The 230,686-nt window shown below is 40.0% G+C and carries 182 protein-coding genes, 11 tRNA genes and 8 pseudogenes (1 of these 201 running past the window's edge); 117 read left to right on the top strand and 84 right to left on the bottom strand.

The annotated features are described in order from the left end of the window. The 4 genes from ACRWP9_RS10690 to ACRWP9_RS10705 all read left to right on the top strand — a co-directional run. Positions 1 to 213: the 3' portion of an efflux RND transporter permease subunit gene (locus ACRWP9_RS10690; RefSeq protein ID WP_434926001.1), read on the top strand. The gene continues 2,097 nt to the left of window position 1, outside the view; 213 of the gene's 2,310 nt are visible here — the last part of the coding sequence; the start codon falls outside the window, past its left edge; it ends in the stop codon at positions 211 to 213. A 270-nt stretch (positions 214 to 483) separates the two neighbouring features. Further along, the gene (locus tag ACRWP9_RS10695) at positions 484 to 5,328 is read left to right on the top strand and encodes an NAD-glutamate dehydrogenase (protein WP_434926002.1); all 4,845 of its coding nucleotides are present in this window, start codon (positions 484 to 486) and stop codon (positions 5,326 to 5,328) included. A 62-nt stretch (positions 5,329 to 5,390) separates the two neighbouring features. Continuing rightward, positions 5,391 to 6,410, top strand: coding sequence for a quinone-dependent dihydroorotate dehydrogenase (gene pyrD / locus ACRWP9_RS10700; protein WP_434926003.1), 1,020 nt, complete (start codon positions 5,391 to 5,393; stop codon positions 6,408 to 6,410). A 170-nt stretch (positions 6,411 to 6,580) separates the two neighbouring features. Next, entirely contained in the window at positions 6,581 to 7,114 is a 534-nt protein-coding gene (locus ACRWP9_RS10705; protein WP_226410030.1) for a cell division protein ZapC, read from the top strand. Positions 7,115 to 7,224: 110 nt separating this feature from the next. Here ACRWP9_RS10705 and ACRWP9_RS10710 read toward each other — a convergent pair whose 3' ends face one another. Then, a complete protein-coding gene (locus ACRWP9_RS10710) occupies positions 7,225 to 7,974 on the bottom strand; it encodes an SDR family oxidoreductase (protein ID WP_434926004.1) in 750 nt (249 codons plus the stop codon). Positions 7,975 to 8,260: 286 nt separating this feature from the next. Here ACRWP9_RS10710 and ACRWP9_RS10715 point away from each other — a divergent pair, with 286 nt between their 5' ends. Then, positions 8,261 to 9,907, top strand: a complete 1,647-nt coding sequence (locus ACRWP9_RS10715) for a methyl-accepting chemotaxis protein (RefSeq protein WP_434926005.1) — start codon at positions 8,261 to 8,263, stop codon at positions 9,905 to 9,907. Between the two features lie 164 nt (positions 9,908 to 10,071). Here ACRWP9_RS10715 and ACRWP9_RS10720 read toward each other — a convergent pair. Continuing rightward, positions 10,072 to 10,817: pseudogene (locus ACRWP9_RS10720) on the bottom strand ((Fe-S)-binding protein). A gap of 279 nt (positions 10,818 to 11,096) precedes the next feature. Between ACRWP9_RS10720 and ACRWP9_RS10725 the strand changes: the two are divergent. From ACRWP9_RS10725 to ACRWP9_RS10750, 6 genes are all read left to right on the top strand, one after another. Then, positions 11,097 to 11,753, top strand: a complete 657-nt coding sequence (locus tag ACRWP9_RS10725; protein ID WP_434926006.1) for a GntR family transcriptional regulator — start codon at positions 11,097 to 11,099, stop codon at positions 11,751 to 11,753. A 62-nt stretch (positions 11,754 to 11,815) separates the two neighbouring features. Further along, positions 11,816 to 12,694 carry a methylisocitrate lyase gene (prpB, locus tag ACRWP9_RS10730; RefSeq protein ID WP_434926007.1) on the top strand — a complete coding sequence of 293 codons (879 nt, stop codon included), beginning with the start codon at positions 11,816 to 11,818 and terminating at the stop codon, positions 12,692 to 12,694. A gap of 107 nt (positions 12,695 to 12,801) precedes the next feature. Further along, a complete protein-coding gene (gene prpC, locus ACRWP9_RS10735) occupies positions 12,802 to 13,926 on the top strand; it encodes a bifunctional 2-methylcitrate synthase/citrate synthase (protein ID WP_434926008.1) in 1,125 nt (374 codons plus the stop codon). A 90-nt stretch (positions 13,927 to 14,016) separates the two neighbouring features. Continuing rightward, positions 14,017 to 16,611 (top strand): Fe/S-dependent 2-methylisocitrate dehydratase AcnD, encoded by a 2,595-nt coding sequence (gene acnD / locus ACRWP9_RS10740; RefSeq protein ID WP_434926009.1) that lies wholly within the window; start codon positions 14,017 to 14,019, stop codon positions 16,609 to 16,611. 80 nt (positions 16,612 to 16,691) lie between these two features. Beyond that, entirely contained in the window at positions 16,692 to 17,864 is a 1,173-nt protein-coding gene (gene prpF, locus ACRWP9_RS10745; RefSeq protein WP_434926010.1) for a 2-methylaconitate cis-trans isomerase PrpF, read from the top strand. Positions 17,865 to 18,307: 443 nt separating this feature from the next. Beyond that, positions 18,308 to 20,455 (top strand): cation:proton antiporter domain-containing protein, encoded by a 2,148-nt coding sequence (locus tag ACRWP9_RS10750; protein WP_434926011.1) that lies wholly within the window; start codon positions 18,308 to 18,310, stop codon positions 20,453 to 20,455. Positions 20,456 to 20,560: 105 nt separating this feature from the next. Here ACRWP9_RS10750 and bcp read toward each other — a convergent pair whose 3' ends face one another. Beyond that, positions 20,561 to 21,025: a thioredoxin-dependent thiol peroxidase gene (bcp, locus tag ACRWP9_RS10755; protein WP_434926012.1), complete on the bottom strand. Its 465-nt coding sequence runs from the start codon at positions 21,023 to 21,025 to the stop codon at positions 20,561 to 20,563. 92 nt (positions 21,026 to 21,117) lie between these two features. Next, the gene (locus ACRWP9_RS10760) at positions 21,118 to 21,657 is read right to left on the bottom strand and encodes a glycine cleavage system protein R (RefSeq protein ID WP_434926013.1); all 540 of its coding nucleotides are present in this window, start codon (positions 21,655 to 21,657) and stop codon (positions 21,118 to 21,120) included. 349 nt (positions 21,658 to 22,006) lie between these two features. Here ACRWP9_RS10760 and dapA point away from each other — a divergent pair, with 349 nt between their 5' ends. The 4 genes from dapA to ACRWP9_RS10780 all read left to right on the top strand — a co-directional run bounded on the left by dapA (position 22,007) and on the right by ACRWP9_RS10780 (position 28,538). Further along, entirely contained in the window at positions 22,007 to 22,891 is an 885-nt protein-coding gene (gene dapA / locus ACRWP9_RS10765) for a 4-hydroxy-tetrahydrodipicolinate synthase (protein ID WP_434926014.1), read from the top strand. 3 nt (positions 22,892 to 22,894) lie between these two features. Next, entirely contained in the window at positions 22,895 to 23,995 is a 1,101-nt protein-coding gene (bamC, locus tag ACRWP9_RS10770) for an outer membrane protein assembly factor BamC (protein WP_434926015.1), read from the top strand. Between the two features lie 371 nt (positions 23,996 to 24,366). Beyond that, entirely contained in the window at positions 24,367 to 25,449 is a 1,083-nt protein-coding gene (locus ACRWP9_RS10775; protein WP_434926016.1) for an efflux RND transporter periplasmic adaptor subunit, read from the top strand. Beyond that, on the top strand, positions 25,446 to 28,538 hold the full coding sequence (locus ACRWP9_RS10780) for an efflux RND transporter permease subunit (RefSeq protein WP_434926017.1): 3,093 nt from the start codon (positions 25,446 to 25,448) through the stop codon (positions 28,536 to 28,538). Before ACRWP9_RS10775 ends, ACRWP9_RS10780 begins: the two co-directional genes overlap by 4 nt. A gap of 100 nt (positions 28,539 to 28,638) precedes the next feature. On the opposite strand, the gene ACRWP9_RS10785 is transcribed toward ACRWP9_RS10780, so the two are convergent. Together ACRWP9_RS10785 and fadE are read right to left on the bottom strand one after the other, a co-directional pair. After that, the gene (locus ACRWP9_RS10785) at positions 28,639 to 29,070 is read right to left on the bottom strand and encodes a PaaI family thioesterase (RefSeq protein WP_434926018.1); all 432 of its coding nucleotides are present in this window, start codon (positions 29,068 to 29,070) and stop codon (positions 28,639 to 28,641) included. 69 nt (positions 29,071 to 29,139) lie between these two features. After that, a complete protein-coding gene (gene fadE / locus ACRWP9_RS10790; RefSeq protein WP_434926019.1) occupies positions 29,140 to 31,587 on the bottom strand; it encodes an acyl-CoA dehydrogenase FadE in 2,448 nt (815 codons plus the stop codon). A gap of 249 nt (positions 31,588 to 31,836) precedes the next feature. Here fadE and ACRWP9_RS10795 point away from each other — a divergent pair, with 249 nt between their 5' ends. Further along, a complete protein-coding gene (locus ACRWP9_RS10795) occupies positions 31,837 to 32,625 on the top strand; it encodes a class II glutamine amidotransferase (RefSeq protein WP_434926020.1) in 789 nt (262 codons plus the stop codon). A gap of 82 nt (positions 32,626 to 32,707) precedes the next feature. Here the strand turns inward: ACRWP9_RS10795 and ACRWP9_RS10800 are convergent, their stop codons facing one another. The 3 genes from ACRWP9_RS10800 to trhA form a co-directional block, all read right to left on the bottom strand. Next, positions 32,708 to 33,730, bottom strand: coding sequence for a DUF3108 domain-containing protein (locus ACRWP9_RS10800; protein ID WP_434926021.1), 1,023 nt, complete (start codon positions 33,728 to 33,730; stop codon positions 32,708 to 32,710). A gap of 26 nt (positions 33,731 to 33,756) precedes the next feature. Next, positions 33,757 to 34,128 (bottom strand): MGMT family protein, encoded by a 372-nt coding sequence (locus ACRWP9_RS10805; RefSeq protein WP_434926022.1) that lies wholly within the window; start codon positions 34,126 to 34,128, stop codon positions 33,757 to 33,759. Positions 34,129 to 34,227: 99 nt separating this feature from the next. Then, complete coding sequence (gene trhA / locus ACRWP9_RS10810; RefSeq protein WP_434926023.1) at positions 34,228 to 34,908, bottom strand: PAQR family membrane homeostasis protein TrhA; 681 nt, start codon at positions 34,906 to 34,908, stop codon at positions 34,228 to 34,230. Positions 34,909 to 35,133: 225 nt separating this feature from the next. Here trhA and ACRWP9_RS10815 point away from each other — a divergent pair, with 225 nt between their 5' ends. After that, positions 35,134 to 36,117, top strand: a complete 984-nt coding sequence (locus ACRWP9_RS10815; protein WP_434926024.1) for a hypothetical protein — start codon at positions 35,134 to 35,136, stop codon at positions 36,115 to 36,117. 39 nt (positions 36,118 to 36,156) lie between these two features. On the opposite strand, the gene rrtA is transcribed toward ACRWP9_RS10815, so the two are convergent. After that, positions 36,157 to 36,780: a rhombosortase gene (gene rrtA / locus ACRWP9_RS10820; protein WP_434926025.1), complete on the bottom strand. Its 624-nt coding sequence runs from the start codon at positions 36,778 to 36,780 to the stop codon at positions 36,157 to 36,159. Positions 36,781 to 36,788: 8 nt separating this feature from the next. After that, positions 36,789 to 37,502, bottom strand: coding sequence for a 7-cyano-7-deazaguanine synthase QueC (queC, locus tag ACRWP9_RS10825; protein ID WP_434926026.1), 714 nt, complete (start codon positions 37,500 to 37,502; stop codon positions 36,789 to 36,791). Between the two features lie 185 nt (positions 37,503 to 37,687). On the opposite strand from queC, the gene queE reads away from it, so the two are divergent. Beyond that, on the top strand, positions 37,688 to 38,356 hold the full coding sequence (gene queE, locus ACRWP9_RS10830) for a 7-carboxy-7-deazaguanine synthase QueE (protein ID WP_434926027.1): 669 nt from the start codon (positions 37,688 to 37,690) through the stop codon (positions 38,354 to 38,356). 42 nt (positions 38,357 to 38,398) lie between these two features. On the opposite strand, the gene ACRWP9_RS10835 is transcribed toward queE, so the two are convergent. The 4 genes from ACRWP9_RS10835 to ACRWP9_RS10850 form a co-directional block, all read right to left on the bottom strand. Further along, the gene (locus tag ACRWP9_RS10835; RefSeq protein ID WP_434926028.1) at positions 38,399 to 39,472 is read right to left on the bottom strand and encodes a PLP-dependent cysteine synthase family protein; all 1,074 of its coding nucleotides are present in this window, start codon (positions 39,470 to 39,472) and stop codon (positions 38,399 to 38,401) included. A 171-nt stretch (positions 39,473 to 39,643) separates the two neighbouring features. Further along, positions 39,644 to 39,728 (bottom strand) — tRNA-Tyr (locus ACRWP9_RS10840). 29 nt (positions 39,729 to 39,757) lie between these two features. Further along, a tRNA-Tyr gene (locus ACRWP9_RS10845) sits at positions 39,758 to 39,842 on the bottom strand. 38 nt (positions 39,843 to 39,880) lie between these two features. Continuing rightward, positions 39,881 to 39,965 (bottom strand) — tRNA-Tyr (locus ACRWP9_RS10850). Between the two features lie 125 nt (positions 39,966 to 40,090). Between ACRWP9_RS10850 and ACRWP9_RS10855 the strand changes: the two genes are divergently transcribed. From ACRWP9_RS10855 to ACRWP9_RS10865, 3 genes are all read left to right on the top strand, one after another. Continuing rightward, complete coding sequence (locus ACRWP9_RS10855; RefSeq protein WP_434926029.1) at positions 40,091 to 40,588, top strand: VC2046/SO_2500 family protein; 498 nt, start codon at positions 40,091 to 40,093, stop codon at positions 40,586 to 40,588. A 144-nt stretch (positions 40,589 to 40,732) separates the two neighbouring features. Continuing rightward, positions 40,733 to 41,020: a DUF406 family protein gene (locus ACRWP9_RS10860; protein WP_434926030.1), complete on the top strand. Its 288-nt coding sequence runs from the start codon at positions 40,733 to 40,735 to the stop codon at positions 41,018 to 41,020. Positions 41,021 to 41,215: 195 nt separating this feature from the next. Next, on the top strand, positions 41,216 to 43,432 hold the full coding sequence (locus ACRWP9_RS10865; protein WP_434926031.1) for a sensor domain-containing phosphodiesterase: 2,217 nt from the start codon (positions 41,216 to 41,218) through the stop codon (positions 43,430 to 43,432). A 43-nt stretch (positions 43,433 to 43,475) separates the two neighbouring features. On the opposite strand, the gene ACRWP9_RS10870 is transcribed toward ACRWP9_RS10865, so the two are convergent. Continuing rightward, complete coding sequence (locus ACRWP9_RS10870) at positions 43,476 to 43,991, bottom strand: YchJ family protein (protein WP_434926032.1); 516 nt, start codon at positions 43,989 to 43,991, stop codon at positions 43,476 to 43,478. Beyond that, positions 43,991 to 44,569 (bottom strand): YybH family protein, encoded by a 579-nt coding sequence (locus tag ACRWP9_RS10875; protein ID WP_434926033.1) that lies wholly within the window; start codon positions 44,567 to 44,569, stop codon positions 43,991 to 43,993. Before ACRWP9_RS10875 ends, ACRWP9_RS10870 begins: the two co-directional genes overlap by 1 nt. A 111-nt stretch (positions 44,570 to 44,680) precedes the next feature. On the opposite strand from ACRWP9_RS10875, the gene smrA reads away from it, so the two are divergent. The 3 genes from smrA (at position 44,681) to ACRWP9_RS10890 (ending at position 48,640) form a co-directional block, all read left to right on the top strand. Beyond that, a complete protein-coding gene (gene smrA / locus ACRWP9_RS10880; protein ID WP_434926034.1) occupies positions 44,681 to 45,280 on the top strand; it encodes a DNA endonuclease SmrA in 600 nt (199 codons plus the stop codon). 418 nt (positions 45,281 to 45,698) lie between these two features. Continuing rightward, positions 45,699 to 46,340, top strand: coding sequence for a TetR/AcrR family transcriptional regulator (locus tag ACRWP9_RS10885; RefSeq protein WP_226409998.1), 642 nt, complete (start codon positions 45,699 to 45,701; stop codon positions 46,338 to 46,340). Between the two features lie 23 nt (positions 46,341 to 46,363). Then, positions 46,364 to 48,640, top strand: a complete 2,277-nt coding sequence (locus ACRWP9_RS10890; RefSeq protein WP_434926035.1) for an acyl-CoA dehydrogenase — start codon at positions 46,364 to 46,366, stop codon at positions 48,638 to 48,640. A 282-nt stretch (positions 48,641 to 48,922) separates the two neighbouring features. On the opposite strand, the gene pyk is transcribed toward ACRWP9_RS10890, so the two are convergent. Both pyk and ACRWP9_RS10900 read right to left on the bottom strand, forming a co-directional pair. After that, positions 48,923 to 50,362, bottom strand: coding sequence for a pyruvate kinase (gene pyk, locus ACRWP9_RS10895; protein ID WP_434926036.1), 1,440 nt, complete (start codon positions 50,360 to 50,362; stop codon positions 48,923 to 48,925). Positions 50,363 to 50,682: 320 nt separating this feature from the next. Continuing rightward, the gene (locus tag ACRWP9_RS10900; RefSeq protein WP_226415929.1) at positions 50,683 to 51,537 is read right to left on the bottom strand and encodes a MurR/RpiR family transcriptional regulator; all 855 of its coding nucleotides are present in this window, start codon (positions 51,535 to 51,537) and stop codon (positions 50,683 to 50,685) included. A gap of 323 nt (positions 51,538 to 51,860) precedes the next feature. On the opposite strand from ACRWP9_RS10900, the gene zwf reads away from it, so the two are divergent. Genes zwf through ACRWP9_RS10920 form a run of 4 tightly spaced genes read left to right on the top strand, consistent with a single transcriptional unit; the run spans position 51,861 to position 56,537 of the window. Further along, entirely contained in the window at positions 51,861 to 53,330 is a 1,470-nt protein-coding gene (gene zwf / locus ACRWP9_RS10905) for a glucose-6-phosphate dehydrogenase (RefSeq protein WP_434926037.1), read from the top strand. A 10-nt stretch (positions 53,331 to 53,340) separates the two neighbouring features. After that, positions 53,341 to 54,039, top strand: a complete 699-nt coding sequence (pgl, locus tag ACRWP9_RS10910) for a 6-phosphogluconolactonase (RefSeq protein WP_434926038.1) — start codon at positions 53,341 to 53,343, stop codon at positions 54,037 to 54,039. Between the two features lie 12 nt (positions 54,040 to 54,051). Continuing rightward, complete coding sequence (gene edd, locus ACRWP9_RS10915; protein ID WP_434926039.1) at positions 54,052 to 55,878, top strand: phosphogluconate dehydratase; 1,827 nt, start codon at positions 54,052 to 54,054, stop codon at positions 55,876 to 55,878. Positions 55,879 to 55,895: 17 nt separating this feature from the next. Further along, complete coding sequence (locus ACRWP9_RS10920; RefSeq protein WP_226409992.1) at positions 55,896 to 56,537, top strand: bifunctional 4-hydroxy-2-oxoglutarate aldolase/2-dehydro-3-deoxy-phosphogluconate aldolase; 642 nt, start codon at positions 55,896 to 55,898, stop codon at positions 56,535 to 56,537. An 84-nt stretch (positions 56,538 to 56,621) separates the two neighbouring features. Here the strand turns inward: ACRWP9_RS10920 and pabB are convergent, their stop codons facing one another. Next, positions 56,622 to 58,061, bottom strand: coding sequence for an aminodeoxychorismate synthase component I (pabB, locus tag ACRWP9_RS10925; protein ID WP_434926040.1), 1,440 nt, complete (start codon positions 58,059 to 58,061; stop codon positions 56,622 to 56,624). A 168-nt stretch (positions 58,062 to 58,229) separates the two neighbouring features. On the opposite strand from pabB, the gene ACRWP9_RS10930 reads away from it, so the two are divergent. Together ACRWP9_RS10930 and ACRWP9_RS10935 are read left to right on the top strand one after the other, a co-directional pair. After that, entirely contained in the window at positions 58,230 to 59,771 is a 1,542-nt protein-coding gene (locus ACRWP9_RS10930) for a fumarate hydratase (protein WP_434929034.1), read from the top strand. Positions 59,772 to 59,898: 127 nt separating this feature from the next. After that, a complete protein-coding gene (locus ACRWP9_RS10935; protein WP_434926041.1) occupies positions 59,899 to 61,944 on the top strand; it encodes a prolyl oligopeptidase family serine peptidase in 2,046 nt (681 codons plus the stop codon). Positions 61,945 to 61,995: 51 nt separating this feature from the next. Here the strand turns inward: ACRWP9_RS10935 and ACRWP9_RS10940 are convergent, their stop codons facing one another. Beyond that, positions 61,996 to 62,166 (bottom strand): hypothetical protein, encoded by a 171-nt coding sequence (locus tag ACRWP9_RS10940; RefSeq protein ID WP_434926042.1) that lies wholly within the window; start codon positions 62,164 to 62,166, stop codon positions 61,996 to 61,998. 370 nt (positions 62,167 to 62,536) lie between these two features. Between ACRWP9_RS10940 and ACRWP9_RS10945 the strand changes: the two genes are divergently transcribed. From ACRWP9_RS10945 to ACRWP9_RS10955, 3 genes are all read left to right on the top strand, one after another. Then, positions 62,537 to 63,160 (top strand): YchE family NAAT transporter, encoded by a 624-nt coding sequence (locus tag ACRWP9_RS10945; protein WP_434926043.1) that lies wholly within the window; start codon positions 62,537 to 62,539, stop codon positions 63,158 to 63,160. A gap of 121 nt (positions 63,161 to 63,281) precedes the next feature. After that, a tRNA-Ser gene (locus ACRWP9_RS10950) sits at positions 63,282 to 63,369 on the top strand. A gap of 87 nt (positions 63,370 to 63,456) precedes the next feature. After that, positions 63,457 to 64,848: a DEAD/DEAH box helicase gene (locus ACRWP9_RS10955; RefSeq protein ID WP_434926044.1), complete on the top strand. Its 1,392-nt coding sequence runs from the start codon at positions 63,457 to 63,459 to the stop codon at positions 64,846 to 64,848. A gap of 74 nt (positions 64,849 to 64,922) precedes the next feature. Here ACRWP9_RS10955 and ACRWP9_RS10960 read toward each other — a convergent pair whose 3' ends face one another. Then, positions 64,923 to 65,153 (bottom strand): hypothetical protein, encoded by a 231-nt coding sequence (locus tag ACRWP9_RS10960; RefSeq protein ID WP_434926045.1) that lies wholly within the window; start codon positions 65,151 to 65,153, stop codon positions 64,923 to 64,925. Between the two features lie 414 nt (positions 65,154 to 65,567). Between ACRWP9_RS10960 and ACRWP9_RS10965 the strand changes: the two genes are divergently transcribed. The 5 genes from ACRWP9_RS10965 to ACRWP9_RS10985 all read left to right on the top strand — a co-directional run bounded on the left by ACRWP9_RS10965 (position 65,568) and on the right by ACRWP9_RS10985 (position 70,052). Continuing rightward, entirely contained in the window at positions 65,568 to 67,358 is a 1,791-nt protein-coding gene (locus ACRWP9_RS10965; protein ID WP_434926046.1) for a DUF885 domain-containing protein, read from the top strand. A 168-nt stretch (positions 67,359 to 67,526) separates the two neighbouring features. Then, positions 67,527 to 68,189 carry a response regulator transcription factor gene (locus ACRWP9_RS10970; protein WP_434926047.1) on the top strand — a complete coding sequence of 221 codons (663 nt, stop codon included), beginning with the start codon at positions 67,527 to 67,529 and terminating at the stop codon, positions 68,187 to 68,189. A 118-nt stretch (positions 68,190 to 68,307) separates the two neighbouring features. Beyond that, positions 68,308 to 69,432: a M14 family metallopeptidase gene (locus ACRWP9_RS10975; RefSeq protein WP_434926048.1), complete on the top strand. Its 1,125-nt coding sequence runs from the start codon at positions 68,308 to 68,310 to the stop codon at positions 69,430 to 69,432. A 24-nt stretch (positions 69,433 to 69,456) separates the two neighbouring features. Continuing rightward, positions 69,457 to 69,774, top strand: a complete 318-nt coding sequence (locus tag ACRWP9_RS10980; RefSeq protein WP_434926049.1) for a zinc ribbon domain-containing protein — start codon at positions 69,457 to 69,459, stop codon at positions 69,772 to 69,774. Next, positions 69,771 to 70,052, top strand: coding sequence for a YeaC family protein (locus ACRWP9_RS10985; protein ID WP_226409982.1), 282 nt, complete (start codon positions 69,771 to 69,773; stop codon positions 70,050 to 70,052). Before ACRWP9_RS10980 ends, ACRWP9_RS10985 begins: the two co-directional genes overlap by 4 nt. A gap of 77 nt (positions 70,053 to 70,129) precedes the next feature. On the opposite strand, the gene ACRWP9_RS10990 is transcribed toward ACRWP9_RS10985, so the two are convergent. From ACRWP9_RS10990 to ACRWP9_RS11000, 3 genes are all read right to left on the bottom strand, one after another. Next, on the bottom strand, positions 70,130 to 70,651 hold the full coding sequence (locus tag ACRWP9_RS10990) for a DUF1993 domain-containing protein (RefSeq protein ID WP_434926050.1): 522 nt from the start codon (positions 70,649 to 70,651) through the stop codon (positions 70,130 to 70,132). A gap of 111 nt (positions 70,652 to 70,762) precedes the next feature. Further along, the gene (locus ACRWP9_RS10995; protein WP_434926051.1) at positions 70,763 to 71,362 is read right to left on the bottom strand and encodes a pentapeptide repeat-containing protein; all 600 of its coding nucleotides are present in this window, start codon (positions 71,360 to 71,362) and stop codon (positions 70,763 to 70,765) included. Next, the gene (locus tag ACRWP9_RS11000) at positions 71,355 to 74,069 is read right to left on the bottom strand and encodes a bifunctional acetate--CoA ligase family protein/GNAT family N-acetyltransferase (RefSeq protein ID WP_434926052.1); all 2,715 of its coding nucleotides are present in this window, start codon (positions 74,067 to 74,069) and stop codon (positions 71,355 to 71,357) included. The genes ACRWP9_RS10995 and ACRWP9_RS11000 overlap by 8 nt, the downstream gene beginning before the upstream one ends. Positions 74,070 to 74,446: 377 nt before the next feature. On the opposite strand from ACRWP9_RS11000, the pseudogene ACRWP9_RS11005 reads away from it, so the two are divergent. Beyond that, positions 74,447 to 75,772: pseudogene (locus ACRWP9_RS11005) on the top strand (IS4 family transposase). Positions 75,773 to 75,832: 60 nt separating this feature from the next. On the opposite strand, the gene ACRWP9_RS11010 reads toward ACRWP9_RS11005, so the two are convergent. Further along, entirely contained in the window at positions 75,833 to 79,009 is a 3,177-nt protein-coding gene (locus ACRWP9_RS11010) for an efflux RND transporter permease subunit (protein WP_434926053.1), read from the bottom strand. Between the two features lie 2 nt (positions 79,010 to 79,011). After that, complete coding sequence (locus ACRWP9_RS11015) at positions 79,012 to 80,208, bottom strand: efflux RND transporter periplasmic adaptor subunit (protein ID WP_434926054.1); 1,197 nt, start codon at positions 80,206 to 80,208, stop codon at positions 79,012 to 79,014. A 179-nt stretch (positions 80,209 to 80,387) separates the two neighbouring features. Here ACRWP9_RS11015 and ACRWP9_RS11020 point away from each other — a divergent pair, with 179 nt between their 5' ends. Further along, positions 80,388 to 81,017 carry a GNAT family N-acetyltransferase gene (locus tag ACRWP9_RS11020; protein WP_434926055.1) on the top strand — a complete coding sequence of 210 codons (630 nt, stop codon included), beginning with the start codon at positions 80,388 to 80,390 and terminating at the stop codon, positions 81,015 to 81,017. A 133-nt stretch (positions 81,018 to 81,150) separates the two neighbouring features. On the opposite strand, the gene trxB is transcribed toward ACRWP9_RS11020, so the two are convergent. Beyond that, positions 81,151 to 82,104, bottom strand: a complete 954-nt coding sequence (gene trxB / locus ACRWP9_RS11025) for a thioredoxin-disulfide reductase (protein ID WP_235084919.1) — start codon at positions 82,102 to 82,104, stop codon at positions 81,151 to 81,153. A 202-nt stretch (positions 82,105 to 82,306) separates the two neighbouring features. Continuing rightward, a complete protein-coding gene (gene msrA, locus ACRWP9_RS11030; protein ID WP_226409975.1) occupies positions 82,307 to 82,786 on the bottom strand; it encodes a peptide-methionine (S)-S-oxide reductase MsrA in 480 nt (159 codons plus the stop codon). 203 nt (positions 82,787 to 82,989) lie between these two features. Between msrA and astE the strand changes: the two genes are divergently transcribed. From astE to dauA, 7 genes are all read left to right on the top strand, one after another. Continuing rightward, complete coding sequence (gene astE / locus ACRWP9_RS11035; protein WP_434926056.1) at positions 82,990 to 84,033, top strand: succinylglutamate desuccinylase; 1,044 nt, start codon at positions 82,990 to 82,992, stop codon at positions 84,031 to 84,033. 166 nt (positions 84,034 to 84,199) lie between these two features. Then, positions 84,200 to 85,378, top strand: coding sequence for a thiamine pyrophosphate-dependent dehydrogenase E1 component subunit alpha (locus tag ACRWP9_RS11040; protein WP_434926057.1), 1,179 nt, complete (start codon positions 84,200 to 84,202; stop codon positions 85,376 to 85,378). 3 nt (positions 85,379 to 85,381) lie between these two features. Then, positions 85,382 to 86,359: an alpha-ketoacid dehydrogenase subunit beta gene (locus tag ACRWP9_RS11045; RefSeq protein WP_226409972.1), complete on the top strand. Its 978-nt coding sequence runs from the start codon at positions 85,382 to 85,384 to the stop codon at positions 86,357 to 86,359. Between the two features lie 8 nt (positions 86,360 to 86,367). Then, complete coding sequence (locus ACRWP9_RS11050; RefSeq protein WP_434926058.1) at positions 86,368 to 87,966, top strand: dihydrolipoyllysine-residue acetyltransferase; 1,599 nt, start codon at positions 86,368 to 86,370, stop codon at positions 87,964 to 87,966. Between the two features lie 110 nt (positions 87,967 to 88,076). Beyond that, positions 88,077 to 89,144: a quinolinate synthase NadA gene (nadA, locus tag ACRWP9_RS11055; RefSeq protein WP_434926059.1), complete on the top strand. Its 1,068-nt coding sequence runs from the start codon at positions 88,077 to 88,079 to the stop codon at positions 89,142 to 89,144. Between the two features lie 133 nt (positions 89,145 to 89,277). After that, complete coding sequence (locus ACRWP9_RS11060; RefSeq protein WP_434926060.1) at positions 89,278 to 90,603, top strand: IS4 family transposase; 1,326 nt, start codon at positions 89,278 to 89,280, stop codon at positions 90,601 to 90,603. A gap of 287 nt (positions 90,604 to 90,890) precedes the next feature. Beyond that, on the top strand, positions 90,891 to 92,618 hold the full coding sequence (gene dauA / locus ACRWP9_RS11065; protein WP_434926061.1) for a C4-dicarboxylic acid transporter DauA: 1,728 nt from the start codon (positions 90,891 to 90,893) through the stop codon (positions 92,616 to 92,618). Between the two features lie 68 nt (positions 92,619 to 92,686). On the opposite strand, the gene ACRWP9_RS11070 is transcribed toward dauA, so the two are convergent. From ACRWP9_RS11070 to ACRWP9_RS11085, 4 genes are all read right to left on the bottom strand, one after another. Continuing rightward, positions 92,687 to 93,202: a DUF6702 family protein gene (locus ACRWP9_RS11070; protein WP_434926062.1), complete on the bottom strand. Its 516-nt coding sequence runs from the start codon at positions 93,200 to 93,202 to the stop codon at positions 92,687 to 92,689. After that, a complete protein-coding gene (locus tag ACRWP9_RS11075) occupies positions 93,202 to 95,658 on the bottom strand; it encodes a M1 family metallopeptidase (RefSeq protein ID WP_434926063.1) in 2,457 nt (818 codons plus the stop codon). The genes ACRWP9_RS11070 and ACRWP9_RS11075 overlap by 1 nt, the downstream gene beginning before the upstream one ends. Before the next feature lie 433 nt (positions 95,659 to 96,091). Further along, positions 96,092 to 97,102, bottom strand: a complete 1,011-nt coding sequence (gap, locus tag ACRWP9_RS11080; RefSeq protein ID WP_226415926.1) for a type I glyceraldehyde-3-phosphate dehydrogenase — start codon at positions 97,100 to 97,102, stop codon at positions 96,092 to 96,094. Positions 97,103 to 97,294: 192 nt separating this feature from the next. Then, on the bottom strand, positions 97,295 to 98,131 hold the full coding sequence (locus ACRWP9_RS11085) for a DUF2989 domain-containing protein (RefSeq protein WP_434926064.1): 837 nt from the start codon (positions 98,129 to 98,131) through the stop codon (positions 97,295 to 97,297). A gap of 203 nt (positions 98,132 to 98,334) precedes the next feature. On the opposite strand from ACRWP9_RS11085, the gene ACRWP9_RS11090 reads away from it, so the two are divergent. The 3 genes from ACRWP9_RS11090 to ACRWP9_RS11100 all read left to right on the top strand — a co-directional run bounded on the left by ACRWP9_RS11090 (position 98,335) and on the right by ACRWP9_RS11100 (position 100,234). After that, on the top strand, positions 98,335 to 99,774 hold the full coding sequence (locus ACRWP9_RS11090) for a glyceraldehyde-3-phosphate dehydrogenase (RefSeq protein ID WP_434926065.1): 1,440 nt from the start codon (positions 98,335 to 98,337) through the stop codon (positions 99,772 to 99,774). A 257-nt stretch (positions 99,775 to 100,031) separates the two neighbouring features. Then, a tRNA-Gly gene (locus ACRWP9_RS11095) sits at positions 100,032 to 100,107 on the top strand. Between the two features lie 41 nt (positions 100,108 to 100,148). Beyond that, positions 100,149 to 100,234 (top strand) — tRNA-Leu (locus ACRWP9_RS11100). 392 nt (positions 100,235 to 100,626) lie between these two features. On the opposite strand, the gene ACRWP9_RS11105 is transcribed toward ACRWP9_RS11100, so the two are convergent. Then, a complete protein-coding gene (locus ACRWP9_RS11105; RefSeq protein ID WP_434926066.1) occupies positions 100,627 to 101,952 on the bottom strand; it encodes a hypothetical protein in 1,326 nt (441 codons plus the stop codon). Here ACRWP9_RS11105 and ACRWP9_RS11110 point away from each other — a divergent pair. Continuing rightward, on the top strand, positions 101,936 to 102,139 hold the full coding sequence (locus tag ACRWP9_RS11110) for a hypothetical protein (protein ID WP_434926067.1): 204 nt from the start codon (positions 101,936 to 101,938) through the stop codon (positions 102,137 to 102,139). The genes ACRWP9_RS11105 and ACRWP9_RS11110 overlap by 17 nt on opposite strands. Positions 102,140 to 103,175: 1,036 nt before the next feature. Here ACRWP9_RS11110 and ACRWP9_RS11115 read toward each other — a convergent pair. After that, entirely contained in the window at positions 103,176 to 103,391 is a 216-nt protein-coding gene (locus ACRWP9_RS11115; RefSeq protein WP_434926068.1) for a phage integrase N-terminal SAM-like domain-containing protein, read from the bottom strand. 330 nt (positions 103,392 to 103,721) lie between these two features. Here ACRWP9_RS11115 and ACRWP9_RS11120 point away from each other — a divergent pair, with 330 nt between their 5' ends. Then, entirely contained in the window at positions 103,722 to 104,021 is a 300-nt protein-coding gene (locus ACRWP9_RS11120) for a hypothetical protein (protein WP_434926069.1), read from the top strand. A 91-nt stretch (positions 104,022 to 104,112) separates the two neighbouring features. Next, on the top strand, positions 104,113 to 104,733 hold the full coding sequence (locus tag ACRWP9_RS11125; RefSeq protein WP_434926070.1) for a hypothetical protein: 621 nt from the start codon (positions 104,113 to 104,115) through the stop codon (positions 104,731 to 104,733). Positions 104,734 to 104,768: 35 nt separating this feature from the next. On the opposite strand, the pseudogene ACRWP9_RS11130 reads toward ACRWP9_RS11125, so the two are convergent. From ACRWP9_RS11130 to sodB, 10 genes and pseudogenes are all read right to left on the bottom strand, one after another. Then, positions 104,769 to 104,945: pseudogene (locus ACRWP9_RS11130) on the bottom strand (IS110 family transposase); the annotation flags it as partial. 448 nt (positions 104,946 to 105,393) lie between these two features. Next, the gene (locus ACRWP9_RS11135) at positions 105,394 to 106,257 is read right to left on the bottom strand and encodes a delta-class carbonic anhydrase (protein WP_434926071.1); all 864 of its coding nucleotides are present in this window, start codon (positions 106,255 to 106,257) and stop codon (positions 105,394 to 105,396) included. 395 nt (positions 106,258 to 106,652) lie between these two features. After that, on the bottom strand, positions 106,653 to 107,549 hold the full coding sequence (locus ACRWP9_RS11140; RefSeq protein ID WP_434926072.1) for an MBL fold metallo-hydrolase: 897 nt from the start codon (positions 107,547 to 107,549) through the stop codon (positions 106,653 to 106,655). Between the two features lie 47 nt (positions 107,550 to 107,596). Further along, positions 107,597 to 110,662 carry an efflux RND transporter permease subunit gene (locus ACRWP9_RS11145; RefSeq protein ID WP_434926073.1) on the bottom strand — a complete coding sequence of 1,022 codons (3,066 nt, stop codon included), beginning with the start codon at positions 110,660 to 110,662 and terminating at the stop codon, positions 107,597 to 107,599. Continuing rightward, on the bottom strand, positions 110,659 to 113,910 hold the full coding sequence (locus ACRWP9_RS11150) for an efflux RND transporter permease subunit (protein WP_434926074.1): 3,252 nt from the start codon (positions 113,908 to 113,910) through the stop codon (positions 110,659 to 110,661). Before ACRWP9_RS11150 ends, ACRWP9_RS11145 begins: the two co-directional genes overlap by 4 nt. Before the next feature lie 12 nt (positions 113,911 to 113,922). Continuing rightward, the gene (locus ACRWP9_RS11155) at positions 113,923 to 114,990 is read right to left on the bottom strand and encodes an efflux RND transporter periplasmic adaptor subunit (protein WP_434926075.1); all 1,068 of its coding nucleotides are present in this window, start codon (positions 114,988 to 114,990) and stop codon (positions 113,923 to 113,925) included. A 524-nt stretch (positions 114,991 to 115,514) separates the two neighbouring features. After that, on the bottom strand, positions 115,515 to 117,062 hold the full coding sequence (locus ACRWP9_RS11160) for a SpoVR family protein (RefSeq protein WP_434926076.1): 1,548 nt from the start codon (positions 117,060 to 117,062) through the stop codon (positions 115,515 to 115,517). 8 nt (positions 117,063 to 117,070) lie between these two features. Continuing rightward, positions 117,071 to 118,339 (bottom strand): YeaH/YhbH family protein, encoded by a 1,269-nt coding sequence (locus ACRWP9_RS11165; protein ID WP_434926077.1) that lies wholly within the window; start codon positions 118,337 to 118,339, stop codon positions 117,071 to 117,073. Positions 118,340 to 118,407: 68 nt separating this feature from the next. Next, the gene (locus ACRWP9_RS11170) at positions 118,408 to 120,342 is read right to left on the bottom strand and encodes a PrkA family serine protein kinase (RefSeq protein ID WP_434926078.1); all 1,935 of its coding nucleotides are present in this window, start codon (positions 120,340 to 120,342) and stop codon (positions 118,408 to 118,410) included. A 296-nt stretch (positions 120,343 to 120,638) separates the two neighbouring features. Then, positions 120,639 to 121,220 carry a superoxide dismutase [Fe] gene (sodB, locus tag ACRWP9_RS11175; protein ID WP_434926079.1) on the bottom strand — a complete coding sequence of 194 codons (582 nt, stop codon included), beginning with the start codon at positions 121,218 to 121,220 and terminating at the stop codon, positions 120,639 to 120,641. Positions 121,221 to 121,464: 244 nt separating this feature from the next. Between sodB and grxD the strand changes: the two genes are divergently transcribed. Continuing rightward, a complete protein-coding gene (gene grxD, locus ACRWP9_RS11180) occupies positions 121,465 to 121,806 on the top strand; it encodes a Grx4 family monothiol glutaredoxin (protein WP_434926080.1) in 342 nt (113 codons plus the stop codon). A 92-nt stretch (positions 121,807 to 121,898) separates the two neighbouring features. Here the strand turns inward: grxD and ACRWP9_RS11185 are convergent, their stop codons facing one another. Genes ACRWP9_RS11185 through cmoA form a run of 7 tightly spaced genes read right to left on the bottom strand, consistent with a single transcriptional unit; the run spans position 121,899 to position 129,755 of the window. After that, positions 121,899 to 123,029: a DUF3541 domain-containing protein gene (locus ACRWP9_RS11185; RefSeq protein WP_434926081.1), complete on the bottom strand. Its 1,131-nt coding sequence runs from the start codon at positions 123,027 to 123,029 to the stop codon at positions 121,899 to 121,901. Next, on the bottom strand, positions 123,007 to 124,800 hold the full coding sequence (locus ACRWP9_RS11190; protein ID WP_434926082.1) for a hypothetical protein: 1,794 nt from the start codon (positions 124,798 to 124,800) through the stop codon (positions 123,007 to 123,009). Before ACRWP9_RS11190 ends, ACRWP9_RS11185 begins: the two co-directional genes overlap by 23 nt. After that, on the bottom strand, positions 124,763 to 125,719 hold the full coding sequence (locus tag ACRWP9_RS11195; protein WP_434926083.1) for an alpha-L-glutamate ligase-like protein: 957 nt from the start codon (positions 125,717 to 125,719) through the stop codon (positions 124,763 to 124,765). The genes ACRWP9_RS11190 and ACRWP9_RS11195 overlap by 38 nt, the downstream gene beginning before the upstream one ends. Beyond that, positions 125,719 to 127,224: an inactive transglutaminase family protein gene (locus ACRWP9_RS11200; RefSeq protein WP_434926084.1), complete on the bottom strand. Its 1,506-nt coding sequence runs from the start codon at positions 127,222 to 127,224 to the stop codon at positions 125,719 to 125,721. Before ACRWP9_RS11200 ends, ACRWP9_RS11195 begins: the two co-directional genes overlap by 1 nt. Before the next feature lie 8 nt (positions 127,225 to 127,232). Continuing rightward, a complete protein-coding gene (locus ACRWP9_RS11205) occupies positions 127,233 to 128,009 on the bottom strand; it encodes an ATP-dependent zinc protease family protein (RefSeq protein ID WP_434926085.1) in 777 nt (258 codons plus the stop codon). Positions 128,010 to 128,034: 25 nt separating this feature from the next. Continuing rightward, on the bottom strand, positions 128,035 to 129,027 hold the full coding sequence (cmoB, locus tag ACRWP9_RS11210) for a tRNA 5-methoxyuridine(34)/uridine 5-oxyacetic acid(34) synthase CmoB (RefSeq protein WP_434926086.1): 993 nt from the start codon (positions 129,025 to 129,027) through the stop codon (positions 128,035 to 128,037). Beyond that, entirely contained in the window at positions 129,024 to 129,755 is a 732-nt protein-coding gene (gene cmoA / locus ACRWP9_RS11215; protein WP_434926087.1) for a carboxy-S-adenosyl-L-methionine synthase CmoA, read from the bottom strand. The genes cmoB and cmoA overlap by 4 nt, the downstream gene beginning before the upstream one ends. A gap of 304 nt (positions 129,756 to 130,059) precedes the next feature. Between cmoA and ACRWP9_RS11220 the strand changes: the two genes are divergently transcribed. The 18 genes and pseudogenes from ACRWP9_RS11220 to ACRWP9_RS11305 form a co-directional block, all read left to right on the top strand. Continuing rightward, on the top strand, positions 130,060 to 132,882 hold the full coding sequence (locus ACRWP9_RS11220; protein ID WP_434926088.1) for a transporter substrate-binding domain-containing protein: 2,823 nt from the start codon (positions 130,060 to 130,062) through the stop codon (positions 132,880 to 132,882). Between the two features lie 398 nt (positions 132,883 to 133,280). Continuing rightward, positions 133,281 to 135,059 carry an aspartate--tRNA ligase gene (gene aspS, locus ACRWP9_RS11225; RefSeq protein WP_434926089.1) on the top strand — a complete coding sequence of 593 codons (1,779 nt, stop codon included), beginning with the start codon at positions 133,281 to 133,283 and terminating at the stop codon, positions 135,057 to 135,059. Positions 135,060 to 135,212: 153 nt separating this feature from the next. Next, positions 135,213 to 135,959: a YebC/PmpR family DNA-binding transcriptional regulator gene (locus tag ACRWP9_RS11230; protein WP_434926090.1), complete on the top strand. Its 747-nt coding sequence runs from the start codon at positions 135,213 to 135,215 to the stop codon at positions 135,957 to 135,959. An 8-nt stretch (positions 135,960 to 135,967) separates the two neighbouring features. Next, positions 135,968 to 136,489 (top strand): crossover junction endodeoxyribonuclease RuvC, encoded by a 522-nt coding sequence (ruvC, locus tag ACRWP9_RS11235; RefSeq protein ID WP_434926091.1) that lies wholly within the window; start codon positions 135,968 to 135,970, stop codon positions 136,487 to 136,489. Continuing rightward, positions 136,486 to 137,103 (top strand): Holliday junction branch migration protein RuvA, encoded by a 618-nt coding sequence (gene ruvA / locus ACRWP9_RS11240; protein WP_434926092.1) that lies wholly within the window; start codon positions 136,486 to 136,488, stop codon positions 137,101 to 137,103. Before ruvC ends, ruvA begins: the two co-directional genes overlap by 4 nt. 20 nt (positions 137,104 to 137,123) lie before the next feature. Continuing rightward, a complete protein-coding gene (ruvB, locus tag ACRWP9_RS11245) occupies positions 137,124 to 138,128 on the top strand; it encodes a Holliday junction branch migration DNA helicase RuvB (RefSeq protein ID WP_434926093.1) in 1,005 nt (334 codons plus the stop codon). Between the two features lie 844 nt (positions 138,129 to 138,972). Beyond that, positions 138,973 to 140,139, top strand: coding sequence for a methyl-accepting chemotaxis protein (locus ACRWP9_RS11250; RefSeq protein ID WP_434926094.1), 1,167 nt, complete (start codon positions 138,973 to 138,975; stop codon positions 140,137 to 140,139). Positions 140,140 to 140,195: 56 nt separating this feature from the next. Continuing rightward, entirely contained in the window at positions 140,196 to 140,558 is a 363-nt protein-coding gene (locus ACRWP9_RS11255; protein ID WP_434926095.1) for a response regulator, read from the top strand. Between the two features lie 42 nt (positions 140,559 to 140,600). Continuing rightward, positions 140,601 to 140,915 carry an STAS domain-containing protein gene (locus tag ACRWP9_RS11260; RefSeq protein WP_434926096.1) on the top strand — a complete coding sequence of 105 codons (315 nt, stop codon included), beginning with the start codon at positions 140,601 to 140,603 and terminating at the stop codon, positions 140,913 to 140,915. Between the two features lie 42 nt (positions 140,916 to 140,957). Continuing rightward, positions 140,958 to 141,398 carry an Hpt domain-containing protein gene (locus ACRWP9_RS11265; protein WP_434926097.1) on the top strand — a complete coding sequence of 147 codons (441 nt, stop codon included), beginning with the start codon at positions 140,958 to 140,960 and terminating at the stop codon, positions 141,396 to 141,398. 191 nt (positions 141,399 to 141,589) lie between these two features. Then, the gene (locus ACRWP9_RS11270) at positions 141,590 to 143,158 is read left to right on the top strand and encodes a chemotaxis protein CheA (RefSeq protein ID WP_434926098.1); all 1,569 of its coding nucleotides are present in this window, start codon (positions 141,590 to 141,592) and stop codon (positions 143,156 to 143,158) included. A 43-nt stretch (positions 143,159 to 143,201) separates the two neighbouring features. Next, positions 143,202 to 144,818 carry a methyl-accepting chemotaxis protein gene (locus ACRWP9_RS11275; RefSeq protein WP_434926099.1) on the top strand — a complete coding sequence of 539 codons (1,617 nt, stop codon included), beginning with the start codon at positions 143,202 to 143,204 and terminating at the stop codon, positions 144,816 to 144,818. A gap of 9 nt (positions 144,819 to 144,827) precedes the next feature. Beyond that, a complete protein-coding gene (locus ACRWP9_RS11280) occupies positions 144,828 to 145,364 on the top strand; it encodes a chemotaxis protein CheW (protein WP_434926100.1) in 537 nt (178 codons plus the stop codon). A gap of 97 nt (positions 145,365 to 145,461) precedes the next feature. After that, complete coding sequence (locus tag ACRWP9_RS11285; RefSeq protein WP_434926101.1) at positions 145,462 to 145,821, top strand: hypothetical protein; 360 nt, start codon at positions 145,462 to 145,464, stop codon at positions 145,819 to 145,821. Next, positions 145,740 to 146,261, top strand: coding sequence for a CheR family methyltransferase (locus ACRWP9_RS11290; RefSeq protein WP_434929036.1), 522 nt, complete (start codon positions 145,740 to 145,742; stop codon positions 146,259 to 146,261). The genes ACRWP9_RS11285 and ACRWP9_RS11290 overlap by 82 nt, the downstream gene beginning before the upstream one ends. Next, positions 146,258 to 146,770: a chemoreceptor glutamine deamidase CheD gene (cheD, locus tag ACRWP9_RS11295; protein WP_434926102.1), complete on the top strand. Its 513-nt coding sequence runs from the start codon at positions 146,258 to 146,260 to the stop codon at positions 146,768 to 146,770. Before ACRWP9_RS11290 ends, cheD begins: the two co-directional genes overlap by 4 nt. Before the next feature lie 14 nt (positions 146,771 to 146,784). Next, positions 146,785 to 147,845, top strand: a pseudogene (locus tag ACRWP9_RS11300) (protein-glutamate methylesterase/protein-glutamine glutaminase). A gap of 108 nt (positions 147,846 to 147,953) precedes the next feature. Continuing rightward, positions 147,954 to 148,915, top strand: a pseudogene (locus ACRWP9_RS11305) (TonB-dependent receptor domain-containing protein); the annotation flags it as partial. Positions 148,916 to 149,044: 129 nt separating this feature from the next. On the opposite strand, the gene gloA reads toward ACRWP9_RS11305, so the two are convergent. Next, the gene (gene gloA, locus ACRWP9_RS11310) at positions 149,045 to 149,455 is read right to left on the bottom strand and encodes a lactoylglutathione lyase (protein ID WP_434926103.1); all 411 of its coding nucleotides are present in this window, start codon (positions 149,453 to 149,455) and stop codon (positions 149,045 to 149,047) included. A 403-nt stretch (positions 149,456 to 149,858) separates the two neighbouring features. Further along, positions 149,859 to 150,113 (bottom strand): annotated as a pseudogene (locus ACRWP9_RS11315) (endonuclease III); the annotation flags it as partial. A 118-nt stretch (positions 150,114 to 150,231) separates the two neighbouring features. On the opposite strand from ACRWP9_RS11315, the gene ACRWP9_RS11320 reads away from it, so the two are divergent. Further along, positions 150,232 to 151,623, top strand: coding sequence for an alpha-amylase family glycosyl hydrolase (locus ACRWP9_RS11320; RefSeq protein WP_124014715.1), 1,392 nt, complete (start codon positions 150,232 to 150,234; stop codon positions 151,621 to 151,623). A gap of 110 nt (positions 151,624 to 151,733) precedes the next feature. Here the strand turns inward: ACRWP9_RS11320 and nth are convergent, their stop codons facing one another. The 13 genes from nth to ACRWP9_RS11385 all read right to left on the bottom strand — a co-directional run bounded on the left by nth (position 151,734) and on the right by ACRWP9_RS11385 (position 161,051). Continuing rightward, positions 151,734 to 152,366, bottom strand: a complete 633-nt coding sequence (nth, locus tag ACRWP9_RS11325) for an endonuclease III (protein WP_434926104.1) — start codon at positions 152,364 to 152,366, stop codon at positions 151,734 to 151,736. An 8-nt stretch (positions 152,367 to 152,374) separates the two neighbouring features. Beyond that, on the bottom strand, positions 152,375 to 153,070 hold the full coding sequence (locus ACRWP9_RS11330) for an electron transport complex subunit E (protein WP_434926105.1): 696 nt from the start codon (positions 153,068 to 153,070) through the stop codon (positions 152,375 to 152,377). Further along, positions 153,063 to 153,692, bottom strand: a complete 630-nt coding sequence (gene rsxG, locus ACRWP9_RS11335; RefSeq protein ID WP_434929037.1) for an electron transport complex subunit RsxG — start codon at positions 153,690 to 153,692, stop codon at positions 153,063 to 153,065. The genes ACRWP9_RS11330 and rsxG overlap by 8 nt, the downstream gene beginning before the upstream one ends. A 24-nt stretch (positions 153,693 to 153,716) precedes the next feature. Next, the gene (gene rsxD / locus ACRWP9_RS11340) at positions 153,717 to 154,769 is read right to left on the bottom strand and encodes an electron transport complex subunit RsxD (RefSeq protein WP_434926106.1); all 1,053 of its coding nucleotides are present in this window, start codon (positions 154,767 to 154,769) and stop codon (positions 153,717 to 153,719) included. 2 nt (positions 154,770 to 154,771) lie between these two features. Continuing rightward, positions 154,772 to 157,117, bottom strand: coding sequence for an electron transport complex subunit RsxC (gene rsxC / locus ACRWP9_RS11345; protein ID WP_434926107.1), 2,346 nt, complete (start codon positions 157,115 to 157,117; stop codon positions 154,772 to 154,774). Continuing rightward, on the bottom strand, positions 157,117 to 157,689 hold the full coding sequence (rsxB, locus tag ACRWP9_RS11350; RefSeq protein ID WP_434929039.1) for an electron transport complex subunit RsxB: 573 nt from the start codon (positions 157,687 to 157,689) through the stop codon (positions 157,117 to 157,119). Before rsxB ends, rsxC begins: the two co-directional genes overlap by 1 nt. A 2-nt stretch (positions 157,690 to 157,691) precedes the next feature. Next, positions 157,692 to 158,270: an electron transport complex subunit RsxA gene (gene rsxA, locus ACRWP9_RS11355; protein ID WP_235084718.1), complete on the bottom strand. Its 579-nt coding sequence runs from the start codon at positions 158,268 to 158,270 to the stop codon at positions 157,692 to 157,694. Between the two features lie 146 nt (positions 158,271 to 158,416). Beyond that, positions 158,417 to 160,315: an EAL domain-containing protein gene (locus ACRWP9_RS11360; RefSeq protein WP_434926108.1), complete on the bottom strand. Its 1,899-nt coding sequence runs from the start codon at positions 160,313 to 160,315 to the stop codon at positions 158,417 to 158,419. A gap of 247 nt (positions 160,316 to 160,562) precedes the next feature. After that, positions 160,563 to 160,638 (bottom strand) — tRNA-Asn (locus tag ACRWP9_RS11365). Positions 160,639 to 160,674: 36 nt separating this feature from the next. After that, positions 160,675 to 160,750, bottom strand: a tRNA-Asn gene (locus tag ACRWP9_RS11370). 20 nt (positions 160,751 to 160,770) lie between these two features. Further along, positions 160,771 to 160,846 (bottom strand) — tRNA-Asn (locus ACRWP9_RS11375). 21 nt (positions 160,847 to 160,867) lie between these two features. Continuing rightward, positions 160,868 to 160,943 (bottom strand) — tRNA-Asn (locus tag ACRWP9_RS11380). A gap of 32 nt (positions 160,944 to 160,975) precedes the next feature. Then, a tRNA-Asn gene (locus tag ACRWP9_RS11385) sits at positions 160,976 to 161,051 on the bottom strand. 1,020 nt (positions 161,052 to 162,071) lie between these two features. Between ACRWP9_RS11385 and uvrB the strand changes: the two genes are divergently transcribed. Then, the gene (gene uvrB / locus ACRWP9_RS11390) at positions 162,072 to 164,090 is read left to right on the top strand and encodes an excinuclease ABC subunit UvrB (RefSeq protein WP_434926109.1); all 2,019 of its coding nucleotides are present in this window, start codon (positions 162,072 to 162,074) and stop codon (positions 164,088 to 164,090) included. A gap of 78 nt (positions 164,091 to 164,168) precedes the next feature. Here the strand turns inward: uvrB and asnS are convergent, their stop codons facing one another. After that, a complete protein-coding gene (gene asnS, locus ACRWP9_RS11395) occupies positions 164,169 to 165,569 on the bottom strand; it encodes an asparagine--tRNA ligase (protein WP_434926110.1) in 1,401 nt (466 codons plus the stop codon). Between the two features lie 237 nt (positions 165,570 to 165,806). Between asnS and ACRWP9_RS11400 the strand changes: the two genes are divergently transcribed. Further along, positions 165,807 to 166,142 (top strand): hypothetical protein, encoded by a 336-nt coding sequence (locus ACRWP9_RS11400; RefSeq protein WP_226409919.1) that lies wholly within the window; start codon positions 165,807 to 165,809, stop codon positions 166,140 to 166,142. Here ACRWP9_RS11400 and ACRWP9_RS11405 read toward each other — a convergent pair. Next, positions 166,135 to 166,725 carry a CoA pyrophosphatase gene (locus ACRWP9_RS11405; protein WP_434926111.1) on the bottom strand — a complete coding sequence of 197 codons (591 nt, stop codon included), beginning with the start codon at positions 166,723 to 166,725 and terminating at the stop codon, positions 166,135 to 166,137. The genes ACRWP9_RS11400 and ACRWP9_RS11405 overlap by 8 nt on opposite strands. Before the next feature lie 154 nt (positions 166,726 to 166,879). Between ACRWP9_RS11405 and ACRWP9_RS11410 the strand changes: the two genes are divergently transcribed. Next, on the top strand, positions 166,880 to 167,815 hold the full coding sequence (locus tag ACRWP9_RS11410) for a DMT family transporter (RefSeq protein ID WP_434926112.1): 936 nt from the start codon (positions 166,880 to 166,882) through the stop codon (positions 167,813 to 167,815). Positions 167,816 to 168,180: 365 nt separating this feature from the next. Here ACRWP9_RS11410 and ACRWP9_RS11415 read toward each other — a convergent pair whose 3' ends face one another. Then, a complete protein-coding gene (locus ACRWP9_RS11415; RefSeq protein WP_434926113.1) occupies positions 168,181 to 169,590 on the bottom strand; it encodes an anti-phage deoxyguanosine triphosphatase in 1,410 nt (469 codons plus the stop codon). A gap of 254 nt (positions 169,591 to 169,844) precedes the next feature. Here ACRWP9_RS11415 and ACRWP9_RS11420 point away from each other — a divergent pair, with 254 nt between their 5' ends. Continuing rightward, complete coding sequence (locus tag ACRWP9_RS11420; RefSeq protein WP_434926114.1) at positions 169,845 to 170,510, top strand: SDR family oxidoreductase; 666 nt, start codon at positions 169,845 to 169,847, stop codon at positions 170,508 to 170,510. A gap of 238 nt (positions 170,511 to 170,748) precedes the next feature. Here ACRWP9_RS11420 and yfaE read toward each other — a convergent pair whose 3' ends face one another. The 5 genes from yfaE to ubiG form a co-directional block, all read right to left on the bottom strand. After that, on the bottom strand, positions 170,749 to 171,150 hold the full coding sequence (gene yfaE, locus ACRWP9_RS11425) for a class I ribonucleotide reductase maintenance protein YfaE (protein ID WP_434926115.1): 402 nt from the start codon (positions 171,148 to 171,150) through the stop codon (positions 170,749 to 170,751). Further along, on the bottom strand, positions 171,140 to 172,270 hold the full coding sequence (gene nrdB, locus ACRWP9_RS11430) for a class Ia ribonucleoside-diphosphate reductase subunit beta (protein ID WP_226409913.1): 1,131 nt from the start codon (positions 172,268 to 172,270) through the stop codon (positions 171,140 to 171,142). Before nrdB ends, yfaE begins: the two co-directional genes overlap by 11 nt. Before the next feature lie 76 nt (positions 172,271 to 172,346). Next, complete coding sequence (gene nrdA, locus ACRWP9_RS11435; RefSeq protein ID WP_434926116.1) at positions 172,347 to 174,635, bottom strand: class 1a ribonucleoside-diphosphate reductase subunit alpha; 2,289 nt, start codon at positions 174,633 to 174,635, stop codon at positions 172,347 to 172,349. A 524-nt stretch (positions 174,636 to 175,159) separates the two neighbouring features. Beyond that, complete coding sequence (locus ACRWP9_RS11440; RefSeq protein WP_434926117.1) at positions 175,160 to 175,837, bottom strand: HAD family hydrolase; 678 nt, start codon at positions 175,835 to 175,837, stop codon at positions 175,160 to 175,162. Between the two features lie 28 nt (positions 175,838 to 175,865). After that, positions 175,866 to 176,588 (bottom strand): bifunctional 2-polyprenyl-6-hydroxyphenol methylase/3-demethylubiquinol 3-O-methyltransferase UbiG, encoded by a 723-nt coding sequence (gene ubiG / locus ACRWP9_RS11445; protein WP_434926118.1) that lies wholly within the window; start codon positions 176,586 to 176,588, stop codon positions 175,866 to 175,868. 379 nt (positions 176,589 to 176,967) lie between these two features. Here ubiG and gyrA point away from each other — a divergent pair, with 379 nt between their 5' ends. Both gyrA and serC read left to right on the top strand, forming a co-directional pair. Continuing rightward, positions 176,968 to 179,694: a DNA gyrase subunit A gene (gene gyrA / locus ACRWP9_RS11450; RefSeq protein WP_434926119.1), complete on the top strand. Its 2,727-nt coding sequence runs from the start codon at positions 176,968 to 176,970 to the stop codon at positions 179,692 to 179,694. A 176-nt stretch (positions 179,695 to 179,870) separates the two neighbouring features. Next, a pseudogene (gene serC, locus ACRWP9_RS11455) lies at positions 179,871 to 180,963 on the top strand (3-phosphoserine/phosphohydroxythreonine transaminase). A 153-nt stretch (positions 180,964 to 181,116) separates the two neighbouring features. On the opposite strand, the gene ACRWP9_RS11460 reads toward serC, so the two are convergent. After that, positions 181,117 to 182,307, bottom strand: coding sequence for an amino acid aminotransferase (locus ACRWP9_RS11460; RefSeq protein WP_434926120.1), 1,191 nt, complete (start codon positions 182,305 to 182,307; stop codon positions 181,117 to 181,119). A 453-nt stretch (positions 182,308 to 182,760) separates the two neighbouring features. On the opposite strand from ACRWP9_RS11460, the gene aroA reads away from it, so the two are divergent. The 9 genes from aroA (at position 182,761) to ACRWP9_RS11505 (ending at position 190,886) form a co-directional block, all read left to right on the top strand. Continuing rightward, positions 182,761 to 184,044 (top strand): 3-phosphoshikimate 1-carboxyvinyltransferase, encoded by a 1,284-nt coding sequence (gene aroA, locus ACRWP9_RS11465; protein WP_434926121.1) that lies wholly within the window; start codon positions 182,761 to 182,763, stop codon positions 184,042 to 184,044. A 191-nt stretch (positions 184,045 to 184,235) separates the two neighbouring features. After that, on the top strand, positions 184,236 to 184,922 hold the full coding sequence (cmk, locus tag ACRWP9_RS11470) for a (d)CMP kinase (RefSeq protein WP_434926122.1): 687 nt from the start codon (positions 184,236 to 184,238) through the stop codon (positions 184,920 to 184,922). A 137-nt stretch (positions 184,923 to 185,059) separates the two neighbouring features. Next, positions 185,060 to 186,727 carry a 30S ribosomal protein S1 gene (rpsA, locus tag ACRWP9_RS11475; RefSeq protein WP_226409904.1) on the top strand — a complete coding sequence of 556 codons (1,668 nt, stop codon included), beginning with the start codon at positions 185,060 to 185,062 and terminating at the stop codon, positions 186,725 to 186,727. A gap of 79 nt (positions 186,728 to 186,806) precedes the next feature. Further along, positions 186,807 to 187,094: an integration host factor subunit beta gene (gene ihfB, locus ACRWP9_RS11480; RefSeq protein WP_235084747.1), complete on the top strand. Its 288-nt coding sequence runs from the start codon at positions 186,807 to 186,809 to the stop codon at positions 187,092 to 187,094. Between the two features lie 123 nt (positions 187,095 to 187,217). After that, entirely contained in the window at positions 187,218 to 187,526 is a 309-nt protein-coding gene (locus ACRWP9_RS11485; RefSeq protein WP_434926123.1) for a LapA family protein, read from the top strand. 2 nt (positions 187,527 to 187,528) lie between these two features. Further along, positions 187,529 to 188,689, top strand: coding sequence for a lipopolysaccharide assembly protein LapB (lapB, locus tag ACRWP9_RS11490; protein WP_434926124.1), 1,161 nt, complete (start codon positions 187,529 to 187,531; stop codon positions 188,687 to 188,689). Between the two features lie 69 nt (positions 188,690 to 188,758). Beyond that, positions 188,759 to 189,457 (top strand): orotidine-5'-phosphate decarboxylase, encoded by a 699-nt coding sequence (gene pyrF, locus ACRWP9_RS11495; RefSeq protein WP_434926125.1) that lies wholly within the window; start codon positions 188,759 to 188,761, stop codon positions 189,455 to 189,457. A 50-nt stretch (positions 189,458 to 189,507) separates the two neighbouring features. After that, positions 189,508 to 190,320, top strand: coding sequence for an SDR family oxidoreductase (locus tag ACRWP9_RS11500; protein WP_434926126.1), 813 nt, complete (start codon positions 189,508 to 189,510; stop codon positions 190,318 to 190,320). Positions 190,321 to 190,334: 14 nt separating this feature from the next. Next, positions 190,335 to 190,886: a DUF2058 domain-containing protein gene (locus tag ACRWP9_RS11505; RefSeq protein ID WP_434926127.1), complete on the top strand. Its 552-nt coding sequence runs from the start codon at positions 190,335 to 190,337 to the stop codon at positions 190,884 to 190,886. A 46-nt stretch (positions 190,887 to 190,932) separates the two neighbouring features. Here the strand turns inward: ACRWP9_RS11505 and ACRWP9_RS11510 are convergent, their stop codons facing one another. Further along, the gene (locus tag ACRWP9_RS11510; RefSeq protein ID WP_434926128.1) at positions 190,933 to 191,772 is read right to left on the bottom strand and encodes a hypothetical protein; all 840 of its coding nucleotides are present in this window, start codon (positions 191,770 to 191,772) and stop codon (positions 190,933 to 190,935) included. A 189-nt stretch (positions 191,773 to 191,961) separates the two neighbouring features. Here ACRWP9_RS11510 and ACRWP9_RS11515 point away from each other — a divergent pair, with 189 nt between their 5' ends. Continuing rightward, the gene (locus ACRWP9_RS11515; RefSeq protein ID WP_434926129.1) at positions 191,962 to 193,716 is read left to right on the top strand and encodes an acyl-CoA dehydrogenase C-terminal domain-containing protein; all 1,755 of its coding nucleotides are present in this window, start codon (positions 191,962 to 191,964) and stop codon (positions 193,714 to 193,716) included. A gap of 103 nt (positions 193,717 to 193,819) precedes the next feature. Here the strand turns inward: ACRWP9_RS11515 and dacB are convergent, their stop codons facing one another. After that, positions 193,820 to 195,319 (bottom strand): D-alanyl-D-alanine carboxypeptidase/D-alanyl-D-alanine endopeptidase, encoded by a 1,500-nt coding sequence (gene dacB / locus ACRWP9_RS11520; protein ID WP_434926130.1) that lies wholly within the window; start codon positions 195,317 to 195,319, stop codon positions 193,820 to 193,822. A gap of 229 nt (positions 195,320 to 195,548) precedes the next feature. On the opposite strand from dacB, the gene ACRWP9_RS11525 reads away from it, so the two are divergent. The 6 genes from ACRWP9_RS11525 (at position 195,549) to ACRWP9_RS11550 (ending at position 200,749) form a co-directional block, all read left to right on the top strand. Next, positions 195,549 to 195,881 (top strand): DUF1904 family protein, encoded by a 333-nt coding sequence (locus ACRWP9_RS11525; RefSeq protein WP_434926131.1) that lies wholly within the window; start codon positions 195,549 to 195,551, stop codon positions 195,879 to 195,881. 10 nt (positions 195,882 to 195,891) lie between these two features. Beyond that, the gene (gene pssA, locus ACRWP9_RS11530) at positions 195,892 to 197,205 is read left to right on the top strand and encodes a CDP-diacylglycerol--serine O-phosphatidyltransferase (protein ID WP_434926132.1); all 1,314 of its coding nucleotides are present in this window, start codon (positions 195,892 to 195,894) and stop codon (positions 197,203 to 197,205) included. A gap of 69 nt (positions 197,206 to 197,274) precedes the next feature. After that, positions 197,275 to 198,036, top strand: a complete 762-nt coding sequence (locus ACRWP9_RS11535) for a tRNA-uridine aminocarboxypropyltransferase (RefSeq protein WP_434926133.1) — start codon at positions 197,275 to 197,277, stop codon at positions 198,034 to 198,036. Positions 198,037 to 198,125: 89 nt separating this feature from the next. Continuing rightward, positions 198,126 to 198,494 (top strand): hypothetical protein, encoded by a 369-nt coding sequence (locus tag ACRWP9_RS11540; RefSeq protein WP_434926134.1) that lies wholly within the window; start codon positions 198,126 to 198,128, stop codon positions 198,492 to 198,494. 24 nt (positions 198,495 to 198,518) lie between these two features. Then, the gene (locus tag ACRWP9_RS11545; RefSeq protein ID WP_434926135.1) at positions 198,519 to 200,477 is read left to right on the top strand and encodes a RecQ family ATP-dependent DNA helicase; all 1,959 of its coding nucleotides are present in this window, start codon (positions 198,519 to 198,521) and stop codon (positions 200,475 to 200,477) included. Beyond that, complete coding sequence (locus tag ACRWP9_RS11550; protein WP_434926136.1) at positions 200,474 to 200,749, top strand: hypothetical protein; 276 nt, start codon at positions 200,474 to 200,476, stop codon at positions 200,747 to 200,749. Before ACRWP9_RS11545 ends, ACRWP9_RS11550 begins: the two co-directional genes overlap by 4 nt. A 169-nt stretch (positions 200,750 to 200,918) precedes the next feature. Here the strand turns inward: ACRWP9_RS11550 and eco are convergent, their stop codons facing one another. Continuing rightward, complete coding sequence (gene eco, locus ACRWP9_RS11555; protein ID WP_434926137.1) at positions 200,919 to 201,467, bottom strand: serine protease inhibitor ecotin; 549 nt, start codon at positions 201,465 to 201,467, stop codon at positions 200,919 to 200,921. Positions 201,468 to 201,707: 240 nt separating this feature from the next. Between eco and ACRWP9_RS11560 the strand changes: the two genes are divergently transcribed. Then, complete coding sequence (locus ACRWP9_RS11560) at positions 201,708 to 202,739, top strand: GGDEF domain-containing protein (RefSeq protein ID WP_434929040.1); 1,032 nt, start codon at positions 201,708 to 201,710, stop codon at positions 202,737 to 202,739. A 6-nt stretch (positions 202,740 to 202,745) separates the two neighbouring features. Here the strand turns inward: ACRWP9_RS11560 and ACRWP9_RS11565 are convergent, their stop codons facing one another. Then, complete coding sequence (locus ACRWP9_RS11565; RefSeq protein ID WP_434926138.1) at positions 202,746 to 203,765, bottom strand: GGDEF domain-containing protein; 1,020 nt, start codon at positions 203,763 to 203,765, stop codon at positions 202,746 to 202,748. A gap of 401 nt (positions 203,766 to 204,166) precedes the next feature. On the opposite strand from ACRWP9_RS11565, the pseudogene ACRWP9_RS11570 reads away from it, so the two are divergent. From ACRWP9_RS11570 to ACRWP9_RS11580, 3 genes and pseudogenes are all read left to right on the top strand, one after another. Then, positions 204,167 to 204,364 (top strand): annotated as a pseudogene (locus ACRWP9_RS11570) (IS3 family transposase); the annotation flags it as partial. Positions 204,365 to 204,659: 295 nt separating this feature from the next. Beyond that, a complete protein-coding gene (locus tag ACRWP9_RS11575) occupies positions 204,660 to 205,316 on the top strand; it encodes a glutathione S-transferase (RefSeq protein WP_434926139.1) in 657 nt (218 codons plus the stop codon). Positions 205,317 to 205,554: 238 nt separating this feature from the next. Continuing rightward, positions 205,555 to 206,967 carry a LysM peptidoglycan-binding domain-containing protein gene (locus ACRWP9_RS11580; protein WP_434926140.1) on the top strand — a complete coding sequence of 471 codons (1,413 nt, stop codon included), beginning with the start codon at positions 205,555 to 205,557 and terminating at the stop codon, positions 206,965 to 206,967. A gap of 135 nt (positions 206,968 to 207,102) precedes the next feature. On the opposite strand, the gene ACRWP9_RS11585 is transcribed toward ACRWP9_RS11580, so the two are convergent. Then, entirely contained in the window at positions 207,103 to 207,546 is a 444-nt protein-coding gene (locus ACRWP9_RS11585; protein WP_434926141.1) for a SirB2 family protein, read from the bottom strand. Positions 207,547 to 208,082: 536 nt separating this feature from the next. On the opposite strand from ACRWP9_RS11585, the gene ACRWP9_RS11590 reads away from it, so the two are divergent. After that, a complete protein-coding gene (locus ACRWP9_RS11590; RefSeq protein ID WP_434926142.1) occupies positions 208,083 to 209,822 on the top strand; it encodes a DUF885 domain-containing protein in 1,740 nt (579 codons plus the stop codon). 182 nt (positions 209,823 to 210,004) lie between these two features. Here the strand turns inward: ACRWP9_RS11590 and ACRWP9_RS11595 are convergent, their stop codons facing one another. Beyond that, entirely contained in the window at positions 210,005 to 210,751 is a 747-nt protein-coding gene (locus tag ACRWP9_RS11595; protein WP_434929042.1) for a phosphatase, read from the bottom strand. Positions 210,752 to 210,992: 241 nt separating this feature from the next. Between ACRWP9_RS11595 and ACRWP9_RS11600 the strand changes: the two genes are divergently transcribed. From ACRWP9_RS11600 to ACRWP9_RS11625, 6 genes are all read left to right on the top strand, one after another. Beyond that, positions 210,993 to 211,412, top strand: coding sequence for a LexA family protein (locus ACRWP9_RS11600; protein ID WP_226409880.1), 420 nt, complete (start codon positions 210,993 to 210,995; stop codon positions 211,410 to 211,412). 2 nt (positions 211,413 to 211,414) lie between these two features. Further along, positions 211,415 to 212,671: a Y-family DNA polymerase gene (locus ACRWP9_RS11605; RefSeq protein WP_434926143.1), complete on the top strand. Its 1,257-nt coding sequence runs from the start codon at positions 211,415 to 211,417 to the stop codon at positions 212,669 to 212,671. A 266-nt stretch (positions 212,672 to 212,937) separates the two neighbouring features. Further along, positions 212,938 to 213,207, top strand: coding sequence for a hypothetical protein (locus ACRWP9_RS11610; RefSeq protein ID WP_434926144.1), 270 nt, complete (start codon positions 212,938 to 212,940; stop codon positions 213,205 to 213,207). Positions 213,208 to 213,959: 752 nt separating this feature from the next. Then, positions 213,960 to 216,167 carry a nuclease-related domain-containing protein gene (locus ACRWP9_RS11615; RefSeq protein WP_434926145.1) on the top strand — a complete coding sequence of 736 codons (2,208 nt, stop codon included), beginning with the start codon at positions 213,960 to 213,962 and terminating at the stop codon, positions 216,165 to 216,167. Between the two features lie 313 nt (positions 216,168 to 216,480). Further along, positions 216,481 to 217,251, top strand: coding sequence for a DUF4011 domain-containing protein (locus tag ACRWP9_RS11620; RefSeq protein ID WP_434926146.1), 771 nt, complete (start codon positions 216,481 to 216,483; stop codon positions 217,249 to 217,251). A 37-nt stretch (positions 217,252 to 217,288) separates the two neighbouring features. Then, positions 217,289 to 218,448, top strand: a protein-coding gene (locus tag ACRWP9_RS11625) for an IS3 family transposase (protein ID WP_434925975.1) whose coding sequence is annotated in 2 segments (ribosomal slippage) — positions 217,289 to 217,538 and positions 217,538 to 218,448 — 1,161 coding nt in all. Because the reading frame shifts where the segments join, the coding sequence is not laid out codon by codon here. Positions 218,449 to 219,009: 561 nt separating this feature from the next. On the opposite strand, the gene ACRWP9_RS11630 is transcribed toward ACRWP9_RS11625, so the two are convergent. Continuing rightward, positions 219,010 to 219,228, bottom strand: coding sequence for a hypothetical protein (locus ACRWP9_RS11630; protein ID WP_434926147.1), 219 nt, complete (start codon positions 219,226 to 219,228; stop codon positions 219,010 to 219,012). A 187-nt stretch (positions 219,229 to 219,415) separates the two neighbouring features. On the opposite strand from ACRWP9_RS11630, the gene ACRWP9_RS11635 reads away from it, so the two are divergent. Continuing rightward, entirely contained in the window at positions 219,416 to 220,987 is a 1,572-nt protein-coding gene (locus tag ACRWP9_RS11635; protein WP_434926148.1) for a DUF3369 domain-containing protein, read from the top strand. Here the strand turns inward: ACRWP9_RS11635 and ACRWP9_RS11640 are convergent. Further along, the gene (locus tag ACRWP9_RS11640) at positions 220,984 to 221,445 is read right to left on the bottom strand and encodes a hypothetical protein (protein WP_226415780.1); all 462 of its coding nucleotides are present in this window, start codon (positions 221,443 to 221,445) and stop codon (positions 220,984 to 220,986) included. The genes ACRWP9_RS11635 and ACRWP9_RS11640 overlap by 4 nt on opposite strands. Positions 221,446 to 221,702: 257 nt before the next feature. Between ACRWP9_RS11640 and ccoN the strand changes: the two genes are divergently transcribed. The 10 genes from ccoN to uspE all read left to right on the top strand — a co-directional run bounded on the left by ccoN (position 221,703) and on the right by uspE (position 230,667). Then, entirely contained in the window at positions 221,703 to 223,136 is a 1,434-nt protein-coding gene (gene ccoN, locus ACRWP9_RS11645) for a cytochrome-c oxidase, cbb3-type subunit I (RefSeq protein ID WP_434926149.1), read from the top strand. Between the two features lie 12 nt (positions 223,137 to 223,148). After that, positions 223,149 to 223,763, top strand: a complete 615-nt coding sequence (gene ccoO / locus ACRWP9_RS11650; RefSeq protein WP_226415776.1) for a cytochrome-c oxidase, cbb3-type subunit II — start codon at positions 223,149 to 223,151, stop codon at positions 223,761 to 223,763. Between the two features lie 9 nt (positions 223,764 to 223,772). Further along, on the top strand, positions 223,773 to 223,949 hold the full coding sequence (locus tag ACRWP9_RS11655) for a cbb3-type cytochrome oxidase subunit 3 (protein ID WP_226415775.1): 177 nt from the start codon (positions 223,773 to 223,775) through the stop codon (positions 223,947 to 223,949). 5 nt (positions 223,950 to 223,954) lie between these two features. Continuing rightward, positions 223,955 to 224,923, top strand: coding sequence for a cytochrome-c oxidase, cbb3-type subunit III (gene ccoP / locus ACRWP9_RS11660; protein WP_434926150.1), 969 nt, complete (start codon positions 223,955 to 223,957; stop codon positions 224,921 to 224,923). Between the two features lie 116 nt (positions 224,924 to 225,039). Beyond that, complete coding sequence (locus ACRWP9_RS11665) at positions 225,040 to 225,519, top strand: FixH family protein (RefSeq protein ID WP_434926151.1); 480 nt, start codon at positions 225,040 to 225,042, stop codon at positions 225,517 to 225,519. Positions 225,520 to 225,534: 15 nt separating this feature from the next. After that, positions 225,535 to 227,931 (top strand): heavy metal translocating P-type ATPase, encoded by a 2,397-nt coding sequence (locus ACRWP9_RS11670; RefSeq protein ID WP_434926152.1) that lies wholly within the window; start codon positions 225,535 to 225,537, stop codon positions 227,929 to 227,931. Beyond that, a complete protein-coding gene (ccoS, locus tag ACRWP9_RS11675) occupies positions 227,928 to 228,149 on the top strand; it encodes a cbb3-type cytochrome oxidase assembly protein CcoS (protein WP_434926153.1) in 222 nt (73 codons plus the stop codon). The genes ACRWP9_RS11670 and ccoS overlap by 4 nt, the downstream gene beginning before the upstream one ends. Continuing rightward, a complete protein-coding gene (locus tag ACRWP9_RS11680; protein ID WP_434926154.1) occupies positions 228,146 to 228,832 on the top strand; it encodes a sulfite exporter TauE/SafE family protein in 687 nt (228 codons plus the stop codon). Before ccoS ends, ACRWP9_RS11680 begins: the two co-directional genes overlap by 4 nt. 58 nt (positions 228,833 to 228,890) lie before the next feature. Beyond that, a complete protein-coding gene (gene etrA, locus ACRWP9_RS11685) occupies positions 228,891 to 229,643 on the top strand; it encodes an electron transport transcriptional regulator EtrA (protein ID WP_434926155.1) in 753 nt (250 codons plus the stop codon). A 97-nt stretch (positions 229,644 to 229,740) separates the two neighbouring features. Further along, positions 229,741 to 230,667: a universal stress protein UspE gene (uspE, locus tag ACRWP9_RS11690; protein ID WP_434926156.1), complete on the top strand. Its 927-nt coding sequence runs from the start codon at positions 229,741 to 229,743 to the stop codon at positions 230,665 to 230,667. The last annotated feature ends 19 nt before the right edge of the window (positions 230,668 to 230,686 follow it).

Consider the following 230,686-nt stretch of genomic DNA (forward strand, 5'->3'; position numbering starts at 1 on the left):
CAGGCTTATTTTGAAGCATTGGTTGAGCGTGGCAGTGCGGTTATCTTTACTGGCTTAACTTTAGCCATAGGTGTAAGCACTTGGTTCTTTTCTGCACTTAAATTCCAGATGGACATGGGTATTTTGTTAACCTTTATGTTTTTAGTAAATATGTTAGGTGCAATTATTATTCTGCCAGCACTTTCAGCACTATTTTGGCCTAAAAAGAAATAAAAACAATAACTTGAATTAAATGGAGGGCTTAGCCCTCCATTTTTTTTTGCATAGTTAATCTAAAACATCGAGTTTAATTGCATATTAAACAACAAAAGACTTACGAAACTGTATATCGAGAGGATGTACCACTAAAATTTTCCTCGATATAGCAGCAATTTAGTACTAAGCTCTGCATCAGATCTCAGAAATTTTGTTTCTGAGTTAAATAAGCTGAAGCATCCATAAAATGATAAAAGCGCTGCCATAGACGCTTAAGGAATCTGCAACATGGCCTTTAAAGATGTAATGCCTTCTGTACTATTAGAGAATGTAGTTAATTTGATTCATTCAAAAATTCCTAATTCACAAGCAAAACAAGTTGAGCAATTTGCCCAATGCCTCTACGCCCATATGTCAAGAGACGACCTCAATGTCCGAAATGACAGTGATTTATATGGTGCTGTAGTGAGTCTTTGGAATGCGCTTAATAAAACTGCGACAGGGGATACCCATATTCGCGTGTTCAATCCGACTCAATCAAAACATGGCTGGCAGTCAACCCATAGTGTGATTGAAGTCATTCAACCCGATATGCCATTCTTAGTTGATTCATTATCTATGGCGCTTAACCGCATGGGAATTACCGCTCATGTAATGTTACATACCCCATTAGCTGTGGTGCGTGACAGTAAAGCCGTTACCCAAGTAACTTTTGTTAATAATGCGCCTAAAGCCAGTGATAATATCGCGGTATTCTTAATCGAGATTGATAAGCAAAATAGCGATGCAGACATCAAAGCAATAGAAAAAGAAATTCAATCCGTACTTGCTGATGTTGTCGCCTCTGTTGTTGATTGGGAAGAAATGTCTGCAAAGCTTTCTGACACAATTAAACAATTACCACAGCGCCCTTTTCCTGGAGATAAATCTGAGTTAGAAGAGGCCGTTAATTACCTTACTTATTTAAATAACCATCATTTTACACTTTTAGGCTATCGTTATTACGATCTAAAGCGTGTTGAAGGTGATGTTGAATTAGTCCCTGACTTAGAAAGTAGTTTGGGTTTAATGAGCCGCTCAAAAACAGCGACCAGTGATCGAGGTTTATTGTTGTCGACCTTGTCTGAAAGTGCGCGCCGTGAAGCGTTAGATTCAAGTTTACTTGTGTTGACTAAAAGCTCTGCTAAAAGTCGTGTTCACCGTCCAGCTTATGTCGATTATGTCGGTGTAAAAAGATTCGATAAGAAAGGCAATGTGATTGGTGAAGATCGTTACATCGGCCTATATGCCTCTAATCTCTATAACCGTAGTCCGCGTGAAATTCCATTATTGGCTGAAAAAGTCCAACGTATATTAGATCAATCAGGTCTAGCACCACGTTCACATGACTATAAAGCGTTAATGAATATTCTTGAGAACTTGCCTCGCGATGAGCTTATTCAAGCGAAAGTGGAAGAGCTTTCACATATGGCACACGGTGTATTGCAAATGCAAGACCGTGACAAGTTGAAGCTATTTGTGCGCAAAGATGGTTTTGGTCGATTTTTATCGTGTTTAGTGTATGTGTCTAAAGACCGTTATAACACTAAATTCCGCCAAGATACCCAACGCATTCTTGCTCAACACTTTAATAGTAATGAAGATGTTGAATTTACGACTTACTTCTCTGAGTCAACGTTAGCGCGTACTCATTACATTATTAAAGTCGATAACAATAATATGGATGTGGATGTGGCAGCGATTGAACACAATCTTATTGAAGCTGCGCGCTCATGGGATGATAAATTACACTCAGCACTTAATAATGCTTTAGGTGAACAAGCGGGTACTGGATTAACTAAACGTTACATCAATGCTTTCCCACAAAGTTATAAAGATGATGTATTACCGAGTTCTGCGGTTGTTGATCTTCAACACCTTGAAGCCTTGGATGATGAACATAAGTTAGGCATGTTATTCTATCAGCCACAAGAAACAGCATTGAATGACAACAAAGTGCGTTTAAAGCTGTTCCATAAAGATGAACCTATCCATTTATCAGATGTGCTACCAATGCTTGAAAACTTTGGTTTACGTGTGATTAATGAGCGCCCTTACGAAGTTAAAACCAATGATGGTAATACATTCTGGATCCTTGACTTCTTAATGACAGTTCAAGGTGCTGCAATTGATAACCTTGCCGATAGCCAGGAACGTTTCCAAAATGCTTTGTCATTTGTATGGCAGAAAAAACTAGAAGATGACGGTTTTAACCGTATGGTACTGTCGACTGGTTTGAACGGTCGTGAAGTGTCTATTTTACGTGCATATGCGAAATATATGCGCCAGATTGATGCCACTTTCAGCCAGTCTTACATTGAAGAAACCTTCAGCCGTTATCCAAAACTTGCTGACTTGCTTGTTAAAATGTTTATTCGTAAGTTTAACCCTAAGCTTAAAACGCGCACATTAAGTAAATTCCTAGAGCAAATAGATAAGCAATTAGATGATGTATCAAGCTTAGATGATGACCGTATCATTCGCCGTTACTTAGATTTAATTAACGCGACTTTACGGACTAACTTCTATCAAACGGATGCTAATGGCGATAATAAAGCCTATACCTCGTTTAAATTTGCACCTAACTTAATTCCGGAAATGCCAAAGCCACTACCTAAATTCGAAATCTTTGTTTATTCACCAAGAATCGAAGGCGTACATTTACGTGGCGGTAAAGTAGCCCGTGGTGGTTTGCGTTGGTCTGATAGACGTGAAGATTTCCGTACAGAAGTATTGGGCCTTGTAAAAGCACAGCAAGTCAAAAACACCGTCATTGTACCCGTTGGTGCAAAAGGTGGTTTTGTGTGTAAACAACTTCCTACTGAAGGTGGACGTGAAGCATTCTTTACCGAAGGGCAAGAGTGTTACCGTTTATTTATTCGCGGTTTGTTGGACATTACCGACAATATCAAAAATGGTGAGGTTATTCCGCCAGTTGATGTAGTACGTCACGATGAAGATGATTCATATTTGGTTGTTGCTGCTGATAAAGGTACAGCGACATTCTCAGATATTGCCAACTCAATCGCAATTGAATACGATTTTTGGTTAGGCGATGCATTTGCCTCTGGTGGCAGCAATGGTTATGATCATAAAAAAATGGGTATTACTGCAAAAGGTGGCTGGGAATCTGTTAAACGTCACTTCCGTGAAATAGGCATTGATTGCCAAACCACAGATTTTACCTGTTTAGGTATAGGTGATATGGCTGGTGACGTGTTTGGCAACGGTATGTTGTTATCTGAGCACACCAAGTTAGTTGCAGCATTTAACCATATGCATATCTTTATTGATCCAAATCCAAATGTGGCTGAAAGTTATATTGAACGTCAGCGTTTATTCGCACTACCGCGTTCAAGTTGGGAAGACTACAACGCTAAGTTAATTTCTAAGGGCGGCGGTATTTTCTTACGTTCTGCCAAGTCATTAAAATTGACCCCAGAAATGAAAACCATGTTGTCCACCGATAAAGACAGCATGAATCCAGTCGAATTATTAAAAGAACTGCTTAAAATGCCAGTTGATTTGATGTGGAACGGTGGTATTGGGACTTACGTTAAATCAAGCAAAGAAACCCATGTTGAAGTCGGTGACCGCGCAAACGATGCATTGCGTGTTAATGGTAATGAAATGCGGGTTAAAATCGTCGGTGAGGGTGGCAACTTAGGTTGTACTCAACTTGGGCGAATCGAATACGCGGCGAATGGCGGTCGTATTAATACCGATTTCGTCGATAACGTAGGCGGTGTTGATTGTTCTGATAACGAAGTCAACATTAAAATTTTCTTGAATACTTTAGTTGCCGAAGGTGAGTTAACCGTTAAACAACGTAACCGTATCCTTGAAGAAATGACCGATGAGGTCGGTGAAATTGTACTTCAGGATTGTAAAGATCAAACACGTACCATTTCTGTGACTCAAGTTCATGGTGTTTCTCAGCTTAAAGAACAAATTCGTTTCATTCAGTATTTAGAAAAAGAAGGCAAGTTAGATCGTGCCCTTGAATTCTTACCAACTGATGATGATTTGGCCGAGCGTTTAGCTAATGGCCGTGCTTTAACCCGTCCAGAACTATCTGTTTTAGTCGCTTACGCAAAAATGGTGCTTAAAGAGCAGTTAGTGACTCCTGAAATTACTGAAGACAGTTTCTTAAGTAAATTGCTAGTGGCTTACTTTCCGAAAAAACTTCAAGCTAAATACGCCCATAAGATGGTACAGCATCCTCTACGCGGTGAAATTATTGCCACATCATTAGCAAATGAGCTAGTTAATGATATGGGCTTCAATTTTGTACAACGTATGCAAGATGAGACTGGCGCCACAGTCGCTGAAGCGGCCATTTGTTACACTATGGCCCGTGAAGTGTTCGGTTTAGATGAATTAACTAAATCAATTACTGATTTAAACGGTGTAATTCCAGCGGTTGTACAGGGTGAGATGTTGCACCAGTTACGTCGTAATATGCGTCGTGCTTGTCGCTGGTTTATCCGTCATCGTAATCGTAGTCATAATATTGAACAAACAGTTGAGTTCTTTAAGCCAGTATTTGAAAAGCTTAAAGACAATGTAGATCAATATATGATAGCTGCCGAAGTTAAAGCGATATCTGCAGAGATTAATTCGCTTACCAAAGAAAATGTGCCAATGTCAGTTGCAACAGTTGTTGCTAAAATGAGCACATTATTCTCGGCGCTTGATATCGCACAAATTGCTGAAATTGAAAATAAATCACTCGACTTAGTGTCTGCAACCTACTTTAAACTAGGTGCAAAAGTTGAGCTGCATTGGTTCTTAGAGCAAATTAGTGCGCAACCAGTGGCAAACCATTGGCAAGCATTAGCTCGTGCAGCTTTCCGTGAAGAATTGGACTGGCAGCAACGTGCATTAAGCTCAGCGGTACTCCGTACTTGTAGTGATACTTGTGATGCAGATATTGTGATTAATCAATGGATCAAGAGTAATAAAACCTTGCTTCAACGTTGGTATCACATGTTAGCTGACTTTAAAGTATCGCAAACACATGAGTTTGCTAAGTTCTCAGTCGCCCTACGTGAACTTAACTTGCTTATTTTGCATTGTGAAGGTCAGAAGTAATTCTTTATAATGTGAACTAGCCCTGGCTATTGCCGGGGCTTTTTTTAGGCCTAGGAGAAAACATGTTTTATAAACTCGCACAAAAAGTAATGTTTCAGATAGACCCTGAGTTGGCTCATAATGTTGCCATAGGCAGTTTGAAAATAACCGGTAACACACCGCTTAATTGCTTTTATCGTCAAAATATCGCAAAAACACCCGTTGAATGTATGGGGATTACTTTTCCAAATCCTGTGGGATTAGCGGCTGGATTAGATAAAGACGGCGAGTCGATTGATGCATTTTATGCAATGGGTTTTGGCCATGTAGAAGTCGGTACAGTAACACCTCGCCCACAATCGGGTAATGATAAACCACGTTTGTTTCGCCTTAAACCGGCAAAGGGGATTATTAACCGTATGGGCTTCAACAATAAAGGTGTTGATAACCTTGTCCGCAACCTCATGGCCAAAAAATCTGATGTTTTAGTCGGTGTAAATATTGGTAAAAATAAAGACACTCCGGTAGAGCAGGGTAAAGATGATTACCTGATTTGTATGGATAAGGTTTATCAGTATAGTGCTTATATCACTGTCAACATTTCATCCCCCAATACCCCTGGTTTACGCACATTACAATATGGTGAGCTGCTGGATGATTTATTAAGTTCGATTAAAGCCAAACAAACTGAATTAACCCAAAAACACGGTAAATATGTCCCGGTTGCATTAAAAATAGCACCAGATTTAACCGATGATGAAATTAAATCTATTGCTGATTCCTTGATTAAAAATAAATTTGATGGCGTTATTGCCACTAATACCACTTTAGGGCGAGATACTGTAGCCGGTCTAGAGCACGCAGAGGAAATGGGTGGCTTAAGTGGAAAGCCGTTAACCGATCTTTCTACTCAAGTAATTAAGACTCTTGCTGGTTATTTAAACGGCCAGATCCCGATCATTGGTGTCGGCGGGATAAATTCTGCAAAGGATGCAAATGACAAATTCGCAGCAGGTGCTACGTTAGTTCAGATATACAGTGGTTTTATCTATCAAGGCCCTCAGCTAGTATCAGAAATCTGTTCTGCTTATCGCACAAAATAACCACAAACGATCAATTAATAAGATCAAAAATCATGCCGCGATCGCATCTATGCGATCGCACTTTGTTCTAAGATAATGAAATATCAGTAATATTTTTTAAATAAATTTTGATATTGTTTGAAAAATAATCTATTATCGACCAGTATTCAATTTTTAGGTGAAATTGCATCATGTTATTAATGCCAAATAAGGACTGGCATTGGGAATTTAACACAAGATATCAGCAACTAAGCGTATCTTTAGGTTCCGAGATGGAGTTCTTAACCCCATATAAGTCAAAACTACTTATTCCTGATGCGCTAGGAATGACAGAATTTAGTGTTGAACACGCTAAGTATTACATTCGCTTGCTTGAAATTTTACCTAAGGTTTTACATATTTCCGATGCTGGGATAGTTCAAACAGCACTCAACGCAACTGCAGCACATTTCTTACTTAAACCTCAAATGCCAAAATCCTGGTTTTTCATGGCAAGTGATGAATGTGTTTTTTGCGGCGCAGGTAAGTTGTTTCAACTTAATTGTAATGGTGTCATGGTGTTAGTTTTAGTAGTTGAAGACAGTCTTCAGGCTGCTACAGTGATGCTTTTGTCTAACTCTTGTGCTTTATCTGACACTAAGTCACTTAATCAATTTGATACCATTAAAGTAATGCACAATCGCTTGCATCCATTGCGCAAAGCTAAGCAAGTGGTTGCAGCTTAGGATAAATCATTCAATAAGAAATGGATATTGCCTTAAAATCCGCTCAGTTACTACAAAAAAGCCAAACAATGATGTTTGGCTTTTTGCTATTGTAGACTCTAAGAATAATGTTAACTCATTTTTCTAATAAGGCTTAAAGGCGCAACACGAAGTAGCCAGTGTAAAAAAGCCCAAGGGTAGCTTGGTACATAAACGTTATCCTTTTCTTTCTCTATAGCCTTAACCATCGCTTTACAACCAGTTTCTAAATCTACTCTGAAGGGCACTGTTTTTACTTTTTCGTTTATTTCAGTACGAATAAAACCAGGATGAACACAGGTCACTTTAATTGGTGTGTGCATCACATCAATTCGGATCCCTTCCGATAAAGAGGTTAATCCAGCTTTGGTTGCTGCATAAACAGTCATTGCTCGTCTGAATCCCCTAACGGCACTGATTGAAGAGATTGTCACTAAATGACCATTATTTTGTTGTCTAAATATTTCCATCGCTGCTTCGCATTGGGCAATGGCTGCAATAAAATTAGTTTGTGCGGTTTCTAGGTTGGCTTTGAAAAAACCTGTTCCAATCGAAGCCCCTTTACCCATTCCAGCGTTGACGATGATCCTGTCAATTGCCCCCATATCTTTTTGGCATTGTTTGAATACAGTAAAAACTGCTTCATGATCGTTCACATCTAGCGCGTAAATAAACACTGTGATATTTGGATTAATTGTTAATAGCTCTTCTTTTAGTCGGGTTAACAGCTCAATTCGACGTGCACATAAAGCCAGGTTATGGTTTTTCTTGGCAAATTGTTTCGCCATTCCAAGGCCAAGACCTGAGCTTGCGCCTGTAATGAGGATGTTGCTTCTATGCATGAATATTCCTTTGTTATTTTTATTTTTAATGTAAGAGCAAATACATCTTGTAGACGGTTTTACTTGAACACTAACCATACCACTTTAGATATAACTAACTTACTGATTTATTGTGTCTTAAATTTGACAAACTGCAGTTATTGATCCAAGTTTAGATTGACAATAATGATTATAAAAACATCACATCATACTAAAGGAGAGTATTGTTTTGACGATATAGTCTCTAGAGTGTCACAACTTTTTAAGATTTTAAAATACTTTATTTTTAATATTCTCAGGTGGTTATATGAACGCTATCAACCTTCTATTAAGAAAAATGAGCATTTCGAAACGATTACTCGGAATGTTAGTGTTAAGCATTGTCGCCACCATTTTAATGTTTTTATTTGCGCTTAACCGTATTGATAATGTACTCATTGCCGAAAAAGAAGCCAAATTACATGCTTTAGTTGATGCTGCTGTTGCTGTTGTCGATCAATACTATCAACGCAGTGAGCAAGGAGAGTTAACTGCGGAGCAGGCACAAACGTCGGCTATCGCTGCACTTGATCATTTGCGCTACGCAGGGCAAGAATACTATTTCAGTATCAATACCCAAGGCGTGATGATTCAGCATGCTTTTGCCAAAAAACTTGTTGATACCAGTGTGATAGGAATGAAAGATCCTGACGGGATTAAATTGTTCCAATTGATGATTGATAGAACGCAAACTCAAGAGTCTGCTAGAGTCGATTACATGTGGAATAAGCCCAATCAAGAAGACCCAAGCCCAAAAATGTCGGTGGTGAAAAAATTTACTCCGTGGAACTGGATTATTGGAACAGGTATTTATGTTGACGACATTGATGCCCAAAATCATGAATTTATTTACAATTACATCTTTTTGCTTACTTTAGTTTGGCTACCGGTACTTATTTTTCTTTATATTATTATTCAGAGTGTATCAGTACCAATGCGCTCTACCATTACTGCTTTTGAAAATGTGGCTAAAGGAGAGGGCGATTTAACCTTGCGACTATCAGAAGAAGGGGCTGATGAGTTAAAAGAGATTGCGACTCACTTTAATATGTTTACCTCTAAAATTCAGAATGTTATTACTTCTGTGGGAGAGTCGATTCAACACAGCAGTGAATTAGCAGGCGGCATGTCAGCGATTGCAGCAAAAGCGAATCAAGTTTCAACTAACGTGCAGATGGAAACCGAAAACGTAGCAACTGCTATCAACCAGATGTCGATGACTGCTTCAGAAGTGGCTTCTAATGCACAACTGGCCGCACAAAGCGCGCATTCTGCAGATGAAGAAGCGGATAAAACCGCTAAAGTAGTTGATAACGCCATGGGCAAAATTAATGAGCTTTCAACTGAGCTTATTCATACCGAGGAAGTGGCTAAAGGACTACAAATTAGTTCGAGTAAAATCGGTCAAATATTAGATGTGATTGTTGGTATTGCAGAGCAAACCAATTTGTTAGCATTAAATGCAGCTATTGAGGCAGCCCGTGCCGGTGAGGCTGGACGGGGATTTGCGGTTGTGGCAGATGAAGTGCGCACTCTAGCAAGCAGAACGCAAGATTCAACCCGAGAAATTAACGGCATCATTGATGCCATTCGTGACGCTATCGACAGTGTTAATGCTTCAGTTGAAAGAGCGAAAATTAAATCAAATGAAACGGTTTCAGAAACTGGTCAAGTGGTTGGCGCGCTTGATGTGATAAAAAACTCAATTGAACAGATTTCACAAATGAATATTCAAATTGCTGCGGCAACAGAAGAGCAAAGTGCGGTTATTGCAGAGTTAAATATGAATATTACTCGCATAAACGACATGTCCCTCGAGAATAGAGAATATAATCAGGACATTAATCAAAATAGTAGCCAAATTGAGCAAGGATCTGAAAAACTCGCTGAATTAGTCGCTCATTTTAAAGTGTAATACTTCGGCCTGTTTATTTTTAAGGTTGTTTTTACTGCTTTATGTTGACCATTTATATCTGACAAAGATTTGTGGTGAAATGAATCAACAGCCCCTAGTTAACATGTTCGGTTAACTGTGTTTTGTCAATTTGGGCAGTGCTGTCTGCTTTTCGCAGGTTATAGTCAGTTACAAAATATTCCAGTGTCAACGGTTAGCCGTAAAATTGCCAAACTAGAAACCCGTCTGAATACCCGATTGATCATGCCATCAAGATGCAGTAAACAAAAAGGGGCGAACCCAATAACATATTGTGCACGGATGGCAGCATGGGCTTTATCTTTCCATTTTGGCTGACACAGCGCCTTCATCAACCGCAAAGGTACCGCCGAAACCGCAACATTCATCGCGTGGTGCGGGATAAACAATATTGATACCTGGGATGTTTTGCAGTACAGCTTCGACTTTATTCAATAGTGGTCCCATTGATTCACTTGGCGTCGCTAAGTTAAGCATACGCAGTCCATGACAACTCATCTGTAAGCTAATTGTATGATCAAATTTATGTTTAAATGACGCTATTGGTTTATATCGTGTAAGAATTCCGTAAGTTCATACAGTTTATCGATCATATCTTGTGCCGCTTGGCTTTTATCTAACTCATGCAAGTTTTCTTTAGCGGCGACTAAACAAGATGCCGCTAGGCAGACAATGGCATCGCATTCCTCGCCTTTAAACGCATTTAGTCATTTGGGTGAGGTGTTGCGTGCTTCGTTAAAACAGCCTGAGTTTGTTATAGGTTGGCCACAACAGGTCTGGCCTTCAGGGAATATCACTTGATGCCCAATTTTTCAAATAATGACAAAGTGGCAATCGCTACATCTGGCATCATTTGATTAACCAAACAGGGAATAAACAGTGCAATTTTCATATTCATTGACTTCAATAATCACGGATACTATTAATCTACTTTGCCAATACTATTGAGTGATTCAGACAAAATAGTAATGAACCGTCAGGATATTTTCATTTTTGAAACTTAACCTTAGGATTGTCGACTAAATATTAAAAGATGGGTTTATAACCTCATCAATTAGTCGTAATTAACAATAAAAATACCATTATGTCGACAATGTATGGTTTTTGGGGTTGTTTATCACTCATTTGCTGCTATATTGTCGACATACGAATTGTTAATTGAGTTAAAAGCATGCTCCTCGCTAATGAAAAGCCAGTAACAGCAGCAGATAAAACCTTTATTTTGCTTAGAGACGATATTGTTGAAGGCAGAATTGCGGCGGGTTCAAAGCTCAGTGAGACAGAATTGTCGACAAAATATGCGGTTAGTCGTGCGATTATCCGTGAAGCAATCAATCGCCTTGAGGCTTGTCACATAGTGGAGCGCAAGGCAAATATCGGGGCTAGAGTGGTCGCACTGAGTCCTCAAGGGTTGATAGAGCTTTATCAAGTGCGCGAGTCATTAGAAGGCATGGCCGCAAGGTTAGCGGCTGTGAATATGACCCATGAAGAAATTGATGATTTGATGGGACTACTGCAATGCCATTTTGATGAAGTCAAAGACGGGCAGTCTTATTATCAGGAAGCGGGCGATGTCGATTTTCATTATCGAATCATACTGGGTAGCAAAAATAAGCATTTAATCAGTATGTTATTTGATGGTATTTATCATTTAGTGCGCATGTATCGTGTGCAGCTTGGTATGGCGGGACCTAGAGTAACCACCGCCTATGATGAGCATAAACATATTGTAAAAGCCATTGCTAATCGTGATGCAGAACTCGCTGAGATGTTAATGCGTCGCCATATCATGTATTCAAAAAATAGTATTGAAGCCAAGTTAAGTTAGTCATCGATAATTATGATGACCGATAATCGAATCAAGATTGTTAATACACACAAGGAAAGAATATGAGCGCAGGTAAAAAATTTCGCCAGGCACTAATGGCCAATAAACCATTGCAAATAGTCGGTACGATCAATGCCTATTCAGCCATGATGGCAAAACAAATTGGCCATCAAGCCATTTATTTGTCAGGTGGTGGCGTGGCAAACGCCTCATATGGTTTGCCTGATCTTGGCATGACTTCTTTGAATGATGTGTTAGTGGATGTGCAACGTATTACATCAGCGTGTGATTTACCTTTATTGGTGGATATCGACACGGGTTGGGGCGGTGCATTTAATATTGCCAAAACCATTCGCGATATGGAAAAAGCGGGTGCAGCCGCTGTGCACATGGAAGATCAAGTAGCGCAAAAACGTTGTGGTCATCGCCCAAATAAAGAAATTGTGCCTGTAGAAGAAATGGTCGACCGCATTAAAGCGGCGGTTGATGCCCGCACAGATCCTGATTTTTTCATTATGGCGCGCACAGACTCGTTTGCTCAAGAAGGGTTAGAAGCCGCTATCGAACGTGCTAAAGCCTATGTAGCAGCAGGTGCAGACGGTATTTTTGCTGAAGCGATTAAAACCGAAGCACATTATCGCGCCTTTGCTGACGCATTAGATGTGCCAATTTTGGCTAACATTACTGAGTTTGGCCAAACTGAATTATGGAATAAACAGCAATTAGGCGAGTGGGGTGCATCTATGGTGCTATACCCATTAAGTGCATTCCGTGCGATGAACAAAGCGGCTGAAAATGTCTACAGTGCTATTTTAACCGATGGTGACCAAAAAGCGGTGGTGGACACCATGCAAACGCGGATGGATTTATATGATTACTTGGGCTATCACGATTATGAGCAAAAGCTAGATAGTCTATTTGCCGAAGGCAAAAATAAATAATCACCCGGTAATAAAAGTGTGAACCATTTTTACGACTAGAATAAAAAATACCCTACAATCGCGATTAAGCTTGGCTTAATCGCGACAAGCATAAGAAGGAAGATATCATGGTAGACAAGAAATTATCGGGCGCAGGATTACGTGGTCAAAGTGCTGGCGAAACAAAATTATGTACAGTCGGTAAATCAGGTTCTGGACTGACTTATTGTGGTTATGATGTCGCGGATTTAGCCGACAACGCCACCTTTGAAGAAGTGGCTTATTTACTGTTTAACGGTGAGTTACCAACTCAAGCACAATTAAGTGCTTACAAAACAGAGTTAACCGCGCAACGTGATTTACCTGACGCCCTTAAAGCGGTATTGAAGCTTATTCCTGCTGATGCTCATCCAATGGATGTTATGCGTACGGGCTGCTCGTTTTTAGGAAACCTTGAGCCAGAAGTTGATTTTACTCAGCAACATAAAGCATCTAATCGCTTACTTGCCGCGTTCCCTGCGATTATGTGTTACTGGTATCGCTACAGCCATGAAGGTGTAGAAATTGACTGTACTAGTGATGAAGAATCACTTGGCGGTCATTTCCTTAAATTATTACGTGGTGAAACGCCATCAGCACAATATCGTAAGGTAATGGATGTGTCTTTGATCCTTTATGCTGAGCATGAGTTTAACGCATCGACCTTTACCGCGCGCGTATGTGCTTCAACCTTATCTGATATGTATTCGTGTGTGACTGGTGCGATTGGTTCATTACGTGGTCCACTTCACGGTGGCGCTAACGAAGCTGCAATGGATATGATCCAAAAGTTTAGCTCACCTGCCGATGCCAAAGTGCAAATGGCGGGTATGCTAGATCGTAAAGAAAAAATCATGGGCTTTGGCCATGCTATTTATAGTGTGTCTGATCCACGTAATGTGATCATTAAAGCCTGGTCTGAAAAGTTGGCTCAAGAAAATGGTGACACCTCATTATATGACATTTCTGTCGCCTGTGAAGAGTTTATGTGGGACAGCAAAAAGCTATTTTGTAATGCAGACTTCTTCCATGCCTCTGCTTATCATTTTATGGGCATTCCAACTAAGTTATTCACACCGATCTTTGTGTGTTCACGTTTAACAGGCTGGGCTGCACATGTGATGGAGCAACGCTCTAACAACCGCATTATTCGTCCAAGTGCAGATTATGTAGGCAGTGAGCCACGTAAAGTGGTACCAATTAGTCAACGCTAATTAACTTGCCGAGTCTGATAATGATAATGACTCGGCTTTTTTCGTTGTAGATTAGCGCTTATTAGTTTGATGTTTATTGTGGATGAAGTTATGAATACTCAATACCGTAAAGCCTTACCGGGCACCCAATTAGATTATTTTGACACCCAAGAGGCTGTCGACGCAATTGAACCTGGTGCCTATGCCAAACTGCCTTATTGTTCTCGCGTATTTGCCGAGAACTTAGTACGTCGTTGTGCGCCAGATATGCTCACTGATTCGTTAAAGCAGTTGATTGAACGTAAAAGTGATCTCGACTTTCCGTGGTATCCCGCTCGTGTGGTATGTCATGATATTTTAGGTCAAACCGCTTTAGTTGATTTAGCGGGTCTGCGTGATGCGATTGCTGAAAAAGGGGGCGATCCATCTAAAGTAAACCCAGTAGTACCGACTCAATTGATTGTCGATCACTCACTGGCTGTTGAGCATGCCGGTTTTGATAAGGACGCGTTTGATAAAAACCGCGCTATTGAAGACCGTCGTAATGAAGACCGTTTTCACTTTATCAATTGGACTAAAACGGCGTTTAAAAATGTTGATGTTATCCAGCCTGGTAACGGCATCATGCATCAAATTAACTTAGAACGTATGTCGCCAGTGGTACATGCTCAAAATGGTGTGGCGTTTCCTGATACCTTAGTGGGCACCGATAGCCATACACCACATGTAGATGCGTTAGGTGTTATTGCCATTGGGGTAGGTGGTTTAGAAGCAGAAAGCGTGATGCTGGGCCGCGCATCTTACATGCGTTTACCGGAAATTGTGGGTGTTGAAGTAACGGGTAAGCCACAACCTGGCATTACCGCTACCGATATTGTATTAGCATTAACCGAATACTTACGTGCGCAAAAAGTAGTGTCATCGTATCTTGAGTTTTATGGTGAAGGTACCACCCATTTAACCCTTGGCGATCGCGCCACCATTACCAACATGACGCCTGAATACGGCGCCACAGCAGCGATGTTTTATATCGATAAGCAAACTATTGATTATTTAACATTAACTGGTCGTGAAGACGCCCAAGTTAAATTAGTTGAAACCTATGCCAAACAAGCCGGTTTATGGGCTGATACGTTAACGAATGCTGTATATGAGCGTGTTCTGCATTTTGACCTATCGTCGGTTGGCCGTAATATTGCCGGTCCTTCAAATCCGCATTCTCGGGTTCCAACCTCTGAGCTTGCTGCTCGCGGTATTAGTGGTGTAGTTGAAAACGAGCCTGGTAAAATGCCCGATGGTGCCGTGATTATTGCCGCCATTACTAGCTGTACTAACACCAGCAACCCTCGCAACATGATTGCAGCGGGACTATTAGCACGAAATGCCAATGCACGTGGTTTATTACGTAAACCTTGGGTTAAATCATCACTTGCGCCAGGCTCTAAAGCAGTGCAATTGTATTTAGAAGAAGCAGGCTTGTTACCTGAGCTTGAAAATTTAGGTTTTGGTATTGTTGGGTTTGCCTGTACCACCTGTAACGGCATGAGCGGCGCGCTTGATCCGGTTATTCAACAAGAAGTGATTGATCGCGATTTGTACGCAACGGCTGTGCTATCGGGTAATCGCAACTTCGATGGACGTATTCACCCTTACGCTAAACAAGCGTTTTTAGCCTCGCCGCCATTAGTGATAGCTTACGCCATTGCCGGTACCATTCGGTTTGATATTGAAAAAGATATCTTAGGCATCGATAACCAAGGTCAAGCGGTGACGTTGAAAGACATTTGGCCAACCGATGAAGAAATCGATGCAGTTGTTAAAGCTAGCGTTAAGCCCGAGCAGTTCCGCAAAGTTTACGAGCCGATGTTTGACATTAAAGTTGAATATGGCACACATGTAAACCCACAGTATGATTGGCGCCCGCAGAGCACTTATATTCGTCGTCCACCTTATTGGGACGGAGCCTTAGCGGGTGAGCGCACCATGAAAGGTATGCGTGCATTAGCGGTACTCGGTGACAATATCACTACGGATCATTTATCGCCATCCAATGCGATTATGCTAGACAGTGCAGCAGGCGCCTATTTACACAAAATGGGATTGCCAGAAGAAGACTTTAACTCTTATGCCACTCACAGAGGCGATCACTTAACTGCCCAGCGAGCCACATTTGCTAACCCTAAACTGTTTAACGAAATGGTGCAGGAAAACGGCAAGGTGAAGCAAGGTTCACTTGCGCGCCTTGAGCCAGAAGGCCAAGTCACTCGCATGTGGGAAGCGATAGAAACCTACATGGAACGCAAGCAGCCACTGATTATTATCGCTGGTGCGGATTATGGTCAAGGCTCGTCACGTGACTGGGCGGCAAAAGGCGTGCGACTTGCTGGCGTTGAAGTGATTGTTGCCGAAGGCTTTGAGCGTATTCACCGTACCAACTTAGTCGGTATGGGCGTGTTACCGCTTGAATTCACAGCAGGTCATAATCGTCATACTTATCAGATTGATGGCACAGAAACCTATGATGTGGTTGGCGAGCGTAAGCCGGGAGCGATGTTAGATGTGATCATGACGCGTAAAAACGGTGAGCAAGTGACGATTGCGGTGAAGTGTCGTGTCGACACGGCTGAAGAGCTGTCTATTTATGAAGCTGGCGGTGTATTACAACGTTTTGCGCAAGACTTTCTAGAGTCAAGCGCTGCGCAGTAATTTTTGCATGAAGAAATAATCAATCATCAGAAAGAGGCGGTGTATGGGCTTACCATCACCGCTTTTTTTAAGGATAAAATATGACGTTTAAACCACAGATAAAAATACCCGCTACCTATATGCGTGGCGGAACCAGTAAAGGAGTCTTTTTTAATATTTCTGATTTACCGGTAGCAGCTCAAGTGGCTGGCGCTGAACGTGATGAGATATTACTCAGAGTCATTGGCAGTCCTGATCCCTATGGTAAGCATACTGACGGTATGGGCGGTGCGACCTCAAGTACCAGTAAAGTGGTTCTTTTATCAAAAAGCACCCAGCCTGATCATGATGTGGATTACTTATTTGGCCAAGTAGCGATAGATAAACCCTTTATAGACTGGAGTGGTAATTGCGGCAACTTAACCGCTGCTGTAGGCTCATTTGCGATTAGTAATGGATTAATTGATCCAAGCCGAGTACCTCAAAATGGCACCGTAATCGTGCGTATATGGCAGGCAAATATTAACAAAACCATTATTGCTCATGTACCGATAACAAACGGCGAAGTACAAGAAACGGGTGATTTTGAACTTGATGGCGTGACGTTTAAAGCCTCTGAAGTACAAGTTGAGTTTTTAGACCCTGCCGATGGTGAAGGGGCGATGTTTCCTACAGGTAATATCGTAGATGAGTTAGTTGTGCCAAATATAGGTACATTTAACGTAACTATGATTAATGCTGGTATTCCAACTATTTTTTTGAATGCGGCTGATATTGGTTATACTGGAACAGAATTGCAAGACGCGATTAATAACGATAATGCCGCACTAACAAAATTTGAAACTATTCGAGCCTATGGTGCACTAAAAATGGGACTAATCACTCATTTAGAAGAAGCCAAAGTTCGCCAACATACACCTAAAGTAGCCTTTGTTGCACCTGCAGCCGATTACATTAGTTCAAGTGGTAAAGCGATTAGTGCTACAGAAATTGATTTATCGGTGAGAGCACTATCAATGGGTAAATTGCACCATGCCATGATGGGCACTGCAGCGGTTGCTATTGGCACTGCAGCAGCTATACCGGGGACATTAGTTAATCTTGCGGCTGGCGGCATCGAGCGCCAATCTGTTACCTTTGGTCATCCCTCAGGCACTTTACGTGTAGGTGCAGAAGCTAAGTTGATTGATGGTCACTGGCAGGTAACTAAAGCTATAATGAGTCGCAGTGCTAGAGTATTAATGGAAGGTAGTGTGCGTATACCTCAAGACTAACGTATCCAGTTTTGATCATTGTATAATAACAAAGCCTAAGCACTGTCTTAGGCTTTGTTATTTTAAAACAATTAATAATCAAAATGTTATTTTGTTTTTATTACGTAAAAAGAAAATATAGTTTAGATCTAAAAATGACTTGAACACAGATAGAAATTAGTATTTTATATGCATAATTTCACATGGCGACATTTTTTCAGAATAGTAATTTTTATTAGTTTAATATCATTGACTTAGTGATTTAATTTGATAGTAACCTCACTTGTAAGTGATGGTTTTTTATGCCTCTTAATTACTGTCATGTTACTTTAGCAACAGATTGATTGGGTTAAACCAGACTTTTATTGCCACTATAAGTGAATCCTTAGCGGATTAGCTGTTATGCAAATAAAAATTAGTCAGTACTTGAAAACTTGTATTGAGAATAAGAAAAGGAAAATATTATGGTTGAACACATCACGGGTATGCTGGCATTAATCGGTGTATTGTCGCTTTTGTGTCAATGGGCAGGCTGGAAATTAAGATTACCTGCCATTTTACCACTACTGTTATGTGGATTGTTACTGGGACCTGGATTGAATATTCTTAATCCAGATGAAATTTTTGGTGATTTATTGTTCCCTATCATTTCATTGGGTGTAGCTGTGATTCTTTTTGAGGGAGCATTAACGCTCAATTTCAAAGAGATTAAAGATCACAGCCGCATGGTGACTAATCTTGTGACCATAGGCGCAGTAATTACTTGGGCATGTATTACCCCTGCCGCGCACTATTTTATGGGATTTGATTGGCCTGTCGCATTTCTATTTGGCGCGTTAGTTGTTGTCACAGGGCCAACGGTAATTGTACCCATGTTGCGTACGGTTCAACCTAAAGCTAAATTAGCCAGTATATTACGTTGGGAAGGTATTGTTATTGATCCCATCGGTGCATTATTCGCGGTGTTAGTTTACGAATATGTTGCCGTTACCGCAGATCCTACAACACACGTATTGTATGCATTGGGCCTCACTTTAGTGATTGGTTTTGGCATAGGGGCAGCCGCGGGTTACTTCATTGGTGTAGCACTAAGAAATAACGTCTTCCCACATTATCTGCGTAATACAGCGGTGTTAACGATAATGTTGGGTGTATTCGTCGGCTCTAACTTATTACAACATGAATCAGGACTCTTAACTGTTACTGTAATGGGTATCTGGCTTGCCAACATGCGTGGTGTAGACATAGCCGATATTCTAGAATTTAAAGAAACCTTAACAGTACTGCTTATTTCAGCATTGTTTATTTTGCTTGCCGCACGTTTAGATTCTAACGCTATGTTAGGGCTTGGTATTGGTGCTTTCGGAGTGCTGTTTGTGGTTATGCTTATTGCTCGTCCATTAAGTATTTGGACCTCAGCATTGGGTACTAATTTAACCTCAAAAGATAAGTGGTTTTTGAGTTGGGTTGCACCACGGGGTATTGTTGCTGCGGCAATTTCATCACTGTTTGCGATTAAATTAGAAGAGCTTGGTGTTCACGGTGCAAGCTCTATCGTGCCATTAGTATTTTTTATCATTATTGGTACCGTAGTTATTCAAAGTTTAACCGCAGGCCCCTGGGCAAAATTTTTAGGGGTTAAAGAAGGTTCAAACCAAGGTTTACTTATTTTCGGAGCCTCAAAGTTTGCTCGAGAATTAGCCACCCAGCTATTAGCTAAAAACATTAAAGTTGTGCTAGCAGACAGTAACTGGGACAGTATTCGTCAAGCCCGTATGGAAAATATTCCTGTTTACTTCGGTAACCCAGCATCTGAACATGCAACTAACTACATGGACTTAAGCGGTATAGGCAGAGTGTTAGTTATGTCTCCTTATCGTCAATTGAATCCTTTGGTCAGTTTCCATTTCCAAGATTTATTTGGCTCGGAAAAAGTGTATGGTCTAAATAATAGTGAAACAAATGTTGGCAGTGGCCGTCATCAACTGTCTGAGTCTTATTTACAGCGGTTATGCTTATTTGGTGAAGGGATAAGCTATGCCAAAATAGCCAGTTTAATGGCTAAAGGTGCTGTTCTTAAAGTCACTAATATTACCGAAAACTTCAGTTATGAAAAGTTCCGTGAGCGTTATGGTGATACAGCTATGCCTTTGGTTTATATAACCAAAGAGGCTAAGTTAAAAGTCATTACCGCGGAAACTCAAAAGTTACCCGTAGGGATTGAGTTAATTAGTTTGTTACCTCAAGAAGCACAGGAACAAGCAATTATTCAACGCGCGTTAGATGAAGAAGCTGCTCGTTTAGCTAAGATTAAAGCAGAAGAAGAAGCAAAAGCGGCTGCTGAAGCTCGTGCTATCCGTGAAGCAGAGGAAGCTGAGCAACGTGCAATTGAGAAAGCTCGCCGTAAAGAGGAAGAGCTAGCTCTGTTCGAGGCACAAGAAAAAGCTAAGTTACTCGAGGAAGAGCAGGCAGCTTTGATTGAAGAGGCTAGACTTGAGAAAGAGTCTGAGACTTTAGATATTCAATTATCGAATGATGAAGTGCTTAATGATTCGCTTGTTAAAGATGAGACTGAGTCTTTAGATAAAAAAGAACCACCGTTAAAATCCTAATATTAACGATACAATAGTTGTTAAAAAAGGCTTAGTTAATACTAAGCCTTTTTTATTCGTATCATTTTTGGAATTTAAAGTAGTTAAATAGATCTAGTAGCCATGCTATTTAAAGAGTTCAAGTATCACTTCATGATGATCTTTAGTTTTGAATTTATTGATGAACTGAGTGACTTTACCTTCAGTTCCCACAATAAAACTTAATCGATGTATCCCGTCAAAAGTTTTACCCATAAATTTCTTTTCACCCCAAACGCCAAATGCATCAGCAACAGCATGATCTTCATCACTGAGTAAGTGAAAATTTAATGCTTGTTTATCTGAGAATTTTTGTAGCTTAGCAACTGGATCTGGGCTTATGCCTAGAACAGTAATGTTTAGGTTATCCAGTTGTTGCTTAATATCACGTAAGCCTTGCGCTTGCACAGTACAACCAGGGGTCGATGCCTTTGGGTAAAAGTAAACTAACACAGGGCCTTTATCCAGGCAGCCTTGTAATGAAATAGTTTCATTAAATTGGTTTTGTAATGTAAATAGTGGGGCGGTATCACCCGTTTTTAAGGTGTTCATATTTATTCCTTTGTCAGATATCAGAAGGGGTATGTCTAGGCCCTGATTTACACCAAAATACGATAGGTAATGGAATAAAGTTCAGCTAATAGTTACTGCGGTGACGTAGTGCCTTGCATTAATTTAATACTGCACTCTAAATTCATTTCTTCAGCCAATTGATGAATTGATGTTTCTAGCTTGGCTAAATCGACTTTATCAGGAATATTAATCGCTAAGAATATCGACTGCGTTTGTAGACCTTCATTATCATCGGCATGGGAACGTACTGCGGCCAAATCAAGTGAGCGCTCAGCTAGGAATTGGGTAATTGTTTTCATCGTGCCACGTTGGTCTTCACCACTAATGGTCACTTCAACGCGTGATACATAATTTTTCGGCACATGTTTTGATGTCCGTTTCATCACGGTCATCAGCTCTAATTCAACACTGAGACTGGGTAGCATGGTTTCAATTTTTGTAATTGCTGGCCATGAGCCCGAAATCATCATTATTAGAGTAAATTCATTACCAAATAGCGCCATACGGCTATCAACGATATCACAATCACAATCACTGGCTAAGCGTGCTAAGCGACTGACTAAACCAGGGCGATCGGCACCCATTGCGGTAACGACCAGGTAGTTGGTCATGGATTTTCCTCATTTGTTCGAATGAAATATCGATTGACGTCTGTAAACATACTATACGCCTATGCAACCAGTAATATTATCATATCATCGTAACAAACCTCCTTAAAACGATAGAATAAAAATAATACTTGGCGTAATTGGTGTAATTTTAATCAGCTGAAAGAGGGATGTCTAAAAAAACAATTAAGAATGTGTAATCTCTTCGCTATAAAGCATAAAATACTACTACTTTATGCCGAATCAAGGTGAAATGGCTTTTTCGGGTAATTTTGATTTGAGCACTGCTAATGCTTGTCATTAGTGGGTAGCATCAGTAACATAGCAAATCCTGAAAACTTGGGGAATATAGATGAAAAACGGAAGCATCGTAGCCTTAATCACACCAATGAATAGTGATGGCACAATAGATTATGCAAGTCTTGAAAGACTGGTAGATTTTCATATCAATCAAGGCACCGATGCCATTGTTGCAGTGGGTACAACTGGCGAATCTGCCACGTTACCGATGAAAGAACATATCGCGGTAGTTAATCAAACCGTAAAATTTGCCGCCGGACGAGTCCCCATTATTGGTGGCAATGGCGCAAATGCTACAGCTGAAGCAATAGAGCTGACTAAAGGCATGCAACATTCAGGCATCAGTGCCATGTTAGGTGTCACACCTTATTATAACAAGCCAACACCTAAAGGCCTTATCGCACATTATAAAGCTATTGCAGCGAGTACAGATATTCCACAAATTTTGTATAACGTACCAGGCCGCACAGCAGTAGATATGAAGCCGGAAACCGTTGCTGAGTTATGCTCTGTTAGCAATATTATTGGCGTGAAAGAAGCCACTGGTGATGTCAGCCGTGTTGCTTTACTACGTCAGTTATGTGGTGATGACTTTATTTTATACAGCGGTGATGATGCTACTGCTCGCGAGTTTTTACTTGCTGGTGGTAATGGCGTTATTTCAGTTGCGAATAACATCGTTCCTCATGCGTTCAAAGCTATGTGTGATGCCGCGCTTGCGGGAAATGCACAACTGGCTGCTGAAATTGATGAACCACTGCGTGGTTTATACAGTTCATTATTTTGTGAAGCAAACCCTATTCCAGTTAAATGGGCTGTTCATCGTATGGGACTAATTACCCATGGGCATATTCGTTTGCCATTAACTGAACTTTCTGAGCAGTTTCATGGTCTGTTACTAGAGTCTATGAAAAAAGCGCAAATTAAGGTGCAATAATACATGTTTAAAAAAGTCACCCCTCTATTACTGATAACCACGCTTGCAGCCTGTAGTACGCCTATAGATCGTCGCCAGGCTAATGGTAATGAAGAGTATGTTCAAACTCAGTCGGTCGCTTTATTGAAGATTCCATCTGGATTAAAACAACCTAACTACAGCAAAGAGTTCGATATTCCAAATGTCAGTAACAAAGTTGATACGACTATTGTTGGCAAGCGATTAGATATTCGTCCACCATTGCAAATTATTGCAATGGCAGAGGGTACTCATGTTGAAGAAAGTAGCAATAATATAAAAATTATTATTGAATCCGTTGATAATTCAACCGACTTAAAGCAAGAAATATTTAATGTTATCAATAGCTATTTAGCTAAGAATAACATTGCTAAACGTACGGATAATTTTGAAACTGGTGTTGTTGAGACAGACTGGATAGAAAGCCAGGACGTGTTAGAAACAAGTTGGTTTGGTAATGATAAAGTGTATTTACTGCGCCAACGTTATCAGTTTGATATCAATGTTAAACCACATGGTAGAACGGGTGATGTTGCTATTAGCCTAGTCGAGCATGAAGAGTATTACGATGAAGACCTGCAAGATATATTCTTGACCGGTGATGATAAACGTCGTTATACCATTGATATGCTTAATAACACAGTATCGTATATGGCTGTTGAGCGTGAGCGTGCGCTTAAAGCTGCACGTATTGAGCAAAGCTTAGGGATAGATATTGATCTTGTTGAACCAGGAGCAGATGCTGAATCATATTGGCTTGCAAAAGCTAGCTTTAGCAAAACATGGGATCGCCTACGTATCGTATTACCTGAATTAGGCTTAGATGTTATCGATATGGATACCAGTAAAGGTCTATTTTATCTTAACTTAGAAGAAAGTGGTGGTTTTTGGAGCTCATTATGGGGCGAGGAGAAATTAACACTTGAGAAAGGTAGTTATCGACTGTTGCTGCGTACTACTGATAACAAAGATGAAACTAAAATTCTATTCCATGATATAACTGATGAACCGCTTAAAAACGAAGCTATTGCAGAAGTTTATAAACGTCTTTATCAAGCGATGAAAGAACAGCGTAAAGTGCTCTAATAACTATTATTTAATTACTTTCATTTGAAAAAGAGATGCCTACGGGCATCTCTTTTTTTGGATTCAAACTTTTAACGTTAGCCAGAAAACTAATTTACTAAATGTTTCTAATGTGTCTAATTTGTAAGGAAAGGTAAAACGCCTTGCAGCTAATAACTGACTGAGTAGAATCAACATCAAGTAATTTACCTCATTGAGTTTTTGTAAAAACTTATATCTGAAAAATTAATTAAATAATTGCAATGATGAGTGATCTATTTTTACTAGTTTGCACTATTACTTCACTAAACACTTATCTGACACAGTATAAAATATTATCCAGTGTTAGTTCGTTGCATGATTACAATATCCCGATAAAGAATGGTTAACTGATGAAAAAAATAATATTAATAATCGCAGTTGTTGGCATTGCAGCATATGGCTACCAAGACATGCAGCCTAAACAAAATAAAGTTCAGCACGAAAAACCTATTCCCAATGTGGTATTTGCTACTACTAAAATGATGGCGATTCGCGATGAAGTGGAGGCAATAGGAACTGGTAAAGCATTTGAATCGATAATTGTGACCTCAAAAATTACTGAAGTGGTCACAAGTGTAAATTTTGAAGATGGAGATTTAGTCAAGAAAAACGACTTATTGATCCAGCTTCAAGATGCTGAGCAACAAGCTAAAGTTAACGTCGCTAAGGTCAAGCTAACTGAGCACCTTAGAGAGTTTGACCGGATAAGTACTTTGGTTACCAGTAAAACTATTGCAGAGCTCGAGCGTGATAGATTACAAAGTTTAATTGATTTATCTCGTGCAGACATTGAGCTGGCGACATCCGCATTAATTGATAGAAAAATTACCGCTCCATTTTCAGGCCGCTTAGGATTACGTCAGGTTAGCCTTGGTAGTTTAGTGTCAACCGGCGAGCAAATTACAACGCTGGATGATGTCAGTAAAATTAAACTCGATTTTTCTATTCCAGAGCGATTTATTCAAGAATTAAAGCCTGGAAAGCAAGTAGAAGCACAAGCGGTTGCTTTCCCAGACCGTATCTTTTTAGGGACAGTGACATCTATTGATAGCCGAGTTAACCCAGATACCCGTGCTGTTGTGGTGAGGGCTGTATTATCCAATGATGATTATGCTCTACTGCCGGGGATGTTAATGAAGGTGAAATTGATTAAACAAAGCCGTCAAGGACTGTTACTGCCTGAATCAGCAATTATCCCTATCCAAGACAAGCATTATGTCTATAGCACCAATGAGCAAGATGAAGTGATTCAAATTCAGGTGAAATTAGGCGTCAGGATGCGGGGTTGGGTTGAAATTACTGAAGGATTAGCTGAAAACCAACATGTTATTATACGGGGTATTTTAAAAGTACGTCCAGGTGACAAAGTTACATTACAGGAAGCTGAAAACTTTAATTTCGTCAATGTTAATTCGACGGAGACAGCAGCATGATCTTAACGGATTTATCGGTCAAACGTCCTGTTTTCGCCTCTGTAATCAGTATTCTATTGATTGTTTTGGGCTTAGTGTCATTTGATAAATTACCTTTGCGCGAATATCCTAACATCGACCCCCCGATTGTATCTGTTGAAACCAGCTATCGCGGGGCAAGCAGTTCAGTTGTTGAAAGCCGTATAACTCAGTTGATAGAGGACAGAATAAGTGGTGTAGAAGGCATTCGCAACATCAATTCATCCAGCTCTGATGGTCGCTCGAGTGTCACAATCGAGTTTGATATTGACCGAGATATCGAAGCAGCAACTAATGATGTACGAGATAGAATATCTGGTCTACTAGATCAATTACCTGAAGAAGCTGACGCACCATCCATTTATAAGGCCAACGGCAGCGATGAAGTGATAATGTGGCTTAATTTGGTCTCAGATCAAATGGACATATTGCAGCTGACAGATTATGCCAATCGGTACCTAGTTGATCGGTTTTCAGTGATTGATGGTGTGTCAACCCTGCGTTTAGGCGGCGGAAAAGTGTATGCAATGCGCATATGGATAGACCGCCAAGCTTTAGCGGCACGTAACTTGACCGTTACTGATATAGAAAACGCATTGAGAACGGAAAACGTGGAGTTTCCTGCAGGATCTATAGAATCGGAAGATCGTCATTTTACTGTTCGATTAGAGCGTGCTTATCGTACCCCAGAAGACTTTTCTAATTTAGTGCTTACCCAAGGCGAAGATGGCTATTTAGTTAAGTTAGGTGATGTTGCTAGAGTTGAGATTGGCAGTGAAGAAGAGCGGATTGTGTTCCGTGGTAACACAGAGGCAATGATTGGTCTTGGAGTCAGTAAACAATCAACGGCAAATACCCTAGAAGTAGCTCGAGCTGCAAATGCACTGGTTGATCAACTCAATCCTACTCTACCCGCGGGTATGGAAATTAAGCGGTCCTATGACAGCTCAGTATTTATTGAACGCTCAATTGATGAGGTCTACCAAACTTTATTTATCGCGATGATATTAGTCATCATTGTGATTTATTTGTTTTTGGGTAGTGTCAGAGCGATGTTGATCCCTGCTATTACCGTTCCGGTATCATTACTCGCCACATTCACAGTGTTATATGCACTTGATTACACAATTAACTTATTGACTTTGTTAGCGATGATTCTAGCTATTGGTATGGTGGTTGATGACGCCATTGTGATGTTAGAAAATATTCACCGAAGAATTGAGGAGGGTGATTCACCGCTAAAAGCGGCATATTTAGGCAGCCGAGAAGTGGCTTTTGCTGTTGTAGCGACCACCCTTGTATTGGTTGCGGTATTTATGCCAATCACTTTCCTTGAAGGGGACTTAGGTAAGTTATTTAAAGAGTTTGCCGTGACAATGAGCGCCGCGGTTATTTTCTCAAGTATCGTTGCATTAACCCTTAGCCCCATGATGTGTTCTAAGCTGCTAAAACCTTCCAGCGAAGGTTCATGGCTAGTGCGTCAGATTGATAAATTGATGGATCGCTTATCATCAATGTATAAATCTAGCCTTGCTAAGGCATTTAAAAAGCCATTAATAGTCAGTGCCTTAGTAATTATCTCCTTTGTTATCAGTGGTTATTTATTGCAAAAAGTGCCTCAGGAATTTGCCCCACAAGAAGATCGTGGTTCTATGTTCTTAATGGTTAATGGGCCTCAAGGTGCTAGCTTCGAATATATTGAAGAATATATGGATGAAGTTGAAGGGCGTTTAATGCCATTAGTCGAAAGTGGTGATATTAAGCGTTTGCTTATCCGTGCACCGCGGGGATTTGGCACCGCAACAGATTTTTCTAATGGTATGGCGATTATCGTACTTGAGGATTGGGGACAACGTAGAAGTGCTAATGCTATTATTGGCGATATTCGTAGCCGATTATCAGATTTAGCGGGCATTCGTGCGTTCCCAATTATGCGACAGGCATTTGGTCGCGGAGTCGGTAAACCAGTTCAATTTGTACTGGGCGGCCCTAGCTATGAAGAGTTAGCAGAATGGCGTGATATTATTCTTGAAAAAGCCAAAGATAATCCAAAATTAATTGGTTTAGATCATGACTACCAAGAGACAAAACCTCAGTTACGGGTGATCATTGATCGGGTTAGAGCAGCCGATTTAGGAGTGTCTGTTTCGCATATTGGCCGCACACTTGAAGCCATGTTAGGTTCAAAACTTGTGACCACCTTTATGCGTGATGGTGAAGAGTATGATGTCATCATTGAAGGTAATCGAGAAAGTCAAAGCACAGCCAGTGATATGGAAAACCTTTATGTGCGTTCTGCGCGCACCAATGAATTAATTCCACTATCTAACCTGGTCACTATTGAAGAGTTTGCTGATGCTAGCTCACTTAATCGTTATAATCGTATGAGGTCAATTACTCTTGAGGCTAACCTAGCCGAAGATTACAGTCTGGGAGAAGCACTTGCTTATCTAAACGATTTAACCTCAACTTATTTACCTGCTGAGGCGGTGGTAAGTTACAAAGGGCCTTCATTAGATTATCAAGAGTCAGGCAGTTCGATGAATTTTGTCTTCTTGCTAGCTTTAGGAATTGTATTCTTAGTGTTAGCGGCTCAGTTTGAAAGCTTTATTCATCCAATGATTATCATGTTAACTGTGCCATTAGCCACCTTAGGTGCTTTACTGGGATTATGGTTTACCGGACAGAGTATCAATATTTATAGTCAAATTGGTATTATCATGCTGGTAGGTTTAGCTGCTAAAAACGGCATACTTATTGTTGAGTTCGCTAATCAGTTGCGAGATAGAGGAGTGGAATTTAACGAAGCAATATTACAAGCTTCTACCCAACGTTTAAGGCCTATTTTGATGACAGGTATTACAACCGCTGCTGGAGCATTACCTTTAGTGATGGCGGTTGGTGCTGGTTCAGAAACCCGCTATGTAATTGGTGTTGTGGTCTTATCTGGTATTACTTTGGCAACATTTTTTACCTTGGTTGTTGTGCCTGTGGCTTATAATTTGTTTGCTAAAAATAGTCACTCTCCAGATACGGTTGCCAAACAATTAGAACAAGAGTTACGAGAGTAAACTGATAATTGGATAATACAGGGTTGTTAATCCACTATTATCCTGTTTAAGATAAAAAAAGAGCCCGTCATTTGACGGGCTCTTTTTTTATATGCAGATCCTAGCGGCTTACCATACAACTTGCGGTTGCAGTTGCAAGTAATCGACCCTGTTTGTCGGTTAGCCTTGCTTCGGATATTGCTAAACTGGTGCTTAAGTTAACTAGCTTGCCTATCGCAAATACCGGTTGATTTTTCGGTACAGGCCGAACCATTTTTACATTCAAGTCGATAGTGGCGTAGCTAGCGCCAGCTGGTAATGCGGAATGAACTGCACAGGCAGTGGCTGAATCAAGTACTGTAGCTGCAAAGCCGCCATGCACTCCACCCATAGGGTTTAGGTGTCTTTCATCTGCGGCTGCTTCAAAGGTAATTTCTCCTTCGCTAACTGAGACAGCCTTCATTGGCATCGTTTGTGTGATTGAAGGGGCAGGGAGTTCACCTGCTAACATAGCCTGCATAATTTGCAGACCTGTCATTTGACGTATATTCATTGACATTTCCTCAATAAAAAAGGGTAAAGCATGGCTTTACCCTTAATATTACTTTTACTAATTTATCTGTTAAGCAGCTTTTTCTTGCTTAGCGGGTAACTTGATATTGGCACGTAGCTCTTCAGTATCAAAATCATCAACGTTGATAGATTTCAAGCGACCAATCTCTGCACGTTCTAATAATGCAATTTCAGCTTCACTTAGAACACCCAGTGCTTTACCTTCAGCAGCAATCTTATCAAGCCACATGAAAGGGAGTCGTTTGCCAGCGGCTTTACACACTTTATCGTATAAAGGCTCACAAGCTAGAATATCGATAAAGGTTTGTTCTTGAATACCTACGGGATTGTTCTCGCAGTTAGTAAAGAACTGACCTTTACCTAAACGGTCACGGCTTGCACATGGTGTTTGCATTATCTTAGCGACTTTATGATCCATTACATCTGTAGGACGCTTAACTGGACGACCGAATGGGAAAATAACCCAACGTAATACATGACCTAATCCCATAGGGAAGTTGTTAAGTAAGTCATCTAAAGAATCTTGTAATTTATACAATGAATCTTCAACAGCCCACTGAACTAAAGGTAAATCGTCAGTTAAACGGCCTTCATCTTGATAACGTTTCAATGTTGCTGACACAAGATATAGCTGGCTTAATAAGTCACCTAGACGAGCTGAAATACGCTCTTTACGCTTAAGATTACCACCTAAGGTCGCCATTGCTAAATCAGACAATAACGCTAAGTTAGCACTGAAACGGTTCATCTGTTGGTAGTAACGTTTAGTCTTATCTGAGTAAGGTGCGTTAGAGAAACGAGCACCCGTTAATCCCATCCAGAAACTGCGAATAAAGTTAGAGGTAGCAAAACCAATATGACCAAATATCGCATCATCAAAGGTGGCTAACCCACGGGCTGCATCAGTATCAAACGCCGATTCCATTTCTGTTAATACATAAGGATGGCAGCGAATTGCACCTTGACCATAAATGATCATAGTACGAGTTAAAATATTTGCGCCTTCAACAGTAATAGCGATAGGAGCGGCTTGGTAGCCACGGCCTAAGTAGTTGTTTGGACCTAAACATACACCTTTACCGCCGTGAATATCCATGGCATCGATAATACATTTCTGCATTCTGTCGGTTAGGTGAAATTTAACAATCGCTGATATAACAGATGGTTTTTCACCTAGATCAATTGCAGTGGTTGTTAAGCTAGTGACTGCATCCATTAAGTATGCATTACCGCCTATACGTGCCATTGGTTCTTCAATCCCTTCTAACTTACCAATCGGTAGTTTGAACTGACGACGAATGCGTGCGTAGGCACCAGTAGCTATTGCAGCCGTTTTTACACCACCAGCAGAGTTAGATGGCAGGGTAATACCACGGCCAACCGATAAACACTCAACCAGCATACGCCAGCCTTGGCCAGCCATTTCTGGTCCACCAATAATAAAGCTTAATGGTACAAATACTTCTTCACCACGGGTAGGACCGTTTTGGAACATACAGTTAAGTGGGAAGTGGCGGCGACCAGTTTCTACACCTGGGATATTAGTTGGGATTAAAGCACAGGTAATACCTAGCTCTTCTTTGTCGCCTAGTAATCCATCAGGGTCGCGTAGCTTAAAAGCTAAACCAAGTACGGTCGCGACAGGTGCAAGCGTAATATAACGCTTGTTCCATGTTAGCTTCATACCTAATACTTCTTCACCTTCAAATTCGCCTTTACAGACAATACCAAAATCTGGAATTGAGCCTGCATCACTGCCAGCTTCTGGGCTGGTTAATGCGAAACAAGGGACTTCTAATCCTTTGGCTAAGCGAGGTAGGTAATGATCTTGCTGCGCAGCAGTGCCATAGTGCTGTAACAATTCACCAGGGCCTAAAGAGTTTGGTACACCGACAGTTGATGCAAGTTCACTGCTAACACCAGCAAGCTTTTGTAAAACCTGTGATTGAGCATAAGCAGAATATTCTAAACCGCCATATTTCTTTTTGATGATCATCGCAAAGAAACCATGGTCTTTTAGGTATTGCCACACATCTTGAGGTAAATCACCCAGTTCATGCGACACCATGTGGTGATTAACCATTTTACACACTTCTTCAACAGGGCCGTCTAGGAAGGCTTGTTCGTCAGCGGTAAGGCGAGATTGTGGGTAGTTGTGTAGTTTACTCCAGTTAGGATTACCAGCGAACAAATCCGCTTCCCACCAGGTCGTACCTGCTTCAATTGCTTCTTTTTCAGTAGAAGACATTTCAGGCATGATACCACGGTACACTTTAAGCAGCGGACGGCTGATAAAATTTTGTCTAAATGATTTAATGTTAAAAGGTAATGCTATTACAAGGAATACAGCCCATGTAATAGTACCTACGATGTCCATTGCGCTACCAACACCTAAAACAACAGCTGCTGCTATCGTGGTGGTGACAAGCGATACCCTTAGGTAAGACATTGTGCCGAGCACACAGATCATCGCGATGATCAAAAATAGGGTGGTCACTTTACTCTCTCCTTAAAGCCAGTTTCATAGGGTGAATGGCTAATTCTTTATTGATCTTAATCACAAGTATAGACCGTGGTCAGACCTGTGCCACATAAAATTTAACCTTATGTAGCAATGAATACAAGCATTATTCAAACAATTGTTTAAATTTTTATGTGTCAATCTTGTTTCACTGATTTACCACAAAAGATACAATATGCTCAACTGCTGAAAATTGATCAATAAGTAACGAAAAAGGCTTAATAAATGTGCGAATTACTTGCTATGAGTGCCAATGTCCCCACTGATATTGTATTCAGTTTCACTGGGTTAGCAGAACGTGGTGGGGTAACTGGACCGCATGTAGATGGTTGGGGTATTACCTTTTATGAAGGTAAAGGCAGTCGAACATTTAAAGATGCATCTCCAAGCAGTCAATCTCATATTGCTCAACTTATAAAGTCATACCCAATAAAAAGTGAAATTGTTGTGAGTCATATTCGACAAGCTAATAGAGGGTGCGTGTCACTGGAAAACACACATCCTTTTACTCGAGAATTATGGGGCCGTTATTGGACCTATGCCCATAATGGTCAGCTAAGTGACTATGAGCAAAAATTTATTTCAAGTCGTTTTCAACCCGTTGGCGATACGGATAGTGAAATGGCATTTTGTTGGATACTTGAGCAAGTGGTACAGCAGTTTGGCGACACTGCACCAGAAAATATGAATGTGGTGTTTGAGTACATAGCTAAACTTGCAGATGAGATCCGCACTCTAGGTATATTTAATATGATCTTAAGCGATAGCATTGATTTAATGGCATATTGTACCAATAATTTGTGTCACATCACTCGTAGAGCACCCTTTGGTAAAGCTACCCTTATTGATACCGATGTGGTGATTGATTTTCAAAAAGAAACCAGCCCTAATGATGTGGTTACCGTGATTGCGACTAGACCGTTAACTAACAATGAACAATGGCAGGTGCTTTCAGCCGGTGACTGGAGAGTATTTAGACTGGGTGATATTCGGATCGAGCATAGTGCTGTTTAACGTACTGTCGTAAAAATATTAAATTAAGTTAGTAGAGGATAAAAAAATGCCAGCAGTGCTGGCATTATTAAAATCAATAGTGCTAATCAACCACCATTTTTTTAATATCTAACATTTCTTTTTCGCTGATTTCATCATGGCTGACTTCAGGTAAATCTTCATCATCTGATATATCTTTTTCTACTGTACTAGCTTGTTTTATTAATGACTTTTCTGCCATGTAAGCATCGAATATTCGCTTTTCATGATCGATATCAAGACTCGGAATATCAGTTAATGGCTTATCGAAATGATATTGAGCAAGTTGAATATCAAGTTGTTTACTGCCTTTAGAAAAATGACTTAGCCTAATCGGTAAATAAGCAAGTTTAGGTGCCATCCAAAAAAATGTTCGTCTTTTTGTGCTCTCGCGAACAACTTCAAACTTTACGGTTTCAAAAGTACCGCCTGCCACTGTAATGGTTTCATTACCAATAATTTTAAAGTCGTACTCATCCACTTCTTTTTCTTTGACCATCTTATAATTAAGGGGTCTTTTATTACTTATCACGTCCATCCTAAATTGTAATTGCACCATCAGTGGGTCAAATATTAACTCTTGATAATCTAATTTTAGGGCTTCTTGTTTGTAGATGGTATGGATAAAATTTTGTGATTTAGCAAAAGCGGTTTGCTCGGTGTAATCACTACCTGTTCCTGTTCTGTAATGCACATACCTAAAAGGCACTAATTTACCGTTTTCAAGGGTGAAATCACTTTGTAGTTTACGTTCATCAGACAACATTAATAGTCCGACTTCACTTTCGAATAGATAATTATAATAGCCACTATCAGTAGCTGGCAGAGTATATTTAGCATCACCTAACTCAATACTGCCATAATAAGCCTTATACTGCGCTGTATGTGGAGTTAGTGGTAATAAAATGGTACTTTTTATAACAGCCTGTTTAACAGAAGTGTCATCTTGTATTGAATTTTGTGGTGTTGAAACTAAATCAGCGCTAAGCGTACTACTGGTCGCACTAAAAGATACCATCATAAAATAGGCTATTAATGGTGACAGAAGTAGATGAGTTGACTGTGATTTTAAAAGAGTAGTTTGCAAGTTTTTAATCCTAAAAGAGATGCCGACTAAAACGGAAGTGTCATGACTAATGTTACTAGATCAGGTTGCCATAAATGTTTGGACAATGGAATCTTGCCATTGTTCACTTCAATATTCTCTAATCGCAATAATTCCGTTTGCTGTTGAAATAAAAGGGTGCTTTTCGGAAACGAAATTCGTCCCGCAGCGTTAATTACCCTATGCCAAGGTAGGTTAGCTGTTGACGGAGCAAGCTTTAGTGCGCGTGATACATATCTAGCTCGCCCTGGTAAGCCTGCAAGATCAGCCACTTTGCCATAAGGAAGGACTTTACCTTCAGGTATTAGCTTAACGACAAAAGCAATTTTATCCTTTGCTTGCCATTTTTGCTCATCAGAATGTTCATAATCAGGATGCATATAACTAACTATGGATTAGTTTACCGATAATTCTGCATGAAAAAATGACTATTGAACAGCATGCAAAGTGCCTCTATTGATCTTTAGGTGATGAATATATTAAATAGTGACCATAAAATAAACACATAAGAAATGCGAACAAGCGCCACCAAGGACGAACATATGCCAAATGGCATGATTATAGGGTATTTTCTTATTGGCATAGAATATCACTCCCAGGCTGTAAAATAATCCACCCATTATCAATAAATTAAATGTTAACTCTGTCATATTAGCAATAAGGTCTGCCATGACAGTAACACAGAGCCAACCCATTAATAGATATAGAAATAGACTGAGTGCTTTGAAACGACCAATAAACAAGGTTTTAAAAATAATGCCACCGAATGCAATACTCCAGATAATCGTTAAGATGATTAATGCGTTATCATCCTGCAAAGCGATCAACATAAGCGGTGTGTAGGTGCCTGCAATGAGTGTATATATAGTGCAGTGATCTGCCATTTTAAATCGTTTTCGCCATACAGGTGTACGGCTAGTGTGATATAAGGTAGAAGATAAAAATAAGGCTATGATACTAACACCATAAATAATAACACCCGCTAGCTGAGTTGAAGACAAGCCTTCTTTGGCATTACTTAACATTAATACCAAACCCACTAAACCCGCAATAACACCGAATCCGTGAGATAACCCGTTAGCTAACTCCTCTTTAGTGCTATAATCGGCGGTACTATTAAGTATTTGTTCTGCGGTAAGAATGTCTGATTTTTCGGGCATGGTGTTTGTTACTCAATATAAGAGTCAAATGATGATGCTCAGTCTAACAGGGCTAGTCAGTAAAAACTATAAATAGTGTACACGTGTACTCTCAGTTTTTAATCTGAGTTTACCTCAGTATCCAGGGAAAAATTTTTTAGATGACTAGTGAACTTTATCAAGGATTTACATTCAAATCAGCAGAGTTAATGATATATGGATATGTTTTTAAAGACAGTAACTAAAATGGATAGAAAAAATAAGTCATCAAATAGAGATAGTTTTAACATTAATATTGGCCATGACCAAGAACCAGATCCTGAACTTGAAAGCGAGCCAGTGGTCATCAAAGATAGGCGAGGGCTAGTTAAGTCGGTTTCTCTTGCACTTGGTATACATTTTGTTTTTTTCTTTGTTATCACCTGGTTTTGGCAGCAAGCGAGCGATCAACATCAGTCGAGCTTAACCATAACTCCTGAAGCGGTCAAAATTAACAGCTATATTATTACCACAGAACAATATGAAGCTATGGTTAAAGCAAGTGAATTAGAAAAACCATTAGAAAGTGAATCAAAACTAGATACTGATAAAAAAGAAGTTAATGAAGAAAAAATTAATCAACAAGAGGTTGATAAACAGGATACAAATATGGAGGTTAAATCATCGGCACAACCCATTACACTCGTGGTAGAACCCCAATCAGCATCTAATTTTCAACAACAGATTCCAGCAGATCCCCCTGATATAATTACACCAAGGGAACCAGATCGCAGCAGTAATAATAGTACCTCAGCGATTAACGATGAAACTGTAAATGAAGCAGGTAATGAAGCTGTTAGTGATAGCGTGGGAGTACTTTCAACCCATGCCATTACTCAGGCATCAAACCAGTATTTACAACACATGAATATGAACGAACTTGAAACATTAATAGGTAATCAGTCTGCGTTAACAAACAAGCCTGGGGGGACGATGAGTGAAATGGACCCTGACTTAGTCTTTATTGAATTAATCCCCCAAATTGATACCAGTCAACCCCATACATACAATCATCGTCTTGGCCCTAATAGAATTGTGAAGCAAGGTGACTATTGTTATCGTGTGGTCAATCTAGCCACTCAGGTTAACCCCTATGGTGAAGGTTTAGGGTATGCAGAGTTTTGTGGTGTTGATGATCAAAAGACCGCTTTAACAAACGCTATTAGTAATCGACTGAGCAAAATTAAATAACCTTTTTTAGTCACTGTTTTTAACAACGACTTTTAATCGCTACTTTTTATGACGAAATTTGTTCGCAACAGTCAGCCAGAATATCGCGCATATTAACCCTGCAACTAAGCCGACTAAATGAGACTCTGTCGCTACCCTGGCATTGATTAATTCAGAGATACCCGCACTTGCACCAAAATACTGCTCATAACCTACCTTTACAATGACACCTATTAGTAGTAAATACCCCGACCGTAAACCTTTGCGAATATCCATTACCGCGCCAAAAGTAAATAAACCATGTAGCAACCCACTTAATCCTACATAGGCTCTGAGTTCAGGATAGAAAAAATATAAACCCACACCTTCCAAGACACAAAGGCACAAAAAAAGCAGCGTCAATTTACCTGTATGTCTTTGGTAATGTAATTCATGTAAAAAAACAATGACCCAAAATCCAGCCAAATTCATCACTAAATGCCAGATGTTGGTGTGTAACAAATTACCGGTAAGTAGGCGCCAAATTTGTCCATTAGCAATAGCATCATGTTGAAATTTGAATAAGCTGTTGGTATCGACAATGATGGGGTTAGTGATACTTAGGGCAAATAAAACAATACAAATGACACTGATAACCAAGGTAAATTGATATGGCTTGATTAATGATGAAGTTGTTTTACCCATATTCACCTCTATGTCGATGGCTGTATTTTAGCGTGCAATGACGACATGACTTGTTGTTGATTTTGCAGATAATCATCTAAGCCGCGTTGACGTAATAAACACGACGGGCAATCACCACAACCGTCGCCAATTATACCGTTATAGCAGGTCAGCGTTTGTTGTTTAACCAGTTCTAATTGCTGATATTTGTCTGCTAAAGCCCATGTTTCTGCTTTGTTAAGCCACATCAGAGGAGTAATGATTTTTAATGGCTTATCCATGCCGAGGGCTAAAGTGTGCTCCATTGATTTAACAAACTCATTTCTACAATCTGGATAGCCTGAAAAGTCAGTTTCACACACACCGGTGATAATGGCATCACAACCGAGTTGGTAAGCGTATACGCCCGCAAGAGTCAGAAATAAGATATTTCGTCCAGGGACAAAAGTATTGGGTAAACCATTATTCATTAATTCGTGGGAAACAGGAATAGAATCACGGGTCAATGCTGAAATGGCCAATTCGTTTAGCAGTGTAGTGTCTAATACTTTATGACTGATTAAATTCAGTTGCTTAGCCAGAGCTTTTGCAACATCAATTTCCTGTCTGTGGCGCTGGCCATAATCGAAAGTAATACCGTGTACTTCATCATATTCAGTTAACGCTTGAATAAGACAGGTGGTTGAGTCTTGACCACCACTGAATACGACTAATGCTTTGCTTGGCAATGAAGTTTGAGACATGAATAATGACCTAATGCTAAATAGTATAAGAGGGTGATAATGTGTTAATTGATAGCATTTTATCTTACAGTTTCCTGCAATAGCAAAGTTAATGGCTCATTTATGCCAATTGTCATGCTGCTAACCTTGATACTGAGGTAGAAATAAACTATAAATGCCGCCCAAACGAATAAAGCAGGTGACAAATGAGCTATCCAGTTAACGAAGTGTTTGAAACTATCCAAGGTGAAGGGACTTTTACCGGTGTGCCAGCACTCTTTGTCCGTTTACAAGGTTGCCCTGTGGGCTGCTCTTGGTGTGACACCAAACAAACTTGGGATGTACTGGTTGAAAACAAAGTGTCGCCTGAACAAGTGATTGCGGTTGATGGCACCATTGGTCGCTGGGCTAACCATGATGGTACCAGTCTTATCGCCGCATTTAATCGTAAAGGCTTTAGTGCAAAACATGTAGTGATTACAGGCGGTGAACCTTGCTTGTATGATTTAACTCAGTTGACCAACCAATTAATCGACTCTGGCTATAGTGTCCAAATTGAGACTTCGGGCACTTTTGAGGTGCTATGTCATCAAGATGCCTGGGTAACAGTATCACCTAAAATCAATATGAAGGGTGGATATAAGGTGTTAAGCCAAGCTTTAACGCGTGCAAATGAAATTAAACACCCAATAGCCACAGATAAACATATTGAAGAGCTGGATGATTTACTCAAGGATATTGATATTGAAGGTAAAACTATCTGCTTACAACCTATTAGCCAGAAGCCTCGCGCTACAGCATTGGCGATGAAAGTCTGTATTGAGCGTAACTGGCGTCTCTCGATTCAAATGCATAAGTATTTGGATATTGATTAAGCGATAAAGGCTGCCCCAAAATGTGTGTTGGGGCAACTCGATTTAGTAGTCCAATGGACTGAGTAATCCACTTTGGTTAAAATCACTTAGTTGCTGTTCAAATTGTTTAAAGCAACCAATATTGTCCTCAATCCATTGGGGATTATAATAAGTATCTAAGTATCTTTCCCCCGCATCACAAATCAATGTCACAATCGAACCTGCTTGTCCTTGTTGTTGCATTCGCGTGGCTAACAGTAATGCACCATACAAGTTGGTTCCTGTCGATGCGCCCGTTTTTCGGCCTATCAAGGTTTCTAACCATTGCATGGTAGCAATGGATGCTCCATCAGGAATTTTATGCATTTCATCAACAACACCAGCAATAAAGGAGGGTTCGACTCTAGGCCGTCCAATGCCCTCAATTTTACTGCCTTTTTGACCTGTTAATGTTTTATCACCACTGTGGAAATAATCATAAAAAACCGAGTTTTCAGGGTCTACCACACACAGTTGGGTCGATAACTGCTGATAGCGAATATAACGCCCAATGGTAGCAGAGGTGCCACCTGTGCCGGGGCTCATTACAATCCAGTGGGGAATAGGGTGTGGCTCACGTTGCATTTGAATGAATATTGAGTCAGCAATATTGTTATTGCCCCGCCAATCTGTGGCGCGCTCTGCAAAAGTGAACTGATCCATGTAATGGCCATTTAACTCTATAGCAAGGCGTTCAGACTCAGCATACATCTGATTACTATTATCAACGAAGTGACATTGCCCGCCGTAGAACTCGATTTGTTGAATTTTCTTTTTAGCCGTAGTCGAAGGCATTACTGCGATAAAAGGCAAACCAATTAAACGTGCAAAATACGCTTCAGACACCGCAGTGCTACCAGACGATGATTCAATAATGGTGGTAGTTTGTGTAATCCAACCATTGCATAAAGAATATAAAAATAACGAGCGGGCTAAACGATGCTTTAGGCTGCCCGTAGGATGAGTACTTTCATCTTTAAGATAAATATCAACACCATTAAGTTGTGGTAAATCGAGTTTTATAAGGTGAGTATCAGCAGAACGTTGATAGTCTGCATCAATCTTAGCAATGGCCTGGTTTACCCAATTCGATGGCATAGTATTTTCTCATCGTGATTATTAATGACTTAATCTTAAAGAAAAAAAGGTCTTAAACCTAGCAAAAATAAGCTGGTTGAGATAATAGAGAGAATTAATACGAATGTGGTTAACTAATGAAGGATATATTACAGATTTTGAGGGATATTGTATGAAGATTAAGATGTAAAATGGTGGAGGGAGAAGGATTCGAACCTTCGAAGGCTGAGCCGTCAGATTTACAGTCTGATCCCTTTGGCCACTCGGGAACCCCTCCACTGAATAGAGATAAATGAGCAAGAAAGATGGTGGAGGGAGAAGGATTCGAACCTTCGAAGGCTGAGCCGTCAGATTTACAGTCTGATCCCTTTGGCCACTCGGGAACCCCTCCACATATTTCTTTTTCGTCTATCTAAATTACATCGCAAATGGTGGAGGGAGAAGGATTCGAACCTTCGAAGGCTGAGCCGTCAGATTTACAGTCTGATCCCTTTGGCCACTCGGGAACCCCTCCTCAATTGCGGCCGCCATAGTAGTCATAAACCCAAAATATGTAAAGGCTAAAAATGAATATTTTTCTAAAGTTTAGGTGTGTTTGGTCGATAAAATAGCATCGAGTCATAATAGTGTTGTTTTTATATGCAAATTGAATCACAACTGGTCAATGAATTACAATTAGGCGGTCGTTTAAATGCGGCTGTCGAAAACCAGCGTCGTGGTGAATTTGGTTTACTGTTAGCCATGTTATCAGCAGACAGTAATGATATGGCTCAATTTCAATTTGATAAACACCTAACGATTGACCAGAAACTGTATAAACAGTTTCAACTGCAACAACCACAAAAATTAATTGATGATTTATCTGCTACTGCTGAGCATACAAATAATGGTGCTGTTTTTCACTCCCAAGGGTTATGTCAATTTCATTTACAACAAAGCTTATGTCCTGAAGCCATTGTAATACGGGGTAAACATGATGATGCAATGACCCAAGCATTAAGCAATAGCAGCCATTTAGTGCGATCAAAATATGAAGGGTTAGAAACCCATTATGAGCCTACTGAAGACATGCATTTTGTTGAGCAGTTAGAGCGTCAACGACAGATTAGTCAAACGATGATCCAACTCACCGCATAAAGTCCTCCGCTTGAGGCTATATCATTTGCATAAAAACATGGTGCCAACTCGATATGTGAGCCATGTAAGGGAAATTGTTATTCAGTTATTTTATGATAATCACATATAAACAGATCTTCATTCTTCAGCTTTGGGTGGTTCACGATGGTTAACACAATTAAACAACAACAGCAGAACGTAAACGACTCATGCAGTGATTGCGGTAGTTTTGTTGATATCGGCGCCGTAATTGATGAGCACGATACCGAGTTAGTGTTAGTTTTTAAGGGGGAGGCAGCTGAAATCGAAGCACATAAGCTTGCCAGTACAGCGCAGACTCGTTTCGACAAGGTCGATGTTAAAATTGTTCATGTAGGCGATGATGTTAAGCTTATATTGTATTTTTCAGTGACGGTGGAGAAAATGCTATTTCAATTAGAAAATGGCGTGTAAATAGGGTTGCTGTTTGTTAATTGCGGGTGTATCGTCAGCGATTAAATTTTATAACAGCCTTTGATTATCAAGAGTTAACTAACAGCTTATTATTAAGCTCCCAATGGTATGTATTGAGTTTCTGCACATTGCTCACAGAGCGAACTAATTATAATTCAGCAGAATGAGAATACATGATGTCTTTTCGGGAAACTAATGACACAAGAACAAAATCAGCACCTTTTAGAGTTAATTGTAAACTCTAGTGCGAAACAGCAGGGGAACTTTACAAAAACCTCTGAGTTAGTTATTAAGCTGTTGCAGCAACATTTTGTTGATTCTACGGTATCTGTTTGGCTATTTGACGAAAAGTTGGATAGTGCAGAACCATCATATGATGGGCAACAAAACCCTTCTTTATCCTGCTCGAAAAGACTGATTTCTCATTATTCAGGCTGCGATAACAATAGGCCGATATCCACCTTAGCCACTGTGCAGTCGGGCATAAACATTTGTTATTTTGATGAATTAAAAAACCACCGTTATATAGCCACTAATAACATCTCCCATGATAACCAACTAATCCATTCTTTTGATTATTATAGTGTTAACCATATTGTCAGCACACTTAATGTTGCTATAAGGATTAATGGTCATATTGAGGGGGTGTTAGCGATTGACTTTAAATCATCATTTGAATGGCAACTTGAACAAATTCAAATTGCGATTCAGTGTGCGGATCAGCTTGCATTAACCTTGGCAACTCGATACTCCTACGATAAATCAGAACAAATCCATTTGTTACGCAATGCCGCAGAACATTCAGAACATGTGGTTATGATTGTCAATACTGATACTTTAGTTGTCGATTATGTCAATTTTGCCCATCAAAGAATGACAGGCTTATTACGCAGTGATATTGAACATCAAAGTGTGATGAATTTAGATATTTTTCGAAATAAACCCGATGTACTTCAACATATATTGGCAAAGCTTGCGAATAATGAAAGTGTAATAGGAGACATTAAACTTAAACGAGTCGATGGTAAACAATATTGGCTACACTATCACATTACCGGTTTTATGACCGAGCAAGGTCATCACTATGCCTTGGTTTCAAGTTATGACATCTCTTCTGAATTTGAACACCAAGCAGATTTGGAACATTTAGCATGGCACTGTAGTTTAACTGGCCTACATAATCGATCTTTTTTTACTCCACTGCTGGATAAAGCCCAAGATGGCATATTATTATTGGTTGATCTATTAGGCTTTAAACGATTTAACGATACCCACGGCCATGAACAGGGTGACTCGTTATTAATTGAGGTTGCTAGACGTTTAAAGCACTTTGCCGCGAACTACAAAGCAATAGATGTGGCTCGAATTGGCAGTGATGAGTTTTGTATTTTGTTGCCCCACATGATGTCAGCACAAGACTTAGACGAGTTGGTCAGTAAACTCATAACCAATTTATCCGCTTCTATGATTATTAATAGAGAAAAAGTTGAACCCAAACCGGCTATTGCTATCGTTGACATTGGTTCAGTAATTGATTTATTCGCACCTTTATCCTGTGCAGATATTGCGTTGCAATACGCAAAAAAACAGTCAAATGGTTATTACCAATTCTTTAATGAAGAATTACTTCAACAATTTAAAAATAATGCCGAAATCGAAAAAGACTTACAGTCTGCTATTAAAGGTCGTCAATTTGAGTTGTACTATCAACCGTTAATGGATTATCAGAGTCATCAGTACGTCGGAGCTGAAGCGTTAATTAGATGGAATCACCCTCGAAAAGGGGTGCTATATCCTGGTGCATTTATTGAAATAGCTGAACAGTCGGGCATGATTAATGCCGTAGGATCTTGGGTATTAGAAACAGCATGTAAACAATTAAATTTGTGGCAGCATAAAAATGTGGACATTACCATGCATGTCAATGTCGCTGCTAGACAGTTTTTTAGTGGTGATTTATTTGAACAGGTGTGGGATCTGTTAACGCGTTATCGCATTAAACCAAGAAGCCTTATTCTTGAAATTACTGAAACCGAACTAATGGGCGATATTCGTTATGCCATTAACCTTTGCCATGAACTTGCCGATTTAGGTGTGGGAATTGCTATTGATGATTTTGGCACAGGCTACAGTTCAATGAAGTACCTTAAGCAGTTTCCTATCACTAAGCTTAAAATAGATCGTTCATTTATTATGGATATATCATCTAGTAAACAGAGCCGTGAAATTGTGAGTGCAATCATAGCGATGGCTAAAGCGCTGAATATGTCGATTACCGCCGAAGGGGTTGAGACCATTGAGCAAGCTGCTTTTTTAGAAAAGATGATGTGTGATCAAGCGCAAGGTTACTTATATAGCCCAGCTATTCGAGTGAATGATTTTAATGATTTAGTCCTAAACTCACTATATTAGCCCGTATGAACGCTTTTATTAATATTGTGTCATAATAATTTGTTTAGCTGATACAGCATTGTTTGAACTTCTTACCACTTTGGCATACGCACTGATCATTCCTGCGCGGTAAATCTGCTTCCATTTGCACACCTCGGGTATAAAACCATTGACCATCCAGTCGAACAAAATGTGATTCTTCAAAAATAGCATCAACGCCTTTATCAAGCTTATACCAAGCTTTAAATGTCACAATCGCTTGTTCTGTATCGATAAATGTCAGTTCGAAAGCCGGATGACTTTTATCTATCAATTGATGTGCTAATAACTGCAAGCCTAACCATTGTGTATTACCTTGAGATAATTGTTCAGCTGTTAAGCCATCCAAATATTGCTGGTGATGGGTATCGATTAAATAATTAAACTCACCAACGACAAATGCACAATAACGAGAGCGCATTAATATGTCGGCACTGTCAGCAACTATTTTATGTGTGTGATAAACAGAGCAACAGGCTTGGTAGGCTATACCGCTATGACATGGGCAAGGTTGATTTTGGTCAAAGGTAGCAAATTGCATTATTTAGGTTGTTCTGTAGATTGTTTAATAAATTGCTTACCGTAATACCAATTTGGCATAGGTTTGGCGCGGTAATAAAACTCAGGTTTTGAGCGAGTATTAGAATCGACACTTATTTTCCATTTACCTTCCGCTGTACGTCTGGAGACAGTAACAAATTTTCCGGCAAATTCACTTACAGGTTCGCCTGATTCTTTACCAGGGTGAAATCTTACCAGGTAATAACCAATGTCGGTCGATTGGTCAGCTGATGACTGACGAATTGCTACGCGAAAATCGATTTCAATTTTAGCGTTTTTCCGTTTAATTTTAGCAAAAAACTTATGATATAAATCAATGATATTTTTTTTGCCGTAAACAATATCTTTATCTTGTGTTTCAGAAATATACACAGCATCGTCAATGTATATATCATTTATAACCTCCATGTTAAGGTTATAAAATCCCTTTGTTAGATGACTATAATTTTCATTTAGCATGTCATTATCTGATTTTGTATTACTGTAACAAGGCATTGAAGCCATAGTGGCAAGCAGACTGACTAGCATCATTATTATTACGGGTTTCAAAAGCTTCATTAAACCGAGTTTCTCATCAAATTGATCTATTTTACAATATGGTAGGTACTATAAATTATTCTTTACCGTCGCCATAGAACATAATCATTACAAAGTGTGTAGGGAGGTAATGTGCTTAAAGATGATAAAGTACTGTTTTTTGAAGAGATGGCTGATGTCATACCGCTCAAGGATATTAATAAAACACAATCTGTAAACTTGGCTAGCTCGTCTTCACCTACTGCGGGGCAATTAGCTAAACAAAGCGCTTTAAATGAGCATGAGCTACTTACTGTTTTACCGCTCATGCCCCATCAATTTTCGAGGATCAGCCCAGACGAAATAGTCAGTCATCAGCATGATGGTATGCAGGATGCTGTCTTCAAACAATTACGTTTGGGTAAATATGATATTAAAACGATTTTAGATGTGCACGAATACAGCTTGGTCCAAGCTAGACTAAGTTTAATAAATTGTATTTTTAGTGCGTTTGAACGCGGAGAACGCAATATTCTGGTTATTCATGGTAAAGGCTATAACAGTAAGCCTTACCCAGGTTTAATGAAAAGTGCTATATGTGATTGGCTTTTCAGAATTGACCATGTTGCAGCGTTTCATAGTGCAACCCGAGACCAAGGTAGTACCGGTGCTATGTTTGTGATGCTTAAAAAGTCGCAACAAAAAAAGATTGAAAACAGTGAATTAAATCGCAAAGGCAGTGGTTTTAGATAAAGTCTGACTAAAAAATATGCCCAGATTACCATGGCGAATCGTTCATTGTGGTAGGCGAGCATATCAATGAGTGCTTTTTGCTAAGATTAACAAAGACCCATTTCAGCCATATGCATCCTTTGTTACCTGCAGTTTAAGCCCTGAGTTAACCCACTTAACATGAAGTTGTTTAAAAATAACAGCGATTACTTCCACATAAATATACACTCGTTTAAAAATCATGCTCATCAACTATTTTTATACAAAAGTTTATCTGTAGAGAACCTAGACTATTTTAAAAAATTTGTGCTTGTTACATTTGTGACTGTTTATGCTTAGTGTGAGCTATTTTGCTGCGAAAATAAGCCAAATTTAAATTGACATCTGTGCGCTCAATGATTAATTTAAACGGGTGTTTAAATTGAGAGTGGGTTAGAGGATGGCAAGTCGTACTGATACGAAAACAAGAATTCTAGATTCAGCAGAAAAACTGTTTGCTGAGAGAGGATTTTCAGAAACGTCATTGCGTTTAATCACCAGCAAAGCTGAGGTTAACTTAGCCTCAGTTAATTATCATTTTGGTTCAAAAAAAGAGTTAATTAGAGCGGTATTGGCGCGTTACCTTGATGTGTTTATGCCTGCAGCGGCAAATGAAATAAAGCGTTTACATTTAGCTCCGGAACATGCGCCACTTAATGACATTTTTTCATGTTTGATCAAACCATTATTAGAACTTAACAAGGTTAGAAATGGTGGCACAATAATATTCCTGCAATTACTCGGTCGGGGGTATATTGAAAGTCAAGGACATTTACGCTGGTTTATCACTACGCATTATGGCCAATATTTGACTACTTTTGTACAAGCTGTCACAGCAAGCGTACCGCACATTCCTCCGGTTGAAATGTTTTGGCGTTTGCACTTTACGCTTGGCACTATGGTATTCACTATGGCATCTGCCGATGCACTAAATGAAATTGCCGCATCAGATTACGGCGAACATAACAATATTGAAGCAATTATAAGAAAAGTTATTCCCTACATGGCTGCGGGTGTTGCCGTACCAGTAATGTCCAACTAGTTAAAACTTAAGAAGGTTAAAAAATGAGTATCATCATATTGCTTGTTATCGCAATCATAGTGCTCTTCGGAGTACGAAATATCAGGATGCAATTTATTACGCGTCCAGCATTTGCGTTTTTCAAAAAAGTACTTCCTCCGTTATCTAGCACTGAGAAAGAAGCTATGGAAGCGGGTGATGTATGGTGGGAAGGTGAGCTATTTCGCGGTAAACCTGATTGGAATAAATTACATGGGTACGCTAAACCGACCTTAACTGCTGATGAACAGAGCTTTTTAGATAACCAAGTTCAAACAGCACTAACTATGATTGACGACTATGACATTGTTCATAATCGTAAAGATTTGCCTCCTGAATTATGGCAGTACTTTAAAGAAGAAGGCTTTTTCGCGCTAATTATTCCTAAAAAATATGGCGGTCGTGAATTTTCTGCTTTTGCTAACTCCACCATAGTAGCGAAAATTGCCACACGCAGTGTTAGCGCCGCGGTGACTGTTATGGTGCCTAACTCATTAGGTCCTGGTGAGCTATTAACCCATTATGGTACTCAAGAACAGAAAGACCGTTGGTTACCGTCTTTAGCTGTAGGTAAAGATATTCCGTGTTTTGCTTTAACGGGTCCAGAGGCAGGCAGTGATGCAGGTGCTATTCCCGATATCGGTGTGGTGTGTCGTCAAGAGTTTGAAGGCGAAGAAACTTTAGGTCTTAGTTTAACCTGGAACAAGCGTTATATTACCTTAGCTCCTGTTGCGACTGTGTTAGGTTTAGCATTCCAAATGCACGATCCTGATAAATTATTGGGCGACAAGAAAAACCTTGGTATTACCTGTGCCCTTATTCCAACTAACCATCCAGGTGTTGAAATTGGACGTCGTCATAATCCATTAATGATGGCCTTTATGAACGGTACCACAAGTGGTAAAGATGTATTTATCCCATTAGATTGGATTATTGGTGGTCCACAATATGCGGGTAAAGGTTGGAGAATGTTAGTTGAATGCCTGTCTGCGGGGCGTGGTATTTCTTTACCTGCACTGGCAACAGCCTCTGGTCACATCGCCACAAAAACTACCACTGCTTATAGTTATGTTCGTCAGCAATTTGGTATGCCAATTGGTAACTTTGAAGGTGTTCAAGAAGCTTTAGCGCGAATTATTGCCAATACTTATCAATTAGAGGCAGCTCGTCAATTAACTACCACAGGTATTGATGCTAACGTTAAGCCGTCCGTCGTTACCGCAATTGCTAAATATCACATGACTGAGTTAGGTCGTGATGTATTAGAAGATGCAATGGACATTCAATCTGGTAAAGGTATCCAGCTAGGGCCTAAAAACTATTTAGGTCATGCGTTTATGGCAAATCCTATCTCAATTACCGTTGAGGGTGCTAATATTTTAACTCGCTCATTGATGATTTTTGGACAAGGGGCGACCCGATGTCATCCTTATGTGCTTGCAGAAATGGAAGCGGCAGGAATGGAAGATGAAACCGCAGCAGTAGATCGTTTCGATCAACTACTTTTAGGCCACATTGGTTATGCCACTCGTAATGCACTGAGTTCATTTGCTAATGCACTCACGGGCAGCAGATTCTCATCTTCACCTGTGAGTGGACCAACCCAGAAGTATTATCGTGATATGAATCGTATATCGTCTTCTTTAGCAATTATGACTGATTTATCTATGTTAATAATGGGCGGTGATCTTAAGCGTAAAGAAATGATATCTGCCCGTATGGGGGATGTGTTAAGTCAGCTTTATTTAGCTTCTGCAACATTAAAGTTCTATGAGGACAATGGCCGTCAACAAGACGATTTACCAAGTGTTCATTATGTAATGACAGAGCGTTTACAACTTGCAGCAAAAGCATTAGAAGATGCTATCCGTAACTTCCCTAGCAAAATTGCTGGTGTGCTATTACGGGTTCTTATCTTCCCATTAGGCAACCACTTCAATGCTCCAAGTGATAAAGCCGCTGTTGAACTGGTAAAAGCTATGCTTAAACCTAGTCCTGCGCGTGACAGGATTACATTCCTATGTGGCGAGTTTGAAGGTGATACCAGCGGAGTGGCTGAAGTTGAAGATGCGTTTCTTGCCAAATATGCAGCAAGAGATCTTTACAAGAAACTTAAAAAAGCCCAACGCAGTGGTCATATTAAATCTAAGCTACCTATGCTTGAGTTATTCGATGTAGCGTTAGAGAAAGATATTATTACTGAAGCTGAGTTCGAGCAGTTACGTGAAGCGGATAAAAAACGTCTAGCTGCCATCAATGTAAATGACTTTGAAAAGCTATAATGACTTAACCTAGCTTAAAATGAAAACGCTGACATTGCTCAGCGTTTTTTTTTGGAATCTTTTGATGGTAGATGAGGGCGGCTATAAGTGTGACTTTAGCCAAGAAGGCTCAAAGTAAGATATGACTAAAACTGGATAGAGTCTAGCAATGACCAGGTTCATTATATTGATTAAACGCGTTTTGAGTATGCAAATGCTGTTCAATAAACCACAGATGCAAAAACGCCAATCATAAGATTGGCGTTTTCAATAACCTTGCTAACTTTTACTTAAGTTTAGCTATTAAGCTACGACTAACACTTTACACGTGTTAGTGCCGCCTATTGTTTCCATAGCATCGCCTTTAGTCATTAATACCATGTCGCCGCTATTTAAATAACCCGCTGCAACCATAGTGTTTAATGCTTCACGGGCTAATTCATCAGCGCTGTAAGCCGTTGAATCAAAATACATAGGTTGTACACCACGGTATAATGCCATTGTTGCTAAGGTTTTCTGATGACGAGAAAGGGCAAATATTGGCAATGCAGAGCTAATGCGAGACATTAATTTTGCAGTTGCACCAGACTCTGTTAATGAAATAATTGCTTTTACACCTTCAAGGTGGTTCGCTGCATACATAGTAGACAGTGCAATTGTTTCTTCAATAGAGGTAAAGTTTTGCTCTAAGCGATGCTTAGACACCATCACACTTGGGTGTGATTCTGCACCAATACATACATTGGCCATGGCTCTAACGGTTTCTTCTGGGAAGTCACCTGCAGCAGTTTCAGCTGACAACATCACAGCATCAGTACCATCAAGCACAGCGTTTGCTACGTCCATCACTTCTGCACGGGTAGGCATTGGGCTAGAAATCATTGATTCCATCATTTGAGTTGCAGTAATAACCGCTTTATTCAATTGACGTGAACGCTGAATTAAGCGTTTTTGAACCGCAACTAGTGCAGCATCACCAATTTCCACACCTAAGTCACCACGGGCAACCATGACAACATCTGATGCTCTAATTACATCATCCATTGCTTCGTCAGTTGCAACAGCTTCTGCACGCTCAACTTTAGCAACAATAAGCGCATGACTACCGGCTTCAACAGCCAGTTTACGGGCTAGATCTAAATCTGCACCAGTACGTGGGAAGGACACAGCCAAATAGTCAACATTGATTAAAGCAGCTGTTTTAATGTCAGCCATATCCTTTTCTGTCAATGCTGGCGCAGTTAACCCACCGCCTTTTTTGTTGATACCTTTATTGTTTGATAAAGGACCCGCTACGGTAACAGTGGTGAAAACTTTATTGCCTTCAACGCTGTCTACACGTAACTGAACACGACCATCGTCCAGCATTAAGATATCGCCAATCACCACATCTCTTGGTAACTCTTTATAGTCGATACCTACTTGGTTATGATCGCCTTCACCTTTGCCTAAATCAGCATCAAGAATAAACTTGTCGCCTAAGTTCAGCTTAATCTTCATGTTGTCTTTAAAGGTAGAAACACGAATTTTTGGGCCTTGTAAGTCGCCTAAAATTGCCACGTGTAAACCTAACTCTTTGGCAATTGCGCGAACATCATTGGCGCGTTTTAGGTGGTCTTCAGCTGAACCGTGTGAAAAGTTCATCCGAACCACATTGGCACCCGCTATAATAATTTTACGTAAATTATCATCGCGATCAGTTGCTGGGCCTAAAGTTGTAACGATTTTTGTTCTGCGGAACATGACATACTCCGTTATATAAAAGGAAAGTTTTAAAATTTTAAAGTTGTTGTAAAAAATTTGGTTATTAAAAGTACGCTAAAACTGGGTACTAAAAATGATGTATATATAGTAACAGACATTCTTTTAAAATGTAGTAAAGTTACCAACAAATAGTTAGTGTTTAATGCGTGTTTTTTGTGACAGATAAATCATTTTTAGCAAAAAAAAGGCTAAAAGACACCAGTCTTTAGCCTTTTAATCAATATCATCACAGCTAAAGTTAGATATTGTTAATCAATGATTTTGTCGTAAGTCACATTCACAATAAGCGTAAACACGGCTTAAATGGTCATATCTCGGTTCACACGAGACTCTTTTAGAACTTCTTTTACACGTTTTAAGTTATCGCGAAAACGAGGGCCACGGCGCAATGTAAAGCCTGTGGCAAGTACGTCTATAGTGACCAACTGAGCTAAACGAGAAGCCATCGGTAAGTATAAATCAGTGTCTTCTGGTACTTCCATGGTTACAGGAAGCGTGCATTCCAGAGAAAGAGGCGAGTTACGGGCAGTAATACCAATAACTGCAGCGCCATTTTCTCGGGCAATACGGGCTATTTCTATTAGTGATTTGGTGCGTCCAGTATGTGAAATAAGTACCACAACATCGCCTTCATTGCAGTTGATGCAGCTCATGCGTTGCATAAGCACATCATCAAAGCAGATAACAGGCACATTAAAACGGAAGAACTTATTTTGGGCGTCATGCGCTACTGATGCTGATGCGCCTAAGCCAAAAAATGAGATTGTTTTTGCTTGAGTTAAGATATCAACGGCTTTATTTATTGCTGCTATGTCTAAGCTTTGACGGGCGGTATCAAGCGATGCCATTGAAGATTCGAATATTTTTGTTGTATAAGATTCAGGCGTATCATCTTCTTCAACATGGCGGCTAACATAAGGTGTGCCATTAGCAAGACTTTGAGCCAAATGTAACTTAAAATCAGGGAAGCCTTTAGTGTCTAAACGGCGGCAGAAGCGATTAACCGTAGGTTCGCTGACATCGGCCATCTTTGCTAAAGTAGCAATGCTGGAATGGATAGCGGTTTGCGGCGAAGCCAAAATGACTTCGGCGACCTTGCGCTCTGACTTACTAAATTTCGCAAGGTTGTTTTGAACCTTTTCAAGTGTATTCATAATCATGCATCCGCCGATATTGGGTAATGTAATTTTAAATCAGAAGTTCTTTTTATAGAGGAAATTAAGTTATTTTTTTACCTCTGAAAGTCAATTGTAGTAAATTTTCAATTGTTCAGGAATTGACAAAACTTCTGTTACTGTCTGTGAGTGAAGAAAATCATAGCAGATAACGTATCAAAATGACTATATAGCTATCAAGAGATTAATTGCAAAATATAGATGCATAAATCAAATTCTGTTGTTATATTACAACAAAAGTGTGTTTTTATTCATCGTTTAGAACGATTCAAACACAAAATAATAAAGGAGAGCTGTCAGCAATGGGCAAATCATCAAGTGCGAAGGCGTGTGATTTTGTATTGTTTGGAACCAAAGGGGACCTAGCAAGACGTAAACTATTACCTTCTCTGTACCAATTAGATAAAGCTGAGTTATTAGACAAGGACACCAAAGTTATCGGTGTTGCTAAAGATGCCTTTACTCAGGAACAATTCGTCGAGCTTGTCACCAAGGCGTTAAATACTTTTGTAAAGGATGAGATTTGTCCTGAGACACTTGAGCGTTTCTTAGCCCGTTGTCATTACATTGGCACTAACTTTACCGAGCCTGAAGGTTATGCGGCATTTCATGACTTATTAGAGCCGACAAAACGAGTGATGGTAAATTACTTTGCCACACCGCCTTCCATATTCGGTGCTATTTGTCGTTGCCTTAATGAGCAAAAATTGATCCATTCAGACACCCGAGTGGTGTTAGAGAAACCGATTGGCACTGACTTAGAATCATCTCATGTTATTAATGATCAAGTTGCCGAGTTTTTTAATGAAAACCAGGTTTACCGTATAGACCATTATTTAGGCAAAGAGACGGTGCAAAATTTGATTGCGCTGCGTTTTGCGAATTCATTATTTTCGTCTAAGTGGGACAACCGTACCATTGATCATGTACAGATCACCGTGGCTGAAGAAGTGGGTATTGAGGGGCGTTGGGGATATTTTGATGGCGCAGGGCAAATGCGCGATATGATCCAAAACCATTTATTGCAGGTGTTAACGCTTGTGGCAATGGACCCTCCAGTAAACTTAGATGCTGACAGCATTCGCGATGAAAAAGTGAAAGTGCTTAAATCTCTGCGACCAATTAATCAAGACAACGTTTATGAAAATACCGTACGTGGTCAATACAGTGCAGGCTTTTTGAAAGGATCTCCAGTTCCGGGTTATTTGGAAGAAGAAGATGCTAATCAGAAATCTAACACAGAAACATTTGTGGCATTACGTGTTGATATTGATAACTGGCGTTGGGCTGGCGTGCCGTTCTATTTACGTAGTGGTAAGCGTATGCCGTTCAAAAGCAGTGAAATTGTAGTTTATTTCAAAAACCCGCCGCATAACCTGTACCGTGCAAGCTACCGCAACTTACCACCTAACAAACTGACTATTCGTTTACAACCCCATGAAGGGGTTGAGATTCAAATGATGAATAAAGTCCCAGGTCTAGAACAAAAGCAACGTTTGCAAACGACTAAGTTAGATTTGAGTTTCTCAGACACCTTTAAAAATGACCGTATTGCCGATGCTTATGAGCGTTTATTACTTGAAGCAATGTTAGGCAATCAAGCGCTATTTGTGCGCCGTGATGAGGTTGAGCAAGCTTGGAAGTGGGTAGACGGTATTATTCAATCTTGGGAACAAAGCGGCGAGCGTCCTAAATCCTATCCAGCTGGCACATGGGGGCCGGTTGCATCGGTTGCCTTGATCACTAAAGACGGTCGTTCTTGGGATGAATAAGGAAACTAACATGATTAAAGAAAGCGTATTTAAATCATTCGATACACCTGCCAGCCTTGAATCGGCCTTAGCAGATAAAATTGCCAATCAATTGCAAGATGCGATTGATAATCGCGGTAAAGCTAGCTTGGTTGTATCCGGTGGCTCTACGCCATTAAAATTATTTCAACTGCTTAGCCATAAAACCTTAGAGTGGAGTGAAGTTTATATCACTCTTGCTGATGAGCGTTGGGTAGAAGCTGATGAAAAAGATTCAAATGAGCGTTTAGTGCGTGAGCATTTACTGCAAAATCGCGCCGCTAGCGCTAAATTTCGTGGCTTAAAGAATATGTTTGCTAGTCCTGAAGCTGGTGCGGCAATGGCGGGGGAGTCATTAGCGAATTTCCCGCGTCCATTTGACGTCGTCATTTTAGGTATGGGCACTGATGGACATACCTGTTCATGGTTCCCGTGTAGTAAAGAATTAGATAACGCATTAACTACCAAAGAGGTGTGCGCCGCGGTTAATCCGACTACGGCGCCTCATGCCAGAATTACCTTATCTAAAGATGCCATTTTAAACAGCCGTCAGATTTATTTACATCTGGTTGGTGAAGCAAAATTAACCGTTTATCATCAGGCTCTTGAGAATGATGATGTAACAAAAATGCCCATTAGAGCCGTTTTAGCGCAGCATAAAACGCCCGTTGACGTGTTCTACAGCGCATAAAGGAGTTGTCACATGCACTCAGTTGTCCAGTCGGTTACTGACAGAATTATTGAACGTAGTAAAAATTCACGCAAAGGCTATTTAGCAGCCCTTGAAGATGCTAAAGCCAAAGGGGTTCACCGGAGCGCGCTAAGCTGTGGCAACTTAGCCCATGGTTTTGCGGCTTGTAAGCCTGCAGATAAAGATGCATTACGTCAATTAACGAAGGCTAACATTGGTATTGTTACCTCGTTTAACGACATGCTTTCCGCACATCAGCCCTATGAAGATTACCCAAAGCTGTTAAAGCAAGCGTGTGAAGAGGTTGGCAGTGTTGCGCAGGTTGCTGCGGGCGTTCCAGCAATGTGTGATGGCGTGACCCAAGGTCAGCCTGGCATGGAATTAAGTTTGTTGAGTCGTGAAGTGATAGCTATGGCAACAGCGGTAGGCTTGTCACACAACATGTTTGATGGTGCTTTATTACTGGGTATTTGTGACAAAATTGTCCCAGGCTTACTTATTGGTGCACTAAGTTTTGGTCACTTGCCGATGATGTTTGTGCCAGCAGGCCCAATGAAGTCTGGTATTCCGAACAAAGAGAAAGCTCGAATTCGCCAAAAGTTCGCCCAAGGTCTGATTGGCCGTGAAGAGTTATTAGCCGCTGAATCAGCATCGTACCATAGTGCGGGCACCTGTACTTTTTATGGTACGGCTAACTCTAACCAGTTAATGCTTGAAATTATGGGCTTACAGTTACCTGGTTCGTCGTTTGTTAACCCAGATGATCCGCTTCGCGAAGCACTAAACAAAATGGCGGCTAAGCAAGTATGTCGTTTAACAGAAATGGGTACCCAGTACACCCCAATTGGTGAAGTGGTTTGTGAAAAATCTGTAGTGAACGGTATCGTTGGCATTCTTGCAACTGGTGGTTCAACTAACTTGACCATGCACATTGTTGCCGCGGCTCGCGCTGCCGGCATTATTGTTAACTGGGATGACTTCTCAGATTTATCTGATGCAGTTCCTCTATTGGCACGTGTTTATCCAAATGGTCATGCTGATATCAACCACTTCCATGCTGCAGGCGGAATGGCCCTACTAGTTAAAGAATTACTGGATGGTGGATTATTGCATGAAGATGTCAATACTGTTGCCGGTTTCGGCTTGCGTAAATATACCCAAGAGCCAAAACTTATTGACGGTCAATTGCTTTGGGTTGATGGTATTTCTGAATCATTAGATAAAGAAGTATTAACTCACTTAGCAACACCTTTCCAGCCAAATGGTGGTCTTAAATTACTAAAAGGTAATTTGGGCCGTGCAGTGATCAAAGTCTCTGCTGTACCAGACAAAAATCGTATTATTGAAGGTCCTGCGATTGTGATTAACGATCAAAATGACATAGATGCCTTATTCAAAGCCGGTGCGTTAGACCGAGATTGTGTAGTGGTAGTCAAAGGTCAAGGCCCTAAAGCAAATGGTATGCCAGAACTACATAAGCTAACTCCATTTTTAGGTAGCTTGCAAGATAAAGGCTTTAAAGTGGCATTAGTCACTGACGGTCGTATGTCTGGAGCATCAGGCAAAGTGCCTGCCGCGATTCATTTAACACCAGAAGCCCTTGATGGCGGCATGATTGCCAAAGTTCAAGATGGTGATTTGATCCGTGTTAATGCCAATACTGGTGAGCTGACATTATTGGTTGATGAAGCAGTGCTTAATGCACGTGAATCAAGCGTGGTTGATTTACACCATTCAAGTTATGGCATGGGTCGCGAATTGTTTGGCGCGTTACGCCGCACATTAAGCAGCCCTGAAACCGGTGCAAGAAGCACCAGTGCGATTGACGAAATTTACTAATTAAGGAAAAGTAACGAATGTCTGATAATAACTGGTCACTTCAACCACAAGATGTTTTTAAGCGTAGCCCTATTGTACCTGTGATGGTTATCAATAAAATTGAACATGCTGTGCCTTTAGCAAGAGCGCTTGTAGCAGGTGGTATTAGTGTTTTAGAAGTGACTTTACGCACCCCTTGTGCACTTGAAGCGATAGCTAAAATTGCTAAAGAAGTCCCTGAAGCCTTAATCGGTGCTGGCACTATTTTAAATGAAGCCCAATTAAAGCAAGCGGTTGATGCTGGGTCTCAGTTTATTATTACCCCTGGTGCAACAGTTGATTTACTTAAAGCGGCTAAAAAAGGCAACGTGCCATTAATTCCTGGTGTGGCGAGTATTTCTGAGGTGATGGTGGGGATGGAATTGGGATACACTCATTTTAAATTCTTTCCAGCTGAAGCTTCAGGCGGGGTGAATGCACTTAAGTCATTCTCTGGCCCTTTAGCCAATATTCGTTTTTGTCCTACGGGCGGAATTAGTCTTGCCACTTATAAAGATTACTTAGCATTAAGTAATGTTGACTGTATTGGTGGCAGTTGGATAGCACCAACAGATGCGGTTGACTCTGAAGATTGGGCGCGTATTACCCAGCTTTGTAAAGAAGCACTAAACGGTCTATAAACGGTTTAGTAAATTAAAAGCCAGCAATCATTTGCTGGCTTTTTTGTGTTCAACGTTAAGCGTAGAACCCTGTTTTAGTTATTTTCAAACTTTAAGCAAGGGCAATATTTTGCTGACTTTGTCAAAACACTCTTGATATTCTGCTTCGGCATTTGAGTCTGCCACCACGCCGCCGCCAGCCCAACAGTAAATACGATTATTTTCAGTGACTAATGTTCTAATGGTAATGCTGGTGTCCATAGTGCCGTCTTGACTAATATAACCAATACTGCCGCAATACATACTGCGTCTTGAGGGCTCTAATTCCTCAATAATTTCCATTGCACGTATTTTGGGTGCACCGGTAATCGACCCACCAGGGAAACATGCCTTTAATAAATCTGTTGCGCTGTAAGCTGATGATAACGTTGCTGTAACCGTGCTGACTAAATGATGCACTGCTGGAAAGCTTTCAATAGCAAATAGCTGCGGTACAGCAACACTGCCAGGTGCTGCCACTTTGCCAATATCATTACGCAGTAAATCGACTATCATGACATTTTCGGCGCGATCTTTTTCAGATAACTGTAATTTAATCGCTTGCTGTTTATCTAAAGCAGCATCATTGATTCTGGGTAATGTGCCTTTAATGGGCTTGGTTTGAATGCTATTACCGTGCAATTGTATGAATCGCTCTGGTGAAATAGACAATATGGTATGGTTAGGTAAACGTATAAATGCCGAGAAGGGCGCTTTATTCGCCTGAGTTAACAGGCAATATGCTTGCCATTCATTACCTTTATAGTCAGCTTCAAATCTTTGGGTCAAATTAATTTGATAGCAATCACCACTTAATAAATACTCCTGTACTCGATTAAAGTGGCTCAAATAGGTTTGTTTACTCGTTTGATTATGCCAATCAGAGGTTAGTGAAAATGTTGGTGCTGATGAGGTTGATGATTTAGCCAGCATCAGATTTTCAATGATATTAACAATTGAGTTTAATTGGGTTGTGCCATCATAGCTTATATGCAGCCAAGATTTTTTGGCGTAATCATAAATTAAACACTGATCATAAAAGCCAATACTGAGCTCATTAAAATCGATATCTTTAGCGGCTTTTTTAATGATGTGTTCCACTGAGCGGCCAAGATCATAGCTCAATGCTCCCATAGCGCCACCACTGAATGGATAAATACTAGGGTGTTTTATCGGATATAAATGCGCTAAGCAATATTTTAAGGCGTCAAATGGGCTGAGGGTAGGTGACAACAAATACTCTTGTATATCGTCAAATAGAGTCGATGAAGAGTGTTCATTATCAACTGTTAATTTGGGCTCAAAACAAAGTACGTTATTATGACTGGTAAGCGTTGCAATCGGGTTGAATACGATAATATCGAAACGGGCGTCCTGATGCGTAGCATTTGCAGAATCGAGAAACATTGACCAAGGAAGATGACTGACTAATTCAAATAAAGACTGGCTAGAATAAGTCCAAGTTAATGGCATAATCGTTAATGCATTGTCACCACGCGGTTTCATCAATTACCCTTAAATAAAATGTGCTGTAGCTCAAAAAGGATGGAAAGAGTATCATATTGGCCATCAAAGAATTATACCAAACCCTAAAATAACGTTGATTTAATCAACTTTACATAAAAACGATAAATAAGTTAGGCCGCATGGCTGCTGGAGCGCCCCATTATGTCTATGAACACCCACACTTCCTCTTCACCTGTTACTATTAAACAGGCTGATTTTATTGAAAGTATTGAAGATTCTCTACAGTATATTTCTTACTACCATCCTAAAGATTTTGTTGATGCTATGTATGCTGCCTATCAGCGCGAACAAAGTGTTGCGGCAAAAGATGCTATCGCACAAATCTTAATTAACTCACGTATGTCAGCAGAGGGTAAACGTCCACTTTGTCAAGATACCGGCATTGTGACTACATTTGTTAAAATTGGTATGAATGTTAGTTGGGATAAAACTGACATGACAGTACAGGAAATGGTCGATGAAGGTGTACGCCGTGCCTACACCAATCCTGACAATCCATTACGTGCCTCAATTGTGGCAGACCCAGCAGGTGCGCGTAAAAATACCAAAGACAACACGCCATCCGTTGTGCATATTGATATGGTTGCGGGCAATCATGTAGAAGTAATGATTGCGGCTAAAGGCGGCGGATCAGAAAATAAATCTAAAATGGCGATGTTAAACCCATCTGATGATATAGCAGCTTGGGTAGAGAAAACCTTGCCTACAATGGGCGCGGGTTGGTGTCCGCCGGGTATGTTAGGAATAGGTATTGGCGGCACCGCTGAAAAAGCTGCGGTAATGGCAAAAGAGTCATTAATGGATCCGGTTGATATTCATGAGTTGATCGCTAAAGGCGCTGAAACAACTGAAGAAAAACTGCGTTTAGATATTTTTGAACGTGCTAACAACCTAGGTATAGGCGCGCAAGGTTTAGGCGGACTCACTACCGTTTTAGACATCAAAATTAAATCAGCACCAACCCATGCAGCGTCTAAGCCTGTTGTGATGATCCCCAATTGTGCGGCAACGCGCCATGTGCATTTTCATTTAGATGGTACTGGTCCTGCTGATTTAGTGCCTCCATCACTTGCAGATTGGCCAGAAATTACCCGTGAAGCGGGTGAGAATACCCATAGAGTTAATCTAGACAATATCACTCAAGCTGAAATTGAAACCTGGAAGAGCGGTGACACTTTATTACTTAACGGTAAAATGCTCACAGGTCGTGATGCGGCGCACAAGCGCATTCAAACCCTATTAGATTCAGGCGAAGGCTTACCGGCTGGAGTCGACTTTAAAGGTAAATTTATATACTACGTTGGCCCAGTTGACCCTGTTGGTAATGAAGTGGTTGGCCCAGCAGGACCAACAACCGCAACGCGTATGGATAAATTCACCGACATGATGCTTGAAAAAACCGGATTAATGGGCATGATTGGTAAATCTGAACGTGGACCAGAAACCGTTGCCTCGATTAAGAAGCATAAAGCCGTTTATTTGATGGCTGTGGGCGGTGCAGCTTACTTAGTGTCAAAAGCGATTAAAAAATCTCGAGTGGTTGCCTTTGAAGAACTGGGCATGGAAGCAATATACGAGTTTGAAGTGCAAGATATGCCTGTAACGGTAGCAGTTGATTCTAATGGGGTTAATGCCCATGAAACCGGCCCTGCTATTTGGAAAATTAATATTGCCAATAGTAAAGCTTAATTTAAGCTTGTCACTGTAAAGTAATGTGACTTAAACGCTCAAGAGTCTTTATTGTTTAAGGCTTGCTTGAGCGTTTTGCTTTCGGTAATCTGCCAATAAATAACCATAACAAGAGATAATCAATAACATGAAAACTTCTTCAGTGCTTTTGGCATTGGTTGCCGCAGGAATGGCAACATCAGTGTATTCAGCGGAACCTTTTACAGTTCAGCACTTAGTTAATATGAATAAACTTCATTCATATGCGGTATCAAATGACGGTAACACCTTAGTTTATGGCGTTAAAGTGATTGATGATCAAGGTGAAGCAAGTTCAGATCTTTATTCATTGGATTTAAGCAATAAAACCGCCACACCAAAGCAACTCACGTCTGCGTCAGGTACTGAACATGACGTGAGTTTTTCTGCTGACAGTAAAAGTATTTATTTTTTAGCCGACCGAAATGGCACTAGTCAGCTATATCATTTACCGCTTAATGGCGGCGAAGCTTTGCAGGTGAGTGATCTACCCCTTGATGTAAACGGCTATAAATTGTCTCAAGACGGCCAGCAAGTCGTCATGACCCTGCGTGTTTTTCCAGACTGTAAAGACCTAGTGTGCTCGAAAGAAAAATTTGCCGCTGAGAAAGAACGAAAAACTACCGGTCGTGAATACAAGCAGCTTATGGTGCGTCATTGGGATACATGGGAAGATCATGCGCGCAATCACTTATTTGTAGCCAACCTTAACGGCACTAAAATTACTGATGCCATTAACGTGACCCAAGGACGTGACACTGAAACACCACCAAAGCCATTTTCAGGTATGGAAGAAGTGACATTTACACCTGATGGCAAATTTATCGTATACAGTGCCAAGGCGCCGAGTAAGGATCAATCTTGGACAACTAACTACGATTTATGGCAAGTCCCTGTAGCTGGCGGTGAAACAGTTAATTTAACTGAAGCCAATAAGGCTTGGGATGCTCAACCGACTTATTCCGCTGATGGTCGTTATATGGCGTATCTAGCGATGACCAAACCTGGCTTTGAAGCTGACCGCTATCGCTTAATGTTACTGGATACGGTAACAGGGCAAGAAAAAGAAGTCGCCCCGTTATGGGATAGAAGTCCAAGTTCAATCAACTTCAGTCAAGATGGTCGTACGCTTTATGTCACTGCCCAAGATGTTGGTCAGGTCTCAATATTTGAGGTTAATCCGCAGTTTGGCGATGTACGTCCAATATATAACGATGGCAGCAACAGTATTGTTGCGGTAACAAATAACAAGATTATTTTTAAAAATGCATCATTAGTTGAACCAGGCGATTTGTACACCATCAGTTTAGAAGGTGAGAATTTAAAGCGTTTAACTCAAATTAACAAAGATAAGCTGGCTAATATTAAGTTTGGTGAGTTTGAACAGTTTAAGTTTAAAGGCTGGAATGATGAAACCGTTCATGGTTACTGGATAAAACCTTCAAATTATAAAGAAGGTGAAAAATATCCAATAGCATATTTAGTCCACGGCGGCCCACAGGGATCATTTGGCAATTCATTCAGTGGTCGTTGGAATGCTCAGTTATGGGCTGGCGCTGGTTATGGTGTTGTTATGGTTGATTTCCATGGTTCTACTGGTTATGGCCAAGCTTTTACCGACTCAATTAGTCAAGATTGGGGCGGAAAGCCGTTAGAAGATTTGAAAAAAGGTATGGCTGCAGTAACTGAGCAACAACCCTGGTTAGATGCCAACAATGCCTGTGCGTTAGGTGGTTCATATGGTGGTTATATGATGAACTGGTTCCAAGGACATTGGAATGACGGCTTTAAGTGTTTGATAAACCACGCTGGTTTATTTGATATGCGCTCTATGTATTATGTGACAGAAGAGCTTTGGTTCCCAGAATATGAATTTGGTGGAACCTATCACGATAACAAAGATCTGTATGAGAAGTTTAACCCAGTTAACTACGTTGAAAACTGGAAAACACCTATGTTAGTTATTCACGGTGAAAAAGACTTCCGTGTGCCTTATGGCCAAGGTTTAGCTGCATTTAGCTTTATGCAACGTAAAGGCATTCCATCTGAATTGTTAATGTTCCCAGATGAAAATCATTGGATCTTAAATCAAGATAATTTACAGCAATGGTATAAGAATGTTTTCAGCTGGATGGATCGCTGGACAGCAAAATAAATTGAGATGATTTGAAATAAGATGTGGTGTCAGCAGTGGCACCACATTTTTTTATGCTTTAAAAAATGATGCAGATTTTTTCTGAGCATTCGCCAACTCAGCGGCGTCAGACTCTCTGTCTTGGTGTGGCTTTATTATCCATAAAAAATAGGTCATTCTTCTTCGCGAACTACTGAATTTACGACTATTATTCTTTTGGCAAACTTTATTGCGCAGCGCCATAAAAATCCTTATGAATATTGCAATTAAGCAGAAATCTTTTTAATGTAAAACATTGTACATTAATGTCGATTTCAAAGCACATTACTAGTGAGGTATTTAGGGTAAATTACATTAAAGTGTTATTTTATGACTAAATAAGCCTAAGAAATAACATGGCTAGTGTTTAATTGGTGATGATTGTCCATATGTGGTTGCTTAGTTACAATAACGTGCCTAATTAAGGATTATTAAGTGATATCAATAAAACTAATGAAAAACTTGTTATTTTATAGAAATATCACTTCTATAAACTGACAACTTACATTAGAGTAGCGCTCCTTTTTTATGTGCTTTAAAAACAATCTATTTAGAGGGTATCTCATTGGATTACATGCTTTACATAAAGTTCTTTTTAGGGCTTTTAGCGATTATTAACCCTGTTGGTTTACTGCCAGTTTTTGTCAGTTTAACCAGCCATCAGACAGACCTAGAGCGAAGACACACTAACAGAGTGGCTAACTTTGCCGTAGTGGTTATCTTATTTGTCACTATTATCGCAGGTCAGCATATTTTGAACATGTTCAGTATTTCACTGTCAGCGTTTAGGATTGCTGGCGGTAGTTTGATCTGTATTATCGCGATGTCGATGCTGCAAGGTAAAATCAGTGAAGTTAAACGAAACCAGGAGGAAGATCGTGAGTCTTCGGGTATGGAGTCGGTTGCGGTTGTGCCATTAGCACTGCCTTTAATGGCCGGTCCAGGTGCGATTAGTTCGGTTATCGTATTTGCTGCAGAACATAACACCTTAATCGATTTTGTCGGTATGTTTAGTACCGTGTTGTTATTTGGCCTACTCAGTTGGTCTTTGTTTAACATGGCTCCGGCCATTTTTAAACTATTGGGCAAAACCGGTATTAACGTGATCACGCGTTTGATGGGTTTATTAATGTTATCTTTAGGTATCGAAGTCATCGCTGCGGGTGTTAAAGGTTTGTTCCCTCAACTTATGGGCTAAATGCTTAATGTTGCACAGCAATTGTGCAAACGCTAACCGGGTCGGCTTTTTAGCTTGACCCACCATCCCCATTTGCGTAAAGTAGCGGCCGCAGAGTGATTGACTCTTTAAACAATCTTAAGGTGACGTGTCCGAGTGGCTGAAGGAGCACGCCTGGAAAGTGTGTAAAGGGCAACCTTTCGAGAGTTCGAATCTCTCCGTCACCGCCATATTCTAAAAGAAAGACGTCTTCGGACGTCTTTTTTGTTTATAATGACTTCTAATCCTTGCCAATCACCTTGTTTGAGCACCTTTCTATGACATTTTTATCCCTTGGGTTACATCCCACTATTATCGATAACCTAGCTACATTAGGTTATGAGACACCGACCGCGATTCAACAAAAAGCGATCCCTGAAATCCTAAATGGAAAAAATGTTATTGCGGCGGCACAAACCGGTACGGGTAAAACCGCCAGTTTCGTATTGCCAATTTTAGATAAATTGGCCAAAGGCGAAACAGGGCGCAAAAAAAGAATGCGTGCGCTGATATTAGCGCCAACCCGTGAGCTAGTATCCCAAGTGCATCAAAATATTGAACGTTATGCGCAAGGTTTGTCGCTACGTTCTATGGCAATGTATGGTGGCATTGACAGTAAAGAGCAGAAAGCAGCATTGTTAGACGGTGTTGACATTGTGGTGGCTACACCTGGCCGATTATTAGACTTGTATACTCAACGCGCATTACACTTTGATGAAATCGAAGTGTTAGTGCTTGATGAAGCTGATCGTATGCTCGATATGGGCTTTATTGAAGACATTAATAAGATTCTGGCGAAGCTGCCAGAGGACAGACAAAACTTATTATTTTCAGCCACACTGTCAAATCAAGTCAGAGTACTAGCAAAAACTGCGGTACGTAATGCCGTTGAAATAACCTTGAATAAACAAGTGGCAACTAAGCCTAAAATTGAGCAATGGTTGACCACGGTTGATAAAGATAAAAAGTCGGCATTATTAAGTTACTTGATACAACAACAGCAATGGCCACAAGCGCTGATCTTTATTGAAACTAAACAAGGTGCAGCAAAGCTTGTAAGTCAACTTGCTAAGCGTGACATAATTGCTGAATGTATTCACGGCGGACGCAGTCAAGTTGTGCGCGAACAACTGCTTGCTGACTTTAAACAAGGCAATATTCAATATCTTGTCGCTACGGGAGTCGCTGCGCGCGGTATTGATATTGATGATTTACCGGTTGTAGTGAACTATGATTTACCTTTTCCTGCTGACGATTATATTCATCGTATTGGGCGAACAGGCCGAGCCGGCGCAAGTGGCTTAGCGATTTCGTTAGTATCGAACGATGACTTTAAAAATCTGTGTATGATTGAAAGCCGAATGGGTGAGCTAATTGAACGTAGAGTAATAGAAGGTTTTGAGCCGAAAAGGCCTATACCTATTTCAGTCTTAAACTTTGTTCCCCAAGCTCGACATCAAGCAAACAAAGATAAAGCACCTCAAGTGAGCTTATCTTTAAATAAAGGTAAGGAGACTGCAAGAGGCCGCTCTGCACCTAATTTTAGTGGCGAGACTCGAAGCGGTGAGCAAACGGCTAAACATCAACATTCATCGTCATCAAGAACTGACACTTCAAGTCGCGCTGATAAGCCGTTACCGTTAAATCCATGGGGTTTACCAAAAGGTTAAGCTTAACAACGAAAACGTTTAAATATTCAAGACCGCGCAATAACAGATATGGGTTGTTATTGCGTGAGCCTTAGTTAAGCGTTATTGATCTTTTGTTTTAAGTCATATGAATCGTCTGTGACAAGCCGCTCTAGAATTTCAACACGATCCCGCAGTGCACTCACTTCCTTCTGTAACGACTTATTATGGCTGTCATTTTCACTGGCAGCACGTATTTGTTGCTCTCTGAGTTTCATTATACTGACAATAAAGCTGCCTAGAATTGCGAGGATCGGAATAAGTAACGCTAAAGTAGCTGGGTTCATAATGCTTCCTAACTGATGTTGTTTGTATTCTTATATTGATTCTATTCAACCGTTTAAACCAGTGACATTTGTCACCAAAATGCGACTCATAAGCCTATCACAGTGATAAAATGGCTAAATCTCAGCTTACGGCTTTTGTTTAGGCACTATAGCCTCAAATCGGTCCGCGGTTAATGTTAAATGAATAAGTCACATGTAAGTCTATTGGCTTTGTAATTCAATCAATAATTGTGTGACAAGAAGTGTCAAAAGTACAAATTGTACTGCAAATAACATTGAAAAATGGTTAACTATTTGCAAAATATTCTAACCTTAAACGAGCACAAAAATGCACCTGAGTACTAATGAGTACAAACTAGTGGCATTAATCGTATTTAGGTTAATTAAACAATAATTACACAATAAAGGCATTATATGAAAAAGGCGTTAATTTCACTTTCAGTAGCGGCAGTGCTTACCGGACTTGTTGGCTGCCAAGACCCAGTCACTTCCAGTAATGCGTCAGCTGAGGCAGCGCAGAATTCAGTATCATCTCAACAAGCTACTCAATTATCGTTTGCTGATTTTTCACAGAGCTTTATTGACGATTTATGGCTTTTAGCACCAACCTGGGCAATGTACAACGGTAAGCATATTAACGATGGCTATCTTGATGTGCCTAACCAAGCAAGTCGTGACAAAACCCTCGCATTTGTAGCAAAACAAAAAGGTTTATTAAATACCTTTAATCAAGACACTTTATCTGCCAATGAACTGATTGATTATAAATTACTTGAAAATCTAGTGAATAAGTTTGAGTGGGAAGTAAACACATTCAAATCATGGCAATGGGATCCATCCAGTTATAATGTTGCTGGTGGCTTTGCACAAATCATTAATGAAGATTTTGCCCCATTAGATGAGCGCCTGATATCTGTTATTGCGCGTTTAGAAAGTGTGCCGGCTTATTATCAAGCTGCTAAAGATAATATCAACAACCCCACATTGGCACACACTCAATTAGCGATTCAACAAAACCGTGGCGCTTTTTCAGTACTTAATGACGATTTAGCTAACAAGGTTGCCCAGTCAGGCTTAAATGCTGAACAAAAAGCCATGTTTACCAGTCGCTTCAATAGCGCAAAACAAGCTATAAATACTTACATCGATTGGTTAACCGTTCTAGAAACAGACTTACAAGCCAATGGCAGCCGTGACTTTAGAATTGGTGAAGACTTGTATGAACAAAAGTTTGCCTTAGATATTCAAGCCGGTATGACAGCGAAACAACTGTATGATAAAGCCGTTGAAGATAAGAATCGTGTTCAAGCAGAAATGGCCAAAATCACTACTGATATTTGGGCAAAACATATTGATACAGCAAAGCCTGCGGATGACAAATTGGCCATCAGACAACTTATTGATGTGTTGTCATCAAAGCATGTGAAACGTGAAGACTTTGTCGATGATGTACGCAAACAAATTCCAGAGTTAGTTAAGTTTGTTAATGATAAGCAACTCATTACCCTTGATCCTAAAAAGCCATTAGTCGTGCGTGAAACGCCTGAATATATGCGTGGCTTTGCTGGCGCGTCAATTAGTGCGCCTGGGCCATATGAAAAGGGCAGTAATACTTATTATAACGTGACCCCCCTTGATGATATGACTGATGAGTCTGCCGAAAGCTATTTACGTGAATATAATCACTGGATTTTACAGGTGCTTAATATCCACGAAGCGATCCCTGGTCATTACACCCAGCTTGTATATTCAAATCAATCACCTAGTTTAGTTAAAAGCTTATTTGGTAATGGTGCAATGGTTGAAGGCTGGGCGGTTTATACAGAACGTATGATGCTTGAAGAGGGTTATGGTAATTTTGAGCCTGAAATGTGGTTAATGTACTACAAGTGGAATTTACGCGTTATTGCTAACACTATTTTAGATTACAGCATTCAAGTTAAAGGCATGGGCGAGCAAGATGCTATTGCTCTAATGGAGAATGAAGCTTTCCAGCAGCGCGCTGAAGCGGAAGGGAAGTGGCGTCGTGCGACATTAAGCCAGGTGCAGTTAACCAGTTATTATTCAGGTTACCGTGAAATTTATGACTTCAGAGAAGAGTTAAAAGCTGAAAAAGGGGCTGATTTTGATTTAAAACAGTTTCATGAACAGTTTTTAAGCTACGGTAGCGCACCGGTGAAGTACATACGCCAGTTGATGAAATAACTGATAACCAAACCAGCAACCAACGACAAAAGCCTGAGTGTTCAGGCTTTTTTGTTTTTCAAAAAAGTAATAAAGATCTCATTATCAATCCATTTTAACGTAAAAAGTAGATTAACGATACTCGGCATGTTAATCTTAATGCAAATAATTATCATTTGTGGTGTGTTTGTGAAAAGAATATTATTGATCGATCAACAACTCGAAATAGGTTTTGATCTAGGCGCGCAATTAACTGAAATTGGTTATCAGGTCATTGTGGTTAATAATGCATTCCAAGCGCTAGTTAATATAGAAACTCAGCTATTTGATGTTGTATTAGTTGATTTGTCAGTGCCTAAAATGGAATCATTTTGGCTACTTATGGCCAGAAAATGTTCTACACCTATCATTACACTTGCAAGTGATAATGATGATTTTGAAAGAATTAACGCACTAGAGCTGGGTGCAGATGATTACTTATCAAAACCTTTTAATCTGCGTGAGTTACAATTAAGACTCAACGTTATAAAACGGCGAAGTAATCTAGTCAGTAATGCTGAAAAGCAAACAATGATCCATTTTGATGATCCAAGTTACTCATTAAACTGTAATGGTAATAAAATCACCTTAACCAATACCGAATATCGGCTATTTAAATATCTTTATGAGCGCCAAGGTGAGGTGGTAACCAAACAAGAGTTGCAGTTACGTGTGTTGCATAAACCATTAGGTAAATTTGATCGTAATTTAGATATGCATATTAGTAATACCCGCAGAAAACTAGCGAGTCGCAATTTACCCCGTGATTTGATCAATACAGTCAGAGGTCAAGGCTATAGCTTTAGCTTTTAACGGTTCCCACTAATAGCGGTATTTGGTAAACTGTGACAATAAAAATGAGTCTACTTACATCAATAATATCTTTTACTTGTAGACAAAATGAGACAGCAACTTACTAAAGGATACCCTAATGCGGATCAGTGCAAATTTTGATGGCGGTAATATTGAAGTGATTAACATCGATAATCACAATGATATTCAGCTTGCTATAAGACCAGATTTCGGTGGTGAGTTTTACCAGTGGTTTAACTTTCGTTTAGAAGGTTCTGTGGGTCAAACTTACACCATGCACATCAATAATGCCGGCACAGCATCTTACCCTAAAGGCTGGGAAGATTACCAAGCAGTGGCAAGTTATGATCGTCAACATTGGTTCCGCCTACCCACATCGTACCAAGATGGTAAATTAACTATTACAGTCGATTTAGATTGTGAGGCTATTCAAATTGCTTACTTTGCACCCTATAGCTATGAACGTCATTTAGACTTCATTAGTGAAGTACAGTTACACCCATCAGTGAGTCTAGAACACTTAGGGCTGACCCTTGATGGTCGTGATATGACCTTGTTAAAAATTGGTGATGATGACGAAGATAAGAAAAGCATTTGGATTACCGCAAGACAACATCCCGGCGAAACTATGGCAGAATGGCTCGTTGAAGGTTTGGTGAGTCAGTTATTAGATGGCGACAATCCTAATTCCAAGTCTCTGCTAGATAAAGCTAATTTCTATATTGTACCCAATATGAATCCAGATGGCAGCGTACGTGGTCATTTACGCACCAACGCCGTTGGCGCTAACCTTAACCGTGAATGGCAAACACCAAGTTTAGAAAAAAGCCCTGAAGTGTTTTATGTCGTCAATAAGATGAAAGAAACCGGTGTTGATCTATTTTATGATGTCCATGGTGACGAAGGTCTACCTTATGTGTTTGTCGCGGGCTGTGAAGGTGTGCCTCACTACACAGATAAAATGGCGCAACTTCAAAGTAAGTTTGTGTCTTCGCTGCAACTTGCTAGCGCTGATTTCCAAACACAATATGGTTATGCAAAAGATGAACCCGGTAAAGCGAATTTAACCGTAGGTTCAAATTGGGTTGCGAATACGTTTAAGTGTTTATCCAACACCTTAGAAATGCCATTTAAAGACAATGCTAACTTATCTGATCCATTTGTGGGTTGGTCGCCAGAGCGTAGTATTTATCTAGGTGAAGCGTCACTATTAGCAATGTTAGCAGTAGTAGATGAACTGTAAATAGTAACATAAGGGTTTTTATTTATGGCCTTAATTGAATGTCCTAAATGTCAAAAACGCATTTCTAGCAAGGCTAAGGAATGTCAGCACTGTAAAGTGAGCTTGGCAGGAAGTACTGAGTCATTAACTAAAATCAGTCATATTCAGCAATCGAATAAATTGATGAATCACAGTTTGATTTTTTTATCACTGTTCATTGCTGGGGCAGTAGCTTGGTTTTGGGGAGGGGAGCAAGCACAAGGTTTACAAGCTATTGTGGCTGTTTCTTGTTTTGTTGTTGGTTTTGTAGGTTATTTTATTACCCGAGTAAGACTCGTGTTACACAAACGGAAATCAGTATGAATGATATCAATAAAGTCATTGATGAAATGCCAGAAGAAGTTTACCACAGATTAGTGTCAGCCACTGAACTAGGTAAGTGGGAAGATGGTACGGTTTTGTCTGAAGCTCAACGTGAGTCAACACTACAAGTCGTTATGCTTTATCAAGCGCGCAAGCTGAAGCAGACTGACCACTTCACTATTGGTGCTGGTGGGGCGATTAATGAATTGTCTAAAACTGAATTGAAAAAGCAGTTTAAAGGCGAAGCCATCGCTGAGTTTAAAGAACCAGAAATGTAGTCGTGTTTGCGATTTATCTGTGATAAAAAATGCGAGCAATAAGCTCGCATTTTTTATCGATTGAGATAACTACCGACTTAAAGTATTGGTGCTTTGTAAGGCATGGCGCCCAAATAGTCTTTCTTACCCACTTCTACACCATTATGACGTAATATGGCGTAAGCCGTGGTGATGTGAAAGTACAGGTTAGGAATAGCGTGTTCAATGGCAAATTCATAACCGGTAAGATATTTACCTTCCCAGCGCGGTTGAGAGATATGAATGGTAGCAGCGTGTGCAAAATCAGCCTCACTAAAACCATCCAGATATTCAAGTACTGAAGTAATGCGTAAACGGAGTTCTGCTAGCGTCGTTTCGCTGTCGTCATGTTTTGGCGCAGAGTCTAATTTACCTGTTAATCTAGCGACGCCAATTTTAGCTGTGTCGCAGGCGATTTGTACTTGGCGGATCAAGTTAAACTGATCAGCAGCTAAGCGAGAGTTCAATAACACTGCGATATCAACACGTTTAAGTGCGGCGAATGCTTCACCTTTATCAAGAACATGGTTTAAGTTGTTAAGCATTTTACTAAATTGTACTACGGTTAAATCGTATAGCATGGAGGCATCCTCAATGAAAGCTGCAAACTGGCAGCATATAGGTTGTTAGTGATAACACAAAAGCAGGTAAAGCCGTTAAAGTTTTTCATTTAAAATCAATATTTCAAATCATTAGTCGACTAATTCAATTCCCAAACTGTCTAATAAATTTAAGGCCTCATATCGTGAGAACTTGGCCTGTTTAAGGGTATTTTCAAGTACATTAATATTGAAGTTAGTAGACTCAGCAAAGTCAGCTTTTTGTAGATTGGTACGCATAAATAAACTGTGGCTAAAATCACAATAGGTCATGCATGAGTGGGTAAAGTCGCCCCCCCTAAAGTCAACGTCATGGACTTTACATTCTTCTAAGATAAGGCCATGCAAGGTTAATCCAAAAAAGGAGCTGTCATTGATAATACAGCGAATAAAAGATAATTCAGGGTTAACAGTAAATTTGGGCCAATTGGCTTTTGTCCAATTAATGCCGATCATTTTACATTCTATAAAACTCACTTCTAGAAACTGCGAGTAATCGACTTTTGCCAAACTGAAGTTACAGTGATTAAAATGACAGTTAATAAATTTACAATGGGCAAAGGTGGTAGAAGCAAAATCGCAAGCGCTAAACTCACATTGTTCAAACTCTGCCCCAGAGATAAGTCGGGATCCGATAACTAACTCATTAAAAGCTTGATTATAGTATTGTTGATTATCCTGTATTTTAATCACTTTTATCTCTACTTTTTGGCTCGAAAGGCATATGCATTTTTATTAAATGTTCCTCCATATCAAACGAGACTTGAAAGCCGAGAGATTTGGCTAAATTGGCCATGTTACGGTTTTCAAACATGGTAAACCCGGTCAATACCGGAGTGTTATTATTGCGATAATAGTGGATTAATTTTTCCAATAACCGCTTACCTAAACCAATACCTTGGTAGTCACTGCGAACGGCCATAGCAAATTCTGCTTCTGTGTTGTCGGGGTCGGTAGAGGCTCTTACCGCGCCTAAGGTTAACTCTTGGCCATCGGCCAATATTGTGGTGGCAATAAAGGCCATTTCACGGGAGTAGTCTATTTGAGTGAGTACTGCCATTTCTTCATGGGTCATTTTAGAGCGCACACCAAAGTAGCGTTTATAGCGATCTTCTTCAGATAATGAATTATCAAAGTCCATATGTTTAGGTTCATCCTCAGGCAGAATAGGTCTTAACATGACTTTCAAACCATTTTTTAGGATCAGGGTTTCTTCTAATTCTTTAGGGTAGGGCAAAATAGCCAGTCGATTACTTGTATCATACCCCAGCGGATGTAATCGCATATCAACATCGAGTAACGTAATATTGTCACCCGCGGCTAGCACAGGGTTGAGATCCAATTCGGCAATTTCAGGGCAGTCGATAATTAAGTGTGATATTTGGGTTAGCATCACACATAGCGCATTCATATTCAGCCCAAGCGGTAGGTGTCTATCGCGTAGTTTGTTGGCTTTTAACGCTTGGATCACCATATAGCGGGCTAACGCCATATTTAACGGTGGTAATGCTACCGCAGCATCTTGGGTTGGGTCCCACAGTGTGCCACTCTCTCCTAAGCAAATTGCTGGCCCAAATACAGGGTCGTTGATCACTGATACGCGAATTTCCTGTGCCCCTGAGGTTAAGGCCATTTTCTGGATGACTAATCCTTCAATATGTGCACTAGGATTAATTTGATGAACCCGATCTATTATTGAATGAGCAGCCTGACTCACTTCCTCTGCGCTGGTTAAATTAAGCATGACCCCGTGAACATCTGACTTATATTGTAAATCAGGTGATTGCACTTTTAAGGCAACCGGGTAACCAGCAGCATCTGCCGTAGCAACTGCATCTTCAATATCACTGACAAACCAGGTATCAATAGTATTCAGGCCATAGGCTTTTAATATATTACTGACTTGATAGGTACCGAGCACTAACTGGTTACGTTGCTGTGCTGCTTGTAACAGCTTTCTGGCTGTTACGCTGTCTGTCGGAATATTGTCTGGAATAGATTGTGGCACTTCTTGCAGTAATTTTTGATTACGACGATATTCCACCATATGCATAAAGGCGCGCACAGCCCCTTCAGGTGTGCGATAAGTTGGAATGCTGGCTTTGTTGAATTTTTTCCTCGCAAGATATGCTGAGTCTTCACCGCTCCAGTTGGTTAAAATGTTGACTCTATTTTTACGTGGATGCTGCTGATAAGTATCAATAACATTTTGTGCAATTAATTCACTTTGTTGTAACACTGACGGTGAGTGTAGGATTAAAATAGCATCAATATTATCTTCACCCATTAGCCGTTTAAGGGTATCACCATAACGATTTGCATTAGCGTCACCGACCATATCAATAGGGTTTTGTTTCGACCAGGTGCTAGGCAGTTGCTGATGCAAATCGTTAATCAACTCTGGTGACAGTTGTGCTAATTTACCGCCTTTAATAATCAGTTCATCAGCGGCAAGTACCGCAGGGCCGCCGCCATTACTCATAATTGCAAGGCGTTCGCCTTTTAACACACTGGCATGTGCTAAACTTTCCACTGCGGCAAACAGTTCTATAAGGTCATTAACACGCAACATACCTGCACGCTTAAACGCGGCTTCAAATACCGCATCATTGCCCTGTACACCACCTGTGTGGATCATGGCGGCTTTTGAACCTTCATGGGTCCTGCCTGATTTAATCACGAATATAGGTTTATTACGTGATGCTGCCCGAGCGGCAGATAAGAATCGGCGTTTATCATTAATTGAATCGATATAAAGCATGATAGCTGAGGTTTTACTGTCTCGGCCGAGGTAATCCAGTAATTCATCAAAATCAATATCTGAGCCATCACCGAGTGAAATAAACGATGAAAATCCAATGTCTTTGTTGTTTGCCCAGTCTAAAACTGTGGTACAAATTGCCGATGATTGCGATACAAAAGCCACTTTACCTTGTTTGGCACTGGCGTGGGCTAAACTGGCATTTAGGCCAATAGTGGGTAGGATCATGCCTAGACTATTGGGGCCAAGAATACGCATGCCGTAACGTTTTGCATGTTGCAGGGTAAGATGTAATAAATTTTGGCCTTGTTCATCAAAGGTATCTGCCATGCCACTGGCCATAATGATGGCCGCTTGACAGCCAAATTGGGCTAAACGTTCAACTATTGCTGGTACTCGGTGAGCGGCGGTGCAGATAATTGCCAAGTCTGGTTTTACCGGCAAGGCTTCAATACTTGGATAGGCCAATACGCCCATTACCGCAGTATATTTTGGGGTGACAGGCATTATTGGGCCAGAAAAGCCCCCGGATAATAAATTGCGCATCACGGCGCGGCCAGCCCGGGTAGGAGAGTCAGAAGCGCCAATTACAGCCACTGATGTCGGCTTGAACAATGCAAGAATACTTCGTTGACTCATTTAATGCTCCCTTTAAAATCCAACGCGTTAGCTTTGTAAGCATATATCGTGATGAGATAAGCTGTTAACTAGTGATGTATGTCCACCTATCTACCATATTAAGACAGGCTGGGACATTAATTACTCTTTGTTGTTTTGTCGTATAAAACCCACAACCTAGAATAACACTTCAATCGCAGTCATTATGTTTGTTAATCTTATAACAGGCACAAATCATATTCTATTTGTAGTTATTTTTATGCTAATCATTATAGGCGTAACATTGAACGATAAAAAAGCCAGCATCTGCTTAACACCGATCAGTTAAGAAACTGATCGGTTGACAGCAAAAATGATCCTACGAAAATGGCTCCTTCTTTTGAACGGAGTCATTTTTTATGTTGTCTAACTGGCTTATTGATACTGAATTACTTGTCGCCCCCGAAGAACTATCTATCTTTCAAAAAGAATTGCCGTTGGAATGGATTGAACAAGCTTTGGAGCTAACCAACAAAGCAAGTATTAGGCGCAGAAAACTTCCAGCAGAATTAGTCGTTTGGCTCATCGTTGGAATTGGCCTCTACCGAAATCGTTCCATCGCTGAAGTCGTCTCCAAGCTCGACTTAACGTTAGTTGATAAGTTGGGAGAAACCGTTGCACCAAGTGCTATCCCGCAAGCCAGACAGCGACTGACAGCCGCTCCCCTTAAAGCCCTTTTTGATATCACTTCTAAACACTGGTGTCATAGGGAAGACAGCCAAGATACATGGCATGGTCTTCAGTTATTTTCTGTTGATGGAACGACATTTCGATGTGCAGAAAATACCGAGAATTCAGAGCATTTTGGCTATATCAGTAATCAGCATAGGAAGCAGTCCGTATACCCAGTAGCCCGCTTATGCGCACTCATGTCATTACGAAGTCGTATGATAAGAAATGTAAAATTTGGTCCGTGTAGTAAAGGGGAAATTAGTTATGCTCGAGAGCTAATTGAATCAGTTCCAGCTAATTCTCTCACTATTTTTGATAGTTGTTACTTTAGTGCAGATCTTATGACAAGTTGGTGGGGAGCCAACTAGAATAGCCATTGGCTTACACCACTCAAAAGTAATACACGCTTTGAAGTCATCGAGCAATACGCTGACAACGATTATCTAGTTGAGATGCCAGTATCACCACAAGCGAGAAAAAAGAACCCAGAGCTACCTGAAAAGTGGCATGCGAGACTAGTGACCTATCAAGAAAAATCCCAGGGCAATCATATTACAGGTGTGCTGAGTTCATTAACCAATAGAAGCAAATACTCCTCTCAAGATATATTAGAAGTCTATTTCGAACGCTGGGAGATAGAAAATGGCTATGGAGAAATCAAGCAATATCAACTTGATGAGAGTATTTTATTAAGAAGTCAGACAGTTGAAGGCATTTATCAGGAGATTTGGGGATTACTGATAGCGTACAACTTGATCCGAGTTGAAATAAGCCAAATCGCTAAAGAGGCAGAAGTGTCACCATTACGGATTAGCTTTGTAATGGCGATGCGCTATATACAGGATGAGTTGATGTGGTGTGCAATTGCTTCGCCAGGAACAATCCCTAAAAAGCTCAAAGCAATGAGGGAAAACGTTAAGCAATTTATCTTGCCCAAAAAACGAAAACGGCCCAAAAGTAGGACCGTTCGAATTAACAAAACCCGCTATCCAGTTAAGAGAAGAAACTCTTAACTGAATGGTGTTAAGCATCTGCTGGCATTTTTATTTTAATAAACCACTCAAACCTACACGTTATGTGGATGCCTGATGAGTATTTTTCTCCGGTACATAAATACCAATTAGTTTGCGCATCATGCTTTTACTGTCTTCAATCGCAATATACAAACAAGGTATTAAACATAAAGTGACCACGGTCGCAAACAAGACACCAAATGCCAGTGACACCGCCATTGGTATTACCATTTGAGCCTGCATACTGGTTTCAGCCATAATAGGCACCAAGCCAATAAAAGTGGTTAATGATGTCAACATAATGGCTCTAAAGCGTCTACAGCCCGCATTTAATACTGCCAACTTCATTGGCACCCCTTGTATTCGCGATTTATTGACATAATCCACCATCACCAGACTGTCGTTAACTACAACCCCTGCTGCGGCAATAATACCAAATACTGACAGGGCACTTAAGTCTATATCTAAGATGATATGTCCTAAAACCGAGCCAATCACACCAAATGGGATCACCGACATGATCATGATAGGTTGTAAATACGAGCGCAGTGGAATAGCAAGTAAGCTGTAAATCACCAGCAAAGAGATAATAAAGTCACGGGTTTGCGTGTCTGCACTGTCTAATTGTTCTTGAATACTGCCAGAGACTTCACTTTTTACTCGTGGATATTTAGCCAATAGTTCAGGGATAAAATTATCCCGTATATCTTTGGCTAACTTGAATGGCTCAGCTTGCTCTGCGTCCACAGAAGCCCAAACGTTAATAGTCCGGTTACCGTTTTCACGTCGAATACTGTTCACACCTTGTACCACTGAAATTTCAGCGACTTCCGATAGTGGAAGCTCTGCACCTTGGCTGGTTTTAATTAATACATCCTGCACTAACGCAATAGAGTTACGTTGCTCTTCAGGGTAACGAAGCATGACTTTAATTTCTTCGCCGTTGCGAATAATACGTTGTGCTTCTAATCCATAAAAACTGTTACCGACCTGACCCGCAATATTGGCTAAGCTCAGTCCTAAACTGTGGGCCAATGGCTTTAGTTCAAATTGCACTTCTTTAGCACTTGATTGTCGGCTGTCATTGATGTCGCTCACACCTTTTAGTGAGGCAAGCTTGTCTCTTAGTGCAAGGGAGGCTGCCACTAGTTGTGATTCATCTTTACCTTCTAGGCGGAAACTAATATCGCCATCTTCTCGGCCACCACCAAATAAACTGTCTTGTATAGTGAAGGATTTGACCCCAGGAATAAGCGGCATGGCTTGACGCCATAGCTCAGCCACTTCAAAGGTATTGATAGGACGTATACTTGGGTCGACTAATTTAGTCATAATTTCTGCGCTAGTACGACCGCGAAGATCTATCTGCATTTCTGCAATCATGCCTTGACCATAGGTTTTAACCAGTTCTTTATCGACATTATACAAGGTAGATTCAATGGCTAATGCGGCTTCAAGAGTGGCTTTTTCGGATGCATCGACATTCATTTCCACTTTAACACGTGGAAAATCGTGAGGAATTTTAGGTTGACCGATAAAGCGGACTAAGCCACCAGCATATAAGCCAACACAGATCAGGATTAAGCTAATAAACACCATTATCACGGTATAGCGGTACTTAACCGCCACTTCTAAGCTCGGGCGGTAAACGGTTTCAATAAACCAGCTTAGGCCAGTATCAACGTGCGATTGCACATAGTTAACCCCATTGCGTAACCAATCCAATGGATTTTTAGACCCTGGCTGAACCACTTTAGGCTTTTTCATATGGGCTAAATGCGAAGGTAAAATCAGTTTTGATTCAACTAGAGAGAAAAACAAACATAAAATAACAACATAACCAATAGCTTGACCAAAGGCACTTGAAGGACCATTGTCTAAGGTTATCGGTAAAAATGCGGCAATTGTGGTTAATACACCAAATGTGGCAGGCATAGCTACGCGCTGTACACCGCGAATAACGTTCTCTACATTTTGACCATTTTCTTGACACTCTGTGTGGGCACTTTCACCCATTACAATGGCATCGTCGACTACTATCCCTAGCACTAAAATAAAGGCAAATAAGCTGATCACGTTAATGGTGACGTCGATAAACGACAGCGGCATAAAGAGCAGCGTACCTAAGAAACAAACAGGTAAACCCATCATGACCCAAAAGGCGAGACGCACACGTAAAAATAACGCTAACATTAAAAACACCAGCACTGCACCGGTTTTCATGCTGTCTAGCATCAAGTCTAAACGACCTTCTAAGTAATAGGTCATATCTACCCAAGGCTCAAAATTGACACCGGCGGGAAGAGATTTCTGTTTCTTTTCTACATAGGTACGGATAGTTTCAGCGACATCGGTAATACTTTGATTACGCGCAGCACCAATAAAGAAAGTGACTGAGTTTTTACCATTAAACTTAGAGTACTGAATACCATCTTCAAAACCATCGGTGACGGTTGCGACATCACCGACTAATACGGTAGTGCCATCCTCTAGTGTGAGCAGTGGTAAATCTTCAAACTCATAACCGACATACGCCTGGTTTTCTACTCGTAGATTAATATAGCCGTTTTCCGCTTTGATTTGTCCCGCTGACATATTGCGAGAATAGCCGCGTACCGCTTCTGCTACATCATTAAAGCTTAGGCCGAATTCACGCAAACGATCTTTACTGACTTCGATACTAATTTCATACGCCAAACCACCATAGTATTCGGTGATATTAACCCCTGGCAGTTGCATCATCTCTTGATGAATACGCTCACCTAAATCTTTTAACTGACGTTGCTCTAAATCGCCATATAAACTGAGGTACATGACTTCTTGACGTATTTTAATTTGTTCTACTTTTGGCGGTTCCATGCCAGCAGGGAAGGTAGAGATTGAGTCAATTTCAGACTTAACTTCTTCCAACACTACCTGTGGATCATACTCATCTTCAATTTGAAAATAGCCATTTGCCATGTTTCTATTTGAATAAGTGATAATTCTTTTAAGGCCTTGAACCCGCTCAAGTGCTTGTTCAATTTTAACCGTAATGCCTTCCTCAACTTCCTGTGGTGCCGTGCCTGAATAAACTGCGCTGAATTCAATCCAGTTAATTTCTACCGCAGGGAAAAACTGTTTACGGATAGAGTTGGCGGTGAGTAAACCACCGATGATGATAATGATCATTAACAGGTTAGCTGCAACAGAGTTACGCGCAAACCAGGCAATTAGCCCCTTATTGGTGTCCTCCATCATTAATCCTCACTATCCATTGCTAATTCAGTGCTTTGTGCTGCTTCATCTTGGGTCTCTTTTTGCAGTATCCTGTCTTCTGGCAGTGCTAGCTTCATGCCTTCAATAGGATAATCTAATGCTGAGGTAATCAGTTTCATGCCATTTTCAAGACCATCAGAAATAACTACTTTAGAGCCTTCTTGACGCAGCATAGTGACATCTATGTAACGTAATAATTTTTCATCGTCCATAATAGCAACTTGACCGTTAACAATCAGGTGACGAGGAACAATGGTAACTTCTCCAGCGCTTGCACCGCTAATATTGGCGGTAACATAAGTGCCATATCGTAATTCGCGCTTGTCGGCTTTTAATCCATAGGGATCAACAATTTCAGCGACTAAGTAGGTCATACGGCTTTTACTGTCTACAACGCCTTCGCTGCGAACGATTTTACCGATCCATTCTTGTTTACTGCCGGCAAAGTTACCAACTAGTTCAACAGTGGCATTAACGCCTTTGGCTTCAAGGTATTGAATTTCTTTATCTGCTAGCGGTAAGCGGACTTCTGCAATGTCAGTACTTAATAGTGCCCCGACAGGTGTGCCCTTGCTAACATAAGAGCCTAAACCCACTTCTCGGCTAGAGACTAATGAATCATATGGAGCGCGGATAACCGTTCGTTCAAGATTTCGTTGTGCGCGATGTAAGCCCGCTTCTGCACTTTTTAATTTTGCTATTTCTTGTGCTAATTGCGGTTTACGTAGACTTAAATCAGTAGGCGTTCCGTTACTAATTTGAGCCCATTCTGTTTCAGCCACTTTTACGTTAGCGCGTTCTTGTACCAAGGCTGCTTTTGCCGAAGCAATACTGGCCTGAGCATCTAATAAATCGGCTTCATAGTCACTGGCATCAATTTTAGCTAAAATATCGCCAGCTTTAACAAATCCACCTTTGACAAATGAATCAGATAAATAGGTTATTTCACCCATTACCTGTGACACTAAATTGGTATTATATTTCGGATTAACTACACCATATGACGATACGTTAAACATCATTGGCTGAAATTGGATCTCTTCGACTGAAACCAAAGGAGTGGTATCCAGTGCAGGTTTTTCTTCAGGCGGCTTTTTTAAAGCTGAAATCCCTGCTAATGCGCCAATACCCAGTCCTAAGACAACTATGGGTAATATAATCTGTTTTTTTGTCGCCACGACTCTTCCTCAATTTATCTGATTATTTTTATGTAATGATTGTTGTCAGTTTTATCTTTTTAGCCTGGTTGCAGTTTCGTTTCCAAGCATATTTAAGGTTATATTAATCTATATGTTGTTTGTGTGTTATTTCAATGTGTAAACTTGTGTGTCAATAAGCGAATAAATACGAGATATTAATGGAAAATGATCACGCTTGTCAGCCTATCACCGCCGAATCGGTACCTACTGTTATTGAAACTGCGCGTCTGAGCTTGATACAAATGTCTTTAAATGAACAAGACTTACTGTTTGAGCTTGATCAAGATGAAGCCGTGATGCGTTACATTAATGGTGGGCGTAAAACAACCATGGAAGACATTGAACAACGCTTTATGCCCAGACTACGCCGCTATCATAATCCCCTAAAAGGATATGGTTTATGGAAGGTTATTGCTAAAGCCGCATTTGTTACTACTGAGAGCAACAGAGTTACAGAAGAGCGGGCTGGGCAGTTTTTAGGTTGGATTTTAGTGAGGCCGATGTTCTTTTTTACTGATAATCCTCATTTACATGACATTGAGCTCGGCTGGCGTTTTAAGCAATCTACCTGGGGAAAGGGCATCGCCACTGAGGCGGCCAAGGCCGTTTCCGATCTTGTTTCGAATCATACCGAAGTCACTTCATTGAGTGCGATAGCCGATGAAGATAATACTGGCTCAATTAATATTATGAAAAAGTTGGGCATGACCTTTGTTAAAAAACAAGCTCATCCTGATGTTCCTGACAATCAGCAAGTGGTTTTTTATCGTCTTTCGCTTAACAAATAGCCGTGATGTAGTACCTCAGCGAACGTAAGATTATTATCCTCACTGACAAAGATCTACATACAAAAATGCCAATCTTGCGATTGGCATTTTTAATTGTGCCCTTCAATCCAAGGATCAAAGCGAACAGAAATGATTACTTAAGTGCGTCTAGGTAGCGTTCTGCATCTAATGCAGCCATACAGCCTGTACCAGCAGAAGTAATAGCTTGACGATAATGTTGGTCCATCACATCACCACAGGCATAAATACCTTCAATACTGGTTTGGGTCGCATTACCCTGTAAACCACTGTTCACTTGTAAGTAACCGTGATTCATTTCTAATTGACCGGCAAAAATACCAGTATTAGGACTATGGCCAATGGCAATAAATACGCCAGCGACTTCTAAGTCAGTGATTGAACCGTCTTTGGTACTTTTCTTCTTCAGGCCGGTTACACCCATGTTGTCACCAACCACTTCTTCTAGAGTTTCATCTAAGTGGAGAATGATATTGCCGTTAGCCACTTTATCCATTAAACGATTAATTAAGATTTTTTCAGAGCGGAAGCTGTCACGACGGTGAATAAGATGAACTTCTGAGGCGATATTACTTAAATACAGCGCTTCTTCAACCGCAGTATTACCACCACCTACTACAGCAACTTTCTGGTTGCGATAGAAAAAACCGTCACAGGTAGCACAAGCTGATACGCCACGGCCCATAAAGGCTTCTTCTGATGGTAAGCCTAGATATTTAGCTGATGCACCGGTGGCAATAATTAATGCGTCACAGGTGTATTCGCCATTGTCGCCTTTCAAGCGAAATGGACGTTCAGTTAAAGTCACTTCGTTGATGTGATCGAAAAGAATTTCAGTATCAAACTTTTCAGCATGCTTTTGCATACGTTCCATTAGTGCAGGACCGGTTAAGTCTTCAGCATCGCCAGGCCAGTTTTCAACTTCAGTTGTCGTGGTTAATTGACCACCTTGTTGCATACCTGTGATCATGACAGGTTTTAGGTTGGCACGCGCTGCATATACTGCAGCGGTATAACCCGCTGGGCCTGAACCTAAAATCAATAGGTTACTATGACGAGCTTCACTCATGTTAATTCTCCGATTAGATACGATACATTGCGTAATAAAAAAAGTGCAATCAATAAAAATGCAATTAGGCAGGATTGTAGGGAATTTAGCAAAGCGGGTAAAGGGTGCGGTTATGATTGATAATCGATTGAGGCAATCTAATCTGTCAATAAATGGTGTCAGTGATGTATTAATCAACAGACACCTTGATATTGTCAGGTCATTAATATGCGATATGACACGAAGGCAGATTATTTTTTTCTAAATAATTTTGATGATAATCTTCAGCGATATGAAATGTTTGTAAAGGCACTATTTCAGTTACTATATGGCGTTGTCCCCAACGGCCACTACGTGCAAAGGCCAACTTAGACGCTTCAGCCTCAGCTTTTTGCTGCTTATCATGGAAGAAAATAGTACTGCGATATTGGTTACCGATATCGCCACCTTGCATATTCAGTTGTGTCGGGTTGTGATTTTGCCAAAAAACAGTTAACAAATCATCATAGCTCACCACAGCAGGATCGAATTCAACTTGAACGACTTCAGCATGACCGGTTGAGCCAGTTTTAACTTCTTTATAGGTTGTTGCAGTATCTTTTCCGCCCATATACCCACAGGTAGCATTACTTACGCCGTTAATTTCACGAAAAAAGTATTCAACACCCCAAAAACAACCCGCACCAAAAGTTGCTAACGCCATGACACACCCTTACAAAAGTTTTAATAGAAGTCTAGATGGCTATAATTGTGTTCAAGTTTAACCATTATTGCAAGCATTGATTCGTCTTTAACTGCAGTTTAGTGGCGATCAATTTCATTTTGTTTGGCTTGTGGTAGAATTAGACGTAGGAAATACAAGCAAACTGTCCAGATTTGCATAATAAAAACAACAAGGAGCTTAAATTGACTTTACCGCTTATGGACACCAGAGATTTTCTAGCTTTTACTTTAGCAAGCCCGCTATCTCTGCCACAGCAATACCATTTTCATTTAGGGGACCAAACCCAAGTTGATATTCTTGATACTGGTGTGATTGTATTTACCCCGTTAAATTCATCAGCCACGGTTAAAAAAGATATTGTACTGTCGTGTGCTGTGCATGGTAATGAAACCGCCCCGATTGAGATTTGTAATCAACTGATAAAGTCGTTATTGAGTGAAACTATTATTACTCAACATCGACTATTGTTTTTAATTGGCAATCCTTCGGCAATACTCAATAAAACCCGTTTTCTTGAAGAGAATATGAACCGTTTATTTAGCGGTGCCCATTCAAAAGGACAGGGTTTAGTTAATGCTGAGCGTATTCGTGCCAAAGCTTTAGAAGAGTATGTGGCCGACTTTTTCAATAATGGCGCATCAGGCAGTCAACGTATTCATTACGATTTGCATACTGCGATACGCCCATCAAAACATGAAAAATTTGCTATTTATCCTTACCGCCCAGGTCGAGCGTTTAGTGGTGAGCAAATGATGTTTTTAGCTGCATGTGGCGTTGACACCATATTGTTTCACCATGAACCCACAACCACATTCAGCTATTACTCTTCTGAGCACTTCAAGGCCGATGCATTTACAGTCGAGCTGGGTAAAGTGATGCCTTTTGGTGAAAACGATATGAGTCGTTTTGAAGATACCCACAAAATGTTAACGGCGTTAATTACCCAAGATGTAGTCAAATTGCCAGACTATAATTCAGCATCATTGAATTTATACAAAGTATCGCGTTCAATTAATAAAAGTGCTGACGATTTTGCTTTCAGCTTTGCTAATGATGCACCCAATTTTAGCCAATTTAACCAAGGTGAAATCCTTGCAACAGAGGCAGGCACTGAGATAAAAGTGCAACAAGAAGTCGAGGCGATAGTGTTTCCTAATGCTAAAGTACCTATAGGTCAACGAACCGTATTGTGCCTAGTACCTGCACCAAATGAAGATGTACAGTAGGCTACTGAGTTAGCGTAAAGCAAATTATACAATTTAACAGACTAAGAATTCATTAATGGCCTGGCTAAACTATTGTATGGAAGTTTACGTTAACGTAATGTTTGTCGGCAAACTATAATTAGACTGCTACTCTTGAGGTAGCATCTCACAAGAACAAGAGCACATTATGAGCAACGCACCACTGAGCAACGAAACAGTGCATCGTGTCAGCTTTCTCGACAAGGCGTCATTGCACATTCCCATTTTGCGTGTTTTACAGGCAGATGGCACCACTTACGAAAACGCAGTGTTACCCGTTATCGATCAAGATTTAGCGGCGAAAATCTATGACACTTGCATATTTACCCGAGTTTTAGATGAACGTATGTTAGGTGCACAGCGCCAGGGGCGTATTAGCTTTTATATGACCTGTACCGGTGAAGAGGCGGCCATTATTGGTAGTGTTGCTGCGTTAGACCAAGGTGATGTGATTTTAGCTCAGTACCGTGAGCATGCTGCACTGCGTTATCGTGGTTTTACCACTGAACAATTTATGAATCAGATGTTCAGTAATGAAAAAGATTTGGGTAAAGGCCGTCAAATGCCAATCCACTATGGTAGTAAAGCGCTTAATTACCATACTATTTCATCTCCTTTAGCCACTCAAATACCGCAAGCTACTGGCGTTGCATATGCGCAAAAGCTAAAAGGCGAGCGTAATGTCACTATTTGTTATTTTGGCGAAGGTGCAGCATCAGAAGGTGACTTCCATGCAGGCTTAAATATGGCGGCGGTGTTAAAAGCCCCAGTCATCTTTTTCTGCCGTAACAATGGCTATGCTATTTCAACCCCAACAGAAGAGCAATTCGCGGGTAACGGTATTGCCAGTCGCGGTGTAGGTTATGGCATGCATACTATTCGTGTTGATGGTAACGATATGTTGGCTGTACTGGCTGCAACACAGCAAGCGCGTGCTTATGCATTAGAGCACAATGCACCAGTATTAATTGAAGCCATGACGTATCGTCTTGGTGCGCATTCATCATCAGATGATCCATCGGGATATCGCTCTAAAGATGAAGAAGCAAAATGGCAACAACATGACCCGGTAAAACGCTTCAAGCTATGGTTAATCAATAAAGGTTGGATTAACGAAGCTGATGACAGTAAAGCCCACGAGAAATATCGTGAAGAAGTGCTTGCTGCGGTGAAAGTCGCCGAGAAGATACCTGTACCTCGATTAGATGAAATTATTGAAGATGTGTTAGATCAACCAACAGCAGTGCTGAAAAAGCAGCTTAAAGAGTTGAAAGAACACATCAACAAATATCCTAAAGCCTATCCAAAAAGTGCAGGGAGACTATAAGCCGTGGCTCAAATGAATATGTTACACGCCATCAATGAGGCGTTATCAATTGCCATGAAAGCCGATGAGCGCATGGTAGTTTTTGGAGAAGATGTTGGCCACTTCGGTGGTGTTTTTCGAGCAACTTCTGGATTACAAGAGCAGTTTGGTCGTGATCGCTGCTTTAATACACCACTAACCGAACAAGGTATTGCGGGTTTTGCTAACGGTTTAGCTGCACACGGCATGACCGCGGTAGCTGAGATCCAGTTTGCAGATTATATTTTTCCAGCGTTCGATCAAATCGTCAATGAAACGGCTAAATTCCGTTATCGCAGTGGTAATGAGTTTAATGTGGGTGGATTAACCTTCCGTACACCTTATGGTGGTGGTATTGCTGGTGGTCATTATCACTCCCAGTCTCCAGAAGCGTACTTTACCCAAACTCCGGGATTAAAAGTGGTTATACCGCGTAATCCTGAGCAAGCTAAAGGATTATTGTTAGCCTCAATCCGCGATCCCAATCCAGTGATTTTCTTCGAGCCAAAGCGTTTATATCGCGCATCGGTCGGCGAAGTGCCTGAAGGCGATTACATTATCGAACTTGGTAAAGCTGACGTGGTTAAACAGGGCACAGATGTGACTGTTTTAGCCTGGGGCGCTCAGGTTGAAATCGTTGAGAAAGCCTGCGCTATGGCTGCTAAAGAAGGTATTTCATGCGAAATTATCGATTTACGTACCTTAGCACCTTGGGATATCGATACTGTGGCTAAGTCGGTTAAGAAAACAGGCCGCTTAGTTATAAACCATGAAGCACCATTGACAGGTGGTTTTGCGGGTGAAATCGCGGCGACGATTCAACAGGAATGTTTCTTACATTTAGAGTCTCCGATCAATCGAGTCTGTGGTTTAGATACACCTTATCCACTTATTCATGAAAAAGAATATATGCCAGATGAGCTGAAAACATTTGAAGCCATCAAAACCACAATGGCATTTTAGGAGTGGGCATGATTAAAGATTTTATTTTACCCGACATTGGTGAAGGCGTTGTTGAATGTGAGTTGGTGGATTGGTTAGTTGCCGAAGGTGACACAGTAGTAGAAGACCAACCGATAGCTGATGTGATGACCGACAAAGCGTTAGTGCAAATACCGGCTCCTAACGCTGGGGTGATCACTAAGCTGTACTATGCCAAAGGCGAGATAGCGATAGTACATGCGCCTTTATATTCAGTCAGATTAGCTGATGATACAGATATAGACACAGTTGAAGCGGCACCTTTACAGCAAGAAGCAACAACCAGTATTGTTTCAGGTGCCAGTGCATCGGGCACAACAATTGAAGACTTTTTATTGCCTGATATTGGTGAAGGCATTGTTGAATGTGAATTAGTTGATTGGTTAGTTGCAGAAGGTGAAATGGTTGTTGAAGATCAACCCATTGCTGATGTGATGACAGATAAAGCGCTAGTACAAATACCAGCAATGAAAGCCGGTAAAATTGTGAAGCATTATTACCGTAAAGGTCAGTTAGCTAAAGTGCATTCACCTTTGTTTGCCATTGAAGTGGAAAGTGAGTTTGTTAGCGCGGTTTCTAGTAGTGAACCTGCTCAACAAAATACTCATCAAGCGTTGAATGCAAACCAAAGCGTTTCTATTGAACCCGTTAGTCAAGGTAAAGCATTAGCCAGTCCCGCTGTACGTCGTTTAGCGCGTAGCTTAGACATTAACATTACCGATGTGTCAGGCTCAGGTAAGCATGGCCGTGTATACAAAGAAGATGTAGAACGTCATCAACAAGGCGGAGTTGTTAAGTCTGCGCCAGTGCCAGCGGTTAACGCTTTGACATCAGCACCTTCAGCGACAGTTTCTAGCTCTGTTAATACAGCAACTATTAATACAGCAGATCGTGTCGAGCCAATTAAAGGCGTTAAAGCCATTATGGCGCGAATGATGGTTGAATCTGTATCGACTATTCCTCATTTTACCTATTGTGAAGAGTTTGATTTAACTGAGCTGGTTGCATTACGTGAAACGATGAAGCAGCGCTATTCAACTGATGAAGTTAAGCTAACCATGATGCCTTTCTTTATGAAAGCCATGTCTTTAGCCTTAACTCAGTTCCCGATTTTGAATAGCCAAGTCAATGCCGATTGTACTGAGTTAACCTATAAATCTCGCCATAACATTGGGATGGCGGTTGATTCAAAAGTGGGTTTGTTGGTACCAAACGTCAAGGACGTACAGTTAAAATCTATTTTAGATATTGCTGCTGAAATTACCCGTTTGACCACAGATGCAAGAAGTGGCCGAGTATCACCTGCTGATTTGAAAGAAGGTACAATTTCTATTTCAAATATCGGTGCATTAGGTGGCACAGTCGCAACGCCTATTATTAACAAACCTGAAGTCGCTATAGTGGCATTAGGTAAGTTACAAGTATTGCCACGTTTTAATGCCAAAGGTGAAGTTGAGGCGCGTAAGATCATGCAAGTCAGTTGGTCTGGCGACCACCGTGTGATTGATGGCGGCACCATTGCGAGATTCTGTAACTTGTGGAAGCACTATTTAGAGCAGCCACAAGAGATGTTAATGGCTATGCGCTAGTCAGCATATACAGAATAAATGCTAAATTGATAAAGGACGCGTAATGCGTCCTTTTGTTTTAGGGTGAGTTTTCGTATAATTCGCCCAAGATTCACACTATTGGAACCGTTATGAGCTTGTCGGCACCCCAAATCGAAACGATTAATTATCCATTTCCGCCTAAACCCGCAGTCTTATCTGCTTCAGAGAAGCTTGCTTATAAGGCACGCATTAAGCAATTACTGATTGATCACAATGCGGTTCTCGTTGCCCATTATTATACCGACCCTGAAATTCAAGCCTTGGCTGAAGAAACCGGTGGTTGTGTATCTGACTCATTAGAAATGGCTCGTTTTGGTCGTGATCATCCTGCGAAAACATTAATTGTCGCAGGGGTCAAATTTATGGGTGAAACCGCTAAAATTTTAAGCCCAGAAAAAACCATTTTAATGCCAACGTTAGAAGCAACCTGTTCATTAGATTTAGGTTGTCCTATTGAGCAGTTCAATACTTTTTGTGATGCGCATCCTGATCATACAGTGGTGGTTTATGCTAATACCTCAGCGGCAGTGAAAGCCCGTGCAGATTGGGTTGTCACCTCAAGTATTGCATTAGAAATTGTTGAGCACTTAGATAGCCAAGATAAAAAAATTATTTGGGCACCGGATCGTCACCTAGGAGCTTACATTAATAAACAAACTGGTGCTGATATGCTGTTATGGCAAGGCGACTGTATTGTGCATGATGAGTTTCAAGCTAAGGCATTACGCGAACTTAAAAAGCTGCACCCAACGGCTGCAATTCTGGTTCATCCAGAGTCACCAGCAAGTGTAGTTGAACTTGCTGATGCAGTAGGCTCCACTAGTCAGTTGATTAAAGCCGCGCAAACCATGCCAAATGATAAGTTTATTGTCGCAACCGATCGCGGTATTTTCTATAAAATGCAGCAAGCGGCTCCCGGTAAAATATTACTTGAAGCCCCAACCGGCGGCAACGGCGCAACCTGTAAAAGCTGTGCCCATTGCCCATGGATGGCGATGAATGGTCTGCAAGCCATTGAAGCCTCGTTATCTGATATGGATAAAACAGACCACGAGATTTTTGTCGATGATGAACTACGCATAAAAGCATTAATTCCACTGACACGCATGCTAGATTTTGCCAAAGAATTGAACATGAAAGTGAAGGGTAACGCGTAAGCGTTAAGCTTGTTGTGAAGATAAAATAAAAAGCCGACATCATGTCTAACACCGATCAGTTAAGAAACTGATCGGTTGACAGCAAAAATGATCCTACGAAAATGGCTCCTTCTTTTGAACGGAGTCATTTTTTATGTTGTCTAACTGGCTTATTGATACTGAATTACTTGTCGCCCCCGAAGAACTATCTATCTTTCAAAAAGAATTGCCGTTGGAATGGATTGAACAAGCTTTGGAGCTAACCAACAAAGCAAGTATTAGGCGCAGAAAACTTCCAGCAGAATTAGTCGTTTGGCTCATCGTTGGAATTGGCCTCTACCGAAATCGTTCCATCGCTGAAGTCGTCTCCAAGCTCGACTTAACGTTAGTTGATAAGTTGGGAGAAACCGTTGCACCAAGTGCTATCCCGCAAGCCAGACAGCGACTGACAGCCGCTCCCCTTAAAGCCCTTTTTGATATCACTTCTAAACACTGGTGTCATAGGGAAGACAGCCAAGATACATGGCATGGTCTTCAGTTATTTTCTGTTGATGGAACGACATTTCGATGTGCAGAAAATACCGAGAATTCAGAGCATTTTGGCTATATCAGTAATCAGCATAGGAAGCAGTCCGTATACCCAGTAGCCCGCTTATGCGCACTCATGTCATTACGAAGTCGTATGATAAGAAATGTAAAATTTGGTCCGTGTAGTAAAGGGGAAATTAGTTATGCTCGAGAGCTAATTGGATCAGTTCCAGCTAATTCTCTCACTATTTTTGATAGTTGTTACTTTAGTGCAGATCTTATGACAAGTTGGTGGGGAGCCAACCAGAATAGTCATTGGCTTACACCACTCAAAAGTAATACACGCTTTGAAGTCATCGAGCAATACGCTGACAACGATTATCTAGTTGAGATGCCAGTATCACCACAAGCGAGAAAAAAGAACCCAGAGCTACCTGAAAAGTGGCATGCGAGACTAGTGACCTATCAAGAAAAATCCCAGGGCAATCATATTACAGGTGTGCTGAGTTCATTAACCAATAGAAGCAAATACTCCTCTCAAGATATATTAGATGTCTATTTCGAACGCTGGGAGATAGAAAATGGCTATGGAGAAATCAAGCAATATCAACTTGATGAGAGTATTTTATTAAGAAGTCAGACAGTTGAAGGCATTTATCAGGAGATTTGGGGATTACTGATAGCGTACAACTTGATCCGAGTTGAAATAAGCCAAATCGCTAAAGAGGCAGAAGTGTCACCATTACGGATTAGCTTTGTAATGGCGATGCGCTATATACAGGATGAGTTGATGTGGTGTGCAATTGCTTCGCCAGGAACAATCCCTAAAAAGCTCAAAGCAATGAGGGAAAACGTTAAGCAATTTATCTTGCCCAAAAAACGAAAACGGCCCAAAAGTAGGACCGTTCGAATTAACAAAACCCGCTATCCAGTTAAGAGAAGAAACTCTTAACTGAATGGTGTTAGACATCATGTCGGCTTTTTTGTTTAGTCAGTAAAGCTGACAGCTCTGCTCATTATAATGACAGTGAACTCACCCAGGAAAAGGTTAGATAATTCAGAGAGTATTTACACGGTAAATTAACCACATTGGTACCAGATCTACTCGAGTTACCATCCATTATCACCTTACTATAATAAGGTTATCATCAGGTGATAATTTAATTCGATTGTACTGTAAGGTGATCGGTCTATAATGAGGGGTATCTTGACGCCGTACCAGGTTATGGGATCGCCGCAATGAAATACCGCACACATTTATTTTCTCTTCGTATCGGGCATGCACTGCGAGAGTCTTTAAAAGACGCTCCCTATAATGCCAATACATTCACTAAAGATTTATTAGCCGGCTTAACCGTAGGCATTATTGCTATTCCATTAGCAATGGCGCTTGCTATTGCCATTGGTGTCGCACCGCAATACGGGTTGTATACTGCCATTATTGCTGGGTTTGTTATTCCGCTCACCGGTGGCTCACGTTATAGCGTGTCTGGCCCTACCGCCGCGTTTGTGGTGATCCTCTATCCCATAGTGCATCAATATGGTCTGTCTGGTTTATTGCTGGCCAGCCTGTTATCCGGACTAATGCTGATTATCATGGCATTGTTTCGCTTAGGGCGTTATATCCAATATATTCCCGAATCAGTCACCTTAGGGTTTACGGGTGGTATTGCTGTGGTGATTGCAGTGCTACAAGTTAAGGACTTTTTTGGTCTAACTATTACCGAGATGCCAGAAAGTTTTGTCGGTAAAGTAGCTACCTTAGTTCAAGAAATTCCTGGGTTTTCTGGGCCAACATTGCTGGTGGGATTAAGCACCTTAGTGGTGTTTATTTTGTGGCCAAAACTCAAGTTGGCTGTGCCAGCACATCTGCCTGCTGTGATTGTGGCGAGTATAGTAGCGCTGGTACTAAATCAACTTGGTTTTCATGTGGCGACCATTGGTTCTACGTTCAGTTTCACCCTAGCCGATGGCTCTATCGGTGCAGGTATTCCCTCTATGTTGCCCGATTTTGAATGGCCTTGGCTTCGCGCGCAAACGGGTGAAGTGCCATTGGTACTCACTTGGCTATTAGCCAGTGACCTATTGTCTGCCGCCTTTGCTATCGCCATGTTAGGCGCCATTGAATCGCTACTGTGTGCAGTGGTGTTAGACGGCATGTCAGGTAAAAAACACAGCGCCAATAGCGAATTACTTGGTCAAGGTATCGGTAATATTATCGCGCCATTTTTTGGCGGTATTACCGCAACCGCTGCCATTGCTCGTTCGGCGGCTAACTATAAGTCGGGGGCGGTAAGCCCAATCGCGGCCATGATCCATGCGCTGGTGGTGTTAGTGTCTTTATTATCGCTCAGCACTGTTTTAGCTTATATCCCCATGGCGGGCATGTCGGCGCTGCTTACTATGGTGGCATGGAACATGAGTGAAGCGCCTAAGATTGTCCATCTTGTTAAAAAAGCCCCTGCCAGTGAAATACTGGTGTTGATGGTGTGCTTGTTACTGACCATATTTTTTGACATGGTGATTGCGATCAGTGCTGGGATCATTTTGGCGTCGTTATTATTCATGAAACAAGTGGCCGACATGACCAAGGTGCAAGACATTAGCGAGCAGAAAAAGCACGTGCATGTTGAGTTACCGCCACGCTGGAAAGTGTTTAAAATTAATGGGCCATTATTTTTTGCTGCCGCCGACAGTGTGTTTGGTGAGTTGGCGCATTTGAGTGGCGACCAGGATGGGGTGATATTGTATTTTGACGGGGTATCGCTTTTAGATTCTGGTGGTGTCTCGGCGCTGTATAAGTTTATTGATAAATGTCAGCGTGATAATACTCGAGTATTGTTGGCAGATTTTCAATTTCAGCCACTTAAAACCTTAGCTAAAGCAGGCTTTAAGCCTGACGGCGTGCAGTGCGTGACGTATTCAACCTTGGCTAGTGCGCTGGATGATGTGGTGGCGGGAGCGTAAAAACACCATAAAGGCTGACAAACCAGTATGGTGTTTTCGATAAACTAGTTGCGATGATACTTTGTGAGTTATTGGGCTGGTTTAGCGACTTCAATATACTGCCAAGAGTCTGCAATGTGCAGCCTTGCTGAAGTCACTTGCTTATTTCGCTCAACATTAATGTGGTTAGTTTGCTCTGACCACAATTCTTGCAGGGCGGTCATCTTAAGATAAAAACCGTCCATATTAGTGGTGATCGGCGTTTCCTGATAAACCCACAAATACTTGCCCTGTAACTCGGTGCCAACGTAAGTTAGCGTGATCGGATGCTGCTGCTGATCCTGCATCGAAAAAGTCGAAATAGCATAATAAGCAAATGCTTCACGGCCAACCGGATCGCCGATCAGATCGGTACTTTTATCGATTACTTGTTGGGCTGCGTGTTCAGCATCGTGTAAATAAAACCGATGCTGGACTTCTAACATGCCGCTACGCTGATTAAATATGATACTGGTGTAAGCTTCTTTTTGCTGGTGGGCTGTGGCATTGCCCGCCAGAAAACTCAAACCGACAGCGATTATTCCGACAAAGAATGATAGGCGCATTATTTCTTCTTCACTTTGATTTCAGGCTCTTTCAGGGCCTCTTTGTTGTCATGCATAATGTCGCGATACTTATTGCCCTTACGTTCCTCTTCTTTAAAGGCTTCAATGCGTGACGGAATAATTTGTCTTGGGTAATAGTTGTTTTCAATATCGACATCGGCAGTTTCGCCGCGACGATCAACCACGGCAGACACTAAGATTTTGTCTTTGTCGGTGACAATGAGCTTACTGACTTCAAACGGTGAGCGGCGCCAAATTTCTGCTGGCAACACCAATGACTCTGTTTCACCATTTTCAAATGTGAGTTCGAGTAGAATTGGCATCACTAAGCCACCTAAATTGGCAAAGTTAAACACGTAATAATTTTTATCTTCTTTGAGTGCACGTGCGAGTGCTTGCTGCTCCCATGGGTCTAGCTCGGCGTGTTTTTTGTTGTACTTGTTGCGCTCTTTATTGGTCACGCTAAATTGATCATATTGGTCATGATAATCAACATTATCTGGATTAAGTTCAACCCAGGTTTTTAGACCACTTTGTTGGTTACGCTCAACCGAATAAGGCATGGGTTTGTCTTTATAATCTTGGCGACGACGATCAAAATCAATATCAGGATTATTGCTGTCTAAGCGAAGTTTATAAATGCGTTCTAGCGAGATATCAACATGGTCCGTGGTGTAAAACCAACCACGGAAAAACCAATCTAAGTCGACGCCAGAGGCTTCTTCCATGGTGCGGAAAAAGTCGCTTGGAGTAGGTCGCTTGTTCATCCAGCGACGGCTGTATTCTTGAAAGGCAAAATCGAATAGCTCACGGCCCAATACCACTTCACGTAAAATATTCAGTGCTACAGCGGGTTTAATATAGGCGTTTGGGCCCAGTTGCAACACACTGTCTGATTGCGTCATCACCGGTACTTGCACATTAGACTTCATGTACTCAATCACGTCACTTGGCTCACGCCCCCACGGTAGCGATGGGTCCCATTCTCGGGTGGCTATGCCGTCTAAAAAGCTATTTAAACCTTCGTCCATCCACGTCCATTGGCGCTCATCTGAGTTCACAATCATTGGGAAATAGTTATGGCCGACTTCGTGGATCACCACGCCGATTAAGAATTGTTTTTCCGACAAGGTATAAGTACGGCTTTCATCGTCGTGCCAAATGGTGCGTGGACCATTAAAGCTGATCATCGGGTATTCCATGCCGCCAACAGGGCCGTTTACACTAATGGCTGCAGGGTAGGGATAATCGAAGGTAAAACGTGAATAGACTTCAAGGGTGTGAATAACCGATGCAGTTGAATAACGCTGCCACAACTCGCCACCTTCTTTAGGATAAAACGACATCGCCATTACTTGTGGATTCTGGCTGCCTTTTTGTTGATAACCTTGTGCATCCCAAATAAATTTACGTGAAGATGCCCAAGCAAAGTCGCGTACGTTTTCAGCTTTAAAATGCCAGGTCTTATTACCTTTAGCTGTGCTTGATTCGTTAATAATGGCCTCGTCTTCCGAGACAATAAATACAGGCTTTTTGGCGGTTTTAGCTTTATCTAAACGTTTAAGTTGTTCAGGTGATAACACCTTTTTGCTGTTTTGTAATACGCCAGTGGCCGTAACAATATGGTCGCTGGGAACGGTCATACTGACATCGTAATTTCCAAACTCTAGGGTAAACTCGCCGCTGCCTAAAAACTCTTTATTGTGCCACGCTTCGTAGTCGGAATAGCTGGCAACTCGCGGAAACCACTGCGCCAATAAGAAGATGTCATTACCGCCTTCACGTTTGTCGTCTGGGAAGTGCTCATATCCAGAACGTGCACCCACGGCGTCTTCTTCTAAAATGTTATAGCCATAATTGATGCGTAATTGTGTCGATTTATTGTGGCTTAACGGGGTGGGTAAATCGACACGCATTTGGGCGCCGACAATAGTGTATTTTACAGGCTTATTATTAGTGTCAGTAACCGCCGTTATTTGATAACCCAAGTTATTATCAGCTAAAAATTGTTGGCGACGAAGATCACCTAAACTGATTTTGGCAAAGGCATTATCACCATAAGTGTTGTTGGCACTAACGCTTCCATCCACGCCATTAAATGCGGCGCTGCGTTCAGATATCGAATCTGATTTAAAACGATTTTGTTCTAGCTGTAACCATAGATATTTGAGCGTATACGGTGAGTTGTTGTGATAAGTAATCACTTGCTTGCCTTGAATGCGACGCTTTTTTTCATCCAGAGTGACATCGATTTTATAATCAACTTGTTGTTGCCAGTAGTCTTTACCTGGTTCGCCAGCAGCATTGCGGTAATCGTTTGGTGTTGGGAGGCTCTCTTCAAGTTGACGAAACTTGTCTACAAAATGACCTTTGCTTTGGACAATTTCAGAAGCCGAACTGGTAATAATAACTGAACTGGTTAATGCCAGTAACAGCAGCTGACGATACACGCGCATAAATACTCCTTTGACGTCAGCAAGCTGATGTCAATAATCCCAAAATGATGATTTGTTGTGTTTTTGTTGGCGAAGTGTAACTAAATTGAAATGAATATGCAGTTGAATAATGTTACCAAACTTTGCATTCTTTGATGGTAATGCTGTTTGACCAGATATCGGTAAAAATGTTTGTAGCCGCTTATGGTTTACATCTGTAGTTTGTTTCTAGATATAGTTGTCTTCAGATTGAAAAAAATTGCTGAATGCTTTCAGGGTATCAACTCAGAATATATTATTAGCAGGTAATAAATAGCACCGTTTGTTTAGTTGCTAATTGATTTAGTTTACCACTTTGGTTGTAATAAGCTTTTTGCCACAAACAACAAAAAGCCCCGCATAAATGCGAGGCTTCTGAGCTGAACTAAATTCAATAAGCTAATCTAAAAGTAGATTACTTCGCGTTCATTAGTGCAACAGCGTTGTCTAACATGCGGTTACTGAAACCCCATTCATTGTCATACCATGACATCACTTTCACTAAACGGCCGTTAACACGTGTTTGTGTTGCGTCGAAATTAGAAGAGAAAGGGTTGTGGTTAAAGTCGATAGACACTAATGGCTCAACATTAATCGCTAACACTTCAGACATTGGCGCCTTTAGTGAAGCGCGGGTAATGATGGCATTAACTTCTTCTACCGTGGTGTCACGAGATGCTAAGAATGTTAAATCAACTAAAGACACGTTGATGGTAGGTACACGAACCGCTAAACCATCAAATTTGCCTTGAAGCTCAGGAACCACTAAACCAACAGCAGCAGCTGCACCTGTTTGAGTTGGGATCATTGACATTGCAGCAGCACGAGCACGACGTAAATCTGTGTGATACACATCAGATAAACGTTGATCGTTAGTGTAGGAATGGATAGTGGTCATTAAACCTGACTCAATACCTAATTCATCATTTAACGGCTTAGCAATAGGTGCTAAACAGTTAGTAGTACAAGATGCGTTTGAAACCACAGTCATGTCAGCAGTTAATACTTCGTTGTTTACGCCGTAAACCACGGTAGCATCAACATTCTTACCCGGCGCAGAAATAAGCACTTTCTTTGCACCAGCAGTAAGGTGTGATTGAACTGATTCTTTTGACGTGAAAATACCAGTACATTCAAACACAACATCAATTTTTAACTCAGCCCAAGGTAACTTTGACGGGTCACGTTCTTGGAAAGTTAAAATTTTGTCACCATTAACGTAGATAGCTTCTTCGTCATGATCAACTTTGGCGTTAAAACGACCATGTACGGTATCGTACTTAGTTAAGTGAGCATTAATTGACGCATCACCTAAATCGTTTAACGCAACGATTTCGATTGGGTAGTCTTTTTCGCTTTCATAAAGTGCACGTAAAACATTTCTACCGATACGGCCGTAGCCGTTAATTGCAACACGGATAGTCATCTCATATCCCTCAATTGAAAATAAATTAGGTGGCATATAAATCGCCTGGTTGTAAAATTACCAAATTGACGGCTTTCGTCAAGCTAAATCGGTCTAAAAAGCGCTTTTAGACCTAAAAATTTCGTAATTTTTATCCATTTTGTGCATTTGGTGGCTTTTTTAGACAGGAAATTGAAAGTGTTCATGCATATCTTATTTATCTTCTAATAACTGAGCACTGATTGAATTGGCAAAATTAGCGCTTTTTATGTCGATGATTAAGGCTTGCGCTTGTGTATCTAAAACTGTCGCTAATTCAGTATTACCATTGACTAATCCGTTGAGTTGCTTTTGATCAATTTGATTATCAGTCATTAACGAATTGGCCTTGGTAAACAAATATACGTATTCAAAATTTTGTTGTTGCTGAAAAACACTGGCCAAACCTAACAACCAGTCTGGATTAAATTGTTCAGCGGCAACGGTGGTAAATAAAAAGCGGTATATCCGTTTAGCATCCATTGGAGATACACGAACAAAATAAGCTGCTAATTGACTGAGTATTTCTGGATCGTCAATTGCGCCATTTTGATAATGTTTGATAACGATATCCTGTGATGGTTTATCGTTAAATCGTATCCAACGGTAATAAGCTAAGTAAATATCTGGATTGTCCTTGGTATAGTCACGTAATTCACTCAGTGTTTGAGTGCTAACAGCAAAGGCTCTTGCACGTTCTTGGGTTCGCTGCGGATTTAATATGTGCTGAACTCCAGCGGCTAATTCGACACAATTACTGTAGTTTTCCAGATGAATGAGTTGTTGATAAAGTTGCAGACCAGTCGGATTTTCGGTTTGCTTTAATTGTAGTCTATGGCGGATTAGGTCGGCTTTTTCAAATCGACACCAACTATCTTGGTGTAAATCGGCACAAATTTCAGGATTATTTTTACAAATGATGTCGCTGTTTCGGTCATTTTCACAGCCCAAAAGGCCTAAAAAACCTATAAAAAAACTAAATGATGTAATTATTACTAGATTTTGCTTCAAAAGAGGCTCCTGGCGAGTAATTGTCTAATAAAATTACAGGTTTAGCGAAAATTAGTTACTGGCGAAATGCAGCCGATTTCATTACAATGACGCCGACCTAGTGGGGATGACTCCCCATCAATACACTAATTATTGGTCTTTTCTTTTTGTTACTCAAACCTTTCTAAAACTATTTAAAGAAAAGTGAGATAAAGGAACCCTACATGAGCGCAGATAAACATCTACAAAGCTGGCAAGAACGTTTTGAAATGGCAGAGGCCATGCAACCTTTACTTGGTAAGTTATATCGTAACCAAGGTGTCGAAGTTGTGGTATACGGCAAGCCATTATTAAACGCATCAACCATTGAAATCATCAAGTCTCACCGTTTGGTTCGTCGTCATGTAGGTGATAAATTACGACTACGTGAAAGCTTCCCATTTATTCAAGCTCTTAGCAAGCTTGCTGTCAAGCAGTGTAAAGTCGATATTGGTAAATTAGCCGTCAATTATTGGCGTGACCATAGCGATGCTAGCCAAATAGAAGCTTATATGGCGACTGAACTCGCAGCGGGAATGAACTATGGCGATGATACACCAGCACGTGATGTGGTGTTATACGGTTTTGGACGTATTGGTCGTTTACTCGCGCGTTTATTAATAGAACGTACAGGTAAAAGTAATAAACTATGCTTACGTGCCATTGTGTTACGTGGTGGTAAGAAGGGTGATCTAGAGAAGCGTGCAAGTTTACTGCGTCGCGATTCAGTACACGGTCCTTTTAATGGTTCGGTAGAAGTTGATGAAGAAAATAATGCCATTATTGCTAATGGTACCTATATTCAAATTATCTATGCTAATTCACCAGATCAAGTTGATTACACTCAATACGGTATTAAAGATGCTTTAATTGTTGATAATACCGGTATTTGGAAAGACGAAGCAGGTCTTGGCTTACATCTTAAGAGTCCTGGCGCGGCAAAAGTCTTATTAACCGCACCAGCGAGTGGCGCAATCAAGAACATCGTTCATGGTGTTAATGATAATGATATTCTGCCAGAAGACACCATTGTCTCTGCGGCCAGTTGTACTACCAATGCGATAACGCCTGTGCTTAAAGCATTAAACGATAAATACGGAATTGAAAATGGTCACGTGGAAACAATTCACTCTTACACCAATGATCAAAATCTAATTGATAACTATCATAGCGCCGATCGTCGTGGTCGTAGTGCACCACTTAATATGGTGATCACAGAAACCGGTGCCGCTAAAGCTGTTTCTAAGGCGCTACCTGCATTAGAAGGTAAATTAACCGGTAATGCGATCCGCGTCCCAACGCCTAACGTGTCTATGGCGATAATTAGTGTCAATTTAAATGCTGAAACTAACCGTCATGACTTAAATGAATACTTAAAAGATATGGCTTTACTGTCTGAATTGCAGAATCAAATTGATTTTACAGAATCGACAGAAATTGTATCAAGTGACTTAGTTGGTTCACGTTATGCCGGTGTGATTGATTCTCAAGCGACTATTGCTGAAGGAAAACGTGCGATTTTATACGTTTGGTATGACAACGAGTTTGGTTATAGCTGTCAAGTTGTTGGTGTTATGCAAAAAATGCTTGGATTAACCACCTTATCTTTACCAAATAGCCAATAGATAACTCAGTTCCTGCTGTCGTTTAACGAGCAGGGAATGGATATTTAGAAAAAGTACCTTAGGGTACTTTTTCTATTTTTAGGTCTATCTGTTAACTTTTAAACAGTGATGAACGTTTATTCAGCAGTTAACTCAAAATAACCAATAATTGTTATTTTATTGGTTGACTCTGAAAGTGAAAACGGTAGAATGCGAACCCGCACTCAGGGGAACTTATACAGTTTATGTAAAGTATTTCCAGATGCGATAAAGATTCAGCGACATTAGCTCAGTTGGTAGAGCGATACCTTGCCAAGGTATAGGTCATCGGTTCGAACCCGATATGTCGCTCCAAATTGAGTTTGTACTGTACAATACAGTTTAAACAACAGTTTGCCCGAGTGGTGGAATCGGTAGACACAAGGGATTTAAAATCCCTCGCTGAATAAGCGTGCCAGTTCAAGTCTGGCCTCGGGTACCATTATTAGACTCTTTTTAATTGCAAAGTTAAAAAAGAGTGATGGATAAAAAAGCCTCGACATTATGTCGGGGCTTTTTTTATGTCTATATCTTTTTATGTCTATGCCTTTGTAATGTAAATTCCATTCACCAAAAATTTATACTTTAGCCGCCTGAGGAATATCATAGGCAGTGATGATTAGACACTCTCTGCCTGAAGATGTCTCAAGCGTATAAAATATTTAGTTTGGTTGTTTTTACCCTAAAAAGAATCGTTAATGTGTGAAAAAGACGAGTTGCTATGGCTGCACAGCTTTTAAAAGGTGGTTTAGGTTAGATAAAATAATGCCTTCACTTAATAGTAAAGGCATTATTGTTAACATGACAACCAGGGTAGAATTGTTTTAGAGAATATTAATTACAGCCAGTCCAGATTTCTCCATCTGTGCTGCATTCATTAATCATCGTACCGTCGTCCTGACGCGTGGCTTTAGTCCATTCACCTAAACTATTCTTATCAATTTGCACCATGCTGTTATTCATCCGTTTACGCCAATGGTAAGTGCCAATCGACACGTGCTCATCCCAGCCCTTTGGCAGAATAGATAAATGCTCGATAAGTTCGGTAGCATTAAGCTGTTGAGCCTTATCCTTCATATTTATCCAGTCAGGCAATGACGCAAATTCAGGATCCGCCTCACGGAAAATAAATTCAGCAAAGTAGTCCATGCCATTTTCGGAAAACGACACCGTATGCATGCGATCTAGAGGAACCTCAAGATTTTGCGTGCACTCAGACATTGCATTAACAGAATTAAATTTAGGGATGTTAGTTAATTGATACTCAATATTATCTTTTTTAAAGGTGATCTGTTCAGAAGCCGAGCAATTATATCCACGCTCTATATCGTAGTAAGCATCTTTACGGAACTGTAATTTCCCCGCGAATGTTTGATCTCCCCAACTACTATTGTGGGCAACTACGTCAGACAAGATAATATCGACTTCAAATAAGTCTTGTTCCATTTTAACAATGTTCAGTATCCAACCGTCTGATAGGCTGACAAAAGTCTCTCGGTACCAAGCATTGTCGAATTGATATTTTTCATCCTTATTTTTATCTTGATAAATAATGACTCGAATTTCTACAGCGTCAGGATATTGTGCTTGTATATTCGCTTTATGACCAAAAGAGGCCTTTAACCCTATAACGATAGCTTGGGCTATTTCATAGGCTTGAGTATTATTATCGGCGATAAAATCAGCAAAAATTTGTGCTTCAGAAAGATTATAATGAGTCACTAAGTATATCATTACTAATCGAATTTCATTTTGCAGGTCATTTGTGAGCTGAACATTATTTTTTAAATTCTCACAGCTTAAAATAGGCTGTTGAGCTGCCTTTAGCTTGGCAGAAATTTGCTCCCATAATAGTGATGTTAGTGGTGATATATGACGGATTTCATCATCTGTTAGCGGGGTAATAGAAGGTGGCAATGCCATCTGATAAGCCTCTGTGACAGGGCCTGTATCTTCATCAATCGCACCTACAGGCACATCCACATACATAGTTGAATATGGGACACATTCAGCATGTTCTGGAGTGAACTCAAACGCATATTCACCCGCTGCACCAGATATTGCAGATGGCTCGCTATCTACATCAAAAATACTGTTGCCATTGATATCTAACCACACAGTTGCACCAGATACATAACCGTCAATGACCTTACCAGACAAGCCTACAGTCACCGGCGGCGGTGGAGGCGGCGGTGGAGGTGGCGGTGGAGGTGGAGGTGGTGGTGGTGGTGGTGGTGAAATTACTTCAGTATCGGCTGAATTTGAGCTACCACCTCAAGCCGTTAACGATAACGTTATACCTATCGCGACGGGTACTAGCCACTTATTTGGAACTAAGGTCATGTAATATCCTTACTACATTATTATGTTGATCTAATGGCTAAACCAAGAGAGTCAGGTTATATTTTTTAATATTTTTAATCAAAGGGTTAAGCTTTTTTGAGTTGGGACCGGGCGGGAAGCGGATTAAACAAGCGTGAAGTATCTTTAACTGCCCTGTAAATACTTTACCGACCATCCCTGGCTCTTTAAGCCTAATGCAGGAATATTCTACTCGCTAAGTAACTGAAAATAAATACTACATCATCTTTTTTGCAACAAAATAGACACAATTGGTTGGGTAAATAATATTAATTTGGTTGCAGCACCACACGTCCGTTTATTAACGTCTGATAATTACTAGCGCTCTTTTGTTCAAAATAAAGAAATGTTGTAATACGTTTTTGCCCCAAGCTTTGTTTGGAAATATGGCCTGCGGCCACTAACGTCGTGGCGCTTCACCCACACCAGACCAAAAGGGTATCAACAGCAATACCCTCTATACTCTTTATTAAAGAATTAGGCCCTGCTGCCCCTGACGAAAAATGCTGAAAAGCGCATAATTTTCGATGGGGATCGATCCAGCTTTCAACTTCATCTGTATCCGGCTTCGGCCATTGTCACCTAATATAAAAAATATCCTAACGCTTCCGATGAGCCGTCCCTGGCCCAACGAAAGCTAGCGTGGCATCCATGCCAAGCTCACGGGTTCTCGGAATAAAGAGTCTCGATGACCTCAATTCAAAACGGACATCCCAGCTTTTCTTATAGAATTGTTACAAATGAAGTTAAATCGAAGAGGCGAAAATATCATCTGCATAAGAACTTGCGGCATGCAATTGATTAGATTGAAGTCACGAATTGACTTAATCGGACCAATATGACTTGTATTAAAACATTGAATTAATGCTATAAAGTAGATTAGAGTATGAAAACTTAAGGACAAAGTAGGGTCACCTCGAACACTATCATCGAGTGCGCCATTTACGGAAGACAAACCATTCAATAACATTTGCCTATTAACTCCCCTAAAATGTTTACCCTGACCCAACTAATTTACTAATTTACTGTTGCGTACTGCTAGACACTCGCCGTTCGTTTGCTAGAAAACATAAAAACTGTTCAATGTGCGTAGGTAAAATATGCTTTGCAGCAGTAAACTGAAAATATCTTATAAAATAACGGTTCCAATAAAGGTATGACTTTTCAGTTTGGTAGCTGTAATGCCTTACTCTAATTTGTTGTCTAATCGCTTCTAAATATCCAGTTCCTGCCATCATTTCCCCCTTTATGTTACCTGTACTGTATTTATATACAGTTATAATGGGTTTTGACGGAATAACAATAATAAGTGAACAAAAAGCAGTCTAAAGGACTATGTCGAGAAAAATAGGGCTGCTCTAATATATTGATCTTGCTTGGTTTATTTTTTTACATTTGGCGCAGACACTTTTAACGCGCAATTTTAGTTTTATATTTGAGTGTAAGAGTCATTAAATTGCTTTACTTCAAAGACATAGGAAATGTAGGATGATCTTAATCAATAACTTAAACGGGCGGCTTTATCGGTCGAGCCGTTCAATAAGCTGTTAGCAGTACAAGGTGGGCACTTGAAGATTTCCGTATTCCCTAAATGCCATTGGTCAGATTTTAAAGATGCCAAGGAAATAGAAAGGCTGATCTGGAACACTCTAAAAGTTACTGATGTCGGCGGTTCTTGGGATTATCACAATTTCACTTCTGACAGCTCACTTTGGTGTAACGGCCACTACAGTTTAACTCTGCGATATATGGACGAAGGCAAGCTACAAAGCATTGAGCTAGTGAATCCTGAACCCAGAAATGCAGAGCTAAATTTTCTAGTTGAAATATTTCTTAAGCAGTACGGCCTTGTTAGTGAGTACTGCTAACAAGTTTGTGAAGTTCGCCCAACAAGTTGGGCTGGGACGCGCAAACAACGCGCGCCCCTTACAAAAGCGTTAGCCCTCATGGAGTAGTATCGTGTTTAGCGAAATAAAATGGAGATTCAATCTTGCTGTTATTAGCTCACTTTTACTGATTTTACTATCTGCATTTCAATGGTCACTCGTGGAAATCATAACTGTTTTTCTTATGATGCCTTTGTCTGGGGCTGTTTGGTTACTTTTTATAGGTTGTATAATATCGAGTTTAACTTGTTTATTAAAATTCAAAGCTATTGGTAAAAAGACTTTTGCGCCAATAGGTATTCAGGTCGCAGTGTTTCTATTGGTAATTTATGTTCCATTTACCATGTTATGGCTAAAAGTGGATTACGCTATAAATAAAGAAAAACGAGACGTAGTAGTTACTGAGGTATTAAATGGTCAACTAAAACCAAATGTTGATCATAACTCTTCTTTGATTCACTTAGGCGAAAATTATCGAGGGTTGTCTCGCGGTGGTAATGATATTGTCATAGAAAATCATGAAAGTTTAACTTATGTTTTCTTCTTCACTTTTAGAGGAATAATGGATAATTATTCAGGCTATCTATATGTTCCTGAGGGGGGGTCACCCGAAAAGTATAGTGATTTAAATGAAACTGATTCAACCGAAATAAAACATATTGAAAATAATTGGTATCTTGTTTCTCATCACTAAGGGCTAACAAGAGACTATGGCGTCAATAGTTAATTTTATGCTTTTGGCGCTTCCCATAAAACACCATCTCTTAACATCGAATTTAAGATCACAACCATCTTTCTAATACAGGCAATAATAGCCACTTTCTTTGGTTTTCCTGCCGCAACTAACCGCTGATAAGTCTCTTTAAAAACAGGGTTAGATTGTATCGCTGACATCATGGCCATATAAAATTATGTGGGGTCAGTGTAAACTTTACTTAATTCCCCCACATTTACTAATCCCACGACCTACCTTTAGACCCTTTGCACTAAGTCATTTCTGTCCAGTAACAAGTTAACTCTAGTGTTGCCGCAGCCATCACTGACGCTAAATCGAAGAGATAATAATGCGGGTGCAGATGAGCCAGCGAGTATCCAAAACAAGGATGTTTTGGTTGAGCCCACATGGACGTGCTTGCGGCGTCTCGTTGGATCATCTGTACCTGTAGTCAATCTCAAACCTATGAGGATTTAATTGGATCTGATTAAATTTTTATTAAAATGAAACCTTCCAACCCGCTTTTGTTCAAAAGTTTGATAGCCGTAGAATGAAGGCTGTTTAATGTTTTTGAGCAGGAGATATGTAACAGTGACCAGATAGCCACTGTTACTGATTAATAAATTAATAAGTTAAAAATTATTGACCAGCTGACAATAACTCAAGATTCGTCACTAGATTTCTTACGCCATGGGCATGATCTTCATTGAACACATTACTTTCACACCATTTACCCACAGTGGCGATATTCACCTGAGCCACTTTTGGACGAACACTCCACGATACTTGAAGCGGTGAGCCTTGTTCATTATATCCAGGGCCTGTTGTCGAGCCGGCATATTGAATCGCATTACCTGTATTTGATGGAATATTTAGTGCCTGGTGATAGCCATTGCTTTGGCCTAACTGGGTAAGTTGACCAAAATCTAATGCCTTTGCATTATTCACTAATACAAAAACTTGCGTTTCAACTCTCAACTGTGGATTGTTAACCGACTCACTTAAACAAGCACCTAAAGTTGGGCCTGGGCTCACTTGAGCTGTGGAATGCACATAGTGCAATTCAATGGTATCGCCAGGTATTAGATTACCGTGTTCACTTGGGCAAATAGCTTGCTTAACCGGTAATAAGTCTTTTTTACTGATGCTACCTGAGTATTTAAAGCCTGTTGAGTAACCTTTACCGTCACCGTTACCCGCATAGGTAGTAAATTCACCGCCAGAGTGTTCGGCATTTTTATGAAAATGAATATTACATAAATTCATTTGGGTGTAGGCCGGAGCTTGGCTGAAAATAATCTTATTGTTGCCGACCAAAGAATTAATATCACGAGGTGATTGAGGGCCGAAACCTTTTCCAGCGGTATTTTCTGCCAGTTCTGCACGCTGCGCAGCAATGGTCTTATCTGATACGGCGACATTGTGCTCTGTATTGTTGTCTTTTGCTGACACGCTGGTGGTTAAGGTTGCCGAGGCAATAGCCAGCATCAATATATGTTTCATTTGATTTCCTTTTAGGGAATAGCATTTTTGATAAAGAATAGGACAGCTTTTAGCGTAGTCAAATTTATAGGGGGGCAAAAAAGCCGTACAAGTATGATTAAGATAAATTTACGACACGGTAGGATTTGCGTTAGCGGTAATGTACTTAAGCAAGCTTAAATGTGTATTAAATGTGAGTGTTTTTGATGCATCGCTAGGCGAATACCTTAGGGTTTTCAGGCTATATTTTTTATTTACAGTAGGGTATGTTTTTGTGTGAGATGTAAACCTATTAAAACCGACTATAAATATTACCTGAATAAAAATGGCTAACAGTTGTGTTAGCCATTTTTATCTATTGGGTTAGTTACCCATTTTTATCACAGTCACTTTTTAAGTGACTGTTGTATATTACTTTACAAGTCATTGTAAAGTGTCTCTATCCACTTATCGCCATTGATAAATGCCCAACTCCAATCTTGGTATGCTTTAGGTACGCCCATCTTTTTTATCTGGGCTAAGGTTTTACCTTGGGTTTTTTCCGATTTCATCCAGTTAATGCTGTCATCAAGCATATGTTTAAACTTGAGTAATTCGGTTTTATTGGCTAAATCACCGTGGCCTGGAATGATTTGAGTTTTGTCATCAATTCTATCTAATATGATAGCGACATTATCGCGATAGCCTACAACAGAGCCACCACCGTCTAGGTCAATATAGGGGAATCTATCTTTAAAGTATAAATCGCCCATATGGATAACATTGGCTTTTTGCCAATGAACAACGCTATCTCCATCTGTGTGTCCTGGGCCTAAATGGATCACATCGAGGGTATCTTGATTGAAATGTATCGAGATACTGTCAGTGTATGTGATGACAGGAAGGGCACCTTTGGGAGTATTGCTATCTGAAGCTAAACGCTTTAAGACATTATGGTGAGCTAATATAGTGCCTTTTTCACCAAAGTGAGCATTACCGCCAGTATGGTCGCCGTGGTAGTGGGTGTTGACGATATATTTAGGTACACCGGGCTGAATATTATTAAGCGATGCGGTTATTTTTTCTGCCAGCGGGGCAAATTGGTCATCAATAATCAATATGCCGTCAGTGCCAGCCGATACGCCAATATTGCCACCGGAACCTGTGAACATAAAGGTGGTATCGGTGAGCTGCTTTGAGGTAATAGTGACATCTTTAAATTTGTCATCAGCAAAGCTCTGACCGCTAAGCGTCATACTTGCCAGCACTGTTAGCGCAAGTAAGTTGGCGATCGGTTTACGCTTTGTTTGTTGGTTTAAAGCACTTAACGGCATAATTTTTCCTTAACATAGTCTATTAAAATATCATTTACACATTATAGCTACCGAGTCCAAGGTAGCAGCTTTTTGGCAAATTTGTCAGCTAGACCTAATCTAATGGCCGCGTTATGGCGAACTCTATATAGCGCTTGATAACACAATGGCACAAGGTACAAACTGGTGACAGTGGAAAAGGTTAACCCGCCTATAATAGCTATTGCCATAGGTGAATAAGGGGGGCCGCCACCGCCAATTTGGGTATCCCCCATGGCCAATGGCACTAAACCTAATACCGTTGTGGCCACTGTCATCAGTACTGGGCGTAAACGGGTGCTACAGACACTTAATATAGTATCCGACAGCTTATCCAGCGCGGGTGTCATTTGATTAATTTGGTCTACTAACACAATGCCATTATTCACTACGATCCCCATTAAAATAAGGATCCCTATCATGGACATAACAGACATAGGCGTTGCGGTAAACCATAAGGCCCAAAACACTCCGGTAATTGAAAATAAAATAGAGGTGATAATTGCTGTCGGCAATAACAATGATTCAAATAATGCCGCCATAACGATATAAATCATTATGATAGCTAATATCATATTAACCGCCATGATGTTTTGATCTTCATCTTGGCGCTCAAATCCGCCCCGCAATGAATAACTGTATCCGTAGGGGAAATTAACCGAATCCATAATGTGAGTGATTTTTTCCTGGGCTTCTTCAGTGGTTAACTTATCTAGATTGGCTCCAATAGATAAAGCCGTTTGGCGATTATAATGTTTGATACTGTCAAAACGAGGCACAATTTTTATTTGTGCAAGGCTGTCTAAGGTGTAAACCCTGTCCTGTTGTCGTAACACAGGTAACTGCTTTAACTGCTCAAGGGAATACTGCCATAGCTTATCGTAGGCCAGTTCAATTCGTAGCTCACCAGATGGGTCGTGCCTAAATGACCTCAGTGGTGTTCCTCTTAATGCTAGTGCAATACTTGACGCCACTTCACTTAGTTTTACATCAAGTCTTGCGGCCATTTCTCTATCGATTATCACCACCACTTCTTGCTGGGCACTATTCACTTCAGAGCGGACGTCGACTAATCCTTCTATTCCGTTGAGTAAAGGCACCACTTGATTACTTAAGTTAATCAGTTCTGAAGTTGAGCGACCCGTTAGAGTGACACGAATACCATTTTGCTCATTGCCCCAACCAAATTGTGGGGTAGCGATTGAGAATTTGGGAAACCCTTCTCTGATCATTTTTTTCAGTTCAGAGGTGTCAATAGGGATGTCTTTTTGCAAAATAATGGTGGATTGTGCGTCATGTGGGGCATAGTAACTGTATACGGCATCAATAAAAAATTTCTCTTTATTGGCATATAAGTAAGCCTCCATTTCACTGACAAGCGCTTCGGTTACCCTAAGTGCGTGACGTCCCTCTAGCTGATAGTTAATATAAAGACGGTCATTGCCTTCGCCGTCATTTTGGTCTTGCTGAACCATACTAAGTGGCAAGGCTGTTGAAGCTAAAATAAGTACGGCAATAACCCCAGAACGCTTAGGTCTAGTTAATACCCAAGATAAACTGCGCTGATAAAATGCCGCCATTTTACCTTGCTTATCATCTGTCTTAATATCGAAGTGGAAGCTGTTCAGCATTAACGGGATAAGTGTTTTCGCCACTAATAGCGATGCCGCTAATGATATACAAATTGCAATGGCTACATGTTCAAGGAAAATAGTTAGCTGCACTTTAACGCCAAAGATATTAGGTAAAAATACAATGGCTGTGGTCAATGTACCCGCTAACACCGCAAGGGAGACTTTATCTACCCCTGTTAACACAGCACGCTCATTGGCTTTAGTTTGCTGAGTATCATCTATATGTCCGGCTTGTTTTTCTTGTAACACACTCTCAGTCACTACTACCGCATTATCAATAAGCATACCCACGGCGAGCAATAATCCCATCATGGATAAAATATTGAGGCTATATCCAAAAAAGTACATTCCAGCTAAGGTCATACAAAGTGAAATAGGCACAGAAGAGACCACCACTAACGTCATCTTTAAATTGCGTAAGAATAAATACAGTACGCCAAAAGATAATAGGGCTCCCAATAAACCGGATAACAGTAAATCTTGTAATGAAGATTTAACGCCAAAGGCCTGATCTTCCATAATAAACAACTTAACGCCATTGAATTGCTTATCTTGTTTGGTTTTTTCAATGACCTTCATGACCCGATCAGATACTTCGACTAAATTAGCCCCTGATTCTTTAAACACGTCGATACCCACGGCGTATTTTTGGTCTAAATGACGACCTTCAATTTTTTCTGGTAAGGCAAATTTAACTGTAGCGATGTCGCCTAACGTGATACCAGGAATAAGCACTAAGCGGGTGATATCATCTAAACTGGTAAACTCACCCTTAGGCGATACTTGAAACACATTGCCATTGCTTCTTAATGTGCCAGCGTTGATGACAAAATTTTGTGCTGATAAGCTGGTCTGCAGTTGTTGATTACTGATACCACTGGCAACTAATTTGTCGGCATTAACTCGTATATCAATTTGCTTTTGTTCAACGCCGTATAAAGTGACCTTTGATACACCCTCAACTCTTTCAAGGGGTTTGCGAAGTTGTTTGTCGAGTAAATCAAAGGCGTTAGATAGTTCACGTTCGCTGGATATCCTGATGGTGAGCACCGGCATATCGGCGGTAGAGAATTGCTGGATCATCACCCGTTCAACATCTTTGGGTAAAAGGTGCCTAACCGAGTCAATTTTCTCACGTACTTCTAAGCTTTTAGTGGCAACAGCTTCTCCCCATTTCATATTCATTTGAATATAAGCACCATCCTGGGTGGAGTCAGAGTGCAACTCTTCAATGCCGCCCATGGTGGCTAAGGCTTCTTCAAGTACTTTGGTAATATCGCGTTCTACTTCAGCTGGGCTTGAACCTTTATAAGGCACTTGCACCATGATTTGAGGAATGTCGATGCCAGGGAACATTTCTAACGGCAACATTCTGCTTGCCGCCATACCAAATAGCATAATAGCGACAAAGAACATGCTGGTGGTGACAGGGCGTTTTAACGCTAGTTTGGTCAGGTTCATACCGTTGCCTCTGCTGATGCTGCCTGCTCTGACTCTGTGGCATAAGACTTCTGGTCAAACAGGGCATATAAACAAGGGATCACCAACAAAGTCAGTAATGTTGAAACCAGTAAACCAAAGATAACCGTAATCGCCATCGGTGCTCGTACTTCGCTGCCATCGCCCATACCAATCGCCATAGGTAATAACCCCAGCGCTGTGGTTAATGTTGTCATTAAAATAGGGCGCAAACGTGATTTAGCCGCTTGTTCAATGGCGCTGATTTTTTCTATTCCTTCCCGACGTAATTGGTTAATTCTATCCACTAATACAATCGCGTTATTGACTACGATACCGGCTAACATAATCAGTCCAATAAACACCACGATACTTAAATGGGTGTTGGTGATGAATAAGCCTAAAATACTGCCGGCAACCGCCATAGGAACGGCAATTAAAATCAATAATGGATGTAGCAATGATTCAAATTGACTGGCCATGACCAGATAGACTAAAAATATTGCTAACACTAGGGCTATTTTCAATGAGCTAAATGAATGTTCCATTTCTTCATTTTGGCCACCAAAAGAGGACTGAATGGAAGAGGGGAATTGTTGTTGGCTTAAAATCTGTTTAGCTTCTACCACTGCATCGCTTAAATCACCAAAACCTAAGTTTGCTGACACAATAGCAACACGTTGCTGACTAATACGGTTAATCGCAGATGGGCCAACCTGTAATTTAATGTCTGCAACTGCGCTAAGTGGAATAGGTTGGTCACTGTTAGGGTTGATGATGAGTGAGTCAATATCACTTATCTGATCGCGCTCTGACAGTTCGCTGCGGACTAAAATATCCACCTTACGATCGCGCACTGTGTACTGGCTGGCAACGGTTCCACCAACACGTTGCGCAATACGACTTGCTACCGTAGGCGCATCCATACCTAAGGCGGCGAGCCTTTGGTGATCAAACTGAATACTGATTTCAGGTTGACCATCACGTAGCGTGGTATTGACATCGGTAAAGCGGGCTGATTGGCTTAACGCGCTCACTAAAGTGTCGGCGCTTCGCTTTAACTGTGCTAAATCATAGCCAGACAATTCAATTTCTAAGGGTGTTTTGAAACTGAATAACTCAGGTTGTTCAATTTTAGCGTCTAATTCGGGTATTTTTTTAGCGACTTGTCTTAAAATATGAGCCACAGCGTCAAATGCACTAGGATTGGCCAGTACAACCTGTAAACGTCCCCAGTTTTCACCACCTCTGGCGGTATCTGATGTCATTAATCCGCCACTGCCAGCCTGGCTGAAAGTGTGTTTTACATCTGGGTTATCGTTAATGCTTAAGGCTAACTGCTGTAATACTTTGTCTGTTTCACTGACCTCGGTTCCTGGTGGTAATAATAGCTCTACATAGAACTCACCTTGATTCATTGGTGGAATAAGTTCCATGCCCAGTTTAGGTAATAAACCTCCTGCGCCTAAAGTAATACCAAGGGCAATCAGTAGTGTAAGCCCTTTTTGTTTGAGTACTTTATTCAGTAAACCGTCATACACTTTAGCTAAGGCGTCATAAACATAATTGAACGCACTGGCGAGTGGGCGCATGACTAAGCCAATTAACCAACTGAAAAAGCGGATAGCCAATAAGCCGAAGGTTAATAAACCTGCAGGTATATAGCTAAACAACAACTTGAATGGCCAAGATATAACTGCAAGAGTGTAATAGCCGGTTTTACCTAGTTTAGACTGTGGGATAGTTTTGATGGGTGTTTCAGTTGGTGCAGGTAAGCTTTTAAACCCTTGGCGAGAAGCCAGCATTGGAATGGCTGTTAACGCAATAAACAATGAAGCTAACAAAGCAAAGGTGACAGTGAGCGCTTGATCGGCGAATAATGCCCCTGCTATGCCATCGACAAACACTAACGGCACAAATACGGCTAATGTCGTTAATGTGGAAGCAAATATTGCGCCTGAAACTTCTTTACACCCAGTAACCGCCGCTTCAATTTTACTCATACCTTGCGATTGATAGCGGTCAATATTTTCTAACACCACAATGGCGTTATCAACTAACAGCCCGATAGCGAGAGCAATACCGCCTAACGACATGATATTGAGACTGATATCAGCAAAATACATCATATTAAAGGTGGCAATGACCGAGAACGGGATAGAGATAGAAATGATCAGGGTGGCGACGATATTGCGCAAGAATAGGTAAATGACCAACATGGCAAGCACACTGCCGATTAATGCCGATGAAGTAACCTCATTTACCGCGCTTTCAATAAATTCTGACTGGTCATAAATAATATTCAGTTGCTTGTTTTCATCAGCTTTGTTGATTAAAGCCAGCTCAGCTTGGAGCTTTTTAGCAACGGTAACTGTATTAGCATCACCTTCTTTGTAAATGGCGAGTTCGATAGATTCGACGTCACCAATACGAGTGACATCACTGCGCTCTTTATAGGCATCACTAATTTCAGCCACTTCATTGAGACGCACTAGGGTTTGATCATTACGGTAGATGATGACATTGCCCAGTTCTTCTAGTGAATTAAACTGGTTTAAGGTTCTAACTAGATACTCTTTGTCACTTTGAATCACTTTACCCGCAGACAAATTGATATTTTCTTGATTGATTCTTTGTTTAATATCATCGGCATTTAAGTTTAATTGGCTAAGTTTTTGTTGGTTAAGAAGAATATGTACTTCTTGTTCAAGCCCGCCAGACAATCTTACCGCTGCCACCCCTGATAGCGCTTCTAAGCGGCGTTTTAATTCCTCTTCGGCAAAGGTGCGCATTTGTTTTAAATTTTTATCTGACGCATCGGGTACAGAAAAAGCTAAACGCATGATGGGGTCTAGATTAGGATTAAACCTTAATAACAATGGTTTATTGATGTCCAATGGCAGTTCAATGGTGTCCAGTTTTTCACGCACCTCAAGACTGGCCATGTCCATATTGCTGCCCCATTCGAACTCTAGGACAACATCTGACATACCTGAGCGTGAAATAGAGCTGATTTTACGTAAGCCTTTAACAACGCCAACGGCTTCTTCAATGGGTTTAGACACGAGTTGTTCAATTTCAACTGGCGCAGCGCCATCATAGGCGGTACGAATAGTGACACTGGGATAACTAAGATCTGGCAGTAACATTACCGCAAGTCGACTAAAGCCGACCATACCAAATAACATTACCGCAAGCATGAACATCCACACCGTCACTGGACGGTTGACAGCAGTATTAATGATTGACATGGGCTCGCTCCGTTATTTGATAGCAGCTACGTTTAGAGGATTTATCACTTCGACCAGTGATTGATCTTTTAAGTTTTGCTGACCACGGATAACGATTTGCTCGCCTAATATCACCCCAGAGGTAATCTCAATAGTATTATCTTGGCGATAGCCTAAGCTAACTTCACGACGTTCAGCAACAGTGTCTTTAATGACATAGATTGCTTGAGTGTCATCTTGATTAATTAAGGCGTTATAAGGCACGGTAATGACGTTGTTATGGGTGTCGTATTTAATTTCAACCCGGGTAAACATGCCTGCTTTTAATTGGCCACTGTTGTTGGGTACATTTAAGGTGACTTTAAAGGTACCGCTTTGGGCATCAACTATGGGGCTAATACGCAGCACGGTAGCATCTATTATGTCGGTAGTGTGTTGATTTTGACGAACACTGGCATGTTGTCCTAATCGTAAACTAGGTAGTTGCTGCTCTGGTAGGTGGACAATGCCGTATAATTGGTCTTGGTTTACAACATAGAAAAGTTCATCAAACTCTTTAACGGTATTACCTTGCTTTACATGACGCTTAGCGACGACACCGTCAATGGGGGAGACAATACGGCTTTCTTGCACCTGTAGTTCAGCAAGGTCTCGCTGGGCGACAGCTGCTTGCAGGTTAAACTCTAATTTTGCCATGGTATCTTGGCTAATGAACTCTTTATTATCCATTTTGCGCAGACGATTTAATTCTTGCTCAATGATTTGAACTTCAGCCTGAGAGCGATTGAAGTCATACTGTTGGCGTTTTGCATCAATAACCGCTAAAACCTGGCCTTTAATTACCCGGTCGCCTTCTTCAACATTGATAGTATTTATCAAGCCAGAAATACGGGTCATCACATGGGCTTCTTGTGGGGCTTCTAAGGTTGCAGTGGTACTGTAAAACGAAGACACATCACCTTGTTCAACAAAGGTTGTTTCTACTGGAACAGCAAATTTTTCTTCTTCTTTTACTTGCTCTTCATCTCCTGTACAACCAGCTAACATTACTAAACAACAAAAAGGAATAACAACTTTTTTAACGGATTGAAACCTGTCCATGGGTACCTGCCTTTATAGTGAAGCCAAGTGCTACCTTGCGATTATTTAGCGGTAGCTTAAGAATAAGACTACGCCAATAAATGCTGCCGTCACGCTGACTTTTGTAACAATTAATAATAAGTTTATGAACGTTGAAAGCATTAATTGTGCCAAAATAATAAATAGTTTACTTACAAAGGCTTAGCGTAAATTTTGTTTGCGGGTGACTTCGTTGAATTTATAGAGCTAGTTATAATGTTAAATAATTGGTGAGAATAACTAACATTTGTTAAGTTTGACTTAATGTACTAATAATGATCGGTGTGAGGTTCAATATTATAAATCAGCTAGTGACTATAATAGCGACTTTATCAATAAATATATTAATAACAGTATTAGTTTATTGATTGCACGAAAGTAGCTGGCCAGCTACTTTTATTAACAAGTTACTGGCCATTGATGAGAAGAGGTTGCTGATGTTTATCGATGTAATTGAGACTGATACATTGGATCTGTTTACAAGGCTAGACTATTTGTTAAGAATTCTATTGGGAGAATATAGTGCTCTTTTGATCTCCAGTATCAGTTTTAGGATCCGGACAGCTTGATAAAACCGACACTTTATTAGCATGATCGACTTGTTCAATACTGACTTTAAACTTCCATAATCGGTGTAAATGCTTCAATACTTCGGCATGGTTATTGGCTAAAGGTATGTCATTGTGCGGTGTGTAACGTAAAGTTAGAGAACGGTCACCATTAATGTCGACATGTTGTACTTGAATGTTAGGCTCAATATTCGCTAAGTTATATTGTTGCGACAGCATTTGACGAATTTCTTGATAACCCTGTTCATTATGTATTGCTGACACATTTAACTCTGTACGTTTTTCATCATCTAATATGCCAAACAATTTAAAATCGCGGATAACTTTAGGCGACAAATACTGGCTGATAAAACTTTCATCTTTAAAGTTTTTCATTGCAAAGTGCAGGGTAGTTAACCAATCGCTGCCAGCAATATCTGGAAACCAGAGTTTATCCTCATCGGTAGGGTTTTCACAAATACGCCTAATATCAACAAACATACTAAAACCTAAAGCATAGGGGTTTATGCCGTTGTAGTAAGGGCTGTTGTAGGCAGGTTGAGCTACTACTGCTGTGTGGCTGCGCAAAAACTCCAGCATAAATCTGTCGGTGACTTTTCCGGTATCATATAAGCGATTTAAAATAGTGTAGTGCCAAAACGTAGCCCAACCTTCATTCATTACCTGGGTTTGTTTTTGCGGATAAAAATATTGTGCCATTTTTCTCACAATGCGCACTATCTCACGTTGCCATGGTTCAAGCAGTGGTGCATTTTTCTCAATAAAATACAAAAGGTTCTCTTGAGGTTCTGACGGAAATTGTTTACTTTTTTTAGTGGTTTGCTCTTGGTTGCTGGTGGGCACAGTGCGCCACAGGTCGTTGACTTGGCTTTGTAAATAAGCCTCACGTTCTTCCTGTCTAGCCTGCTCTTCACTAAAAGATATTTCAGAAGGACGTTTGTAACGATCTACACCGTAATTCATTAAGGCGTGGCATGAATCAATGGTTAACTCTACTTGCTCAACGCCATGCTTTAGCTCGCATTGATGAATATAGTTTTTAGCAAAAACTAAATAATCAATAATTGAACTCGCGTCTGTCCAGGTTTTAAATAAATAGTTATTTTTAAAAAAGCTATTGTGCCCAAAACTCGCGTGCGCCATCACTAATGCTTGCATAGTAATGGTATTTTCTTCCATAAGGTAGGCGATACATGGATCAGAATTAATCACTATTTCATAGGCCAGTCCCATCTGTCCGCGACGGTAGCCTTGTTCTGTTTCAATAAATCGTTTACCAAACGACCAATGGGTATATCCAATAGGCATACCAATTCCGGCATAGGCGTCCATCATTTGTTCTGCGGTAATAATTTCAATTTGATTGGGGTAAGCATCAATTTTAAAAAATTTAGCCGCCACTTCAATTTCATGCAGATATGCCTGCAACAAGTCAAATGTCCACTCTGGACCATCGCTTAAAGGCGAACGGGAAGATGTATCCATAGTGCCTCCTATACAGCTTGTTTTTTAAAGAGTTCTCTAAATACCGGATAAATATCATCAACTTGCTTAATATTTTGTACCGCTATATTATCGAAGCTTTGTTGTAATTGTTGATATTCCTGCCATAAACTCTGGTGAGGTCTATGGGTTATTTCAATGTAACTAAAGTACCTCACTAAAGGTAAAATATGCTGACTAAGCAAATTTTTACACACGGGTGAATCGTCTGACCAATTGTCACCATCAGATGCTTGCGCGGCATAAATATTCCATTCACTGGCGGGGTAACGTGCTTGTTGGATTTCATGCATTAATTTTAAAGCACTCGACACTATTGTGCCGCCGGTTTCCTGGGAGTAAAAAAACTCCTGCTCATCCACTTCTTTAGCTTGGGTATGGTGGCGTATGTAAACCACCTCGAGGTTTTTATACGTACGAGTTAAAAAAAGATACAGCAAGATATAAAAACGCTTGGCCATATCTTTGGTTGCCTGATCCATTGAACCAGAGACATCCATTAAGCAAAACATCACCGCTTGGCTTGAGGGTTTTTCTCGCTTTGCGTAATTGTTGAAGCGTAAATCAAAGGTGTCGATAAAAGGCACTTTAGCAATTTGTTTTTGTAATATGTCAATTTGAGCTTTTAAGTCCAAAATAAGCTCGGCTTTGGCTCCGGGGGTGTTTTCAAGTTCAGCAAGCTGTTGCACAAGTAGGTTAAGTCGCTTTTTCTTACTGCCGCTCATGGCTATTCTTCTGGCTAAAGATGAGCGTAATGAACGAATAATATTGATATTTGCAGGTACCCCATCATTGGTAAATCCTGCACGATACGTTTGATACTCAACCAATTTATTTAAGCGGTTTTTCTGTAAGTTGGGTAATTCTAAATCTTCAAATAACAGTTCAAGATACTCATCTTTTGATATTTGAAAGACAAAATCTTCCTGACCTTCACCAGAATCAGAAGCATCACCGTCACCAGAGCCGCCTGCTTGTCCACCTTGAGGGCGGGCTATTTTATCGCCGCGATTAAATTGGTCGTTGCCAGGGTGAACTCTTTCACGGCTACCACCTTGTCCTTGTCTAAACGATGGTTCACTTATATCCCGAGTTGGAATACTAATCTGTTCTCCTTTATCAATATCAGTCACACTGCGTCTAGTCACTGCCTCACTGACGGCTTTTTTTATTTGGGTTTTATATCGTTCAATAAATCGTTGACGATTAACCGTGCTTTTTCCTTTAGCATTTAATCGTCTATCTATAAAGTTAGCCATACGCACCTCCCAAGCCTAAATGTAGGCTTTACATCCCAGTACTGTTCAGTAAAGCCTATGTTGTTGGGTTATGATGATTTACGTACGCGTAAATACCATTCCGACAGCAATCTGACCTGTTTCTTGGTATAGCCTTTCTCCATCATGCGATTAACAAAATCATCATGTTTGCGTTGATCATCGTTCGATGTTTTGGCATTAAATGAAATCACTGGTAGTAAGTCTTCGGTATTGGAGAACATTTTCTTTTCAATCACGGTTCGTAGTTTTTCGTAACTGGTCCACAAAGGATTATTGCCTTCATTATTAGCTCGGGCGCGTAATACAAAGTTAACAATCTCATTCCTGAAGTCTTTAGGATTACTTATTCCGGCTGGCTTCTCTATTTTTTCCAATTCAGCATTAAGTGATGCTCGGTCAAATTGTTGTCCTGTTTCTGGATCTCGATACTCTTGATCCTGGATCCAAAAGTCAGCATAGGTTACATAACGATCAAATATGTTTTGACCGTATTCGGAATAGGACTCTAGATAAGCGGTTTGAATTTCCTTGCCAATAAACTCAACGTATTTAGGGATTAAATAGCCTTTTAAAAACTCAAGGTAACGTTCACTTACCTCACTGGGGAATTGCTCTTGTTCGATTTGCTTCTCAAGCACATAAAATAAATGCACCGGATTTGCGGCGATTTCTGTATGGTCGAAGTTAAACACTTTAGACAAAATTTTAAACGCAAAACGGGTAGATAGACCGTTCATCCCTTCATCGACACCCGCATAGTCACGATATTCTTGATACGACTTTGCCTTAGGGTCAGTGTCTTTTAAGCTTTCACCGTTATAAACGCGCATTTTTGAGTAAACAGAGGAGTTATCAGGCGTTTTAATGCGTGATAACACACTAAATTGGGCCAATGTTTCCAGTGTGCCAGGCGCGCAAGGAGACTGAGATAGCTCAGAATTGAACAACAGTTTTTGGTAAATTTCCATTTCTTCTGAAACACGTAAACAGTAGGGCACTTTGACGATATAAACTCGGTCTAAAAAGGCCTCGTTATTTTTATTATTCCTAAACGTTGTCCATTCTGATTCATTACTGTGGGCCAGAATAATGCCCGTGTAAGGTAATGCCGATAAGCCTTCTGTACCGTTATAGTTACCTTCCTGTGTAGCGGTCAGTAATGGGTGTAGCACTTTTATCGGCGCTTTAAACATTTCGACAAATTCCATCATGCCCTGATTTGCTCGACATAATGCGCCAGAATAGGCGTAAGCATCGGCATCATCCTGTGAGAAGTGCTCTAATTGGCGAATGTCGACTTTACCGACGAGTGCCGAAATATCTTGGTTGTTTTCATCGCCAGGTTCGGTTTTTGCTATTCCGATTTGATCTAGAATTGATGGGTAGACTTTAACGACTCTAAATTTGCTAATATCGCCGCCAAATTCATGTAACCGTTTAACCGCCCAAGGGGACATGATGGTTTTAAGATAGCGATGCGGTATTGCATATTCCTGTTGTAAAATGCTGCCATCCTCATCCAAATCGAACAAACAGAATGGATGATCGTTAACCGGACTACGCACGCCATTTGCGCTTAAAATATAGATAGGCATATGTTGAATAAGGGATTTAAGCTTTTCCGCCAGTGATGATTTACCCCCACCCACAGGGCCTAATAAATATAAAATCTGCTTTGATTCCTCTAAGCCCTGAGCAGAATGCTTAAGGTAAGACACAATTTGTTCAATCGCTTCTTCCATACCATAAAAATCTTTAAAAGCAGGGTAGCGGGAGATGAGACGATTGGAAAAAATACGACTTAAGACAGAGTTTTTCGATGTGTCTATGACTTCAGGTGCACCAATCGCCATTAACAACCGCTCTGCAGCTGAAACGTAGGCACCTTTATCCTGTTTACAGATATCAAGGAATTGCTCTAAGGTATATTCCTCATCGAGTTTTTTCTCGTAATGTTGTTGGTAATGTTCGAAAATGCCCATAATAAGCCCCTTAGACGTCTATGCCGGGATGGCAACAATGGCGAGGAATTAAGCAATATTGGCGTTGTTGCCAATCAATCTTTTTGGCCTCTACAATATAAGCTTAGAATAGAAAGTGTGATATTGCGCAACAGTTTTGTAAATTATGGTTTATAAAACAAGGAGGAACGTAGCAATTGCAATAGTTGCATTTATAGTCAGTAATAGGTGTTTGCTGTTCTGAAGAAGTAAATAAGCTAAATTACACCTATAAAAAAAGAGCCCTAGGGCTCTTTTTAAGATAACGAGGATTGTGATTAAGCGAAGTTGCTGTTCACAAAATCCCAGTTAACTAATTGCCAGAAGTGATTTAAATATTCTGGACGTGCATTACGGTAATCAACGTAATAAGCATGTTCCCAAACATCTACAGTCATTAAAATGGTCACTGATTCATCAGTCAGTGGCGTAGCGGCATTGCTGGTGTTAACTATTGCTAATGAACCATCAGCTTTCTTAACTAACCAAGTCCAAGCGCTACCGAAGTTATTTACTGCAGAATCAGTAAATTTAGTTTTGAATTCTTCGAAAGAACCGAATGAAGCATCGATAGCAGCTGCAACAGCACCAGTTGGTGCGCCGCCAGCATTTGGTGCAAGGCAGTTCCAGTAAAAGGTATGGTTCCAAACTTGAGCTGCATTGTTAAACATGCCACCAGTAGAAGTTTTAACGACTTCTTCTAAGCTTTTTCCAGCAAATTCAGTGCCTTCAACTAAACCATTTAATTTTACAACGTAAGTGTTGTGATGCTTACCATAGTGGTATTCAATCGTTTCTTGAGAAATATGCGGTTCAAGTGCGTTCTTTGCATAAGGTAATGCTGGTAATTCGAAAGCCATTAGTCTCTCTCCATGGAGTTAGGTTATCGTTTTTATACCTAAATTAAATACTAAATAGGTACACTGCTCTGCAGCTATTGTACTGATTATTTTTGTGATGTGAATCATTGTTTCTGGAAAAATCTCGATTATGGCCATTCATAAGATGAATTAATCTATACCCTTACAAACTGTGGCATTTTGTTATGGCTTAAGGTGTCGTACAATATGGCTATTAGTACTTTATCTACCATTAGGAATGAAAATGGAAACTGTAGAAAAAATTAAGCAGCAACTGAGTGAAAACCCAATCATAGTTTATATGAAAGGCTCTCCTAAATTACCTAGTTGTGGTTTTTCTTCTCAAGTTGCACAAGTGATGATTAACTGTGGTGAGCAGTTTGCGTTTGTTGATATTTTACAGCACCCAGATATCCGCGCTGAATTACCTAAGTTTGCAAATTGGCCAACCTTCCCACAGTTGTGGGTTGAGGGTGAGTTGATTGGCGGCTGTGACATTATTACCGAGATGTTCCAAAAAGGTGAGTTACAACCGATTATTAAAGCGACTGCAGATAAATTCCGCACTGAAGATGCCGCAGAATAAGCTGTTTATTGTTTAGCTTAAGAAAAACCCAATGCATGCATTGGGTTTTTTGTATTTAAGACTTGGCAATTATATTGATATTATTAATGTGATTACTGCTTGCTGTCGAGTGTATTTTGATCAGATTTTACATTAACTAAACGAGGAAGATTCTTCTTCGTACTCGGGATATTGTTCAGGTATGGGCCAGGGTGAAGCGTTTCTGGCCAATTTAATAGCATCATGGCAAGTACATTTCTGTGTTCGCCAGAGGATAAGTCTGATCTACCCTTGGGTGATGGTATCATTTGAGTTTCTGGATTATATGCCGCAATGATGTGCTTTTTAACTTTTTGAGTGACGTTGTGATTGCTATGCCCCGTTATTAGGAAACTAATTCCCACTTCTGTACTGATATCTTCTGTAGTGTCGGCGATAATTTTATCTAGGTTTTTTTCAAAATAATCTAAGATCCATTGAAACTCTTTCGGTTCAACTTCATTTTGATAATATCCGCTGGCAGCAAAAATAAAATGGGTCATGCCATAAATCTTATTTTTGTACTGTGCCTTTGAAAGTGTCGCATCTTTACTATCAGGATAAGTATTAATAAACGCCGTTTTGTAGGCCTGGTAATAATCGCCTACACCGATTTGCTTAGCCCAATATACATAGTTAATCAGTTGCGCAGCCCATGACTCAATCATCTTATTGTCGGTAAAGGAGGCTGTAAAATCATGCGCCTTTAAGGTGCTGAATAGCAAATCATGGCAAGGACCCGTAAAACCAAACTCATCTATACGGCTTGAAAAACGCAATAAGTCAGTAAATAACATGAATTTTGGATAAGGAGCAATAGCTTCTTTACGTGCTAAACCTCTCGCTTTATGACCTAACAGACTCGCTGCCAATGCTGACTCATCATCAATGAAGTGCGGTTTATTGAGATTACAGGCAAAATAAGCTTGTGATTCAGCTATGGTGAGTAAATCAATTAACGCACCATTAGCGTACTTGGGATCACCTGTCATGCGGAATTGACGAATAGCGTAATGGCCTTGAACTCTTGGAGGTAAAGTATAAAGATTAGTTTCGAGATTGGTTTTGATTTGCTGGTAAACTTGTTCATCGGTTAAGTTATGAGTCTGTTTTAGGTATGATTCTTTAGCAAATAAACTACTGCTTAATAGTACAGCGGATAATACAAAAAACGAGAGTGTTTTACTCTTGCTTAGTGCCAACATAATTGATTCTCCATAATAGATGTTCAAAATCCATTGGCTGTTTAAATACGGCAGACAATTGATCATAAAGACTTTGATGATGTTCATTCACAACGATGACATCAAATATAGCCTTGGCTTGGCTGCTGGAAAGTGATTCATTGTAGATTAACTGCGCCAGTGTTTGTTGCCACAGCAGAAGATAATAACTAATCCCTTGATTAGCAATAGCAAGATAACTAAATATTGCATCAGAAGCCGATAAATAGGGCACACCAAAGCTGTCTTCAAAGGATTGAGACAACATTCGGTTCAAAATTGGCTGGTATAACTCAAACTTAGATAGGTCTTGTTGTTGGTAAAAGAGTAGCGCAACTTTGGAGCGAAAGACCAGCTGTTGTTTCTTAAATGAATTAATGAGTTTGGCCCTAGGGTGTTGTTGATGATCTAGTTTTAAATTTGATGTTAACCATGTTGCTAACCAATAAGTACCTAACTGCTGATTTAGTGGCGAAATATTCTGTTGATTAACATAGTAAAATTGACTTCCCTTTGCTAACTGATTGACGATATCGCTTAGGGCAAATATTAGGTCATCATACTGTTTTACCTTGGTTAATTCAAAAGGCACATTTAAAGCATATTGGCCTAATTGTTGTCCTACTACAGACTGCTTTATAGTGAAATAGTCAACGTTTACTGCTTGGGCTGCTTCGCCTGTATTGATATCCAGAAAAATTTCACCTAATAATCTTTTTTTATGCCAAACGCGATAAATATCGGTGGTATTTGCGCTTGTTGGAAGTCGTTCAAAATCTAAACTAAATAGGGATAGCTGCTCAAATACCGTGTCAATGAAATGCGCAGTGGTTTGAATCTCGGTTGTAATTTTGGGTTGTTTTTTTAATGCTTGTGGTAAATCCCAAGGTGCAACTTGGATGTTTTCTGTTTGGCTGTTTAAAAATAGAGATAATTGTTCAACAGTTAACCCACTGTTTTTTAATTGGAAGTCAGCAGAGTCAGCAAATCCATTTTCTTTTGCCTGTTTAGTTTTAATTTTATGAATAACAAGTAAATTTGTTTGATTAACCTCTTTCGCTCGTCCTTGATAAGCTAACCAAGCTTGTTGTCTGCATGATGATTTCGGTTGTAATAACAGGTAACGAGCAACATTCTGTGCAGTAGTCGAGATATTATTAATAGATTTTTTTGTTGATTCAGAGGCTGTCTCAAGTGCACATTCTGCGTTTGCCTCGAATAGATATTGCTGTCTTAGGTTGTATTCTATGCTTGTTTGTAAACCATGTAGCATAGATTTAACGTCAACATTGAGCTTGGCATTTTTTAATTGTTGAATACTGGTTAGATACCAATAATAAGGCTGTTGATGTGGCGATAATTTGAAGCTGGCTTTGTCAGCTTGTAATAATTGTGGATCAATTTGATTAAGTAACCATGAGAGTTCATCGGCTAAATGAACTTGGCACATCAGCAGATTCTGCTGATATTCTGTTTGTTGAGTCAAGCGGCGATAGTAATTATTGCGATCATTTAAATTATTCAGTGACAGAAGCGACGATTCAAATGCAACTAATTCATTTAACGATACTGATTGCGTTAGGGGAGGATAAGGTGTTTTGCTTGATGATTGCCAGGCATTAGGAATTGCAACCTGACTTTCGGCATCAAATTGTAAACATTGATCTACAAACAGGCTTAAAGGATTGGCCACGGCGAGTGCCGTGGCCAATAAATTAAAACTTAGGCTGATCGCAAAAATGCTTTTTCGCATATTCTACACGTTGGTCAACTGACATTGTCGCGCCTTTTAAAGACTCTACGTGTTTAAGGCGGGGGAGAATGCCTTTACCATTTGCTATTTGAATGGTTAAACCTGGACGAGCATTAAGCTCTAACAGCAAGGGGCCACGATTTTTATCTAATACCATGTCGGTCCCAAGGTAGCCCATTTCACACATTTCATAGGCTCTAGAAGCTGTATGAAGTAGCGTTTCCCAATGCGGCACTTGAATGTCGGATAAAGGGAAGTGAGTATCAGGATGTTTATCTACCGGCACGTCAAATTGAACCGCGTGTAAACTTTTGCCAGTGGCAATATCTAATCCAATACCCACAGCACCTTGGTGCAAGTTAGCTTTACCGTCAGAGGCTGCAGTTGAACAACGCAGCATACCCATGACAGGGAACCCTTTAAACACGATTAATCGTATATCAGGCACACCTTCGTAACTCACACCGTTGAATACGGGATCAAATACAATTAAGCCTTCCACAATGGCAACATCGGGTCTGCCACCCAGTGAAAATAAACCGCTTAATGTATTTGAAACATGACGATATATTTCGTTAGGGGTTACTTCATCGCCATTTGCCTTGTAATAACGGCCATTGTCAACTCTAGTAATCACCAGGATCCCTTTACCGCCAGACCCTTTAGCGGGTTTGATAACAAAACCGCTTCTATCAATTACCATCGCAGGTATCAGTTCAATATCATGTTGTTCTTGAACAACACCAATTAAATCGGGTACAGCAATGCCATTTGCTAATGCAAGCTGCTTGGTAATTAACTTATCGTCCACACGTTTGTAGTGCTTACGTGGATTGTATCTACCTATATAACCGATGTTTCGCTTGTTCATGTTCAGCACGCCTGCGCGGCTTAATTCCCAAGGCCAGGCATACTTCATTACTTCTCTCCCACTAAGGGTTTAAAGCGCTTTAACTCGGTTAAACGGTAGCCAGTGTATTGTCCCATTACAAGCACTAAACCTAAGATAACCAAATGTATACCTAGGAAGTTAAACACCCAGTGTTGTACTAATTCACTGCTCATAGCGAGGTAAGCTATGGTTGCAACAAACAAACTGCCACCACCTGAAATGAACACTTTTTTAGGGCCTTCTTCTTCCCACAAAATTGACATACGCTCGATTGTCCACGCTAAAATGATCATTGGGAAAAAGGTCACAGTTAACCCTTCACTTAAACCTAATTTAAATGAGATTAAGGTGAACAGGCCGATGATGAAGATCACCACAATAATCACCGCGGATATTCGGGATATCAACAATAAATTTAAGGTTGAGAGGTAGGAGCGGATCATTAATCCGAATGCGACAATCAATAAGAAACCAATTAAACCCGTTAGTAGGGTGGTTTGAATAAAGGCCATCGCAATTAATACTGGCATAAAAGTACCAGATGTTTTAATACCGACAATCACGCGAAGGAAAACAACCACCATCACACCGATAGGGATCAATAATATACCTTTAAATAAGCTTTGCTCCTCAAGTGGAAGTTGGTACAAAGAAAAATCTAATGCGTCATCAGTCATCATCATATCAATCGATGTGGCTAATGCGGAGCGCGTATCTTGTAACATTGAGAAGCTAACTTGTGAGCTACGACCGCCCATAACTTCTAAAACAGAGCCACCAGCATATTCCCATAATACAAGATTACCGTCTCTGCCTTGCTTGTTGTTAACAACATCAAACAAGTGCCATAAACCATCTTGATAAACTTGCACATAAGTCGTTAATGTTTGACGACGACGTTGATCTTCTAATACTAAGCCACTGACATTTCGTGCTGGAACGCCTTTAGTGTGTAGCATTTGTAAGAATAATTTGGTCGAAGTGTTAGTCGATAGCAATAACGACATATTTTGACTTTGATTTTTATCGTGGATCAAATCCAACAATTGCTTTGCAAAAGATAAATTGGTCGCACTGCGAAGCCAAACTTCTTCTACAATTTGTTCTGCAGCGGCCTTTTCTGTTGCAGGCCAAAGATAAACTTCAGTGTCAGTGGGTTCTTGTTCAGATTTGATTTCTAATTTGCCTGTTGGCACTAGTGTGACACGGTAAAATAAAGACTGTGGTCCGGATGCTTCTCTAATCGACCAAATCGCTTTGCGATTTTGCTCTTCAGTAATAGTTAAACCGTAACCTGGTGAGGTTGTGTTTTCGACTAGAATGTCAAACGCGGGATCATTAGGTAATGAAAATTGCACTTCTGCAGGCTGGTTACGGCCACTAAAGCTGACTTTTGCATCAATTGCCCAACTTTGAACCTGTTCACCCGGCAAAAATGGCACATTATGCTCAATACCACGATAGATGCTGGCACCAATACCGACAAAAAACAGTAAAAATACAAATATATAAAACGGTTTACGAGAGTGCATTTTGTCGCCTATTTAATAAGTGTGGTCACTTGGTTTTTATCTTTACCGTGAATGTAGATTTGACCTACATCAACGATGGCAATATCTTTCATAAACTTACGGCCAAGAAGTAGTGGGTAATCTAAATGGCTTCTGTCAGTTAAATTTAAATCAGTTTCAGCTGAATATTGACCAATTTTTAGATGCGCATGAATAACAGGGCGGCGGTCATCTTCACTAGTAGCATCTTGTTTGATGCGGACAAAGCGTTCAACTTTTGACTCGAAAGTATTTCCTGCTTTGTCTGGGCCATTAGTCATTACATCATATCTCACCCATTCTTCGCCATTCCGTTCAAAAAGGACAATGTTTCGAGCATCTAATGAAGATGACTCAGCTCCGGTATCGATACGGGTAGCGAATGTTGTTTTAACTTCATCCATATAAACACTTTCAGCTTCACCTAGTAAGAATTTCTCACCAATGAGAGATTCAGGACATTGTGACGGCACTGCTACAGGTCTAGGTGCTGGAGCAACTACAGGCGCAACTGCGAGCTTTTGCGACTGTGCCATTGCTTCGCTGACTTGTGTCTTTAACTTACGTAACTCGATCGATAATCCAGTAATATCGTCAGATTGTTTGCTGCATTGGTCATTAAAAGCGGTAATAATTTGTGCTTGGGATGTTTGCAGCGTGCTGTTTAAATCAGCATTTGAGATTGATGGTGCATGGGAATGCTGGGTTGCTGTGCAACCTGAAACAATCAATACTGCAATAGTTAGTGCAAGTGCCTGCTTAAACATGTCAATTCCTGTTGAATATTATGAGTTAAATTAAATCTAAATTGGGTTGGTTTTTAGTCGCAATAATAATGGCTCTTTTCGGTGCAGGGTAGCCTTCAACCGTTAAGCTCACATCATTTGGGTCAAGATAATCAACAAGCGATTCATTTTTCATCCAAGTTGTGCTGCGTTGTTCTGCTAATGAAGTGATATCGACGTCAACGCATCTGACGTTGGTAAATTCACACTTTTCTAGCCACAGAATTAATGCAGCCACTGAAGGTAAAAACCACACATTATTCATTTTGCCATATCTGTCTTTAGGGACAAGTACCGCGTTTTCATCACCATCTATAACTAACGTTTCGATTACGAGCTCTCCTCCCATTCTCAATTGGTCACGTAACTGCATAATGTGATCAATCGGCGAGCGACGATGGTAAAGTACGCCCATGGAAAATACCGTATCAAAAGCATCTAAAGGTGGAAGTTCTTCAATACCTAATGGTAATAAATAAATTGGGTGTTGGTTACCCGCTAATCTTTTTACTGCCTCAAATTGACATAAGAATAACGGAGAAGGGTCTATTCCCACAACGCATTTTGCGCCTTCACCAAACATACGCCACATATGGTAGCCACTTCCACAGCCAACATCTAATACAGTTCGATTTTTTAAAGGTGATATATGTGGCTTAACTCTATCCCATTTCCAATCACTTCGCCATTCTGTATCAATTTCAATGCCATGGATAGAGAAGGGACCTTTGCGCCACGGTTGAAATACGCCGAGTAAATTAGTCAGTTTTTCTGTCTGACCATCAGTAAGCTGTTTGCCACTCCCAATGGTAACATTTGAGGTGAACTCAACTAGATCTGGTGTGGGATAATGCAGTTTATTGAGCACTTTTTCCCATTTGGGTAAGTTGCCATGTTTGTGTTCACGCTGCCAATTACCCAGAATAGACGGTAGCGTTTCTAACCAATGTTGCAAATTAGAATCTGCTATTTCTTTATAAAATGCGCTAAAGCTTATCATTTAATCGCCACCATCGATGCAAAATTGAAACATTGAAACCACACATTAAAGTGTTGAAAGCCACATTTTTCAAAGCGATGTTGATGATGGCTGAGTGTATCTGGGCGCATCACATTTTCAAGTGCACTTCTTTTTTGGCTTATTTCTAACTCACTGTAGCCATTTGCACGTTTAAAATCTAAATGATGTTTATCAAGTAATACTTGTATGGTTTCATCATCAAAACGTAACTTTTCAGAGATAACCAGAATACCACCAGGTAGCATACCCTGATATATTTTGTTAATTAACGTGTCACGATCGGCTATTGGCAGAAATTGTAGGGTAAAATTTAACACCACCATAGAAGCATTTTTAAATTCAATGTCCCTAATATCACCGCAAACAAGTTCTACATCCGTATCACTGACATAGGCTAAAAGGTTTTCACTACAACGTTCTATCATCGATTGACTGTTATCAACGGCAACAATTTTACATTGACGTTGTTCAATTTGGCGCCGAATACTTAATGTTGCAGCTCCAAGCGAACAGCCAAGGTCGTAAACAGTGGAGTTTTTGGTGACATAAGTACTAGCAAAGTCACCAATAGTATTAATGATTTGACCATATCCAGGAACAGATCGACGTATCATGTCGTTAAACACGCCAGCGACTTTTTGATCAAATACAAAATCAGCAACTTTATTAGTTGCTGAGGCATAAATATTATCTAATTCTGAGTGCATGTGATAACAGGTTTTAAAATTCTAAGCACATTTTAGCTAATCATAGTGATGACCAGCAAGTACTGGTTAAAAATATATTAAATTTTATTATCTTGTGTGTGATGTCTTATTTGACGTTTTATGTAAAAACCTTGCTAAACTGGCCGTTAACAAGGCAATATTTATTAGAATTATGACGCAACCTGAGGTAAATTACGATCTTAGGGATGTTCAATTTTTGTTAACTATTAGTGGAATATAATCAACAAGCATTGCTTTATATCCGTTAATAGTGATTAGTATATCTAGTAGATAGGGATGACACTTGAAATTAATCGTCGGATTACTCTTCTGTTTAGTAATCAGTACTGCCAATATAGTTTTTGCAAGCTCACAAGATACCGCCGTTGCAGAGGGAACATTGAAAATTGTAATGGGAGAGGATTCTTATCCATTTCAATATGTAGACGAAAATCAGCATGCTGCAGGTATCTTAGTTGATCTTTGGCGAGAGTGGGCACTTGTTACAGATACTAAAGTTGAATTCCTTATACAGAATTGGCAACAATCTTTGGACCAGCTCCAGTCGGGTGATGCCGATATACATATCGGCATGGCATCTAATGCTTCTAGACAAACTTTGTTTGATTTCTCCAATCCAATTACATCGTTGCAAACCTATTTATTTATTCATAAAACGATTGGTAAAAAGCATCAGTTATCTGATTTAGTGCCTTATAAAATAGGTATTGTAAATGGTTCATCCCATGAACAAACACTTCTAGCTGTTAATCCAAACTTTAATTTTCAAAAATATAGTAGCAGAGAAGCATTACTTGTTGGAGCGATGAACGGCGAGGTGCTGGTCTTTGCTGGAATTGAAGGCTATCAACGAGATATGGCATTAGAGCAAAATATTGCTAATGACTATTATAGTTCAGCAAGGATCCCGATAGCGAAGGTAGATCTCGTTGCAGCAGTTAGAAATGGTAAAGCTCAGTTACTGGCTAAAATTAATCAAGGTTTCGAAAAAGTTGATGTTGAACAAATTAAACGAATTGAGCGGCGTTGGTTAGGTTATAACCGACAGAATGCTGGACTACTTATTGCCATGCAAAGCAATGTTGAGCCTTTCGTTGATATCGGTAATGACGGATTACCCCACGGGTTATTTGTTGATTTATGGAATCTCTGGTCAAGCAAAAGTGGCATTAGTATTGATTTTGTTGTTGGCGATATGAACAGCTCTATTGCAGATATTAAGCGTGGTTTTGCTGATGTTCATATTGGGTATCCTGAAAGCAATGAAATGAACACTGGTCTCAAACAAGCTTGGCATATCACGTCAGTGAAGAGCCGTTTTTTCAGTTTAAAAAAGAACATAGCTGATTTAAATACACTTAAAAATATTCGAATCGGCGTGTTTCCTACCGCGCCTTATATTTCTGAAATCCACAATTTATACCCAAATGCACAATTACGTTTTTATGAATCGACAGAGTTGATGGTTGACGCTGCGCTTAAAGGTGACATTATTGGTTTTATAGCCTCTTCTGCCACCACGTCTCATTATTTACTCGGCAGCAAGCTTTGGGCTGATTTTACTCAATATATTAATATTGAGTTCTCAACTGATATTTATAGCTTGATCCGCCCGGAAGACAGTGGCTTAGAGGAGAGAATCCGCGCTGGATTTGAATTAATTTCTCCCGAAGAACGCCTGCAAATAGAACGAAAATGGCTTATTAATCCTGATGATCGATATTTTTCAGGGCAGCATCAAAACATTGTCTTATCCAGTCAAGATAAAACATACTTATCGAGTCTGGGCGCGATCAAAATGGGTTACGTCAAAGATTGGCGTCCGATGGAGTTTCAAGGTAAAAATGGCGAGTTTTTAGGGGTTAACTCTGATATTAAGTCTTTATTTGTTAATCACTTGGGTATGTCAGTTATCCCTGTTGCATTTGAAACCTTTGATAAAATGATGCAGCAACTGCGCAGTGGTGAGATTCAATTAGTGGCCAGTTTGGCCTCTAACAGTGAGCGTGATAATACCATTTTATTTAGTGATCCCTATTGGCCTTCACCTTGGGCTGTGGCCAGTGATTTAACTCAACCGCCAATTTTTAATATCAATCAATTAGACAATAAAACGATTGCTGTTGTCGAAGGCTATCAGTTAATTGATCAATTAAATCAACAACTCCCCAAGTTGAAATTAGTATTAGTCCCTGATACACGTGCAGGCCTAAATGCTGTGGTGAGTGGGACTGCGGACATGTTTGTTGAAAAAGTAACCTCATTGGCTGATTCACTTAAAAATGGCGATTACCCTAGTTTAAAACTGTCTTTACTTGCGGATTTAGCTGATCAACAGAGTAGGATTGGTATATTTTCGGGCCTTGAGGAGCTGGTGCCACTTATTAATCGGGTGATTGGTACAATTGATAAAGCAGCTCAACAACAACTTTATCAAAAGTGGAACGATGTTAAATTAAATACCGACGATCTGTTTTACCAGCGTTGGATGAATTCTCTTATTATCGGGCTTTTGGTAGTAAGTGCGATAACTGTAATGGTTTTAGTGGTCAATCGTCGATTAAAATTAGAGATTCACCGTCGCGAACATGCCGAAGAGAAATTAGTGTTTTTGGCAAATCATGACAGTGTGACGGGATTAGCTAATCGTACATTAATCGATAAACTGATAATTATCGCAATTGAGACCCATCAAAAAACTCACTCAAAGTTTGCAATATTGTTTATTGATTTGGATGGCTTCAAAATTGTTAACGATGTTCATGGCCATGCCATAGGTGATCTTCTCTTAGCACAAGTTGCTGAGGTATTTAAATCGCTTGTCAAAGATACTGACTCTGTTGCTCGTTTCGGTGGGGATGAATTTATTATTTTAATCAATCAATTAGAAAAAGTTGATGATGCAAAAAAACTGGCGAGTTCGTTACTTAATAGCTTGTCTCAAATTGATAACATTGAAGGTAAATCAATTCAAATATCCGCCAGTATTGGTATTGCAATGTACCCACATGATGGCGTAATAGCAGAGGAATTAATGAAGCATTCTGATTTTTTGATGTACCAAGCTAAAAGAGTGGGTGGTCATCAATATCGAACAAATCATTAAAGTAGAGCATCCCAGTATGTGGCTAATATCGCAGTCGTTTATATTGGAATCTGCAATATACCGAGACATTTTTTTTCAAGCCGACTTAGAGTGTTGTTTTTTTATTCAGTTGATGACAAATAATCACTTCTACTCTGGTCAATTAACTCATTCTCCTTGATACTGCCTTTTTTATTCTGATAACGGCATATCGCCTGATTATTCTTAATGATGCCCGCTATTTTAGCTATTTAATTTATAAAAACTAACGCCGCGTAATATAGGCTCAATTAGGATTAATAAATTGTGCTTGAGACGAGCATCTTAGGTTTGTTTGGGTATATAATGGCGTTTTTATCATTTTTGATATGCGAACGTTTGCTTTGCTAAAATCGCTTTTATTTAAAGGATAGAGTTCAATGCGTAGCCATTATTGTGGAGACATTAATAAGTCTCATTTAGGTCAAGAAGTTACCTTAGTAGGTTGGGTTAATCGTAGCCGTGATTTAGGCGGAGTGGTTTTCTTCGATTTACGTGATCGTGAAGGGTTAATTCAAGTTGTTTACGATCCTGACTTAAAAGACGTATTTGATATCGCCAGTACCTTGCGCGGTGAATTTTGTGTCCAAGTAACTGGCTTAGTCCGTGCTCGTCCAGACAGCCAAGTTAATGCGCAAATGAAAACAGGTGAAATTGAAATCTTAGGTAAAGGCTTAACGATTATCAATGCATCTGCGCCATTACCACTTAGCATGGATAATTATCAAAATAATAGTGAAGAACAACGTTTAAAATATCGCTATCTTGATTTACGTCGTCCTGAAATGGCTGAACGGATCGTATTCCGCGCCAAAGTCACCAGTTATGTGCGTAACTTTCTCGACACCAATGGCTTTTTAGACATTGAAACGCCAATATTGACCAAGGCAACGCCAGAAGGTGCACGAGATTATTTAGTCCCAAGTCGTACGTATAAAGGTCAATTTTTTGCATTACCACAGTCACCACAGCTATTTAAACAGTTATTGATGATGTCAGGTTTTGACCGTTATTATCAAATCGTGAAATGTTTCCGTGATGAAGATTTACGTGCTGATCGTCAACCTGAATTTACTCAAATTGATATCGAAACATCTTTCATGACATCAGAGCAAGTGATGGAAAAAACTGAGCAAATGATGCGCGGTTTATTTCAAGACTTATTAAATGTTGATTTAGGTGATTTTCCAAGAATGACGTATGCAGATGCAATGCGCCGTTTTGGGTCAGATAAGCCAGATTTACGAAATCCTCTTGAATTAGTCGATATTGCCGATTTAGTTAAAAACGTTGAGTTTGCAGTCTTTAACGGTCCAGCAAATGATATAGAAGGTCGTGTTACGGCGCTTCGCATTCCTACTGGTGCTTCGTTATCACGTAAACAAATCGATGATTACACCAAATTCGCCGGTATTTATGGTGCCAAAGGGTTAGCTTGGATGAAGCTAAATGATGTAGATGCTGGTATGGACGGTATTCAATCACCCGTGCTTAAATTCTTAAATGAAGACATCGTTAAGCAAATCATTGACCGTACAGGCGCTCAAACAGGTGACATCATTTTATTTGGTGCAGATAAAGCAAATGTTGTGGCAGAAGCCTTGGGTGCACTTCGCTTAAAAGCGGGTGAAGACTTTAACTTATTACAAGGGCAATGGCGTCCATTATGGGTTGTTGACTTCCCAATGTTTGAAAAGGTTGAAGGCGGCTTACACGCAGTGCATCATCCATTTACCGCGCCACGAGGTGTGAACGCAGAGCAATTAAAACTTGATCCTGCTAACACAGTATCTGATGCTTACGATATGGTATTAAACGGTTGTGAGTTAGGCGGCGGTTCAGTGCGTATTCATAATGCTGAAATGCAAAGTACCGTGTTTGATTTATTAGGTATCGAGAAAGATGAGGCTAAAGAAAAATTTGGTTTCTTATTAGAAGCTTTACGATATGGTACGCCTCCTCATGCAGGTTTAGCGTTTGGTTTAGATCGCATCATCATGCTAATGACTGGTGCAAGTTCTATTCGTGATGTGATGGCGTTCCCTAAAACGACCACTGCGGCGTGTCCTTTGACTAATGCCCCTGGTTTTGCTAACCCACAGCAATTAATCGAATTAGGTATTCAAGTGATTGAGAAGCCTAAAGCTGACGCAGAATAATCAATTGTTAAGCTAAGTTTTACCTACATTCCGAGGCTTATGCCTCGGTCTGTGTTTATGGCACCCTATTTTTGGTGGCCAACAGGCTTTCATCAAGCAGTAAATGATTATTTTAAAAGCGGTAGCGTTACAAAAAAATATAAAGGAGTTTTCATGGCAGGACATAGTAAATGGGCCAATATTAAACACCGTAAAGCGGCACAAGATGCTAAACGCGGCAAGTTATTTACTAAGTTTATTCGAGAGTTGACCGTTGCGTCGCGTGAAGGTGGGTCAGACCCTGACGCTAACCCACGACTCAGAGCAGCCATTGATAAAGCCTTATCAAATAATATGACCCGTGACACTGTTGAGCGCGCGGTAAAACGAGGCGCCGGTGAAATCGAAGGGCAGCAACTAGAAACTATCATCTATGAAGGTTATGGTCCTGGTGGCAGTGCCGTGATGGTTGAAACCATGACAGATAACAGAAATCGTACCGTATCAGGTGTTCGCAATGCTTTTAGTAAGAATGGTGGTAATTTAGGCACAGATGGTTCTGTGGCATATTTGTTTAGTAAGCTTGGAGTCATTTCATATTCAGAAGGCTTAGACGAAGATAGCGTGATGGATGTAGCGATAGAGTCTGGTGCTGATGATGTTATTGTCAATGATGATGGTACTATTGATGTTTATACGTCACCAAACGCGTTTGGCAAAGTAAAAGATGCATTAGATAAAGCTAAATTTATCAGTAACAATGCAGAGGTCACTATGGTGCCATCAACCAAAGCCGAACTTGACCTTGAAAATGCCGAACAATTTTTAAGATTAATCGATACATTAGAAGATCATGATGATGTACAAGAAGTGTATCATAACGCTGATATAAGTAATGATGTGATGGAACAATTAGGCTAACTCAATTAATGGCAATTATTTTAGGTGTTGACCCAGGCTCACGGATCACCGGTTATGGTGTAATAAAATGTGTGGGTAGACAACAGCAGTATTTAGGCAGTGGTTGTATTCGTACACAATCTGATGAACTTTCCCTTAGGTTACAGCAGATTTATGCTGGGTTATCTGAAATTATTAGACAATATCAACCCGATGAATTTGCCATTGAACGTGTATTTATGGCGAAAAATGCAGACTCAGCACTAAAGCTAGGCCAGGCACGCGGTGCCGCTATTGTGGCTGCAACATGTGCAGACCTACCCGTTGCAGAATACAGTGCAACACAAATAAAAAGTGCAGTGGTAGGCACAGGCAGAGCGCAAAAAACGCAAGTGCAGCATATGATTACTCAATTATTGAAATTACCCGCAGCGCCGCAAGCTGATGCGGCAGATGCTCTGGCTGTGGCGATATGTCATTATCACACTAGCCAAAGCCTAGTGGCATTAAGCGGCCGTGCAAATACAAGAACATATGGAAGATACAAATGATTGGTCGTTTGAATGGCATTTTAGTTGAAAAACATGCCCCAGAAATCGTCATCGATGTTAATGGCGTAGGTTATGAGCTTCAAGTACCGTTAACCAGTTTTTATGAGTTACCTGAACTTAATCAACCCGCGATGGTGTATACCCATTTTGTGGTGCGTGAAGATGCGCAATTATTATACGGTTTTATTACTAAACAAGAGCGCGCGTTATTTCGTTTGTTAATCAAAACCAATGGTGTTGGCCCTAAATTGGCACTCACCATTTTATCGGGCATGAATGCGGGTGAGTTTGTTGCTTGCGTTGAGCGGGATGATATTGCCACTTTAGTTAAATTACCCGGTGTCGGTAAGAAAACCGCAGAGCGCTTGATTGTTGAAATGCGGGATAAGCTAAGATCTTTACTTGAAGCATCGGTAGGATCAGAGCGCGAATTTGTGCTGCAATCAAATTACTCCCCAGTTCCTGCTGCTGAAAGTGCTGAAGAAGATGCCATTTCAGCTTTAATATCATTAGGTTATAAGCCAGCTCAAGCCAGCAAAGCTGTTTCAGCTAATTTCAAGCTTGGGATGACATCAGAAGTACTGATAAAAGCGGCACTCAAGTCGATGCTTTAAGGTAAAAGGACAGTAACACCATGATTGAAGCGGATCGATTAATACAGCCTGAAATTCAAATTCACGATGAAGTCGTCGACAGGGCTATGCGGCCTAAGATGCTTGATGAGTATACCGGGCAAGATGATACTCGAGCACAGCTAAAAGTATTTATTCAAGCAGCACTTAATCGAAAAGAAGCGCTTGATCATATGCTTATATTTGGTCCTCCAGGGTTAGGCAAAACCACTTTGGCAATGATTGTTGCTAATGAGATGGGCGTTAATATTAAATCAACCTCTGGGCCTGTTTTAGAAAAAGCGGGCGACTTAGCTGCTTTGTTGACTAATTTAGAAGAGGGCGATGTGCTTTTTATTGATGAAATACATCGTCTGAGCCCGGTAGTTGAAGAAATTTTATATCCAGCCTTAGAAGATTATCAACTCGATATAATGATTGGTGAAGGGCCTGCCGCGCGTTCGATTAAATTAGATTTACCACCCTTTACATTGGTTGGTGCAACAACTAGAGCTGGTGCATTAACATCTCCACTGCGAGCTCGTTTTGGTATTCCGTTACGTCTTGAATTTTATAATGTGGCAGATTTAACCACGATTGTGACTCGCTCAGCTAACGTGATGAACTTGTCTATTGCCCCTGAAGGCGCGGTTGAAATTGCACGGCGCTCCCGCGGAACACCTCGAATTGCAAACCGTCTATTACGCCGAGTAAGAGATTACGCTGAAGTGAAACATGATGGTGTTGTTACTAAGGAAGTGGCAGAGCAAGCGCTTGATTTGCTTGATGTCGACCTTGAAGGTTTTGATTATTTAGATAGAAAGCTGTTGTTAGCAATTATAGATAAATTTATGGGGGGACCTGTAGGGCTTGATAACCTTGCAGCCGCAATTGGAGAGGATAGAGATACCATTGAAGATGTCCTAGAGCCCTTTCTCATTCAACAAGGGTTTATCCAGCGCACACCTCGAGGTCGTATTGCGACTCAAAGGGCTTATCAGCACTTTAATATAATCAAACCAGAATAGTTGAATTAGCGACTAAATATATAAGGGCACTTAGGTGCCCTTAAATTTATTATAAGATTTCTGGATGTATTAGTTCTGATTTTTATCGTTAATTAATATTTGTTACTTTAATGTTCTTTGATAGTAATTCAAACCACAATTTTTTATTAAATAGCCATCTAAGCCATCTAAATTCTGTAACTAAATTTTTATACTATTCGGTGTGCAGAGAGAAAATAAGACATAATAGTACAGATCCCAATTGTTTATCTTATTGAAGTAAATGATAGGTTATGCCGGTAGAATATTTTTAAATTAAGCGGTATTGACTGTTGAAACCTTAATAAAAAATACTTATTAATTACTAGATACCATTAAATAAAGTAAACCTAAAGTATTACTCCTGTATTTCTAATGAGCTATGTCATTTATACAAGTACAATGTGCCTATTTTAGATTTTTAACCTCCTTTAAAATCAAGTATAGATAATGTAGTTAATCAAAGAGTGTAGTTGCATCTAGGTATTCGAAATCAACTTTCATAGCTAAAGCTAATACAATCAGTTGGATAGGTTTTTTATATTGTCCTGCTCTCTATTAATTTAGCGCTATTTAGCACAAAGTAATTACTCTAAAGATAGCTCAGTATGACTCATTTTATGGTGATTAAGTTTATTTTTGTGTTTGATTGCAAATAAGAAAATGTCTGATATATTTAATTCCAGACGTTATATAAATTTTATTGAATGATTGGTTTATTAGTGCTTTATAGTTAATGAAAGCAACCATTTTAATCAAATTAGATATCTTGGAAGGCATCAGGTTTTTCGTCAAAAATATAACCGACAGAGTAACAGGGAGTGTTATGCGTACAGAGGTTCATATCTACCCAATAGTACTTGGCGTTCTTGGTAGCATACTTTTGTTATCATTTTCCCCAGTGTCCCTCGTTACCATCATCAGTGCTTTATTTCTTACTGGGTTAGGTTTGTTGTTTGGCCACTGGACACGTCAAACGTTAAGTTCAATTAACACACAACTTGTTGAACTTAAATCTCAAGTTAATACTCAAATCGAAACGAATAAAATAATCAATAACACAGATAAACTCTGCTTAGCAGTGTTCCCTATCTGGAGTCGACAAATAGAAACAACACGCAAACAAACAGAAACAGCAACTACAGAGTTAGCCAACAATTTTAGCTTGTTAGTTGAAAGTTTAAGCCAAGCTTTTCCGTCCCATTCAAGTTCAAATAGTGAACAAGATAACACGATAGAGAAAACGTTTTCTTTCTCAGAAAAAGCGCTGAATAGTGTTATGGCCTCCTTGCAAGCAACACAACATGATAGAGCAGCAATCTTGGATGAAGTTAGAATGTTAACGACTTACACTGATGAGTTAAAAAAGATGGCTACTGAAGTTGATGCTATTGCAGGACAGACAAATTTACTGGCTTTGAATGCCGCTATTGAAGCGGCTAGAGCGGGTGAAGCGGGCAGAGGCTTTGCCGTAGTAGCCGATGAAGTGAGAAAATTATCGTCATTGTCCAGTGCAACCGGCAGAAATATGACCGAAAAAGTTAATGTCATTAATGGTGCAGTTAATGGCGCATTTGCGGTGGCAGAAAAAGCCACTAAGGATGATGATGGCATCATGGAACGTGCGGAAAAATCAATTAAAGAAGTGCTGGCTAGCTTTACAATTACTGTTGAAGAGTTAGCTGATTCTAAACAGGCCATGCAACAAGAAGGGCAAAAAATACAACAAGAAATATCTGAAATGTTAGTGTCTCTTCAGTTTCAAGACCGAACTAGCCAAATTTTGACACAAGTTAACAACAGTATTGATGAACTGACTGTGACCATGGCTCATGCACATGAAAATAAGCAAATTGGCAAAGAGTTTACTGACAAAGATCTCAGTCATTGGCTTACTAATATGGAAAAGGGTTATGCCATGCTTGATCAAAGAATGAATCATAACTCAGGTAGGCAAAAATTGGATGTCATGGAAGAGATAACCTTCTTTTAATCTTAAAATACTAACTAAACAACATCGGAAATTATAAAAAACACAGGGAAGAACTAATGGCTAAAACAATTATGATAGTAGATGATTCCGCAAGTTTAAGGCAGGTTGTCAGTATTACCCTTAAAGGGGCGGGCTATAATACAGTGGAAGCTTGCGATGGTGTCGATGCACTAAAAAAACTTGCTGGTGCGCAAATTAACCTAATCATCAGTGATGTTAATATGCCAAACATGGACGGTATTAGCATGGTAAAAGAAGTTAAAAAACTCCCCGCACATAAATTTACTCCCATCATAATGCTTACCACGGAGTCTCAGGCAGACAAAAAATCTGAGGGTCAAGCAGCCGGCGCAAGAGCCTGGGTTGTTAAACCTTTTCAGCCACAACAAATGCTCGCTGCTGTAGCTAAGTTAATATAACTATTCGCTTTTTATCCAAGTGATTAAAAGGATTTAATGACTATGCTGACTTTCACAAAAACAGATTTAGGGGCCCGAGCCTATATTGAGGGCCCAATGACTATTCACAACGCGCTAGACTTAAAAACTCAATTTATTGACGCCTTAAATACTGGCCAAGATCTTGAGTTAAATCTGGCGGCTGTGACCGAAATCGATGCGGCAGGATTACAACTTTTGATAATGGCAAAGCAACAACAAACTTTAACACAGCATGAGCTTACTTTGGTAAGCCATAGTGCGGCTGTATTAGAAGCTATTGAAATTATGGGATTAATCAGTTGGTTCAATGACCCTGTGGTGATTACTAGACAATAACGTTGTCAGTGTAATTATTAAGAAATTAATAAGGATATTGTCATGGATGAATTCGAACAAGTATTGGGTTTGTATATTTCAGAAAGTAGAGAGTTACTTGACGAAATGGAGTCTCTTTTACTTAATTTAGAACATGAAGAAAACCAGAGTGAAAGTCTTAATGGTATTTTTCGTGCTGCACATACAATTAAAGGCTCGGCCGGAATTTTCTCGCTCGATGCTGTAGTTCACTTCACACATGGCGTAGAAAGTTTGCTTGATAAAATGCGGGATGGAAAAATTCCCTCTAATTCTGAGTTAACTTCTTTATTGTTAGACTGTAAAGATCACATAAGCTTACTTATAGATAATGTCGAATACAAAACAGCCTTATCAGAGCATGATGAGCTTAATGGTAGAGCATTACTTCAAACGCTAGTTATTGTTGTTAAGCAGGGGGGACCGATGGCGCAGAAGAGTCGGCAACTATCAATACTCGGCTGACAACAACTCAAGCAGTTGAAAGGGAGGATAGCCCCCAAGTTAAAAGTGATAATTGGCATATTTCAGTACGTTATCATCCAGATTCATTCCGCTTCGGTATGGATCCTTTAGCTATTTTACGTTATCTGGCTACCCTAGGGGCAATAGAGTCAATTACCTCGTTATTTCCCAACTTACCTCCTGCCTCCGAGATGGATCCTGAAACCTGTTATTTAGGTTACGAAATTAACTTTAATAGCCAAGCTGACAAACTTGAAATTGAAGGTGCCTTTGAATTTATTCGCGAAGATAGTCAAGTGCATATATTACCTCCGAGTAGTCGTGTAAGTGATTATATTGCTCTTATAAAGGCACTGCCTGAGCAAGATTTTCAATTAGGCGATATTTTAGTCCAGTCAGGCTCATTAACGCCTAATGAACTTGAATATGCTTTAGGGCTTCAAAGAGATCTCAAAAATCAGTCAATTAATGTTCCGCTAGGATCGATTGTTGTAAATAACGGTTTGACGCCACAACCTGTACTTGAAACAGCAATTGCTAAACAAAATCAGATTCGTGACGGGAAAACAAAGGAAATTCAATCGGTAAGAGTCGATGCAGATAAACTTGACCAATTGATAAATTTGGTAGGAGAACTTGTAATAGCGGGTGCAGGCTCTAGTTTGCACGCACATAGTTCCGGTGATCGGATCTTAATTGAATCTTTTTCCATGTTAACTCGTTTGGTAGAAGAAGTACGTGATGCTGCTTTACAGCTTCGGATGGTACAGATTGGTGCCACATTTACGCGTTTTCAACGGGTGGTTCGTGATGTAGCAAAAGAATTAGGCAAAGATATTGAACTAGTGATAACCGGAGCTGAAACTGAATTAGATAAAACGGTTGTTGAGAAAATTAGCGACCCGTTAATGCACTTAATTAGAAACTCTATGGATCATGGCATTGAAGCACCAGATGTGCGTATTCAAAAACAAAAAGATCCCAAGGGCAGGCTCACTCTTAATGCTTATCATGATTCAGGCATGATAGTCATCGAAGTTTCTGACGATGGTGCTGGTCTTAATTATGAAAAAATTCTCAAGAAAGCTCAAGAAAAGGGTTTAATTACTGAGGGAGAAAGCCTAGATGTTCAGGAAGTGAATAATCTGATTTTCGAACCGGGTTTTTCCACTGCTGAAGCGGTAACTAATTTGTCAGGCCGTGGTGTAGGCATGGATGTGGTAAAACGCAATATTACCGCGCTAAGGGGAACGGTGGAAGTGCAAAGTATTCTTGGTCAAGGAGCAACATTTAGCATTCGTCTACCGCTGACGCTGGCCATTATTGATGGTTTCCTAGTCGAAATTGAAAAATCATCCTTTGTAATACCGCTCAACATGGTGCTTGAGTGTGTTGAGTTGAACGAAGCTAACTCGGACATTTCCCCTAATTCACAGCAAAGTTATATCAACCTAAGGGGAGAAGTATTGCCCTTTATTAGACTTAGGCGTTTGTTCAATTTAGGCGGGCGTCCACCTAAACGAGAAAATGTAATCGTAATTTCTTACCTTGGCAACAAAGTAGGGTTGGCGGTCGATAAACTAGTAGGGGAGTTTCAAACTGTTATTAAGCCCTTAGGTAACATATTTAGTCATATACAAGGAATAAGTGGTTCAACTGTGCTGGGCAGTGGCGAAGTTGCGCTAATCCTTGACGTGCCTAACTTAGTACAAAAGATACTAACAACTGAATCAGCCAAAGCCCTTTATAGCCAAGCTTGATTTCGAATTTCTTAACGAAAGGAATAAATGGATGTTTAATAATATGAAACTAAGTATGCGTCTTGGTCTTACCTTTGCGCTGCTAATCGTCTTAATGTTAGTCATTATCGGGATTGGCTTAAAAGAGCTTTCAACTGTTAATAGTATCACCTATCGGATCGTCACCGATGATTGGCGTAAAACAGTTTTGGCCAATGACTTAATAGATTTGGCGAATAGCAATGCAAAAAGCCGTTTAGAACTATTAATAAATGACGATCCAGGCGATCAAAAATCACTGCATGAAAGACTAGAAAGCAATAAGATTGATATAGACCAAAAAACCGCCGAACTTGATGCAATGATTAAATTGTCCGATGGAAAGGCTAAAATGGCAGCACTTAAAGAGATGAGGGTTAATTTTCAAACAGAGTTTAATCAAATCAATGATCTGATTAACAAGGGGTTAAAAGAAGAGGCTATCAAAGTGATGATCGATGATGCCATGCCTATTCTTAATGCTTATTTAGCAGCAGCTGCAGAATTGGTTAGTTTTCAAGGCTCTGTGCTAGAAGGTTCAGCCGAAGTCTCTCAGCAGAGCTATGAAGATGGTATTTGGGCAATGGGGATTGCGGGGTTACTCGCTTTCGTTGTCGCCATAGTAGGCGCGATTGCAGTGACTAAATCCATTACCCGTCAACTTGGTGGTGAGCCTAGTTACGTTACTCAGGTCGTCAGTTTAATCGCTAATGGAGACTTACAAGTTAAAGTTGACGTTAAAGCAAATGACACCTCAAGTATGCTGTTTGCTGTTAATACAATGGTAACCAAGCTTTCAGAAATCATTACTAGCATTCGCGCATCAGCCGATAATCTCTCTAGTGCCTCTGAACAGGTTTCTGCAACGGCTCAGAGCATGAGTCAAGGGGCAAGTGAGCAAGCGGCAAGTGTGGAAGAAACTTCTGCTTCAATAGAGCAAATGTCCGCATCAATCAGTCAAAATACCGAAAATGCCAAGGTTACTGATGGTATGTCATCTAAGGCGGCTAAAGAAGCTGACGAAGGTGGAATAGCGGTACAGCAAACAGTAACTGCCATGAAATCAATAGCCGATAAAATCAGTATTATCGATGATATCGCCTATCAGACTAATCTATTAGCGCTTAATGCCGCTATTGAGGCTGCCAGGGCCGGTGAGCATGGTAAAGGTTTTGCCGTTGTTGCCGCTGAAGTTCGCAAACTCGCTGAGCGCAGCCAAGTAGCTGCCCAAGAAATTGGCGGCGTGGCGGCAAATAGTGTCGGGTTGGCTGAAAAAGCGGGTAAGCTTCTGGATGAGATTGTACCTTCTATCAAGAAAACAGCGGATCTTGTCCAAGAGATCAGCGCCGCTTCTGAAGAACAATCTTCCGGAGCCGCGCAAATTAACACGGCAATGGAACAGCTCAGTCAAATTACTCAGCAAAGCGCTTCTGCATCTGAAGAGCTTGCCGCCACCGCTGAGGAAATGAGTAGTCAAGCTGAATTACTGCAGGACGTTATTAGCTTCTTTAAGGTTGAAATTTCCCGCTCAACTCAAATGAATAGCAAGAGAACAAATCATCAAGGTCAAGCAGATAAATCAAGAACCAGGACCAAAGATCGTTCTGCTGCCACTAGCGAACATGACTTTGTACGCTTTTAGGAGGTAATAATGAATTTTCCCAGTAAGCTGGCCAGTTCTATTGATAATAATATTGAAGATGATTGGCAATATTTGACCTTTAATTTAAAAGAAGCCATGTATGCAATTGGTATTTTACATATAAAGGAAATTCTAGAGTACAGTAATGTTACACCTGTTCCTATGATGCCAAATTTCATCAAAGGTGTGATAAACCTAAGAGGTTCTGTGGTTCCAGTAGTGGATTTAGCTGCTCGCTTTGGGGCAGAACAAAGCAATATTGTAAAACGGACTTGCATTGTCATAATCGAAGTACTGAATGAAGATGTAATGCAAGTTATTGGTGTAATGGTTGATGCTGTTTCTGAAGTGATTGAAATAAGTAACAAAGATATAGAACCTGCACCAGCCTTTGGCGCACAAATAAGGGCAGATTTTATTCAAGGAATGGGTAAGATAAATGGTAAGTTTGTGATTATCTTACAGGTAGATAAGGTCCTGTCCGTCCAAGAAATGACTATGGTAAGCACCTTAGTTCAAGATCAATTGCCTAATAACAAACAGTGAGCTGAACAAAAAACACTGTAAATCAAGGCTTTATTCCTACGCTTTCAAAACCTAACAGGTGTGGGAATATTTTTGAACTGCTGTTTTGAGGATAAGTATGGATATTTTAAACCTCAGTGATAAAGAGTTCTGCTTATTTCAACGAATGATTTATGAAATAGCTGGTATTAATTTATCTGAAAATAAAAAAGCTCTTGTCAGCAGCCGGCTTGCTAAAAGGGTTAAACATTTTGGATTAAATAGTTATACGCAATATTTTGAGTTACTGCAGAGTAAATCTCATAACGAATATCAAATAGCCATAGACTTACTGACGACCCATGAGACTTTTTCTTTCGCGAGCCCAAACACTTCGACTTTATTCGAGATATCATTATCCCAACTTGGAATAGTGTTCATTACAGAGTCTGGAGCGCAGCAAGTTCATCCGGTGAGGAAGCTTATACTCTGGCAATGATACTGGCAGAACATGCTGGTAGTAAAAATTGGGAAATCTTGGGTACAGATATCAGTACTCAAATATTAGATAGAGCCAGAAGCGGGCATTACGCTATTGAAAAAGCAGATAATATTCCAAAAAACTATCTGACTAAGTATTGCCTCAAGGGAACAGGGCAGCAGCAAGGCACGTTCATCGTGTGTCCTGAGCTGAGGCAAAAAGTGCAATTTATACATGCCAATTTAAAAGATAACCTTGGTCAACTTGGTAGTTTTGATGTGATCTTTCTTCGCAACGTACTCATTTACTTTGATATGAAAACAAAGCAACAAGTTGTTAATCAATTACTAAGACAACTAAAACCCAATGGATACTTTATAGTTGGCCATTCTGAGAGTCTCAATGGTGTTGTGGATAACCTGAAAGTCATTGTTCCTTCTGTGTATCAAAAACGATGAATACTGTATTGCCAAACACTGATTTTAAGAGCATAACCTTGCAACCAGGTGAGTTTCACTTTAACCAAGGAAAGGTAAAAATTAATACCTTGCTGGGTTCCTGTGTTGCCATCACTTTATGGCATCCTGAAAAACATTTAGGTGGAATGTGCCACTATATGTTGCCTTGCTGTGGCACCTCTAAAAGACTCGATGTTGGTTTCTTTGCCGATGGAGCTATTTCACTGTTTTTAAAGGAAATAAGAAAATATAAAACCTTACCTCAAGATTATCATGTCAAACTATTTGGTGGCAGTAACATGCTTCATCAGCTCAATATTAATCATCATTTTCTTAACGTTGCTGAAAAAAATATAGATGCGGGATTAACGTTATTGGCATCGCATGGCTTTAATATTCAAAACATGGATTTAGGAGGCTTGGTTCACAGACAAGTCTATCTAGAATTATGGAATGGTGATGTATGGGTAAAATACGGTGAACTCGACCTTACTAGAGAAGCGCTATGACAAAAATCAAAGTAATGATAGTCGATGATTCGGCCATCGTCAGACAGGTATTGCAAAGTGTATTGAATAAAGACCCTGGCATTGAGGTCATTAGTGCTGTTGCTGACCCTTTATTTGCCATGAATAGAATGGCAATTCAGTGGCCTGATGTCATTGTTTTAGATATAGAGATGCCGCGGATGGATGGCGTCACTTTCCTAAAAAAAATCATGGCAGAACGGCCAACTCCAGTTGTGATTTGCTCAACATTAACAGACAAAGGTGCTGAAACAACTATGCAGGCTTTGTCTGCTGGTGCCGTTAGCATAGTGACAAAGCCAAAAATAGGTTTAAAAGATTTTATCCAAGATGCCGCGAGTGATATTACAAACGCAGTTAAAGCCGCAGCAAAAGCAAATATGAGCAATATTCGCATGCCTAAGGCTACGGTCTCTGTAAGAGTAAAAAATAGTGTAGAAAGCTTAATACCTTGCGGGGCATCGGCTATGTCTAAAACGACCGAACATGTGGTCGCCATTGGTACATCCACAGGTGGCACTCAAGCTTTAGAGTACCTTCTAAAAGCTTTACCATCTAATTGTCCTGGCATAGTGATTGTTCAACATATGCCTGAAAAGTTTACCGCATCTTTTGCTGAGCGACTTAATAATATTTGCGATATACGTGTAAGTGAAGCCCGTAACAATGATCGTGTTTTACCTGGCCATGCACTTATTGCTCCGGGGGAAAACACATGTTGCTTAAACGTAATGGCGCACAGTACATAGTGGAAGTTATTGATGGCCCTTTAGTGAATCGTCATAAGCCTTCGGTAGACGTACTTTTTAGATCGACCGCTAAATGTGCTGGCAAGAATGCGGTAGGATTTATTCTAACCGGCATGGGCGATGATGGTGCAAGAGGACTAAAAGATATGCTGGATGCTGGCGCGCCTACGGTGGCTCAAGATGAAAAATCTTGTGTAGTATTTGGCATGCCAAAAGAAGCAATCGCCTTAGGGGCTGCAAGCAAAGTATTGTCGCTAAATCAAATTCCGCAAGAAATTATGCGCTATGCGCATTTAAAAGATGAATAGTAAAATGGTTAAAATCAGTTTTAGAATATAATAGTTACACCTAAAGTTAGATAATTATGCTGTAAACTTAAAGATAATTCGAAAGAGAGTTGATTTTTTTCATTATTCAATATCAATTTAATACTTCATTTCACATTACCGGTGAGTGCACTGTTTACCGATAAATTTACTGGTGAATTTGCGCTACGTTATGATAATTATTCAACTTTTGGTAAAGCGACAACTTGGAAAGTGGGTTTAACCTATGAAGCCACTGATTACCTAACTGATCCGTTAGGTCATGAGCAGGACCCGCAAATTCTGGTTCGTTATACTTCTGATGATGATTTGCAAGCAGAAGAATCTGAATCATTAACCGCTGGTGTTGTGTATTCACCGAGTGCAATTGACGGCTTATCGTTAACATTAGATTACTGTAGCTTCAAAGTGACTAATGCGATTACACGTCTAGATGTGCAATCAGGCATTAATGCATGTTTAGTCGGTAACGACAGTACTGCTTGTGAAACCTTTGGCATTGACCCAGCGGCAGGAGCGGCTAAGTTTGATAACTTAATAAGCTCACTGACTAACGTGGGTTCGCAAGATACTTCAGGTATCGACTTTAACTTAGCATATACCTTTGAAGGCTTAGGTTTAGACTGGAAGATCAGTAACGATACTACTTACTTGCTGAACTTTGAGCAAGATAACGAAGATACACGGGCACAATTGACGGCAATTTTGGCGCCTATGCAAAAGTGCGTAATAACTTCAGTATTCAAGCGTCTCAAGGTGATTGGAGTGTGATGTATTTTAATCGCTATATTGGGTCAATGGACGACCACTATACTGATTATGATGAAAATGGTAATCCAATCGCTGCGCTAGCTAAAGCTTATTCAGTGCTATACAACAATATCTCTAGTACATATCATATCAACAATGATATGACGGTCATTGCAGGTGTTAAAAACTTAACTGATGAAGAACCGTCAAGTGTAACAAATGGTTCAGATGGTGGCACTGTACCTGAAGTTTATGATGTTATTGGACGTCAGTATTATGCTGGTTTCTCAATGAAGTTCTAAGCCAAATAAGAACTTAAATTAAAATCTGAGTTAGCGCTAGCAAGGAATTGCGCTAAGACAGCAAAGTGATAAATAGAAGCCAGCGTAAGCTGGCTTTTTTTCACTAGTAAACTGTGTGGGACTACAGCATTATCCTAATGCGGCCGTTGCTGAACTCTTTTGAATTAATTCAATTTTGTATCCATCAGGATCTTCTACAAAAGCGATCTGCGTTTTACCGCCAGCAACGGGTCCAGGTGCGCGAGTAATTTTACCACCTGCTGCGGCAATGGCTGCACAACGGGCATAGATATCTTCTTCACCTATTGCTAAATGACCAAATCCAGTACCTAAATCATATTGTTCAACACCCCAGTTATAGGTCAGTTCAATAACAGCCTGTCCGGTAGACTCTTCGCCAAAGCCGACAAATGCTAGGGTATATTTATACTCAGCATTTTCAGATTTTCTGAGCAATTTCATTCCCATTACATCAGTATAAAAAGCGATACTGCGATCTAAGTTGCCCACACGGATCATGGTGTGTAAAAGTTGTGACATGTTAATCGTCCTTTCAAAACAGGTATAGAGAGTAAATCAGAATAATATCAAGAGTAACGGGTGTATAATAGGCCAGAGTGTCAGATCTGGTCGGTAAACCTAGATATTCGCTTGAGTATTATTTTACAGGCATGCGATAAAGCACAAAATATTTGCTTTACATCACAATTGTGTTGTTTCTCTCTATGAAATTATTTCTATCGCGTTATTATTTGATCATAATATATGGGAGGGTTAAACATGACAACTGAACTTAAAATGGCTTTAGGTACTACAGTGGTAATTGCAATTTGTTTCAGTGCTTTCTTCGTATCACTTTTTTAAGAGCACAATAGTTCATTAATGCTAAGTAATAAAAAAGCCGCATTAGCGGCTTTTTTGATCCCAACTTAATCATAAACGCTTATTCATTGGGGTAAACCTTTTCTTTAAACTCGCACAAGTCTTCGATAATACAAGAACCACAACGTGGTTTTCGCGCCAGACATGTATAACGACCATGTAAAATAAACCAGTGATGAACATCGACTTTAAATTCACTCGGCACCACTTTTAGCATGTTAAGCTCGACTTGATCGACATTTTTTCCAGGGGCAAATTTAGTTCTGTTTGCCATTCTAAAAATATGAGTATCCACAGCTATGGTAGGCCAGCCAAAAGGTAATTATGCTAGACAGGCGCAAAGGTTTGCATTCGTATTCATGTTAATGGACTGTTTAAAATAATGTCGCTACATCGTATATTCTTTGAACTTAATCGTTTAAGGTGTTCCACAAATGAAAAAACTTACGCTCATATTACTGCTTTTAGGGCTGTGTGCTTGTACTAATATAAGTAAAAAAACTAAGACAACGAATATTTCCTCAAATTATGTTCCGCAAGAATATGTGAAGTTAACGCATCCTCAGTGGAGTAAGAATGCAAGTTTTTATCAAATTAATACGCGACAGTTCACGCCTGAAGGAACATTTGCAGCCGCTGAGCATCAACTACCACGATTAAAAGAACTTGGCGTCGATATTCTTTGGTTAATGCCGATTCATCCGATTGGCGAAGAAAACAGAAAAGGGTCGCTGGGTAGCCCTTATTCAGTAAAAGATTACTACGGTGTTAACCCTGAGTTTGGTACTTTAGATGACTTAAAAAGCTTTGTTAATGCTGCTCACGAATTAGGTATGTACGTTATTTTAGATTGGGTCGCGAATCATAGTGCCTGGGATAATGAATTAAGGCATAAGCACCCAAATTGGTATACAAAAAATTCGCAAGGCAATTTTCAACCTACGCCTTGGTGGGATTGGTCAGACATAATAGACTTTGATTATAACGTACCAGAAATGCGTGAATACATGACTGATGCAATGAAGTATTGGGTCAAAGAAGCGAACATTGATGGTTATCGATGTGATGTAGCAGGTTTTGTTCCTCTAGATTTTTGGGAAAACGTTAGGTCAGAGCTAGACGCGATCAAGCCTGTTTTTATGTTAGCTGAATGGGAGATGCGGGATTTACATGCTAAAGCTTTTGATGCTACTTATGCATGGTCTTGGCAGGAAGCTATTCATGATATTTTAAGTGGTCACGCTGATCTAAATAGGTTGTTTGTATACTATTCATGGAATGAGGGAGCTTACCCAAAAAATAGCTACCGGATGACGTATGTTTCAAATCACGATGCTAATTCGTGGGAAGGTACCGTATTTGAACGTTATGGTAGTGAAGAAAAAGTAGCGACAGCTATTGTATTGTCTATTGTCGGTGAAGGTATGCCATTAATTTATAATGGACTTGAAGCTGGGAATAATAAGCGGCTTGAGTTTTTCGAAAAAGATCCTATTAAATGGAAAGAGCATGAGTTTAAGCCATTGATTCAGAAGCTCTTAGCTTTACAGAAACAAAATAGTGCGTTATGGCATGGCAAGTATGGCGCGAGAATGGAACGTATTTATAATACTAACCCGACTGAAGTGTTTAGTTTTATACGCGAAAATACCAAAGATAAAGTGTTTGTTGTGATTAATTTTTCTGATAAAGAGCAAGATATTCAATTTATGGGGCCACAAACAGCTGGAGTATATACAGAGCTATTTAGCAAACAAAAGGCAACGCTTACTGAAGACACAAGCCTTAAGTTGGCGCCTTGGGAGTATAGAGTTTATGTTCAGTAATAATTAAAGGTTAAGCGGCTATTTAAGGTTTTCAAATTAAGATAATCATGCGAGTAGCACATATTTAAGTTATTCGCATGATCATCAATATATTTCAATTAAAAATTAGCTTACTCAGTCTTATCTTTAAACTCGCACAAGTCTTCGATAATACAAGAACCACAACGTGGTTTTCGCGCCAGACATGTATAACGACCATGTAAAATAAACCAGTGATGAACATCGACTTTAAATTCACTCGGCACCACTTTTAGCATGTTAAGCTCGACTTGATCGACATTTTTTCCAGGGGCAAATTTAGTTCTGTTTGCCATTCTAAAAATATGAGTATCCACAGCTATGGTAGGCCAGCCAAATGCGGTATTGAGTACAACATTAGCGGTTTTGCGCCCAACACCAGGCAAGGCTTCTAATGCTTCTCTATTCTCGGGTACTTGACCACCATGAAGGTCAATTAGCATTTTACAGGCGTTCACCACATTAATGGCTTTATTGTTATACAGGCCAATCGTTTTAATATAGTTCTTTAGACCATCGACACCTAAGTCGTAAATAGCTTGTGGAGTATTGGCAACAGGAAATAGCTTGTCGGTGGCTTTATTTACGCTGACATCGGTAGCTTGTGCCGAGAGTGTAACAGCGACTAACAATTCAAAGGGCGAACTGAAATTAAGCTCTGTTTCTGGCTTAGGGTTGTTATCTCTTAATCGGGTTAGGATTTGTGCACGCTTATCTTTATTCATCAGTTGTGCTAGCTCACTTTAGTAATTCTTACGCGGGCTACAGCCTCTGTTTGCACCTTAGGCTGACGTTGTCTTATCGCATCATCAATCCAATTTTTAAGTGCAATTAATAAACCCATTGCAATGAAAGCACCGGGTGGTAGTAGTGCTAACAGGAAGGCATTATCAACTTGCCAAAGATGTATGGTTAATGATTTAGCCCAATCACCTAATAATAAATCCGCGCCGTAAAATAGGGTTCCTTGACCAATAATTTCACGTGTTGCGCCCAAAACTATTAACACAGTAGTAAATCCTAACCCCATCATTAAGCCATCAAATGCCGAGTGGGCGAGGGAGTTACGAGATGCAAATGCTTCAGCACGGCCAATAATGACGCAGTTGGTCACTATCAATGGTAAAAATATCCCAAGGGATAAATATAAGCCGTAGGCATAAGCGTTAACCAGTAATTGAACACAGGTGACGAGTGCGGCAATGATCATCACAAAAACCGGTATGCGGATTTCTTTAGGCACAAGATCACGAACTAAAGACACTAAAATGTTGGAACCTACCAATACTAATAAAGTTGCAAGGCCTAAACCCAACGCATTTGTGACTGTCGCGGTAACCGCTAATAACGGACATAAACCGAGTAGCTGGACTAATCCGGGGTTGTTTGACCATAAGCCTTGCTTGGCAATTTCTTGATACTTACTCATGTGTTTCTGTTTCTCCACAAGGTCGTCCACCTAGGTACAAATCTTTGCGATTAGCCTCAACAAAGGCGACCGCATTGCGAATGGCTTTAACATATGCTCTTGGGGTGATTGTGGCGCCAGTGAATTGATCAAATTGGCCGCCATCTTTTTTTACAAACCAGGATTTATCTTCTTGTTCCCAAATTTTATCAGTAAATTCAGTTACCCAATCGGATTTTCTTAACTCAATTTTATCCCCTAAACCGGGAGTTTCTTGATGGGTGAGGGTACGAACTCCAAGTACTCTATTATCGTTGTCGATACCAATAATAATCTTAATCGCGCCGTTGTAGCCGTCTGGGGCAATTGCTTCTATAGCTATTGCTGTCGGCTGCTGTTGTTTCATAGCGATATAAGCGGGTAAGTCATCAGATGTGCCGAGTAAATCAGGGGAGTTAACCCAAATGCACTGTGAAACTAGCTCATTATCATGATATTGAGCAGGGATCACTTGGGTTAATGTTTGACTTAACTGAGCGACTTGTTGTTGGTGAATGGTATCTTTGGTTAAGCCATTGACCACGGCAACTAAACCGGTACAACACAGTGCAAATACACCGAGGATTGTGCCGTTTTTAAGCATCGAATTATCTTTTAATGACACAGATTAACTCCCTGAGCGATGACCATAAGTTCTTGGTCGAACATAGTGGTCGATAAATGGAGCACACATGTTGGCTAGCAAAACAGCAAATGCAACCGCATCAGGATAGCCGCCATAAGTTCTGATAACATAAATCAGTATACCTATCATGGCGCCAAAAATGAGTCTTCCTCTTGCACTGGTTGCTGCAGTGACTGGGTCGGTGGCAATAAAGAAAACGGCCAACATGGTACCACCGGAAAATAAGTGCATTATTGGGCTGACATGGGTATCTGGATTAAGTAAAAAACCAAAACTGGAACACACAAACAAAGCGACTAAGATTCCAGTACTAATGTGCCAGCGGATCACGTTGAGCTTTAACATGATTAATCCGCCTATTAAAAAGGCAAGATTGACGGCAAACCAGCCAGCGCCCACCATTCCAGAAAATATCGGTTTAGTTAAGCTTTCGGTAGTGGTTAGCCCCATAGATAAATCTGTTTTAAGGGTGTCTAACGGCGTGGCCATAGTGGTGCCATCAATAGCAAGATTATGGTTTATAGCAACCCATTCTGACGATGAGCCTATAACCGCGTGCCATGCAGAGGATAAGTAAACCGAATGTTGTGCTACAGACACAGGAGATACCCAATCAGTCATTTGCACAGGAAAAGAAATTAACAACAAAACATAGCCAGCCATAGCAGGATTGAAAAGATTATTTCCCAGCCCACCGTATAAATTTTTAACAATAACAATAGCGAAAAGTGTACCAATAACGATAATCCACCAAGGGGCTAGCGGGGGAATTGCAATTGCCAGTAAAAGGGCTGTTACCAGTGCACTATTGTCTGCTAGTGTGGGGACTATAGGACGATTACGCAGGCGTAATATAACAGCCTCTGCCACATAAGCGGTTATGACAGCCAGCACGATTTGTAATAAAGTCCCAAAGCCGAAAAAATACAGCTGTGCAGCAATCCCAGGTATTAGGCATAAAGCAACGCGTTGCATAACTTTAGCCGTTTGCAGTGTGGTGGCTACATGGGGTGATGAGGCAATTTTAAATGCCATGTTTAATCCTCTTTCTCTGCTTGTTGAGCGAGCTTTTTAGCTTTTGCCTTAGCAATTGCTGCGGCAATTTTTGCTTGTTTATCTTGTACTGTATGTTCGGCTACACTGTCTTTTGTTAATGTAATATTAGTTGTACTTTTGCCTACTGGCGCTTCTTCCGTTAGGGCTACTGATGTCATTTTTTTCGCTTTTGCTTTTGCAATTGCGGCAGCAACTCGGGCTTTTTTAAGTTCATCCGGACTTTGGCTTATATCATTTGTTGGTTCTGTCAAGATTGGCTGATGTTCTGCTGACGCAGCTAATTCTGCACTTTTATCAAGTTGGTCAGCTATTGTGTTGTCAGCCACTACTGACTGTAATTTCTTAGCTTTTGCTTTAACAATTGCCGCAGCCACTCTAGCTTGTTTATCTGCATCTTGTGCTGACACATGAGGTTGCTCAGCGACGTCAGCTATCAGATCGTTAAGTTCGTCACTATTCGCTTGTTCAGTGCTAACGATTTCAGCTTGTTGTGTCTGCAATGCCTTTTTGGCTTTGGCACGTGCAACAGCGGCCGCAGCTCTTTCTTGTTGCGATAAGGCTGCTTTAACTGGTTCAGTATTATTAGCATGTGTCGAATCAAGTACGACTCTATCAGTCGCTGGAGTATCGCTATTTTGCACTTGGGCGGCTTTCTTTGCCTTCGCTCTTTGAATTGCTGCGCTGACAGCGGACTTTTTGTCAGAGGTGTTATTAACATCGTTACTGGGTTGTTGACTAACTTGTGTGTTAGGCGTTAATTCTGTCACCATGACATTATCATCTTGCGTGGCAGATGCTTTTTTAGCGGCAATACGTGCCATAGCAGCGGCAACAGCATCTTTGTCAGTAGTTTTCATACTTGCTTGTCGTTTTGCTGCCGCGTCTTTGGCTTTGGCTTCGCGTGCTAGCTTTTCATCTTCCAAACGTTGTAGTCGTGCTTCAAATCGCACTTTGGCTTTATCAGCTTGCACTTTTTCTTCAGCCACAATTTTAAGTGCTGATTTCGCAATACGATAATATTCAACTAACGGTATATTACTTGGGCACACATAACTACAGCAGCCACATTCAATACAATCTTGTAAGTTAAAACTAGCGGCTTTGTCATATTCTTCTGCCTTTGCGTGCCAAAATAATTGTTGTGGTAATAATAGTGCAGGACAAGCAATAGCGCATTCACCACAGCGAATACAGGCTTTCTCTACACTGTCAGGAGCTATTTCAGCAGCAGATGGCGCTAAAATACAGTTAGTCCCTTTAAGAATAGGTACATTGGTATTTTGAATAGCGTAGCCCATCATTGGGCCGCCAATAATGACTTTTTGATTTTGTTCGATGCTAAAATTAACTTGATCAAGTACGGTTGAAATCGGCGTGCCGATGGGCAGCCAATAATTCCCCGGGCGGTGAATATTGTTACCGGTTAATGTGACTACTCGTTCAACCAAAGGCTTGCCGTGAATGACAGCATCTTGAATGGCGAATGCGGTACCGACGTTTTGGACCACTATCCCTAATTGAGAAGGTAGACAACCACTAGGGACTTCTTTGCCAGTTATAATTTGAATAAGTTGTTTTTCGCCCCCAGAAGGGTATTTAGTTGGTATTACGGTTACTCTGGTACTGTTTGGAGGCAACTGACTGTGGCTGATAGCAACTTTCATTGCTTCAACCGCTTCTGGCTTATTATCTTCAATAGCGATAATAATCCGTTGCGGCTTAATCACGCGGTAAATAATCTCTATACCTGCCAATATCTCATTACTGTAATCACGCATTAAGCGATCATCTGATGTGATATAAGGCTCGCATTCAATACCATTGATAATCACAAGATCAATTTTACTGGCGGTATTGAGCTTAATATGAGTAGGAAAGGTCGCACCGCCCATACCCGCAATCCCAGCTTGTTTAATTCTAGCGATTATTTCATCATTACTAACGGATAAAATATCCGAGGGTGCTAACTCGCACCAGGTATCTAAACCATCTGCTTCAATGATACAGCTCATTACGGGCAAACCCGATGCATGATTACTTGCAACAGGTTCAATACCCATAATCATGCCTGAAGTGGGAGCGTGTACTGGCAAGTAGATAAACCCACTCCCTTCAGTTAACACTTGACCTTTTAACACAGATTGGCCTAACTCGACAATTAATCGAGCTTGATCACCCACCTGAGGTACAGGCACAATGAATTGTTTCGCTAATGGCAGTCGAGCTATCGGTTGTTGATTAGAAAGGTGTTTAAGCTCAGGTGGATGTATGCCACCAGGAGATTGCCACAGTGAGCCTTTATCTAATTGTTCTAATAAAGTTAACACTATATTTCCTCTCGAGTTTCAGACAACACAGTAATAGGAATGGTATTGAGCTTCCAGTCCCAATTTTTAAGGGTTGTTTCAACAGGGATCATATCAATACAATCTACCGGGCAAGGCTCAACACACAAGTCACAGCCAGTACAATCTTTGGCAATAACGGTATGCATTAGCTTACCAGCGCCTAAAATAGCATCTACTGGGCATGCCTGAATGCATTTGGTACAACCAATACATTCATCTTCCCGAATGTAAGCGACTTTTTTAACCGACTCTTGGGCTTCAGCATTCAGTGGTTCTGGATCAACTCCCATTAACTCAGCGAGCTTTTCCATTGTGGCTGTACCACCAGGAGGGCATTTATTGACTTTATCACCATTAGCAATGGCTTCTGCGTATGGCCTACAACCTGGATATCCACATTGACCACATTGAGTTTGCGGTAGTAATGCTTCAACTTGATCGATTATCGGATCGCCTTCAACTTTGAATCTATCTGCAGCAAAGCCTAATATAACGCCAAAAACAATGGCCACTATCGTTAAGACAGCTACTGCAATAAAAATGCTTGTCATCATTACTTAACCAGCCCTGCAAAGCCCATAAAGGCAAGTGACATAAGGCCTGCGGTAATCATTGCTATCGCGCCGCCTTTAAATGGCAAGGGGACATCTGCCGCCGCAAGGCGCTCACGCATCGCAGAAAACAAAATCAGCACCAAAGAAAAACCAACCGCGGCGCCAAATCCGTAAACAGCGGATTGGATAAAGTTATGGTCTTCATTAACGTTGAGCAAGGCTACGCCTAACACTGCACAGTTAGTCGTAATAAGAGGTAGATAAATTCCTAGCGCACGATGTAAAGTGGCACTGGTTTTTTGAACTAACATTTCAGTGAATTGAACAACCACAGCGATCACCAAAATAAAGCTCATGGTACGTAAGTAGGATAAGTCGAATGGTTGTAGTAGAAACTCGTTAGTTAAATAGCTAAGAATTGAGGCTAAAGTAAGTACAAAGGTGGTAGCCATAGACATACCCACAGCCGATGCCAGTTTACTGGATACACCCATAAACGGACATAAACCTAAAAATTTAACTAATACAAAGTTGTTGACCAGTACGGTACCAATCAATAAGAGGAGATACTCTGTCATTGCTGCACATTTTCTAATAAAACATCTGGGTATTATCTAAGGTTTAGCACTGATAAACAACGGATAAAAAACAAGGTTAACGAGATAATCATTAACCTTGGTAAAAAATGTTCATTTTGCTTGCCAGAAAATGAATTAATAGCCTATTAATCAGTGTTGATAACGCTATCTGGTTTGGCAATATAGTATCCTTGCAGGCCATCGACTAATAACTTCTCTAGGGTTAGCTTTTCATCTTGACGTTCAACCCCTGTCGCTAAAACCAAAATATTAAGACGCTTTGCTATATCGACAATCATTCGAACAAAAAATTTATTGTTATTGTCTGATTCAATCGAATTACTGTAGCTATTATCCAATTTAATGTAATCAGGGCGAACCTCTCTGAAAAACTTAAACGAGGTAAAACCTAAACCAAATCGCTCAACAGCAACTTTTGCACCTACTTTATGTATTTCTGATACAAAATTAAAACTTGCCGCTAAATTAGTTTGCATACCAGACTCATTGACCTCGAAAACTAATCTAGATGCTTCTGTACGATGGTGAGTTAATACCTCTTTTAACCAGTAAACAAAAACTGCTTGCAAGGCTGATGTTGCACTGATGTTAACACCCAACATACCTGTTAGTAATGGATTTTCTTTCATCAATTGTAAGGTACTGGTGATAATCATTTTATCTAGCTCAATACTCAGGCCATATCGCTCTGACATCGCAATAACTGATGCTGTAGGTAAATGTTTACCCTCAGCATTGTAAAATCTTGCGAGTAATTCACGGTACAAATCATTATCGGTATTACAGGGTAAAATGGGTTGTTGGAAAAACTTTATTCCCCTACGATTAATAATATCGTTGATGGTGATTTTCCAATGTTCATCTCCAAATGTTTCATTACCGTCAAACTTCTCTAAATAGTGATAACGATTGGGTCCTAAGGTTTGCGCAATACTGACCGCTGAATCTATCATGGCGAGTAAAGTGGTTGGATCATTGTCTGACAGATAGGGTACGACTCCTATGTGAGCAACTGAATCTTGTTGAGTACTTTGAGTATAGTCATCGAGTTGTTGTTTAAGTTTTTCGATGTAATTAATGCTTTCTTTAATAGAAACACCATCCAAAAAAACCGCAAAATCGCTACTTGAGATTCTAAAATGTTCTGGTTTTGCCTGTCTTGGGGCTGCATTACGTATACAGTCTGATAATTTTGCTAAATAATTATCGCCAGCAATCCGTCCATATAATTGATTCAAATTGGTTAATTCAGATGCTTTGACGACAACTAAAGTACCAAAAAGATTTTTTTGTGACTGTGTTATTTTTTCTAAATATGCGTTGAATCTATGACGGGTTGAGAAACCAGTAATTGGGTCTTGATAGGCCTCTTTTGTGAGTTTTTCATTATCAATTCTAATGATCTCTAAACTTTCTTTTAGTTTGGAACGGCACTTTTCTAATGCATTACCCAGAGGTTTTAATACGCCCCTAAGGCGTGACATTTCCACCGCCTGAAAAGAAAGTGTTGAAATGTTATCAATATATTGTGCCGCATACTTGATTCGACGTTTATGCACTAAAATGAGTATGGTGAATAACAGCATCAGAATCACGTAGGCCAAAATTAATAGCTGAGTGACTTGTTCAAGTTTGTACAGACTGGTTTCTATTGCTGCAATAGGGTTCAGTTTCACTTGCATACGGCCATCAGGAAAAGTAAAGCTATATCCAAGGTCGATATTAAATACGGTATCTGCAAACGATTGGTCTGTTTTTGCTAGCGAACCATAAGTAAAGTTATGGATGCTATCGGAGTTATGCACATATTGGAAAAACTGGAAGTCATAGTCTCTGCTGAATGTCTTAAATAAATCATCACCATTTCCAGTCCAATAACTGTATTTCTCAATATATTCGGCGAAATGTTGTCGTGCAGCATCGCCTTGTATTCTGACCTGGTTGTTTTCAATGGTATAAATTCGATAAAAGAGCAAGCCGAAGACGATTAACAGTACCAGATGAAAGGATTTTGATAAGCCCATAACATATCCATTTTATAAAAGTTATCCTTTATTAACTAACACTAAAGGCAGAGCAATATTTAAACAAGTTAAGCTTTTGAGTTTTCTTGTAAGCCCTATAAACGGGGTCATTAAAAGGATGTGAAGGATAACAGGATTATACAGCTGAAAACATTAGCCTGAATAGACTATATTTTAGCAGTTATATAAATATTTGCTTAATACTAATAGGGGGGTGAATAACAAGTTTTAATAAGAAATTGAAGTATGGCTCCCCAGACTGGACTCGAACCAGTGACATACGGATTAACAGTCCGCCGTTCTACCAACTGAACTACTGGGGAATTGAGGATACTTATTTTGATTGCTATTATTTTTGATGGCTCCCCAGACTGGACTCGAACCAGTGACATACGGATTAACAGTCCGCCGTTCTACCAACTGAACTACTGGGGAATTGATCAAATACTTTTAAGTGGCTCCCCAGACTGGACTCGAACCAGTGACATACGGATTAACAGTCCGCCGTTCTACCAACTGAACTACTGGGGAATACTTAAGTGCGATATTATATGGCTCCCCAGACTGGACTTGAACCAGTGACATACGGATTAACAGTCCGCCGTTCTACCGACTGAACTACTGGGGAATTATATAATATTATCCTAACAATTTTACTAATGGCTCCCCAGACTGGACTTGAACCAGTGACATACGGATTAACAGTCCGCCGTTCTACCGACTGAACTACTGGGGAATCGTTTTAGCAATGTATTGCTGAGAACGGAGCGCATAGTAAAACGCCTAGTAGCATGAGTCAACTCGAGTTATAAAAAAAAGTGCAATTAACTTGTTAACTGCTCATGTAATGTGCATCGTGCACGACTTTTCAGCACTTATTGTCAAATTTGGTAGTTTTTAGTGGGTAGCAATTATCAGCTGATAACAATATTTTATCTAATATGGTGATACTTCACTCAAGTAAATGAAGTAATTGCATTTTTAGTTGTGTTAGAGAAATCGCATCAATTTTTTATTAGTTCTGTAAAATCAACAATTAGGTTAATAGCACTACTTAGCCAACATTTTTTGTGAGTATATAAGTACACAGTAATTTTCTAATGCAAGACTTTAGATTATATTGAATTTGAAGTAGCAACTATTTTTGGGGAAAGCTCCTTTGTTAGTATGCTTGATTTGGTTTAGGCATGTTATTGGACAATGCAAAAAGAAAGGGACAATGCTGTTGTGTTCATGGCAAGGTGAGATTAGCTTTCAAATGTAATAAACTTTCATCAAGCCAAGATGACACTTTAATGAATTGACCATAACGTCAACCCCGCACCCTGACTGAGGTTGTATGAGTTATCCACTAAATCTGTGGATAAGCTTGTGGGTTACTCTGTTTTGTTGCCTGCAAACGCTGATTAAGCCTCAGTTCAACTTAAAATGGTAGATTTATTTAGCAAGTGATTAAGTAACTGTTTTCTATACAGTAAAAAAATGCAACATGTTTCTTTACCACGACATATTCACTGTTGCAAAAATGTAATCAGTTTCAAACAAGCATTGTGCATTAAATTGCAGTTTTCACTGCGGTTTAGCTTAGTAATTGAGCTGTTTACTGGCAAATTAGATCCTGTTTAATTATTTCATCATTTGATCGTTAAATCGTTATACATTAATTTTTTCGTTTACAACGCCATAAAATATTATCTAGGGTTAATGGCTATTTTTTATTATGATAATGGCGACATTTAATCATTAGAGAACCTGCGTGCCAGAAAAGATTTTTCGTTTAGCCTCTCAATATACCCCGGCAGGTGATCAGCCAACCGCAATCGCGCAATTGGTCGAAGGGATACGCAATGGTATTGCGAGTCAAACCTTGCTAGGTGTTACAGGATCGGGGAAAACCTATACCATTGCCAATGTTATTGAGACTATGGGACGTCCAACGATTATTATGGCGCCTAATAAAACCCTTGCAGCTCAGCTTTATGGTGAGATGAAAGAGTTTTTCCCCGATAACGCGGTTGAATATTTTGTATCTTACTATGATTATTACCAGCCTGAAGCTTATGTCCCCGCGTCAAACACCTTTATTGAAAAAGATGCATCGGTCAATGCTCATATCGAACAAATGCGACTATCAGCGACTAAAGCACTTTTAGAGCGTAAAGATGTGGTATTGATTGCCTCTGTTTCAGCCATTTATGGTTTAGGCGATCCAGATTCTTACTTGAAAATGCTATTACATCTGCGCCAAGGCGATTTTATGGGGCAGCGTGACATATTGATCAGGCTAAGTGAATTGCAGTACAAGCGTAATGATATTGAACTTCAGCGTGGTACATACCGGGTTCGTGGTGAAGTGATTGACATATTTCCTGCTGATTCTGAAAGAGATGCAATTCGAATTGAGCTGTTTGACGACGAAATAGAACGATTAAGTGAGTTTGACCCGTTAACCGGACACATTATTAAGCGTATTGTTAGAACGACTATTTATCCTAAAACCCATTATGTGACTCCGAAATCAAAGATTTTGGCCGCAACTGAATTCATCAAAGAAGAACTGCGCGAGAGACGAGAATATTTACTCGAGAACAACAAGTTAATTGAGGCTCAGCGGATCACTGAGCGAGTGCAGTACGATGTTGAAATGATGGTGGAGCTTGGATATTGCTCTGGCATTGAAAATTATTCACGCTACCTATCTGGTAGGGCTCCAGGAGAAGGGCCGCCAACACTATTGGATTATTTACCTGCAGACGGTTTGCTTATCATCGATGAGTCCCATGTCACCGTGCCACAAATTGGCGCTATGTATAAGGGTGACCGAAGCCGGAAAACTAATTTAGTCGACTATGGGTTTCGACTGCCTTCGGCATTAGATAACCGACCATTAAAATTTGAAGAATTTGAAAACTTGATGCCACAAACCATTTTTGTGTCAGCTACCCCAAGTCAATATGAGTTGGATAAAAGTGAAGGTGAAATTGCCGAACAGGTTGTTAGGCCAACGGGTTTACTTGATCCTGTTATTGAAGTCAGGCCTGTTGGAATACAAGTTGATGATTTATTGTCTGAAATTCATAAAAGAGTCGCGGTTAATGAACGTATTTTAGTGACCACGTTAACCAAAAAAATGAGTGAAGACTTAACTGATTATTTAGATGAACATGGGGTTAAAGTTCGCTATTTACACTCAGACATTGACACTGTCGAGCGGATGGAAATCATTCGTGATCTTCGCTTAGGACATTTTGATGTACTTGTTGGGATTAACTTATTACGCGAAGGCCTAGATTTACCTGAAGTCTCCTTAGTATGCATTTTAGATGCGGATAAAGAAGGTTTTTTACGTTCAGAGCGCTCATTGATCCAAACCATCGGTCGGGCCGCCCGCAATATTAACGGTAAAGTGATCTTATATGCAGACAGGATCACTAACTCAATGGCTAAAGCGATGGGAGAGACGGATAGACGCCGTGAGAAGCAGCGACTGCATAATGAAATAAATGGGATTACCCCAAGAGGTGTGGTTAAAAATATCACAGATGTGATGGATATGGGGGACAGTAAGCAAGGCAAGCGAGCAAATAAAAACACTCTATATGATAAAGTGGCTGAGCCTCATACTCAATATTCCAGCATTGCAGATTTGAGCCATCAAATTGATCGACTTGAAAAACAGATGCATGAACATGCAAAAAATCTCGAGTTTGAACAGGCCGCCGCCGTTCGTGATGAGGTTAAGCAATTAAGAGATCAATTAATTTTAACATCTTAGCATTATCAAACTGAGCTAATTAAATTCAAAACATAAAAAAACGCGCTATAACAGCGCGTTTTTTATGACTAATAAGTGTTAGAAACTTGCTGAACGTGGTGCGCGAGGAAATGGGATAACATCACGAATGTTGTTAACACCAGTCACATATGACACTAAACGCTCAAAGCCTAAACCAAAACCTGCATGGGGTACTGTGCCATAACGGCGTAAGTCACGATACCACCAGTAATCCTCTTGGCTTAACTCCATTTCAGCTAAGCGAGCATCAAGTACGTCTAAACGCTCTTCACGTTGTGCTCCACCAATGATCTCACCAATTCCTGGTGCTAATACGTCCATTGCGGCAACTGTCTTACCGTCATCGTTTAAGCGCATGTAAAAAGCTTTAATGTCTTTAGGGTAGTTTTTCACGACAACTGGCGCTTTAAAGTGTTCTTCAGCTAAATAACGCTCGTGTTCAGACTGTAAATCGATACCCCATTCCACATCGAACTCAAACTGTTTACCGCAGTTTTTAAGAATTTCAACCGCATCGGTGTAATCGACTTGGGCGAAATCACTGTTAACAAATGACTGTAAACGTTCAATAACGGTTTTATCAACTCGCTCATTAAAGAAATTCAAGTCGTCCATGCGCTCTTCAAGTACAGCTTTAAATGCAAATTTAAGCATCTTTTCAGCTAGTTCAGCAGCATCATCTAAGGTCGCAAATGCTACTTCAGGTTCAACCATCCAGAATTCGGCAAGGTGGCGAGTAGTGTTTGAGTTTTCTGCACGAAAAGTTGGGCCAAAGGTATACACTTTAGACAGTGCACAAGCATAAGTTTCAGCATTTAGTTGACCTGATACGGTTAAGAATGATTCTTTACCGAAAAAATCTTTATCGTAATCAACTTTACCCTCAGCTGTGCGAGGTAGATTTTCCATGTCTAATGTCGACACGCGGAACATCTCCCCGGCGCCTTCACAATCAGATGCGGTAATTAGCGGGGTAGAGACCCAGATAAAGCCTTCTTCATTGTAGAAACGATGGATAGCTTGGGATAAACAGTTACGTACTCGCGCCACTGCACCAATAATATTGGTACGTGGACGTAGATGTGCAAGCTCACGTAAATGCTCAATCGAGTGACGTTTAGCAGACATTGGGTAAGTATCAGGGTCATCAACAAAACCTGTGACTAATAGCTCAGATACTTGTAATTCAAATGCTTGGCCCGCACCCGGAGAGGCTACCACTTCACCGGTCATGACGACAGAACAGCCAGCAGTCAATTTCAATACATCGTCATTGTAATTGGCTAGGCTGTTTGGCACGACGCCTTGAATTGGGTCAAAACATGAGCCGTCATACACGGCCAAGAAAGAGATACCCGCTTTTGAATCGCGACGAGTTCTCACCCAGCCACGTACAGTGACTTGCGAACCAACGACGTGTTCACCTTTAAATACAGAAGCGACAGATGCAATGCTCATTGTTGCTTTATTCTCCAACATTAAAATAGTAAGTAATTTTGCCTTTATCTTACCTTTATGGTGGCTTTTCTCAAGCTGAAAACGCTATTCTAGGGATATTATTGTGATAGTGTTAATTCACAGGTTTAAATACTAGCTGAAATTAACGTATATTTCTGTTTGTCGCTGAATATGAGTTATTTAGCTTCTCAGATTTAGTTTGAATTAATGGTTTTTTAAAGTCGCTAAGGAAATAGCATGTCGCGGTTAGGTGTATTACAAGTCATATTAACCATATTATCTTTGTTAGGGTGGAGTTTGGCCATCTATGCATTACTTATTTACGGTGAGGCAAGACCTGATCGTGCGGTAGGTTATTTCTTATCACAAGGTGTTGAGGTTCGTTTTGATTGGGATGCCGCTTTAACGGTAAAATTAGAATATATTATTTGGTGGTGTGCGGGGGTAAGTTTACTCAACCTGCTAGTTAACTTTTACGCAAAAACGACTACTCGAATGGGAGTCTGGTTTAATATTCCCTTGTTATTATTAGTGTCCCTATCTGCTGGTTTATATATTCGCTTTGTTATTTGATTAAGCCATAGTTGTCAATATGTCGACACAATAGGTCAATCATCGCAGCCGTCACGCCCCAAATAAATTTATCCTCAAACGGCATATAGTGCACTTCATAGCACTTGCCTTTGCGCCAGTGTTGGCCTAAATGACGATTACTCGTTTGTTTAAAGTAATTAAGTGGCACCCTAAAGCAGCTGGCTACTTCACCAGGATCAATTGTTAGCTCAAAAGGTTGTTTGATAATGCCAACAATTGGCGTGATTTCAAATCCGGTGAATGTTTTGTGCGGTGGAAATGAGCCAATCACATCGACGTTGGTTTTTAGCAAACCAATCTCTTCTTGTGCTTCACGAAGTGCAGTATCAATTGCATTACGATCACTTTGCTCAAATTTTCCGCCTGGAAAACTTATTTGACCAGGATGGTGACGAAGATGCATCGCGCGTTTAGTTAAGATGAGATATAGCTCACCGCCAATCTGCTGAATAGGGATAAGCACAGCGGCTTCTCTGCCAGGATAATGTGCTGGTGCAGAGGTAATGTTATTGGCTGAAAGAGCTTGCAGTTGAAAGCGTATCAAAAATTCATTTAATTGCATGGTGAGTGATTAATTCCGATGAAGCTTATCAATAAAATGGCTTAGCAAACTTGTTAATAATTAGGCTAACCTAGCTCGCGTAGATTAAAAAGCTTTATCTGTTTTTTATGTTAGAAGGATAAATTAGCAGGCTATCTTGTAGTCAGTTAACAACTTGAGTAATCTTGTTTTCTTTTTTTCCGGTGAAATAACTGTGATTGCTAATTTATTATTATTGTTAACAGCAGCTGTTTGGGGCTTTGGATTTGTTGCGCAATCTTTGGGGATGGATCATTTAGCGCCCTTTATGTTCAATAGTTTACGATTTTTTATTGGTGCTCTGAGTTTATTGCCATTGATCTGGTATTTTGCCAATAAAAAAACCTTACTAGTTGGCCAAAAGAAATCACTTTTGATAGCGTCAATTAGTGCTGGCTCAGTATTGTTTATTGCCGCGTCATTGCAACAAGTGGGGTTACAGTATACATCCGCGGCTAATGCTGGATTTATCACAGGGTTATATATCGTAATAGTGCCAGTGCTTGGACTTATTCTTAAACATCAAACCGGTGTTAATACATGGATTGGCTGTGCAATTGCTGTGGTGGGATTATATTTTTTAAGCATCAAAGACGATATGAGTATCGGCTATGGTGACTTATTGCAATTAATTGGCGCTGTATTTTGGGCGATACATATCCTGATCATCGACCACTTTGCCAAAAAACACTCACCGATATTATTGTCGCATTTACAATTTATTTTCTGTGGCTTATTAAGTATTACGGTCTCTATGATGATTGAAACGACTGTGGTTGCTAATATTGGATTAGCCTGGGCCGCACTAGCGTATTCAGGGATTATTTCAGTGGGCGTGGGTTATACTTTACAAGTTGTCGCACAAAAAAATGCCCATCCAGCGCATGTTGCCATTATTCTCAGTTTAGAGACTGTGTTTGCAGCAATTGGTGGCATTGTTATTCTGGGTGAAACCTTAGATGCTAGGGCAATACTCGGGTGTGGATTAATGCTGATGGGCATTTTAGTCTCACAAATACCATTACGCTATTTTGTCAAATCTTGGGGTCAACAAAAACACCCTACAGTATAAGCAGATTGAGCTTTAGTTAACCTCAACTCGGGTTAAGAGATGGGCTCAATAAGCTGAATTCAACAGATTTAGCTTATTTTGTAGCAAACTTGCTATTTGTTTTGAAAACAAGGCGCATTAACACGTCAATAGCTGGCCTATTGCACGTTAATGAAACGCAGTTAGCAAGACAAAGGGCTGTTTGGTAAGCGTTTATTATCCCGAGCTGAGGTTAGCCATATTTATCCTATTTTCTAGGTCGCTGAGTGTTGTAATCAACATTGCGTTAGGGCCTAGCCATACCTATAAAAGTATTTATCGCCCTCTATGCTAAAGTCAAAAGGTTAGCGAATAGGGCGTGACGTTTAAGCTATACATTAATATGGTTAAGGTTCTCGGCTGAGATCTAGCATTCCTGACGCTTGGCCACCAAATAATTGTTGATGTAATCTTGCTGCGAAGCCATCAGTCATGCCAGATATATAATCCGCCATCACCCTCATCGGATTGTTATCTGCTTGGGCAGCTTTAGTCCAACGTTCACCGGTATTTAAAGGCAGTAATCGTTCGGGATCGGATGCAAATGCTTCAAACAACTCCATTACAATTTGTTGGCCTTTGTACTCGAGCATTTGAATTTCAGGTTTGCGTATAACAAATTTAAACACAAACTGTTTTAAGACATTTAAAGCTAGTGCAAAATCTGTTTCTAGTTCTGCATTGTATTTTAATAAATGTTCATCAAATTCAGGCTTAATTTGTATATTGATTGCGGTGACAAATGCATTGACGAGTGTGCCTATAGCGTCTTTACGTAAGTGATGTTGGTGAGAAAATAGTTTATTACCAATAGTGATAAATTCCTTTTTAAGCCAATTGTCTTCAATACCTTGCAGTTGACTCATGACATCTTGTTGCCATTGGCTGGCACTCACAATACCCATGACAATGGCATCTTCAAGATCATGTATCGCATAGGCTATATCGTCAGCTAACTCCATAATAGAGCAATCAAGTGATTTAAACTTTGTTTTTAAGTGTGGGTAATCAGGATGAATAAGACTTTGCTCACTGGACAGAAACAATTGTTGATCATGTTCGGTCAAGCTAGACAGTACCCAATCGAGTATCGGTTTATCGTCATCAAAAATGCCCTTAACTGGCGGCCATTGTGATGGTTTTAACTGGCGATGATGTTTAACCTCGGCTTGATGAGTATCAATTCTTAACTGAGAGTAGGGCGCAGGATACTTCAGTACACCTAATAGGGTTCTGCGGGTTAAATTCATACCAGTATCAGGCGTATAAGGTTCAAGGCGGGTTAATATTCTAAAGGTTTGACCATTGCCCTCAAAGCCACCGTGATCACGCATCATATAGTGTAATGCTACTTCGCCACCGTGACCAAATGGAGGATGACCAATATCATGTGCTAGACACAGTGACTCAATTAAGCTCATTGAATTAAGTAAATATTTAAGATTCGGATACTTACGTCTTAGTTGGGCAGCAATACCGGTTCCAATTTGAGATACCTCAAGTGAGTGTGTAAGGCGAGTACGATAAAAATCGTTCATGCCAATACCCAACACTTGGGTTTTTGCCTGTAGACGCCTAAAAGCAGCTGAGTGAAGTATACGGGCTCGGTCTCGCTGAAAAGGGCTGCGGTGATCGTTTCTACGTTGCTTGTCTTCACCGAGTATACGTTGATGCCATATATTTTCATGGGCTTTAATATCATTAGGCAGAGTAAGGCTAGCTAATGCTTTGGATGATGTGTTTGACAATGATGACATAGCCCTGTGTCCTTATGCATTAATATTAGTAATAGGTTTAAACATACTGTCGTTAAGGTACTAGAGTTGGTAGAAAGTCTCTATAAAATATTATCCTGATTTAACATTACTCTGCCCATTAGAATCTTGCTATGCTGTTCAGCAGTTTTATTGAACTAAGATATGTAGTTAGCTGCTACTCTGGATAAAGAGTGAGTGAGACTACAATCTGTTGAATCATCATTTACGTTAACCAACAATAATAGGAAAATGGAATGAGTAAAAATGTGGTCATCACTGGCGCAAATCGTGGCATAGGTTTAGCGTTTGCACAGGGTTTTAAAGATTTAGGTTTTAATGTGTATGCTTTATGCCGTCAATCATCCGATAAATTAGCTGCATTATCGGTTAATGTCATTACCGAGGTTGATGTCGCAACCGCTTCAGGTATCACTGCAATGGTAAACGGCTTGCGGGGTATTCATATTGATATATTAGTCTGTAACGCGGGCATATTACGTGATGAAAGTCTGTTTGATTTAAATATAAGTAGCATTAGAGAACAGTTTGAAGTAAATGCACTAGCACCACTATTAATTGTGAATACTTTACAAGATCAATTAAGTCATGGAAGTAAAGTGGCGATGATCACCTCAAGAATGGGATCTATTGCAGACAATGGTTCAGGTGGACGCTATGGATATAGGATGTCTAAAGCAGCGTTAAATGCTGCTGCAATGTCACTGAGTATTGATTTGGCCGAAAGACATATCGCTGTGGGTATTTACCATCCAGGATATGTGCAAACAGATATGGTTAATCATAATGGCGATATTTCAGCAACAGAATCCGCCGGCCGACTAATCAAATTAATTAATAAACTTGATCTAAGCCAAACAGGGGTGTTTAAACATGCAAATGGTCAAGTTTTACCTTGGTAAATGGTTACTTTTTTGATGTGAAGACAAAAGGGCGGCCGATGGAGTAGTTCATAGTGCTGATAGTACTATCTACTTCATACCTTGTCGTAAAGGGGATGTTCAAACAAAAATCTATCTAGGTATCTTGTGTCGATATAATTCATCTAAAACTTGATATAAATCATCATGACTTTATTTTTTAGCTAAATTTTTGATTATACGAGATTTTATACTGTTAATGCAGTGATTTTATTTGATGTCAATTCCCACCAAGTATTGCATCATCTAGGAGAAAAGCCATTTCAACTCCTTGTTGTGATTTATTTGTCATTGACTGGGTAGGATTTGCTTTACTTGCACTAACCTGTTCACTATCGTCCTTCGACAATGAAAGATTTAAATCAGTTTTTGGAATACAGCAACAGGGTAGGCATTCGTCTTGCTCAAGTTCAGCCAACGGCTGCTTGGTATAAGTGACTTCACCAGAAATGACTTTTGTTTTACAGGCGCCGCAAAATCCATTACGGCACTCCGAAAAAACTTTTACTTTCTGGTCCTCAAGCGCCTCAAGCAATGTTGCTTGTTTACCGTCGAACAAGATTGCCGGTTGTCCCTTTAAGCTAACAATCGGCGCTGTAATGAAAAAGTGTTTATAAGTCAAAATCTAAAAACTCATCGCCATCGACAGCCGAGTCAATTTGCCCCACAAGATAAGATGATACTTCAACTTCTTGGGGTGCAACCTGCACAGCATCACTTTCTAACCAGTTCTTCATCCAAGGAAGTGGATTGGACAATTCTTCGTAAGGTAAGGGTAAGTTTACCGCTTTCATACGTTGGTTGGTAATGTACTCAACATATTGACAAAGAATTTGTTCATTTAAGCCGATCATTGAGCCGTCTTTAAATAAGTATTTAGCCCACTCTTTTTCTTGTTCAGCTGCTTTGTGGAATAAGTCATAGGCTTCTGAATAACACTCAATGGCAATTTCAGCCATTTCTGGATCGTCTTTGCCACCTTGCATTAAACTTAAAATATGTTGGGTACCATTTAAGTGAAGTGCTTCATCACGTGCAATTAAGCGAATGATTTTGGCATTTCCTTCCATTAAGCGACGTTCAGCAAAGGCAAATGAACATGCAAAACTGACATAAAAACGAATTGCTTCCAATGCATTGACTGACATCATACAAAGATACAAGGTCTTCTTAAGAATACGGGAGTTAACCGTTACTTCTTGACCATTAATTAAATGAGTACCTTCACCGTGTAAATTATTAACTTGGGTCAGGTAGATCAAATCATCATAGTACTTAGCAATATCACCAGCACGTTTCAAAATCTGCTCATTTTCAACAATATCATCAAACACCACTGATGGGTTGTTCACGATATTACGAATAATATGAGTATATGAGCGAGAGTGGATCGTTTCTGAAAAAGACCAGGTTTCAATCCAGGTTTCGAGTTCTGGCAGTGACACTAACGGCAAAAGAGCTACGTTAGGTGAGCGGCCTTGAATCGAATCAAGTAAAGTTTGGTATTTAAGGTTTGACAGGAAAATATGCTTTTCATGATCAGGAAGGCTGGCAAAGTCAATTTTGTCACGGCTGACATCTACTTCTTCTGGTCGCCAAAAGAAAGATAACTGCTTTTCGATTAATTTTTCGAAAATCTCGTATTTTTGTTGGTCATATCGCGCCACATTAACGGGTTGACCAAAGAACATCGGTTCTTGAGTCGCATCATTAGGTGTTTGACAAAATGTTGAATAAGCCATGCTTCTTTTCCCAAAAAAGCGAGGAGTGCTCCCCGCATTTAATTTCTTAATTAAGTGATATCAATAAACCAGAGGTTTATATCTTACACGCACCACCGGCACAATCATCGTCTTCTTTTTCGATGGATATTATCTCATCTTGTTGATCCGACGCACCGTCACGGGTGTTGTGGTAATACAATGTCTTTACACCCAGCTTGTAAGCCGTTAGCAAATCTTTTAATAGCGTTTGCATAGGTACTTTACGACTTTGGAACTTCATTGGATCGTAATTAGTGTTGGCAGATATCGCCTGATCAACAAACTTCTGCATAATGCCGACAAGTTGTAAATACCCATCGTTATTTGGCATGTTCCATAATAACTCGTATTGATCTTTCAATGTGTCAAAATCGGGTACAACTTGTTTTAATTGACCGTCTTTACTGGCTTTGACACTAATAAGACCACGTGGCGGTTCAATACCATTAGTGGCGTTAGATATTTGCGACGAGGTTTCAGACGGCATCAATGCTGATAATGTTGAGTTACGTAAACCATATTGCAAAATATCGGTACGTAAACCTTCCCAGTCTAAATGTAGTGGCTCATCACAAATTTTATCTAAGTCACGCTTGTAAGTATCAATGGGTAGAATGCCTTTAGAATAGGTTGTCTCGTTAAATAACGGACAGGCACCTTTCTCTTGGGCAAGTTTCATTGAGGCTTTTAATAGATAAAATTGAATCGCTTCAAATGTTCTATGGGTTAAATTATTGGCTGAACCATCGGAATAACGCTTACCATTTTTAGCAAGGTAATTGGCGTAATTGATGACGCCTATACCCAAAGTACGTCGATTCATTGAGCCTAACTGCGCCGAAATGATCGGATAATCTTGATAATCCAGTAAATTATCTAACGCACGAACGGCAAGCTCAGCTAGCGGTTCTAATTCTTCTAGATTCTTGATGGTGCCTAAATTCAGTGCAGATAAAGTACAAAGTGCAATTTCACCATTAGGATCATCAATGTTCTTTAATGGCTTAGTCGGCAGGGCGATTTCTAAACACAAATTAGACTGTTTAATTGGCGCTACTTTTGAGTCAAACGGGCTGTGGGTGTTACAGTGATCCACGTTTTGAATATAGATACGGCCTGTAGAAGCGCGCTCTTGCATCATTAACGAAAATAACTCAACCGCTTTAATTTGCTTTTTACGCACAGCTGGATCTTGCTCATACTGAACATATAAACGTTCAAATTCAACTTGATCCTCAAAAAATGCATCATATAAACCCGGTACATCAGATGGACTGAATAAACTAATATCTTCGCCTTTAATTAAACGTTGGTACATCAACTTGTTTAACTGGACACCATAATCTAAATGGCGAACACGGTTATCATCAACACCACGGTTATTTTTCAGTACAAGTAAAGATTCTACTTCTAAATGCCATATTGGGTAAAACAGTGTTGCCGCTCCGCCTCGAACGCCGCCCTGTGAGCATGATTTTACCGCAGTTTGAAAATACTTATAAAAGGGTAAGCAACCAGTATGGAAAGCTTCACCGCCACGAATAGGACTGCCTAAGGCACGAATACGACCAGCATTAATACCAATACCAGCACGTTGACTGACATATTTCACAATTGATGAGGCGGTGGCATTAATAGAATCTAAGCTATCGTCACACTCAATCAATACACATGAGCTAAATTGACGTGTTGGCGTACGTACACCAGCCATAATCGGCGTCGGTAAAGATATCTTGAAGCTTGATGTCGCATCATAAAAATCTTTTACAAACTGTAATCGAGTGTCTTTTGGGTATTTTGAAAATAAACACGCAGCAACCAATATATAAAGGAACTGAGCACTTTCATATACTTCGTGAGTGACACGGTTTTGAACTAGATACTTACCCTCTAATTGCTTAACGGCGGCATAAGAGAAGTTCATGTCGCGCCAATGGTCAACATAAGTATCTAAGATGTCTAACTCTTCGCGGCTGTAATCAGCCAAGATATGCATATCATATTTGCCCATTTCAACCAGTCTGGTGACATGGTCATATAATTTAGGCGGTTCGAACTGACCAAATGCTTTTTTACGTAAATGGAATACCGCTAAGCGTGCTGCCACAAACTGATAATCGGGTGATTCAGGGGAAATAAGATCTGCCGCGGCTTTGATGATCGTTTCATGAATCGCTTCTGTTGGAATACCATCAAAAAATTGAAGATGCGATCTGAGTTCAACTTCAGATACAGAGACGTTTTTTAATCCCTTGGTTGCCCAAGTAATAACGCGATGGATTTTGTCTAAATCGATATTTTCACGTTCGCCACAGCGTTTAGTGACAGTCATATTGCTATTCATTGCAGAGAGGCCTTGATTATATCTGTTATTGTGATTGAGCGCTTAATACCAAAAGCGATCGTGTCTAACCACGTTTACGTTTTTATGTAAAAACAATCATGCTGAAGCATTAAATACGACGGATTGAGACATTTTAGCACGCTAAGTCACCCGTTCAGCTTAATTAAATGAGTTATTTTAAACAACTCATTAGTGTCTGTGATTGCATTTGACACACAAGATATGGTGTTTTTTAAAATCTAACATACAAGATAGTGAGGTTGGAGGGTTTTTGCAAGCCACAATTTCTAGAACATCTTGTGGATAAGTTGAGGATAATCGCAACAGTTAGTAAAAGCTAACCCTACACCCCAAATTTATATAGCTTTTCTATGGGCTGTAGAATAATTGTCCGTAATTTTAAAAGAATTTGATCGCTAAAAATATCAGCGATCGATTCTATTAGCTGATTTTTAGATTGATCTTTGATTAATTGTTTGAGTTAGCATAAAAGCCGTTTAACAACACCGTTTATATCGATAATACTAAGTAAGTTGACGGTTCAATACAAAATAGTCATGTAAACACTGTGTGGTTTTAAAATGAAGTTGTCCAGGCCAAGTGTCAGGTTTGTCTTGGGGCGATAAATAACCCCAATGCGCTATTCCACCAATCATATTGGCATTTTGAGCCGCGATAAGGTCGCGTTCAGCATCTCCTATATAAATAATCGATTCAGGACTGATGTTCATCTGCTGCGCGGCAAGTAGCATAGGTGCGCAATGAGGTTTAGGGTGCAACGTACTATCACCGCTGATAAGAGTTTTAATTCGCGACATTAAGCCGAGTTTGTCAACCAAAGGACGGGCAAAGCGAGCATGCTTGTTAGTCACAATTCCATAGGGAGTACCGTTATCATCAAAATGATTCAATAACTCTGCAAGGTTATCAAATAAAATGCTTTTGTCACCATTAATGAGCTGGTAATGATGCAATAATGCTAGTTGGATCTGTTTTTGCTCATCATCGCTAATATTAGGCAGTGCAGCCTTAACCAGCGCCAAACTACCATGAGTGGCAGCGTGCTTCACTTTTTCAAGACTGCATGGAGCATAACCAGCATCAGCCATGCCAAGGTTCAGTGCATAGACTAAATCTGGCGCAGTATCGGCAAGTGTGCCGTCTAAATCGAATAACACACCTTTAATCAAGGGCTTTAACACGCAGACTCCTAAGCGGTAGCAGACAATGCTAATCGACTTTTTGTGTAGCAATCATGTAATTAACATCAACACTGTTAGTGTATTTAAACACACCAGATAGTGGGTTATAGGCTATGCCCAATGCGTCTTTGCACAATAAGTCTGTTTTATCGACAAGATTAATTAATTCAGAAGGGCGAATAAACTTGCTGTGGTCATGGGTGCCTACTGGCAGCATCTTAAGTAGGTACTCTGCACCGACAATCGCGGTTAAATAAGACATCCAATTACGATTAATAGTAGAGAAAAAAACATAGCCATCTGGTTTCACCATGTCACAGCATGCTTGTATGACAGATAGCGGGTCAGGGACATGTTCTAACATTTCCATACAGGTCACCACATCGTAATAAGCTTGATGCGTATCTCTATATTCTTCAGCGGTACATTTGATGTAATTGACTGTTACACCAGTTTCTAATGCATGTAAGCGAGCCACTTCCAGTGGTTCATTACCCATATCTAAGCCATCTACATGGGCGCCGATTTTAGCCATACTTTCAGATAAAATTCCGCCGCCACAACCAATGTCGAGCACTTTTTTACCAAAAATGCCCTGTGCTGTTTGATCGATATAATTTAAACGTAATGGATTAAGCTGATGTAACGGTTTAAAGGAGCCATTTGGATCCCACCAGGTTTGTGCCATTGCTTCAAATTTAGCAATCTCATCGGGGTCGACATTTTTATTCGCAGCAGTTTCAGTAGACATGATTTACCTAGATATCGTTATGCATTATGGATGACATTATATCTATTGATGCAGTTTTTAATAGGGCTAAAATACGCCAATGCTGATGATCCCAGTCAACTTTTGCTATGTTCAGGTGGTTATTTAAACAACCTATCGGTTACATTGTTTATTTGTTATTCAAAATAAACATTCTTAAACCATTAAATCCGGACTTGCTAGAGTACTAAGTTACTGGTAAATGAGTAAGTTAGCCTTTTTATTAACACTAAAGTCAATTTGGTTTAGGTTTGCTCTGGCGACATTAAATATCTGTGTTAGAATGCCAAATCACGTTTTAAAGCTTGACGATATTATAGATTAAAAATCGTCAGCTCAATTTCAGGGGAACGCGCAGTTTATGACTGATCTGGCTTCATCTATTTCGCCAATTAATATTGAAGACGAACTCAAAAATTCGTATCTAGATTACGCTATGAGTGTAATTGTTGGTCGTGCATTGCCTGACGTGCGTGACGGCCTAAAGCCTGTACATCGCCGTGTCTTGTTTGCAATGAGCGAACTTAAAAACGACTGGAACAAACCTTATAAAAAATCCGCTCGTGTTGTCGGTGACGTAATCGGTAAATACCACCCACATGGTGACACCGCTGTTTATGACACTATTGTTCGTATGGCACAGCCATTCTCATTACGCTACACATTAGTAGACGGCCAAGGTAACTTTGGTTCGGTTGACGGTGATTCAGCGGCTGCGATGCGTTATACCGAAATTCGTATGCAGAAATTAGCCCATTCTTTATTGGCTGATTTAGAGAAAGAAACGGTCGATTTTGTACCTAACTATGACGGCACAGAATTTATTCCAGCAGTATTACCAACTAGAGTACCGAACCTACTCATTAACGGTTCATCAGGTATTGCTGTGGGTATGGCAACCAATATTCCTCCACATAACTTAAACGAAGTTGTTAAAGGGTGTTTAGCCTTAATTGAAGAGCCTAGCTTATCAATTGAGCAGCTAATGGAATATATTCCTGGTCCTGATTTTCCTACAGCAGCATCGATTAACGGCAGAAAAGGCATTATTGATGCTTATAACACTGGCCGTGGCCGCGCGATTATGCGATCAAAGGCTGATGTTGAGACCGATGAGAATGGTCGCGAACGTATTATTGTTCATGAAATTCCATATCAAGTTAACAAAGCACGTCTAATTGAAAAAATTGCTGAGCTTGTTAAAGATAAAAAAATTGAAGGCATCAGTGGTTTACGTGACGAGTCTGATAAAGACGGTATGCGTATTGTTATTGAGATAAAACGTGGTGAAGTGGGCGAGGTTGTTCTTAATAACCTTTATGCTCAAACTCAGATGCAATGTTCGTTTGGTATTAACATGGTCGCGCTAACAAATGGCCAACCTAAGTTATTCAACCTTAAGGAAATGCTTGAGTGCTTTATTCTTCACCGCCGTGAAGTGGTTACCCGCCGTACAGTATTTGAATTAAGAAAAGCCCGTGAACGTGCTCATATTCTTGAAGCTCTTGCTATCGCATTGGCTAACATCGACCCGATTATTGCCTTAATTAAAGCCTCACCAACACCAGCAGAAGCGAAAGCCAAGCTTGTTGCTCAAGGTTGGGAATTAGGTCACGTACAAGGTATGTTAGAAAAAGCGGGTGATGATGCTGCTCGTCCAGAATGGTTAGAACCTGAGTACGGTATTCGTGATGGGGCTTACTATTTAACTGAGCAACAAGCACAGGCTATACTTGAGTTACGTTTACACCGTTTAACCGGTCTTGAACATGACAAAATTCTTGCTGAATATGAAGAATTGTTAATTGTTATTGCTGCTTTGTTGCTGATTTTAAGCAGTCCTGAGCGTTTGATGGAAGTCATCAAAGAAGAGTTAGAAGAAATACTTGAGCAATACGGTGATGAACGTCGCACAATTATTAACGCTAATGAAATTGATATGAGTCTTGAAGACTTGATCAACGAAGAAGATGTTGTTGTGACCTTATCACATTTAGGTTATGCCAAGTATCAACCTCTTTCTGACTACCAAGCACAACGTCGTGGTGGTAAAGGTAAAGCGGCAACTAAAGTAAAAGATGAAGATTTTGTTGAGAAGCTACTAGTGGCTAATACCCACGATACTATTCTCTGCTTCTCTGACTTTGGTAAAATGTACTGGCTTAAAGTGTATCAATTACCATTGGCTAGCCGTACTGCGCGTGGTCGTCCAATTATTAACTTATTGCCTTTATCTGAAGGTGAACACATTACTGCCATATTACCGGTTCGCGAATATGCTGATGACAAATATATCATCATGGCTACCGCGCACGGTACCGTTAAGAAAACTGCACTTACTGCTTACAGTAATCCACGTGCAAACGGTATTATTGCTGTTAACCTGAAAGAGGGCGATCAGCTCATTGGTGTTGATATCACTGAAGGTAGTGATGACATCATGTTGTTCTCTAATACCGGTAAAGTGGTTCGCTTTAATGAAAAAGCACGCGATTCTGAAACGGGTGAAGTGAAAATTGACGCAGAAAGCGGCGAAGAAGTCATTGCACTACGTCCTATGGGCCGAACAGCAACAGGTGTTCGCGGTATTAAGTTAGAAGATGGCCAACGCGTGGTATCCCTGATTGTGCCAAAAGGTGATGGTGCTATCTTAACTGTAACGGAAAACGGTTACGGTAAGCGTACTGAACTAAGTGAATACCCAGCTAAGAGCCGTGGCACTAAAGGTGTGGTTTCTATTAAAGTCAGCGATCGAAATGGTGCTGTTGTTGGCGCTGTTCAAGTTGGTGCTTTTGACGAAATAATGTTGATAAGCGACAAAGGTACTTTAGTAAGAACTCCAGCTGAAGGCGTATCAGTCATTGGCCGTAACACGCAAGGTGTCACGATTATTCGTACAGCAGAAGACGAGAAAGTGGTCGGTTTGCAGCGTATCGAAGAAATCCAATCTGATGAAGAATTAGATGAAGACGGTAACCCAATCATTGTTGATTCTACTGCACAAGCAGATGAAGCAACGACGGATGTGGATACAGTTGAAGCAGTTAGTGATACTGAAGTTAAAGATGAGTCAGACGAGCAATCATAATATTGTCAGTGTTGATTAATTGAAAACGAGCGCCTTTTGGCGCTCGTTTTGTTTTACGGAAAATTTTTCATCAAAAACATTTAAAAAAGCGCTATTCAACGGTTGATAAAGTCCTTAGTATTACTGACATTGAACATCAAAAATCTATCATCATTAGTAGAGTGAAGGAGTTGTCTGTGAGCACAATTTATAATTTCTGTGCAGGTCCTGCGATGTTACCGCAACCGGTAATGCAAAAAGCACAACAGGAATTAATTGATTGGAATGGGCTAGGGGTCTCCGTGATGGAGATAAGTCATCGCAGTAAAGAGTTTATTGCCTTAACACAAGAAGCAGAAAAAGAATCTTCGCGAGCTCATGAACATTCCACAAAATTACCATGTGCTATTTATGCATGGTGGTGGTCGAGGTCAGTTTACCAATGTAGTGACAAACTTTTTAGGCGATAAAGGCCGAGCTTTGTATTTAACATCGGGCCAATGGTCAAGTTCAGCGGTAAAAGAAGCTAAACGTATTGCTGGCGAGTCACAAATTGATGAAATCAATATAGTCGAAACGATAAATGGTTTACATCAAGTATGCCTTCCCGATTTAATCAGCATGGATAAAGATTATCGCTTTGTACATTACTGTGCCAATGAAACCGTTGATGGTATTGAAATATTTGACACATTAAATAGCCCTTGGCCGGTGGCTGCTGACTTATCATCAACTATCATGTCCCATGAAATTGATGTAAGCCAATTTGGTCTTATTTATGCTGGCGCGCAAAAAAATATTGGTCCGTCGGGTTTGTCGATAGTGATAGTGCGTGATGATATGTTAGCAATGCCAACCTTAGTCCAATCATCAGTGATGGATTACACTATCACCAAAGATAATGATTCAATGTTTAATACCCCGCCTACGTTTGCCTGGTATTTAGCGGCAGAAGTGTTCAAATGGTTAAAAGGTGTGGGTGGTGTTGCGGTAATTGAAAGTATAAATAAGCAAAAAGCTGCACTACTTTATGCCTGTATTGATGAGTTAGCGTTTTATAAAAATGGCGTTGCTATTGATAATCGATCAAGAATGAATGTGACTTTTCAACTAGCTGATAGTGCACTTGATGCTGAGTTTTTAGCTGACGCAGAAAACGCAGGTTTAGTGGCATTAAAAGGCCATCGAATAGTTGGTGGTATGCGAGCGAGTTTATATAATGCCATGCCACTAGAAGGTGTACAAAAACTAGTAGACTTTATGCATGCGTTCGCAAAGAAGCACAGTTAATCAAATTTTTTCATAGCAAAAAGGGCTGAATTATCAGCCCTTTTTAATTTTATCTATTACAACATACTAAATAGCTAGTTACGTTTCATCAGTTGATTAACCGTTAAATGAACTATTAACAACACAATGATTAAACCAATAATGGCTAACCAATTATAATATTGTTGCAATTGATTTAGCCAGATAGTCTACATTTGACTCGCTGATCCCTGCAATACTTATCCGGCTAGAACCGACCATATAAATACTGTGCTGAGATTTAAGTGTTTCAACTTGGGTAGGGCTGATCCCTAAGAAAGAGAACATGCCTTTTTGTGCCGCAATGAAACTGAAATCCTGGCTAACACCCTGTTCAATTAACTTGTTAACTAACATTGCACGATTGCCATTAATGCGATTACGCATCACAGCCAATTCATCAAGCCACTGCTGTTTTAGTGTTTCATCACCCAATATGGTTTCAACAATGGCCGCGCCATGTGCTGGCGGCATAGAGTAAATGCAACGAACAACATACAGTAATACGGAAAAGGCCACATCAGACTGAGCGGCATCTTTACCAATAATTGAACAAGCACCGATGCGTTCTCGGTACAGACCAAAGTTTTTTGAACAGGAACTACATAAAATCATGTTCTCAACTGCTTTGGCCATTTCCCTTACGCCGTAGGCATCTTCGTCTACACCGTCACCAAAACCTTGGTAAGCCATATCAATTAGTGGTGTAAAACCTTGGTGCGCAGTCACCTTAATGACTTCATCCCATTGCGTTGTGGTTAAATCCATACCACTTGGGTTATGGCAGCAAGCATGTAACAGCACAACATCATCTTTTGAGATCTGTTTCAACGCGGCAATCATTTGTTCAAATTTTAATGATTTTGTGTCGTAATCATAATAGGGATAGGTTTTAACTGTGATCCCCGCGGCTTCAAATAAACCAGTATGGTTGGCCCATGTTGGATCGCTTACCCATAGCACTGCATTAGGGCGACAGCGTTTAATGAAATCGGCAGCAACACGCAGCGCGCCAGTGCCGCCAGGAGTTGAAACCGTTCTAATACGGTTAGCCAGAAGAGCTGGGTGGCTTTTACCAAAAGCGAGCTCAGTCATTAACTGATTAAATAAAGGTGAACCAGTTGGACCAATATACACCTTAGTATCTTCAGTGTCGGTACGACGCTGCTCAGCAACTTTGACACAATCTAGAATTGGCGTGTGACCTTTAGGGTCTTTATAAACACCTACACCTAAATCGACTTTATTGGCGTGATTATCTGCACGGTATTGGGTTAATAATCCTAAAATAGGATCGGCTGGTAAGGCTGTTAATAATTCAAACATGTGGATACCTTTTATTAGCGCTGTTTACTTATACTATTTTAAATTATCGCGCATACTTAGCGAATTACTCTTAGGATAACGTGCTTTAAACAGATAGTTAAAGTCATTAATCTAAACAATGGCTTTTAATTTCTAGTTGAGTATTTTTCAGTTGGAAACTTATGCTGACAAATAAATAATTCTGTTATTTTTGAAACTATTCTGCTGTAATGGTTACCCATTACTAACTATGTCTTATTTGACAAAGATAATGAGCATGGTTGAGGTTATACGTTAAATCAACACACAACAACTAGTCACAGTGCGTAAGTAAATAAGTGTCTTAATTATGGTTTGTGTCATATTTATGTTGTAATTAATTTGTTCCACTTAATCTATTTTTTAACGATAGAATAAGGGATGTTTGAAACTAGGTTAACAGAAGTTTAATCAATTTATATAAGAAGAAAGCAAATGAAGCAACTGCATTTAGAGCCAATCGCTAACATGAATGGCGAAATAAATATTCCTGGCTCCAAAAGCATTTCGAACAGAGCATTGTTGCTTGCCACATTAGCTAAAGGCACGACAACACTGACCAACTTACTCGACTCAGATGACATACGCTACATGTTAGCGTCTTTGAAACAGCTTGGAGTTGAATTTGATCTCAGTGAAAATAATACTGTTTGTAAAGTTAAAGGGCTGGCAGGAACATTAAACAGCGAAAAACCTCAAACGCTTTTTCTCGGTAATGCAGGCACCGCCATGCGGCCACTTTGTGCGGCTTTAACGTTAGGCCAAGGTGAGTTCACTTTAACGGGTGAGCCCAGAATGGAAGAGCGTCCTATCGGTGATTTAGTTGATGCCTTACAACAACTTGGTGCCCAAATCAGTTACCTTAAAAACCCAGGTTTTCCACCATTAACCGTTAATGCTACGGGATTAAATGGGGGTAACGTCGAAATTGCGGGTGATTTATCTAGTCAATTTTTAACTGCACTACTTATGGTTGCACCGTTGGCCAAAGATAGCGTTAATATTATTATTAAAGGTGAATTAGTTTCAAAACCTTATATTGATATCACTATCGCTCTAATGAAACAATTTGGTGTTGAAGTGATTAACCATAATTATCAGCGTTTTGAAATCCTAGCAGGGCAGCAATATATTTCACCGGGCAAAGTGTTAGTTGAAGGAGATGCTTCATCGGCTTCTTACTTTTTAGCTGCTGGTGCGATTCAAGGCGGTGAAGTTAAAGTCACAGGAGTAGGTAAGTTAAGTATTCAAGGTGATGTCCAATTTGCTGATGCATTAGCGGCGATGGGGGCTAATATTGAGTGGGGTGATGATTATATTATCGCCAGAAAATCAACATTAACCGCCATCGATATGGATATGAACCATATTCCAGATGCGGCAATGACCATTGCAACAGCGGCATTATTTGCCAAAGGAACCACTTCATTGCGCAATATTTACAACTGGCGAATAAAAGAAACCGATCGCTTAGCTGCAATGGCGACAGAACTGCGCAAAGTAGGTGCGATAGTTGATGAAGGCTATGATTACATCACAATTACCCCACCGGAAAATATTAATACTGCAGCAATTGATACCTATAATGATCACCGTATGGCGATGTGTTTTTCATTATTGGCATTTGCAGACTGCGGGATCACAATTAATGATCCCGATTGCACCTCAAAAACATTTCCTACCTTTTTTAGTGAGTTTAAACGTTTAACTGATTGTTAAAATAGATTAAACCCCTAAAATTCAATTCTTGGGTATGGTGTTAATAGAGCAGAAAAGCTCTATTAACACACACTTCTGAGTTAATTTTATCTTAGCAACGGCTTTTTATTGAAAATTGTTATACAATGCTGCCGCTTATTTTTGGCTAAACCCTTTTTTATATTCAGGGATGATGTTTTTCGGAGGAATTTATGACTGAACGGGCTCCAATAGTGACTGTGGACGGTCCAAGCGGTGCAGGAAAAGGGACTATTTGCCAATTATTATCCAAACATTTAGGTTGGCATCTATTAGATAGCGGCGCAATATATCGCGTACTAGCACTTGCGGCTATCCACCATCATATAGAATTAAGTAACGAAGAAGCATTAACGTTAATGGCTGCTCATTTAGATGTGCAGTTTCTGACTCACGCAGACAGTAATGCCATTAAAGTGGTACTTGAAGGCGAGGATGTGACGACAACAATCCGCAGTCAAGAATGTTCAGATGCGGCTTCTAAGGTCGCAGCATTACCGCGTGTGCGCGAAGCATTATTACGTCGCCAACGTGCTTTTTCTGCGATGCCAGGTTTAGTTGCTGACGGCCGAGATATGGGAACAGTTGTGTTCCCCCAAGCCCCAGCCAAGATATTCCTGACTGCTTCTGCCCAAGAGCGTGCTGAAAGACGCTTTAATCAGTTGCAGGACAAAGGCTTCGATGTTAAAATCGAACGCCTTTTAGCTGAAATTATCGAACGAGATGAACGTGATATCAATCGTTCAGCTTCTCCGTTAGTGCCAGCTGAAGATGCCTTAGTGATAGACACTAGCGGCATTTCAATTGAAGGCGTACTGGCTCTAGTGTTAGAGCACGTAAATAAAAAAATTACAGACTAGTTAAGATAAATAGTAACTTTATTAGTTATTTAAGCTAAACTAGCTGTAGGTATTCGCGTTATGGATGACGTGGATTATATTACTAGACTCCACATCTAGGATGGATGGTGGTTTATTACATAAAGTAACCCAAAAACATGACTGAATCTTTTGCTGATCTATTTGAACAATCCCTTCTAACTCTGGAGTTCCGTCCAGGTTCTATCGTTCGTGGTACTGTTGTTGCCATCGAAAACGGTATGGTACTTGTTGACGCAGGCCTTAAGTCTGAAAGCCCAATCAATGCTGACGAATTCAAAAACGCACAAGGCGTTTTAGAAATTCAAGTTGGCGATGAAGTTGATGTTGCGCTTGACTCTGTTGAAGATGGCTTCGGTGAGACTCAACTGTCTCGCGAAAAAGCTAAGCGTCATGAAGCTTGGATCGTTCTAGAAAAAGCGTACGAAGATGCTGAAACTGTAATCGGTATCATCAATGGTAAAGTTAAAGGTGGTTTCACTGTTGAATTAAACGGTATCCGTGCCTTCTTACCAGGTTCTCTAGTTGACGTGCGCCCAGTTCGCGACACCGCTCACTTAGAGTACAAAGAATTAGAATTCAAAGTTATCAAGCTTGATCAGAAGCGCAACAACGTTGTTGTTTCTCGTCGTGCTGTTATCGAATCAGAAAGCAGTGCTGAGCGTGATGCACTTCTTGAAAATCTACAAGAAGGCCAAGCAGTTAAAGGTATCGTTAAGAACCTTACTGACTACGGTGCATTCGTAGATTTAGGTGGTGTTGACGGTCTATTACATATCACTGATATGGCGTGGAAACGTGTTAAGCACCCATCTGAAATCGTTAATGTTGGTGACGAAATCAACGTTAAAGTACTTAAGTACGATCGTGAACGCACTCGTGTGTCACTAGGTCTTAAGCAACTTGGCGAAGATCCATGGTTAGAAATCAGCAAGCGTTACCCAGAAAGCACACGTCTTACTGGTCGCGTAACTAACTTAACTGACTACGGCTGTTTCGTGGAAATCGAAGAAGGCGTTGAAGGTTTAGTTCACGTTTCTGAAATGGATTGGACTAACAAAAACATTCACCCATCTAAAGTTGTTAACTTAGGTGATGAAGTTGAAGTGTTAGTATTAGACATCGATGAAGAACGTCGTCGTATTTCTCTTGGCCTTAAACAGTGTAAAGTTAACCCATGGGATGACTTCGCAACTAAGTTTAACAAAGGCGACAAAGTATCTGGTAAGATCAAGTCAATCACTGACTTCGGTATCTTTATCGGTCTTGACGGTGGAATCGATGGTCTTGTTCACTTATCTGATATTTCTTGGAACGGTACTGGCGAAGATGCAGTGTCTGAGTACAAGAAAGGCGACGAAATCCATGCAGTGGTTCTTTCAGTAGACCCAGAACGTGAACGTATCAGCCTAGGTGTTAAGCAAACTGAAGATGATCCATTCAATGCATATTTAGCTGACAAGAAGAAAGGCACCGTAGTACACGGTACCGTTGCTGCTGTTGATGCTAAAGGTGTTACAGTTGAACTAGCTGATACTGTTGAAGGTTACATCCGTGTTGCTGACATTTCTGCTGAGCGCATCGAAGATGCATCTACTGTATACTCAGTAGGTGATGCTATCGAAGCTAAGTTCATGGGCGTAGATCGTAAGAATCGTTCTATCAGCTTATCTATCAAAGCGAAAGATGAAGCTGAACAGAAAGAAGCTATCGCTACTTTGAACAAGCAAGATGACGCGGTTATCAGCAATGCAATGGCTGAAGCGTTTAAAGCTGCTCGTAAGTAATCGAAAATCGCCTGTTGTATGGGGAGAGAGCCTCCCCATTAGGCGACTGTGTTTGGCTTGGAAATAGGAAATAACTAAGATGACAAAATCTGAACTTATCGAAAAACTCGCCACTAGGCAGTCGCAACTGTCGGCGAAAGAGGTTGAAGCTGCCATAAAAGAAATGTTGGACCAAATGGCGACAACATTAGAAGGCGGAGATCGTATAGAAATCCGTGGATTTGGTAGTTTCTCGCTTCATTATCGTGCACCACGTGTTGGCCGTAATCCTAAAACTGGTACCTCAGTTGAATTGGATGGCAAATATGTACCGCACTTTAAGCCAGGCAAAGAACTGCGCGAACGTGTCGATGCGGTTAATCAATGATTAACGCTTGAATAAAAAGCCTCCAATTGGAGGCTTTTTTTGTACCTATTGAAAGTCAAAGCTGGTCAGCGCCGTAAATATCTTAGATAATCATTATATTGCTTTGTTCTGATGGAGAATCCCGTGAAGTCTTTTTTTGCAATCATTATTGTTGGGTTGTTGTTTATTTTGGCATTATTGTTTGGCGCTAAAAATGAGCAGGTAGTGACATTGAGTTATTTTATCGCAGAAGGACAGTACCGTTTACCGGTTGTTTTGGCTGTGGTATTTTTATCGGGTTTTATGTTGAGTTGGTTATTAGCCAGTTTTTACATCATGAAAATGAAGTTGGCACTGCGTAAAGCCAATAAAAGTCTGAGCAAACTTGGTCACATTACGGCTATACCGACTCACCGTACAACAGAGCAACTTAATGCGGATACCGTTAGCTAACTATGCTTGAAATTTTGTTCTTATTATTGCCTATCGCTGCCGGTTACGGCTGGTACATGGGGCGCAGAAGTATTCTGCAACGCGATAGTCAAAAAAGTAAAAAATTAAGCCGTGATTATTTTACCGGCTTGAATTTTTTGCTTTCTAATGAGTCAGATAAAGCCGTAGACCTATTTATTAGTATGCTAGATGTTGATGATGAAACAATAGATACTCATCTTTCATTAGGTTCATTATTTCGAAAACGCGGTGAGGTTGACCGCTCTATTCGTATTCATCAAAATCTTATCGCTAGACCAAACTTGACCGCTGAACAACGTGATATCGCTATGATGGAGTTAGGTAAAGATTATATGGCTGCCGGATTTTACGATAGGGCAGAAGAAATCTTTCTTAATCTTGTCAATCAAGATGATCACAGTGAAGAAGCCGAATCTCAGCTTATTTCAATCTATCAGGTCACTAAGGAATGGCAAAATGCCATTGATGTGACAAAAAAACTGCCCAAAAAGCGTCAGCAAGTGTTCAAAGTTACCACCGCACATTTCTACTGTCAGCTTGCTGATGAAGCTACAGACATGCTCGTCAAAATTAAAAAACTTCAATTAGCCATCAAGCAGGACGCCAGTTGTGGGCGTGCATGGCTTGCATTAGCGAATATTTATCTCGATAGTGATCAAATAAAAGAATGTAAGGATTCGTTACTTCAATTAATTGATGCTGATATAGCACTGTTCCCCGACAGTATTAACATTGCAAAACAAGTTTACCGCCAGTCATCGGACAGCGAAGGTTATGAGCAACTTTTGAGTCTGGCATTAAAACAAGGCGCGGGTGCGAGTGTTGCTATTGCATTGGCAGAGCATCAGATTTCAAAAAATAATAGTGATTCAGCTGAAGCTATGATGTTAGATAATTTATATCGACATCCCACCATGAAAGGTTTTCAGCACTTAATGAAGCTACATATTAAGCAAGCTGAAGATGGTAAAGCTAAACAAAGTTTATCTATGCTTGAAAAATTAGTAGAACAACAAATTAAATTTCGACCTGGCTACCGCTGCCGTGAGTGTGGCTTTCCTGCGCATGCCTTGTATTGGCATTGTCCCTCTTGTAAGCATTGGGGCAGCATTAAGCGAATAAAAGGGCTTGATGGTGAATAGATTTTTGTTCTCATTGAGTCTTAGCGCAAATAAAAATTCAAAAAATTGACTGCAAACGTTGGAGAAAGTATGACTGATAAACCTATTGTTGTGGCTTTAGATTATAACAACAAAGCTGAAGCCTTAACGCTTATTGATAAACTTGATCCTGCTTTATGCCGGTTAAAAATCGGCAAAGAAATGTTCACTTTGTTTGGGCCAACACTTGTCAACGATATTCATCAGCGTAAATTTGATTTGTTTTTAGACCTTAAATTTCATGATATTCCCAATACTGTGGCTAAAGCTGTTAGTGCTGCTGCGGATCTGGGCGTTTGGATGACCAATGTGCACGCCAGTGGCGGCTTAGCCATGATGCAAGCGGCAAAACAATCCCTAGACAAATATGGTAAAGATGCACCATTATTAATTGCGGTTACTGTACTAACTTCAATGTCTGATGAAGACTTAGTCTTGCTTGGTATTAACGTACCAGCATTTGAACATGTGTTACGTTTAGCTAAGCTAACACATCAAGCTGGTTTAGACGGTGTGGTGTGCTCGGCCCAGGAAGCAAAATTATTGAAATCGACTTTTGGTCAAGATTTTAATTTAATTACCCCTGGCATACGCCCTGTAGGAAGTGATGCAGGCGACCAACATCGGATTATGACGCCACCACAAGCTATTATCGCAGGTTCTGATTACTTAGTAATAGGTCGGCCTATTACCCAGGCTGCAGATCCTCTCGCAGCGCTTACGGCAATACATCAATCTTTACAAGTCTAATAGTATCGCTAATTTTGTAGCTCACTTGCTGAACGTATTAAGGATAAAATATGTTTGATTATACAGGTCAAAATGTCGTTGTTGTCGGTGGCACTTCTGGGATCAATTTACACGTTGCCATTAGTTTCGCTCAAGCTGGCGCCAATGTAGCCGTCGCCAGTCGAAATGCAGACAAAGTGAACTCAGCTGTTGAATTATTAAAGCAAGCAAACCCAAGTGGCACACACATTGGCGTCAGTTTTGATGTACGAGATGAAAACGCTTTAGCGATAGGGTTTGCAACTATTGCACAAACCTATGGCCATATCGATGTATTAGTGAGTGGCGCGGCAGGTAATTTTCCTGCCAGTGCAGCTAAACTGTCTAATAATGGCTTCAAGTCAGTTATCGATATTGATCTTATTGGCAGTTTTCAAGTGCTTAAACAAGCTTATCCTTTACTGAAACGCCCCAAAGCTTCTATTATCCAAATTTCAGCACCTCAAGCCTATATCGCTATGCCTTTGCAGGTTCACGTTTGCGCTGCTAAAGCAGGGGTCGATATGTTAACGCGCACTTTAGCTTTAGAGTGGGGGATAGAGGGAGTCAGGATAAATTCAATCGTGCCAGGGCCAATTGAGGGAACGGAAGGTTTTAATAGACTTGCCCCCAGTGAAGCATTACAACAAAAAGTCGCTTCAAGTGTGCCATTACAACGTAATGGCCAGAAACAAGATATTGCCAATGCCGCATTATTTTTGGCTTCCGATATGGCTTCTTATATCACAGGCGTCGTGTTGCCAGTGGACGGTGGCTGGTCACTTGGGGGGGCGAGTATCGCAATGACCGAATTAGGCAGTTTGGCAGCAAAACACGGATTATAATTAAGGGTTCTACCATGGCAAATGCATTACAAGATCAATTACTAAAAGCGGGTTTAACTAGCAAACAAAGCGTTAAAAATGTGAAAACACAGAAGCGTCGCGATAAGAAAGCCAACGTTGATGACGGTAGCGCGGTATTAAAGCAACAAATAGCAGAGCAAAAACAGCTTCAAGCTAAAAAAGATAAGCAGTTGAATGAACAACGCTTTAATGAAGCAACTGAAAAAGGCCAAGTGAAAGGTTTAATCTCTGAATTCATAAAATTTGCCATCTCTATTCCAAAAGATGCTGAGACTAAATTTAACTACACCTTAGAAAAAAAGATTTTTTCTGTCTATATTAATGACAAAATTCAAGGCCAATTATTAAATGGTTCATTGGGCATTATTCGTTATGAGGATAAAAGCTATTTAGTCCCCCACAAGTTGGCGGTGAGAGTTAATTTATTGGTTCCTCAGTGGTGCGGGTATTTATGGGATTCAAGCGCACAAGATGCAGTCGCACAAGTTGCTGATGCAGATGACCCATATGCTAATTATGCTATTCCTGATGATCTGATGTGGTAAATAATTACTGCAACATAAAAAAAGCCTCAATTGATTGAGGCTTTTTTTATACCCTTAATGCTTTAAATGCCAAAATTTGTTGGCAATATGCTAGATGATGGCGAATATCATCTAGATGCTGAGATGCATTAAAATCCATCAAAAACCAATTGGACAATCCATTTTCAGGTGTTTGATTATAAAATAGTTTTTCACATTTAAGTAGGTTATTTATGTCAGCTGCTTCAAGCCAGAAGTGTGCGTCTAAACTCGCTATTTGTTTCAGTATTTGCAGCTGCTCAACATAGTCATCAGGTAGCGTTACTTGGCATTTTAAAGCCGGGGTCTGCATATCATTATGCTCACCCAATAATGCTGAAATTGGATTAAATCCATTTTGGGTAGCTATTGATGAGTTAAATTTGGGTTTCACATAAAGTTCGGGCCAATGCAGATGAGGATGAGTGAGTGCTATCCCTAATGCAATACGCCTCTCACCAAGCCAATTATGAACCATACACGGTAAAGTTTCTGTTTCCCCCATAGTTACGCTTCTTGCCAATGAAGGCAATAATGACATGCGAGTTAAGTAAACAGTTTTAGATATCATTGCAGACATTATTGCAGTAACAAGACCAGATGACGGCCAACAATCAATTCTTTTTATTAAGCTGTTAGCAACTGTGGTTAATATTTGCACAAAAATAGCATCATTATGACTTCTTTCTACTGTAAATGCCTCGTCTACACCGGCATAAGGACCGTTACAAATAGTAATAGTGTCTTTATGTTGCGTAGCATTGAAGGTGATCGAAACGCCATTAGCTGATGGCAGCCAATCTCCATCAGCATTACCAATTATAGTTACTTGTTCAAGAGAGTCATAAAACTTTTGCAGGGGCATCATTACATCTACATCGTTAACAATTACAGTTATTCTAACTTAAAAATGGCCTAAAACGGTTAAGCATTCGTAAATATATTAAGTAGTATAATTTTAACGCAATATCGTAAATGAACCAGTTTACACTTGTATTCAGCGAGTAAATTATATAAATTTAAACACCTGTTTTAATTATTCGTTTGAGAGACTGATATGAACCCATACCAAGCGCCCCTAAAGGACATGAAATTTTTGTTAGAAGACGTATTTGATGCCACAAATACCTGGCAACAATTACCAGAATTAGCTGACATGGTTGATATGGACACTGCAGTTGCTATTCTTGATGAAGCCAACAAAATCAGTCGCGACTTACTTCACCCTATTAATAGAAGCGGTGATGAACAAGGCGTCGTCCATGATGGCAATAAAATTATTACTCCCGATGGATTTAAAGAAGTATACAATCAATTTTCTGCAGGCGGCTGGGTTGGTCTTTGTGGTGATGCCGAATTTGGCGGCATGGGTATGCCTAAAATGCTAGGTATTTTGGTCGACGAAATGGGCTACAGTGCTTGTAATTCATTCGTTCTCTATAGTTCGCTAACCGCTGGCGCCGCACTGTGTATTAATGCCCATGCTAGTGATGAGTTAAAACAAACCTACTTACCTAATTTATACTCTGGCCAATGGGCCGGTGCCATGGATATGACAGAGCCGCATGCCGGGTCTGATTTACGTGGTATTCGCACTAAGGCCATACCACAAGAGGATGGCAGTTACGCCATCACAGGTAATAAAATCTTTATCACTGGTGGCGATCAGGATTTAACTGAGAACGTTATCCATCTCGTGTTAGCAAAATTACCAGATTCTAAAGGTATTTCATTATTTTTAGTGCCAAAAATTAAGGTTAATCTTGATGGCAGCTTAGGCGAGGCTAATGGCGTAACGGTTGGTTCAATTGAACATAAGATGGGGCTGAAAGCCTCAGCGACTTGTGTAATGAATTATGATAACGCCATTGGTTATTTGATAGGCGAGCCAGAGCGTGGCCTAGTGTGTATGTTTACCATGATGAACTATGAACGCTTAGCGATTGGCATACAAGGGCTAGGAAACGCACAAGCAGCTTATCAAATGGCCAGTGAATATGCTAAAGAGCGTTTGCAAGGCGTAGCCGCAGGCACTAAGCCAACGGGCGTGTCAGATCCCCTTATTGTGCACGGTGACGTGCGTCGTATGTTACTCACAATTCGTGCAATGACTGAAGCTGGGCGCGCCTTATCGGTATTGACTGGTAAGCAACTTGATTTGGCTAAATATGGCGAAGGCGATGTAAAAGTCAAAGCCAGCCAATATGTCGGATTATTAACACCTGTTGCGAAAGCATTTTTAACCGATAGAGGCCTTGATGCGACTATTATGGCGCAGCAAGTTTTTGGTGGTCATGGTTATATTCGTGAAACGGGTATAGAACAATTTGTACGTGATACTCGAATTGCTCAAATTTACGAAGGTACAAATGGTATTCAAGCCATTGATTTCTTAGGCCGTAAAGTGACCGGAGATAATTTAGTTGCTTTGACATTATTTATTGAAGAATCAATTCAAACTCTGCAAACCCTTACCCATGTATCCGAAAAGCATATTGCAGCAGTCAGCGAACGATTGAATGCTTTATTAGTTACAGCGGCCTACATTAACGATAACAAAGTAGCTCATCCTGCATTGATTAATGCTAGTGCGGTCGATTATTTGGATGCATTTGGTTATGCATTATATGGATATTTCTGGTTAGTTATGGCGGATAAGTCTACTCATCACATTGATAAAGACTTTAGCCAACAAAAGCGCTATGTAGCTGACTTTTATATGGATAAATTACTGGTCAAAGTGGATTACCATTTGTCTCAGGTTAATCAGGGTGATGTGTCTATCATGCAGATGCCGGCTGAAATGTTTTAACAAAGGTAATAGCACCAGTTTAAAAAGCACCTGAAAGGTGCTTTTTTTGTTGGCAGTTATTTGACTTTACTCTACTGAATAGAGTGATCTTTTGTTAGACGAACTAATTTGTTAGACGAACTAATGGCATATCCATCAAGTTTTGCAATAAAATAGCCGAGAAAGGGGCTTTTTGTTTTCGCTTGATTTTCGGACTAAGTCCATTTTCGATCAACACAAACAGATACATTTTACCATTAGATGCTTGAAACTGGCCCGCTAAGTTTGACACGCCTAACATACTGCCGGTTTTCGCCATGACTTTGAACTTTAAAGGCGGTTTGGTGAAATAACGCTTGTACTTTAAGGTGCCTTTTATGCCCGCAACAGGCAGACTGCCGAGTAAATATTGATAATCCTGATCAGTGGCAATGACTTTTAAAACAGCCATAACATGTTCTGCGGATAATAAATTATAGCGAGAAAGGCCTGAGCCATCGGCAATGTTTGCCATTTCAAGCTCAATCCCCAATTCCCGTAACATGACGACTAAAGCTTGTGTTGTCTGCTTAAAGTTTAATGGCTGTTGTTTAAAATCCTCGGCGCTGGTGCGTAATAAGGCTTCAGCCATCAGGTTATCTGATTTAAGTAACATCTCATCAATCAGCTTAGGCAAAGGTGCTGATAAATGCGTGGCAATAGGCTGCAATTCTCCATTTGGTATGGCCAGTGTTGTATCAACAACAACTTTACCGGTTAACCTTATCTTTTGTTGCTTAAAAATCGCTTTAACAACATTGACGGCATAACCTTGAGGTTCGTTAATTGCAATGGCTAACGGTAAAGATTTGGCTCCAGCGTAACAACCTTTAAGAGTAAAATGATTACTGTCTTTTCTTATTAACTGTAAATCGCATGGAATAGCACTTGGCTGATATGGCGCGAAAACGGCTTCATTTTCAACATATATCGGTCTTTTCCCCATGACTTTTAAGGTCGCCTTTTTGTTGTAACCATTTGCGCTAAGCCTAGCGAAAACACAATTTTTATCAATAATAAAACTAGAGATAGGGGCGGCATAACAAATGCCTAAATCATCCCACACCCAACCAGGTGCTTGAAGCTGATCTTGGTGATGGCCAATAAGATGTATGTTGCCATTAACAGTGTGAACACCTGCTTGTTTTAATTGATTAATCAAGGTAATTAAATGGCGTTGCTTTAGAGTTGGATCACCAGAAAAAGTAACATAAAGTTCATTTTTCAATATACCATTTGTTATGTCGAGTTTCTGCTCGCTTAAAAGCTGGGTTCTATATTGAAATGATTGACCCAGTTGTTTTGCACTGACTAATGCCGTCAGTAATTTTTGTATACTGGCAGGGTTCATCAAGGCATTTGAATTTTGTTTAAATACGCTCCTATTATCAGCTAAATCCCACACACTTAATGCTATGAGTGATGATTCCGGCTTGATCAAATTCATTATTGCAGCAACATGTAGCTGATCCTCAGCACTATCTTGTTCAATTTGTGTATGAGTTAATACTTGCTGTGCTGAGCTATCTAGGCAAAATAACACTAAAGCGGTAATGAACAAGTTCAACGGTTTATGTAAACGCATATATCAGCAACTTAAGGTAATCAATCTAGGTAAACTACGGCAATTGTAAGCGTTTTAAAATGATTTGTATAAAATAAAAAATTACAATTATTACGGGCTTTACGCCACAAAAGTGAGCATTTAAACTGCTAAAAATGCTGGTATGAGGGGTTTTAACAGAAATTTCTTGCTCAATAGTTTTTAAATCGGTACTTTCTATGCCAACTTGTTCACAGTCAGAGTTAACGATATGCCCCACATAACAATACGTGGTGTTAACCAACGCGTTGCGGAGCAGATCAGCCAACCATTATTTGAGCAGCTTTCTAAACTCTGTGGTAATGCAAAGAGTAGTTATACATTAGAGTGGATTGAATCAAAGCAATTTAGTGGTGCAAGTCCGTTTTTAGGGCTGGTGTTGATCGAAATATCTTGGTTCCCCCGTGATAAACTTATTCAAGATGCTGTCGAGTACGCCGTTCGCGATATCATATTAACGGTACAGTCATCAATTAAAGATATTGTTGTCATTTTTCATGTTTTAGAGCGTGAAAGGTATTATCGCAATGGTACACAATTTTAAGGAGGATGCCTTGCTGGACAAGCTTGGTGGAATTTCATTATCACCTGATGCGTTAAATTGGTTATTAACACCCAAAAATTTCAAACAAACGTTAATGAGTCAAATCGCGTCAGCTAAAACATCAATTTATATTGCTGCTTTGTACCTTGAAGATGACGAAGCGGGTAGAGAAGTGCTACAAGCATTATTAACCGCCAAAGCCAATAATCCTTCACTCGATGTTAAAGTGCTGGTTGACTATCATCGGGCTAGAAGAGGTTTGATTGGCCAAAAAGGGGATAGCGGTAATTATATCTTATATAGAAAAGCCATTGCTGCAGCACAATATCCCATTGATATTTTAGGTGTTCCAGTAAAGTCACGTGAGTTTATGGGCGTGTTGCACTTAAAGGGTTTTATTATTGATGACACAGTTATTTATAGTGGCGCAAGTATCAATAATATTTACATGCAGCAAGCTGATAAATATCGCTTTGATCGATACCATCTGATTAAAAGTGCTGAACTTGCACAAAGTATGCGAGCCATGATCCAAGATTACATTATTAGCGATCCTGCGGTAACAGCATTAACACAGCCAGTTGAAACCGAAGTGGTTAGTGACAAAAATGATATTCGCAATTTTAAAAACCGTTTATCACAAGCTCACTACGAATATGTGTCTACTCGTATTGGCAATAGAGTCACTCCACTTGTTGGACTTGGAAAAAAAGACAATACGTTAAATCAAGTCATTATTGATTTGGTTGAAAGTGCATCAAAACGCCTTTTCATTTGTACGCCCTATTTTAATCCGCCAGCTGCGTTATCTAAAGTGATAAACAAGAAGCTAAAAGAGGGCGTTAAAGTGGATATCGTCGTCGGTGATAAAACCGCCAATGATTTTTATATTCCACCAGAAAAAGATTTCTCTACCATTGGCGCCTTACCTTATATGTATGAGCAGTCGTTACGCAAGTTTGCCAAACGTCAGCAATGGGCCATTGAATCAGGACTATTGAGTATCCACTTGTGGAAGCATGAACATAACTCATATCATCTTAAAGGCATCAGTTGTGATGATAGAAAGCATTTGATAACCGGTTCAAATCTAAACCCTAGGGCATGGGCATTAGATCTAGAAAACGGCCTGTTATTGCATGATGAATCCGGCAGCTGGAAGCAACAGTTTATTGATGAGCAAATCCATATTCTGCAATATACAGAGCGCTTATTTCACTACAGTCAATTAGACGCATTACGTACTTACCCGCAGCCGGTTCAAAAGATAATGAATCGAATACGGCGATTAAAAGCAGACTTTTTGCTAAAACGTATTTTATAATAGCCAGCTAATTATCTAAAAATCATCACTTATCTGAGTGGTGATTTTTTCATTGCATAAGTGAAAGTTATGACTGACAAGTCAAATGCGCCACAGCACGCTGTTCATCAACTCTATTTATATAGAAAGTCACTCTCAACTAAGCCATTTGGTGCCAGAGGAAAGAAGCTCGTTCGTTGTGACCTGTGCCTATTAGGTGAACAATTTTGTACCTGTGCGTTACGTCAGTTACTGACATCGACAGTGAGTTTTTTGTTGGTAATGTATAATGATGAAGTGTTAAAGCCGACTAACTCTGGTCGATTAATTGCCGATCTTATTCCAGACACTCATGCTTTTTTATGGGACAGAACCAGTCCGCCTCAAGCAATGTTGGCACTCTTAGATAACCCCATCTATCAGCCTTATTTAATTTTTCCTCAGCAGTACATTGAAAGTCATCAGCCTGTTATCAATCATGTTGACACGCAGCAATTAGCGGGCAAGCGTCCCTTATTAGTGCTGCTTGATGGCAGTTGGCGTGAAGCCATAAAAATGTATCGTAAAAGTACTTATCTTCACAGTATGCCGGTACTGTCTTTTTCTCCTGAGATCTTGGCAACCTATGCACTTCGAAAAGGGAGCCATGACTTTCAATTAGGCACGGCGGAAGTTGCAGCATTAGCGCTTGAAGCTGCTGGAGAGCCTTTAAATGGTGCCGTACTTCAGAAATGGTTCGATTTGTTTGTTGAGTCATCATTACTGGGTAGAAATCGACGCGCAAAAGACACATTAACGCCAATTAGTGATTATCAACAGCAGTATCTTGATGCTGTACATGCAGCGAAATAGTCACCAATGTTAATTTATTCGCGATCTAAATTAATAACAAGTAAGATTATAGTACTGAATTGATGCAGGTATATTAAGGATATTTCCTCATGGGTGATGGCGTTACTCAACATAGTCAAAGCATGGTTAATAGCAAAATGGTGATACTGTATCGCCTAGAACCTGGTTGCTTAGGGCCAGATGGAATTGATCATATTGAAATATTTTGCTCCATCGCAGAACGTGCATTGCAGTCACTCAATGCTGATATTTGCCAATGGCAACTTACTCCCAGATTTGATAAAAGTTTAGATGAGTTACAATACAGCCTTGCAGGTAAAATATTAACAAAAGATAAAGCGGCTAAATATGTTTTAGCCTGTGACGCTGATTTAGCCCAACTTGAAGAGTTTTTTGAAGACAAGTTAACTGAACTAATCAATAAATATATTGCGAGGAAACTTCCCGCTCATACATAGCATGATAACGTTAGGAATAGATTGATGACCGATCGCCACAGTGCAGCATATTTGTATCAACAATTAAAACAACAATTTAGTTTTGATACTTTCAGAGACGGTCAGTTAGAGGTTATACAGCAGGTTATACAAGGACAGTCTACGCTAGCAATATTTCCTACGGGATCAGGTAAGTCACTTTGTTATCAACTCAGTGCAATTAATCTCCCCCATCTTACTTTGGTCATTTCCCCTTTACTTGCGTTAATACAAGACCAATTGATTTTTCTTAAATCAACAGGCATAAACGCAGCAAGTATTGATTCAAGCCTTAATCAACAAGAAATTCAATCTGTCATGCACTCGGTAAAGCAGGGTGAATGTAAAATACTGATGGTGTCGGTTGAACGGTTTAAAAATGAAAGATTCAGGCAGTTCCTCTCCCAAGTGACTATTTCTCAGCTTGTGGTAGATGAAGCTCACTGTATTTCAGAATGGGGGCACAATTTTAGGCCAGACTATCTTAAAATACCGCAAATTTGCCAAACGTTTTCTATTCCACAAGTGCTGTTATTAACCGCGACAGCAACCAAGAAAGTTAAGCAGGACATGTGTGCCCGATTTGGTATTAAAGCTCAACATGTCATTCAAACTGGGTTTTATCGAGACAATCTTAACTTACAGGTCGTTCCTGTTGCTAAGTTGGATAAGACACAGCAATTAACTCGCCAAATCCAAGCCTTATTTGGCAGTGGTATTGTATATGTGACATTGCAACAAACCGCAGAACAAGTTGCTAGCACGCTAGTAAGCAATGGTATCAATGCGCAGGCGTATCATGCTGGTATGGATACCCAGGCTAGGCAATCAATCCAGCAACAGTTTATGAGCAATCAAATTCAAGTCATTGTAGCCACTATTGCATTTGGTATGGGCATAGATAAGTCTGATATTCGTTTTGTCATTCATTACGATTTACCTAAATCAATCGAAAATTACAGTCAAGAAATAGGACGAGCAGGTAGAGATGGCCAAGCATCAACATGTATCACCTTAGCCAATTTAGATGGCTTAAATACCATTGAGAATTTTGTTTACGCTGATACGCCAGATTTGCAAGATATCGAAAAGTTACTCAACATTATTCAAACAGAAACCGATGAAACCGGCAAATGGGAAATGCAAGAGCTGGTACTATCCAAAGCCTGTAATATCAAAACATTGCCTTTGAAAACGCTGTTGGTTCAACTTGAACTGCAGGGCGTTATCCAACCTACATTTGCTTATTTTGCAGATTTTAAATACCAATTGTTAATTGACAAGCTGGATTTGTTGGCTCGTTTTGACCCATCTAGAGCCGCATTTATACAAAAGATATTTGACCATACTCAGTTCAAAAAAATCTGGGGCCAACTTGATTTTGATGGATTACATCAAGCCACAAAGGAGCCTAGAGCAAGAGTCGTTGCCGCACTTGAGTACTTAGCCGAGCAAGAATTAATTATTTTAGAAACAAAGAAAATGACTCAAGTATTTTATGTTAATATGACCGCTATTGTTGAGGTTTCTATTGCTTCGCAAATGCATACATACTTTAAAGATAAAGAGACTAAAGAGATACTGCGTATTGCCCAGTTAGTCCGTTTTTTCGAGCTAGGTAAGTGTTTGTCGCGAAACTTAGCGTGTTACTTTGATGATATGAACGCGCCAATTGAATGCCATCATTGCAGTGTGTGTGACGGTAAAGTCGCAAAGTTGCCTGTTACCCATACAAGCCAAAAAATTGATAAAAACCAACTTAATCAGTTTATAACTGAATTAAAACAACAGGTTAAAGTTAAAAATATTACTATCACTCATTCTACGTTAACAAAGTTTCTTGCGGGTATGAGTGTGCCCATTCTGGCCAGATTAAAGGTTAAAAATCTGGCTGGATATGGTGCATTAAGCGAATGGCGCTATCAAGAGATCGTAAATGTTTTAAACACTTTGGAGGATAAATGACTACAGACAGTGATGAGTTACTCAAAAAACATTCAAACCTAATCCACAGTGACGGCGTGACAGTTGAGTCGCATACTCAGCGAGAGCAGGGTGAATGGGTATTACAAACCTTAATGATTAAAGGTTTTGATGTTCCTTTCAAATATCGTCGTAATAAAAAGTTTAAAAGCTTGGTGGGTCAAAAAGTGAATTTAACTTATTACCCACGAGAGCAGACTGTAGCGGGTTTCAAAGTTGAAACAATGCAAGTTGTTCGAGTAAGACGATATTAATCATTTTAAAGCATCAAAATAGAATATTGAATGCTCGGCTATTATATCCAATGTGAGCGAATACCTGTAAATGAGTACATAGCAATAAGTACACGTTAATACAAATTAGTATCGCCAAACATTACAACAACCGAGCTTGATTATTATTTAAAAACAATATATTACAGAGTTAGTTACCACTAAAGCTAAAAGGTGTTTCAGCGCGCCAAATGCGATATCTTAGCTGTGCATCATGTGGCAAGTAGTATATTTTTGGTAAACGGCTATCATAATTCTCATTTATACTTTCCCCTAGTATCACAAACTGAGTCGTCTTAGGCTCAGTGCACATCATCATGGTACTTGGGCCAGTCATTATTTTATCTACCTGAAAGTAATTATACCCCCAGCCTTCAACCGTTTTTTGTACAATTTCACCCATAAGTTTATGCCGATTACAATCGACTAACTTATTCTGACCAATTTCGATTTCAAGCATATACTGGTCTTCATTTGATAATGTAGGCAGTGTTATAACATGCTGTTTCATATTGTCATCAGGCTTAGGAAACATCTTAATTTGCTCTGAAGATACATAATCACTTGCGGTATACACATCTGTTTTAGCAGACAGAGTATTAAGTTGCTCTTGATAAACGGGACTTGTCGCCATCACATTAGCTGAAAATGATAGACCAGTTGATAAAAGTACAACTGATAATGGTAATACATAATTCATAAAAACCTCTTTGACGTCCAAATAATTACCTAATATATAATTGTAAACGCACAGAGATAACAAAAGGGTTAAAAATAAAATTAAATTTAATCTTTAACATTATAATAGAAATGGCTGATGCGGCCAGTAACAAATTAACACCTATTTACACGTAAACAATTGTTTTTCTGTAACAAGTGTGACATAACATTATTATAGTCATTAACACCAGTCACAATGTCATTAGGATAGTCGTAGATGATGCAGCATAACCAAAATATAGAGCAAACAGCAGATATTCTTAGACTCGCCGTACCTAAAATGACAGCGCTTAATATTCCCGTGACCCCAGAAAATTATGCAATTTGGTATGAGTATTTTGCCGAATCGAATCTTAATTTAAAAAGAGCTATTGATGGTTTAATTGCCAATGGAGTCGTGTTTACTCCCAGCGTCACTTCAGGTCTCTATAATCGCTTTATTGAAGAGCGTAGCCCAGAAATCATTGAAAATGTTCAGATTGAAACGCATATTCTAATAAAAAGCTTGTTTAATAAAATTGATCAAATGACCGAAGGTACAGCCTCATTTGGTGAGAATTTATCCGGGTTTAGTGAGCAACTACAACAAAACCCATCGTCAGAAATGTTGGCCGATTTAGTACTAAATATAGCGGCAGAAGTAGAGCAGGTTGTTGCTGATAATAATAGAATGAAATCTGATCTTGTCACACTTGGTGATGAACTGCTTAACTTAAAAGGTGAAATGGAAAATTTAAGTAAGGTGGCAATGACAGATGAATTAACCTCATTAAATAATCGTCGCGCATATGAAGTTTTTGCATTAGAGCAACTCACCTCTTTTCAAGAAACACAAACAGGCTGCTGCTTATTACTGATTGATATCGATAATTTTAAAGCCTTTAATGATACATATGGCCATCTGATAGGTGACAAGGTGCTAGCTTATGTCGCTTTAGCCTTGAAAAATGCCGTTAAAGGTGAAGATTTCGTTGCTCGTTATGGCGGTGAAGAATTCATTATCATGTTGCCAGACACCAAAATAAGTGATGCCGTGATTGTCGCCGAGAAATTAAGAACTCGCATATCCGCTAAACAGCTAACAATTGGTAAAGAGACTAAACAAAATCTTGGTCATGTTACGGTATCTATAGGGATTTCAAACTTTAAAACGGGTGATGATGTCGATACCTTACTTGCACGTGCCGATAAACAGCTTTACCTAGCGAAATCTGACGGTAGAAACTGCGTTAAATACTATATACAGGATTAAGCTTGTTTAATATTTTGGTACTGGAATTGAGCGATTACGGCCTAATCTTTTTGCTTCATAGAGATGCTTGTCGGCGTAATTAATTAACTGATCTATGGTTAACTGAGAGTGGTATTCTTCTATACCAATACTAATTGTTACGCTGATATCTTCCTCTTCCAGACTAAAAAGATGTTGTGATACTGCACAACGAACCCTTTCTGCAACATCAAAAGCTTTTACTTTATCCGTATCGGTTAATATAAAAAGAAACTCTTCTCCGCCCCATCGTGCGACATAATCTAAATCTCTTAAGTTATGATTAAATACCTTTCCAATATCAACTAACAGCTTATCCCCCGCATTGTGACCATACTTATCATTAACCTGCTTAAAATAATCGATGTCGCATAACAATACCGAAAAAGGCGCTGAAACGTCTGCAGTACTGACATATTGATTTAATATGCCTTGCGCATTTCTGCGATTATGTAACCCAGTCAGTTCATCAAAATGAGCAAGATGATGTAACTTAGCGTTAAGAACTAACGCATTGTTATACAATTCATTTCTAGAAAATTCATACAGGGCAGATAAAAAACTGATGGTTAAAAATGAATACAGTAGCCTAAGTTTAAACTCGGTAGGGTAAACAGCGTGGGGATAAATGTGTTGTGGCCAAAACATAATCAGACAACTTATTACGATAAAAATAACAATATTGATTAAGCCACGCTTGAAACCATGAATATACAAGGATACGGGAGGAACAATAAAAATCCACAGCGGTCCCGTTAAGGCAACTCCACCCGAGTAAATTAAGTAAAACATTAATACATAAAGTGAATAAATAACAATGTACGAACTTAACTTAACATGTTTTTTTTGTTTAACAAGATAGTAGGCAGCAGCATAAATGACACTAGATAGGCCTAAGGCTAGAAATAATATAAAATTACTATCGTAAATAGCAAAAAGCGCCATGGCGAAGGTGATTGACATGCCAACGAGGGAGAATAAAGCAATTACACGGGTTTGTTGCAACACGCCAAAGCTTTCGAGCTTAGTATCTGAATTATCTATGAATGTAATCCTTTTTATGATCAAAGGTAATAATTAATCAAATAATAACACCGCAATTGATATACGCAAGGTATCTAGTTACAACACTGTTAATAGATCCCTAGCTTTTTACAATAAAAATACAGTATCACTTTGTCTTTTGCTTGGTTAGCCCTCTAATAATTCAGATAACAATCTCGCCCTTTTACATATATCTCCTTGTATCAGGATATTTGTCGCCTCAATTAATTTACCAATAAACAGGGGGTGGTAAGTTAAAGTAAGTGAATTATTAAAGGCATCATGCTCTCAACCCTGCATTGTGGTAAAAGCAATTTAATACCTCAGGTTTAAACGTGTTCAAAGTAATTTCATCGGATAAAGAATCTGTAATTGATGCGTGTAACAGCGAAGCTTTTACCTCATTACCGTCAAGGCAAATTGTCCCCGGCTCGCCGAAAAAGGTGAGTATATTGCTTATGATTCAAGTTTCTACCGTGTATTGTATTCAGCATTACCAAAGTAAAGCGAAGCCGAGTAATTTTCATAAAAAGCCAACATGTTATACCGCTGAAAAAGCGAATTAAGTCATCCAAGCGGGACTAATGATAATCTATACTCAGCATCACTGTTTAGAACGGTAAGGGATTATCCACGGAGGTCTAGTTTGGTGATTATCTCACCCACAAGTCTAATCTGCTATTGATTATTTTCAATCATTGCTTGTTTATTGGCAGATATATAGCGGTTTACAACACACTCAGAGAGACGTTCGGTATTAGTGCATTTTTAATATAGTGACTATTAATGGCATCAGAGTTAAGTTAGCAATGTGATATAATATATTTTCTTTAAACGGATTACTGATGAAATAATTTCATGTCATTACCTGTTCTTTATTCTTTAAGAAATTGCCCCTATGCGATACGCGCTAGATTAGCTATATACGCCTCTGGTCAGCAGGTGTATTTACGCGATTTAGTATTGAGTAATAAACCCGCGGAAATGCTTGCTGTATCGCCTAAAGGGACTGTCCCTGTATTAGTCACACTTGATAATGCGGTGATTGATGAAAGTTTATCGATTATGCAGTGGGCATTTTCGCAAACCGATCCCAATGACTATCTCCACAAATCAGCACCCAATGCCTTAGCTGAAATGCGAGTTATGATTGAAAGGTTTGATAGTGAGTTTAAAGGACACTTAGAGCAATATCGCTGTTCTAAACGTTATCATGAGACTTCACTTCTTGATGACAGGCAAAAGTGTGAACCTTATCTAGCAGACCTTGAAAAGCGACTCTGCCAGCATCAATATTTAATGTCAGATAAACCAAGCCTGGCAGATTTAGCTTTAATGCCGTTTGTACGTCAGTTTGCCAGGGTAGAGCGGCAATGGTATTTGCAATCTCCTTATCCAAAGCTGCGTCAGTGGCTTAACGGTTATTTACAAAGCAGGATGTTTACCAAGGTAATGGCCCAGCAGCCAATGTGGTTAGACTTAAAAGCAGACGTTGTTTTTGGCAACCGTGTATAGGTTCATCTGCGATAGGAGAGTAATACTTAATTAACCCAATATTGTTTTCTATTATCAACACCTCTTTGTAAGAGGGATTGTTTCAGTATTCATCTGTTGTTGATATCGTTTCAACAGATGAGGCAGTTAAACATATGGCTAGAAAAATAAAACTAAATTACAATGTCTAACTTTTTGTTTAAAAAATTTGCGATCGAATCACATAAATATCGACGCCATTGCCAAGGAACATCTTTAATTGAGAACATCAATTTTTGTTATTGCTACAGGTTTTATCCTGTTAAGTGGTTGCCAAACCGTGACGGTTAAAGATGTCGAAACAGAAAAAATCTCTCGTAATCTTGATAATACAACATCATCAAAAGTGCCTAAGTCTTTAGTCCGCCGCCCGTATCAAGATAGTGGTGATGTGTGGGAACGTATCCGTTTTTCGATGGATATCCCTATTCCAGATGAACAGTTAGTTAATCAATATCGACAATGGTATATCAATAATCCACAGCATCTAGAACGTATTTCACAACGTGCGAAACCATTTTTATATTTAATTGTTGAAGAATTTAACGATAGAGACTTACCCATAGAGCTGGCTTTATTACCTATGGTTGAAAGCTCTTTTAATCCACTTGCTTATTCCAGCGCCGATGCATCAGGCTTATGGCAATTTACTTCTCCCATGGCCAGTCATTTCGGATTAGAAATGAATTGGTGGTATGACGGCAGAAGAGATGTCCCTGCAGCCACAACTGCAGCATTAGATATGTTGGAATACTTGTATAAAAAAACTGACAACTGGTTATACGCATTAGCAGCATACAATGCGGGTGAAGGGCGGTTGCGAGAGGCTATTCGATACAATGAAGCTAGGGGCTTAAGCACCGACTTTTGGGCTTTACCCTTACCCAAAGAAACCAGACAATATGTACCGCAATTACTGGCAATTGCAGATGTCATAAAACATGCCGAACGTTATGGCATTAACCTTCAATCAATTCCTAACAAACCGCTCGTTGAAGTGATTGATGTCGGTAGTCAAATTGATATCGCTGTAGCAGCCGACCTGGCGAATATACCCATTACTCGACTGCAAAAGTTAAACCCGGGGTTTAATCGCTGGGCAACATCGCCCGACGGACCACATCAATTGGTTGTGCCAGTCAGTAAAGTAAATCAGTTTAAAAAAGCGCTTGAAGACACCGATATTAGTGAAAGAGTTAAATGGTTCAAATATCAGATAAAAGCAGGTGACAATATAAGTGCTATTGCTCAACGTCATCAAATAAGCGTGTCTAAAATTCAAGAAATGAATGACATTAGTGGTGATCGAATTATCGCAGGCCAAATACTTTTTATGCCACATTTAACGTCACAAGTGATACTCGATGTAGAACTGGCGGCCGCCAAATCTTCTCAAGTGTCATCGAATAAACCCACAATGGCAAATACAGTTCGAACGCCTAAAGGTGAAACCGCCGTTAACGGTAACCACACAGTTCAGTATGGCGATACACTTTGGAGCATCGCCAGAGTATATAAAGTCAGTGTCGAGCAGATCACTCGCTGGAATAATATGACCGATAAAGACAGGTTAAGTGTGGGTAAGACATTAATGTTTTATCATCAGCCATATAGAAAACAACAAACTCAATGACCTTCGGGTAACACCTATCGTTAGGTAAAAAGCTCTCATGTCAAAATGGCTAGGTTGCTCTAAAGATCTGTTTTAGGATGACTAATATTGATGAGCTGCACCACTCGTTGTGCAGCTCCTTGTCATAGCACAGACCTAAGCAATAGTTGTTAGTATCGACTGGCTTAAATCAAAATAAACATTGGCATTTTCAACAATACCTTTTGATTTAAGATGATCAGCAAACCCTAATCGTGCACTCATCACTAGCCAAAATATGGCACTCAGCAAACCGACTACACGCCACAAGGTTGACTTTGCCCACTTAAGTGCCAACGTAATAGATAATACATAAAGTACAAATCCGCCTAACTTAGAAGAGGCCCAGCCGTTTACGAATGGATATAAGTTAAGTGGGTTAACCACGACAAGGTAGATAAAACTACAGATGAAAAGCGTGTACAAAACATGCGGACCGACCTTTAGCAGTTTGTTATTCACCTTGTCTGAACCTCTCATCGTTAACACAAAATTGATGATGAAAAATATAAACGTCAGTGCAATTATTGTCAGATGGGCGTGTTTAACTATCATGTACATGGTGTTATTCCCTAAAAAGTGATGTTGATTAAAACTGATGTTATCAATTTATTATTTAAAACAAAGATGATCCTAAGTGGCTGAAATCAAGCATTGGATTATAAGATCTTTATATTCTTATAAAGCTTTATGTTGTACTACGCGAAACAGCAACGTTAAGTTCAATCCTGCTTAAAATACCAAATCAAAGATACCTTAACGATTAAAAATATGACGTTCGATTTGCATGTTAACATTCAGTTCTTTATTCAATATTAATAGTACATTTATATTTCACATTAAAAGTGTTCTATCACGCAAAAATCTATGTATCTATATCTACCCTTGGTGATTAAGTGTATTGATGAAAAGTGCATCAAACTCGCGATAAAGCAAGCAAATTGAGATGACGTGCCACTCGGCTTACAATTCAATATTGATAACGATTCGTTACAGAATAGCTAACTGGGTGTTTATCTATTGGTGCTGAAATTCAGTTATAGTAATCGCCTAAAATAATAAGCCGAAATAAAGGCCAAATAAAAAGGATTTAGTCGATGTCAGGCAAAAAGCTCACCACAATAATCCCATTGCTGATGTTAGTTCCAATGACCGCTTCTGCGAGTACTTGGGTTGATGTGAGTAATCAATACACCAATAAACAGATCCAGATAACCAGCCAGTTTCAACCCGAAATGGCCAGCTCAATAGGTATTTCAGAAGCCGACAATCTGTGTAGCAGTATTACCAAAGCACAACAAGATAAGTACATTAAAACGCTTAATAACAGTAAGAAAACCTTACTAAAAGCACTGGAAATAGAAACTCTTTTACCTGTTCGCCAAGATCTTAATATTATTATCGACGATATTGACCAGACCATTTTGGCAGACCAGTTAGATGATAAGTACATGTTACCTTGGGTTGATGTCCCATTAATTATTTTTAGAGGGGTATCGGCATTATTGGATCAGCAAATGGCTGACAGCCGCAAACAAGCCGCTATAACGCGTTTGGCTTGTTATGTCGGGAAAACCGATCAACCCGCATTAACTGAGCAAGCAAAAACCTTGTTTGAAACCGCGTTAAACAATAAAGCATTACTCGGCCCAACTAAAGAAGAAGTAGAACAAGCATTAGCAAGGACCGACACTTTACTGCAAGGTTTACAGCAATTATTTGATAAAAATGACTTCAGTCAAGCGGACGATAATTTAGCGCTGTTAAAAAAACAAATTACAGATTACCGTCAATGGGCTGAAAAAACGGTTATTCCTCATGCGCGTACTGACTACAAATTGCCCTCTGAAATTTATGCGTTAAAACTTAAAAGTGCAGGAATTGATATAGACCCAAACTTGCTCATTGAACGTGCTAAAGCAAGTTACATGATCACCAAAGCGAACATGCAAGCTTTGGCTCCGTTAGTGGCAGCAAAGTTTGATATGCCATCGAGTGATTATCGCGATGTGATTAAAGCGCTTAAAAATGACTCATTAGGCAACGATAAAATTGAAAACCACTATCGCGAAATTAACACTAAACTTGAAGGCATTATTACTGCGCAAGCGGTTGTCGACTTACCAAAACGTAATATGATTATGCGTCTTGCCAGCGATGCAGAGGCCGCGGGCAGCCCAGCGCCGCATATGTTGCCACCCCCGTTTATTGGTAACACTGGCGAGCAAGGTCAATTTGTACTGACAACCGGCAACCCCGCATTAAGTGGTGATGCCGCTTATGATGACTTTAACTTTAACGCGGTTGCGTACACATTAAGTGCTCACGAAGGTCGACCTGGGCATGAACTGCAATTTGCCGTCATGCTAGAGCAAGGTGTGTCATTGGCTCGAGTGTATTATGCGTTTAATAGCGTCAACGTAGAAGGTTGGGCACTTTATGCTGAAGCTGAAATGCTGCCTTATTTACCCATTGAAGGCCAACTCATCGCCTTGCAACATCGTCTATTACGTAACGCCCGTGCCATGTTAGACCCGATGCTAAATTTAGGGTTAGCCACCAAAGAGCAAGCTTACAATTTATTAAGCAATGATGTGGTGTTCTCAAAAGCCGCAGTAAAACAAGAAGTAGACCGTTATACCATGCGTATGCCTGGACAGGCGGGCAGCTACTTTTATGGTTTATCAAGGTTACTTGAAATAAGAGCCGATGTTGAATTGGCCTTGGGTGACAAATTTGACCGTTTAGCCTTTAATAACTTTGTGCTAGAACAAGGCTTAATTCCACCACACTTAATGGCTGAAGCGGTTAAACAACGTTTTTTAACCCAAAACTAATCTATTAAGCGAGCTATACGGTCAGCGATAAGCTCAGCGATAAATTGATGATAAAAATCCCATTTAAAGAGCACTTTAATGGGGTTTTTTACTTAACATTCAATTCATTACTCGCGCCCAATAAACGCCATAACACTCACCACATACTCACATTAAAGCTGATGTAGTAAATCATTTTATGGCTAATCGATTAACACCGCGTATTCATCTAAATTGGTGTGGCCTCTTGCCGTTAAAAATGACAGTAATGCTTCAGGGCTGCGATTTAATAATCGCTCGATTGGAAAATCCACAGCATCAATAACTTCAATGCACTTTTCAAAGCCGCCCAAGCTAAATGCAACGTGAGAGTCCGATCCCATCACTAATAATCCGCCAGCGTGTTTCACTGCACTCGCAATGTCAGTGCAGTTAGCTAAACTGCCTTTACGAGAGGTTAAGAAAGACGAGTTATTAATTTCAAGCGCGACATTGTGCTCAGCGGCAGCTTTCGCAACCCGTTTGATATCAATCGGATATGACGGATTCCCGGGGTGGGTAATGATGTCAACGTGGCCACTTTCAATGCAATTGATAAGTGCTTGTGTATGCGCTTCTAGGCTAGATGGTGGGAATACTGGCTCATGAAAACCCGCCAAGACAATATCGAGATCGGTTAAATAGCTGCCGTAAAAATCAATTTCACCTAGATCATTTTTTATATTTGCTTCAATACCGCGCAGCATACCAACACCATCCACAATTCTTGGCAATACTCGCATATTCACAAAATGCCAAAAGTGGGGCGCATCTGCCATATCAGGCCCATGATCGGTAATAGCAAAAAGTTTAATACCTTTAGTTTTGGCTATCGAAAAATACTCATGAACAGTACTGTATGCGTGGGTTGAAGCTATGGTGTGTGCGTGGGTATCAACAGAGAATTTAATCACGGATCTGGCTCTCTTTATCAAAAACATAAACAAACAGTTTACGCTGTAAAGCATCTATTCTCTATTAAATATGCGCGGTTTAGACCAGTCATAAATCGCCCCCGACTTAAATTCCCTTGTTGATTGATCTTGCCCTAAAACTAAAAAATAGGGTGATGATTTTTTGATTTTAATTAAAAACTGGCAATAATCCTTCAATATAATACAATAACTGTATATTTATACAGTGGTGTTTATTATGCGCATTATTCCTATTCATGCCAGTGCGGGGATTACCGGTTTTGAAAGTCCTGCATCTGAGTATTTACAGTTATCGTTAAGCCTAGATGAACTATTGATTGAACATCCTAATGCCACTTTTATTGGCGTCGCGAGTGGTGACTCAATGCAGGGCGTCGGTATTTTTTATGGCGACCTATTGATTGTTGATCGCCATGAAACCGCCCGTCATGGTGATGTGATTGTTGCCAATTTTAATGGTGAGTTTGTGTGTAAAATTCTGGATAAAAACCGCAGGTTATTATTGTCATCTAATGAGTTATATCAGCCGCAAGCGATAAACTATTATGACTCATTCAATATTGAAGGCGTGGTGATTCGCTCTATTCGTTGTCATCGCCAAAGCCCTTTACTGGCTAGCTCGCCCCAGGTGAGTTAACCATGTTTGCTTTAGTTGATGCGAATTCATTTTATTGCAGTGCAGAGCAGGTCTTTCGTCCAGACTGGCGCGGTAAACCCATTATAGTGTTGAGTAATAACGACGGCTGCATAGTTGCGGCTAACCGTCAGGCTAAAGAGCTTGGCGTACCAAAGTTTTCGCCTTACTTCCAGGTTAAACACTTGTGCCAACAAAAAGGTGTTATAGCCTGCTCAAGTAACTACGAGCTTTATGCCGATTTATCGATGAAAATGATGAGTATCATTGGCCGTTTTGCCCCCGAACAGCATGTGTATTCCATCGATGAAAGCTTTCTTTCATTCAAGCAGTGTTATCCCGCCATTCAATGTTTACGCACCCAGGGTCAATTAATTCGTCGTGCAGTATGGAAAGAAGCGCGTCTGCCGGTTTGCGTGGGCATGGGACCCACCTTAACCTTAGCGAAAGTGGCCAATCATGCCGCGAAGAAAATACAAGTCTACAAAGGTGTTTGTGTAATTGATAACGAGCCTGAGCGAATAGCTATTTTACAATCAATGAGTACCGGTGATGTTTGGGGAGTGGGTCGGCGTATTAGTAAAAAATTAGCTTTAATGAATATCAATAGTGCACTTGAACTGGCCAATATGCCAGCAGGATTAGCACGTAAACAATTCAGCATTGAAATTGAACGTACAGTGCGCGAGTTAAACGGGCAGGTATGTAAAGTATGGGATGAGGCGAGGGCAGATAAGCAACAAATTTTTTCTACCCGCAGTGTCGGTGAGCGTATTGTTGATTATGACTCATTGCTGCAAGCATTAAGTAAACATGTTGGTATTGCGGCGGTAAAGGCACGCAAGCAGGGAACACATTGCAAAACAATGATGCTGTTTGCCAGTAACTCACCCTATGATGACCATCCCGTCAACTTCAAAGTACTCGTATCATTTGCATGCCCGACAAATTGTACCAAAGAGTTAACCCAGGCCATGAGCAACGCAGCAGTAAAACTATTTAGAACCGGTGTTCACTATTACAAAATTGGCGTAGGTCTGCTTGATTTAAGCTGTGAAAAACACACCCAATTCGATTTATTTAACCAACCTAAAGCTAATCCAGCATTGATGAAAACGCTTGATGCTATCAATCAACGCTATGGCACAGATACCTTATTTGTAGCCGCTCAAGGTATTGAGCATAAATGGGCCATGCGACGAGAATTACTGACGCCGCAATACACAACTAATTGGAAAAGCTTGCCAACAATTAAGTGCTAAAAAACAAGCCAATCTAAAAATCGTAAGGTAACTTGCACAGGCTGAACATTCCGAAACGAAGATAAAAGTGTTAGTCGATGATATTGTCGTCTCAAAAAATGTCGTTACGGTGCACAAAATCCAATCAGATTATCAACACAGATAAATTTTACTCAACCTTAACGTTACATTCTTGACGGCAATGCTCGAATAATTCGGAGTTTACGCTATTGCTTACACTATGCTTGCGGCATAATGACGTTAAGTATTTAAACAGAGTCGTTATAATGGATAATCAGCAAGATAGTTACATGACTGAAGAAACACTCATTGAAGTCGTCGAAAATCAAATCGCCGACAGTGAACCCAAAAAAGTAAAAGAAACCCTAATGCGTTTAGTCATGACAGGTACACCGCGTGAAGACGCTATTCAATTGATGGCTTGCGCGTTGGCTATCGAAGTTTTCGATGTCATGAAAAATGGTGCCTCTTTTAACGAAATACGTTATAGCCAGCATTTGGATGCACTACCGAATATAGATTGGATGGAAGATTAATAACAACTCATAAATTCCAGTTTTGTTAGTCCCGATAAATGTAGAGGTCAAAAAATGTTGCCACCGGTAGAGTTTGAAAGTTCTCAACTCAAAGTGTCTAGTTTGACTTGACCAGTAAAGATAATTTTTTGATGATAATATCTACAGTCGTTATGTTTGAGTATTATTTGACTTGTGATGATAATCGTTTAGTTTTTATGCAAAGCTTTCTTTTTGACTAACTCAAATCAAAAACATACTCATGGATTTTAAAAGATCAGCAGCTCAAATAGGTTAATAAAGCGCGCAGATTAAGATGCTGCATCGTTAAGGTGCAACAAAACCACCACCGTAAATATAATGGTCAAATTCAAAAAACAACATCCAAGAGTTACGAAGTGAAACAAAAGTCATTTGGGGTATTCGGTAAATCATAGACTTAGAAAAATTTGTCTCATTCAGAAACGCTAAATTCTCAAACTTTCTGACTTTAAGCGCTTTTTTCTCAAACATTTTGACTTTAAGCGCATAACAGATATCAATGTAATGTACTGAGATGAAAAGAAAAGTTGGCTTTTTTATTTATTAATAGTATATGTATTTATAGATATAAAGTAAATGAATTCGAACTCTTAATTTCTATTGTTAACATAGCTTTAGTGCGATGCAAATGTAACTAAAGAAGTGACTTGAGTTGTCTCTTTTCAGATATGCCTAATGAATAAGGCAAGTATTTGATATTTTACCTAATAATATTGTGAATGGATTCCTTGATGTTAGATCGTAAACAGAATTACTTTGAAAAACTTTTTTCACAATTCAAAGCCTCTCAGAATGAAGAATTTGCATACCAGCAAGTCCTTGAAGTTTATCTCTATAGAAAGCCTACTAAAAAAAGCTTGTCGATTGTTAATCGAGAAGAATACTTTTGGCATTCGACATTTATTGATGGTTTCCCACCTAATCTGTTTGAATCCGATGATTTTGTCTTAGCCTTAGCCCGTTATTTTGCACATGACCTCACTTCTAATCTCAAGTTTATCTCAATGGTATTAGCTCAATCGCCAACAACTGTCATAACGGCGATCAGAAGATCTGAAATAGTCCTTAAGAAAGAGCATGTCAAGTGGCATGAAATTAACCAGCTATCGAGCCAATACCCAAATATACTGGAAGGTTTGATTGAGACATGTCATCAATTCCAACAAGCTCACGAAGATAGGAAAGGGCTGATAGAAAAGTACAGCAGTCCATTTAAAGATATAACTTTATTCGAGTTTTTGTCATTTTCTGCTGTATATTTTTTCAAATATCAAATAGAACAAGCCATATCATTTGACGGTGGAGTGATAAGTGTAAACTCAAAATTGAGAGCGTTAACAGAGTTAATACATTGGAAATTAAGACATTCAGCAGATTCAGACTTCCATCTGAATGATAACAAAATCGGTAAATCACTAAAAAAGTATCATGTTCCATTAGTTTTCCCATCTAATGAAGACAGTGCTGTTGCAGAATCATTACTGAATACGTTTAGTCAGTTGATGCAAGTACAAGTTGAACTCGATGAGTTTTTGTCTCAAAGCGTACATCCATTTTGTTTTGACGATTCATTACATTTCTCTGTTAAAAGTGGCAGGTTGATATTTGAGCGTTTTGATAAAGGTATAATTAATAATTGGGATCGTAATGGGAACAGACAGCAACTTCTGAAAGGTTACTGGTTTAATATTGCGATGGAGGAATTTATTGCCTCAGGAATGGCCAGTGTACAAATGGGTTCTGCAGAAAACCATGACAGCAATCAATTCGCTTATGTAAAAGCCATAGCTACTAAGCTGGAACTACAGAAACTTTATGGTTTTGAAGAGTTTGTAAAACTCGACAACGGGTTTAACGTTAACTTATTCCAAGCGTTACTATCGTTAGAACTCATGATTGCTTTTTATTTAAAAGAGAACATTGAAGCGTTTTATTATGAACATGCTCAAGTAGGTGATTGGCAGCAAGCTGCCGGAATGGTTGCAATTAAAGGTTTATCAACTGGTCAAAATCGATTTCCCATTACCTGGTCTTTGTGGAAGGAGAAAGTAAACAACATCGTTGGATGGACTGTTTCCAGAGACTTTCCCAAAGGGAGCATTAAGGCTGCGGAAGCTATTTTAGAGTTTTGGTGCCTTGATATGAAAAAGCTCAGTAACGAATTACACCAATCGCAATTTGAAAAAATTCAACCACTTTATGAAAAACCCGTTTTCAAAATTGGCAGTCATTGTGTTCAACTTCCTTTGTTAATGTTTACGCAGTATAGTTCGGTGAGTGCAGTGAATAATCTTCGTCGTTTTGCCAATCTGCGTAGTTCATTAAAAGACGAAACGACAAGAATCGAAAATCAGTTGGGTGATGCATTCGAAGGCCGTGGCTTCAATGTCATAAGAAATTATACAGCAAATACACCAAACGGGATTGAAGCTGGTGAGATTGATTTAATTTGTGTCATAGACAATATTATCTTTATAATCGAAGTTAAATCAACATATTACCGTACGACTAAATCTGAGGTGTTTCAACACCGAGATCGTACATTACGTAAAGCGGGTATACAGGTAAGGAAAAAAGTCGAAGCAATTAAGGATGATCTACATTTAAATAAAGAACTTAGAAAAATATTAGGTTTAACGATTGAAATACCTAAAATTAAAGGGTTAATTGCTGATACGTCACTCGAGTTTGACCATGACTATTTCGCCGGATTTATGAAAGTGAGCATTGAAGAGCTTTTGATTGCACTGGCAGATAATGCTCATTTTTTGTGTAATCAAGAGAAAGAAATTACATCGTCAATGGCATCAGGTAAAGAGGTTGATTTTTCTTCAGAACATTTTTCTTTATATCCATCAGGATTTAATGGCAAAGAGTTTCTAAGGGTAATCGAGGAATCAGTTGTTTGGGAAAAGGCTGAGTTAATATTTCAACCATAAGCCCTTTCTAAGGGCATATAGGTTATATTATGCTGCTAAATTCAGTGTTACCTGTTTTCAAGCTCACTATTTATTGAATATGTTGCATTTTTGAATCTAGATGACTCATATTTAATAGGAAAATGGAAATACCATCATCCTAGTGTTGATCATTTCTGAGCATCTATCCATAATCGAAGTAACAAAGAAACGTTTGAGTTGCTACGAATACATTTCATAGCCTTTAACATACGAATTATGATCTCATTTGCCCTATTTCACTGACTTTTATGAAATGTTAGCCACGGGTAATCACATGGAGAGTGAGATATCTATGGATGAATTTTCAACATCTGCTTTAAATGATAATTTTGCATTCGATTCACTTCAATCTATTCGAAATCGCTTATTAGACCTAACTAACCGCAATCGTCTTCTTAATTTTAAACATACGACAAGCGGGTTAATTCGAATTATCGATGAGATGCCTGATCAGCTTGCATATGAACTTTTGGAAAATCATCAATTCAAATTCATTCCTGTTGATGAGCCGACAAGAGAACAATTGATAGAGCATGGATACATATCGATAGATGATAAAGGCCGTGAAGTAAGAATAAAATCAGATCCTAACGCAAAAGAATGGGCTCAAATACTAGGTTTAAATATCAGTTTTGATTTACCACTTAGCCATAAAACAACTGATAAAAAACATAGTGATTCAAATATCCAGTCAATGCTTTACCCTCGAGAATTAGAAGCTCAATTGAGAAATATCCGTTCTAAAGCGAATACCGCAATTGAAGAAACTGGTGCTAATATTTTGTACTTAGCATTCGGTTTTCTTGAATGGTTTGAAGATGATAGTTCTGATTTACCTAGACAGGCACCATTATATTTAATTCCTGTAAAAATTGACAAAGCTGCGCTAGATAAAGAGCTTGGTACATACACTTATACTATTGAATATAGTGGTGAAGATATTATTCCAAATTTATCTTTGAGTGAAAAACTCAAACACGATTTCTACCTTCACTTACCTGAAATAAATCAAGAAAGCTCACCTGAACAATACTGTTCTGGTCTAATTCCATCGGACACTTAATTTTGAGACAGTATGGTCAATAAATTAAGAGGTCAATATGAGTCTAAAAAAATCACATAAGAGTTATCCGCAGGTATTTAAAGATGAAGCCGTCTTGATGGTGCTAGAGCAAGGTTATAGCGTTGCTGATGCAGCAAAGTCTCTTGGGGTTAGCACTAGCCTGCTTTACAACTGGAAGGAAAAACACCAAGCCCTGCAACAAGGTATCACCTTAGAAGAATCTGAGCGTGATGAGTTGAAACGATTGCGTAGAGAAAACAAAGAATTACGCATGGAGAAAGAAATACTAAAAAAGGCAAGCGCCTTCTTTGCGAGAGAAATGAAGTAAAATTTCGCTTCATCAAACAGCAATCTAACCGGTTCCCTATCGCACTCTTATGCCGAGTAATGAGTGTCAGTAAGTCAGGCTATTACGATTGGCATAAACGCCCAGCAAACGTGATAAGCCTTGAAACACTGAAGCTTTATCGCCTTGTTAGACAGCTATTTAAGCAAAGTCGAGGCAGCTTAGGAAATCGTGAAATGGTGAAGAAATTGCGCAAGGAAGGCTACCAGGTTGGTCGCTATCTCGTTCGTAAAATTATGCACCGCCTTCGACTCAAAGCTACCCAGCGACGAGCTTACAAGGTGACTACACAGCGCAAACATTCAGATGCAGTGGCTGATAACCTGTTAAACATGAACTTTAACCCAGTATCGGCTAATGAGGTTTGGGCGGGTGACGTGACCTATTTAAAGACAGGTGAAGGCTGGATGTATTTAGCAGTGGTAATGGATTTATATTCACGCCGGATTGTTGGGTGGCACATAGACAAACGCATGACTACAGATTTGGTATCCAAGGCATTAATGAAAGCCTACAACCTGCGCCAACCGGCCAGAGGGCTGGTATTTCACAGTGACCGAGGCTCACAGTATACCAGTAAGCAATTCGGTAGGCTGCTATCGAGCTATGGTATCCGAGCCAGTATGGGTGATGTGGGTGCGTGTTGGGATAACGCAGTCGTTGAGCGTTTCTTTGGCAGCTTGAAACACGATTGGATTTTTAACGTTGCTCAACCAACAAGGGAGTTTATGAAGCAAGATGTGACTGCTTACATGAAATATTACAACTTGGAGCGACTTCATTCTGCTAATGGTGATCTGTCACCGGTAGAGTTTGAAAATTCTCAACTAAAAGTGTCCAGTTTGGCTTGACCAGTACACTGAACCACAACAGCACATACTAAAACACACTGACAATCAAACCAAAAACATACCACAGGATTTGAAAAAGTCAGGTGATAAAAACAACACCAAAAAGCGCTCTGAATAGAATATTGCACCAAAGTTGTGCGCTGAAATCGTTTGTTTAAATATAACCATCTGATTTTAAATACTAAAAGACCAGATCCACTAAGGTGAGACAAAACTCATTTGGTATGAGAAACCACAAGATGTAGGGACGTTATGGTAATTCACAAATATCCTATTTAACATAATATACATTGTGCGCAGTTATATGAGGTGTGGTGATAGTGGCTATTTGTGCCTAAATGGCGCTTCTTCTGTGATTAAACTCAAATGGCCGTTGCAGTGCTCACATGCAATGAATAACGACTCGTCCGTGACTACCTTTACTCGAGTGTTGAACCGCTACTGCACCAGAATGTGAAACGATTTTTTTGGCGCCCGTACAAAATATTCAATGCGTTATCAGTATCATAAGTACGCTCAGCCATATTACAGCGCTAGAGAAAAGATATGATGTGACTAAGACTACACCAAGACTTTGGCCTCGTTATTAGACTCCACTAGTGATGAATGACAACTGATGTTCTGACAATGAATTCTGTTCTGACAACACCACAGGCACAACTGCCAAATAATCTGTTTGCTTGCTTTATCTAAGCATTGAATGTCGGCGGCACATAGGTGACCTTCGTTAATCAACTGTGCAATTTTATGCTCACTTAAACCAATATTAACGTTTTTCATATTCATCCCCATCTGAGTCATTAATCTATTATATGTTTTTGAGAATGATTATCAAATGCATTTGTGTGACTTTGTAATAGTTTTGTTTTTAAATTCATTTTGTTTTATTAATTAATATCTGGTCTACACTTAATCTGAATTAAAAAATAGATTCATCTTCACAATTTTCAGTAAGAGAGGTGAGCAAATGCTTTTTGATATTGGGAAGAAAAAACCTTTGTTTTCAGAAAGAACCAATAAAGACCAACCGCCATCGCTTCCACCTTGGAAAATTCTAATTGTTGACGATGAACCAGATATTCATTCAGTGACTAAACTGGCACTATCTCGGTTTAAGTTAGATGGGCGATCGCTGGTATTTATAAATGCTTACAGTGGGTTGCAAGCTAAGGAGTTGTTACAACAAGAAAATGATATTGCGATAGCATTTATCGATGTTGTGATGGAAAGTGATCATGCAGGATTAGAGTTAATTAAATGGATCCGTGAAGATTTTAATAATCGAACCATGAGGATTATTTTACGTACCGGACAACCTGGCCAGGCTCCAGAAGAAGATGTGATTGTTAATTACGATATCAATGACTATAAAGCAAAAGCTGAACTTGATGCCCGCAAGTTAATGACCAGCGTGTACTCTGCCCTGCGCTCTTATCGCGATATTATGGAAATTGAGCAAGCCAGAATATCCCAGGCACAACATCGCCAAGGTTTAGAAAGGGTTTTACAAGCAACATCTGGTTTATTCGAACTACGTACCTTACACCGTTTTGCTGATGGATTATTGAATCAAGTGGCATCGCTACTTAATTTAAGTAATGAGACTCTTTTGTTAACATGTAACGCAATTGATGCAATTAGTGGCCATGTTGACAGTAAAAGTTTTGAAATTCTTGCCGGTACGGGCCGCTTTCAAGGCTGTGATGAAACTGCATTACCAGAAGATATTATCTCGTTACTCAATAAAGCATTAGATGAGAGAAAATGCCTTTATGAAAATAATTGCTTTATTGGCTATTTTCCAACCAAGTCAAGTCAATGGATTAATATTTTATACATGGATGGCATTGATAAAATAAGTGATCTTGATAAGAAACTTGTCGATATTTTTGCTATCAATGTGGGGGTGGCATTTGAGAACTTACTGTTGAGTCAGGAGGTAGAAGATACCCAATCTGAGTTAATCTTGCGTCTTGGTGATGTGGTTGAAAGCCGCTCTAAAGAGGCCGCAAATCATGTTAAACGTATGGCTGAATATTGCTACGAGTTAGCACTATTGGCTGGATTATCACAAAGAGACGCTGATTTAATTAAACGCGCTTCCCCTATGCATGATGTTGGCAAAATTGCCACCCCAGATTACGTGCTGCTTAAACCCGGTAAATTGGATGGTGATGAATGGGATATTATGAAGCAACACCCTACTATTGGTTATCAAATTTTAGCTAATTCAGAGCGACCTATTTTAAAAGCCGCGGCAATTATATCCTTACAACATCATGAAAAATATGACGGTTCAGGTTACCCCCAAGGTATTTCAGGCACGGATATTCATATTTTTGCTAGAATTGTGGCTATTGCTGACGTGTTTGATGCATTAGCGCATAAACGGTGCTACAAGGAAGCCTGGCCTTTAGATGAGGTATTAGCAGAAATGAGAAGGAATTCTGCCAGCCATTTTGATCCCGACTTATTAACCTTGTTTATTGATAACATAACAATATTTGAAAGTATAAAAACACATTGGTTAGATTGTTAATTAGCTGATTTGTGTTGCGCATCAGCAAGAAAATCGAACCAAACAGAACGAGAAACACCTTCATGTTCAAATGACACGTTTGCGCGCCAAATCATATAATTGCTGCTGCAAGAACCGTATATCAATTGAGCATCAAATGATTGAGAGTTGGTCTTTTGTAAAAAGACCGGAATAATACCCATAAACATATCACGTCCTTCCACTGTCATTTTGACATCTGTGACCGGGATTGAAAATTGTATTGAAAGATCTATTGGTGATTCACTTGGTGCATTTGGCTGCTTAAATGTTAGCTGAACTTCAACATTATCAACTTTCTGATTACAAGACCCCGTATAAAAGTCGCACAAACTGGTATCGGCTTTAAAAGATGATTCAACTTCAACTTTATTGGAGTCGCATGCTATTAAAAAACATAGTGAAAATAAAAAAATACCTAAAAGTGACTTCTCTAGCACAATATTTAACCTAATTATTCAAATTGATAACATTATCTTTCAGACATTGATCTAGATCAAGATTCTACACTCGAGTTAAGTTTCTTTTTTGATCTAGCTCAAGTATCATTGCACCACCACGCGTTTGATAGCTATTTCGCGTGTCAACACCTTGACAGTACTTGATAAACAAGACAGTAAGTCTTATTTAATCAGATATTGTCTACTCAACCGGTAAAGTCTAACTTTGCCAATAAGTAATAAGCCGTGGAAGCATTATGATGAACCATTCCCAGTCTACAGGCGCTGATTACAATTACACTATTGTCCGCCAATTTGCCTTAACCACAGTTTTGTGGGGTATTGTTGGTATGTCAGTAGGTGTATTGATTGCTGCTCAGTTAATCTGGCCGCAACTGAACTTCGACACGCCTTGGTTAACGTATAGTCGTTTACGACCACTACACACCAATGCCGTAATTTTCGCGTTCGGTACTTCAGCTCTTTTCGCTACATCCTACTATGTTGTACAACGTACCTGTCAAACCCGTTTATTTGCGCCTAAATTAGCCGCATTTACTTTCTGGGGTTGGCAATTAATTATTCTATCTGCTGCGATAACATTACCTATGGGTTTCACCCAGGGTAAAGAGTATGCTGAATTAGAGTGGCCTATTGATATCGCGATTACCATTGTTTGGGTATCTTATGCGATAGTCTTTTTTGGCACTATTGTTAAAAGAACGACCTCGCACATTTATGTGGCGAACTGGTTCTTTGGCGCATTCATCATAACGGTTGCGGTGTTACACATTGTTAACTCAATGGCGGTTCCTGTGAGTCTGACTAAGTCATACTCAATTTACTCAGGTGCAGTAGATGCAATGGTGCAATGGTGGTATGGCCATAATGCGGTTGGTTTCTTATTAACAGCGGGTTTCCTTGGTATGATGTATTACTTCGTACCTAAGCAAGCTGGGCGTCCTGTTTATTCATATCGCTTATCAATCGTTCATTTTTGGGCTTTGATAGCATTGTATATTTGGGCCGGTCCTCACCACTTACATTACACCGCTTTACCTGACTGGACTCAGTCTTTAGGTATGGTGATGTCGTTAATTTTGTTCGCACCTTCTTGGGGCGGAATGATTAACGGTATTATGACGTTATCAGGCGCATGGCATAAACTGCGTACTGATCCCGTGCTTCGTTTCCTTGTTGTGTCATTATCTTTCTATGGTATGTCTACCTTTGAAGGCCCAATGATGGCAATTAAAACCGTTAATGCGTTATCTCATTATACCGACTGGACTGTAGGTCACGTTCACTCTGGTGCATTGGGCTGGGTAGCAATGGTTTCTATCGGTTCTTTATATCATTTAATACCTGTGTTATTTAGCCACGGTCGTATGTACAGCACTAATTTAGTCAACGTGCATTTCTGGCTAGCAACAATTGGTACTGTGTTATATATCGTTTCTATGTGGATTTCTGGTGTGATGCAAGGTCTGATGTGGCGTGCAGTTAACTCTGACGGTACATTGACTTATAGCTTTGTTGAAAGCTTAGAAGCATCTTATCCTTTCTACTTCGTTCGCTTTATTGGTGGTGTATTCTTCTTAACAGGTATGTTCATTATGGCATACAACGTAATACGTACTGTTAAAGCACCTAAAGATTCATTGCCAGCACTTGCTGAAGCAAAAGCATAAGGAGCAGATACGATGAAATTTAGTCATGAGTTAATTGAAAAAAATGTCGGTTTGCTCGGTATATTTACTGTTATCGCCATTAGTTTTGGTGGTTTAGTGCAAATTACCCCGCTTATCTTTCAAAAAGATACCACTGAGCCAGTAGAAGGATTAATTCCTTATACTGCATTACAGATTGAAGGTCGCGATATATACGTTCGTGAAGGTTGTTATAACTGTCACAGCCAAATGATCCGTCCTTTACGTGCCGAAACTGAGCGTTACGGTCACTATTCTGTTGCTGGTGAGTCTGTTTGGGATCACCCTTTCCAATGGGGTTCTAAACGTACAGGTCCTGATCTTGCACGTGTTGGTGGTCGTTATAGCGACAAATGGCATGAAGTGCATTTAATCAATCCTCGCGATGTGGTACCTCAGTCAAATATGCCAGGTTTTCCTTGGCTTATGGACAATATCTTAGACGGTAAGTTGACCCAGAAGAAAATGGAAATTTTAAGTAATTTTCATCCTGAAGATAAACTTTACACCGAAGAAGAACTGGCCGGTGCTCAAAAAGCGGTTGAAGGCAAAACAGAAATGGATGCACTAATCGCATACTTACAGTCTTTGGGGCACGCACTCAAGTAGGAGGTAATGATGGATTACGGCACTTTTCAAGGCATTTTAACCATTATTGTAATGGTGACGTTTGTGGGTATTTTTTTCTGGGCATACAGTAAGCACAGCAAGTCGAAATTTGACGAAGCGGCTAACTTAGTATTCGCAGATGATGAAAAACCAACAAAGTCGCAAGACTCAGGAGAGCAGAAGTAATGATTATGAGTAACTTCTGGAGTATTTGGATTACCGTACTCACACTAATCGTGATTGCAGGCTGTTTTTTCATCCTTCGTAAAATGTCGCAAAATAATACCGGCATTGAAGAAGGCGAATCAATGGGCCATAGTTTCGATGGTATTGAAGAGCTCAATAACCCACTACCTAAGTGGTGGGCTTATATGTTCTATATTACTATCGTTTTTGGTCTGATTTATTTAGCCATGTACCCAGGACTTGGTAACTATAAAGGCCTATTTGGCTGGACCAGTTCAAACCAAAGCATTGGTACAGAACAAGGTATAAAAATTGATTCTGCCGCTGCGTTGGAAGCTGCAAAAGCTGAAAACCGTTTATCTCAGTATGACCGTGAAGTGGCACATGCTGACGAAAAATACGGCCCAATTTTTGATGCCTATTTAGCGACACCTTTAGAAGAGCTAGTAAAAAATGAAGAAGCACTGAAAGTAGGTGGTCGTCTATTTTTACAAAACTGTTCGCAATGTCATGGTTCAGATGCCCGTGGTTCAAAGGGCTTCCCTAACCTTACAGATAAAGACTGGCTGTATGGCGGTGAATTAACAGACATTAAGACTACATTGATGAATGGTCGTAATGGCATGATGCCCCCTAAAGGTGGTTTACCCATTGAAGAAAGCGAGTTTAAAGGCTTAGCTGAATATGTGGTTAAGCTGTCTGGTGGTGAACATGATGAAACACTTGCTGCGCAAGGCCAAGGTTCATTTATGAAAGGCTGTTTTGCTTGTCATGGTATGGACGGTGGCGGTAATAAGTTCATCGGTGCGCCTAACTTAACTGACAATATTTGGTTATATGGTAGTAGTCGTAGTGATATTATTCATACGATACAATACGGTCGTGCTGGTGTGATGCCAGCATGGAAAGACATATTAGGTGAAGAGAAAGTTCACGTAATTACTGCTTACGTATATAGTTTATCAAACAAATAGTTACATAACTGTAATAGTGAAGGCCTCGTCTCAAACGAGGCCTTTTTTTTAAGTGATAATTAAGCAGTTAACCTGTAAAATAGTCTTATAGAAATCAGACTAACTTAGGAATCCCCATGTCAGATATTCAACCCTGGTATAAGCAGTTTTGGCCTTGGTTTTTAATCATATTGCCACTTTGTGCCGTTGTTGCCAGCTTTAACTTATTGTATATCGCCTTAGATAACTCTGACTCATTAGTGGCAGAAGAATACTACAAAGAAGGTAAAGCCATTAACCAAGATTTACGTAAAATAAACCATGCAAAAAAAATTGGTATGCAGTATTTGGCGAAAATTAATGACAATATGATTGAGATAACCCAGCACGGAGGCCCCGCCTATACTGCTGCTTTGAGTATCAATTTTTATCACAGAACGCTTGAAACACAAGATATTGATTTAAAAGTGACTGCTGATGGTTTAGGTATTTATCGGATCCCGCTAGATGAGTCTATTATGGGCCCTTGGGAAATTCGTATTGAAGGTTTTGATGCTACATGGCGCATTCAGCAACGTATAGATATAACAGATAACGTTGAGTATTGGTTAAACTAACCCGAGCTGTGCCTAATGACATCATGTTTTCATTGTAATGAACCGGTTTTAACCGCAGATAAATTCACCACACTCATTGATGGGCAAGTACAACTAATGTGCTGCCCAGGTTGTCAGGCCGTTTCTCAAGCGATTATCGATGCAGGATTAACTAACTATTATCGATTTAGAAGTGAGCCAGGCAATAAGCAAAGTGCGCTCATTCCCGAGGGATTAAATCAATTCAGTGCTTATGATTTACCCGAAGTACAGCAGGATTTAGTACACCAACAGGGTACCCTTAAAAGCCTATCTTTATCTATTGATGGTATAACATGCGCTGCGTGTGCCTGGCTAATTGAGCATAAAGTTAAAACCTTATCAGGTGTTGCCAGCATTAATGTTAACTCAACTACTCAACGCGCCATAGTAACATGGCATGCTGACGATGTTGAGTTAAGTCACATACTAAAACAAATCAGCGACATTGGTTATCAGGCGGCACCTTATCAAGTTGATGACCAAGAAAACCTCAGTAAAGCAGAAAGCAGAAAATTTTTGCTGCGTTTAGGTTTAGCAGGTTTTGCAACCATGCAGGTCATGATGTTTGCCCTCGCCTTATATTCAGGCTATTTTTCAGCTTTAGATGTGGAACTTAGGGATTACTTTCGCTGGGTAAGCATGATATTTGCCGCTCCGGTAGTATTCTACTCTGCACAGCCTTTTTATTTTAGCGCTATTCGCAGCCTACTGTTAGGTAAATTGAACATGGACTTATCTGTGTCCATTGCCATTGCAGGTGCTTATATAGCAAGTTGCATTGCAACGGTTAATGGTAATGGCGAAGTGTATTTTGAATCTGTTTCTATGTTTACCTTCTTTTTGTTATTGGGGCGCTACTTCGAGCAGCAAGCAAAACAAAAAGCATCTGTTAGCTCAAGTAACTTACATAAGCTGGTACCTGTCACTGCACATGTTATGCAAGATGGACAAGCAATAGAGGTTGCAGCAAAAAGACTTAAAGTGGGCGATATTATATTAGTTCGCCCTGGCGATATTGTTGCGGCAGACGGTATCATTACTAAAGGTTTATCAAGTCTTAATGAATCTATGCTCACAGGTGAGCAAATGCCGGTGTTAAAGCAAACTAATCAGCAGGTTTATGCAGGAACAATAAATGTTGACCAGCCAATTGAAGTTGAAGTGACTGCATTAGGCCAAGATCAATTAGTTGCTGAAATTATTCGATTACAAGAGTTTGCCTCTAATAATAAGCCTAACATTGCCTTATTAGCAGATAGATTAGCCCGTTATTTTTCGGCCACTATTTTAACTATTGCTACCTTTACCTATTTTATTTGGCTACAAATTTCGCCTGAAGATGCATTTTGGGTGACCCTATCTGTTTTAGTGGCTACTTGCCCATGTGCACTTGCTCTAGCTACGCCAACTGCAGTAACTTGTGCCACAGCAATTTTTACTAAATTAGGCATTATTACTCGAAAGTCCGGTGTATTTGAAAAACTGCCTAACATCAATCATGTTGTATTTGATAAAACAGGCACATTGACATGCGGTAAACTGTCGTTGGGCTCTGTGCAATTATTTGCAGATATTGATCAAAGTAGCGCTTTATCTTTAGCGGCTACATTAGAGCAAGGTTCATTGCACCCTATTGCGCAGGTGTTTATCCCTTACCACGATATTAATCAGGTTATTGATGACATACGTCATGAAGTAGGCCAAGGTGTTCAAGGGTATTTAAAAGGCAGGCCCATTAAGTTAGGGTCATTAGCTTTTTGTTTGCAAGCAACTGAACATCTGCCTAATCAGAAAAGTGTTGAGCATCAACATGTGTATTTAAGTATTGCTAATGCGTTGGTGGCTTCATTTGAATTAAACGATGACATTAGGCCTGACAGTCAAAAAGTGATTCAAACCTTAAAAGATCAATCTATTGGGGTAAGTATGGCGACAGGAGACAGCTCTGGTCATGCTAACTTCTTAGCCAAGCGGCTTAGTATTACTGATGTGCATTCAGGACTGAGCCCACAATCAAAGTTAGATTTAATTAACCAGTTACAGCAAACCAAACAAGTTGCCATGTTTGGTGATGGAATAAATGATGCTCCGGTTTTAGCTGGAGCGAATATTTCGGTTGCAATGGGAAGTGGCAGCGCAATAGCCAAAAACAGTGCCGATCTAATCTTGCTTGGCGACCACCTCTCCCGTTTCAATGACGCTATTACAGTATCAAAATATACCAATCGAATTATTAAACAAAACTTAGCGTGGGCTTTTGGGTATAATGTGATTATTTTACCGCTTGCGGTCACTGGACATGTGGTGCCTTATATTGCCGCTATCGGTATGTCGGTAAGTTCTATCATTGTTGTTAGTAACAGTTTACGACTGCTAAGGCTTAAATTATGACTATTATTTATGTATTAATCCCGATTGCGATGGTATTTGTATTAATTGCAGTGGGTGTATTTTTTTGGGCCGTTAAAAGTGAACAATTTGACGATCTGGACAGACAAAGTGTGTCAATTTTATTTGATGATGACAATCAGCAACAAGCTAAACAGCTCTCACATTCCGATAACGCCAAACATAAAGACAGTGATGAAAAACCAGAGACTCCTTTGTGATTGAATTTAACTTTGTCGGAGCTTTTTTAGTTGGCTTAATGGGTGCGGCACATTGTTTTGGTATGTGTGGTGGCTTGATAGGCGCCTTTTCAGCTAACCTTCCTAATCGTGCAGGTAATCAGCTGGCGAATCAGTTAAGTTTTTTGCTGAGTTATAATCTTGGGCGCATCACAAGCTATACCATTGCAGGAAGTATTGTTGGCGGTAGCACTGCAGCACTTGGCGCAATGTTTGCCGTGGACGACTACCTTTTATATTTGCGCTTTTTTGCCGGTATTATGATGATTATTACCGGTTTATACATTGCTCAAATTTGGTTTGGTATTGTTTATATTGAAAAAATAGGTAAAGGTTTATGGGCAGTAATACAACCTTTAACAAAGAAGGTTCTACCTATTCAGCACCCTAGCCAAGCCATTCTTGCGGGTATGGTTTGGGGCTGGTTACCCTGTGGTTTAGTTTACAGTACGTTGACTTGGTCAGTGGCTTCAGGCAGTGCACTTCAAGGTGGGCTTATTATGCTAGCTTTTGGCTTAGGCACCCTACCTGCATTGTTAACTGCAGGACTTGCAGCAAAAAAATTAGCAAATTGGGTACAGAGAAAATCGGTAAGAATCATAAGTGGCTTATTACTGATTGGTTTTGGTTTACAGACTATCTACGTCGCTATTTATCAACTTTAGTGGCTGGCCAATTTGATTTAGTTTACCATGATAATGTTGATATGATTTAGGAACCATTATGCCAAGTGATCAAAACAAAGTTCGCCGTCCAAATTCTGGAGGTAATGCTATTCATTGTCATGACTGTAGCATGTCGACACTTTGCATTCCTTTCACATTGAATGATTCAGAACTCGATAAACTGGATAATATTATCGAACGTAAAAAACCGGTTCAAAAAGGCGACCAAATTTTTAAATCCGGCGACAACTTACGGGCGCTATACGCTATTCGCTCCGGTACAATTAAAAGCTATACGATTACCGAACAAGGTGATGAACAAATTACCGGTTTTCATCTAGCGGGTGACGTTATTGGGTTTGATGGCATTCACTCGCAAATTCATCAAAGTTTTGCTCAAGCATTAGAAACATCTATGGTATGTGAAATTCCTTACGATACCTTAGATGAACTGTCAGGTGTTATGCCCAAATTACGCCAACAAATTATGCGTTTAATGAGCAGTGAAATCATGAGCGATCAAGAAATGATTTTATTGTTATCCAAGAAAAATGCTGAAGAACGTCTTGCGGCCTTTATTAATAATTTAGCCAATCGTTTTGGTAGTCGTGGTTTTTCACCTAAAGAATTTAGACTCACCATGACTCGTGGTGATATTGGTAATTATCTTGGTTTAACGGTTGAAACCATAAGCCGTTTATTAGGCCGTTTTCAAAAATCCGGTCTCATTGAAGTTAATGGTAAATACATTTCAATAGTGGATCATCAAGCATTAGGATTGCTGGCAGGACATGCGCGGATCGCCACTTAATGATGATTATTTGATCTAGTTCAAGTTATGTTAATGAGTAAAAGGTGATACTAATATATATTACTAACTCACTAAATTTAAAGGCTTTGGAGGTTATATGAAGGAATATAAAAAAATACTGGTTATTATTAACCCTACAACAGACCATCAAGCAGCACTAGACAGAGCCATTGAGCTAGCCTCAAAAAGCCAAGCTAAGATTACCGCTTTCTTATCTATTTTTGATTTCTCCTACGAAATGACTTCAATACTGTCAGCCCAAGAGAGAGAAGCCATGCGACAAGGTGTTATTGACCAACGCACCGCATGGCTAAATGAGCTAATTTTACAAACAAACAATCCTGATATTATTGATTGCCAGGTTGTTTGGCATAACCGCCCTTTCGAATCTGTCATTAATCATGCTATCGCTGGGGATTACGACTTAATTGTTAAAAGCACACACGCACATGACAAACTGAAGGCGGTTATTTTTACCCCGACAGATTGGCATCTTATGCGTAAAGCCCCGCAACCGGTATTAATGGTAAAAGAACACGCTTGGCCAGTTGCAGGAAAAATCCTCTGTGCCGTTAATGTCGCATCAGAAGATGAAGATCAGCAAAATTTAAACGGCAAGATTATCCGTTATGCACAAGACTTAGCGGTTAAGTTTTCCGCCGAAGTTCATCTGGTCAATGGCTATCCCGGTACGCCGGTTAACCTTGCTATTGAACTACCAGACTTTGATGCCAATGCCTATAACGACAGTCTTAGAGTCCAGCATGAAGAACGTGTTCGTTATATTGCCCAAGAATACAATATTGATTATGAAAATTGTCATGTTGAAGAAGGATTACCAGAGGATGTTATTCCAGAACTTGCTGAAAAACTGGATGCTGAATTAGTTATTTTAGGCACAGTTGGCCGTACTGGTTTTTCAGCCGCATTAATAGGTAATACTGCTGAACATGTTATTGATAGCTTAAATTGTGATTTATTAGCGCTCAAACCCGACGGTTACAAATCACCTTTAGCTGAATAACTCAGGCTATCTTTGAGTT

This window comes from Shewanella sp. HL-SH2 (assembly GCF_051164935.1).
GTDB classification, from domain to species: domain Bacteria; phylum Pseudomonadota; class Gammaproteobacteria; order Enterobacterales; family Shewanellaceae; genus Shewanella; species Shewanella glacialimarina.

Coding starts and splice junctions, on each gene's coding strand:
- ACRWP9_RS11405 (WP_434926111.1), bottom strand. CDS start 166,725: ATGCAATTAAATGAATTTTTGATACGCTTTCAACTGCAAGCTCTTTCA.
- ACRWP9_RS11620 (WP_434926146.1), top strand. CDS start 216,481: ATGGATGAATTTTCAACATCTGCTTTAAATGATAATTTTGCATTCGAT.
- ACRWP9_RS11420 (WP_434926114.1), top strand. CDS start 169,845: ATGAGTAAAAATGTGGTCATCACTGGCGCAAATCGTGGCATAGGTTTA.
- rsxG (WP_434929037.1), bottom strand. CDS start 153,692: ATGCTTAAAAACGGCACAATCCTCGGTGTATTTGCACTGTGTTGTACC.
- ACRWP9_RS11165 (WP_434926077.1), bottom strand. CDS start 118,339: ATGGCTAACTTTATAGATAGACGATTAAATGCTAAAGGAAAAAGCACG.
- rsxA (WP_235084718.1), bottom strand. CDS start 158,270: ATGACAGAGTATCTCCTCTTATTGATTGGTACCGTACTGGTCAACAAC.
- ACRWP9_RS10985 (WP_226409982.1), top strand. CDS start 69,771: ATGAATGATATCAATAAAGTCATTGATGAAATGCCAGAAGAAGTTTAC.
- ACRWP9_RS11505 (WP_434926127.1), top strand. CDS start 190,335: ATGGCAAATGCATTACAAGATCAATTACTAAAAGCGGGTTTAACTAGC.
- ACRWP9_RS11460 (WP_434926120.1), bottom strand. CDS start 182,307: ATGTTTGAATTATTAACAGCCTTACCAGCCGATCCTATTTTAGGATTA.
- ACRWP9_RS11275 (WP_434926099.1), top strand. CDS start 143,202: ATGAAACTAAGTATGCGTCTTGGTCTTACCTTTGCGCTGCTAATCGTC.
- cheD (WP_434926102.1), top strand. CDS start 146,258: ATGAATACTGTATTGCCAAACACTGATTTTAAGAGCATAACCTTGCAA.
- ACRWP9_RS11635 (WP_434926148.1), top strand. CDS start 219,416: ATGCTTTTTGATATTGGGAAGAAAAAACCTTTGTTTTCAGAAAGAACC.
- ACRWP9_RS11655 (WP_226415775.1), top strand. CDS start 223,773: ATGGATTACGGCACTTTTCAAGGCATTTTAACCATTATTGTAATGGTG.
- queE (WP_434926027.1), top strand. CDS start 37,688: ATGAGCTATCCAGTTAACGAAGTGTTTGAAACTATCCAAGGTGAAGGG.
- ACRWP9_RS11135 (WP_434926071.1), bottom strand. CDS start 106,257: ATGAAACATATATTGATGCTGGCTATTGCCTCGGCAACCTTAACCACC.
- ACRWP9_RS10865 (WP_434926031.1), top strand. CDS start 41,216: ATGACACAAGAACAAAATCAGCACCTTTTAGAGTTAATTGTAAACTCT.
- ACRWP9_RS11280 (WP_434926100.1), top strand. CDS start 144,828: ATGAATTTTCCCAGTAAGCTGGCCAGTTCTATTGATAATAATATTGAA.
- gyrA (WP_434926119.1), top strand. CDS start 176,968: ATGACTGATCTGGCTTCATCTATTTCGCCAATTAATATTGAAGACGAA.
- ACRWP9_RS10930 (WP_434929034.1), top strand. CDS start 58,230: ATGAACACCCACACTTCCTCTTCACCTGTTACTATTAAACAGGCTGAT.
- ACRWP9_RS10945 (WP_434926043.1), top strand. CDS start 62,537: ATGCTTTACATAAAGTTCTTTTTAGGGCTTTTAGCGATTATTAACCCT.
- ACRWP9_RS11610 (WP_434926144.1), top strand. CDS start 212,938: ATGGATAATCAGCAAGATAGTTACATGACTGAAGAAACACTCATTGAA.
- dapA (WP_434926014.1), top strand. CDS start 22,007: ATGAAAAACGGAAGCATCGTAGCCTTAATCACACCAATGAATAGTGAT.
- ACRWP9_RS11140 (WP_434926072.1), bottom strand. CDS start 107,549: ATGCCGTTAAGTGCTTTAAACCAACAAACAAAGCGTAAACCGATCGCC.
- ACRWP9_RS11630 (WP_434926147.1), bottom strand. CDS start 219,228: ATGAAAAACGTTAATATTGGTTTAAGTGAGCATAAAATTGCACAGTTG.
- ACRWP9_RS11160 (WP_434926076.1), bottom strand. CDS start 117,062: ATGGATACATCTTCCCGTTCGCCTTTAAGCGATGGTCCAGAGTGGACA.
- cmoA (WP_434926087.1), bottom strand. CDS start 129,755: ATGCACTCAGAATTAGATAATATTTATGCCTCAGCAACTAATAAAGTT.
- ACRWP9_RS11600 (WP_226409880.1), top strand. CDS start 210,993: ATGCGCATTATTCCTATTCATGCCAGTGCGGGGATTACCGGTTTTGAA.
- pyrF (WP_434926125.1), top strand. CDS start 188,759: ATGACTGATAAACCTATTGTTGTGGCTTTAGATTATAACAACAAAGCT.
- ACRWP9_RS11330 (WP_434926105.1), bottom strand. CDS start 153,070: ATGAGTAAGTATCAAGAAATTGCCAAGCAAGGCTTATGGTCAAACAAC.
- aspS (WP_434926089.1), top strand. CDS start 133,281: ATGCGTAGCCATTATTGTGGAGACATTAATAAGTCTCATTTAGGTCAA.
- ACRWP9_RS11615 (WP_434926145.1), top strand. CDS start 213,960: ATGTTAGATCGTAAACAGAATTACTTTGAAAAACTTTTTTCACAATTC.
- msrA (WP_226409975.1), bottom strand. CDS start 82,786: ATGGCGTTAGCAACTTTTGGTGCGGGTTGTTTTTGGGGTGTTGAATAC.
- ACRWP9_RS10805 (WP_434926022.1), bottom strand. CDS start 34,128: ATGCATCCTGATTATGAACATTCTGATGAGCAAAAATGGCAAGCAAAG.
- ACRWP9_RS10955 (WP_434926044.1), top strand. CDS start 63,457: ATGACATTTTTATCCCTTGGGTTACATCCCACTATTATCGATAACCTA.
- ACRWP9_RS11285 (WP_434926101.1), top strand. CDS start 145,462: ATGGATATTTTAAACCTCAGTGATAAAGAGTTCTGCTTATTTCAACGA.
- ACRWP9_RS10815 (WP_434926024.1), top strand. CDS start 35,134: ATGGATAGAAAAAATAAGTCATCAAATAGAGATAGTTTTAACATTAAT.
- ACRWP9_RS11535 (WP_434926133.1), top strand. CDS start 197,275: ATGACTGACAAGTCAAATGCGCCACAGCACGCTGTTCATCAACTCTAT.
- ACRWP9_RS11605 (WP_434926143.1), top strand. CDS start 211,415: ATGTTTGCTTTAGTTGATGCGAATTCATTTTATTGCAGTGCAGAGCAG.
- acnD (WP_434926009.1), top strand. CDS start 14,017: ATGAATACTCAATACCGTAAAGCCTTACCGGGCACCCAATTAGATTAT.
- ACRWP9_RS11270 (WP_434926098.1), top strand. CDS start 141,590: ATGGATCCTGAAACCTGTTATTTAGGTTACGAAATTAACTTTAATAGC.
- ccoS (WP_434926153.1), top strand. CDS start 227,928: ATGACTATTATTTATGTATTAATCCCGATTGCGATGGTATTTGTATTA.
- gloA (WP_434926103.1), bottom strand. CDS start 149,455: ATGTCACAACTTTTACACACCATGATCCGTGTGGGCAACTTAGATCGC.
- ACRWP9_RS10855 (WP_434926029.1), top strand. CDS start 40,091: ATGCAAATTGAATCACAACTGGTCAATGAATTACAATTAGGCGGTCGT.
- ACRWP9_RS11665 (WP_434926151.1), top strand. CDS start 225,040: ATGTCAGATATTCAACCCTGGTATAAGCAGTTTTGGCCTTGGTTTTTA.
- ACRWP9_RS10695 (WP_434926002.1), top strand. CDS start 484: ATGGCCTTTAAAGATGTAATGCCTTCTGTACTATTAGAGAATGTAGTT.
- ACRWP9_RS11320 (WP_124014715.1), top strand. CDS start 150,232: ATGAAAAAACTTACGCTCATATTACTGCTTTTAGGGCTGTGTGCTTGT.
- prpB (WP_434926007.1), top strand. CDS start 11,816: ATGAGCGCAGGTAAAAAATTTCGCCAGGCACTAATGGCCAATAAACCA.
- nrdB (WP_226409913.1), bottom strand. CDS start 172,270: ATGGCTTATTCAACATTTTGTCAAACACCTAATGATGCGACTCAAGAA.
- pyrD (WP_434926003.1), top strand. CDS start 5,391: ATGTTTTATAAACTCGCACAAAAAGTAATGTTTCAGATAGACCCTGAG.
- ACRWP9_RS10885 (WP_226409998.1), top strand. CDS start 45,699: ATGGCAAGTCGTACTGATACGAAAACAAGAATTCTAGATTCAGCAGAA.
- rpsA (WP_226409904.1), top strand. CDS start 185,060: ATGACTGAATCTTTTGCTGATCTATTTGAACAATCCCTTCTAACTCTG.
- ACRWP9_RS10750 (WP_434926011.1), top strand. CDS start 18,308: ATGGTTGAACACATCACGGGTATGCTGGCATTAATCGGTGTATTGTCG.
- ACRWP9_RS11075 (WP_434926063.1), bottom strand. CDS start 95,658: ATGCGCGTGTATCGTCAGCTGCTGTTACTGGCATTAACCAGTTCAGTT.
- ACRWP9_RS11670 (WP_434926152.1), top strand. CDS start 225,535: ATGACATCATGTTTTCATTGTAATGAACCGGTTTTAACCGCAGATAAA.
- ccoO (WP_226415776.1), top strand. CDS start 223,149: ATGAAATTTAGTCATGAGTTAATTGAAAAAAATGTCGGTTTGCTCGGT.
- ACRWP9_RS10860 (WP_434926030.1), top strand. CDS start 40,733: ATGGTTAACACAATTAAACAACAACAGCAGAACGTAAACGACTCATGC.
- ACRWP9_RS10780 (WP_434926017.1), top strand. CDS start 25,446: ATGATCTTAACGGATTTATCGGTCAAACGTCCTGTTTTCGCCTCTGTA.
- prpF (WP_434926010.1), top strand. CDS start 16,692: ATGACGTTTAAACCACAGATAAAAATACCCGCTACCTATATGCGTGGC.
- rsxB (WP_434929039.1), bottom strand. CDS start 157,689: ATGACAAGCATTTTTATTGCAGTAGCTGTCTTAACGATAGTGGCCATT.
- ACRWP9_RS11190 (WP_434926082.1), bottom strand. CDS start 124,800: ATGCGAAAAAGCATTTTTGCGATCAGCCTAAGTTTTAATTTATTGGCC.
- ACRWP9_RS10975 (WP_434926048.1), top strand. CDS start 68,308: ATGCGGATCAGTGCAAATTTTGATGGCGGTAATATTGAAGTGATTAAC.
- dacB (WP_434926130.1), bottom strand. CDS start 195,319: ATGCGTTTACATAAACCGTTGAACTTGTTCATTACCGCTTTAGTGTTA.
- edd (WP_434926039.1), top strand. CDS start 54,052: ATGCACTCAGTTGTCCAGTCGGTTACTGACAGAATTATTGAACGTAGT.
- ACRWP9_RS11060 (WP_434926060.1), top strand. CDS start 89,278: ATGTTGTCTAACTGGCTTATTGATACTGAATTACTTGTCGCCCCCGAA.
- sodB (WP_434926079.1), bottom strand. CDS start 121,220: ATGGCTTTCGAATTACCAGCATTACCTTATGCAAAGAACGCACTTGAA.
- ACRWP9_RS10785 (WP_434926018.1), bottom strand. CDS start 29,070: ATGAATATACGTCAAATGACAGGTCTGCAAATTATGCAGGCTATGTTA.
- nrdA (WP_434926116.1), bottom strand. CDS start 174,635: ATGAATAGCAATATGACTGTCACTAAACGCTGTGGCGAACGTGAAAAT.
- ACRWP9_RS11545 (WP_434926135.1), top strand. CDS start 198,519: ATGACCGATCGCCACAGTGCAGCATATTTGTATCAACAATTAAAACAA.
- ACRWP9_RS11540 (WP_434926134.1), top strand. CDS start 198,126: ATGGGTGATGGCGTTACTCAACATAGTCAAAGCATGGTTAATAGCAAA.
- ruvA (WP_434926092.1), top strand. CDS start 136,486: ATGATTGGTCGTTTGAATGGCATTTTAGTTGAAAAACATGCCCCAGAA.
- ihfB (WP_235084747.1), top strand. CDS start 186,807: ATGACAAAATCTGAACTTATCGAAAAACTCGCCACTAGGCAGTCGCAA.
- queC (WP_434926026.1), bottom strand. CDS start 37,502: ATGTCTCAAACTTCATTGCCAAGCAAAGCATTAGTCGTATTCAGTGGT.
- uspE (WP_434926156.1), top strand. CDS start 229,741: ATGAAGGAATATAAAAAAATACTGGTTATTATTAACCCTACAACAGAC.
- aroA (WP_434926121.1), top strand. CDS start 182,761: ATGAAGCAACTGCATTTAGAGCCAATCGCTAACATGAATGGCGAAATA.
- ACRWP9_RS11400 (WP_226409919.1), top strand. CDS start 165,807: ATGTCGCGGTTAGGTGTATTACAAGTCATATTAACCATATTATCTTTG.
- ACRWP9_RS11115 (WP_434926068.1), bottom strand. CDS start 103,391: ATGATGGCAGGAACTGGATATTTAGAAGCGATTAGACAACAAATTAGA.
- ACRWP9_RS11230 (WP_434926090.1), top strand. CDS start 135,213: ATGGCAGGACATAGTAAATGGGCCAATATTAAACACCGTAAAGCGGCA.
- ACRWP9_RS11040 (WP_434926057.1), top strand. CDS start 84,200: ATGAGCAACGCACCACTGAGCAACGAAACAGTGCATCGTGTCAGCTTT.
- ACRWP9_RS10965 (WP_434926046.1), top strand. CDS start 65,568: ATGAAAAAGGCGTTAATTTCACTTTCAGTAGCGGCAGTGCTTACCGGA.
- ACRWP9_RS11250 (WP_434926094.1), top strand. CDS start 138,973: ATGCGTACAGAGGTTCATATCTACCCAATAGTACTTGGCGTTCTTGGT.
- ACRWP9_RS11205 (WP_434926085.1), bottom strand. CDS start 128,009: ATGTTTAAGCAGGCACTTGCACTAACTATTGCAGTATTGATTGTTTCA.
- ACRWP9_RS11195 (WP_434926083.1), bottom strand. CDS start 125,719: ATGAAGTATGCCTGGCCTTGGGAATTAAGCCGCGCAGGCGTGCTGAAC.
- ACRWP9_RS10835 (WP_434926028.1), bottom strand. CDS start 39,472: ATGCCATCGAATTGGGTAAACCAGGCCATTGCTAAGATTGATGCAGAC.
- ACRWP9_RS10875 (WP_434926033.1), bottom strand. CDS start 44,569: ATGAAGCTTTTGAAACCCGTAATAATAATGATGCTAGTCAGTCTGCTT.
- ACRWP9_RS10760 (WP_434926013.1), bottom strand. CDS start 21,657: ATGACCAACTACCTGGTCGTTACCGCAATGGGTGCCGATCGCCCTGGT.
- asnS (WP_434926110.1), bottom strand. CDS start 165,569: ATGAGCATTGCATCTGTCGCTTCTGTATTTAAAGGTGAACACGTCGTT.
- nth (WP_434926104.1), bottom strand. CDS start 152,366: ATGAATAAAGATAAGCGTGCACAAATCCTAACCCGATTAAGAGATAAC.
- ACRWP9_RS11110 (WP_434926067.1), top strand. CDS start 101,936: ATGACCTTACCAGACAAGCCTACAGTCACCGGCGGCGGTGGAGGCGGC.
- ACRWP9_RS10940 (WP_434926042.1), bottom strand. CDS start 62,166: ATGGCGCTGCGCAATAAAGTTTGCCAAAAGAATAATAGTCGTAAATTC.
- ACRWP9_RS11550 (WP_434926136.1), top strand. CDS start 200,474: ATGACTACAGACAGTGATGAGTTACTCAAAAAACATTCAAACCTAATC.
- ruvC (WP_434926091.1), top strand. CDS start 135,968: ATGGCAATTATTTTAGGTGTTGACCCAGGCTCACGGATCACCGGTTAT.
- ACRWP9_RS10795 (WP_434926020.1), top strand. CDS start 31,837: ATGTGCGAATTACTTGCTATGAGTGCCAATGTCCCCACTGATATTGTA.
- pgl (WP_434926038.1), top strand. CDS start 53,341: ATGATTAAAGAAAGCGTATTTAAATCATTCGATACACCTGCCAGCCTT.
- ACRWP9_RS11510 (WP_434926128.1), bottom strand. CDS start 191,772: ATGATGCCCCTGCAAAAGTTTTATGACTCTCTTGAACAAGTAACTATA.
- ubiG (WP_434926118.1), bottom strand. CDS start 176,588: ATGTCTACTGAAACTGCTGCGAATAAAAATGTCGACCCCGATGAGATT.
- grxD (WP_434926080.1), top strand. CDS start 121,465: ATGGAAACTGTAGAAAAAATTAAGCAGCAACTGAGTGAAAACCCAATC.
- ACRWP9_RS11070 (WP_434926062.1), bottom strand. CDS start 93,202: ATGCGCCTATCATTCTTTGTCGGAATAATCGCTGTCGGTTTGAGTTTT.
- bcp (WP_434926012.1), bottom strand. CDS start 21,025: ATGAACACCTTAAAAACGGGTGATACCGCCCCACTATTTACATTACAA.
- ACRWP9_RS10980 (WP_434926049.1), top strand. CDS start 69,457: ATGGCCTTAATTGAATGTCCTAAATGTCAAAAACGCATTTCTAGCAAG.
- gap (WP_226415926.1), bottom strand. CDS start 97,102: ATGACTATCCGTGTTGCAATTAACGGCTACGGCCGTATCGGTAGAAAT.
- ACRWP9_RS11090 (WP_434926065.1), top strand. CDS start 98,335: ATGAGCGCAGATAAACATCTACAAAGCTGGCAAGAACGTTTTGAAATG.
- zwf (WP_434926037.1), top strand. CDS start 51,861: ATGGGCAAATCATCAAGTGCGAAGGCGTGTGATTTTGTATTGTTTGGA.
- ACRWP9_RS10935 (WP_434926041.1), top strand. CDS start 59,899: ATGAAAACTTCTTCAGTGCTTTTGGCATTGGTTGCCGCAGGAATGGCA.
- ACRWP9_RS11515 (WP_434926129.1), top strand. CDS start 191,962: ATGAACCCATACCAAGCGCCCCTAAAGGACATGAAATTTTTGTTAGAA.
- bamC (WP_434926015.1), top strand. CDS start 22,895: ATGTTTAAAAAAGTCACCCCTCTATTACTGATAACCACGCTTGCAGCC.
- dauA (WP_434926061.1), top strand. CDS start 90,891: ATGAAATACCGCACACATTTATTTTCTCTTCGTATCGGGCATGCACTG.
- ACRWP9_RS11590 (WP_434926142.1), top strand. CDS start 208,083: ATGTCAGGCAAAAAGCTCACCACAATAATCCCATTGCTGATGTTAGTT.
- cmoB (WP_434926086.1), bottom strand. CDS start 129,027: ATGATAAGCTTTAGCGCATTTTATAAAGAAATAGCAGATTCTAATTTG.
- ACRWP9_RS11010 (WP_434926053.1), bottom strand. CDS start 79,009: ATGGAGGACACCAATAAGGGGCTAATTGCCTGGTTTGCGCGTAACTCT.
- lapB (WP_434926124.1), top strand. CDS start 187,529: ATGCTTGAAATTTTGTTCTTATTATTGCCTATCGCTGCCGGTTACGGC.
- ACRWP9_RS11200 (WP_434926084.1), bottom strand. CDS start 127,224: ATGCACTCTCGTAAACCGTTTTATATATTTGTATTTTTACTGTTTTTT.
- ACRWP9_RS10920 (WP_226409992.1), top strand. CDS start 55,896: ATGTCTGATAATAACTGGTCACTTCAACCACAAGATGTTTTTAAGCGT.
- ACRWP9_RS10775 (WP_434926016.1), top strand. CDS start 24,367: ATGAAAAAAATAATATTAATAATCGCAGTTGTTGGCATTGCAGCATAT.
- eco (WP_434926137.1), bottom strand. CDS start 201,467: ATGAATTATGTATTACCATTATCAGTTGTACTTTTATCAACTGGTCTA.
- ACRWP9_RS11050 (WP_434926058.1), top strand. CDS start 86,368: ATGATTAAAGATTTTATTTTACCCGACATTGGTGAAGGCGTTGTTGAA.
- ACRWP9_RS10725 (WP_434926006.1), top strand. CDS start 11,097: ATGCTCCTCGCTAATGAAAAGCCAGTAACAGCAGCAGATAAAACCTTT.
- ACRWP9_RS11000 (WP_434926052.1), bottom strand. CDS start 74,069: ATGAGTCAACGAAGTATTCTTGCATTGTTCAAGCCGACATCAGTGGCT.
- ACRWP9_RS11500 (WP_434926126.1), top strand. CDS start 189,508: ATGTTTGATTATACAGGTCAAAATGTCGTTGTTGTCGGTGGCACTTCT.
- ACRWP9_RS10715 (WP_434926005.1), top strand. CDS start 8,261: ATGAACGCTATCAACCTTCTATTAAGAAAAATGAGCATTTCGAAACGA.
- ACRWP9_RS11170 (WP_434926078.1), bottom strand. CDS start 120,342: ATGGGCATTTTCGAACATTACCAACAACATTACGAGAAAAAACTCGAT.
- ACRWP9_RS11525 (WP_434926131.1), top strand. CDS start 195,549: ATGCCCCACATAACAATACGTGGTGTTAACCAACGCGTTGCGGAGCAG.
- ACRWP9_RS11265 (WP_434926097.1), top strand. CDS start 140,958: ATGGATGAATTCGAACAAGTATTGGGTTTGTATATTTCAGAAAGTAGA.
- ACRWP9_RS11585 (WP_434926141.1), bottom strand. CDS start 207,546: ATGTACATGATAGTTAAACACGCCCATCTGACAATAATTGCACTGACG.
- ACRWP9_RS10870 (WP_434926032.1), bottom strand. CDS start 43,991: ATGCAATTTGCTACCTTTGACCAAAATCAACCTTGCCCATGTCATAGC.
- pabB (WP_434926040.1), bottom strand. CDS start 58,061: ATGAAACCGCGTGGTGACAATGCATTAACGATTATGCCATTAACTTGG.
- ruvB (WP_434926093.1), top strand. CDS start 137,124: ATGATTGAAGCGGATCGATTAATACAGCCTGAAATTCAAATTCACGAT.
- ACRWP9_RS10705 (WP_226410030.1), top strand. CDS start 6,581: ATGTTATTAATGCCAAATAAGGACTGGCATTGGGAATTTAACACAAGA.
- prpC (WP_434926008.1), top strand. CDS start 12,802: ATGGTAGACAAGAAATTATCGGGCGCAGGATTACGTGGTCAAAGTGCT.
- ACRWP9_RS11415 (WP_434926113.1), bottom strand. CDS start 169,590: ATGTCATCATTGTCAAACACATCATCCAAAGCATTAGCTAGCCTTACT.
- ACRWP9_RS11185 (WP_434926081.1), bottom strand. CDS start 123,029: ATGTTGGCACTAAGCAAGAGTAAAACACTCTCGTTTTTTGTATTATCC.
- ACRWP9_RS10990 (WP_434926050.1), bottom strand. CDS start 70,651: ATGCTATACGATTTAACCGTAGTACAATTTAGTAAAATGCTTAACAAC.
- ACRWP9_RS11145 (WP_434926073.1), bottom strand. CDS start 110,662: ATGAACCTGACCAAACTAGCGTTAAAACGCCCTGTCACCACCAGCATG.
- ACRWP9_RS11155 (WP_434926075.1), bottom strand. CDS start 114,990: ATGGACAGGTTTCAATCCGTTAAAAAAGTTGTTATTCCTTTTTGTTGT.
- ACRWP9_RS11255 (WP_434926095.1), top strand. CDS start 140,196: ATGGCTAAAACAATTATGATAGTAGATGATTCCGCAAGTTTAAGGCAG.
- ACRWP9_RS10710 (WP_434926004.1), bottom strand. CDS start 7,974: ATGCATAGAAGCAACATCCTCATTACAGGCGCAAGCTCAGGTCTTGGC.
- rsxD (WP_434926106.1), bottom strand. CDS start 154,769: ATGGCATTTAAAATTGCCTCATCACCCCATGTAGCCACCACACTGCAA.
- ACRWP9_RS11020 (WP_434926055.1), top strand. CDS start 80,388: ATGGAAAATGATCACGCTTGTCAGCCTATCACCGCCGAATCGGTACCT.
- ACRWP9_RS11360 (WP_434926108.1), bottom strand. CDS start 160,315: ATGGGCTTATCAAAATCCTTTCATCTGGTACTGTTAATCGTCTTCGGC.
- etrA (WP_434926155.1), top strand. CDS start 228,891: ATGCCAAGTGATCAAAACAAAGTTCGCCGTCCAAATTCTGGAGGTAAT.
- ACRWP9_RS10900 (WP_226415929.1), bottom strand. CDS start 51,537: ATGAATACACTTGAAAAGGTTCAAAACAACCTTGCGAAATTTAGTAAG.
- ACRWP9_RS11260 (WP_434926096.1), top strand. CDS start 140,601: ATGCTGACTTTCACAAAAACAGATTTAGGGGCCCGAGCCTATATTGAG.
- trxB (WP_235084919.1), bottom strand. CDS start 82,104: ATGAGTGAAGCTCGTCATAGTAACCTATTGATTTTAGGTTCAGGCCCA.
- ACRWP9_RS10960 (WP_434926045.1), bottom strand. CDS start 65,153: ATGAACCCAGCTACTTTAGCGTTACTTATTCCGATCCTCGCAATTCTA.
- ACRWP9_RS10890 (WP_434926035.1), top strand. CDS start 46,364: ATGAGTATCATCATATTGCTTGTTATCGCAATCATAGTGCTCTTCGGA.
- cmk (WP_434926122.1), top strand. CDS start 184,236: ATGACTGAACGGGCTCCAATAGTGACTGTGGACGGTCCAAGCGGTGCA.
- trhA (WP_434926023.1), bottom strand. CDS start 34,908: ATGCCCGAAAAATCAGACATTCTTACCGCAGAACAAATACTTAATAGT.
- ccoP (WP_434926150.1), top strand. CDS start 223,955: ATGAGTAACTTCTGGAGTATTTGGATTACCGTACTCACACTAATCGTG.
- ACRWP9_RS11560 (WP_434929040.1), top strand. CDS start 201,708: ATGCAGCATAACCAAAATATAGAGCAAACAGCAGATATTCTTAGACTC.
- nadA (WP_434926059.1), top strand. CDS start 88,077: ATGAGCTTGTCGGCACCCCAAATCGAAACGATTAATTATCCATTTCCG.
- rrtA (WP_434926025.1), bottom strand. CDS start 36,780: ATGGGTAAAACAACTTCATCATTAATCAAGCCATATCAATTTACCTTG.
- ACRWP9_RS11575 (WP_434926139.1), top strand. CDS start 204,660: ATGTCATTACCTGTTCTTTATTCTTTAAGAAATTGCCCCTATGCGATA.
- ACRWP9_RS11150 (WP_434926074.1), bottom strand. CDS start 113,910: ATGTCAATCATTAATACTGCTGTCAACCGTCCAGTGACGGTGTGGATG.
- pyk (WP_434926036.1), bottom strand. CDS start 50,362: ATGTTCCGCAGAACAAAAATCGTTACAACTTTAGGCCCAGCAACTGAT.
- ccoN (WP_434926149.1), top strand. CDS start 221,703: ATGATGAACCATTCCCAGTCTACAGGCGCTGATTACAATTACACTATT.